The sequence below is a fragment of the Massilia aurea genome, assembly GCF_040790145.1.
Lineage (GTDB): Bacteria > Pseudomonadota > Gammaproteobacteria > Burkholderiales > Burkholderiaceae_D > Telluria > Telluria aurea_C.
On sequence record NZ_JBFMMP010000005.1, the window covers coordinates 112,077 to 278,206 of the forward strand.

General features: G+C 64.5%; 146 protein-coding genes, 1 other RNA gene and 1 pseudogene (1 of these 148 only partly in view). 96 read left to right on the forward strand and 52 right to left on the reverse strand.

Annotated elements, in window-relative coordinates; all coding sequences use genetic code 11:
• Positions 1–560: the end of a TonB-dependent receptor plug domain-containing protein gene (locus tag AB2N08_RS10145; protein ID WP_367610516.1), read on the forward strand. Its footprint begins 1,612 nt before the window's first position; only the last 560 of its 2,172 coding nucleotides appear in the window; its start codon lies beyond the left edge, outside the window; the stop codon is at positions 558–560.
• A 207-nt stretch (positions 561–767) separates the two neighbouring features.
• Here the strand turns inward: AB2N08_RS10145 and AB2N08_RS10150 are convergent, their stop codons facing one another.
• Together AB2N08_RS10150 and AB2N08_RS10155 are read right to left on the reverse strand one after the other, a co-directional pair.
• Positions 768–1,904 carry a PilT/PilU family type 4a pilus ATPase gene (locus AB2N08_RS10150; protein ID WP_367610517.1) on the reverse strand — a complete coding sequence of 379 codons (1,137 nt, stop codon included), beginning with the start codon at positions 1,902–1,904 and terminating at the stop codon, positions 768–770.
• 9 nt (positions 1,905–1,913) lie between these two features.
• On the reverse strand, positions 1,914–2,957 hold the full coding sequence (locus AB2N08_RS10155; RefSeq protein WP_367610518.1) for a type IV pilus twitching motility protein PilT: 1,044 nt from the start codon (positions 2,955–2,957) through the stop codon (positions 1,914–1,916).
• A 78-nt stretch (positions 2,958–3,035) separates the two neighbouring features.
• Between AB2N08_RS10155 and AB2N08_RS10160 the strand changes: the two genes are divergently transcribed.
• Together AB2N08_RS10160 and proC are read left to right on the forward strand one after the other, a co-directional pair.
• The gene (locus AB2N08_RS10160) at positions 3,036–3,752 is read left to right on the forward strand and encodes a YggS family pyridoxal phosphate-dependent enzyme (RefSeq protein ID WP_367610519.1); all 717 of its coding nucleotides are present in this window, start codon (positions 3,036–3,038) and stop codon (positions 3,750–3,752) included.
• Positions 3,749–4,561: a pyrroline-5-carboxylate reductase gene (gene proC / locus AB2N08_RS10165; RefSeq protein ID WP_367610520.1), complete on the forward strand. Its 813-nt coding sequence runs from the start codon at positions 3,749–3,751 to the stop codon at positions 4,559–4,561. The genes AB2N08_RS10160 and proC overlap by 4 nt, the downstream gene beginning before the upstream one ends.
• Positions 4,562–4,712: 151 nt before the next feature.
• Here proC and AB2N08_RS10170 read toward each other — a convergent pair whose 3' ends face one another.
• From AB2N08_RS10170 to ubiA, 4 genes are all read right to left on the reverse strand, one after another.
• Positions 4,713–5,015 (reverse strand): hypothetical protein, encoded by a 303-nt coding sequence (locus tag AB2N08_RS10170; RefSeq protein ID WP_367610521.1) that lies wholly within the window; start codon positions 5,013–5,015, stop codon positions 4,713–4,715.
• Entirely contained in the window at positions 4,999–5,382 is a 384-nt protein-coding gene (locus AB2N08_RS10175; protein ID WP_367610522.1) for a phage holin family protein, read from the reverse strand. The genes AB2N08_RS10170 and AB2N08_RS10175 overlap by 17 nt, the downstream gene beginning before the upstream one ends.
• A gap of 1 nt (position 5,383) precedes the next feature.
• The gene (locus AB2N08_RS10180; protein WP_367610523.1) at positions 5,384–5,704 is read right to left on the reverse strand and encodes a DUF883 family protein; all 321 of its coding nucleotides are present in this window, start codon (positions 5,702–5,704) and stop codon (positions 5,384–5,386) included.
• A gap of 66 nt (positions 5,705–5,770) precedes the next feature.
• Positions 5,771–6,625 carry a 4-hydroxybenzoate octaprenyltransferase gene (gene ubiA, locus AB2N08_RS10185; protein WP_367610524.1) on the reverse strand — a complete coding sequence of 285 codons (855 nt, stop codon included), beginning with the start codon at positions 6,623–6,625 and terminating at the stop codon, positions 5,771–5,773.
• A 204-nt stretch (positions 6,626–6,829) separates the two neighbouring features.
• Here ubiA and AB2N08_RS10190 point away from each other — a divergent pair, with 204 nt between their 5' ends.
• Together AB2N08_RS10190 and AB2N08_RS10195 are read left to right on the forward strand one after the other, a co-directional pair.
• Positions 6,830–8,332 (forward strand): PhoX family protein, encoded by a 1,503-nt coding sequence (locus AB2N08_RS10190; RefSeq protein WP_367610525.1) that lies wholly within the window; start codon positions 6,830–6,832, stop codon positions 8,330–8,332.
• 31 nt (positions 8,333–8,363) lie between these two features.
• Positions 8,364–8,936 (forward strand): PEP-CTERM sorting domain-containing protein, encoded by a 573-nt coding sequence (locus AB2N08_RS10195; protein WP_367610526.1) that lies wholly within the window; start codon positions 8,364–8,366, stop codon positions 8,934–8,936.
• Here the strand turns inward: AB2N08_RS10195 and AB2N08_RS10200 are convergent.
• Positions 8,927–9,730 carry a rhomboid family intramembrane serine protease gene (locus AB2N08_RS10200; protein ID WP_367610527.1) on the reverse strand — a complete coding sequence of 268 codons (804 nt, stop codon included), beginning with the start codon at positions 9,728–9,730 and terminating at the stop codon, positions 8,927–8,929. The genes AB2N08_RS10195 and AB2N08_RS10200 overlap by 10 nt on opposite strands.
• Before the next feature lie 365 nt (positions 9,731–10,095).
• On the opposite strand from AB2N08_RS10200, the gene AB2N08_RS10205 reads away from it, so the two are divergent.
• The gene (locus AB2N08_RS10205) at positions 10,096–11,793 is read left to right on the forward strand and encodes a mechanosensitive ion channel family protein (RefSeq protein ID WP_367610528.1); all 1,698 of its coding nucleotides are present in this window, start codon (positions 10,096–10,098) and stop codon (positions 11,791–11,793) included.
• Here the strand turns inward: AB2N08_RS10205 and AB2N08_RS10210 are convergent.
• Complete coding sequence (locus tag AB2N08_RS10210) at positions 11,771–12,718, reverse strand: hydrogen peroxide-inducible genes activator (RefSeq protein ID WP_367610529.1); 948 nt, start codon at positions 12,716–12,718, stop codon at positions 11,771–11,773. The genes AB2N08_RS10205 and AB2N08_RS10210 overlap by 23 nt on opposite strands.
• Positions 12,719–12,864: 146 nt before the next feature.
• Here AB2N08_RS10210 and AB2N08_RS10215 point away from each other — a divergent pair, with 146 nt between their 5' ends.
• From AB2N08_RS10215 to AB2N08_RS10230, 4 genes are read left to right on the forward strand one after another with little or no spacing between them, the layout of a single operon-like run.
• Positions 12,865–14,055, forward strand: a complete 1,191-nt coding sequence (locus AB2N08_RS10215; RefSeq protein WP_367610530.1) for a PilT/PilU family type 4a pilus ATPase — start codon at positions 12,865–12,867, stop codon at positions 14,053–14,055.
• A gap of 12 nt (positions 14,056–14,067) precedes the next feature.
• The gene (locus AB2N08_RS10220; protein ID WP_367610531.1) at positions 14,068–14,541 is read left to right on the forward strand and encodes an adenylyltransferase/cytidyltransferase family protein; all 474 of its coding nucleotides are present in this window, start codon (positions 14,068–14,070) and stop codon (positions 14,539–14,541) included.
• 5 nt (positions 14,542–14,546) lie between these two features.
• Entirely contained in the window at positions 14,547–15,716 is a 1,170-nt protein-coding gene (locus AB2N08_RS10225; protein ID WP_367610532.1) for an aminotransferase class V-fold PLP-dependent enzyme, read from the forward strand.
• Between the two features lie 14 nt (positions 15,717–15,730).
• Positions 15,731–16,921, forward strand: a complete 1,191-nt coding sequence (locus AB2N08_RS10230) for a GDSL-type esterase/lipase family protein (RefSeq protein ID WP_367610533.1) — start codon at positions 15,731–15,733, stop codon at positions 16,919–16,921.
• Positions 16,922–17,107: 186 nt separating this feature from the next.
• On the opposite strand, the gene trmL is transcribed toward AB2N08_RS10230, so the two are convergent.
• On the reverse strand, positions 17,108–17,578 hold the full coding sequence (trmL, locus tag AB2N08_RS10235) for a tRNA (uridine(34)/cytosine(34)/5-carboxymethylaminomethyluridine(34)-2'-O)-methyltransferase TrmL (protein WP_367610534.1): 471 nt from the start codon (positions 17,576–17,578) through the stop codon (positions 17,108–17,110).
• Positions 17,579–17,599: 21 nt separating this feature from the next.
• Positions 17,600–18,331 carry a ComF family protein gene (locus AB2N08_RS10240; protein ID WP_367610535.1) on the reverse strand — a complete coding sequence of 244 codons (732 nt, stop codon included), beginning with the start codon at positions 18,329–18,331 and terminating at the stop codon, positions 17,600–17,602.
• Between the two features lie 60 nt (positions 18,332–18,391).
• Here AB2N08_RS10240 and AB2N08_RS10245 point away from each other — a divergent pair, with 60 nt between their 5' ends.
• The 7 genes from AB2N08_RS10245 to AB2N08_RS10275 all read left to right on the forward strand — a co-directional run bounded on the left by AB2N08_RS10245 (position 18,392) and on the right by AB2N08_RS10275 (position 24,459).
• The gene (locus AB2N08_RS10245) at positions 18,392–19,306 is read left to right on the forward strand and encodes a methyltransferase domain-containing protein (RefSeq protein ID WP_367610536.1); all 915 of its coding nucleotides are present in this window, start codon (positions 18,392–18,394) and stop codon (positions 19,304–19,306) included.
• Between the two features lie 279 nt (positions 19,307–19,585).
• On the forward strand, positions 19,586–20,782 hold the full coding sequence (gene coxB / locus AB2N08_RS10250) for a cytochrome c oxidase subunit II (RefSeq protein ID WP_367610537.1): 1,197 nt from the start codon (positions 19,586–19,588) through the stop codon (positions 20,780–20,782).
• Between the two features lie 40 nt (positions 20,783–20,822).
• The gene (ctaD, locus tag AB2N08_RS10255) at positions 20,823–22,445 is read left to right on the forward strand and encodes a cytochrome c oxidase subunit I (protein WP_367610538.1); all 1,623 of its coding nucleotides are present in this window, start codon (positions 20,823–20,825) and stop codon (positions 22,443–22,445) included.
• Positions 22,446–22,455: 10 nt separating this feature from the next.
• Positions 22,456–22,563 (forward strand): cytochrome oxidase small assembly protein, encoded by a 108-nt coding sequence (locus AB2N08_RS10260; protein WP_367610539.1) that lies wholly within the window; start codon positions 22,456–22,458, stop codon positions 22,561–22,563.
• Between the two features lies 1 nt (position 22,564).
• A complete protein-coding gene (locus AB2N08_RS10265; RefSeq protein WP_367610540.1) occupies positions 22,565–23,146 on the forward strand; it encodes a cytochrome c oxidase assembly protein in 582 nt (193 codons plus the stop codon).
• On the forward strand, positions 23,133–23,342 hold the full coding sequence (locus AB2N08_RS10270) for a DUF2970 domain-containing protein (RefSeq protein WP_367610541.1): 210 nt from the start codon (positions 23,133–23,135) through the stop codon (positions 23,340–23,342). The genes AB2N08_RS10265 and AB2N08_RS10270 overlap by 14 nt, the downstream gene beginning before the upstream one ends.
• Positions 23,343–23,583: 241 nt before the next feature.
• Positions 23,584–24,459 carry a cytochrome c oxidase subunit 3 gene (locus AB2N08_RS10275; RefSeq protein ID WP_367610542.1) on the forward strand — a complete coding sequence of 292 codons (876 nt, stop codon included), beginning with the start codon at positions 23,584–23,586 and terminating at the stop codon, positions 24,457–24,459.
• Between the two features lie 3 nt (positions 24,460–24,462).
• Here AB2N08_RS10275 and AB2N08_RS10280 read toward each other — a convergent pair whose 3' ends face one another.
• Positions 24,463–24,663: a twin transmembrane helix small protein gene (locus AB2N08_RS10280; protein WP_367610543.1), complete on the reverse strand. Its 201-nt coding sequence runs from the start codon at positions 24,661–24,663 to the stop codon at positions 24,463–24,465.
• Positions 24,664–24,696: 33 nt separating this feature from the next.
• Between AB2N08_RS10280 and AB2N08_RS10285 the strand changes: the two genes are divergently transcribed.
• From AB2N08_RS10285 to AB2N08_RS10315, 7 genes are all read left to right on the forward strand, one after another.
• Entirely contained in the window at positions 24,697–25,422 is a 726-nt protein-coding gene (locus tag AB2N08_RS10285) for an SURF1 family protein (RefSeq protein ID WP_367610544.1), read from the forward strand.
• Between the two features lie 28 nt (positions 25,423–25,450).
• Positions 25,451–26,008, forward strand: coding sequence for an SCO family protein (locus AB2N08_RS10290; protein WP_367610657.1), 558 nt, complete (start codon positions 25,451–25,453; stop codon positions 26,006–26,008).
• A 24-nt stretch (positions 26,009–26,032) separates the two neighbouring features.
• Positions 26,033–27,202, forward strand: coding sequence for a COX15/CtaA family protein (locus AB2N08_RS10295; RefSeq protein WP_367610545.1), 1,170 nt, complete (start codon positions 26,033–26,035; stop codon positions 27,200–27,202).
• The gene (cyoE, locus tag AB2N08_RS10300) at positions 27,202–28,095 is read left to right on the forward strand and encodes a heme o synthase (protein WP_367610546.1); all 894 of its coding nucleotides are present in this window, start codon (positions 27,202–27,204) and stop codon (positions 28,093–28,095) included. Before AB2N08_RS10295 ends, cyoE begins: the two co-directional genes overlap by 1 nt.
• 14 nt (positions 28,096–28,109) lie before the next feature.
• Positions 28,110–28,700: an SCO family protein gene (locus AB2N08_RS10305; RefSeq protein ID WP_367610547.1), complete on the forward strand. Its 591-nt coding sequence runs from the start codon at positions 28,110–28,112 to the stop codon at positions 28,698–28,700.
• A gap of 29 nt (positions 28,701–28,729) precedes the next feature.
• A complete protein-coding gene (locus tag AB2N08_RS10310; protein ID WP_367610548.1) occupies positions 28,730–29,806 on the forward strand; it encodes an AI-2E family transporter in 1,077 nt (358 codons plus the stop codon).
• Between the two features lie 153 nt (positions 29,807–29,959).
• Positions 29,960–30,721, forward strand: coding sequence for an SDR family NAD(P)-dependent oxidoreductase (locus AB2N08_RS10315; RefSeq protein WP_367610549.1), 762 nt, complete (start codon positions 29,960–29,962; stop codon positions 30,719–30,721).
• A 44-nt stretch (positions 30,722–30,765) separates the two neighbouring features.
• Here AB2N08_RS10315 and AB2N08_RS10320 read toward each other — a convergent pair whose 3' ends face one another.
• The 6 genes from AB2N08_RS10320 to nhaR form a co-directional block, all read right to left on the reverse strand.
• Entirely contained in the window at positions 30,766–30,942 is a 177-nt protein-coding gene (locus AB2N08_RS10320; RefSeq protein WP_367610550.1) for a hypothetical protein, read from the reverse strand.
• A gap of 102 nt (positions 30,943–31,044) precedes the next feature.
• Positions 31,045–31,401: a hypothetical protein gene (locus AB2N08_RS10325; RefSeq protein WP_367610551.1), complete on the reverse strand. Its 357-nt coding sequence runs from the start codon at positions 31,399–31,401 to the stop codon at positions 31,045–31,047.
• Positions 31,402–31,459: 58 nt separating this feature from the next.
• A complete protein-coding gene (locus AB2N08_RS10330; protein WP_367610552.1) occupies positions 31,460–31,915 on the reverse strand; it encodes a PAS domain S-box protein in 456 nt (151 codons plus the stop codon).
• Entirely contained in the window at positions 31,912–32,724 is an 813-nt protein-coding gene (locus AB2N08_RS10335) for an alpha/beta fold hydrolase (RefSeq protein WP_367610553.1), read from the reverse strand. The genes AB2N08_RS10330 and AB2N08_RS10335 overlap by 4 nt, the downstream gene beginning before the upstream one ends.
• Positions 32,725–32,811: 87 nt before the next feature.
• The gene (locus AB2N08_RS10340) at positions 32,812–34,152 is read right to left on the reverse strand and encodes a hemolysin family protein (protein ID WP_367610554.1); all 1,341 of its coding nucleotides are present in this window, start codon (positions 34,150–34,152) and stop codon (positions 32,812–32,814) included.
• Between the two features lie 59 nt (positions 34,153–34,211).
• A complete protein-coding gene (gene nhaR, locus AB2N08_RS10345) occupies positions 34,212–35,120 on the reverse strand; it encodes a transcriptional activator NhaR (RefSeq protein ID WP_367610555.1) in 909 nt (302 codons plus the stop codon).
• 115 nt (positions 35,121–35,235) lie between these two features.
• Between nhaR and AB2N08_RS10350 the strand changes: the two genes are divergently transcribed.
• From AB2N08_RS10350 to AB2N08_RS10365, 4 genes are all read left to right on the forward strand, one after another.
• Complete coding sequence (locus tag AB2N08_RS10350) at positions 35,236–36,282, forward strand: DUF475 domain-containing protein (protein ID WP_367610556.1); 1,047 nt, start codon at positions 35,236–35,238, stop codon at positions 36,280–36,282.
• Between the two features lie 207 nt (positions 36,283–36,489).
• Positions 36,490–37,065 carry a TerD family protein gene (locus AB2N08_RS10355; RefSeq protein ID WP_367610557.1) on the forward strand — a complete coding sequence of 192 codons (576 nt, stop codon included), beginning with the start codon at positions 36,490–36,492 and terminating at the stop codon, positions 37,063–37,065.
• Between the two features lie 56 nt (positions 37,066–37,121).
• Positions 37,122–37,817, forward strand: coding sequence for a TIGR00266 family protein (locus AB2N08_RS10360; RefSeq protein WP_367610558.1), 696 nt, complete (start codon positions 37,122–37,124; stop codon positions 37,815–37,817).
• Positions 37,818–37,829: 12 nt separating this feature from the next.
• Positions 37,830–38,414: a TerD family protein gene (locus AB2N08_RS10365; protein ID WP_367610559.1), complete on the forward strand. Its 585-nt coding sequence runs from the start codon at positions 37,830–37,832 to the stop codon at positions 38,412–38,414.
• A 67-nt stretch (positions 38,415–38,481) separates the two neighbouring features.
• Here AB2N08_RS10365 and AB2N08_RS10370 read toward each other — a convergent pair whose 3' ends face one another.
• From AB2N08_RS10370 to AB2N08_RS10390, 5 genes are all read right to left on the reverse strand, one after another.
• The gene (locus tag AB2N08_RS10370; RefSeq protein WP_367610560.1) at positions 38,482–38,775 is read right to left on the reverse strand and encodes a hypothetical protein; all 294 of its coding nucleotides are present in this window, start codon (positions 38,773–38,775) and stop codon (positions 38,482–38,484) included.
• Between the two features lie 17 nt (positions 38,776–38,792).
• Positions 38,793–41,015, reverse strand: a complete 2,223-nt coding sequence (locus AB2N08_RS10375; RefSeq protein ID WP_367610561.1) for a TonB-dependent receptor plug domain-containing protein — start codon at positions 41,013–41,015, stop codon at positions 38,793–38,795.
• A 14-nt stretch (positions 41,016–41,029) separates the two neighbouring features.
• Entirely contained in the window at positions 41,030–43,210 is a 2,181-nt protein-coding gene (locus tag AB2N08_RS10380) for a TonB-dependent receptor plug domain-containing protein (protein ID WP_367610562.1), read from the reverse strand.
• A gap of 107 nt (positions 43,211–43,317) precedes the next feature.
• Positions 43,318–43,743, reverse strand: a complete 426-nt coding sequence (locus AB2N08_RS10385; protein ID WP_367610563.1) for a (R)-mandelonitrile lyase — start codon at positions 43,741–43,743, stop codon at positions 43,318–43,320.
• Positions 43,740–45,185 (reverse strand): MFS transporter, encoded by a 1,446-nt coding sequence (locus AB2N08_RS10390; protein WP_367610564.1) that lies wholly within the window; start codon positions 45,183–45,185, stop codon positions 43,740–43,742. Before AB2N08_RS10390 ends, AB2N08_RS10385 begins: the two co-directional genes overlap by 4 nt.
• Positions 45,186–45,353: 168 nt before the next feature.
• On the opposite strand from AB2N08_RS10390, the gene AB2N08_RS10395 reads away from it, so the two are divergent.
• From AB2N08_RS10395 to AB2N08_RS10425, 7 genes are all read left to right on the forward strand, one after another.
• Positions 45,354–45,752 carry a GntR family transcriptional regulator gene (locus AB2N08_RS10395; protein WP_367610565.1) on the forward strand — a complete coding sequence of 133 codons (399 nt, stop codon included), beginning with the start codon at positions 45,354–45,356 and terminating at the stop codon, positions 45,750–45,752.
• Positions 45,749–46,609, forward strand: coding sequence for an ABC transporter ATP-binding protein (locus AB2N08_RS10400; protein WP_367610566.1), 861 nt, complete (start codon positions 45,749–45,751; stop codon positions 46,607–46,609). The genes AB2N08_RS10395 and AB2N08_RS10400 overlap by 4 nt, the downstream gene beginning before the upstream one ends.
• Positions 46,606–48,000: a hypothetical protein gene (locus AB2N08_RS10405; protein WP_367610567.1), complete on the forward strand. Its 1,395-nt coding sequence runs from the start codon at positions 46,606–46,608 to the stop codon at positions 47,998–48,000. Before AB2N08_RS10400 ends, AB2N08_RS10405 begins: the two co-directional genes overlap by 4 nt.
• 150 nt (positions 48,001–48,150) lie before the next feature.
• Complete coding sequence (locus AB2N08_RS10410; protein WP_367610568.1) at positions 48,151–49,755, forward strand: methyl-accepting chemotaxis protein; 1,605 nt, start codon at positions 48,151–48,153, stop codon at positions 49,753–49,755.
• Between the two features lie 94 nt (positions 49,756–49,849).
• Entirely contained in the window at positions 49,850–52,696 is a 2,847-nt protein-coding gene (locus tag AB2N08_RS10415; RefSeq protein WP_367610569.1) for a PAS domain-containing protein, read from the forward strand.
• Positions 52,697–52,807: 111 nt separating this feature from the next.
• Entirely contained in the window at positions 52,808–56,503 is a 3,696-nt protein-coding gene (locus AB2N08_RS10420; RefSeq protein ID WP_367610658.1) for a CheR family methyltransferase, read from the forward strand.
• A gap of 52 nt (positions 56,504–56,555) precedes the next feature.
• Positions 56,556–56,957 carry a hypothetical protein gene (locus tag AB2N08_RS10425; protein WP_367610570.1) on the forward strand — a complete coding sequence of 134 codons (402 nt, stop codon included), beginning with the start codon at positions 56,556–56,558 and terminating at the stop codon, positions 56,955–56,957.
• A gap of 298 nt (positions 56,958–57,255) precedes the next feature.
• On the opposite strand, the gene ggt is transcribed toward AB2N08_RS10425, so the two are convergent.
• Complete coding sequence (ggt, locus tag AB2N08_RS10430) at positions 57,256–59,022, reverse strand: gamma-glutamyltransferase (RefSeq protein ID WP_367610571.1); 1,767 nt, start codon at positions 59,020–59,022, stop codon at positions 57,256–57,258.
• A 1-nt stretch (position 59,023) separates the two neighbouring features.
• Complete coding sequence (locus AB2N08_RS10435; protein WP_367610572.1) at positions 59,024–59,452, reverse strand: hypothetical protein; 429 nt, start codon at positions 59,450–59,452, stop codon at positions 59,024–59,026.
• A gap of 177 nt (positions 59,453–59,629) precedes the next feature.
• Here AB2N08_RS10435 and pstS point away from each other — a divergent pair, with 177 nt between their 5' ends.
• The 3 genes from pstS (at position 59,630) to AB2N08_RS10450 (ending at position 64,154) form a co-directional block, all read left to right on the forward strand.
• Positions 59,630–60,658: a phosphate ABC transporter substrate-binding protein PstS gene (gene pstS, locus AB2N08_RS10440; protein WP_367610573.1), complete on the forward strand. Its 1,029-nt coding sequence runs from the start codon at positions 59,630–59,632 to the stop codon at positions 60,656–60,658.
• Positions 60,659–60,767: 109 nt separating this feature from the next.
• Positions 60,768–61,430 carry a winged helix-turn-helix transcriptional regulator gene (locus AB2N08_RS10445; protein ID WP_367610574.1) on the forward strand — a complete coding sequence of 221 codons (663 nt, stop codon included), beginning with the start codon at positions 60,768–60,770 and terminating at the stop codon, positions 61,428–61,430.
• Positions 61,431–61,451: 21 nt separating this feature from the next.
• The gene (locus AB2N08_RS10450) at positions 61,452–64,154 is read left to right on the forward strand and encodes a bifunctional diguanylate cyclase/phosphodiesterase (RefSeq protein ID WP_367610575.1); all 2,703 of its coding nucleotides are present in this window, start codon (positions 61,452–61,454) and stop codon (positions 64,152–64,154) included.
• Between the two features lie 15 nt (positions 64,155–64,169).
• Here the strand turns inward: AB2N08_RS10450 and yghU are convergent, their stop codons facing one another.
• A complete protein-coding gene (gene yghU, locus AB2N08_RS10455; protein WP_367610576.1) occupies positions 64,170–65,012 on the reverse strand; it encodes a glutathione-dependent disulfide-bond oxidoreductase in 843 nt (280 codons plus the stop codon).
• A 242-nt stretch (positions 65,013–65,254) separates the two neighbouring features.
• Here yghU and AB2N08_RS10460 point away from each other — a divergent pair, with 242 nt between their 5' ends.
• Positions 65,255–66,898 (forward strand): family 43 glycosylhydrolase, encoded by a 1,644-nt coding sequence (locus AB2N08_RS10460; protein WP_367610577.1) that lies wholly within the window; start codon positions 65,255–65,257, stop codon positions 66,896–66,898.
• A 209-nt stretch (positions 66,899–67,107) separates the two neighbouring features.
• Here AB2N08_RS10460 and rpoH read toward each other — a convergent pair whose 3' ends face one another.
• The 6 genes from rpoH to AB2N08_RS10490 all read right to left on the reverse strand — a co-directional run bounded on the left by rpoH (position 67,108) and on the right by AB2N08_RS10490 (position 74,086).
• Complete coding sequence (gene rpoH, locus AB2N08_RS10465; RefSeq protein ID WP_367610578.1) at positions 67,108–67,998, reverse strand: RNA polymerase sigma factor RpoH; 891 nt, start codon at positions 67,996–67,998, stop codon at positions 67,108–67,110.
• Between the two features lie 586 nt (positions 67,999–68,584).
• Positions 68,585–69,505, reverse strand: coding sequence for a permease-like cell division protein FtsX (gene ftsX, locus AB2N08_RS10470; RefSeq protein WP_367610579.1), 921 nt, complete (start codon positions 69,503–69,505; stop codon positions 68,585–68,587).
• Positions 69,502–70,173, reverse strand: a complete 672-nt coding sequence (locus AB2N08_RS10475; protein WP_367610580.1) for a cell division ATP-binding protein FtsE — start codon at positions 70,171–70,173, stop codon at positions 69,502–69,504. Before AB2N08_RS10475 ends, ftsX begins: the two co-directional genes overlap by 4 nt.
• Before the next feature lie 23 nt (positions 70,174–70,196).
• Entirely contained in the window at positions 70,197–71,336 is a 1,140-nt protein-coding gene (gene ftsY / locus AB2N08_RS10480) for a signal recognition particle-docking protein FtsY (protein ID WP_367610581.1), read from the reverse strand.
• Between the two features lie 99 nt (positions 71,337–71,435).
• On the reverse strand, positions 71,436–73,133 hold the full coding sequence (locus AB2N08_RS10485) for a thiamine pyrophosphate-binding protein (RefSeq protein ID WP_367610582.1): 1,698 nt from the start codon (positions 73,131–73,133) through the stop codon (positions 71,436–71,438).
• A gap of 362 nt (positions 73,134–73,495) precedes the next feature.
• Positions 73,496–74,086, reverse strand: a complete 591-nt coding sequence (locus AB2N08_RS10490) for a PEP-CTERM sorting domain-containing protein (protein WP_367610583.1) — start codon at positions 74,084–74,086, stop codon at positions 73,496–73,498.
• A gap of 291 nt (positions 74,087–74,377) precedes the next feature.
• On the opposite strand from AB2N08_RS10490, the gene rnpB reads away from it, so the two are divergent.
• From rnpB to AB2N08_RS10520, 6 genes are all read left to right on the forward strand, one after another.
• Positions 74,378–74,725, forward strand: an RNA gene (gene rnpB / locus AB2N08_RS10495) — RNase P RNA component class A.
• Between the two features lie 60 nt (positions 74,726–74,785).
• Positions 74,786–76,279 carry a glycerol kinase GlpK gene (gene glpK, locus AB2N08_RS10500; protein ID WP_367610584.1) on the forward strand — a complete coding sequence of 498 codons (1,494 nt, stop codon included), beginning with the start codon at positions 74,786–74,788 and terminating at the stop codon, positions 76,277–76,279.
• Positions 76,280–76,457: 178 nt separating this feature from the next.
• Complete coding sequence (locus AB2N08_RS10505) at positions 76,458–76,970, forward strand: Csu type fimbrial protein (RefSeq protein WP_370662411.1); 513 nt, start codon at positions 76,458–76,460, stop codon at positions 76,968–76,970.
• Positions 76,971–76,982: 12 nt separating this feature from the next.
• Positions 76,983–77,702 carry a fimbrial biogenesis chaperone gene (locus AB2N08_RS10510; protein ID WP_367610586.1) on the forward strand — a complete coding sequence of 240 codons (720 nt, stop codon included), beginning with the start codon at positions 76,983–76,985 and terminating at the stop codon, positions 77,700–77,702.
• 15 nt (positions 77,703–77,717) lie between these two features.
• Complete coding sequence (locus AB2N08_RS10515) at positions 77,718–80,174, forward strand: fimbria/pilus outer membrane usher protein (RefSeq protein WP_367610587.1); 2,457 nt, start codon at positions 77,718–77,720, stop codon at positions 80,172–80,174.
• A gap of 2 nt (positions 80,175–80,176) precedes the next feature.
• The gene (locus AB2N08_RS10520) at positions 80,177–81,160 is read left to right on the forward strand and encodes a Csu type fimbrial protein (protein ID WP_367610588.1); all 984 of its coding nucleotides are present in this window, start codon (positions 80,177–80,179) and stop codon (positions 81,158–81,160) included.
• Positions 81,161–81,218: 58 nt separating this feature from the next.
• Here AB2N08_RS10520 and AB2N08_RS10525 read toward each other — a convergent pair whose 3' ends face one another.
• From AB2N08_RS10525 to AB2N08_RS10550, 6 genes are all read right to left on the reverse strand, one after another.
• Entirely contained in the window at positions 81,219–82,460 is a 1,242-nt protein-coding gene (locus tag AB2N08_RS10525; RefSeq protein ID WP_367610589.1) for a Gfo/Idh/MocA family protein, read from the reverse strand.
• Between the two features lie 99 nt (positions 82,461–82,559).
• Complete coding sequence (locus tag AB2N08_RS10530; RefSeq protein WP_367610590.1) at positions 82,560–83,039, reverse strand: VOC family protein; 480 nt, start codon at positions 83,037–83,039, stop codon at positions 82,560–82,562.
• Between the two features lie 50 nt (positions 83,040–83,089).
• On the reverse strand, positions 83,090–83,755 hold the full coding sequence (udk, locus tag AB2N08_RS10535; RefSeq protein ID WP_367610591.1) for a uridine kinase: 666 nt from the start codon (positions 83,753–83,755) through the stop codon (positions 83,090–83,092).
• A gap of 61 nt (positions 83,756–83,816) precedes the next feature.
• Positions 83,817–84,074, reverse strand: coding sequence for a hypothetical protein (locus AB2N08_RS10540; RefSeq protein ID WP_367610592.1), 258 nt, complete (start codon positions 84,072–84,074; stop codon positions 83,817–83,819).
• A gap of 284 nt (positions 84,075–84,358) precedes the next feature.
• Complete coding sequence (locus tag AB2N08_RS10545; protein ID WP_367610593.1) at positions 84,359–84,748, reverse strand: response regulator transcription factor; 390 nt, start codon at positions 84,746–84,748, stop codon at positions 84,359–84,361.
• 84 nt (positions 84,749–84,832) lie between these two features.
• Positions 84,833–85,468, reverse strand: coding sequence for a response regulator (locus AB2N08_RS10550; protein WP_367610594.1), 636 nt, complete (start codon positions 85,466–85,468; stop codon positions 84,833–84,835).
• 505 nt (positions 85,469–85,973) lie between these two features.
• Between AB2N08_RS10550 and mraZ the strand changes: the two genes are divergently transcribed.
• From mraZ to lpxC, 18 genes are all read left to right on the forward strand, one after another.
• Entirely contained in the window at positions 85,974–86,402 is a 429-nt protein-coding gene (gene mraZ, locus AB2N08_RS10555; protein ID WP_367610659.1) for a division/cell wall cluster transcriptional repressor MraZ, read from the forward strand.
• Entirely contained in the window at positions 86,389–87,369 is a 981-nt protein-coding gene (rsmH, locus tag AB2N08_RS10560; RefSeq protein ID WP_367610660.1) for a 16S rRNA (cytosine(1402)-N(4))-methyltransferase RsmH, read from the forward strand. Before mraZ ends, rsmH begins: the two co-directional genes overlap by 14 nt.
• Positions 87,366–87,638, forward strand: a complete 273-nt coding sequence (gene ftsL / locus AB2N08_RS10565; RefSeq protein ID WP_367610595.1) for a cell division protein FtsL — start codon at positions 87,366–87,368, stop codon at positions 87,636–87,638. Before rsmH ends, ftsL begins: the two co-directional genes overlap by 4 nt.
• Complete coding sequence (locus tag AB2N08_RS10570; RefSeq protein ID WP_367610596.1) at positions 87,635–89,410, forward strand: peptidoglycan D,D-transpeptidase FtsI family protein; 1,776 nt, start codon at positions 87,635–87,637, stop codon at positions 89,408–89,410. The genes ftsL and AB2N08_RS10570 overlap by 4 nt, the downstream gene beginning before the upstream one ends.
• Positions 89,410–90,945 (forward strand): UDP-N-acetylmuramoyl-L-alanyl-D-glutamate--2,6-diaminopimelate ligase, encoded by a 1,536-nt coding sequence (locus AB2N08_RS10575; protein ID WP_367610597.1) that lies wholly within the window; start codon positions 89,410–89,412, stop codon positions 90,943–90,945. The genes AB2N08_RS10570 and AB2N08_RS10575 overlap by 1 nt, the downstream gene beginning before the upstream one ends.
• Positions 90,945–92,468 carry a UDP-N-acetylmuramoyl-tripeptide--D-alanyl-D-alanine ligase gene (locus AB2N08_RS10580; RefSeq protein WP_367610598.1) on the forward strand — a complete coding sequence of 508 codons (1,524 nt, stop codon included), beginning with the start codon at positions 90,945–90,947 and terminating at the stop codon, positions 92,466–92,468. The genes AB2N08_RS10575 and AB2N08_RS10580 overlap by 1 nt, the downstream gene beginning before the upstream one ends.
• A 1-nt stretch (position 92,469) precedes the next feature.
• Positions 92,470–93,639 (forward strand): phospho-N-acetylmuramoyl-pentapeptide-transferase, encoded by a 1,170-nt coding sequence (mraY, locus tag AB2N08_RS10585; protein ID WP_367610599.1) that lies wholly within the window; start codon positions 92,470–92,472, stop codon positions 93,637–93,639.
• A 10-nt stretch (positions 93,640–93,649) separates the two neighbouring features.
• Positions 93,650–95,143: a UDP-N-acetylmuramoyl-L-alanine--D-glutamate ligase gene (gene murD, locus AB2N08_RS10590; RefSeq protein WP_367610600.1), complete on the forward strand. Its 1,494-nt coding sequence runs from the start codon at positions 93,650–93,652 to the stop codon at positions 95,141–95,143.
• Positions 95,143–96,360: a putative lipid II flippase FtsW gene (ftsW, locus tag AB2N08_RS10595; RefSeq protein ID WP_367610601.1), complete on the forward strand. Its 1,218-nt coding sequence runs from the start codon at positions 95,143–95,145 to the stop codon at positions 96,358–96,360. The genes murD and ftsW overlap by 1 nt, the downstream gene beginning before the upstream one ends.
• Entirely contained in the window at positions 96,360–97,457 is a 1,098-nt protein-coding gene (gene murG / locus AB2N08_RS10600) for an undecaprenyldiphospho-muramoylpentapeptide beta-N-acetylglucosaminyltransferase (RefSeq protein WP_367610661.1), read from the forward strand. The genes ftsW and murG overlap by 1 nt, the downstream gene beginning before the upstream one ends.
• Positions 97,454–98,842, forward strand: coding sequence for a UDP-N-acetylmuramate--L-alanine ligase (gene murC / locus AB2N08_RS10605; protein ID WP_367610602.1), 1,389 nt, complete (start codon positions 97,454–97,456; stop codon positions 98,840–98,842). The genes murG and murC overlap by 4 nt, the downstream gene beginning before the upstream one ends.
• 2 nt (positions 98,843–98,844) lie before the next feature.
• A complete protein-coding gene (locus AB2N08_RS10610; RefSeq protein ID WP_367610603.1) occupies positions 98,845–99,822 on the forward strand; it encodes a D-alanine--D-alanine ligase in 978 nt (325 codons plus the stop codon).
• A gap of 5 nt (positions 99,823–99,827) precedes the next feature.
• A complete protein-coding gene (locus AB2N08_RS10615) occupies positions 99,828–100,664 on the forward strand; it encodes a cell division protein FtsQ/DivIB (RefSeq protein WP_367610604.1) in 837 nt (278 codons plus the stop codon).
• A 13-nt stretch (positions 100,665–100,677) separates the two neighbouring features.
• Complete coding sequence (ftsA, locus tag AB2N08_RS10620; protein ID WP_367610605.1) at positions 100,678–101,910, forward strand: cell division protein FtsA; 1,233 nt, start codon at positions 100,678–100,680, stop codon at positions 101,908–101,910.
• Between the two features lie 163 nt (positions 101,911–102,073).
• On the forward strand, positions 102,074–103,273 hold the full coding sequence (gene ftsZ, locus AB2N08_RS10625; protein WP_367610606.1) for a cell division protein FtsZ: 1,200 nt from the start codon (positions 102,074–102,076) through the stop codon (positions 103,271–103,273).
• A 333-nt stretch (positions 103,274–103,606) separates the two neighbouring features.
• Positions 103,607–104,110: a peroxiredoxin gene (locus tag AB2N08_RS10630; protein WP_367610607.1), complete on the forward strand. Its 504-nt coding sequence runs from the start codon at positions 103,607–103,609 to the stop codon at positions 104,108–104,110.
• A gap of 75 nt (positions 104,111–104,185) precedes the next feature.
• Complete coding sequence (locus AB2N08_RS10635) at positions 104,186–105,067, forward strand: DMT family transporter (protein WP_367610608.1); 882 nt, start codon at positions 104,186–104,188, stop codon at positions 105,065–105,067.
• Positions 105,068–105,116: 49 nt separating this feature from the next.
• Positions 105,117–106,052: a UDP-3-O-acyl-N-acetylglucosamine deacetylase gene (lpxC, locus tag AB2N08_RS10640; RefSeq protein ID WP_367610609.1), complete on the forward strand. Its 936-nt coding sequence runs from the start codon at positions 105,117–105,119 to the stop codon at positions 106,050–106,052.
• A 7-nt stretch (positions 106,053–106,059) separates the two neighbouring features.
• On the opposite strand, the gene AB2N08_RS10645 is transcribed toward lpxC, so the two are convergent.
• Positions 106,060–106,551, reverse strand: coding sequence for a DciA family protein (locus tag AB2N08_RS10645; RefSeq protein ID WP_367610610.1), 492 nt, complete (start codon positions 106,549–106,551; stop codon positions 106,060–106,062).
• A 266-nt stretch (positions 106,552–106,817) separates the two neighbouring features.
• Between AB2N08_RS10645 and secA the strand changes: the two genes are divergently transcribed.
• Positions 106,818–109,604, forward strand: coding sequence for a preprotein translocase subunit SecA (gene secA, locus AB2N08_RS10650; protein ID WP_367610611.1), 2,787 nt, complete (start codon positions 106,818–106,820; stop codon positions 109,602–109,604).
• Between the two features lie 80 nt (positions 109,605–109,684).
• Here the strand turns inward: secA and AB2N08_RS10655 are convergent, their stop codons facing one another.
• Positions 109,685–110,659 carry a LacI family DNA-binding transcriptional regulator gene (locus AB2N08_RS10655; protein ID WP_367610662.1) on the reverse strand — a complete coding sequence of 325 codons (975 nt, stop codon included), beginning with the start codon at positions 110,657–110,659 and terminating at the stop codon, positions 109,685–109,687.
• 411 nt (positions 110,660–111,070) lie between these two features.
• On the opposite strand from AB2N08_RS10655, the gene AB2N08_RS10660 reads away from it, so the two are divergent.
• From AB2N08_RS10660 to AB2N08_RS10685, 6 genes are all read left to right on the forward strand, one after another.
• The gene (locus AB2N08_RS10660; protein WP_367610612.1) at positions 111,071–112,612 is read left to right on the forward strand and encodes a UxaA family hydrolase; all 1,542 of its coding nucleotides are present in this window, start codon (positions 111,071–111,073) and stop codon (positions 112,610–112,612) included.
• A gap of 38 nt (positions 112,613–112,650) precedes the next feature.
• Complete coding sequence (locus AB2N08_RS10665) at positions 112,651–114,150, forward strand: NAD-dependent succinate-semialdehyde dehydrogenase (protein ID WP_367610613.1); 1,500 nt, start codon at positions 112,651–112,653, stop codon at positions 114,148–114,150.
• Positions 114,151–114,174: 24 nt separating this feature from the next.
• A complete protein-coding gene (gene hpaI / locus AB2N08_RS10670) occupies positions 114,175–114,987 on the forward strand; it encodes a 4-hydroxy-2-oxoheptanedioate aldolase (RefSeq protein WP_370662410.1) in 813 nt (270 codons plus the stop codon).
• A gap of 20 nt (positions 114,988–115,007) precedes the next feature.
• Complete coding sequence (locus AB2N08_RS10675) at positions 115,008–117,974, forward strand: FAD-binding and (Fe-S)-binding domain-containing protein (protein ID WP_367610614.1); 2,967 nt, start codon at positions 115,008–115,010, stop codon at positions 117,972–117,974.
• A 109-nt stretch (positions 117,975–118,083) separates the two neighbouring features.
• The gene (locus AB2N08_RS10680) at positions 118,084–119,382 is read left to right on the forward strand and encodes an MFS transporter (RefSeq protein ID WP_367610615.1); all 1,299 of its coding nucleotides are present in this window, start codon (positions 118,084–118,086) and stop codon (positions 119,380–119,382) included.
• 96 nt (positions 119,383–119,478) lie between these two features.
• A complete protein-coding gene (locus tag AB2N08_RS10685; protein ID WP_367610616.1) occupies positions 119,479–120,555 on the forward strand; it encodes a porin in 1,077 nt (358 codons plus the stop codon).
• Here AB2N08_RS10685 and AB2N08_RS10690 read toward each other — a convergent pair.
• Entirely contained in the window at positions 120,543–121,094 is a 552-nt protein-coding gene (locus AB2N08_RS10690; protein WP_367610617.1) for a gamma carbonic anhydrase family protein, read from the reverse strand. The two genes, AB2N08_RS10685 and AB2N08_RS10690, sit on opposite strands and share 13 nt — an antisense overlap.
• A 186-nt stretch (positions 121,095–121,280) precedes the next feature.
• On the opposite strand from AB2N08_RS10690, the gene argJ reads away from it, so the two are divergent.
• The 4 genes from argJ to AB2N08_RS10710 are packed head-to-tail and all read left to right on the forward strand — an operon-like array spanning position 121,281 to position 125,148.
• Complete coding sequence (gene argJ / locus AB2N08_RS10695; protein WP_367610618.1) at positions 121,281–122,519, forward strand: bifunctional glutamate N-acetyltransferase/amino-acid acetyltransferase ArgJ; 1,239 nt, start codon at positions 121,281–121,283, stop codon at positions 122,517–122,519.
• Between the two features lie 2 nt (positions 122,520–122,521).
• Entirely contained in the window at positions 122,522–123,415 is an 894-nt protein-coding gene (locus tag AB2N08_RS10700) for an ATP-binding protein (protein WP_367610619.1), read from the forward strand.
• Positions 123,408–123,839, forward strand: a complete 432-nt coding sequence (locus tag AB2N08_RS10705) for an NUDIX domain-containing protein (RefSeq protein ID WP_367610620.1) — start codon at positions 123,408–123,410, stop codon at positions 123,837–123,839. Before AB2N08_RS10700 ends, AB2N08_RS10705 begins: the two co-directional genes overlap by 8 nt.
• Before the next feature lie 10 nt (positions 123,840–123,849).
• Positions 123,850–125,148: a D-amino acid dehydrogenase gene (locus AB2N08_RS10710; RefSeq protein WP_367610621.1), complete on the forward strand. Its 1,299-nt coding sequence runs from the start codon at positions 123,850–123,852 to the stop codon at positions 125,146–125,148.
• Here the strand turns inward: AB2N08_RS10710 and AB2N08_RS10715 are convergent.
• The 4 genes from AB2N08_RS10715 to AB2N08_RS10730 form a co-directional block, all read right to left on the reverse strand.
• Positions 125,145–125,336: a DNA gyrase inhibitor YacG gene (locus AB2N08_RS10715; RefSeq protein WP_367610622.1), complete on the reverse strand. Its 192-nt coding sequence runs from the start codon at positions 125,334–125,336 to the stop codon at positions 125,145–125,147. The genes AB2N08_RS10710 and AB2N08_RS10715 overlap by 4 nt on opposite strands.
• A gap of 22 nt (positions 125,337–125,358) precedes the next feature.
• A complete protein-coding gene (gene zapD, locus AB2N08_RS10720) occupies positions 125,359–126,114 on the reverse strand; it encodes a cell division protein ZapD (protein ID WP_367610623.1) in 756 nt (251 codons plus the stop codon).
• Between the two features lie 87 nt (positions 126,115–126,201).
• Positions 126,202–126,807 (reverse strand): dephospho-CoA kinase, encoded by a 606-nt coding sequence (gene coaE / locus AB2N08_RS10725; protein WP_367610624.1) that lies wholly within the window; start codon positions 126,805–126,807, stop codon positions 126,202–126,204.
• Entirely contained in the window at positions 126,804–127,673 is an 870-nt protein-coding gene (locus AB2N08_RS10730) for a prepilin peptidase (protein WP_367610625.1), read from the reverse strand. Before AB2N08_RS10730 ends, coaE begins: the two co-directional genes overlap by 4 nt.
• 199 nt (positions 127,674–127,872) lie before the next feature.
• On the opposite strand from AB2N08_RS10730, the gene AB2N08_RS10735 reads away from it, so the two are divergent.
• The 6 genes from AB2N08_RS10735 to AB2N08_RS10760 all read left to right on the forward strand — a co-directional run bounded on the left by AB2N08_RS10735 (position 127,873) and on the right by AB2N08_RS10760 (position 135,060).
• Positions 127,873–129,243 carry a hypothetical protein gene (locus tag AB2N08_RS10735; RefSeq protein ID WP_367610626.1) on the forward strand — a complete coding sequence of 457 codons (1,371 nt, stop codon included), beginning with the start codon at positions 127,873–127,875 and terminating at the stop codon, positions 129,241–129,243.
• A 150-nt stretch (positions 129,244–129,393) separates the two neighbouring features.
• Positions 129,394–129,633, forward strand: coding sequence for a hypothetical protein (locus tag AB2N08_RS10740; RefSeq protein WP_367610627.1), 240 nt, complete (start codon positions 129,394–129,396; stop codon positions 129,631–129,633).
• Positions 129,634–129,963: 330 nt separating this feature from the next.
• On the forward strand, positions 129,964–130,689 hold the full coding sequence (locus AB2N08_RS10745; protein WP_367610628.1) for a gluconate 2-dehydrogenase subunit 3 family protein: 726 nt from the start codon (positions 129,964–129,966) through the stop codon (positions 130,687–130,689).
• Positions 130,690–130,691: 2 nt separating this feature from the next.
• Positions 130,692–132,467 (forward strand): GMC family oxidoreductase, encoded by a 1,776-nt coding sequence (locus AB2N08_RS10750; protein WP_367610629.1) that lies wholly within the window; start codon positions 130,692–130,694, stop codon positions 132,465–132,467.
• A 12-nt stretch (positions 132,468–132,479) separates the two neighbouring features.
• A complete protein-coding gene (locus AB2N08_RS10755) occupies positions 132,480–133,868 on the forward strand; it encodes a c-type cytochrome (RefSeq protein WP_367610630.1) in 1,389 nt (462 codons plus the stop codon).
• Between the two features lie 103 nt (positions 133,869–133,971).
• Complete coding sequence (locus AB2N08_RS10760; protein ID WP_367610631.1) at positions 133,972–135,060, forward strand: porin; 1,089 nt, start codon at positions 133,972–133,974, stop codon at positions 135,058–135,060.
• A gap of 9 nt (positions 135,061–135,069) precedes the next feature.
• Here the strand turns inward: AB2N08_RS10760 and AB2N08_RS10765 are convergent, their stop codons facing one another.
• From AB2N08_RS10765 to uraH, 6 genes are all read right to left on the reverse strand, one after another.
• Positions 135,070–136,302, reverse strand: a complete 1,233-nt coding sequence (locus tag AB2N08_RS10765; protein ID WP_367610632.1) for a type II secretion system F family protein — start codon at positions 136,300–136,302, stop codon at positions 135,070–135,072.
• 19 nt (positions 136,303–136,321) lie between these two features.
• Positions 136,322–138,046 carry a type IV-A pilus assembly ATPase PilB gene (gene pilB / locus AB2N08_RS10770; protein ID WP_367610633.1) on the reverse strand — a complete coding sequence of 575 codons (1,725 nt, stop codon included), beginning with the start codon at positions 138,044–138,046 and terminating at the stop codon, positions 136,322–136,324.
• A 319-nt stretch (positions 138,047–138,365) separates the two neighbouring features.
• A complete protein-coding gene (locus AB2N08_RS10775; RefSeq protein ID WP_367610634.1) occupies positions 138,366–139,922 on the reverse strand; it encodes a methyl-accepting chemotaxis protein in 1,557 nt (518 codons plus the stop codon).
• Positions 139,923–139,988: 66 nt separating this feature from the next.
• Positions 139,989–140,387 (reverse strand): hypothetical protein, encoded by a 399-nt coding sequence (locus AB2N08_RS10780; RefSeq protein ID WP_367610635.1) that lies wholly within the window; start codon positions 140,385–140,387, stop codon positions 139,989–139,991.
• Between the two features lie 9 nt (positions 140,388–140,396).
• Positions 140,397–141,635 carry a hypothetical protein gene (locus AB2N08_RS10785; RefSeq protein ID WP_367610636.1) on the reverse strand — a complete coding sequence of 413 codons (1,239 nt, stop codon included), beginning with the start codon at positions 141,633–141,635 and terminating at the stop codon, positions 140,397–140,399.
• A 239-nt stretch (positions 141,636–141,874) separates the two neighbouring features.
• Entirely contained in the window at positions 141,875–142,228 is a 354-nt protein-coding gene (uraH, locus tag AB2N08_RS10790; protein ID WP_367610637.1) for a hydroxyisourate hydrolase, read from the reverse strand.
• Positions 142,229–142,334: 106 nt separating this feature from the next.
• Between uraH and puuE the strand changes: the two genes are divergently transcribed.
• From puuE to AB2N08_RS10825, 7 genes are all read left to right on the forward strand, one after another.
• Positions 142,335–143,282 (forward strand): allantoinase PuuE, encoded by a 948-nt coding sequence (puuE, locus tag AB2N08_RS10795; protein WP_367610638.1) that lies wholly within the window; start codon positions 142,335–142,337, stop codon positions 143,280–143,282.
• 121 nt (positions 143,283–143,403) lie between these two features.
• Positions 143,404–144,873, forward strand: coding sequence for a xanthine dehydrogenase small subunit (gene xdhA / locus AB2N08_RS10800; protein ID WP_367610639.1), 1,470 nt, complete (start codon positions 143,404–143,406; stop codon positions 144,871–144,873).
• 10 nt (positions 144,874–144,883) lie between these two features.
• Positions 144,884–147,205, forward strand: a complete 2,322-nt coding sequence (gene xdhB / locus AB2N08_RS10805) for a xanthine dehydrogenase molybdopterin binding subunit (protein ID WP_367610640.1) — start codon at positions 144,884–144,886, stop codon at positions 147,203–147,205.
• Positions 147,205–148,179 carry a xanthine dehydrogenase accessory protein XdhC gene (xdhC, locus tag AB2N08_RS10810; protein ID WP_367610641.1) on the forward strand — a complete coding sequence of 325 codons (975 nt, stop codon included), beginning with the start codon at positions 147,205–147,207 and terminating at the stop codon, positions 148,177–148,179. The genes xdhB and xdhC overlap by 1 nt, the downstream gene beginning before the upstream one ends.
• Entirely contained in the window at positions 148,179–149,483 is a 1,305-nt protein-coding gene (gene guaD, locus AB2N08_RS10815) for a guanine deaminase (protein WP_367610642.1), read from the forward strand. Before xdhC ends, guaD begins: the two co-directional genes overlap by 1 nt.
• A gap of 75 nt (positions 149,484–149,558) precedes the next feature.
• The gene (locus tag AB2N08_RS10820; protein ID WP_367610643.1) at positions 149,559–151,052 is read left to right on the forward strand and encodes an adenosine deaminase; all 1,494 of its coding nucleotides are present in this window, start codon (positions 149,559–149,561) and stop codon (positions 151,050–151,052) included.
• 513 nt (positions 151,053–151,565) lie between these two features.
• Positions 151,566–154,985, forward strand: coding sequence for a TonB-dependent receptor (locus AB2N08_RS10825; RefSeq protein WP_367610644.1), 3,420 nt, complete (start codon positions 151,566–151,568; stop codon positions 154,983–154,985).
• 97 nt (positions 154,986–155,082) lie between these two features.
• On the opposite strand, the gene AB2N08_RS10830 is transcribed toward AB2N08_RS10825, so the two are convergent.
• Positions 155,083–156,102, reverse strand: coding sequence for an AraC family transcriptional regulator (locus tag AB2N08_RS10830; RefSeq protein ID WP_367610645.1), 1,020 nt, complete (start codon positions 156,100–156,102; stop codon positions 155,083–155,085).
• 295 nt (positions 156,103–156,397) lie between these two features.
• Here AB2N08_RS10830 and andAc point away from each other — a divergent pair, with 295 nt between their 5' ends.
• The 9 genes from andAc to AB2N08_RS10875 all read left to right on the forward strand — a co-directional run bounded on the left by andAc (position 156,398) and on the right by AB2N08_RS10875 (position 165,993).
• On the forward strand, positions 156,398–157,675 hold the full coding sequence (andAc, locus tag AB2N08_RS10835; protein WP_367610646.1) for an anthranilate 1,2-dioxygenase large subunit AndAc: 1,278 nt from the start codon (positions 156,398–156,400) through the stop codon (positions 157,673–157,675).
• 34 nt (positions 157,676–157,709) lie between these two features.
• Complete coding sequence (gene andAd / locus AB2N08_RS10840; protein ID WP_367610664.1) at positions 157,710–158,183, forward strand: anthranilate 1,2-dioxygenase small subunit AndAd; 474 nt, start codon at positions 157,710–157,712, stop codon at positions 158,181–158,183.
• Positions 158,184–158,190: 7 nt separating this feature from the next.
• On the forward strand, positions 158,191–159,288 hold the full coding sequence (andAb, locus tag AB2N08_RS10845) for an anthranilate 1,2-dioxygenase ferredoxin subunit AndAb (RefSeq protein WP_367610647.1): 1,098 nt from the start codon (positions 158,191–158,193) through the stop codon (positions 159,286–159,288).
• A 29-nt stretch (positions 159,289–159,317) separates the two neighbouring features.
• Positions 159,318–160,553, forward strand: coding sequence for a dienelactone hydrolase family protein (locus AB2N08_RS10850; protein ID WP_367610648.1), 1,236 nt, complete (start codon positions 159,318–159,320; stop codon positions 160,551–160,553).
• A gap of 341 nt (positions 160,554–160,894) precedes the next feature.
• The gene (locus AB2N08_RS10855) at positions 160,895–162,511 is read left to right on the forward strand and encodes a bifunctional metallophosphatase/5'-nucleotidase (protein WP_367610649.1); all 1,617 of its coding nucleotides are present in this window, start codon (positions 160,895–160,897) and stop codon (positions 162,509–162,511) included.
• 16 nt (positions 162,512–162,527) lie between these two features.
• Entirely contained in the window at positions 162,528–163,589 is a 1,062-nt protein-coding gene (locus tag AB2N08_RS10860) for a S1/P1 nuclease (RefSeq protein ID WP_367610650.1), read from the forward strand.
• Between the two features lie 364 nt (positions 163,590–163,953).
• Complete coding sequence (locus tag AB2N08_RS10865) at positions 163,954–164,376, forward strand: hypothetical protein (RefSeq protein ID WP_367610651.1); 423 nt, start codon at positions 163,954–163,956, stop codon at positions 164,374–164,376.
• Positions 164,377–164,689: 313 nt separating this feature from the next.
• Positions 164,690–165,025, forward strand: coding sequence for a hypothetical protein (locus tag AB2N08_RS10870; RefSeq protein ID WP_367610652.1), 336 nt, complete (start codon positions 164,690–164,692; stop codon positions 165,023–165,025).
• 104 nt (positions 165,026–165,129) lie between these two features.
• Positions 165,130–165,993, forward strand: a complete 864-nt coding sequence (locus AB2N08_RS10875) for a MipA/OmpV family protein (RefSeq protein WP_367610653.1) — start codon at positions 165,130–165,132, stop codon at positions 165,991–165,993.
• Positions 165,994–166,011: 18 nt separating this feature from the next.
• On the opposite strand, the pseudogene AB2N08_RS10880 reads toward AB2N08_RS10875, so the two are convergent.
• Positions 166,012–166,130 (reverse strand): annotated as a pseudogene (locus AB2N08_RS10880) (IS1595 family transposase); the annotation flags it as partial.

The window sequence follows — 166,130 nt, forward strand, 5'->3', positions numbered from 1 at the left end:
CGGTGCGCCGCATCGGCGACTACACGCGCCAGGGCTTGATCGTGGAAGACGGCCGCTGGATCCAGACGCCGGTCAACGACGGCGACGCGCTCACGCGCAGCCTGGAGCTGGAAGCGAAGTTTCCCCTATCGGCCTTGATGAACGATGTGCCGGAAGTCGACCTGCGCGCCAGCCTGGCGCGCAACTGGTCGCAGGTCGATGCAGTGCCGGGGCCGGATAACCGGCTCGATCAGCAGGTGCCGGTGTCGGGGACGGTCGGTGTGGACTACAAGACGCCCGGGGGCAAGCTGACGACGGGGGCGAGCTTCGCGTTCAAGAACGGCGGGCCTGTGCGGGTGAACGTGGAGCAGTCACGCTACCAGAGCGTGCGGCGCGAACTCGATGTGTATGCGTTGTGGAAGCTCAATCCGACGTACCAGCTGCGGCTGGCGGCGACCAATCTGCTGGCGCAGGATACGGTGGCCGAGTCGCGCTACGTGGATGACAATGGCGTGCAGCGCAGGACGACGTTTGCGGATGGGCAGGCGATGGCAAGGGTGACACTGGAGTCGCGGTTCTGATGGAACTGCGTTCTTCCGCTACGCGCAAAACCGTCGTACCCGCCACTGGCGGCTACGACTACCCGCGCAGGCGGGTACCCAAGTCTTTCGCGTAGCAGCTACAGCAGGCGTTAGTGGCGGAGCAAGCAGGCTTGGGTTCCCGCCTCCGCGGGAACGACGGTCTCCCGGCTAACAAATTCCGGGGCTGTTAACGTATTCCCGCGCCAATCACACCAACCCCAGCGCCTCGGTCCCGCTCGAAAAATCGCGATTCTTGGCGTGCTTGCTATTGAGCTTGATGTTCAGCCGCAGGTCATTGACCGAGTCCGCATTGCGCAGTGCGTCTTCATACGTGATCTTGTCCGCCTCATACAGATCGAACAGCGCCTGGTCGAACGTCTGCATCCCCAGTTCGCGCGACTTCTTCATGATCTCCTTGATTTCATGGACTTCGCCCTTGAAGATCAGATCCGATATCAGCGGTGAGTTCAGCAAAATCTCGATCGCCACCACGCGTCCCTTCGATTCCTTCTTCGGAATCAAACGCTGCGACACGAGCCCCTTCAAATTGAGCGACAAGTCCATCAGCAGTTGCTGGCGGCGCTCTTCGGGGAAGAAGTTGATGATGCGGTCGAGCGCCTGGTTGGCGCTGTTGGCGTGCAGCGTGGCCAGGCACAGGTGGCCCGTCTCCGCAAATGCAATGGCATGCTCCATGGTCTCGCGGTCGCGGATCTCGCCGATCTGGATCACGTCCGGCGCCTGGCGCAGCGAATTCTTCAACGCCGCTTCGAAGCTGTCGGTGTCCACGCCCACTTCGCGCTGCGTGATCACGCAGTTCCGGTGCGGGTGGACGAATTCGACCGGGTCTTCGACCGTGATGATGTGGCCATAGCTGTTCTCGTTGCGGTAGCCGACCATCGCGGCCAGCGTCGTCGATTTACCCGACCCCGTCGCGCCGACCATGATCACCAGGCCGCGCTTGGTCATCACGACATCCTTGAGCGTGTCGGGCAGGCTCAGGTCTTCGAACTTCGGGATGGCCGTGGTGATCACGCGCAGCACCATGCCCACGCAACCCATCTGCATGAAGGCCGACACGCGGAAGCGACCCAGGTCGCCCGGCGTGATCGCGAAATTGGCTTCGCGGGTAAGTTCAAACCCAGCGGCCTGCTTGTCGTTCATGATGGCGCGCGCCAGGTCGCCCGTGTGGCCGCTGGTGAGCGGCTGGCTCGACACCGGCGTCATGCGCCCGTCGATCTTGATCGCCGGCGGAAAGCCTGCCGTGATGAACAGGTCCGAGCCGCCCTTGGTCACCATCAGGCGCAGCAGGTCGAACATGAATTTGGTAGCCTGGTCGCGTTCCATCAATGGCCCTTAGCCGAGGAAGTTTTCGGGGATCTTGGCGGCGCCGCGCGCGGCCACCGACGAGATCATGTTGCGGCGTACCAGGTCGGTCAGGTTCTGGTCGAGTGTCTGCATGCCGACATTGCTGCCGGTCTGGATGGCCGAGTACATCTGGGCGATCTTCGCCTCGCGGATCAGGTTACGGATGGCCGGCGTGCCGATCATGATTTCGTGCGCCGCGACGCGGCCCGAGCCATCCTTGGTCTTGAGCAGCGTTTGCGAGATCACGGCCTGCAGCGACTCGGACAGCATCGCGCGCACCATCTCTTTTTCTTCGGCCGGGAACACGTCGACGATACGGTCGATCGTCTTGGCGGCCGACGACGTGTGCAGCGTACCGAACACCAGGTGACCCGTCTCGGCGGCCGACAGGGCCAGGCGAATGGTTTCCAAGTCGCGCAATTCGCCAACCAGGATGGCGTCGGGATCTTCGCGCAGCGCCGAGCGCAGCGCGTTGCTGAACGAGAGCGTGTGCGGGCCGACTTCGCGCTGGTTGATCAGGCATTTCTTTGAGTCGTGCACGAACTCGATCGGGTCTTCGATGGTCAGGATATGACCATACTCCTGCTCGTTGAGGTGGTTGACCATCGCCGCCAGCGTGGTCGACTTGCCCGAGCCGGTTGGCCCCGTGACCAGCACCAGGCCGCGCGGCTTGAGCGCCAGTTCGCCGAAGATCTTCGGTGCGTTCAGGTCTTCGAGCGACAGGATTTTTGAGGGAATCGTCCGCAGCACGGCGGCCGCGCCGCGCTCCTGGTTGAACGCATTGACACGAAAGCGCGCCAGGCCCGGAATCGCAAACGAGAAGTCGCACTCGAGCACTTCTTCGTACTGCTTGCGCTGGCCGTCGTTCATGATGTCATAGATCATGCCGTGCACATCCTTGTGCTCGAGCGGCGGCAGATTAATCCGGCGCACGTCGCCATGCACGCGGATCATCGGCGGCAGTCCGGCCGACAGGTGCAGGTCCGAGGCCTTGTTCTTGACCGAGAAGGCGAGTAATTCCGATATGTCCATTTATAATCCTTGTGCCGCAAGTAGCGCATTTGTCATGCTCGCTGCTCGCCTCGAAAATATTTCCTATAGAAAATCATTATGTCCATAATCGCCGGGAACATGCAAGCTGTCGAAGCGACAATCACCAGTGCCGTAAAGGCATCGGAACGGGCCCGCAGCGAGGTCCGATTGCTGGCGGTTTCCAAGACCTTCCCTGCGCAGGCGGTGCTCGATGCGATGGCAGCCGGCCAACTGGCGTTCGGCGAAAACTATCTGCAGGAAGCGCTCGACAAGATCGCAAGCGTCGCGCAGGCGCAACCGTCAGCGCCGGTCGAGTGGCATTTCATCGGCCCGATCCAGAGCAACAAGACGCGCCCCATCGCCGCCAGCTTCGCTTGGGTGCACACGGTCGAGCGGCTCAAGATTGCGCAGCGCCTGTCCGAACAGCGCCCGCCCGAACTGGGGCCGCTCAATATCTGCCTGCAGGTAAACATCAGCGGCGAGGCGAGCAAGAGTGGCGCGTCGCCCGACGACTTGCCGGCCCTGGCGCGCGACGTGGCGCTGCTGCCCAATCTGCGCCTGCGCGGCCTGATGGCGATCCCCGAACCCACCACCGATGAAGCGGAGCAGCGCGCGGCCTTTGCCCGCGTGCGTGCGCTGTTCGACGCGCTGCGCGCCGGCGGGTTGGAACTCGACACGCTCTCGATGGGCATGTCGGGCGACATGGGCGCGGCGATTGCCGAAGGCGCGACCATCGTGCGCATCGGCAGCGCCATCTTCGGCGCACGCAACTACAACAACCAGGATCACACATGAAGATTGTCTTTATCGGCGGCGGCAATATGGCGGCGGCCTTGATTTCGGGGCTGGTAAAAGTGGCAGGTTCGGGCGCGAACATCCACGTGGTGGACCGCAATCCGGAAGCCCTTGAACGCCTGGCGCGCGACTATGGCGTGGGTACCAGCACTGCCGTCGACGAGCAGATACAGTACAGCGAAGTCATCGTGCTGGCCGTCAAACCGCAGCAGATGCGCGACGTGGCCGCGGCGCTCGCGCCGCACCTGACGCGCCAGCTGGTGCTGTCGATCGCCGCCGGCATTCGCAGCAGTGACCTGGCGCGCTGGCTGGGCGGCTACGACGCCATTGTGCGCACGATGCCGAACACGCCGGCGCTGATCGGCATGGGTGTCACAGGCATGGCCGCGCAGCCGGGTGTGAGCGCAGCGCAGCGCGAGCAGGCCGACGCCGTCATGCGCGCAGTGGGCAAGACCGTGTGGCTGGACGACGAATCGCAGATCGATCCGGTCACGGCGGTGTCGGGCAGCGGCCCGGCGTATGTCTTCTATTTTTTGGAAGCCATGCAGGAAGCGGCGCGCGCGATGGGCTTGAATGCAGAGCAGGGCCGCGAGCTGGCGCTGGCCACGTTCACGGGCGCGGCGCAACTGGCGGCGCAGTCGGATGACGCAGTGGACGTGCTGCGCCAGCGCGTGACGTCCAAGGGCGGCACGACGCATGCGGCGATCGAGAGCATGGAAGCGGCGGGAGTGAAGGGTGCGATTGTCGCGGCGATGCAGGCGGCTGCGGCGAGGGGGAAGGAATTGGGGGAGGAGTTGGGGGAGGATTGAGTGTGCTGTGGGGGTAAAAAAACTTAGGTTCCCGCCTGCGCGGGAACGACGTGCTGGATTAGCGGGCTACGTTGGACAATGCGGCCTGCTACCTGGATACGTCGTTCCCGCGCAGGCGGGAACCCAAGTCAGTCAGCACACCGAACAGCGTTCAATGCACCTCGAACTTGCGCCACCCCAGCACCGGCAACACTTTCTGCGCCAGCTTGTAGACCGACAGCCCGGCCGTGATTGCGCCGACCACCCACGTCGGCTTGGTCACCAGGATGCCCAGCCCCACGCCGGCGGCAGTCAGGATGGCTTTCTTGTGCTGCACCACGTAGCCCGTGGTGCCGCCCATTGCCGATGGCGTGCGCAGCAGCGTCACGTCGGCCGACATTTGCGCGCGCTGTTCGGCGCACTGCGCGGCCAGCAAGCGGCGGCGCACGGCCAGTGGTTCAACGTTGGTAGTCATCGAGCGGCTCTCCTTTGACAGCTTGCGCATCCTTGCGCAGTTCGGCCAGCGTCGCGGCCATGATCGGGCCACGGCTCGTCAGGTCGCCACGGACCTTGAAGAACGCCAGCACGCTACCCAGTGCAAACAGCAGCGTCATGCCGCCAACGGCGAGCAGGCGGTGCGTGTCCCAGAACAGCACCAGCACGAACAGGATTGCCAGCAGCACCGCGACCACGCCGAAGAATGCGGCAGCAATGCCCCAGGCCACGTAGCCGAACAGGCGGTGCGTTTCTTCCTGCAGTTCGAGCGCTGCCAGCTCCAGCCGCGTGCGCAGCATGGCGAGCAGGTTGGACCCGATTCTCGCGACGGTCGCGGTGATCGTCATCTTATTTACGGACGATCAGCATGCCGATGACGACACCGATGGCAGCGCCCAGACCAACCGATTTCCATGGGTTGTCCTTGACGTATTCGTCGGTGGCCTTGGCGGCGACCTTGGTGCGCTCGACCACGGTTTCTTCAGCGTGGATCAGGCCGACCTTGGCCGAGGCCAGGGTCTGCTCGAACTTGGCCTTGGCCGATTTCAGTTCTTCGCCGGTCAGCTGGCTGCCGTTGCGCAGCCACGATTCCGCGTCGGTGATGACGGTCTTCAGGTCGCTGACGAGCTGGTCGCGAGTATTGGTCTGGGTCGGGATTTTTTCGATCATATCGGGCCTCTTGGTGTGATGGTCGGTCAAACTGCCTGAGCAGCAATGAATGCATTTCGGACAATATTAACCTAATGCATAATCTAGTGCGACACCAATGAACAGTGCGGCTCCCAGCCAGTTGTTATGGCGGAAGGCTTTGAAGCAGTTCATGCGGTCGCGATCGCGGATCAGGGTGTAGTGATACAGCGCGATGGCGCCCGCCACCGCCACGCCGGCCACGAACCACCCGCGCAGGCCCAGCGACCAGCCGCACAGCAAGAAGATCGCCAGCGACACGCCGTAGCACAGCATGATGGCGGCCACGTCGAAGCGCCCGAACGTGATCGCCGACGTGCGCATGCCCAGCTTGATGTCGTCGTCGCGGTCAACCATCGCGTACGCGGTGTCGTAGGCCACCGCCCAGAACACATTCGCCACCAGCAGCCACCAGGCCACGCCCGGCACCGCGCCTTGTACGGCGGCAAACGCCATCGGGATGCCGAAGCCGAAGGCGATGCCCAGGTAGGCTTGCGGGATCGCGAAGAAGCGCTTGAAGTACGGGTAGGTGCCGGCGACGATCACCGCCACCACCGACAACTGCCTGGTCAGCGCATTGAGCGGCAGGATCAGCAGGAATGACACGATCGCCAGCACCGCCGCCACCATCACCGCTTCCCAGCCCCGGATCTTGCCGCTCGTGAGCGGCCGGTCGACCGTGCGCTTGACGTGGCGGTCGAAATCGCGGTCGGCGTAGTCGTTGATGGCGCAGCCGGCGGAGCGCATCAGCGCCGTGCCGATCACGAAGATCGCCAGCACATCAAGCGGCGGCACGCCGCCGGCCGCCATCCACAGCGCCCACAGGGTCGGCCACAGCAACAGCAAAATCCCGATCGGCTTGTCGGCCCGGATCAGGCGGAAATAGAGCGCCAGTTTGTTCATCGTGTTCGCGTCCCGTGGTGCCAGAACTGTTGAGCTAAAGACAGCGATTCTAGCCGGTTTGCCGACGGCACGCGGCGCACCGCATCGTCGTTCGCACCGGCTGAAAGTTGTCGTTTTATTGTCATTACTTTGACATGTTCGTTTGTTTTAATGCATCGGTCCGAACCGGGGGTGGCAAGGACCTAAAAAAATGGAGAACTACAAATGAACAACCACAACACGTCGCCGTCGCGCCGCAATCTGCTCAAGGGCATCGCCGGCGCCAGCGCGCTGCCGTTCGTCGGCGCCTTCGCCGCGCTGCACGCACGCGAAGCCATGGCCGCCAATGGCGTCACCGCACTGGTCGACAGCCCGTATGGCCCGATCGCGCCGGTGGCCGACCTGAGCACCGGCCTGCCGCTGCTGCAACTGCCGCCGGGCTTTACCTATAAAAGCTATGGCTGGCGCGGCGACACGATGAGCGACGGCCGGCCATGCCCGGGTGGCCACGATGGCATGGGCGTGATTGTCACGCGCAAGGTCGGCCGCAGCACCGAGCAAGTGTTGGTGCGCAATCATGAAATCACCAGTGCAGCCGCTGGCAATTTCATCAACGCCTACAGCTTCTATGACGGCGGCACAATCAACGCCGGTACCACCAACCGCTCCTGCGGCGGCACGACCAACCTGGTGTTCCGTGACGGCGACTGGGTCAGCATGACGCCAAGCCTGGGCGGCACCCAGCAAAACTGCGCGGGCGGCATCACGCCGTGGGGCACCTGGCTTACCTGCGAAGAAATCGGCTCGGACGCGATCACCGCGGGCGGCAAGAAGCACGGTTATGTGTTCGAAGTGACGGCCGATCCGCGCCAGACAAGCGCCCAGCCGATCGTCAACATGGGTCGCTTCGCGCACGAGGCCGCCGCCGTCGATCCGACCAACTGCAATGTCTACCTGACCGAGGATTCGTCGGGCAAGTCGGGCTTCTATCGCTACGTGCCGGACATCAAGACCGGCGCGGTCGGCTCGCTGGCCCGTGGCGGCGTGCTGGAGATGGCCAAGGTCAAGGGCGTCGACAACGTCAACCTGGCCGTCGCCAGCGTCGACAATACCTATGAACTGGAATGGGTGTCGATCCCCAACCCGGACGCCAACCGCGGCAACAGCGTGGGCCTGAACGGCCAGAGCATCAGCAATGCCGCCGGCCCGTTCAACCAGGGCTGGGCCAAGGGCGCGCTGCGCATGAACCGCGGCGAAGGCATCTGGTACGCGCAAGGCAAGATGTACGTGATGGACACCTCGGGCGGCCCGGTCAATCGCGGCGCGATCTGGGAACTCGACCTAACCAGCCAGACGCTCAAGTGCATCTACTCGAGCCCGAGCCAGTTGATCGGCAATATGGGCGACAACCTGACGGTCAGCCCGCGCAACGCGATCCTGATCTGCGAAGACTCGTCCAGCGCCATCACCGACCACTTCGGTTTCGGCCAGCGCCTGATGGGCCTGACGGGGGCGGGCGATTCGTACATCTTCGCCAAGAACAACATCAACCTGACCAGCGCGCAATTGACTGGCGCCGGCAAGTCGACAGCGCTCGCGGGCGACGGCCGCGGCAATGAATTCGCCGGCGCCTGCTTTGATCCGACCGGCCGCTACCTGTTCGTCAATGTGCAAACGCCAGGCATCACGTTCGCGATCTCGGGGCCGTGGGCCAAGGGTCCGCTGTAATTCTCACCGTATTCATTCAAGGATCTTCATCATGACCATTACCAAATTCGTTGCCGCCACCTTCGCCGCGCTGGCGTTCTCGACCTCGGCCCACGCGGCGCTGCTGGTCAGCATGGACGCCGCGGCTGGCAATACCGCCACCGATTACAGCGATGCCGGCGTCGTCTCGTTCGACCTGGCGCTGGCCAACTTCACCGGCACGACGCTCAGCTTCGTGTTGCAGGAAGCCGATCTCGGCGGGCCGTTGAGCCTGAGCGCGATGGTGTTCAACCTGAGCGGCGTTTCGTTCCCGCAGTTTAATATTGGCTTGCAGGGCATCCGTTTCGCCGCGCCGGGCAGTGTGTCGGCATTCTCGCAAGCGGTCAGCGTAAACAACTCGTTCTACAACGCGGCGATCACGTTCGCCAATGGCGAGCCGGCCGAGTTCCAGTTCGGTAATCCGACGCTCGTCGATGGCCGCAGCGACTGGCTGCTCGACACGACCGGCATGCGCGCCGGCGACACGTTCTCCATCGTCGCCGAAGTGCCGGAACCGTCGACGGTTGCCTTGATGCTGCCGCTGCTGCTCGGCGGTTTGATGGTGGCGCGCCGTCGTCAGGGCTGATCGGCGGCGGCGCGCAGCGTCTTGGCAATTGCCATGACGGCTGCGGATGGGGGCTGCTTCACCAGAGCAACCAGAAGCAGCAGGCTGACGGTGAAAATGATGGCCGACTGCACCTTGCGGTCGATCCGCCATCGTTCTCCCGGCAGCATCAGCAAGGCGCCGATGGCGATCCCGGCAAGGGCGCCGCCGATGTGGGCGGCGTTATCGGTGCCGGTCATGAGGAATCCCATGCCGATATTGAGCGCGACCACCTGGAAGATCACCTTCAATTCGATCTTCGACGCGTCGCCGGCGCGTAGCGCATGCACCAGCAGGGCGCCCGATGCGCCGAGCAGCGCGCCGGACGCGCCGATGCTGACCGTGGTCGCAAAGTGCGGCGCAAAGCCGAGCGCCATGCGCAGCATATTGCCGTCCAGGCTGCGCACGGCCACGTTCGAATACCACCAGGCGCTGGCCAGCCCGCCAAACAGGCCCGACAGCAGATAAAGCAGCGTGAAGCGGGTGCGGCCCCAGACCGCCTCGGACAACGGCCCGATCTGCGACAGCATGAACATGTTCAGGCCCAGGTGCAGCGCGCCGCCATGCAGGAACATCGACGTAACCAGTCGCTGCCAGTCGCCGGTGAGGGTATAGGGGCCAAGATTGCCGCCCCAGGCGGTCAGGTCGGCCGGGCTGGGTGACATCCAGTCGACGCCCTGCAGACCGAGATACACCCAGGCGCCGATATTGATCACGATGAGCCACAGCGTGGGGGAGGTCAGAAGGCTCGCGCGCCTGCCGGTTGTTGTCAGCATGTTCGTTACCGATAGTAAATTATTGGTGAAAGTAGCACCTTTCAGAAAATCCGACGATTCGATATCGCCCCCTGGCGCTGCCAGCAACCGTGCGGGCGTCATACCGGCCGGATGCTAGACTTTGCTTGCCGGGCAGGACTATCCGGCCATCGAGACCGACCGCAACGCACGTCCGGGCCAGCGCTACGCCCCGGCACGGCATGCCGGTCGCTGCGTATTCGCAGGCCGCCATTACGCGAGTGCGCTCGTTTAAGTCGCGACGCACCGTCGCTTGCCATCTCGCCGTATCTTCGTGGTGACCGCACCGTCACTGCCGTCTGACTGGCGCCGTTCGCCGTGCGATCAAACAAGTGTAAGGAGTCGTTTTGAATAGAATTTTTTCGCTGAGATTACTGGTCTCGCTGTCCCTGGCCTTGCTGCTGGGACTGACCCAACCACCGGCGTTTGCCGCCGGCCAGGATGCCGAGGCGCCCGCTGCTGCCGCTGAGGTGGCGGTCCCCGATCCGCTCAAGCGCGAGACCCCGCGCTCGATGGTGTCCGGCCTGCTTGGCGCCCTCGGCGAGTCCGACTACGATCGCACGGCGCTGTACTTTGACTTGCCGCCAGCAACGACCTCGCGCCAGCGCACCAGCGCCGTGGCCCAGGCGCGCGCGTTCCACGCCGTGCTCGACGATGGCGGCACGCTCGACACATTCATTGCGTTGTCCAACGATGCCAACGGCAAGTTCAACGATGATCTGCCCGTGGAACAGGAGCGCGTGGGCGAGATCGTCATCCAGGACAAGAAGATCCCGGTGCTGCTCACCAAAGGGCAGGACGGCGAGCATCAGGTGTGGCGCGTCTCGCGCGAGACGCTGGCGCAGATTGCGGCAATCACCAAGCGCGCGCCGGTGGCCACCGAGCCGGTCGCCGATGAAGTGGTTGTGGCCGGCGCACCGCTGAAGGACTGGGCGCTGCTGCTGGGCCTGGGCGTGCTGGTGTTCGGCGGCCTGTGGATGCTGTCGGCGCTGATCGTGGTCTGCATGCGCAAGCTGGTGCCGGATCCGGAAGCCAATGGCCTGTACCGTTTCTTCGAGGCGGCCTTGCCCCCGGTGAGCCTGTTGATCGCCGTGTTCGTGTTTTACAACTGGGCCGAGCAGCTGCCGGTGTCGATCGTGGCGCGCCAGACCTTGCTGCGCTATACCGGCATCGTGTCCGTCATCGCGCTGGTCTGGTTCGGTTTGCGGCTGGTCGATGCGATCTCCGAACTGGCGATCGCGCGCATGCAGCGCAGTCAGCGGCGCCAGGTCATTTCGGTCATCACGCTGGCGCGCCGCGCCGCCAAGTTCATCTTGCTGGCGTTCTCGGCGATCGCGATCCTGAGCACCTTCGGCATCGACGTCACCACTGGTATCGCGGCCCTCGGTATCGGCGGTATCGCACTGGCGCTGGGCGCCCAGAAGACGGTGGAAAACCTGGTCGGCAGCGTCACCGTGATCGCCGATCGCCCGATGCAGGTGGGCGACTTCATCAAGGTGGGCGACGTGGTGGGCACGGTAGAAGACGTGGGCATCCGCTCGACCCGCATCCGCACCAACGACCGCACGGTGGTGACGATTCCCAATGGCGACCTGTCGGCGCGCCAGATCGAGAACTTCGCCACGCGCGACCGCTTCCTGTTCAATCCGGCGATCCTGGTGGACTTCGGCACGAGTTCGGCCAAGCTGCGCGAAGCGATCGGCATCGTCCAGCAGGTGCTGGCCGAGCAGAAGAACCTGGCCGAGGGCGCGCGCGCCAACCTGGCCAAGTTCACCGACCGCGCCTTTGTGATCGAGGTGTTCTCGTACATCGACGTGCACGAATTCGATACCAGCGTGCTGATTCGCGAAACGCTGCTGCTGACGATCTACGAAAGGCTGGAAGCGGCCGGCATCACGATGGCGTTCCCGGCCCAGACGATCATGTTCTCGCCCGAGCAGATGGACGCGCTGATGCAGGCCAAGCCGGGCGTCGACCTGGAGAAGGCCGAGCCGGTCGGCCCGCCGGCGCCGGCATCATTGCCTACGCCGCAGCCTCGAACGTGATCATTTCCACGCCAGGCAGCTGACATTCGCTCACCGCGCGCATCACCGCATCGATCGCGGCGCGGCGGGTGAAGCTCTTGCGCCAGGCGATCACCACGCGGCGCGAGGGCGTCGGCCTGGTGAACGGCACATACGCCAGCAAGCCGTTCGATTCGCTCAGGTCGGTCACCGACGCGCGCGGCAGTACCGTCAGGCCGATGCCGCTGGCGACCATGTGGCGGATCGTTTCCAGCGACGAGCCTTCGAAGGTGCGCTGCATGCCATTGCCATTGCCCGGCGCCGAGAAGCGTGCCATCTCCGGACACACTTCAAGTACCTGGTCGCGGAAGCAGTGGCCGGCGCCCAGCAGCAGCATCGTTTCGCTTTTCAGGTCTTCGGCCGAGATGGCCGCGCGTTTGGCCCATGGGTGGTTCTTCGGCATGGCCACGATGAACGGCTCGTCATATAGCGGCTGCACCGCCATGCCGTGGTCGGGCAGCGGCAGCGCCATGATGGCGGCGTCGAGTTCGCCCTGGCGCAGCAGTTCCAGCAGCTTGTGCGTGTAATTCTCTTGCAGCACCAGCGGCATCTGCGGCACGTTGTCGATCAGGTTTTTAACCAATGGGGGCAGCAGGTACGGGCCGATCGTGTAGATCACGCCAAGTCGCAGCGCGCCGGCCAGCGGGTCCTTGTTCTGCTTGGCCAGTTCCTTGATCGCGGCTGTCTGCTCCAGCACGCGCTCGGCCTGGGCCACGATCTGCGCGCCCAGCGGCGTGACGGACACCTCGGAGCCACCGCGCTCGAACAGCATCACGCCCAGCTCGTCTTCGAGCTTCTTGATGGCGACCGACAGGGTGGGTTGCGCGACGAAACAAGCTTCGGCCGCATGGCCGAAGTGTTTGGCGCGGGCGACGGCGACAATGTATTTCAGCTCGGTCAGGGTCATGGTAGGCGTCTCGAATTGGCGCGTTGCCGGCCCCTCGCGGAGAGCGGGCAGCCGGGTGCGGGCCATGAAATAATAGTTTAACGAGAATGATAGTCGATATAATCCCGCGATAGGCTTCGCCTATGCATCTTTTGTGAAAGGCCCGCATGTCCACCACGTTTGGCCCGGCGGAAGCCCAGGTCTATATCCACAAATTGCTCACGGTGATGCATCATCAGGGCGGTTCTGACCTGTTCATCTCGGCTGATTTTCCGCCGAGCATGAAATACCAGGGCGCCATGAAAGCCCTCAGCCAGCAGCGCCTGAGCGGCGAAGTCACGCGCGCGCTCGCGATGTCGCTGATGAACGACCGGCAGCGCGCCGAGTTCGAAAAAGAGATGGAGTGTAACTTTGCGATCTCGCTGCCGAACGTGTGCCGCTTCCGCGTGAATGTCTACGTGCAGCAGCAAAGCGTCGGCATGGTGGTGCGCACCATCTCGTCCGAGATCCCCAATTTCGAAAAGCTCGACCTGCCCGAGGTGCTCAAGGACGTCGTGATGACCAAACGCGGCCTGGTGCTGGTGGTGGGTGGCACGGGCTCGGGCAAGTCGACCACGCTGGCGGCGATGATCGACTATCGCAACAACAATTCGGCCGGTCACATCATCACGGTGGAAGACCCGGTGGAGTATGTCCACAAGAACAAGCAGTGCCTGATCACGCACCGCGAAGTCGGCGTCGACACGCTGTCGTGGCACAACGCGCTGAAGAACACGCTGCGCCAGGCGCCCGACGTGATCCTGATCGGCGAGATCCGCGACACCGAAACGATGGAGCACGCCATTGCCTTTGCCGAAACGGGCCACCTGTGCCTGGGCACGCTGCACGCGAACAATGCCAACCAGACGATGGACCGGATCATCAACTTCTTCCCTGAAGAACGGCGCAACCAGCTGTTGATGGATCTGTCGTCGAATTTGCGCGCCATCGTCTCGCAGCGCCTGGTGCGTACCGAGGACGGCAAGGGGCGCAAGGCGGCCATCGAAATCCTGCTCAACACGCCGACGATCGCCGAGATGATCCTGAAAGGGAACTTCCAGAGCATCAAGGAGATCATGCACAAGTCGCGCGAGCTGGGCATGTGCACGTTCGACCAGGCCTTGTTCGAGCTGTACAACAAGGGCTTCATCAGCTACGACGAAGCGATCCGCAATGCCGATTCGGCCAATGGCCTGCGCCTGCAGGTGAAATTGTCGGGCGAGCGCAAGGAGCCCGGGCAGCCTTCCGGCGCGGCGCGGCCATCGGAGTTGTCGATGGCGATCGAGGAAGAGCCTGACGACGAAACGCCCAAACATTGAACCTGATTATCCATGCCAACTTTTGAAAACAAACTTTGCTCGCGCGCCGACCTGGCTGCGCGGATTGCCGCCCTGCCGAAACCGGTGGTGCTCACCAACGGCGTGTTCGACATCCTGCACCGCGGCCACGTGACGTACCTGGCGCAGGCGCGCGAACTGGGCGCCTCGCTCGTGGTGGCGGTGAACACCGACGCCTCGGTCAAGCGGCTGGGCAAGGGCGACGATCGGCCGCACAACACGCTGGCCGATCGCATGGCGGTGCTGGGCGCGCTGGAATCGGTCAGCCTGGTGGTGGAATTCGACGAACAGACGGCGCTCGAAGTGGTCCAGGAAGGCCGGCCCGACATCTATGCCAAGGGCGGCGACTACGTGATGGACCAGATTCCCGAAGGGCAGGCCGTGCTGGCGTATGGCGGCCGCGCGGTGGCGATCGATTTCGAGCATGACCGCTCGACCACCAAGCTGGTGGCGCGGATCAGGGGCTGACCGGCATGGCGACGCTTCCTGCGATGCCGGCACTGGCCGGCCTGTATCCAAAGGCGCCGGACGGCATCGTCAATCTGGAGCACGGCTACTTTGGCGCGATGGCGCAGCCGGTGCAGGCGGCGCTGGTCGAGGCGATCGATTACCTCAATACGCACCTGAGCCCGTTTCTGCGGGGCGAGCTCGCGGTGCAGCATGGCGCGGTGTTGTGCGCCCGGCTGGCACAGCTGATCAACGCCGAGCCGCACGAGATATTGCTCACGCGCAGCGCGAGCGAATCGATGCAGGTCTTGATCGGCCAGTACCACCGGCTGGCGCCGGGTGACGGCGTCTTGTGGAGCAACCTGGATTATCCGGCGATGCGCTATGCGATGGCGTGGCTGGAGGCGCGGCGCGGCGTGGTGCCGACCGAACTGCAACTGAGCCTGCCCATATCCGGCGACGCGCTGCTGGAACAGTATGCGACGGCGATCCGCGATACGCCGGGTCTGAAGCTGATCCTGCTGTCGCAGGTGTTCCCGGCCAATGGCCAGTCGGTGCCTGTGCGCGAAATCGTCGCGCTGGCGCGGGCGCGCGGCGTTGACGTGCTGGTCGACAGTGCGCATGCGCTGGGCCAGCTGGACGTCGATGTGCAGGCGATGGGCATCGACTTCGCGGGCTTTAATCTGCACAAGTGGATCGGCGCGCCGCCCGGGCTGGGCTTTGCCTATATCCGGGCGTCGCGCCTGGACCGGATCGAGCCGCACTTTGGCGACCGCGATTATCCGGCCAACGATATTCGCGGGCGGCTGCATGCGGGCATGCCGCCGATGAGCGCCATCATGGCCGCGCCGGTGGCACTCGACGTGCACGCGCAACTGGGCGGCACGGCGGCCAAGGGCGCGCGGCTGGCATGGTTGCGCAATGACTGGGTGCGGCGCGTGGCGGCGTTGCCTGGCTTGCGCTTGATGAGTCCGCTGGTGGGCGACACGGCGCTGGCGGCGTTCACGATCGACGGCATGAGCGCGCGCGACGTGCAGGCGGCGCTGATGGAGCGCTTTGGCGTGTTCACGGTGGCGCGGGCCGTGGGCGATGTCAGCGTGGTGCGGGCGACGGTGGCGCTGACGACCGAACCCCATGAGCTCGATCGCCTGGTGGAGGGATTGACGGTGTTGACCGGCGAAGCGGCGCGTTCATGATGGCCGGGCTGTCCATGCACACGCTGTCACCGATTCCGGCAGACCTGATCCATGGCGCGGTCGAGATCGAACATACCGATGCCGGCCTGTTGCCGCAGCGTTTGCCCGCCAGGGCGCTTGCGCAGTGCCCGGATGTGCAACTGGCACTGGCCGCGGCCCAGCCATCCGGCGTGCGCGTGGCGTTCCGGACGGCGGCAACCAGCGTCGAGTTGCTGGTACTGCCGACCAAGCGCCGCTACGGCAAGATGGCGCCGCGGCCGGATGGCATCTACGACCTGCTCGTCGACGGGCGCCTGATCCGGCAGGCCAGCGCGCCGGGCGGCAAACTCCTCGATATCGACATGCTCAGCGGCGCCACCAGCGTGCGGCCGGGCGAACCGCAACTGCTGCGGTTTTCCGAACTGCCGGCAGGAGACAAGACCGTTGAAATCTGGCTGCCGCACGACGAGACAACCGAGCTGGTGAGCATGCGCGCGGATGCACCGCTGGCGCCGATCGCGGCGACCGGACAGCGCCGCTGGCTGCATCACGGCAGCTCGATCAGCCAGGGCTCGAACGCGGTCCATCCGACCGGCATCTGGCCTGCGGTGGCAGCCAGCCTGGCCGGCGTCGATCTGCTCAATCTGGGCTTTGGCGGCAATGCGTTGCTCGACCCGTTCACGGCGCGCACGATCCGCGATCTGCCGGCCGACCTGATCAGCCTGAAGCTGGGCATCAACCTGGTGAACACGGATCTGATGCGCGTGCGGGCGTTTGGTCCGGCGGTGCACGGTTTTCTCGACACGATCCGCGAAGGGCGGCATCGAACGACCCCATTGCTGGTGATCTCGCCGACGTGGTGCCCGATCCATGAAACGACGGCGGGGCCGACCATGTTCGATGGCAAGGCGATGGAGCAGGGCAGGCTGCTGTTTCGGGCGATGGGCAATGATGCCGAGCGCCGCCAGGGCAAGCTCACGCTGGGCGTCATTCGTGAGCAATTGCAGAAGATCGTCGCGCAGCGGGCGGGGGCGGATCCGAATATTTATTACCTGGACGGCCGCGCGTTGTATGGCGCGGACGACAATGCGCGGCTGCCGTTGCCGGATGGATTGCATCCCGATGCGGCGACGCACCGGTTGATTGGCGAGCGGTTTCAAGCGCATGCATTTGTCGATAGTTTTTTTGCCGCAACAACGCCGAATAACAGCCGGTGTCAGGTCTGACATTCGGACACAAGCTCTACGGTCAGCCTGTTTTTTGTTATCGGCATGGCTGCGGTTTCTGGGCCGGTCTGCCGCGTATATCCATTCGAGCAGTCGAGGCCGTGTCTGAATGTCAGACCTGACACTCGGTGTTCAGCAGTCGAGGCCGTGTCTGAATGTCAGACCTGACACTCGCTGTTCTTGCTATCAGGCGCCGCCGGCGTAACCGTTCTGGCGCCAGGCTTCGTAGACAACGACGGCCACCGTATTCGACAGGTTCAGGCTGCGGTTATCGGGCCGCATCGGCAGGCGGATGCGCTGCGCTGGCGGGAAGGTCTCGCGCAGGGCGGGAGCGAGCCCGCGCGATTCCGGCCCGAACACGAACACGTCGCCCGGCTGGAAACTGGCGTTCGCAAAAGGCGCCGAGCCGTGCGTGGTCAGCGCGAACATGCGCGCCGGGTCGGGCTGGGTGTTTGCCAGAAAGGCATCCCAGTTCTTGTGCACCTTCATCGTGGCGTAGTCGTGGTAATCGAGCCCGGCGCGGCGCATCTTGGCGTCGTCCAGCGGAAAGCCAAGCGGCTCGATCAGGTGCAGTTGCACGCCGGCGTTGGCGCATAAACGGATCACATTGCCGGTATTCGGCGGGATTTCTGGTTCGACCAGGACGACGTGGAACAACGTGCTTCTCCTTGATGATGCTCATGCATGTGGCGGGGTGCGCGCGAAGACGATGTTCGTCACGCGCGCGGCGCCCGCCTGTTTCAATACTGCGGCAATTTCTTCCAAGGTGTGGCCGCTCGACATGACATCGTCGACCACGCCGATATGTCGGCCACGTACGTCGAACGTACTATCCACGCCAAACGCGCCGCGCACATTCTTGCGCCGTTCGCCCGGCGCGGCGCCCGATTGCGGCGCCGTGTCGCGCAGCCGCTCCAGTAGTTGCGGCGCCACCGGCAGACCGAGCGCACGGGCCAGCGGGCGCGCGACTTCCAGCGCCTGGTTGTAGCCGCGCTCGATCAGGCGCGTCGGCCCCAGCGGCACCGGGCACAGCACGTCGGGCAAGGCCGACGCGTCTTGCGCGATGACCGTTTGCAGCACGCGCGCCATCCACGGCGCCAGCGCCAGTTGCGCGCCGAATTTCAGCTGCAGCACCAGGCCGTCGAGCGGCGCCGCGTAATCGCAGGCGACCCAGGTGGCATCAAAACCCGGTGCATGCGCAAGGCAGGCGCCGCAATGGCGCATGCTGTCGAGCGCGCCGGTGGGGTTGGCGCAGCAGGGGCAGCGCGGCGTTTGCAACACATACGCCCGTTCGCAATCGGCGCACACCGCCGCCTGTGCATGGCCGCCGCACAGCGCGCAGCAGGACGGCAGCAGCGCACCCAGCAGGGACTGCAAGATGCGCGTCGGCAGCGGGCGAAGGTCCAGCATCGGCTCGGCGTCCCACAAACGGTTAAACTGACCACATTATCTCATCACGCACTCGATCCCATGGCATCTCCTCAATCCCCGTCCAAGCTGAGCGCTCCTATCGACTTGTCGCGTGTGCGCAACCTGTTTGCGCGGCCCGAACGCATTGTCTCGTCGGATTTCCTGCGCCGCGAAATCGCCGCGCGCATGCATGAACGCCTGAGCCTGGTGAAGATCATCCCGAAGCAGGTGCTCGATGCCGGCTGCGGCCCCGGCGGCGACCTGGCGCTGCTGCAAAAGACGTATCCATCGGCCCAGATCCTCGGCCTGGACGGCGCCGGGGCCATGGCGCGCGCGGCGAAAAAGCCGGGCGCCTCGGGCTCGCTCAATCAATTACTGAGCCGGCTGATGCCGGCCAAGGCGGGCGTCGACATCCTGTGCGGTGACTATGGCAACCTGCCTCTGGGGCCGAACTCGGTCGACTTGCTGTGGTCGAACCTGGCGCTGCACTGGCATCCGCTGCCCGACCGTGTGTTCGCGGAATGGCGCCGCGTGCTGCGCGTTGAAGGTCTGCTGATGTTTTCCAGCTTCGGCCCCGACACGTTCACCGAATTGCGCACGGCATTCGCGGCGCTGGACACGTACCCGCACACGCTGCCGTTCGTCGACATGCACGATTTTGGCGACCAACTGGTTGAAGCGGGTTTTTCGACGCCGGTGATGGACATGGAGCGCATCACGGTCACCTACGACACGCCCCAGGCACTGCTGCGCGACGTGCGGGCGCTGGGCGGCAACCCACTTGAATCGCGCCGCCGTGGGCTGATCGGGCGTGCGGCCTGGGGGCGAATGCTCGATGCGCTCGAGGCGCAGCGCCTGCCCGATGGCAAGCTGGGTCTCACGTTCGAAGTGATCTACGGCCACGCGTTTCGCCCGGCGCCGCGCACGACGACCGCCGGCGAATCGATCGTCCGCTTCCAGCCGAGGAAGCCGTAAGCCAGGCAATGTGCATGGCGCGATTGCCGGCCCCCCGATATTCCTTGAATAAAAATTAGTGCTTTAGATATAATCAATTGCTATTTTTTACGTCTGACCGATAGAATCGCTTAAAAAAGCGGCATCGAGAAACGCGAAACAGAAAAAGAATTGCAGCAGTCGCAGAGATGCCCGGCCCGGCATCGGTTCTCTGCGGCCAGCACGGAGCGGCGTCGTTCGTTCGTGGAATGGCTGACCGTTTAAAAATAATTCTTATTTTTTGGGTGGTTGGGGACATACATGACATATGCAACGCGACTTCTGGCCGTGCTGTACGGCTGCGCCGCACTTGCCGGCGCCGCGCCGGCGTGGGCCCAGCAGCAGGCGCCGCAACTGACCGGCCGGCCTCTGGAACACCAGCTCAATATGCAGGCCCCGGTTACCGCCGTGGGCGCCGACATCTACGGCCTGCATACCTGGATGATGATCGTCTGCCTGGTCATCTTCGTGGCCGTGTTCGGCGTGATGTTCTATTCGGTCTTCAAGCACCGCAAATCGCTCGGCCACAAGCCGGCCACCTTCCACGAATCCACCGCCGTTGAAATCGCCTGGACGATCGTGCCGTTCCTGATCGTCATCGGCATGGCGCTGCCGGCCACCAAGACCGTCGTGGCCATGAAGGACACCTCGAATGCCGACCTGACCATCAAGGCCACTGGCATGCAGTGGAAGTGGGGCTACGATTACCTGAAAGGCGAGGGCGAGGGCATTGCGTTCCTGTCGAACCTGGCCACGCCGCGCTCGCAGATCGGCGCGCCCGGCGTGGCGCCGACCGAGGCGCGCACCGCCAATTACCTGCTCGAAGTCGATAACGAGATGGTGGTCCCGGTCAACAAGAAAATCCGCATGGTGTTCACCGCCAACGACGTGATCCACGCCTGGACGGTGCCGGCGTTCGCGATCAAGCAGGATGCGATTCCCGGCTTCGTGCGCGACGGCTGGTTCAGGGCCGAACAGATCGGCGTGTATCGCGGGAACTGCGTCGAGCTGTGCGGCAAGGACCATGCGTTCATGCCGATCGTGGTGCGCGTGGTGTCCGATGCCGACTACACGGCCTGGGTCGCGGGCAAGAAGAAAGAAATGGCCGCGCTGGCCGACGATCCGACCAAGGTCTGGACCATCGACGAACTGAAAACCCGTGGCGAAGCGGTGTACACCGCCAACTGCGTGGCCTGCCACCAGGTCAATGGCAAGGGCATCCCGGCGGCGTTCGCGGCGCTGGACGGCTCGCCGAATGTCCTGGGCAACAAGGCGCACCAGATCGACATCCTGCTGCACGGCCAGAAGAGCGGCAGGTTCCCGACCGCGATGCCGCCCTGGCCGCAATTGTCCGACACCGAGATCGCCGCCGTGATCACCTATACCCGCAATTCCTGGTCGAACAAGGCTGCGGAAAATATCGTCCAGCCGGCCGAAGTGTTGGCCGCACGCAAATAACGCACGCAAATAACGCACGCACAGAGTCAGGGGTAACGCCATGAGCACCACGACGATCGACCACACCGGGCACGGCAATGAGCAGGGCAATGAGCACGGCCACGCGCACGATGAACACCATGAACATCCGCACGGCTGGCGCCGCTGGGTGTACGCCACCAACCACAAGGACATCGGCAGCCTGTACCTGTGGTTCTCGTTCATCATGCTGCTCTCGGGCGGCGTGCTGGCGCTGATGATCCGCGCCGAGCTGTTCCAGCCGGGCCTGCAGTTCACCGAGCCGCAATTCTTCAACCAGCTCACGACCATGCACGGCCTGATCATGGTGTTCGGCGCGATCATGCCGGCCTTTGTGGGCTTCGCCAACTGGATGCTGCCGCTGCAGGTCGGGGCGTCGGACATGGCCTTTGCGCGCATGAACAACTTCTCGTTCTGGCTGCTGCCGCCGGCCGCGCTTTTGCTTGCAACGTCATTTTTGGTGCCTGGCGGCGCCACCGCAGCCGGCTGGACGCTGTACGCGCCGCTGTCGACGCAGATGGGCCTGGGCATGGATATGGCGATTTTCGCGATGCACATCATGGGCGCCTCGTCGATCATGGGGTCGATCAACATCATCGTCACCATCCTCAATATGCGCGCGCCCGGCATGACGTTGATGAAGATGCCGATGTTCTGCTGGACCTGGCTGATCACCGCATATTTGCTCATCGCCGTGATGCCGGTGCTGGCCGGGGCCATCACCATGACGCTGACCGACCGCCACTTCGGCACCTCGTTCTTCAACGCCGCCGGCGGGGGCGATCCGGTGATGTACCAGCACATCTTCTGGTTCTTCGGCCATCCCGAGGTCTACATCATGATTCTGCCGGCATTCGGCATCGTCTCGCAGATCATTCCGGCATTTGCGCGCAAGCCGTTGTTTGGTTACGCGTCGATGGTCTACGCCACGGCGTCGATCGCCATCCTGTCGTTCGTCGTCTGGGCCCACCACATGTTCACCACCGGCATGCCGGTGACGTCGCAGCTGTTCTTCATGTACGCGACGATGCTCATTTCCGTGCCCACCGGCGTGAAGGTGTTCAACTGGGTCGCCACCATGTGGAAGGGCTCGATGACGTTCGAGACGCCGATGCTGTTTGCGGTCGGCTTCATCTTTGTGTTCACCATCGGCGGCTTCACCGGCCTGATCCTGGCGGTGACGCCGATCGACATCCAGGTGCACGACACGTATTACGTGGTTGCCCACTTCCATTACGTGCTGGTGGCCGGCTCGCTGTTCGCGCTGTTCGCCGGCTTCTATTACTGGGCGCCGAAGTGGACCGGGCATATGTATCCCGAAACACGCGGCAAGATCCACTTCTGGCTCTCGCTCATCACCTTCAACGTCACGTTCTTCCCGATGCACTTTTTGGGCCTGGCCGGCATGCCGCGCCGCTATGCCGATTACGCAGTGCAGTTCACCGACTTCAATATGATCGTCTCCATTGGCGCGTTCGGGTTCGGGTTCAGCCAGGTGTACTTCCTGTTCGCGGTGGTGCTGCCGACGATCCGCGGCGGCGTCAAGGCGCCCGCGAAACCGTGGGAAGGCGCCGAGGGCCTGGAGTGGACCGTGCCGAGCCCGGCGCCGTTCCACACCTTCGAAACGCCGCCGCTGGTGAAATAAGGTGAACGACATGACGCAGCCGCGCAAACCCAATAACCTGAGAACCGCGCTGTGGCTGGCCGGCCTGGCGCTATTCTTCTTCATCAGCGTGTTCGTCAAGTTCACGCTATTGCGCTGATATGGCCACCAGCGTCAAACTGCTGCGCCTGAACCGCCGCACCCTTGGCAAGCTGGTGGTGGTGGCGATCATGATGTTCGGCTTCGGTTACGCGCTGGTGCCCGTGTACCGGCAGATTTGCGAAGTCCTGGGCATCAATGTGCTCACGCAGAAGGATGGTTTTGTCGCGGCGCCGACCAATACCCAGGTGGACAAGTCGCGCACGATCACCATCGAGCTCGATGGCAATTCGCAAGGCCCGTGGCGCTTCCGGCCGACCACGCGCAGCATCGACGTGCATCCGGGCGAACTGGCCACCGTCATGTACGAGGTGGTCAACACGCAGGGCAGGGCGGTGAAAGCGCAGGCGATTCCCAGTTATGCGCCGCAATCGGCCACGCCGCATTTCATGAAGGTGGAGTGCTTCTGTTTCCAGGAGCAGACGCTTGCCGCGAATGAAGCGCGCCAGATGCCGGTGGTGTTCTTCATCGACCCCAAATTGCCGCGCGAAGTAAAGAACATCACGCTGTCGTACACGTTCTTTGAAATCGGCGGGGCGTTCAAGGCCGCGGCGGGGCCGAAAGCAGGCGATGGAACCGGATAAACCCTACCTGCGCAAAGGAAGTTTTTTGGCCACCATGAAGGCGGTACTGTGGTCGTTCTTCGGGGTGCGCAAGCGCGCCGATTACGAGAACGATGCGGCCAGTCTCAATCCGGTCTACGTGATCGTCGCCGGCTTGATCGGGGGCGCGGTGTTCATCGGCCTGATCATGGTGGCAGTGAGTTTCGCGGTGTCTTAGCAGGATGAATCGAGGTGGCGTCGATCAAGGCTTGCGCCCCCTGCACGTCGTTCCCGCGGAGGCGGGAACCCAAGCTTGCACGCGTACCACCAACGTTTAGCCCTGTGGCTGTGCAACCTACTTGGGTTCCCGCCTCCGTGGGAACGACGGTGCGAAGTAAGCAGTACTTTCCCCAGCGGCTCAGTGCAGGGAAGGACAGGACTAGTTCGACGCAATAATCATCAGCATCGAGGAGATAAATATGAGTTCGTCACAACCAGCGTCGTCCCAATCGGCCGCGCCGTATTACTTCGTTCCCGGCCCCTCACGCTGGCCTTTGCTGGCTGGCCTGTCGATGCTGGTGACGATGGCCGGCGCGTCCGGCTGGGTCAACGGCATGTCGTTCGGGGCGCCCGTGTGCCTCACCGGCATTGTCGCCATGCTGGTCGTGCTGTACTTCTGGTTCGGCGAGGCGATCGGCGAATCCGAAGCGGGGCTGTACGGCAAGCGCATCGACCTGTCGTTCCGCTGGTCGATGGGCTGGTTTATTTTCTCTGAGGTGATGTTCTTCGGCGCCTTCTTTGGCGCGCTGTTCTATGCGCGCGTGATTTCGATGCCATGGCTGGGCGACCTCGACCACCAGATCCTGTGGCCCGATTTTTCGGCGCATTGGGGCAATACCGGCCCGGCCGGCATCGTCGAGGGTTTCCGCACCATGGGCCCTTTCCCGATCCCGACCGTCAACACCGCGCTGCTGCTCACGTCGGGCGTGACGCTGACGATTTCACACCACGCGCTGCGCGCCGGGCATCGCGCCAAGACGGCGTTCTGGCTGGCCGCGACGATTTTGCTGGGCGCCGTGTTCATGGGCTTCCAGGTGTACGAGTACATGCACGCGTACCAGGACCTGAACCTCAAGCTCACGTCGGGCATCTACGGTTCGACCTTCTTCATGCTGACGGGGTTCCACGGTTTTCACGTGACGATGGGGGCGATCATGTTGTCGGTAATCCTGTACCGCGTGCTGCGCGGGCATTTCACGGCGGATCACCATTTCGGGTTCGAAGGCGCCGCGTGGTACTGGCACTTCGTCGACGTGGTGTGGCTGGGCCTGTACGTGGTGGTGTACTGGTTGTGACGGTCAGCGCAGGCCGGTGGGTGCAATCCACCCCAGTTGATGCGCTGCCAGCAAACACAGGAACAGCGCGATCGACAAGCCCACCCGCAGCGCCAGCGCATTGACGGTGCGGTTGGTGCGCCCCTTGTCGCGCATCATGAAGAACAGGGCCGACGCCAGGCTGGCCAGGATCAGGACGAAGGCGATGGCAACGAAGATTTTCATGATGGACCCGCGAAAGGTTGAGAATTCATTGTAATGCGCTTCGCCTTCCGATTTCGCCCCATCGCCCTGATTGCAGCGCTGATTGTGGCCCTCGTCGGCATCTTGCTCGGCAACTGGCAGCAAGACCGCGCCGCGTACAAGATTGCGCTGCAGGCGCGCCAGCTGGCCCGCGCAGCCGCGCCGCCGTTCGCCCTGAACCCCACCACCGCCACCACGCCAGACCTTGAATTTCGCCGCGTGCACGTGCAGGGTGAGTTCGTCGCGAGCTGGCCCGTCCTGCTCGCCAATCGCCCGCGCGGAAGCCAGTCCGGGTTCTATCTTGCAATGCCGTTTAAAATAGCGGGTTCCGACAGGCACGTGCTGGTGCTGCGCGGCTGGTTGCCGCGTGATGCCCAGTTCGACAAGCTGCCGGCGTTTGCCACGCCAGCCGGGCCGGTGACGCTCGAAGGACGCATCATCCTGTCCGCCGGCAAGGTGATGGAACTGGGCGACGGCCCGCCGCTGGCACCGGGCGTGGCGTTGCAGAACGTGACGCCCCAAGCCCTGGCGCAGGCGAGCGGCTTGCCGCTGCTGCCGTTCCTGGTGCAGCAGACGCTGCCGGCCACGCCGGCCGATGTCATGGCGCGCGACTGGCCGGCGCCCGAGGCAGGCATCGACAAACACCGCGGCTACGCCTTCCAGTGGTATGCACTGGCGGCACTGGCCCTTCTTTTTTATGTGATGACGGGATTTCGACGTGGCTCAAGAACAAATCGCTGACCCTGACACCGCGCGCCGCCGCGGCCGTATGAAGCTGCTGCTGGTGCTGCTGATCTGCGCCGCGCCGCTGATCGTGTCGTACATAACCTTCTACATCGTCAAGCCGACCGACCGCACCAATTACGGCACCATCCTCGATGCGCGCACGCTGCCGATCCCGCAGATGGCCACGACCACGCTCGATGGCCAGCCGCGCACGCTGGACGATTTGAAGGGCAAGTGGGTCATGCTGCGCACCGGCGGCGGCCAGTGCGGGGACGAATGCCTGCGCCAGCTGTACGCGATGCGCCAGTGGCGCACGATGCAGGGCAAGAACATGGACCGCATGGAACGCGTGTGGCTGATCACGGATGCCGAGCCGCTCGACACCGTCACCATGCGCGAATACGACGGCATGGAATTGTTGCGCGCGCCGGCCGCAACGGTGACCAAGTGGCTGCCGACCGAGCCGGGCCGCGCCCCGAGCGACCACATCTACCTGATCGACCCGCTGGGCAACCTCATGATGCGCTTCCCGTACCAGCCCGAACCGGGCCGCGTTTATAAAGACATTGCCAAGCTGCTCAAGGCCTCGGCCATCGGCTAAATCAAGTCACTCGTAAAGAATCGCATGGATCTGTCTTCACTGATACACCTTGGCCTGATGGGCCTGCTCGTAGCCAGCCTGCCGCTGGCAATCGTCTGGATGTCGTCCGACGCCAATAAATACCGCAAGCTGGTATGGGTGATGGTGTTTCTCACGTTCGACCTGATCGTGTTCGGCGGCTTCACGCGCCTGACCGATTCGGGCCTGGGGTGCCCGGACTGGCCGGGCTGCTACGGCGAAGCCAATCCGTTCCTGGCGCACGAGCAGATCGCCGCCGCCGAAGCGGCCATGCCCACCGGCCCGGTCACGGTGGCCAAGGCCTGGATCGAGATGATCCACCGCTACCTGGCGATGGGCATCGGCGCGCTGATCCTGGCGCTGCTATTTACGTCCATAAAACAATGGCGCCGCACGCACGATGCCGTGTTCCAGCCGGCCATGCCGATTGCCTTGCTGGCGTCCGTGCTGGTACAGGGCGCGTTCGGCGCCTGGACCGTCACACTCAAGCTGCAACCGGTGATCGTCACCATCCACCTGTTGCTGGGCATGATGCTGCTGGCGATGCTGGCCTGGATGGGCTCGCGCGAAGACGCGCTGCTCAAGCCGCCGGCGCCGCTGCACAGGGTGGCAACTGGGCCGGGCCTGGTGGCGCGCCTGCGCGGCTTGCGCTGGTTGTCGTTGATCGCTGCCGTCGTGCTCACCGTGCAGATCGCGCTTGGTGGGTGGGTAAGCACTAACTACGCAACCATGGCCTGCGATACCTTCCCGCTGTGCCAGGGCGCGCTGGTGCCCGAACTGGACTTCGAGCATGGTTTCCACCTGTGGCGCGAGCTGGGCAAGACGATGGAAGGGCACTATTTACCGTTCTCGGCGCTGGTGGCGATCCACTGGGTGCACCGCGCCTTCGCCCTGGCCGTCGTGCTGGTGCTGGGCCTGGCGATCTGGCGCGCCTGGCGCCTGCCCGAGCTGGGCAAGACCGCCCGCCTGCTGGCACTGGTGATGACGACGCAGCTGTTCACCGGCATCGCGACCGTGTATTTCAGCTTCCCGCTGGCGATTGCCGTCATGCATAACGCCGGGGCGGCGCTGCTGGTGTTGTTGGTGACCATGTTAAACTACCGGGTGAAGTTCCAACTCGACGCGGCCCGCGCACTCCCAGCGCCTGAACCCGCCGCGTCCGCAAGCACCCATTGATGACAACCCAGACAGCCATCCCCAAGCCCCAAAGCCGGTTCTCGCAATACTGGACCCTGACCAAGCCGCGCGTGACGAAGCTGGCCGTGTTCTGCGCCGTGATCGGGATGTTCCTTGCCACCGACGGTTTTCCCGGCTGGCAAACGCTGATCGCCGGCACGGTCGGCATCTGGCTGCTGGCTGCCGCCGCATTCGCCGTCAATTGCCTGGTCGAGGCGCGCGTCGACGCGCGCATGACCCGCACCGCGCGCCGCGCCACTGCCTCGGGCGAGCTGAGCACGACGCAGACCGTGGTCTTCTCGTCGGTCATCGGCGGCCTGGGCATGCTGGTGCTGTACACGCTCGTCAATCCGCTGACCATGTGGCTCACCTTCGTCACGTTCGTCGGCTACGCCTTCATCTATACGCTGCTGCTCAAGCCGAACACGTCGCAGAACATCGTCATCGGCGGCCTGTCGGGCGCGATGCCGCCGGCGCTGGGCTGGGCGGCGGTGGCGAATGACGTGCCGATGGAAGCCTGGCTGCTGGTGTTGATCATCTTCATGTGGACCCCGCCGCATTTCTGGGTACTGGCCATGTACCGCCGCGAAGACTACGCGCGCTCGGGCCTGCCGATGCTGCCGATCACGCACGGCATGAAGTTCACCGGCCTGCAGGTCTGGCTGTACACGATTGGCCTGGCCGCGACCACCTTGCTGCCGTTCGCGGTCGGCATGAGCGGCCTGATCTACCTGGCGGCGGCGGTGCCGCTCAACGCGGTCTTCCTGCGTCACTCGTGGCGCGTGCACCGCAACTACAGCGACGCGCAGGCGCGCAAGACGTTCACCTGGTCGATCGTCTACCTGTCGCTGCTGTTCGCGGCGCTGCTGGTCGACCATTACTTCAAATTCTGATGACGGGTTCCGACATGAAACGACTGCTGACCATAGCGGCGTTCTCGGCCGTGGCGTTGCTCGCCACCGGCTGCGACAAGCTGCGCGATAAAACGCCTGCCTTCCACAATACCGATGTGACGGGCGTCGACTACGCCAAGGGTTTCACCCTGACCGACCACACCGGCAAGGTGCGCACGCTGGCAGACTTCCGCGGCAAGATCGTCGTGATGTTCTTCGGCTATACGCAATGCCCGGACGTGTGCCCGACCACGATGGCCGAGATGGCGACCGTGCTCAAGGAGATGGGCCCGTCGGCCGATGAAGTGCAGGTGCTGTTCGTGACGGTCGACCCCGAGCGCGACACGCAGGAACTGCTGTCGCACTACGTGCCGGCATTCGACAAGCGCTTCATCGGCCTGTATGGTGACGCCGCCGCCACCGCCAAAGTGGCCAAGGAATTCAAGGTGTTCTACGCCAAGGCGCCGGGCGCCGACCCAGGCAGTTACACGGTCGACCATACGGCCGGCAGCTTCGTGTTCGACAAGCAGGGCCAGCTGCGCCTGTTCGTGCGCCACGGCCAGGGGCCGGGCCTGATCGCCCACGACCTGCGCCAACTGCTATGATGGTGTAAACACCACTTACCCGAGGCAGCATGGAGCAACGACCCGGCAGGAACTACACCCGTATCGCCATGGTCATCCTGCTCACGCTGGGCTGCCTGTATGTGCTGCGGCCCTTCCTGCCGGCGATCCTGTTTGCCGCCGCCGTCGCCATCTCGAGCTGGCCGCTGTACCTGCGGCTGCTCACGCGCCTGAATGGCCAGCGCACGATCGCGGCGCTGACCATGACGCTCACGCTCACGCTGCTGTTCATCATTCCGCTGTCGATGGTTGCCTACAACCTGGGCGACGACGTCGCGCGCGGCTTCGGCGAACTGCGCGTGCTGATCGAGCACCGCGAACTGGCGCCGCCCACCTGGTTGCGCGAGATCCCGCTGGTCGGGCCGTCCATTGAAACCTATCTGAACGACCTGATCGCCAGCCGCGAGCAGATGCTGGCGCTCGCGCAACGCATGCTGGAACCGGCACGCCACTGGCTCGTGAAAGGCGGGCTGATGCTTGGCACCGGCGTCGTGCAGATGAGCCTGGCCGCGTTCGTCAGCTTCTTCCTGTACCGCGACGGCAATGGCCTGCTGTCGATCATCGAGGTCACGATCCGCAAGGTGATGGGCGCGGGCGCCGAGTCGATCCAGGCCACCGTCAGCCAGACCGTGCGCGGCGTGATGTATGGCTTGCTGGGCACCGCGTTGGCGCAGGCCATCGTCGCCGCCATCGGCTTTGCCATTGCCGGCGTGCCGGCCGTGCCGCTGTTGTCGGTGCTGATTTTCCTGACGTCCTTGATTCCGTTCGGGCCGCCGCTGGTCTGGGGCGGGGCGGCGATCTGGTTGTTCGCCCATGGCGAGACCGGCTGGTCAATCTTCATGGCGATCTGGGGCGCGCTGTTGATCAGCGGGGTGGATAACGTGGTGCGGCCGATGCTGATCAGCCGCGGCAGCAGCCTGCCGTTCTTGCTCACGCTGCTGGGCGTGCTGGGCGGGCTGATCGCATTCGGGTTCATCGGGATGTTCATCGGGCCGGTGCTGCTGGCGGTGGGATATTCGCTAATGAGCGAGTGGACGGGCACCGAGGATCCGATCGTCAAGCATGACGAGGAACGTGTGATCGAGTAGGTTCAACGGATTTTTCCAGCTGGAACCGTAAGAGGGGGTCTCGACCTGCTGTGCTATCGTCGACAGCACATTCTCGTGAACCAACAAGGCGTCCTTTGAAGGCGCGTTTGCCGTGCGCAATCGCGCTGCGTTCGCCTGCTCGAAAGGAACCCAATGAACCGTTTTACCGATAAAACCATCCTCGTCACCGGTGCTGCCTCCGGCATCGGCCTGTCTGCCGCCCGCCGCTTTCTCGATGAAGGCGCCCGCGTGGTGATGCTCGATATCGACGAAGACAGCCTCAACGCAGTCGCCGCCAGTCTCCCCCAGGATCGCGTGCTGGTGCAGGTCGGCGACACCGCCGACAAGGCCACCGCCACCGCCGCAGTGAAGGCGGCCGTCGAGCGCTTCGGCGGACTCGATATCCTGATCAACAATGCCGGCATGGCGACCGAAGGCGACATCATGGCCACGAGCGAGCAAGACTTTGAACGCGTCATGGCCGTCAATGTCACCGGCTACTATCACATGGCCAAGGCGGCCATGCCTGAACTGGTGAAATCGCGCGGGTCGATCGTCATGACGTCGTCGGTGTCAGGCCTTGGCGGCGACTGGGAAATGTTCGCCTATAACACGTCCAAAGGCGCGGTCAGCAATATGGTGCGCGCGATGGCGATGGATGCGGCCAAGGATGGCGTGCGGGTGAATGCGGTCAATCCAAGCTTTACCAGGACCGGCATGACCGAAGACATGGTGGGCAATCCCGAACTGGTCGCCAAGTTCAACGAGCGCATGCCGCTGGGCGCGCCTGAAGATCCGGATGGCATTGCCGCCGCGATGGCATTTTTGGCGAGCGACGATGCGCGCCTGATCACGGGCGTGAATTTGCCGGTGGACGCCGGGTTAATGGCGTCCAACGGCCAGCCGCCGCAGTAGCATGGTGTCAGCCTGAAGCAGGCCAGCCGTGCGGCAAGTCGCGCCTAGCCGCCGCCGATACCGGCAATGACGTGGCCGGTGCCGCCGCACTGCTGACACTCCTTGCCATCGGCCAGCGTTCCACGCCCGGCGCAGGCATCGCAGATGGCGTCGCCGGTGCCGGGCGTGCCAGGCTCGGCATCGTCGCCTGGATTGAGGTCGTGCTCGGGATGTACGCTCATGATGGTCCCCTCATTAGTCAGTCGGTCGAATCGATTCTAGTGAGGTTTGCCGGCAGGTGGCGCGAGCCTGACGAGCGGCGGCGGGCGCCTCTCATGCATGGTTCAGCACGTCCCCAGCTGCCACACCAGCTTGTCCCGGTCTTTTTCCAACAGCTGCACTTCTACACCCTTGCTCGCCGAGCGGGTGATCACGACCGTCTTGTGGAAGTACGTGTACTGGACACTGACCGCGCCGCTGCTCTCGGTCCGCTTGACCTCGGCCCGGTCCAGATTGAGCTTCAGATTCTGCAGGATCTTCTGGTCAGTCCAGCCGGCGGACAGGCGGACATGGCGCGTGCGGTCGTCGCCATTGGCCTGCGGGTACATGCGTTCGCATGCCTGGGCGGTTGCGCTCGCCGACAGTGCGGCAAGCGTGAGCAGTCCTGCAGCGAGAAGGTTCACGGTATATGAGCGGGTCATGGCGAGGCGTCGATAAGGAACAAGCGCTCACTGTAGCAGCAAGCGTAGCTGCTCGGCATCAATCGCCTTGGTCAGACGACGGTCGAACCCCGCATCGATTGCCATCTGCCGATTTTTCAGCCGCTTCAGTCGCGCACAGCAGCGCGTTTTCGTAGGCGTGGCGCCCGGCCGAGCGAAACAGCGCCCAATGGTCGATGTCGGCGTCTCCTTCGCGCCGGCGCACGATGCTGAGCAGCACCGGCAGCCGCGTGCCGCCTGGCGTCAGCAGTTCGGTCTGGATGTCATGGATGGCGCCCTCGAGCTGCAGGCGCGGCGCGCAGCACGTGTGGTGGAACAGGCGCGCGCCGGCGGGCAGCAGCTCATTCACGGGCCGGCCTGCCAGGGCCCCGGGCGCCAGGCCCAGCCACGCGTGCAGGCTGGCGTTGGCGCTGACGATCATGCCGTTGGCATGGATTGCCATCAGGCCGCAGGCGGCCTGGTCGAAGAACAGGTCGGGTGCGGATAAGGCGTTCATGACGGATAACGTAGTGATTGGTGAAGGAACGCGTCGATGGCGTTCACGCTGGCAGTTGGCGCGCTCATGTGAGGGCAGTGGCCGACGTTCTCCACCAGCGCCAGGGTGCTGGCTGGCAGGTTCTGGTGCAGCCATTGCCCGACGGTGCGCGGGGCAATCAGGTCGTCGCTGCATTGCAGGATCAGGGCTGGCACCGTGGATTTCGGCACGTCGGCGCGGTGATCCGAGTGAAACGTGACGCCGGCAAAGTGGTGGGCGATCTCGGGATCGTTGCGGCAAAAGCTGGCGGTCAGCTCGGTAGACAGCTCGGGTTGGTTGGGTGCGCCCATGATGGCGGGCGCCAGGTTGTACGACCAGGCGATGAAGTTCGTCTCCATCGTCTCGAGTAGCTCGTCGATGTCGTCGCGCGTGAATCCACCGCTGTAGCCGCCGTCGTTGATGTAGCAGGGCGATGGGCTGACCATGACCTGGGCCATGAAGCGCTCGGGCGCCGCGATCGTGGCCAGCATGCCGATCGTGGCGCCGACCGAGTGGCCGACAAACAGGACGGGTCCGTCGGCGTACTCGTCGATGATGGCCAGCAGGTCGTCGGCGTGGCCTTGCAGCGTGGCGTGGCGGTCGCGGTCATACGCGGCCAGGTCCGAGCCGCCAGAGCCTGCCAGATCATAGGTAAGAACGCGGAACCGGTCCTGGTAGGCGGGCGCGAGATAGCGCCACATCGTCTGGTCGCAGCCGAAGCCATGGGCAAATACCATCGTGGCAGTGCCCTGGCCGGCAAGGTGAACGTTATGGCGGAGCTGGGCGGACATTGAATGCCTTCTTATCAATTCACGCTGATATACGCAAAAAATAACACCATTTTTGCGTAATGTCAGCAACTGGGAATGCAAAAGGCGTTAGTCGTGGTCGTCGTTCTCGCCGGCACGTGTTAATTGCGGGATCACCTTGACCAGCAGGATGCGTGGGCCGTTCATCTTCTTGACCACGACATCGAACTGCGGGAAGCCGATGCGCTGGCCCTGCTTGGGGATGTCGCCCAGCTTGGCCATCAACAGGCCGCCGACCGATTCCACGTCGTCCAGGCCCATCTGCTCGTTGTCGATGTCGATCCCCAGCAGGCGCTCGAGCGAGAAGATCGGCAGGCTGGCCTTGCCGATCCAGGTGCCGTCGGCCTGCTTGAGCCAATCGTTTTCGTTCATGCGGAATTCGTCGCGGATTTCGCCGACCATCGCGCCCAGCAGATTGTCGAGCGTGACGAAGCCGACCGGGCGCTTGCCCTTTTCGCCGATCAGGGCGAAGTGGGGGGCGCCGCCGCGAAAGCGCCGGAAGATATCCTGCGCCGGCGTGCGCGCCGAGATCGATTCGACGGGCCGCAGGAACTGGGTCAGGTCGCCGATCGGGCGGCCCGACTGCAGCGCGAAATACAGGTCCTTCAGGTGGACGATGCCGATGACTTCTTCGCCGTCCTTGTCAAAATAGGGATAGCGCGAAAACCGGTTGCGGCGCACCGTTTCCAGGTTCTGCTCGAGCGTGCGGCTGGCGTACAGTGCGCTGACCTCGTTGATCGGGCGCATCAGCTCGGACACGGCCAGCTGGCTGAAGTCGAGCGACTGGGCCAGGATGTTGCGGTCGTCCTGCGTGATTTTTTCGGCCGGGTTGCTGGTGCGCAGGATGAGTTTCAGTTCATCGAGCGAGTAGTGGTGGTCATGGCCGCCCGCGCCGGCCAGGCCCGCCACGCGCAGCAGGGTGTTGGCGCTGGCATTGAGCACGGCGATGGCCGGGTACATCGCCCAGTAGAAGGCGTACAGCGGCATGGCGCACCACAGCGCCACCGATTCCGGCAGGCGGATGGCCAGCGTTTTTGGCGCCAGTTCGCCAACCACGATGTGCAGGAACGAGATCACCGAGAACGCGACCACGAACGAAATGCTGTGGATCAGCTCTTCGGACGTCACGCCGGCAAAGGCGAACACCGGTTCGAGCAGGCTGGCAAAGGCCGGTTCGCCCACCCAGCCCAGGCCCAGCGAGGCCAGCGTGATGCCGAGCTGGCAGGCCGAGAGGTAGGCGTCGAGCTTGCCGTGCACCTTTTCCAGGATGCGGCCACGCAGGCCGCTCGTCTTGGCGATGGCGCGCACGCGGGTCTTGCGCAGGGTGACGATGCTGAATTCCGCCGCCACGAACAAGCCGTTCAGCGCGACCAGGAATAACGCGAGAACGAGGAAGAGAATATTTTCCATGCTGGAGATGTATTAACAAAAGGCAAAGCCAAGAGGGCATTGTACAGCCCAAACCGGTCTTATCCGTCTGCCAACGCGCCTTTGTGCACTGCCGACAGGATCGCTTCCACAGCCGGATGCTTGATCTTGCGTTCATTCGAGATCGCATAGAAGTGCTCGCGCACTTCCGGCACCCGCCCGACCAGCTCGGCGCCGAGTTGATAATCGATGTCCGCCGCCGGCGCGGCCGGCGTGAAAAACAGGCCCAGCCCGCGCCGCCCGAACGTGTTCAATAGCGCGTTGTCTTCGAATTCGCCGACCACGTCGGGCCGGATCGCGTGGCGCTCGAACCAGTCGTCGATTTTGCCGCGCAGGGCGTTGTTGCGCGTCGGGAGCAGGAACGGCGCATTGTGCAGCGAGGCAGGAAAGTCGGCGCGATAGTCGCGCGCCAGGGCCGGGGCGCCGACGACGAACATCTCGCTCTCGGACAGAAGATGGCTGAACACACGCAGCGTGGTGCCGGTGGGCACGGCGCGGTCGGTCAGCACGACGTCGAGCTTGTGCAGCGCCAGGTCGCCCAGCAGCGCTTCGTACTGGTCTTCATGGCACACCAGGCGCACCGGCGTGGCCAGCTGGGTGGTCACTTCCAACAGGCGGTAGGCAGTGAACTTGGGCAGCGAGTCGGAAATGCCCACCGCCAGGCGGATGCGCGCGCTGTCGGACGCATCGAGCGCCTCCTGCATCTGCTCGCCCAGCAGGAAGATCTGGTCGGCGTACGACAGCGCCAGGCGCCCGGCTTCGGTGAGGTTCAGGCGCCGGCCCTGCTGGGTGAACAGGGCCTTGCCGAACGCCTGTTCAAGTAAGGTAAGCTGCGTGCTGACGGTCTGGATGGCCAGGCCAAGGCGGTCGGCAGCGCGGGTAATGCTGCCTTCCTTGGCAACCACCCAGAAATAGTACAGGTGGCGAAAATTGGGGAGTGCGTGGCTCATGGCTTCTGTTTTTCGGAAGTAATCCTTCAATTATCTTCGCTTTTTCAAAAGCATGACAAGCTTTACAATGTAACGCGCAACACCGTTTTTCAACATAAATAATAGGGGAATTCCAATGAAGTACTTTACCTGGTCATTCATCGTGACCGCGGTCTGCCTGGCCCTCGCGGCCTGGTGGGGATTCGAGCACGGCGGCGTGTCGGGCCTGGTCACCGCGCTGGGCGTGGCGACCATTCTGGCCGTCATGGAAGTGTCACTGTCGTTCGATAACGCAGTGGTCAACGCCTCGGTGCTCAAGACCTGGGACGAGTTCTGGATCAAGCTGTTCCTGGGCGTCGGCATCATCATCGCCGTGTTCGGCATGCGTTTGGTGTTCCCGCTGGTTATCGTGGCCGTGGCGGCCGACCTGGGCGCGATGGAAGTCTGGGACCTGGCGTTGTCGGATCCAAAAGCCTTCTCGATGCACCTGACCAATCACCATGCTGAAGTGGCGGCATTCGGCGGCATGTTCCTGCTGCTGGTGTTCCTCAACTTCATGCTGGACGATGAAAAAGAAACCCACTGGCTGGGCAACTTCGAAGCAAAACTGGGTTCGCTCGGCAAGGTGTCGTCGATCGCTGTCATGGTCGCCATCGCCGCGCTGCTGTTCAGCCTGACGTATGTTGATGAAGCGCAGAAGATGGTCGTTGCCATTGCTGGTATGTGGGGCATCCTGGTCTACGTTGCAGTCGATATGCTCAGCAGCCTGCTGGAAAAGAGCGAGTCGGGCGGCGGCGCCGTCGGTGACGCGGTCAAGAAGGGCGGTATCGGCGGTTTCCTGTATCTGGAAGTGCTCGATGCATCGTTCTCGTTCGACGGCGTGATCGGCGCGTTCGCCATCACCAGCGACGTCGTGATCATCATGCTGGGCCTGGCAATTGGCGCGATGTTCGTGCGTTCGATGACCGTGTTCCTGGTGCGCAAGGGCACGCTCGATGAATACGTCTACCTCGAGCACGGCGCGCATTACGCGATCGGTATCCTGGCCGTGATCATGCTGGCCAGTATGAAATGGCACGTGCCAGAGCTGATCACCGGCGGTGTGGGCGTGGCCTTCATCCTGGCGTCGCTGTGGAGCTCGATTCAGTACAAGAAGAAGCACGCCGCATTGGGCGAGGCTTAACGTAGGGTCGGCGGGTCACCCGCCGACGCGTTCAAATCACGCGTGAATGTTCACGTGAGGCGATTGGACGCGTCGGCGGCGAAGCCGCCAACCCTGCAGGTGCAGCAGCCATACCGCACCAACAAGCACGACAGAATTCGCGGCGAGTGGCAGAACACCAGCTCGCGGCGCTTGCAACCCGGTGTTCATATTTAGGAGATTCTCACCATGGCAATCAGTCTGCAAAAAGGCGGCAACGTCAACCTGTCCAAAGAAGCGCCAGGCCTGACGTCGCTGAAAGTCGCACTCGGCTGGGACATCCGCGCCACCGACGGCGCAGCCTTCGACCTCGACGGCGCTGTGTTCTTGCTCAATTCGTCCGGCAAAGTCCGTTCGGATGGCGACTTCATCTTCTACAACAACCTGAAATCCGCCGATGGTTCGATCGTCCACTCGGGCGACAACACCACCGGCGCCGGCGACGGCGACGATGAATTCGTCACCATCGACCTGACCAAAGTGCCGGCCGACGTCGACAAGGTCGTGCTGGGCGTGACCATTCACGATGCCGAAACCCGTCGTCAGAACTTCGGCATGGTCGGCAAGGCGTTCATCCGCTGCGTCAACAACGCCACCAACGCCGAAGTGGCGCGCTACGACCTGTCGGAAGATGGTTCGACCGAAGCGGCCATGATCTTCGGTGAGGTCTACCGCAATGGCGCGGACTGGAAATTCCGCGCGATCGGCCAGGGCTTTGCCGGCGGCCTGGGCCCTCTGGCCCGCAACTACGGCGTCAACGTTTAATCAGTCTAGTCGTGGCGGTCCACGTCATCGTGGACCGCCTCATGAAAGGAAGCCAAATGCCAGTATTTACCGTGACCGGGGATATCGATCCTTTCCTTCATGTGTCGATGAAGCAGGGCGAGACCATCTATTGCGAATCCGACGCGATGGTGATGATGGAATCGACCCTCGACCTCAAAGGCAAGATGAAGGGCGGACTCGGTAGTGCGCTGATGCGCACCTTTGCCAACGGCGAGTCGTTCTTCCAGCAGCACATCGAAGCCACGCGCGGCGATGGCGACTGCCTGCTCTCGCCAACCCTGCCGGGTGCGATGCAGGCCGTCGATGTCGGCCCGAACCACTACATCATCAGCGATGGCGCGTTCGTCGCGGCCACGTCCGGCGTCGACCTCAAGGTGCGCACGCAAAGCCTCGGCAATGCGCTGTTCGCCAACAGTGGCGGCTTTTTCGTCACCGAGACGGGCGGCCAGGGCCAGGTGGTGGTGTCGGGGTTCGGGTCGATGTCGGTGCTCGATGTCGAGCCGGGCAAGGACGCGATCATCGACAACTCGCACGTGGTCTGCTGGGACAGCACGCTGCGCTACGAGATTTCGATCACCACCGGCACCAGCGGCGGCTTCCTGGGTAACCTGATCAATAGCCAGACCAGCGGCGAGGGCATGGTCCTGCGCTTCTCGGGTCGTGGCAAGGTCTATGTATGTTCGCGCAACCGGGCTGCATTCAAAGCCTGGATGCAGCAACCAGCGAAATAACGGAGGAACACAATGTCAGTCAATCTGCAAAAGGGCCAGAAGATCTCCCTGGACAAGGAAGCCGGTGGCGGCCTGTCCCGCGTGACCATGGGTCTGGGCTGGGATGCCATCAAGTCGAAGGGTTTCTTCGGCTTCGGCGGCGGCAAGTCCGAAGCAGTCGACCTGGACGCATCGGTCGTCATGTTCGACGAGTCGAACAAGCCGATCGACGTGATCTGGTTCCGCCAGCTCAAGAGCAAGGACGGCAGCATCGTGCACACGGGCGACAACCGCACCGGCGCCGGTGATGGCGACGACGAGCAGATCACCGTCGACCTGACCGCCGTGCCGGCATCGGTCAAGGCGCTGGTCTTCACGGTCAACAGCTTCACCGGGCAAACCTTCGCCACGGTCGAAAACGCCTACTGCCGCCTGATCAATGCGGGCAACCAGCAGGAAGTCGCCCGCTTCAACCTGTCGGTGACGGGTTCGCACTCGGCGCAGATCATGGCCAAGCTGTACCGCCATGGCGGCGAGTGGAAGATGCATGCGATCGGCGAGAACGGCAATGGCCGTACGTTCGATGATCTGATGCCGCAGATTTCAGTGCACCTGTAATTTGGGGGTATTGCTTGAATGAAGAACCGGGGCCGCGTGCCCCGGTTTTTTTTGCCTGTCGTGATTGTTACTGGTAATCCTGGCACATTTCCGTGCACACGTTTTCGACTGCATCCTCGAAGTCCGCGGTCAGGTCTGCCTTTTCTTCTTCCAGTTGCTTGAGTTTCTGCAGATCGGTTTCCCGGCTCTGCTTTTGTGCATGCTCGGCCAGCGCTTTCCGGTAGCGCTCCATCTTTGGCGCATCCTGTACTACCAGGGTGCAGCGACGCTCGCACTCCTGTTTTGCAGGCGAGGCCATCATGGCGACGGCGCTCGTTGAAAACATACCTGCCAGCAGGCACAAGGCGACGATTTTTTTCATGAACTTCCTTCCAGATTTTAAAGTTGGGTATTGAATCGAATGATGAAGCGCGGGTCATTCGATGACCTGGTGGCGCGCCGTACCAGGCCGGCGCCTTCCAGGTAGTCGTCGATCCGCGTTTTGTCCTGCGGCAGCAGATTGTCGAGATTGAACCGCAAGGTCGTGGTCTTGCTGATGGTCCAGCTCGCGTTGAGATTCAGGGTGCGCTTGCTCGATTCGAAGACGCGCTGGTTGACGCTGTGACGTACCCAGTCGTCCGGCAAATAACTGGCGTCGACGCCGAGCGTAACCGGCCACGCCTTGAGTGCATAGCTGCCGCCGATCTTGACGCTCCACGGCGATTGGTCGGCGATCTGGTTGTCAGGGCCGGGCAGGTCGTTGAGCGTCGAGTCGGCCACGCCGATACTGCCGCTTAGTTCCAGACTGGCGAACCTGGCCGCGAGGTCCTTGCCCGCCAGCCGCGCTTCCAGGCTCAGCCCGCGCACTTTCGCCTGCCCCAGGTTCGCCTGGCGAATCACGTAGCGCGGCGTAGCGGCCCAGGGCACGTCGGCCAGCGCGACTTCAGTGCCGGTCTTGTTGCTGATATCGCGGGCGTAAAATTCCAGCTGCACTTCGCTGTCCCGTCCGAAGCCATGCGCGTACGAGAGGTTCAGACCCAGCGCGCGCTCGGGTTGCAGGAACGGGTTGCCACTGTAGTCGGCCGTATCGACCGTGTTGGCGCCGCATAGCTGCCAGTTCGGGCACGGGGCGAACGTATTGATCGTGGGACGCAACTGCAATTCATCCTCGAACGGCGGGCGGAAGCTGCGCGCGAGCGACATGCGCAGCTGACGCTTGCGGTTGCCGCCGATGCGCTGCGATACGTGGGCCGAGGGTGACCACATGGTGAAGCCACTGCGGTTGCTGGCAGCGCCTTCGTACAGCCTGAAATTGCGCCGTTCGACCGACGTGCCCAGGTTCAATGCCCAGATGCGATTGATGCGCCACTCGTCCTGCACGAACAGCCGTGCGCTCTTGGTGCGGCTCGCGCTTCGTGGACCCAGCACCGACAGGCTGTAGTCCGGCTGGCCGTCGATCCGGTCGTCGTACAGGGTATCGGACTCGTTGCGTGCAAGCTTGGCCCCGGCCGTGATGGCGTGGCCCTTCTTGCGCTTGGTATCGATAGTCAGATCGAGGAAATCGTTTTTCGTATCCACGTCGCGGCGATAGTCACGCCGGAGGACGCCGCTATCGGACCAGTTTTCCAGACGCGTTGTGCGCTCATCCCCCCGGCCGCCAGTCGTTTTCAGTTCGACGGCAAGGCTGCTGTCGGCATCGATCTGCCAGTTCCAGCGCAGGGGCAGGTAATAGTAGCGCGTCGGTGCATTGCCGTTCTGGTCGGCAAACAGCGTCGTGTTGTCCTGCCAGAAGCGTCGTTCGCGGCTGCTGCCCGAATTGTCCAGCCAACTGAGGTTCGGACTGACGACGAGCGTGTGGTCGGGCTGGAATTTCCAGCTCACTTCGCCACTCGCACTGAGCATGCGCGGCTGGTCCAGCCTGGACAGCGCACCGTCGAAGTCGCGCACCAGCCGCTCGCCGACCGTCTGCGTGTAGTCACTCCGTGATGATGAGCGCGTATGCCGGGCCGACAGGTTCACGAGGTAAGAAAATCTGCTGTCGGCAACTTGCCCGCCGGTCGACCAGGCCGCATCCCCACCCAACCTGCCGTCTCGTGAAACGAGGCTGGTACGCAGCTGACTGGTTGCCTTGCGCACGGCCTTGCGCCGGATGATATTGATCGTGCCGGCGATGCCGAACGGTCCGGTCGCCGCCGTCGTGGTCTTGATGATTTCCATGCCATCGACCTGCGTCAGATCGATTTCCATCGGATTGCCCTGATAAGGCATGCCGTCCACCAGAATCTGCGTATAGCCGGGCAAGCCAAGCAGGCCGATGCGGCCATCCTTGCCGACAGTGACGGCCGGCTCGCGCGCCAGCAGCTCGCCCGTGTTTTGCAGGCCGCTTGCGGCGATGCGCGCCTTGCCGACGATGATTTTACCGGCCACGAAATCCTGGCCCGCTTCGAGGTCGGTTTGGCTGCCATTGACGACAACTTGGTGGGGCGGGGCGGCGATCGGTGGTTCAGCCCGGGCCAGGGCTGGCAGGCAAACGGCGAAACAGGTCAGTGCCCAACGCATCCGGGCAGCGCCAGCCTGCGAGGCGACGCATGCCAATGCCAATACAGCAAGTAATTTGTTCATCGCTTTTGCTGTTGTTAAAGTCTGGTTTCCAGCCGAAGCGCGATGCGCGAATGGTTGGACGTCGCCGTCGTGCGCCGTACGACATCGGCCACGCCCAGATACTCATCGATACGCGACCGGTTGTGCGACAGCAGATTGTCGAGATTGAGCACCAGCCTGGTCTGCTTGCTGACGGTCCAGCTTGCGTTCATGCCCAGCACGAGCTTGCTGGACTCATACACGCGCTGGCGCACGCTGTCGCGCACCCACTCGTCCGGCAGATAACTGGCGTCGACGCCCAGTTTGACCGGCACGGCCTGCAGCGTGTAACTGCCGCCGATCTTGGCGCGCCACGGCGACTGGCCGGAGATATGGTTGTCAGGGCCGGGCAGGTCGCTCAGCGCGGAATCGGCCAGGCCCACGCTGCCGTGCAGATCCAGGCGCGCCAGCTGTTTGCCCAGGTCCTTGCCCGAGAGTCGCGCTTCGATGTTCAGGCCGCGAATCCTGGCCGTGCCCAGATTGGCCTGGCGGCCGATATAGCGGGGCGTCCCCGCCCACGGCACATCGGCCAGCACAATCTCGTAGCCGGTCTTGTTGCTGATGTCGCGCGAGTACGCCTCGAGCGTGACGTCGCTGTCCTTGCCGATGCCGTGGCTGTACGACAGGTTCACGCCCAGCGCCCGCTCGGGCTGCAAGGCAGGATTGCCGGCGGTGTCGGCGGTGTCGAGCGTGTTGGCGCCGCACAGCACTTGAGCACGGCACGGTGCGAATGTATTGATCACGGGGCGCCACAGCAGCTCGTCAAAGAACGGCGCCCGATAACTGCGCGCGACCGACAGCCGAAGCTGGCGTTTGCGGTCGGCGCCGATCTTGCGCGACACATGCAGCGACGGCGCCCACATCGTGAAGCGGGGCCTGCTGCTGGCCGTGCCTTCGCGCAGCCGGTAGGCGCGCCGCTCGACCGAACTGCCGAGGTTCATGGCCCAGGTGCGGTTGATGCGCCATTCGTCCTGGAAAAACAGCTGGCTGCTCGTCAAGCGTGCCGTGTCGTTCTGGCCCAGGACCGACAGGCTGTAATCGGGCAGGCCATTGAAGAAGTCGGCGTAGGTATTGTTTGCCCGGTTGTGCGCGAACTTGGCGCCCGCCGTCAGCGCATGCCCGTTCTCGAACTCGGTCGCGTAATCCACGTGCAGGAAGGTATTGGTGTTGACGGACGTCGGGGTTGAGGCCAGCTCGTCCACGGTGGCGACGTTGCGTGGATCGTTGCTGGTATCGACGCGCAAGGCGTCGCTGTCAACGTGGACACGGTTCACGTTCAGCTTCACGCTCAGGGTGCTGTCCGGATCGATGCGCCAATCCCAGCGCAGGGGAATGCCGAACGTCGCCATCGCGCTGTTGCCATCCTGGCGGGTGAGCAGGGCGCTGCCGTCGCGCCAGAAGCGCTGTTGGCGGCTGCGTCGAGGCCCGCCGAAATAACCGGCTTCAGGACTGAACGTCAGTGTGTGTGCGCTGTCGATGTTCCAGGTGAGTTCGCCTGAAGCATTGACGATGTTCGATGCATTGCGGTTGCGCGCCTGCCCGCTATAGTCCAGAGCGGGCGCTGCGAAGGCGCTCTCGCGGGTCGCCATGTAATCCATGCGACTGGACACCGGCTTGTGCATGGCCGACAGCCGCACGCTGTAGATGAGCGGCTTGCCCTCGAGCGGGCCGCCCGTCGACCACGCCAGGTCGGCGCCCGGCAGCCCGGCCGCCGTCGAGACCCCGGCATTGACTTGCGCGAGCCGTGTTTTCTGCGCCTTGCGGCGGATGATATTGATCGTGCCGGCGATGCCGATCGGCCCGGTTGCAGCGGTGCTGGATTTGATGATCTCGATGCGCTCGACATGCACCAGGTCGAGCGTGAACGTGTCGCCCTGGGGCGGCATGCCGTCGACCAGAATCTGCGTATAGCCGGGCAAGCCAAGCAGGCCGATGCGGCCATCCTTGCCGACGCTGACAGACGGCTCACGGCCCAGCAGCTCGCCCACATTCTGCAGGCCGCTCGCGGCGATGCGCGCCTTGCCGATCACGATCTTGCCGGCCACGAAGTCGCGGCCTGCTTCGACGTCGCCCTGGCTGCCATTGACGACAACTTGCTGGGGCGGGGCGGTAATTGTCGGTTCAGCCCGGGCCAGGGCTGTCAGGCAGACGGCAAGACAGGTCAGTACAAAACGCATCCGGTGACATCTCGTGAGAAAACCGCAACAATCTTAGCAGCCGGACCGTCGCGAATTCTCAAACAATGTCACGCTGGTAAAAAAGCCGCCGGTTGGCGGCCCTGGTGTCAGTGCGTATGGGGCGCCGCCTCGCCAAGCGGGCTCATGTAATCATCGTCCGCGACTTTTTCGAGCCACGTGACGGCCACGCCATCGAGCGCCTCCTGCACTGCGATGTGGGTCATCGACGTCGTCGCCGACGCGCCGTGCCAGTGCTTGTGGCCCGGCGGGCACCAGATGGTGTCGCCAGCGCGAATCTCGACCTTGGCCTCGCCCTCGCACTGGGTCCAGCCGCAGCCGGCGGTCACGATCAGGATTTGTCCCAGCGGATGGGTGTGCCAGGCCGAGCGTGCTCCCGGCTCGAAGGTCACGCTCGCGGCCGAGACGCGCGCCGGCGCCGTGCCGGTGGCGAGCGGGTCGATGCGGACAGTGCCGGTGAAATAGTCGTCGGGGCCTTTGGCCGATGGTTGCGAGCCTGCGCGTTTGAGGATCATGTCGATTCCTTTTCGGTGGTGTGATGTGTGGTTGTCGAAGGTTGTGCGGCTGTCTTGCGGCGCGCCGGCACGATGAACGCGACGACCAGCGCCAGCGCCAGCGCCAGCATGATCGTCGAGGCGGTGAACGCATAGGTGACCCGGTGCGCCGTCAGGGCGTCGCCCTGCAACACGTCGGCGCCGATCGCGCCAATGGCAATCAGCACCGCCAGCCCGAGCGCGCTGCCGATCTGGTGCACCACATTGACCACGCCCGATGCGGCGCCCGCATCGGCCCGCGCGACGCCCTTGATGCCCGACACCGTCAGCGGCCCGAGCGTCAAGCCCTGGCCGGCGCCGATCAGTATCATCGGCAGCGCCACCGCCGTGAGATAGACGCTGTCGGGCGTCGCCCGGCTCAGCCAGGCCAGGCCGGCCACGCACAGCGCGAGGCCGACGGCCAGGATCAGCGCGTTATCGAGGCGGCGCGTCAGGCGCGGCAGCAGCATGGCGAAGATGAAATTGACGATCGTCGCCGGCAGGAAGGCCAGGCCCGTCACGGTCGCGCCATAGTGCAGCTCGTCCTGCAGATACAAGGTCGTGAAAAAGAAGAACCCGATCATGCCGCCCATGAACAGCAGGCGCGCCGCGTAGGCGGCCGTGCGCTCGCTGCTGGCGAACAGGCGTGGCGGCATGATCGGCTGCGCCGCCCGGCGTTCGATGGCGACGAAGGCGCACAGCAAGGCCAGCGCGCCAAAGATCGCGGCCAGCGTGATGGTGTCGCTCCAGCCCGCTTCGGACGAACGGATGAAGCTGTACACGAGCGCGCCCACGCCGAGCGTCGAGGCCAGCGCCCCGGGCACATCGAACCGTCCGCCGCCACGCCCTGTTTCGCCGATGTAGTGCCACGCCGCCAGCATCATGGCCAGGCCGATGGGCAGGTTGACGAAAAAGCCGACGCGCCACGACAGCGACTGCGCAAGGATCCCGCCCAGCACCAGCCCGACACTGGCAGCCACGCCAGCCACCGCGCTGTACCACGACACGGCGCGGGTGCGTTCGGGGCCTTCGGCAAACGTGGTTTGCAACAGCGCCAGCGTCGACGGCGCCAGGATGGCCGAGCCGAGGCCCTGGACGGCGCGCGCGGCAATCATCAGCGCGGGCGACGCCGCCATGCCGATGGCCACCGAGGCGATCGTAAACACGGCCAGGCCGGCGATGAGCATGCGCCGCCGTCCGAAGATGTCGCCGGCGCGCGCCGACAGCAGCAAGAAGCCGCCGAAGGTCAGCGTGTAGGCGCTTTGCACCCAGGCCAGGGCGCTGTCGGAAAAGCCCAGGTCGCGCTGGATATGCGGCAAGCCGGTGAGCACGATGGACGTGTCGAGGATGATCATCACGTAACTGACGAGGATGATCGCGAGGATCGCCATCTTGTTGGGCGCTGCGGGAGAGTGGGTGGTCACGATGGGAAAGCCTGGCAAAGGAGTTACTGTACGGACCGCCACGGCCACTGACTAGCCACCCTGGACCGCATGCGCTTATTAACTCAGGTAATGAATCGCAGCGATTGACATCACGGATATTCACGTTTACTGTATCAGCCAACTAATACACTAATACACTAATACGCAATGGCCCATTCACTGTTCTCGATCATCCCCGGGTCTTCCGAGCCGATTTACCGGCAGTTGGTGGATCAGGTGCGGCGCCTGGTCGCCGGCGGCCAGCTGGCGCCGGGCGCGGCGCTGCCGTCGGTGCGCGAAGTGGCCCAGCAATTGACCGTCAATCCGATGACGGTCTCCAAGGCCTACGGCCTGCTCGAACTCGAAGGCGTGCTCGACCGCCGGCGCGGCGTCGGCATGGTGGTGGCCGATCGCGTCGCCGGCGCGGACGCCATGGTTGACGCCGCCGATCGCGCCGCGCTGCTGCGGCCGACACTGGAGCGCGCCGCGCGCGAGGCGCGCGAACTCGAACTCGACCCGGCCACCGCGCTCGCTCTTTTCACACTCATCCTCAAGGAATCACCGTGACACCATCCCCCATCCAGATGCGCGGCGTGGCCAAGCACTTCGGCAGCAAGGCCATTCTCGACAACCTCGACTGGGAAGTGCGGCCGGGGCAGGTGATCGGCCTGCTCGGGCGCAATGGCGCCGGCAAGTCGACGCTGATGGAATGCCTGCTGGGCCTGCGCGAAATCGATGGCGGCAGCGTCACGCTGTTCGGCGAACCGCTGAACGCGCTGACGGATGCGACGCGCGCCCGCATCGGCTACGTCCCGCAGAAATCGGGCCTGTTCGAGTGGATGACGGCGCTGCAGATGCTCGACTACTTCAAGGCCATGTACCCGCGCTGGAACGACGCGAAGGTCGACCTGCTGCTGGACCGCTGGGGCTTCGATGGCCTCATGCGCAACAAGCCGATCCGCAGGCTGTCGGGCGGCGAGCAGCAGCGCCTGTCGATCATCCGCGCGCTGGCCCACGATCCCGACCTGCTGGTGCTCGACGAGCCGGCCTCGGCGCTCGACCCGGCGGGCCGCCGCAGCTTTCTGGCCGAGCTGGTCGACGGGGTGATCGAGCAGGGCACCACGGTGGTGTTCTCGACGCACATCCTGACCGACCTCGAACGCGTGGCGCCGGACGTCGCGTTTCTGAAGGATGGCCGGATCGCGCTGCAGGGCGAGCTCGACACGCTACTCGATGGCGCGCGCCGCGTGATCGGCCCGGCCAGCCTGCTGGGCGCGGCCTTGCCGGGCGAGTTGCGCCGCAGCCAGGCGGGCGACGGTTCGGTCTGCGTGATCGTGCAGGGCGGGGCGCCGCCCGCCGCCGCGCCGGGCGTGCGCATCGAGCCACTCGGGCTGGAAGACCTGTTCATCGAGGTCACGCGGTGAGCGCGCGGTTAGTTCAGTACCGCCTGCTGTGGCAAGCCGCGCATGCGCAAGCCCATCCGCGCGCGCAAGCGATCCTGTGGTCCGTCACCGTGATCCTGACCGTGGCCGTGACGGCGCTCATGGGGGCGGTGTATGGGGCGCAAGTCGCGGCCGGCTGGGCCTTGGCCACGCCGGCCGGGGTGCTGCTGTTCACCTGGACCATGGCGTTCATCCCGAGCGCCCTTGGTCTGAACCATCCCGCCAATGCACAACTGGTGCCGGGCATGCGCCGGCGCCTGATCGAACTGGCGCTGCTGGTCTGGTTTGCCGCGATTGGCCTGCTGGCCGCAGGAATGCTATTGATCCCTGACGCGTCCCCCTTGGTACTGCCGTTCGCCATGGCTGGCACGCTGGGCGTCGCCACCCTCATGGCGGGCGTGGGCGCCGGCGTGGTGCTGATGCTGCCGTTCTTCTTTTCATTCCTGAGCGCCGGATGGCAGGCGTGGTTGCGCGACGCCGCCGCGCAACCGGGCGTCATGTCGCTGGTGGCGACGGGCATGGCCGTCCTTGCCGTGCCAGTCGTGTGGACATTGTTTCCCCGTGGCGGCGAACGCCACTGGGCCATGCTCGAACATCGCGCGCTCATGATGGACGGCAGCGGCAAAGGCGTTTTTCTCGCTGGCCTGAAGCCGTACGTGCCGCAACGGCTGCGCCAGCGTCGCCTGAGCGCGCAGGGCACGCCGGGCGCGCTGCTGCTGCGGGCGCTGGGCCCCGACCTGTTCGCCTTGACGGCGTGGGGCTCTTTGGGCGCCGCACTGGCCTTTACGGGCATCACGTGGCACTTGCGCGGCACCTCTGCGGCCGGCGATCCGGCCCCCATATGGTTGCTCTCCGGCAGCTTCATATTGTGCGTCCCGCTGATGGCCGCCTCGGTGCCGGCCCTGCTGCCGCTCACCCGCGGCGAGCAGGCGCTGGTGCGGCTGGCCCCGGTGTCGCCCAACGATCCGGCCCGCTTCAACGCGCTGCTGGCCCGGACCATGCTGCGCCAGGGCCTGGCGATCTGGGCGTGGATATCGGTTGTCACGCTGTTGCTGGCCCTTGCCGGTGGCATACGCGGCATGGTGCTGGTGGGGCAGGCCTGCGTGTGCTGCATGACATTGCCGACCCTGGCCATCGTACTGCGCGACCATGCATGCATGCCGCGCTGGAGCGCGCTGTTCTACGGACTCGCGGCAGTTGGACTCGGCTGCATCGGCCCGATCGTTGGGGTCATCGGTTTCAAATGGCTGGGCTTGCCAGGCTGGCCCGTCGCGACGGTCACGGCGCTCGTGCTTGCCGTGGTTCTCGTGCGCGGGCGTTGGCGCCGGATGTGCGCCGCGCCGATCGCGTTCCCGGCCGGCCGTCTCGATTAGCAGCTTGGCATTGTTCCGTTTCTAGTGGGCAACACTTGCTTGTCAGGCTGCCTACGAACCATCGGTTTTTGCTGAAAAATGGCCGTATCCGGGCTAAGGTTTTCGTGTCGTATCCATTGCCCCGCGCACGAAACCTTCTCCAGGATGTCCATGCTTTCCAAACTTACACTGCGTTTTCGCCTGATCGCCACGCTGGCGCTGCTGGGCCTGCTGATCGCGGCCGTCGGCCTGCTCGGCCTGTACGGCATGCGTTCGAACCATGCTGCGCTCGAAGAAGTCTATTCGAACCAGCTCGCCTCGAGCATCGCGATCAATCACTCGAAGAACTTCCTGAACCGCGCCCGTTTCGGGCTGGACCGTGGGGTGTTCCAGCCGGACGCGCCCGATATCGCCAAGACGCTCGAGCGCGCCAAAGGCTTCATCGACGACGCCAACAAGGCCTGGCAACACTACCTGGCGATGCCGCGCGATACCGAGGAAGATGCGCTCGCCAAGGCCCTGGAAACCGAGCGCACCCGTTACATCAACGACGGCATGCTGGCCCTGGCCAGCGCCATCGAGCAGCGCAACGCCGAGCGTATCGAAACATTGTCGATGACGGACATGACGGCGCTGTACGGCACCTTCGACAAGGCCTCGGTGGCGCTCGACGACTACCAGCTCGGCGCCGCCCGCCATGCGTTTGAATCCAGCTCGACGCTGTTCAAGCTGCTGATGTGGATCGCTGGCCTGAGCGTGGTGGTTGGCCTCGTGCTGGCGACCGTGTCGTCGGTGCTGCTGCTGCGCGCGATCATGCGCCCGCTCGAGCATGCCATCGGCCACTTCGATGCGATGGCCCATGGCGACCTGTCGACGACGGTCGTGGTTGACCGACAGGATGAGATGGGCGCGCTGCTCAAAGGCCTGGCCACGATGCAGCAGCAACTGGCCGGCACCGTGCGCGGCGTGCGCGACAGCAGCATGTCGATCGCCACCGCCAGCGCCGAAATCGCCGCGGGCAATATGAACCTGTCTGGCCGCACCGAACAACAGGCCGGCAGCCTGGAAGAAACCGCATCCTCGCTCGAAGAACTGACCAGCACCGTGCAGCACAATGCCGACAACGTGCGCCAGGCCAACAACGTGGCGCGCTCGGCGTCCGAAGTGGCGCTCCGCGGCGGCAAGCTGGTGGCGGAAGTGGTCGAGACCATGGGCGCGATCGACGCCTCGTCCAAGCGCATCGTGGACATCATTTCGGTCATCGACGGCATTGCGTTCCAGACCAATATCCTGGCGCTCAATGCGGCCGTGGAAGCGGCGCGCGCGGGCGAGCAGGGCCGGGGTTTTGCGGTCGTGGCCGGCGAAGTGCGCAACCTGGCGCAACGCTCGGCGGCGGCGGCGAAAGAAATCAAGGAGCTGATCAGTACCTCGGTCGCCAATGTCGAGGCCGGCACGGCCCTGGTCGACAGCACCGGCACCACGATGCACGAGATCGTCTCGAGCGTGACGCGCGTGTCCGACATCATGGCCGAGATCCTGGCCGCCGGCGAAGAGCAGACGTCCGGCATCGGGCAGATCAACGAAGCGGTCAGCCTGATGGACCAGGCAACCCAGCAGAACGCGGCGCTGGTCGAGGAAGCGGCGGCGGCCACCGGCGCGCTGCAAGAGCAGGCCCAGGCGCTGCAGCAGATGGTGAGCGTGTTCAAGGTCGATGCGCAGGCGGGCGGGCAAGCGCAGCACCGCGCACCGCACGCGCTCCTTGCCATGGCAGCGTAGAGCGTCGGGGCGCGCGGCCCATGCCATAATGCCGGGATCATGAGCGTGCGCCCCCCACTTCCGCTGACAGCCGGCCCGGCAGTCTTTCAATCCCATGCGTGATTCCAGCGCATTTCCGATGGACGGCGGCGCGCTCGGCGCAGCGATTCGCGACCATGACTGGGCCGCCACGCCCCTTGGCCCCATCGAGGATTGGCCGGCCACGCTGCGCACCGGCGTGAGCATCGTGCTCGGTTCGGCGTTCCCGAGTTTTCTCGTGTGGGGTGTCGGGCAAACGCTGCTGTACAACGATTCCTACGCCGAGATCCTGTGCGCCAAGCACCCGCGCGCGCTGGGCGGCAGTTTCCAGGCCGCCTGGCCAGAGATCTGGGATGTCCTCGCGCCGCTGGTCGACCGCACGCTGGTGGGCGGCGAATCGTACAAGATGCACGACCTGCCGCTGGTCATGCAGCGCAAGGGCTACGCCGAGCACACCTGGTTCACGTTCTCGTACGGCCCGGTGCGCGGCGACGGTGGCGAGATCCTCGGCCTGTTATGCACGTGTATCGAGACCACCGACACGATTCTCTCCCGGCGCCGCCAGGCGGCCGACGAAGCCGTATTGCGCGAGAATGAAAGCAACTCGCGCATCGACGCCGAACGGGTGCAGCTGGCACTGTCTGCCGGCGCCATCATCGGCACCTGGTTCTGGCATTTGCCGACCGACCGCTTCACGGTCGACGAAGCGTTCGCGCGCGCCTTCGGGCTCGACCCCGCGCTCGGCCGCGAGGGCCTGAGCCTGGCCCAGATCGTCGCCACCGTGCACCCGGACGACCAGGCCGGGCTGGCGCAGGCGATCAATACCGTTATCGCGCGCGGCGGCCACTACGCCCACCAGTACCGGGTAAAACGCACCGACGGGCGCTACTACTGGATCGAAGCCAACGGCCGGGTCGACCTGGCGCCGGACGGTACGGGATTGCTGTTCCCCGGCGTGCTCATTGACGTCGAGGGCAGGCGGGCGGTGGAGGCCGAGCGCGACCAGGCGATCCTGAAACTGCGCGCACTGAACGAACAGCTCGAGCAAAAAGTGATCGCACAGGCACTGGCGCGCGGGCGCACCTGGCAGGTCAGCCCGGACATCCTGGGCGTGCTCAATGCCGATGGTTTCATTGAAACGTCGAACCCCGCCTGGGAAGCCAGCCTCGGCTGGACCGAGGACGAGCTCGCCAGCACGCACTTCATGGAATTCATCCATCCGGACGACCGGGCGGCCACCCAGGCGGTCTGGCGCGATGCCCTCGAGCGCGACATCCCGGCGCTGCGCTTCGAGAACCGCTATCGTCACAAGGCCGGCGGCTGGCGCTGGCTGTCGTGGGTCGCGGTGCCCGATAGCGGCAAGATATATTGCTCGGCGCGTGACGTGACGCTCGAGAAAGAAGCCCAGGCCGAGCGCGACCGCATGTGGGACACGTCGCCCGACCTGCTGCTGACGATCGATTTCAAGGGCGTGTTCCGGCGCGTCAATCCAGCCTGGACGCGTCTGCTTGGCTATGCACCCGACGAACTCGTCGGGCATCACACCAATGAATTCGTGTTGCCCGAAGACCACGCCGGGACGGTCGATGCCTACGTTGCGGCAGCCGAAGGCGGTCAGCCGCGCCTGGTCAACCGCTATCGCCACAAGGATGGCTCGACGCGCTGGATATCGTGGGTGGCAGCGCCGGCCGGCAGCGTTACCTATGCGACCGGTCGCGACATCACGCTCGAGCGCGAGCGCCAGGCCGAGCTCGAGCGCGCCCAGGAACAGCTGCGCCATTCGCAGAAGATGGAAGCGGTCGGCCAGCTCACGGGCGGGCTGGCGCACGACTTCAACAATCTGCTGGCAGGCATCACGGGCAGTCTCGATCTGGTGAAGATCCGCATCGGGCAGGGCCGCGTGGGCGAGATCGACCGCTACATCGGCGTGGCCCAGGGCGCCACACGGCGTGCGGCGGCGCTGACGCACCGCCTGCTGGCTTTTTCGCGCCGCCAGACGCTCGCCCCAAAGGCGATCTGCGTCAACACCATGGTCGACGGCATGCTCGACATGATCCGGCGCACCGTGGGCCCGAGCGTGCAGGTCGAGCCGCACACCGAGCGCCACCTGTGGACCGCGCTGGTAGATCAGTCCCAGCTCGAGAACGCGCTGCTCAACCTGTGTATCAACGCGCGCGACGCCATGCCGGCCGGCGGCTGCATCGTCGTCAGGACGGCCAACTGCCAGGTCGATGTCGATGCCGCCCGCACGCTCGAACTGCCGCCCGGCGACTACCTGACGCTGTCGGTGTCGGACGCCGGCACCGGCATGGCGCCGGAAGTGGTGGCCAAGGCGTTCGACCCGTTCTTCACGACCAAGCCGATCGGGCAGGGCACGGGACTGGGGCTGTCGATGATCTACGGTTTCGCCCAGCAGTCCGGCGGCCAGGTGCGCATCGATTCGGCGGTGGGGCGCGGCACCACGGTCAGCATCTATCTGCCGCGGCATCGTGGTCAGACCGAAAGCGGCGATGCCGCGCCAACGGCGACACTGGCGTCGCCCGACGGCCGGGGCGAGACGGTCCTGGTGGTCGATGACGAACCGAGCGTACGCATGCTGCTGGTCGATTTGCTGGAAGATCTCGGTTATGTGGTGCTGGATGCCGAAGATGGCGCCAGCGGGCTGGCGCTGTTGCAGTCCGATGCGCGCATCGACTTGCTGATCACCGATGTCGGATTGCCGGGCATGATGAACGGGCGCCAGATGGCCGATGCTGCGCGCGTCGCACGGCCGGCGCTGAAGGTGCTGTTCATTACCGGCTATGCCGAAACAGCGTTGCTCGACAATGGCCAGCTGGGGCCGGACATGGCGATCCTGACGAAGCCATTTTCAATCGAGACGATGGCGGCGCGCGTGCGCGCGATGGTGGCACGACAGGATTGACACCATTCGCGGATTTATATATGGAAATTTAAATTTACTGAAAGAATATTCCGACCGGTATTGCAGTACGGTTAGCGTATTCCCAAGCAGATTCATCGAATATCGTCCCTCATTTGTCCCGATGGCGCGGTCGGACTGGCGCGCATCAAGGAGAAGGGCGGCCTGGCCCTGGTGCAGGCGCCCGACGACGCCGAATACGAGGGCATGCCGCAGGCTGCGGTTCGCACGACGGCCGTCGATTTCGTCTTGCCCGTGGTCGATATTCCGCAGAAGCTCATCGAGCTCTGGGACAACGCGCGCATCATCGAGCTGCCCTTGGCGGGGGACGGCGAGGGGCCGATCGCCCGCCTTCCCGGCCCGGCCGAGGCTGCGGTCGCCGAAGAGGCTTTGCAGCAGATCATCGGGCAACTGTTCAGCCATACCGGTCACGATTTCCGCCACTACAAGCGCGCCACGGTACTGCGCCGCATCGAGCGGCGCCTGCAGGTGCGCGCGGTGCATTCGCTGCCGGAATACAGCGAAGTGCTCGAGGCCGATCCGGGCGAATACAAGGCCTTGCTTGACGACATGCTTATCGGGGTGACCAATTTCTTCCGCGACCGCGAGGCCTTCGAAGCGCTCGAACGCGATGTCATTCCCGATCTGTTCAAGGACAAGGGCCCAGGCGATGAAGTGCGGGCCTGGGTCGCGGCCTGCGCCAGTGGTGAAGAAGCCTATTCGCTGGCCATCATGCTGACCGAGCAGGCAGCCCTGAATGACGCAGCGCCGCCGTTCCAGGTATTCGCGTCGGACATTGACGAGCATGCCATCAACACGGCGCGCGCCGGCATCTACCCTGGCGCGATCATCACCGACGTCGCTCCGGCGCGGTTGCGGCAATATTTCACGAAAGAAGACGAGCGCTACCGTATTCGAAAGGCGGTGCGCGACCGGGTACTGTTTGCATCGCACAACCTGCTGCGCGATCCGCCGTTCTCGCGGCTCGACCTGGTCACCTGCCGCAACCTGCTGATTTACCTGAACCGCGATGTGCAGTCGAAGGTACTGCAAATGTTTCATTTCGCGCTCAAACCCGGTGGCTACCTGTTCCTGGGCAGCTCTGAATCGGCCGACGCGGTCGCTGAATACTTCATCCCGGTCGACAAAAAAAAACGGATCTACCGCGCGCGCTCCGGCATACCCCAGGTGCAGTATCAAAGCCCCGGCAGGGCCGGCTTCGGCGCTCGCGCACTGGAGAACGCACGCAGCAAAACCCCGCTGAAGCGCGCGTTTTCCTATGCTGCCCTGCACCAGCGCGCGCTGGCGCAGGTCGCCCCGCCGTCGGCGGTGATCGACCGCGAAGGCAATATCGTCCACATGTCCGAGCAGGCCGGGCAATTCTTGCGCATGATCGGCGGTGAGCCGTCGCGCAACCTGCTGCAGTTGATCCTGCCCGAACTGCGTCTTGAACTGCGCTCGGCGCTGTTCCAGGTGACCCAGGGCGATGCACCAGTCACGTGCCGCCCGATCGCGCTGGCCAGCGAGTCTGCGCCCGGTCCGATCGCGATGCTGCTGCAACCGTTCCGCGACGAAGAAGCCGAAAGCGATTTTGTGCTGGTGCTGTTCAAACGCGCCGAGGAGCCGGCCGGGCCCGCTGGCGAAGCGCGCCCGGGCGGAAGCCACGAGGTAGTGCTGGCCCAGCTCGAAGCCGAACTCCAGCGCAGGCGTGAACAACTGCAAGAGACGATCGAAAATTCGGAGGTCTCGACCGAAGAGCTGCGCGCATCGAATGAAGAGCTGCAGGCGATCAACGAAGAACTGCGCTCGGCGACGGAAGAACTGGAAACCAGCAAGGAAGAGCTGCAATCGGTCAATGAAGAACTGATCACCGTCAATTACGAGCTGAAGGTGAAGGTCGAAGAGACAGGCAAGGCCAACGATGACCTGAACAACCTGATCGCGTCGACCGACATCGCCACCATCTTCGTCGACAGCGGCTTGCGCATCAAGCGCTTCACGCCGCGCGCGGCGGACCTGTTTTCGATCATCGCGTCCGACGTCGGCCGCTCGCTGCTCGACCTGACCCACAAGCTCGAGTATGAGCACTTGCCCGAAGACGTGAACGCCACTTTCGAGACGCTGCGTCTGGTGGAACGCGAAGTGCGCACGATTGACGGGCGTTGCTACATCGTGCGCCTGCTGCCATATCGCACCAACGAGGATCGTATCGAAGGCGCGGTGATGACATTTTTCGACATCACGCTGCGGCGTCAGGCGCAGGAGCAGGCGCGCGCCAGCGAAGCGCGCATGCGCCTCGTGGCCGAGAGCGCCAGCGACTACGCGATCATCACGCTCGACGCCGAGGGACGGGTAACGAGCTGGAACAAGGGGGCAGAATACCTGTTTGGCTATAGCCCACAAGAAATGGCTGATCAGACACTGGAGCGACTGTTCGTTCCGGAAGACATCGCCAGCGGCGTGCCGGCCAACGAGCTGCGCTGCGCCCGTGCCGATGGCCGGGCCGAGGATGAGCGGTGGCATGTGCGCAAGGACGGCTCGCGTTTCTTCTGCAGCGGGGTCACGACGCCGTTGTTCGACGATGCATTCTACGGTTACGCCAAGATTGCGCGCGATGCCACGGCGCGCCTGCGCCACGAAACCGAACGCGAGCAGGCACTGGGCCGAGAGCAGACCATCCGTACGGAAGCGCAGCAAGATTCGGCGATGAGGGAAGAGTTTCTGTCCGTGATGGCGCACGAATTGCGCAATCCGCTGAACATGATCAACATCAATGTCGAGCTGCTGTCACGCATGCCTGCGGTGCGCGAGGCGCCGGGCTTCCCGCGCATCGCCACGGGGATTCGCAATGCGGTGACGAGCCAGGCAAAGATCATCGATGACCTGATGGACATGTCGCGTATCCGCACGGGCAAGCTGTCGCTGACGAAGGTACCGCTCGACATCGGCCGGGTCGTGCGCGAACTCATCGACACCGCGCGCGACGGCGACGGCGCCAGCGAGGTGGCAATCGGCTTCACTGACAACAGCGACGGTGCAGTGGTACTGGCCGACAAGGTGCGCATCGAGCAGGTCGTGATGAATTTGCTGAGCAATGCGATGAAATTCACGCCGGCGGGCGGCGCGGTCGAGGTCTCGATCGCGCGCGAGGATGCCTCGGTGCGGCTGGATGTGACCGATAACGGGCAAGGCATCGCGCCGGAGTTCCTCTCCCAGGTGTTCAATATGTATGGCCAGAGCACCGCCGTGACACACCGTGCGAAAGGCGGCCTCGGTATCGGCCTGGCGCTGGTGTGCGACATCATGAAGCTGCACAACGGTCGCGTCGAAGCGTTTTCGGATGGCGTAGGCAAGGGTGCACGCTTCAGCGTCTGGCTGCCTGTGGCCGAGCCTGCCGAGTCGTCACCACAGCAGCATCAGCGCAGCATGGACGAAGCGCTGGCAGGGCGCCGCATCCTGGTGATCGACCCCGTGCATGACATGCTCGAGATATTCACATCGCTGCTTGAACTGAGTGGGGCCACGGTCTTCGCCGCCGTCAGCGCCGACGAGGGGCTGCGCATCCTCGGGCAGGAAAGCGTGGACCTCTTGATTGCCGATATATCGACAAAGACCGCCGACGGGCTTGATCTCATGCGGCGAGTACGTGCCCAGGAACAGTTTGCAGCGTTGCCGGCCATCGCCTTGAGCAGCATGCAACGCGAGGACGATGTCGCGGCAGTCATCGCTGCCGGCTTTTCAGTACAACTCGGCAAACCGATTTCAGTGGAAGCGCTGAGCGCGACAGTACGCCAGTTATTGCCGGAATAAGTGGCTGGCACAGGCAGTACACATGCAGGATAGATTACGCCTTGGGGGTCATATGAGTGTCCTTGCACGCCGCAATACACTGATTTCGCAACACGCCGACGTTGCGCTGGTGTACAGGAGCATGCTCGGGATGGAAGAAGCCCGGGCGTATCTTGCGCGGGAAAATGTCCCTGAATCGATCGCGCAGCGCATACTCGAACAAGGGCATGCGCGCAATTATGTGGTGACACCTGCCGCGCGCGCTGGCGCCACAGGCCCGCAGTTCGAATTCTGCCGGCGTCATAATCAATTGCACGATGCGATCGTCGAAGCAGCATTGAAAATCGAAAAAAAGCTGGGGCGCGAATGGGCGCTGGCGCTGCTTCGCAACGAGAATGTTCCCGATGACGTTGCACTCCGCATTCTGGCCCAGGGACCGCGTCAACTGCGCTGCAAGAGTGCGGCGACAATCTGACAGTCGAACTCATCCGACAAGCCGGTGTCACAAGCCGATGTCAGGTCTCGACAAGCCGGTGTCACACAAGCCGGTGTCACACAAGCCGGTGTCAGGTCTGACATTCGGACACGATCACATCAGTAGTCATGGTGCGGCAAACAGCCTTGAAAGTCGCAGCGAGGCGAGGGAAAAACTAATGTAGAGTTCGTGTCCGAATGTCAGACCTGACACCGGCTTTTTGAATGTAGAGTTCGTGTCCGAATGTCAGACCTGACACCGGCTTTTTGATACCGGCTTTTTGACACTGGTTTTTGCGTTAATGGCCGCGCTGCTGCACCAGCGCCGTGCCGACGCCATGGCGTTTGCCTTCGCTGACCGCAGTCACCGTGCCATCGGCATTGAATACCAGCGCGTTGGCGGCGCCGATTTCTTCGGCGTGTGATTCCCAGCGCTGACCGAATCCCGCCAGCGCCCGTGCCTGCGTACTGCCGGCAAAGCCCGGTTCGATCGAGGTCTCGGGCGCATTGCGCTGACTGATCCTTGGCGCATTGACCGCCTTGTCCATCGGCATGCCGAAATCGACGTAGTTGACGATCGTTTGCAGCACGGTCGTGATGATGGTCGAGCCGCCCGGGCTGCCCACTGAAAACGCCGGCTTGCCATCCTTGAGCGCGATCGTCGGCGCCATGCTCGAACGCGGACGCTTGCCGGCTTCCGGGATGTTCGGATGCGGGCTGGTGACGTCGAAATCGGTCAGCTCGTTGTTGAGCAGGAAGCCGTAGCCGGGCACCACGATGCCGCTGCCGCCCCACGATTCGATGGTGAACGTATAGGCCACGACATTGCCATCCTTGTCCGACACGGTCAGGTGCGTCGTGTGCGCGTTTTCGGGCGCCATCTTGATGCTCGCCCGTACCGGTGGGCGCAGCGGCACGCTCGGATCATCCTGGAACGCATACGGGTCGCCCGCCGCCACCGCACCCGGCGCCGCCGTCTTCATCGGGATCAGCGCGCGACGCGTGGCGGCGAAGTCCTTCGACAGCAAGCCCGCCAGAGGCGCATCGATGTACTCGGGATCGGCCAGATAAGCGTTGCGGTCGGCAAAAGCAAGCCGGCTCGCTTCGATATACAGGTGCTCGGCCCGCGCGCGTGGCATTGATTTGAGGTCATAGCCTTCGAGGATGTTGAGCGCATGCGCGACTGTCGCGCCGCCACTGCTCGGCAGCGGCATGCCATACAGTTCATAACCACGATAGGTGCTGCGCAGGGCAGGGCGGATGCGCGCTTCGTAGTTGGCCAGGTCGGCGGACGTCATCGCGCCGGCGCGCACATTGAATCCCTTGGCCACGGGCGGGCGGTTGACGGCATCGACGATCGCGCGCGCCATCGGGCCTTCATAGAACGCCTTTACGCCACCGCTCGCGATCTCGCGATAGGCGCGCGCCATGCCGGGATTGCGCAGCAGCGTGCCGGTGGGGATCGCTTTGCCGTCGTGCAGATACAGTTCGCTGGTCGGCGTGAACTGGCGGAACTTGGCGACATTCTGTTCGATCAGCCCATTGAACGTGGCGTTGACCTTGAAACCCTTGTCGGCCACGGCGATCGCCGGCGCCAGCACTTGCGCGAAGCGCATGCTGCCGTAGCGCTCCAGCGCCTCATGCCAGCCGCGCACCGTGCCCGGCACGCCGACGGCCGCGCCGCTGGCCACCGCGGTCTCGAAATCGAGCGGCTTGCCGGCCTGCTGGAACAGCGTGGGGCCGGCCTTGCCTGGCGCCGTCTCGCGGTGGTCGATCGTGATGACCCGCCCATCCCTGGCCAGGTAAATCACCATGAACCCGCCGCCGCCGATGCCGCAGCTGAACGGATCGGTCACGCCCAGCGTGGCCGCTGCGGCGACGGCCGCATCGATCGCATTGCCGCCCCCGTTCAGGATGGCCAGCGCCGATTGCGATGCCTGTTCGCTGATGGTGGCGACGGCGCCGCCGTGGCCGGTGGCAACGGGGGCTGCGGCAACCGGCGCAACGACGATCGACAGGACCAGGCCGCACGCCAGTGCGACGGTTGCAGGCGAGCGGCTCCGCACCTTAGGTACCGTACATATTGAGCACGACCGGATACGACGCCGGCTTCGCCTCGATCATGCCGCGCGCCGGCGCATCGAATGAGCGGTCGAGCTCGACGCGCGCGCCGCGCAGCGCCGGCGACGTGAAGCCCGGCTTGCCCGGCACCAGCCAGAACGCCTGCGCCACATTCTGGATGCGCAGCGTGAAGCGGTAGGCGACGCGGCCCGGCGCCATGCAGCGCGCGTTGTCCGGGCAGCGCGTGTCGTCGGCGCCCTCATAAGTCAGGCTCAGGCGCTGTTCGGGCGCCAGCAGCAGGCTCTGGCGCTCGCTCAGCGTGTACTGGGCGTCCGGCAGGCGCTCGGGGGCGGCGCAGGCGGACAACAGGCCGGCGCCGAGGCACACGGCGGCGATGGAGACAGGGCGAAACGGGGAGCCAATCGGGGAGCGCATGGGTGTCATCCAGGTATTGACAGGAAAACCCATGATAGCAAAACCGCAAGCGCAGCGGCGCGCCACGTCGCTCTTCCACGTCATGAACCCGCGATTTTTGAAGTCATAAACAGGTCATATTCGCGCGCTATTCTTTGTCCTGTAGTGCAAAACATATCCCTCAACTAAGGAATAACAATGTTCAAAAAGATCCTCGCCGGCGCTGCAGCCGCACTCGTGATGACGACCTCGTTTGCCGCCGACATGACCGGTGCAGGCGCTACCTTCCCGTACCCGATCTACGCCAAGTGGGCCGAGGGCTACAAGGCAGCGACCGGCAATGGCCTGAACTACCAATCGGTCGGTTCGGGCGCCGGTATCAAGCAGATCAAGGCCAAGACCGTCGACTTCGGCGCGTCGGACATGCCTTTGAAAGCAGACGAGCTGGAAAAAGAAGGTCTGATGCAGTTCCCGGCCATCATGGGCGGCGTGGTTGCCGTGGTCAACGTCGACGGCGTGACCCCAGGCCAGCTGAAAATGACCGGTCCGGTCCTGGCTGACATCTACATGGGCAAGATCACCAAGTGGAACGCGGCGCCGATCGCCGCGCTGAACCCGGGCGTCAAGCTGCCGGATACCGACATCACCGTCGTGCACCGCGCCGACAGCTCGGGCACCTCGTTCCTGTGGACCGACTTCCTGGCCAAGACCAGCCCGGCCTGGAAAGAAAGCATCGGTTCGGGCACCACCGTCAAGTGGGCCGTGGGCGTGGGCGGCAAGGGCAACGAAGGCGTCGCCGCCAACGTGCAGCGTATCAAGGGTTCGATCGGCTACGTCGAGTGGGCTTACGCGAAAAAGAACAAGCTGTCGCACACCCAGCTGCGCAACAAGGAAGGCGTCGATCTGCAGCCAAGCGACGACGTGTTCAAGGCAGCTGCCGCGAACGCCGAATGGACCAAGGCGCCAGGCTTCGGCGTGGTCCTGACCGACGGCGCCGGCAAGCAGAGCTGGCCGATCACCGGCGTGTCGTACATCCTGATGCACAAGGCACAGGCTGACGTCAACAAGGGCAAGGAAGTCGTCAAGTTCTTCGACTGGGCCTTCAAGAACGGCGCACCTGCTGCAGCCGAACTGGACTATGTGCCAATGCCGGCAACCGTCGTCAAGCAAGTGCAGGACGCATGGAAAGCCAACCTGAAAGACGCTTCGGGCAAGGCCATCATGTAATTCGCAGGGTCGGCAGCTCTGCTGCCGACGCGTCGATTGGTTCCGGTGCGGTCATCGCACCGGATGATCTTGCGGCCAACCCTACGGTACCTCATCTATCAGGCATCCCATGACAACGGCGAACACGATCGTCCTGGTGATTGACGACAAGCCGGCCATCGCCGAGCTGCTCAAATTTTCGCTGCACGAGGACGAATGGGTCTGGCATAACGTGCCGAGCCTGGCACAAGCCTGGGATTTCATCGGGCGCGAACGGCCCGAGCTCTTGCTGCAGGAATCGATGCTGCGCAACGAAGGCGGCATGCGCCTGCTGGCGCGCCTGCGCGGCGACCGTCGCCTGCGCGATCAACCTGTCATCCTGCTGGCGGCCGAATGTGCCGAAGGCGAGCGTCCGCTTGCGTTGCCGGCAGCTGTGTCCCATCCCGAATTCATCCCGCAAGCGCCGCTCGACGAGGCGCGCGATCTGTCGCCCGAATCGCGTTTGCTGCGCTCGGGCCGCCTGGTGCTCGATCCGCTCAGCTGCAGCGTCAAGGTCGGCAACAGCCGGGTCGAAGTGCGGCATGCCGAATACCGCCTGCTGCGTTTCCTGCTGTGCCATCCGGGCCAGGTCTTCTCGCGCTCGCAGTTGCTGGAGCAACTCTGGGACGCGCACCAGTCGCTCGACCAGCGCACCGTCGACGTCCACGTGCTGCGCCTGCGCAAGGCGCTGGGCCGCGCCAAGTCGCTGATCAAGACCGTGCGCGGCGCCGGCTACATGCTCTCGCCGGCCTGAGATGCAGTGCCCGGTCGCAGCATGAGCAAACACCCCCGCATCGCCCCGTCCGCCACGCCATACCGAAGCAAGCGTTTCCTGGTGCTGGTCTGGCCGCTGCTCGCCCTCCTGGTCTGCATCGCGCTGTGGGGTGCGACGCTGGTGCGCGTGGACGCCGAGCAGACGCGCGTCGCCGGCCAGACGCGCAAGGACGCCGCCGCCTACGCCGAAGCCTACGAGCAGTACATCACGCGCTCGGTGGCGCAGATGGACCAGATCACGATGCAGCTCAAGTTCAGCTGGGAGAACTCGCGCAAGCCGCAACTGCTCGATGACATGCGGCGCGACGGCATGTTCACCGACAGCGCCTTCCACCTGGTCGCGGTGCTCGACAGCCGCGGCGTCGTGCGCGCCAGCACGCGCCCCGGCCTGGTCGGCGTCGACCTGGCGGACGGGCCCTCCTTCATCCATCACCGCGACAACAACTCGACCGCGCTGCGGGTGGGCGCCACGCCGGTGCAGGTCGGCGCGGCCGACGACGTGGTGCTGTTTACGCGCCGCCTCGACGATCGCGAAGATGAATTCGACGGCCTGGTGATGATGGCGGTCGACGCGCGCTACTTCACCTCGTTCGTCAGCCCGGCCACGCTCGGCGCCGGCGGCATCGTGGCGCTGGCCAGCAGCGAAGGGCGCCTGCGCGTCGAACAGCGTAGCGACGGCGCAGCGTTCTTCGACGCGGCCACGCTGCCGCGCCGCGGCGCCGCCTGGTCGGGCGAGCAGGGCGTGCGCGACATCGACGGCGCCGGCGGCGCGGATGATTTCTCCGATGGCCAGGCGCGCGTGCTCGGCTGGCGCCAGTCGCCCGTCTATCCGCTGGTGGCGCTGGTGGGCTTGCCGCGCGTCGATGCGCTGGCTACAGGCAATGCGTACTGGGCCGAGAGCCGCGACCGCGCCATCGCCGCCACGCTGTGCCTGATGCTGCTGGGCGCAGTTGGCGCCGTTCTGGCGCAGCGCGCGCTGCAGCGCGACAAGGAACAGGACGATGTGCGGCGCGCCTACCGCACCGCTACCGAGAGCGGCAACGACGGCTTCTACATGGCCGCCGCCGTGCGCGGGCGCGACGGTCAGATCGTCGATTTCCGCATTGTCGACTGTAATGAACGGGGCGCCTTCTTCTATGGCATGAAGCGCGAAGAGCTGGTCGGCTCGAGCCTGAGCCAGATCGATGCCGGCCTGTTCGGCGAAGAGCTGCTGGCCACCTACCGCAAGGCGATGGAGGCGGGCTTTCATGAAGACGACCGCAAGATGCCGAGTGACAATCGCCTGAACATTAGCTGGGGCCGCCGGCGCCTGGTGCGGGTCGGCCATGGCCTGGCCGTCACGCTGCAAGACATCAGCGAGCGCAAGGCCCACGAATCGCAACTCGAGCGCCTGGCCAACGAGGATACGCTGACCGGCCTGGCCACCCGCCACGCCTTTCTGGAGCGCATGCCAGCCATGCTGGCGCAGGCGCAGAACGCCAGCACGGGCGCGGCGCTGCTGTTCATCGACCTCGACGAATTCAAGCACGTCAACGATTCGCACGGTCATGCCACCGGCGACCAGCTGCTCAAGTGCGCCGCCCAGCGCCTGCTGTCGCTGCTGCGCCCGTCCGACCAGGTGGCGCGCTTCGGCGGCGACGAGTTCGTCGTGCTGCTTACCCCGTGCGACGGCGAGCGCCAGGCGGCATCGGTCGCGGCGCGCATCGTCGACGCATTCGGGGTGCCGTTTTTGCTGGGTGACGAGCTGCACGCGGTGGGCTCGTCGATCGGCATCAGCATGTACCCGCGCGACGGCATCGACGCCGAAACGCTGGTGCGCCACAGCGATATCGCGATGTATGTCGGCAAGAACGAGGGCAAGGGGCAATACCGCTTCTTCGACCCGTCGCTGTCGACGACGCTCAATTCGCGCGCGCGCCTGAAACAACACATCCTCGAGGCGCTGGCGGGCGACCAGTTCGTGCTGCACTACCAGCCGCGCGTCGATGTCCACAGCGGCGAGTTGCTGAGCATGGAGGCACTGGTGCGCTGGCGCCATCCGACGCTGGGCATGGTCGCGCCCAGTGACTTCATCCCGCTGGCCGAAGCGACGGGCCTGATCGTCCGCATCGGCGAGGTCGTGATCGAGAAGGCGTGCGCGCAACTGGCCGCCTGGCGCGATGCCGGCGTGGGGCTGGTGCCGGTGTCGATCAATGTATCGCCAAAACAATTTTTGCGCGGCGGCGTGCAGCGGCAACTGAGCGCGGCGCTGGCGCGCCACCGCGTGCCGGCCAGCCTGATCGAAGTGGAGATCACCGAGTCGGCGATGATGGGCGACCAGGACGACATCCTGGCTGAACTGGCGGCGCTGCGCGCGCTGGGCGTGAAGCTGCACGTGGATGATTTCGGCACCGGCTACTCGTCGCTGTCGCAATTGCAGCGCCTGAAGATGGACGTGCTGAAAGTCGACCGCGCATTCACCACCGAGCTGGCCAACTCGAAAGAGGGCAAGGTGTTTTTCCAGGCGATCGTGTCGATGGCGCACGCGCTGGGCATGTCGGTGGTGGCCGAAGGCGTGGAGACCGCCGAGCAACTGGCGATCCTGCGCGGCCTGGATTGCAATGAAGTACAGGGCTACTTCATCGCGCGCCCGATGCCGGCGCACGAGATGGCGCTGGTGATGGCGCAGCGTTACCTGCTCGGTGTGCCGGCGGCGCTGGTCTGAGCGCCGCCGATACGATCAGTCCAGGTCGGCCGCCGCATGGCGCTCGGGCACCTGGTCTTCCGGCGGTCCGAACGCGCGGTTGACCTTGCGCCCGCGCACCACGGCCGGGCGCGCGGCGATGGCGTCGGCCCAGCGTTTCACATGCTTGTACTCGTGCACCGACAAAAATTCGGCCGCGTCGTACAACTGGCCGAGCACCATGCCGCCATACCATGGCCAGGCAGCCATGTCGGCGATGGTGTATTCGTCGCCGGCCAGGTAGCGGTTATCGGCCAGGTGGCGGTCGAGCACGTCGAGCTGGCGCTTGGTTTCCATCGCGTAGCGGTCGATCGGGTATTGCAGTTTTTCCGGCGCATACGCGTAGAAGTGGCCGAAGCCGCCGCCCATGAACGGGGCCGAACCCATCTGCCAGAACAGCCAGTTCATCGTCTCGGTACGCGCCACGCCATCCTTGGGCAGGAAGGCGCCGAATTTCTCGGCCAGATACACGAGGATCGAACCGGACTCGAACACGCGCACCGGCTCGGCGCCGCTGCGGTCGACCAGGGCCGGGATCTTCGAATTGGGGTTGGCGTCGACGAAACCGCTCGAGAACTGCATGCCTTCGTTAATGCGGATCAGCCAGGCGTCGTACTCGGCGCCGGCGTGGCCGGCGGCCAGTAGTTCTTCAAGCAGGATCGAGACCTTCACGCCGTTGGGCGTGGCCAGCGAATACAGTTGCAGTGGGTGCTCGCCAACCGGCAGCGCCTGGTCGTGCGTTGGTCCGGCGATTGGACGGTTGATGTTGGCGAACGCGCCGCCCGGGGTGGCGGGCGGCGTCCAGACTGCTGGGGGGACGTACGGCGTTGAATCCGGCATGGTTTTTCCTTGAGCTGGCGTGTCAGAAGAACCATTCTAGCCAATGGACGCCAAACGTGTTGGCGGCGGCTGCAATGGGTGGTTCGGCTAACAATCGCGGCAGAAAAACTGCAACTATCCGCATGGCGCGGCTTTCACTTCCGATGGCACTCGCCAGGCCCGGGAACGCTTCGTATGCTGTGGCATGCACCGATCGCCCTTGAGCGCGACGGCTCTTTTTTTGCCGATCAGGATACCGAACCATGACCAGCCACTCCCGCCGCTACGCCGTCAAGACCTTGCTCGCCGGCGCCAGCCTTCCACTTGTTCCCGCCGCCAGCCAGGCAGCGCCAGCGCCAGCGCCAGTGCAAAGCTGGCGGCGCGGCGTCGAAGGCCAGCGCCAGGCCGACCAGGGTGACGGCACCTTTCGCAATCCGGTCATCGCCGGCGACCATCCCGACCCGACCGTACTCAAGGACGGCAAGGATTATTACCTCACGTATTCATCGTTCTATTCGTATCCGGGCCTGGTGATCTGGCATTCCACCGACCTGGTCAACTGGCGCCCGCTCGCGCCGGCGCTGTCCAAACCATTGGGGACGGTGTGGGCAGTCGACCTGTGCAAGCACGACGGGCGTTATTTCATCTATATTCCGGCCGCGCCGGACGGCAAGCCATGGTCGATCTACGTGATCTGGGCCGACCGCATCGAGGGACCATGGAGCGAGCCGGTCGACCTGAAGATCGCCGACTGCATCGATCCCGGCCACATCGTCGGCGAGGACGGCAAGCGCTACCTGTTCGTCAACGGCATCCGCAAGATCCGGCTCACCGACGACGGCCTGGCCACGGATGGCGCGCTGGAACAGGCCTATCAGCCGTGGCGTTATCCGCCAGACTGGATCGTCGAGAACTTCGCGCCCGAAGGCCCGAAACTGCTGCGGCGCGGCACATGGTTTTATCTGGTGACGGCGGTGGGCGGCACGGCTGGCCCCGTGACCGGGCACATGGTGATCGCGGCGCGCTCGACCTCGGTCCACGGCCCGTGGGAACACTGCCCGCACAATCCGCTGGTGCGCTCGCTGAGCACCGACGAACCGTGGTGGTCGCGCGGGCACGCAACGCTCATCGAAGGGCCAGCGGGCGACTGGTGGATGATTTATCACGGCTACGAGAACGGCTACCGCACGCTGGGCCGGCAAACCCTGCTCGAACCGATGGAATGGACGAGCGACGGCTGGTTTCGCGCGCTCGGCGGCGACTTGTCGCGGCCGCTGCCCAAGCCGAAGGGCGGCAAGCCGGGGCCGGCCGGGTTCGCGCTGTCGGATGACTTCAGCCGTAACCGGTTCGGGCGCCAGTGGACCTTCCACGATCCGGCGCCGGACGAGATGAGCCGTGCCCGCTTTGGCGCGAAGCAGCTGCAGATCGCCGGGCGAGGCACGTCGCCGGCCGACAGCCGTCCGTTGACCTGCACGGTGGGCGACCGCGCCTACGAAGTCGAGGTCACGATGACGCTAAGCGGCGAAGGCGAGGGCGGCCTGCTGCTGTTCTACAGCCAGAAAGCGTTCGTGGGGCTCGGTTTCTCGCGCGACGACATCAAGACGTTCCAGTACGCAGAAGAGCAACCGTGGGCGCGCGTCAAGCGGCCAACGTCAAGTGTCCGGATTCGGCTGACAAACGACGAGCACGTCGTCACGCTACGCTATTCGCACGACGGCGGTGCTACCTGGACGCTGCATGGCACCCGCATGGAAGTCTCGGGCATTCATCACAATGTCTTTGGCGGGTTCCTGAGCCTGAAGGTTGCCTTGTACAGCGCCGGCGAGGGCGCGGCAACGTTCAGCGATTTTACGTATCGGGCGCTGGCAACCTGGGTCGCCAAAAACAAAACTCCGCCGAGGCGGTAATGCGGTTCAGTTAAGCGTAATTCTTCTTTCCCTGGCTCAAAAAAACGTCATCCCCGCGAAGGCGGGGATCCAAGTTTTAAGCACGCCACAAGTGCATATCGAAGTGGCAGTGCAACTGACCTGGATCCCCGCCTACGCGGGGATGACGGTTTTTAGACTAACTGAAGTACATCCCCGCCGAGGCGGGGTTGGTGGGGTAGCAGAGCAGCTTAGACAAACGCCGTCAACGCACCCTTCATCTTCTTCAGCGCAGCCGATTCGATCTGGCGAATCCGCTCGGCCGACACGCTGAATTCTTCGGCCAGCGTGTGCAGCGTGGCGCCCGAACCGTCGTCGTTGGCCAGCCAGCGCGCTTCGATGATGCGGCGCGAACGCGGGTCGAGCTTGCCCAGCGCCGATTCGAGGCCTTCGGACTGCAGGCGCGTGACTTGCTGCGCTTCGAGAACCTTGGTCGGCTCTTGCTGCTCCGACGACAGGTAGGCAATCGGCGAGAACTTGTCGTCTTCGTCGTCGGTTGGCGACTCGAGCGCGATGTCGCGGCCCGACAGACGGGTTTCCATCTCGATCACTTCTTCGCGCTTGACGCCCAGCAGCTTGGCCAGATCGTCGACCTGGCCCGGCGACATCGCGTCCAGGCCGGTCTTGTTGCTGCGCAGGTTGAAGAACAGCTTGCGCTGCGCCTTGGTCGTCGCGACTTTCACCAGGCGCCAGTTCTTGAGAATGTACTCATGCATCTCGGCCTTGATCCAGTGCATCGCGTACGACACCAGGCGCACGCCCTGGTTCGGGTCGAAACGCTTGACGGCCTTCATCAGGCCGATATTGCCTTCCTGGATCAGGTCGGCGTGCGGCAGGCCGTAGCCCAGATAGCCGCGCGCGATCGATACCACCAGGCGCAGGTGCGACAGCACCATTTTTTGCGCTGCGTCGAGATCGTTGTCATCGCGCAGCCGCTTTGCCAGCGACATCTCTTCTTCGTGCGTGAGCATCGGCAGGCGGTTCACCGCCGAGATGTACGCATCGATATTGCCGAGATTGCCGGTAAAACCTAGTCCCAGAGCACGATTGCCGGTCGGGACCAATGCGGATTGTGCGGACATGTTTATTTCCCTTTTAGTAATCTTGCTGCATCCCGATGGGCCTCGGCCTCATGCCGGTGACGCCATCGTGAAGCGGATGTCACTTCGTGGTACCCGGATGCCTTGCTTGAAATTCGATTGCCTTGGACCATATATTAGCACTCCCCCAAAGAGAGTGCCAGAAGCTGCCCAGAGCTTAAGATTGCCCAAAGTATTGCTCGCAGGAATTAAACCGATGACGGTTTCACTGTAGAGCAGTACCCGGGTGTTCGTTTGATGCAGCTCAAAGGTGAGCCGATAAACACTGGAAATCGCGTACAGGTTCAGAGTAAGGCGCGAGAAACATTATCTCTGTTGAATAGCGCACGTACCGCAGGCGCAGCCTGTAGGAGTTCTACGCGCGATAGCGTAGGGAAGCGCGAACTGACCGTAGGAGAAGCCACGCACGGCGGCGCGCTCCGACGGTCCGGTAATGAGGGAGGCAGCACAACGGTCGCCTCGCCTTGCTCTGGAAGTGGTGACACTTTGAGCAATTTCAACACCCCGGATCAATCTTTTTTATTCAGCAATATTGTAGGAGTGCCGCGCGCGGCACGCCTATGGCCCTTCAGCGCGAGCGCGCCAGGTGACGTCGCACCGACAGCAGGGCGCCGATCAGGCCGAGCCCGGCACTGACTGCCAGCAAGCCGGCAATCTCCAGTCCGCCCAGCGGCATCAACTGAAATTGTGAGCCGTACAGCCGCGCGAATTCGGCGATGGCGCCGTTCAGCGGTTGCAGCGCCAGCAGCACCACGCCCAGCGCCACGCCGCCGGCGCACAGGCCGAGCAGGGCGCCAGTGTAGAAGAACGGGCGGTGGATGAAGTCATTGGTCGCGCCCAGCAGTTGCGAGACCGAGATTTCTTCTTTCTGCGTCAGCACTTGCAGGCGAATGGTATTGAACACCACGGCGATGACGACGATGCCAAGGGTGCCGGCCAGCAGCAGCAGGGCCAGGCGCAGGATGCCCAGCAGCGCGGCCAGGCGTTTGACCCAGGCCGAGTCCACCTGCACCGTCTCGACGCCCGGCAATGCACGCAGATCCTCGGTGATGGCGTCGACCTGCGCGGCGGCGCCGGCGCTGGCGAAGCCGCCGAGCTTCATCACGTAACTGTCGGGCAGCGGATTTTCACCCAGTGTTTCCAGCACGCCGCCCAGGCTGCTGCGCGCCTTGAGCGACTCCAGCGCTTCTTCGCGTGGCACGAACGTCACGTCGCCCTTGCCCTGCGCGACGATCTGGCGGATCTGCGGCAGCAGGGCTTCTGCATCGGGACGGCTGACATCGGCGCGCATGAACAGGCTGATCTCGGGATCGACCGACAATTGCTCGGACAGGGGCCGCACATTGTCGAGCAGGGTCAGGCCGGCAAACGGCAGCGTCAGCGCCAGCGCGACGACGAGCACATTGAACAGGAAGCTGCCGGGCGACTTGCGCACGGTCGACAGCGCGGCAAGCAGGGCGAATCGGTGCTGGCGCAACCACGGGCTCATGCTGCACCTCCGACCAGTTGGCCGTTTTCCAGCCGGATGACGCGCTCGGCGCGTTCCAGCACGTAATCGTCGTGCGTGGAGATCACGCACGTCACGCCCACCGCGTGGAAGGCGCGCAGGGCATCGAGCACCTTGTCGGCCGCGACACGGTCGAGGTTGGCGGTGGGTTCGTCGGCCAGGATGATCTGCGGCCGGTTGACGATCGCACGGGCCACGGCCACGCGCTGCTGTTCGCCGCCGGACAGCTCGAGCGGCATGGCCCTGGCGCGGTCGAGCAGGCCGACCTTGTCGAGCGCGGCGCGGGCGCGCTGTTCGGCTTCCGCCGTGCGCGCGCCGGTCACCAGCATCGGCAGCATGGTATTGGCCAGGATGTTGCGGTCGTTGAGCAGGCGCTGCTGCTGGAAGATGATGCCGATATTGCGTCGCAAAAAGGGAATCCCGGCCGGCTTGATGCGGCCGACGTCATGCCCGCTGACGATCACCTTGCCGCTGGTGGGGCGTTCCACGCCGGCCACCATTTTCATCAGGGTCGACTTGCCCGCGCCCGATGGGCCGGCCAGGTAGACCAGCTCGCCCTTGGCGATGTCGAGCGTGACGTCGTGCAGCGCATAGCTGCCTTGCGCGTCGCCGTGGGTGTACTGCTTCGATACCGACTGGAATGCAATCATGGGGTCCTTGTACGCTCGGCCGATCAGCCGAGTAAAGCGTCGACGAATTCTTCCGCATTGAATGGCTGCAGGTCTTCCAGCTTTTCGCCCACGCCGATGAAGTACACGGGAATCGGGCGGTTCTGCGCAATGGCGGCCAGCACGCCGCCCTTGGCGGTGCCGTCGAGCTTGGTGACGACCAGGCCCGTCAGGCCCAGCGCATCGTCGAACGCCTTCACTTGCGCCAGCGCGTTCTGGCCGGTATTGCCATCGATGACGAGCAGGATTTCATGGGGCGCATCCGCCATGCCCTTGCCCAGCACGCGCTTGATCTTTTTCAGCTCTTCCATCAGGTGCAGCTGGGTCGGTAGGCGGCCGGCCGTGTCGATCATGACCACGTCGGTGCCGCGCGCCTTGCCCGACTGGACCGCATCGAACGCGACGGCAGCCGGGTCGCCCGACTGCTGCGAAATCACGGTGACGTTGTTGCGCTGGCCCCAGACCATCAACTGCTCGCGTGCGGCGGCGCGGAACGTGTCGCCCGCCGCGAGCAGCACCGACTGGTCGAAGCTCTGCATGTGCTTGGCCAGCTTGCCGATGGTGGTGGTCTTGCCGGCGCCGTTGACGCCCGCGATCATCATCACCAGCGGATCGTGGCGGCCCAGCTCGAGCGGCTTTTGCAACGGCAGCAGCATGTCGATCATCAGGCTCTTCAAAGCCGCCTTGACGGCAGCGGCGTCGAGCAGCTTGTCTTCCTTGACCTTGCGGCGCAGTTCGGTCAGCAGGTGTTCGGTGGCGGCGATGCCGGCGTCGGACATCAAGAGCGCCGCTTCGAGTTCTTCGTACAGGTTGTCGTCGATGCGCGCGCCGACGAACAGCAGCGACAGGTTGCTCGAGGTCTTGGACAGGCCGGCCTTCAGGCGCGCCATCCACGAGTTTTTCTTTTCCAGCTCGGTGGTGGGGCGCTCGGCGGTTTCGGGGAACAGGTTGCCGCCTTCGTGCAGCACGCTGACCTCGGTCTTGAGCTCGGTCTTGGGCTCGGTCTTGACCTCAGGCTTGATCTCGGGCTTGGCGCCAGGCGTGGGTGCGACTGGCGCGACCGGTGCAGCAGGTGCAACAGGCGCAATGGGCTCGTGCGGCGCCGGCGTATCGGGCGCTTTCTTTCTTTTGAAGAAGCTGAACATAGTGTCTGGTGGGGGACTTCGTGCGAACGCCGGCGGGGCCGGCGATGAAAAAACGTGCGAATATTTTACCAGAGCAGCAATACGTTCCCGCTTTGCGCGTTAGCGCGGGGCCTTTGCCGCCTCGGCCTGCGCCCGCAGCATCGCCAAAGTGGCGTTCGGCGTGATCAGATTGCCATCGTAGCGCAACTCGATCACGGCCGGCAGATGTTCTTCTTCCGTGTAAGCCAGCGCGCGCGCCAGGGCCGGCGCGAAGTCGGCGGTCTGGTCGACCACCTCGCCATGCCCGCCATAGGCGCGCGCCAGCGCCGCGAAATCCGGATTGTGCAGGTTGGTGCCCGACACGCGGCCCGGATAGGTGCGCTCCTGGTGCATGCGGATCGTGCCGAACATATTGTTGTTGAACACCAGGATGACAACGCCGGCGCCATATTGCACGGCGGTGGCCAGTTCCTGGCCCGTCATCATGAATTCGCCGTCGCCGGCGAAGGTCACCACCGCGCGTTCGGGATGCAAGATTTTTGCGGCGACGCCGCTCGGCACCGCATAGCCCATCGCGCCATTGGTCGGCGCGAGCTGGGTGCGCATGCCGCCATACCGGTAGAAGCGGTGTGCCCACGACGCGTAATTGCCGGCGCCGTTGGTGATGATGGCGTCCGCCGGCAGCGCGCCTTGCAGGTCCTGCACCACTTGCCACAGGTCGAGCGGGACGCCGTCGCGCAGCAGGGCAGGTTGCGCCTGCCACGCGGCCAGTTCAGCCCTGGCCTGCGCGATACTGTCTTTCCATGGCGCGTCCACCGGTTCCATCGCGGCGAGCATGGCGCAGGCTTGCGGCATGCCGGCGGCGATCATCAGTTCGCCCTGGTACACGCTGCCCAGTTCTTCCGGGTCGGGGTGGATGTGCACCAGGCGCTGGCTCGGCACGGGCGAAGCCAGCAGGGTGTAGCCGCCAGTCGTCATCTCGCCCAGGCGCGGGCCGATGGCGACGACCAGGTCGGCGTCCTTCACGCGCGCGGCCAGTGCCGGATTGATGCCGATGCCCACGTCGCCGATGTAGTTCGGGTGCGCGTTATCGAGCAGGTCCTGGAAGCGGAAGGTGCAGCCCACCGGCAGGTGATTGCGCTCGGCGAATTGCGCCAGGTCGGCGCAGGCTTGCGCGGTCCAGGTGCCCCCGCCCAGCAGCACGACCGGGCGCTGCGCCTCGGCCAGCATCGTGCGCAATTGCGCGATCTGGTCACTCGACGGCGCGCCGTGCGCGGGCACGTAGGCGCGCGTGTCGGCCACTTCGGCCAGCGAGACCAGCATGTCTTCGGGCAGCGCCAGCACCACCGGGCCGGGGCGGCCGCTGGTGGCGACCTGGAACGCGCGCGCCATGTATTCGGGGATGCGGTCGGCGCGGTCGATCTGCGCCACCCACTTGGCCATCTGGCCGTACATCCGGCGGTAGTCGATTTCCTGGAACGCTTCGCGGTCGACGAAGTCGTTGCCGACCTGGCCGATGAACAGGATCATCGGCGTGGAATCCTGGTACGCCGTATGCACGCCGATCGAGGCGTTGGTGGCGCCGGGCCCGCGCGTGACGAAGCAGATGCCCGGCTTGCCGGTGAGCTTACCGTAGGCCTCGGCCATGAATGCCGCGCCCCCTTCCTGGCGGTTGATCACGAACCGTATATTCGAATCGTGCAGCGCATCGAGCACGTCCAGGTAGCTTTCGCCGGGGACACCGAAGGCGGTGTCGACGCCGTGGACGGAGAGAGCATCGACCAGGATCTGGCCGCCGGTGCGGGAAGGGTGGGTCATGGGGAGTCGTCCTTGTCAGAGAGGCATGCGGGCATTCTATGCGCGCGGCCCGGGGACGGCTTTTCAAATGGCGACATCAAATTTCAGAAATCGCAACGGCGGTGCGTTGCGGCGATGGTGCGTATCGACGGTGCCGATGTCGGTCAATCATCAATCTGTTCAGACCAAGGCAATATGGGTGCGCGCTATCAGGACATGTTTTAATATGTGCACAGGCCGATCAATCTTTATTATTCGGTGCAAGCCATCACCGGAAATTGGAATGCTATCCAATTTCCGGTATCGCCTGGTAATGGTCGGGTAGCGATAACCGGGTAATGATTCAGTCCGGCGCCCGACCACAGCGATTAATACATGCGTTATTAATGTACGCTTTTATTGCGACGACGGCCGGTACAGCGCATCGTGGCAAGGCCGGCGGCGAGCAGCAGGATGCTGGCCGGTTCCGGCACTGGCGATGGATCCACGACATCGACCGTGTCATAGCCGAACGTGAAGAAGCCGGTTTCCCAAATGCCGTCCCATTCGCCGAAATAGTCGTCAAAGCCTTCGAAGAATTCCAGGCGCAGAATGCCGTCGGCGCCGACCTGGAAATCCAGGCCCAGATCGGTCAGGTTGGCGGAGCCCGAGTACGAGGCAGTGCCGGGGAAGTCGTCGCCCAGTCCTGGCGTGAAGAACACGCCGTCGCTCTGATCGCTATTTTCGAACGCGATCATCATTTCGGACAGGTAGCTTGGTTCGTCGGCATACAGGGTGAACGCGTAGCTGACGCTGGTGATGGTCGAATTGGCGCCGACTTGCAAGCCCAGCACGGTATTTAACGGGCTTGCGTACTCGTCGATGCTTTCGATGCCGCCGACATCGACGGTAATCGACATCGGCGCGGCGAATGCCGACGAACAAGCGATAAACGAGAGACCCACGAGCAGTTTATTAAAAGCTTTGCGCAACATGATTTAACCTCCCCAGTTATTGGAAATTTACTAGTAAGCAATTAGCGTGCCATATTATCAAAGGGATTTATATCGTTGATCTGTATTGGGAAATTCCGAATGCATGAAATGTGCATGACAGCGCTGTAAAGTTTTCCGACGGAATCAATTTCCAAAACGATATATTGGCGGCACGTGATATTTCTGAAAGGAAAAGGAGTGTCGGTCAATCGGTCCTGGGCTGCGGCTACGGCAGCGGTAACGCCCGGCTTGCTCGCCGGGCACACCCGGCATCGGTTACAATAGGCGCGTGAAGCAGGCCAGGCAGTCGCTGGTCCACGCCGCAAGGTCGTGGACGGGAGGAAGGTCCGGACTCCATAGAGCAGGGTGACGGTTAACGGCCGTCCGCCGAAATCCGCTGGCGCAAGCCAGTGGTACAAGGCGAGGAACAGGGCCACAGAGACGAGCGTATTCAGTTACGGTGAAACGCGGTAACCTCCACTCGGAGCAATTCCAAATAGGCACGCGTTGATGTTGCTCGCGGAGCGTGCGGGTAGGAAGCTTGAGCGCTGGAGTAATTCAGCGCCTAGAGGAATGATTGTCCAAGTGTCGCCGCAAGGTGGCGCTACACAGAATCCGGCCTATCGGCCTGCTTTACACTTAATTCAGGCGTGCGCCAGTAGCTGGTGCGCGTCGTCGATGGTCGTCCGGAAGACGCCAGTGACCCACTACATCCTCGCCCTCGACCAGGGCACCACCAGCTCGCGCGCCATCGTCTTCGACGATGCCGGCGTGGCCGTTGCCAGCTTTCATCGCGAATTTCCCCAGCATTTTCCCCAGCCCGGCTGGGTCGAGCACGACCCGCACGACATCTGGAACAGCCAGCTTGCCTGCGCGCGCGAAGCGCTCATGCAAAGCGGCATCGACCCTTCGCGCATCGCCGCCATCGGCATCGCCAACCAACGCGAAACGACGATCCTGTGGGACCGCGCCACTGGCGAACCTGTCGCCAACGCCATCGTCTGGCAAGACCGGCGCACTGCCGGCGCCTGCGACCGGCTGCGCGAGGCTGGCCAGGCGGCCATGATCGCCGAGCGCACCGGCCTGGAACTGGACGCCTATTTTTCGGCGACCAAATTGCAATGGCTGCTCGACCATGTGCCCGGCGCGCGCAAGCGGGCCGGGCAGGGCGAGCTGGCCTTCGGCACTGTCGACAGCTACCTGGTGTACCGCTTGTGCGGGCGCCACGTGACCGACTCCAGCAACGCCGCGCGCACGATGCTGTTCAACATCCACACGCTGGCCTGGGACGAGGAATTGCTGGCGCTGTTCGACATCCCGCGTAGTCTGCTGCCCGAGGTCGTGCCGAGTAGCGGCCTCGTGGGGCATGCCGGCGCAGAGTGGTTTGGCCACCCGATCCCGATTGCCGGCATCGCCGGCGACCAGCAAGCCGCCACCTTCGGCCAGGCGTGCCATCGCAAGGGGCTGGTGAAAAATACCTACGGCACCGGCTGCTTCATGCTGATGCATGCCGGCGACGTGGCCCCGGTATCGCATCACCGTCTGTTGTCCACCGTCGGCTGGACGATCGACGGGCGCCATGAATACCTGCTCGAAGGCAGTGTGTTCATGGGCGGCGCCACGGTGCAGTGGTTGCGCGACGGTCTGGGCATCATTCGCCAGTCGCGCGAGATCGAGGCGTTGTCAGCCAGCGTACCCGACAGCGGCGGCGTGATGCTGGTGCCGGCATTTACCGGCCTGGGCGCGCCGCACTGGGATCCGTACGCCCGCGCCGCCATCCTGGGCATGACGCGCGGCACCACCGCCGCCCACATCGCGCGCGCCGCGCTCGAGGCCATCGCCTACCAGAGCGCGGAACTGCTCATCGCGATGCAGAAGGACGCCGCCTGCGCCGTTACTGAACTGCGCGTCGATGGCGGCGCCGCGCGCAACGACCTGTTGATGCAGTTCCAGGCCGACCTGCTCGGCATTCCGGTGGTGCGCCCGCGCGTCACCGAAACGACTGCATTGGGCGCCGCGTGGCTGGCCGGCCTGGCGTGCGGCGTCTGGGAATCGCGTGAAGCACTGGCCAGCGAATGGCAGGTCGATACGTGTTTTGCGCCGCAAATCGACGCCGATCGGCGCGCGGCGTTGATGGCGCGCTGGGAGCGGGCCGTCGCACACGCCCGCTCGTGGGCCGAACCGGACGGCTGAACTGCGTCGCTTCTTAATAATAATGCAATGAGTGTTGCAAAAAACCAGCAAATTGCGCAGATTCGATAGAAACGACAAAACTCCTTTGATTCCATGTGGAAACAAAGGTATCATATTTTCTGAGTTGAGCAAGATGATGCGCTTCACGGTGACAGCGCCCTTGAATCTGGAGAATATGATGATGACGACCTCGAAACGTGCCCGCGTAATGGCTGCTGTCCTGGCTGCTGTGATGCCTTTCAGCACGAATGCTGCCGTGTACGCCAAAAGCAAGACGGCCACCTTCGACGTTATCATGCGCGTCGTGGCCGATTGCACCATCGCTGCCAACGGCATCAACTTCGGCGAGACCGGCGTGATCACGTCGGCGATCACCGGCACGTCGAACATTAACGTGACTTGCACCAACACAACCCCATACAATGTGGGTCTGGACGCCGGCACCGGCGCCGGTTCGACCGGTACCACCCGCTTCCTGAGCGGCACCGGCGCGAACGCCGACACCGTCGCGGTCAACCTGTACCGCACCGCTGGCTCGGGCCTGTGGGGCAATACCCAGGGCACCGACACGCTGGCCGGCACCGGCAACGGCAATGCGCAAGTGCTGACTGTGTACGGTGAAATCCCGGTCCAGAAAGCGCCGACGCCAGACAACTACAAATCGACGATTACTGCGACCATCTACTTCTGATCGGAGTTCTGCATGCGGGGTTTCTTCTGCGTCGCGCTGGCGGCGGCACTGTTGTTCGGTACGGCGGCGCACGGCGCCAACCTGCAGATTTCACCGGTGTCGATCAGCTTCCAGCCCGGCCAGAATTCGGCCGGCATCCAGTTGCAGAACAATGGCGACACGCCGCTCTACGGCCAGGTCCGGGTGTATGCCTGGGACCAGCGTGACGGCGTCGATGCCTTGACTCCGACCACGCAACTCGTGGCCAGCCCGCCGATCATCGAGATCGCGGGCAAGAGCGCACAGACCATCCGTCTCGTGCGCCGCGGCGCGGCCACCCCCGGCGGCGCCGAACAAACCTACCGCATCCTGATCGACGAACTGCCGCGCGGCGACACCCAGCAGGGCAATGTCGCGATCCGCCTGCAATACTCGGTGCCGGCGTTTGTGCTGCCGGTGGACACCCAGGCCGCCCCGAAACTCGAATGGAGCACTTTCCAGCGCGCTGGCGCCTGGCACCTGCGCGCCCGCAACACCGGCGCGCTGCACGCGCAGATCGGCGCCACCAGCGTGACCGTCGGCAGCCGCGATGTGGTCCTCAGCAAAGGCTTGCTGGGCTATGCGTTGCCGGGTCGCACGCGCGAATGGCCTTTGCCTGCCGACGTCGCCGGCGCACTGCCGGCAGCCCTGGCCATCGACACCACCGTCAACGCCAAGTCGCAGTCCGCCAAGGCGGCCGTCGCGCCCGACTGACGGCCGGGGGCAGCCATGCACACGCGCCACCGGGCGTGGCGGGCCCTGAGGTCGTCGTCCCTGTCCACCTGCCTGCTGGCATTGAGCCTCACGCCGATCGCGGCAGCGGCCGCCGAAGTCGCGGCGGCGGCGGCGCCAGCATCGGCGTCGCTGGCCGCGCTCGAAGCGCAGGCCGACCTGGTCGCCGCCCAACCCACCGAACTGTACCTGGACGTGTCGATCGACGGCCAGGCCACCGGCCTGCTCGTCGCCGTAATGCAGCAAGGCGCCAGCCTGCGCATGACGGTCGAGAGCTTGCGCGAACTGGGCCTGGACCCGGCGCGCTTCGGGGTTGCCGACCGCACCGATTTTTTGCTCGACGAAATCGACGGCATGACCTGGCGCTACGACAGCGCCGCCCAGACCCTGGCGCTGACGCTGTCGGACCGGTTGCGCGTGGCGCGCGTGATCAGCGCGCGCTCGGTGCGCGCCAGCGGTGCCGGACAGGCCAGCCGCGGCGTGCTGCTGAACTACAACGTGTTCGCCCAGAGCAGCGGGGGCTCGGTGGCCAGCAATCTCGACCTGCGTTATTTCGATCCGCGTGGCAGCCTGACCAGCACCGGCGCGGCCATCCTGCGCGGCGAAGAGCGCGGCTACACGCGCTACGACACCACCTGGATCCAGGCCGACCAGGACCGCCTGAGCACCGTGCAACTGGGCGACACCGTCACGCCGGCCTTGAGCTGGTCGCGCGCGCTGCGCCTGGGCGGCGTCGAGTGGCGCCGCAACTTCGAGTTGCGCCCGGATCTGGTGACCTATCCGGTGGCCTCGATCGCCGGCTCGGCCGTCGTGCCCACCAGCGTCGATCTGTTCGTCAACAATGTGCGCCAGTTCAGCACGAACGTGCCCACCGGCCCGTTCGTGGTTGACCAGGTGGCGGGCCTGAACGGCGCCGGCCAGGCCACCGTGATCACGCGCGATGCACTGGGCCGCGAAGTCGCCACGACGCTGCCGCTGTACGTCGACACTCGCCTGCTGGCGCGCGGCCTGACCGATTTCGCCGTCTCGCTCGGCGCGCTGCGGCGCGACTACGGCGTGCACTCGTTCCGTTACGGCGGCCCGGCGGCGGTCGGCTCGATCCGCCACGGCTGGACCGACCGCCTGACGCTCGAGGCCCACGCGGAAGCCGGCAGCGGCCAGGCGCTGCTCGGCGGCGGCGTGCTGGCGCGCGTGCCGGGCGCCGGCGTGGCAAGCGGCGCGCTGGCGGCCAGCGCCGGCCAGCACCGCGGCTGGCAAGCCACGCTCGGCTACCAATACGTGTCGCCGCGCTTTGCGCTCGACCTGCAATCGACCCGCGCCAGCGCCGGCTTCGGCGACCTTGGCACGCTGGAAGGCACGCCGGTCCCGCGCGCGCTCGACCGTGCCAGCATCAGCACCTCGTTCGCGGGAAACAGCCTGAGCATGAACCTGATCCAGCTGCGCACGCCGCTGCTGGCGAGCGTCGTGCCGGTGCTCGATCCGTTCGGTGGCCAGGTGCGTACGCTGACCGTGCCGGTCGAACAGGCCCCGGCCCAGCTGACGCGCACCGTGTCGCTGGCCTGGTCGCGCAGCGTCGGCCTGCGCGGCTACTTCAGCCTGGGCGCATTCCAGGATCTCGAGCGGCGCGCCGAGCGGGGGATCACTGCCTCGTTCAGCATGGCCTTCGATTCGCGCGTGGCCGTCAACACCAATGCCGGCCGCCAGCGCGGCGAAAAGGTGGCGTCGGTGTCGATGGGACGTGCGCCGGACTTCGATGGCGGCCTTGGCTGGGCCTTGCAGGCCGGCAAGAACGGGCCGCAACGTTATGACCAGGCCCAGGTGCAGTACCTGGGCTCGCACGGTCGCGCGATCGTCTCGACCCAGCGCGTGGGCGAGAACCGCAACACGAGCCTGGACGTGAGCGGCGCCATCGTCGCGATGGACGGCACGGTGATCACGGCGCGCAATGTCGGACGCGGCTTCGCGCTGGTCTCGGCCGGCGCGCCCGACCTGCCGGTGCTGCAAGACAATCGCCCGATCGGCCGCACCGACCGCAACGGGCGCCTGCTGGTGCCTGACCTGCAACCGTACGCAGCCAGCCGGATCGCGATCGACCCGTCGTCGTTGCCGTCCGATATCCGCATCCCGCAGACAAACCTCGAGATCGTGCCGCGCCAGAACGCCGGCGTGGTCGCGCGCTTCGAGATCGAACGCTACGCGGCGGCGACCCTGACGCTGGTGCGCGCCGATGGCCGCGTGCCCGACGTCGGCACGCAGGCGCGCCTGGACGGCAGTGAGCTGACGGCGATGGTCGGTTACGATGGCGTGCTGTTCGTGGAAGGTTTGCGCGCGCAGAACCGGGTACGCGTCGGCAGCGGCAAGGATGCGTGCGAAGTACGGTTTGACTACAAGCCGGTGGCGGGCGAACTGCCCACCATCGGACCGCTGGTTTGCCAGCCCCTGCAAGGAGAATGACCATGATCCGCCTGTTCCTGATGACAGTCCTGCTGTGCGTGCTGAGTGTGCTGGGTTGTTCGACGGCCCGCGCCGATACCTGCACCGCGACCATGACCGACATCGATTTCGGCACGGTCAGCCCGATCGCCGGCAGCGACGTCACGGCCAGCGGCACGCTGACCGTGACTTGCGTCTGGACCCTGGGCAGCAATCCGCTGCTGCTGCCGGCGGCCAATGTGTGCGCCAACCTGGGCGTGGGCCCGGGCGGCGGCACCGGTGCGCCGCGCTACCTGCTCAATGGCGGCAACCGCCTCGGCTTCAACCTGTACACCGACAGCTCGTACACGGCGGCCAAGATATGGGGCGGCTATGACAGCACGATCGGCGCCAAGCCGATCACCGGCACGCTGGTCGGCCTGCTGGGCCTGGGCGGCGTAACGGTGACGACGACGGTCTACGGCAAGATCCCGGCGTCGAGCCTGATCGGCGTGCCCACGGTCGGCAATGCCGACACGGTGTACGCGGCCAGCTTCGCCGGCCACGGCACGCTGCAGTACGGCTTCGGCAGCGTGCCGTGCACGGCCGGCGCCAGCTCGGCGTTCTCGTTCCAGGTGCGCGCCACGGCGGTGAACAATTGCCTGATCAGCACCAGCAACCTGGCCTTCGCCACCGGCAGCCCGATCACCGACCAGCGCATCAGCGCGCCGCTGAGCGTGTCTTGCACGGCCAACAGCACGTATCAGATCTCGCTCAACGCCGGCAGTTCGGGCAACGCGGGTGCGCGCACGATGAAGAACGTGGTCACGGGTGAGGCGCTTGGGTACCGCATCTCTTCCACACCCGATGGCGCGGCCTGGGGCGACGGCTCGGCCGGCACCACCGTCTACAGCGGCACCGGCAGCGGCAGTGCGCAGAACGTCATGATGTACGGGATCGTGCCGAAGCAGCGGGCGCCGACGCCGGGGGATTATCGGGATACGGTGACGGTGCTGTTGATGTTCTAGTCGTTGCGTGGCCGGGCCCCAGGCCGGGAGATGGCCTGTGGTCACGTTGCGGCCTGGCTCAATCGGCGCTGTCCGGCTCTGGTCCACGCGTCTTGCCCGCCGGCGCCTTGAGCTTGACGACCCTGCCGCTACGCGCAGATTCGTAGATCGCCTCCATGATGCGCCCGTCCTGCAGCCCTTCTTCGCCCGGTGTGTGCACATCCCTGTCTTGCTGGATGCGGCTGGCAAAGTGGTCGATCATCAGGGTGAACTGGTTCTTCTTGTCGGCCGGGATTTCGCTGGTCTGGTCCTTGCCATCGACCACGCGCGTGATCCGCAACTTGTTGCCGTGGTAAGCGTAGCCGGGATCCATCTCGGCCCAGGCTTCAAAACCATTGATGCGGAACATCTGCGACTTGTGCGCCGAGTAACTGGTGCTGCAGGTGGCCGCAAAGCCGCTCGGAAAGCGCAGTACGAACTGACATGATTCCTCGACTTCGCGAAAGCGCGCATCACCTGGTGTCGACCAGATGCTGCCGAATACCTCGCTTGGTTCTTCGCCGCTGAGAAACCGTGCGGCATTGATGCAGTAGATGCCGATATCGGGCAGCGCGCCGCCGCCGGCCATCGCTTTCTTGAGGCGCCAGTGTTGCGGATCGCCCATATTCTGCGAGTTGACCGCGTTGAATTCTTTCAGCGCGCCCAGCTTTTTCTCGCGGATCATTTTCAGCAAGGTGCGATCGAGGGCCTCGTACTGGCTGCGGTAGGCGATCATCAACTGGCGCCCGGCCTTGCGGCAAGCGTCGATCATCTGCCGGCATTCGGCCACGCTATTGGCCATCGGCTTTTCGCACAGCACGTGTTTGCCGGCACGCGCCGCGCGCACGGTGTACTCGACGTGCAGATTGTTGGGCAGCGCGATATACACGCTGCGCACGTCCGCCATCTGCGCCAGCTTGTCGTAATCCTGGTAACCCAGCACTGCGCTTTCAGGGATGTTGTACTGGCGCGCCACCCTGAGTCCCTTGTCGCGGTCACCCGTGACCAGCGCCACGACCTTGGCATGCTTGCTTTGCTGGAAGGCCGGCAGCATCTCGTCGATGGCGATGCGGCCCAGCCCGACCACGGCGACGCCGACCCGTTCATCCCACGAGTCGCCCGGCGGCTCTGTCTTCTCGGGCTTTTCGGATTTGTCGAAGATCGGCGGGAAGCTGACCCGGTTCTTTTCGCTGGCGGCCGTGTGCAGTGCGGGCGCGGACAGGGCGGCCATGGTGCCGACATAGCGCAGAAAATCGCGGCGAGGGGGCTGATCGTGCGTCATGAGGACTCCTTTCGCATGTGGAAGTCGATCCTCGCATGCGATCTTGAACGGCAGCGCCACTTTGCCGCGCCTCAACTCACAGCGGCGCTGCGGCCAACGTCAACCGCGCCGCGCCGCCTCGATCGCTGCAATGTCGATCTTTACCATCTGCATCATGGCCTCGAACGCGCGCTTGGCCGCGGCCGGATCGGGGTCGCTGATCGCCTCGGTGAGCGCGCGCGGCGTGATCTGCCACGATAGCCCCCATTTGTCCCTGCACCAGCCGCATGCGCTTTCGGCGCCGCCGTTGCCAACGATCGCCTGCCACAGGCGGTCGGTCTCCGCCTGGTCGTCGGTCGCGACCTGGAACGAGAACGCTTCGCTGTGCTGGCATGCCGGCCCGCCGTTCAGGCCCAGGCAGGCGATGCCCATCACGGTGAACTCGACCGTCAGGACATCGCCCTCTTTGCCGGCAGGGTAGTCACCGGGCGCGCGATGAACCGCCTGCACCGCGCTGTCGGGAAAGGTCGCCGCGTAGAACTGCGCTGCATCGAGTGCGGTGCCGTCGAACCAGAGACAAATCGTATTCTTGCTGACCATTTCTTCCTCCGTGAGTGGAAAGTAGCGGCAGCCGCAGACGGCGCCTGCAATCAACGCCGCTTCAATTGCCCGATGATGCTCGCTACCTTGGTGGTGATCATGTCGACTGCAGGACCATTCGCGCCGTGCGGCAAGATGATGTCGGCGTGGCGCTTCGTGGGTTCGATGAATTGCTTGTGCATGGGCCGCACCGTGTCCAGGTACTGGCCGACGATGCTCTCGACCGAGCGCGCGCGCTCGGTGATGTCGCGCTGCATGCGGCGGATAAAGCGCACGTCGGAGGCGGTATCGACATAGATTTTCAGTGACATCATGTCGCGCAAGGCCTCGTCATACAAGGCAAACAGGCCTTCGATCACGATGACCGGGGCCGGTTTGACGGCGATGGTCTTGCTTGAACGGTTGTCGAGCGTGAAGTCGTACTCCGGCATGGCGATCGAGTCGCCACTGCGCAGTGCCTGGACGTGCTCGATCAGCAGCGGCCAGTCGAACGCGTGCGGATGGTCGTAGTTCTGCTTGCGGCGCACGTCAGGGGGAAGGTCGGACTGGTCGTTGTAATAGTCGTCCTGCATCACGACCGAGACCATGTCGGCGCCGAACGACGCCAACACTTGCTGGGATACCGTGGACTTGCCACTGCCGCTGCCGCCGGCAACACCGATCACAAACGGCGTACACGACGGCGTCAAAGTCGACGTAGAAGAAATGGGGTTCATTCCCGCATGATACCGGAGTGCCGATCCGGCCGACAGGGCCGCCCCGGGAATGGCCCAGGCGTCAGAAGTAGACGGTCACGCGGCCGGCATCGGGGCCGGCGGTGCGCAGCGATGGTGCGCTCGGGACATGCAGGAGATACGGCGTGGCCGGGCTGGCGCAATCGACCTGCACCGCGGCGTCGACGCTGACCGAGCAGGTCGCCACCACCGTGAAGCGCGCTTCGAAGCTGGCCGACACCGTGCGCGCGTCCGCACCGACCGACAGGGTCAGGGTGGCGGTGGCCAGGAGAGCAGCGAAGAAACGGGATGTACGCAACATGCTTTGTGTTCGGGGCAGATAGCCTGAAGATCGTCGATAAAGTCCATGATAGCGGCTTTAGCGATTGCACGGGCGAACACGTCGCAGGGCGGCGCCAGGGGGGGCAGGCAGCGGTATTTCGGGTTTGACGGGATTGAATTGCCGGTTCGACGTGATGCGATTGGCAAGCCGGTTCAATGGCATCAAAACGTTAACACCAGATAAAGTCTTGATATTGGTTTTACGGATTTACGGCGAATTAGAGAATAATCTCTAAAGGCAACATTTGTTGTATATCTGCAATATCAGGAGGCGTGATCGGGCAGCGTGGCGATCAAGCCGGTCACCGCATCGATCAGTTCAATCGGGCTGAACGGTTTGACGATATACAGGTCGGCGCCCGCGTCCATGCCGGCCGCGATATCGCTTTGCTGGCCGCAGGCCGATAACAGCACCACCTTGATGCCGACGTTGGCGGGGTCTTGCCGCAGCCGGGCGCAGACCTCGAGGCCGCTGGCGCCGGGGCCGAGCCAGATGTCGAGCACGACCACGTCGGGGCGTTCGGCGGCAAACAGGGCCAGCGCCTGCTCGGCGTTGCCGGCCTCGACAATGCGGCCCAGCGACTGCAGGCTCAGGGAAATCAAGAGCCGCAGTTCGTCCTGGTCATCGACGACAAGAATGGTTTTTTCGGTCATCGGCTATAGGGGCAGGGGCGAACATGGCGGCGTTGACATGGCAAGGCGCGTGAATGCGGCCAAGCATAGCAGTTCAAGCTGCGATCAAGCGCGCGCCAGACCGTGTTCGACAGCCACCCGCAGTTCGCCGAATGGCACCGGCTTGGGGAAGACCGGGATGTCGGCCGGCAAGCCCATGGCCTTGATCGTTGCGCGGTCCAGGCCGCTCACCACGATCATGCTCATGCCGGCGCTGCCGCTGTCTTCGCGCAGCGTGCGGATCATGCGAAAGCCATCCATTCCGGGCATGTTCAAGTCGCTCACCAGCAGGTCGGGACGCTCTTCGCCGATACGGATCAGGGCTTCAAAGCCGTTGTTGGCCTTGACGACATCCAGGTCCAGGCCCCAGCCGGCCATCTCGAGTTCGTACAGGCGCAGCATCAGGGGATCGTCGTCGACGACCAGCACGCGCCGGGTCGTGGACACGGGCGCGCTCGGTGCAGGCGGGGGCGGGGCATGGGCGGCAATGGCGATCCGGCGCCCGTCGACCAGACGGTTGACCGATTCGAGGGTGATGCGGCGATGGCCGCCTGCCGTGCGCCACGCCTGCAGCGTGCCGCTCTCTACCCACAGCTGCACCGTGCGGTGCGACACGCCAAGGACTGCTGCCGCCTCCTTGGTGGAGCAATAGTCGGCGGCGTTGTAGGGTGCGGCCGGCTGCAGGTCAAGTGAATTTTTCATATTTACCGATGTTACGTTTTAAGTTTCCCAAAGTCAAAACAGAAAATCGGGAAAATCACTGATTCGTGAAAACCAAAAGTCGCTATCTGCGCGCGTCGGATCGGAGCATAGCGCATTGACAAGTTCTCGGGGTGCACGCGAGTGCTGGATGCCCGTACAGTAGTCCAAAATCCGCATCAGTTGTTACTTTGCGTCAATATTTTTCTTTGCCTTGAGATTGCGCAAACGTAAACATTCGGTTTCCGAATGAGGCCTGACCTTCACTGTTACTGCTAAGTCCCTAATTTAAAGGGAGATTTTGAATTGTCGAGTGCGCCTGACATGCGCCTAAGTCATTGGTTTCATTGGCAAAATTAGGAAAGCACGGTTGGGAATTCGCTTGACCGTCAACATTGCTTCCACTAAAGTGGGAAACAGTGTGAAAAAGTGTCGATTTGTGGGAAGAAATTCCGATCCCGGCGCCCGACAACAACGACCAACCGAATTCTCCAAGCTAGGCATACACGTGTTCCAGGGCGCGTCAGCGATCAATCTCGATGCAAAAGGCCGGATGTCCATCCCGGCCAAGCATCGTGACGCCCTGACACTTCAGTGCGAGGGTCGCCTGACGCTGACCAAGCACCCACAGGGCTGCCTGCTGCTCTTCCCGCGCCCGGTGTGGGAAGAACATCGCAAGCAGATCGCTGCCTGGCCAATGTCGGCCCGCTCGTGGCAGCGCATTTTCCTCGGCAATGCCGTCGATGTCGAGCTCGACAGCGCCGGCCGTATCCTGATCTCGCCCGAGCTGCGCGCTGCGGTCGGGCTCGAGAAGGAAGTGATGATGCTCGGCATGGGCAGCCACTTCGAAATCTGGCATGCCGCCAAGCTGGCCGAGGACGAGGCCGCAGCCGTGGCTGGTGGCATGCCGGATGTACTTTCCAATTTCTCTTTCTGAGGCGCCGATGACGGATTCTTTGACGGTGCCTGATTATCAGCATCGCACGGTGCTACTTGACGAAGCGGTCGATGCGCTCAACCTCGCGGGCGCACGTGCTTCCGGTACGTATATAGATGGAACTTTCGGCCGGGGCGGTCACAGCCGCCTGCTGCTGTCGCGACTGGCGCCGGAAGGGCGCTTGATCGCGTTCGACAAGGACCCACAAGCCATTGCCACCGCGGAGCAAATCGACGATCCGCGCTTCAGCATTGTCCACGACAGCTTTGCAACGATGGCCGACGCGCTTGCCGCGCGCGGCATCCATCAGGTCGACGGCATCCTGCTCGACCTGGGCATCTCGTCGCCCCAGGTCGACGACGCCAGCCGCGGCTTCAGCTTCCGCCAGGACGGCCCTCTCGACATGCGCATGGACACCACGCGCGGCATGTCGGCGGCCGAATGGGTGGCGACCGCAGAGCAAAACCATTTGGAAAAGGTGATACGCAATTATGGAGAAGAGCGGTTTGCTTTTCAGATTGCAAAGGCGATTGTTGCTCGCCGCGCAGTCGAGCCAATTTCAAGCACACGACAGCTTGCCGCAATCGTGGCAGACACGGTCAAAAGCCGGGAAAAAGGCAAGGATCCGGCAACCAGGACCTTTCAGGCTATCCGGATTTTCATCAATCAAGAGCTTGAAGACCTCGAAGCGGGATTGACCGCTGCCTACAGCATGCTCGCGCCCGGTGCGCGCATGTCGGTGATCAGCTTTCACTCGCTGGAAGACCGCATGGTCAAGCAGTTCCTCGCGTCCAAAGCCAATGTCGAGCAACCGGACCGGCGCCTGCCGATCCGCGCGGTGGACCTGCCGCAGCCGCTGATGAAGCTGATCGAAAAGATCAAGCCGTCCGAGAGCGAAGTGAGCGACAACCCGCGCTCGCGCTCGGCTGTGCTGCGCGTGGCCGAACGTCTGGGAACGCCGGCATGAGCGTGAAGGTCAACGTGCTCCTCACCACGCTGCTGGTCGGCTGCGCGCTGTCGGTCGTGAACGCCCGTTACCAGGCGCGTCATCTGCTGATCGAACTGGAACGCCTGCAACAGCATGCGCGCCAGCTCGACGTCGACTGGGACCAGCTCCAGCTCGACCAGTCGCGCCTGGCCAAGAACGAGCGCATCGAGCAGATCGCCCGTTCCGAACTGAACATGGCGCCGCTCACGCCGGCCCGTACCCAATACCTCACCGAAGGCGCCCCATGACGCGCGGCGCATCCAAATCCGGCGCCCGCGTGGCGGCCTCGAAGGGCGTCGCGTTCACCAAGAGCCCCGTGCTCGCGGTGCGCCTGCCCGACTGGCGTTCGCGCCTGGTGCTGTTCGTCCTGTTCGCGTCGTTCGCCGCGCTGGGCGTGCGCGCCGTCTGGCTGCAGGGCGTGTCGAACCAGTTCCTGCAAAGCCAGGGCAAGAGCCGCTACGAGCGCACGCTCGAACTGCCGGCCACGCGCGGCCGCATCCTCGATCGCAACGGCGCCGTGCTGGCCACGTCGCTGCCGGTGCGCGCCGTGTGGGCGATCCCCGAAGACGTGCTGGCCTCGCCACCGGAGAAAATCACGGCACTTGCCCGGTTGTTGGAGATGCCCGAAGCCGAAATCCGCAAGAAGCTCGACTCGGACCGCACCTTCGTCTACCTGAAACGCCAGGTAGAAATGCCGGTGATCGCCGAAATCGAGAAGCTCAAGATCGAAGGCCTCGACACGCGCAAGGAATACAAGCGCTTCTACCCGCAGGGCGAAGTGGTGACCCACCTGGTCGGCTTCACGAACGTGGAAGACAAGGGCCAGGAAGGCATGGAGCTGCAACACCAGAAAACGCTGATGGGCGTGCCGGGCAGCCGCCGCGTGATCAAGGACCGCCTGGGCCACATCGCCGAGGATCTCGGCATGTTCCGCGAGCCGCACCAGGGCCGCGACCTGACCCTGTCGGTCGACAGCAAGCTGCAGTACATCGCGTTCACCAGCATCAAGAACGCGGTCGAGAAGTTCAACGCCAAGGCCGGCGCCGCCGTGGTGCTCGACGTCCATACTGGTGAGGTTCTCGCTCTGGCGAACTACCCGACCTATAACCCGAACGACCGCTCCAAGCTCACCGGCGAGCAGCTGCGCAACCGCGTCATCACCGACACGTTCGAGCCGGGTTCGACGATCAAGCCAATCACCATCGGCCTGGGCCTGGATACGGGCCGCATCACGCCGGACACGGTGTTCGACAACAACCCGGGCTGGATGACCATCACCGGCAAGCGCATTCGCGACACCCACAACTACGGCGTGCAGACCGTCAGCGGCATCATCCAGAAGTCGTCGAACATCGGCGCCGTCAAGGTCTCGCAACTGATCCCGGCGCAGGAAATGTGGGAGATGTATACCAAGGTCGGCTTCGGCCAGGCGCCGCGCTTCGGCTTCCCCGGCGCCACCGCCGGCCGCGTGCGGCCCTGGAAATCGTGGCGCCCGATCGAATACGCGAACATGGCGTTCGGCCACGGCCTGTCGGTGTCGCTGTTGCAGATGGCCCGTTCGTACATGATCTTCGCGCGCAACGGCGACATCATTCCGCTGTCGTTCGTGAAGGTGAACGAAGAGCCGGTCGGCCAGCAGGTGATTTCGCCCAAGACTGCGGCGCAAGTGCGCACGATGCTCGAATCGGTGGTCGGCCCGCAAGGCACGGCCTCGAAAGCGCAGGTGGCCGGCTACCGCATCGGCGGCAAGACCGGCACGGCCGAGAAGATCGTCAACGGCCGCTACTCGCGCACCAACAATATCGGTTACTTCGCCGGCATCGGGCCGATGTCCAAGCCCCGCTTCATCATCGCGGTGATGGTCGACGATCCGAGCGGCGCCCTGCGCACCGGCGGCAGCGTCGCCGCGCCGACGGCCGCCGACCTGTTCTCGAGCGCGCTGCGCGCGGCCAACGTGCCGCCCGATTCGTCCATCACGGACATCATCATTCCGGAAATCCCACTAGAGGAGAGCATGTGATGAGCCCAGGCTTGACCGACATCGTTCAATGGATTGCCGCCGCCGCACCGGGTGGCCGTCTCGTTTCCGACTCGCGCCGCGTGCAGGCGGGCGACGTGTTCTTCGCCTATCCGGGCGACGCGCAGGATGGCCGCCGCTATATCCAGGCCGCCATCGATGCCGGCGCCGCCGCCATCGTGTACGACGACCAGGATTTCACCTGGACTGAAGCCATCGCCACGCCGCACCTGGCCGTGGCAGGCCTCAAGGCAGTAGCCGGCCCGATCGCGCATGCCGTGCTCGGCCAGCCCGACCGCGCCATGTTCACCGTCGCCGTCACCGGCACCAACGGCAAGACCTCGTGCGCGCTGTGGACGGCGCAAGCGCTGGCGCGCCTGGGTGAGACGGCCGGCGTGATCGGCACGCTGGGCGTGGGCGTCATCGCGCCCAAGGCGAAAACCGAAGCGCAGTTCGACGTCACCGGCTACACGACGCCGGACGCCGTGCTGCTGGCGCAAACGCTGGCGGAACTGAACGACAAGGGTGTCACCGCGCTGGCGATTGAAGCGTCGTCGATCGGCCTGGTGCAGGAGCGCACGGCCGGCATGCACGTTGACGTGGCGATCTTCACGAACCTCACGCGCGACCACCTCGACTTCCATGGCGACATGGCCAGCTACGAGGCGGCCAAGGTCAAGCTGTTCGAGTGGCCCGGTTTGCAGCACGCAGTCGTGAATCTCGACGACGCGGCCGGACAGCGCCTGGTGGCGCATCTGCGCATGAACTTCCCGGTGTTGGCGGTCACGGGCTATACGCTGGATGCGGAAGCGATAGTGCCGGACGGCGTGGCCGTGCTGCGCGCGAGCGGCATGCGCAGCAAGAACGCCGGCACCGAATGCCAGGTCGAGACGCCGGCGGGCAATGCGACAATCCGCAGCCGGCTGGTGGGCAACTACAACGTGAGCAATACGCTGGCGGTGCTGGGCGCGTTACTGGCGCGCGGTGTCACGTTGAAGAGCGCGGTCGAGGCGATCGAATCGCTGGTGCCGGCGCCGGGCCGCATGCAGCAGATGGGCGGGCAGGATGCGCCGATGGTCGTGATCGACTACGCGCACACGCCGGACGCCCTCGAGAAAACACTGCAAGCGCTGCGCCAGGTCGCGACCGATCGTGGTGGCCAGCTGTGGTGCGTGTTCGGCTGCGGCGGTGACCGCGACCCGGGCAAGCGCCCGCAAATGGGCCACATCGCGCAAAGCGCCGACCAGGTGCTGGTCACCAGCGACAACCCGCGCAGCGAAGAGCCGGCCGCCATCATTGCCCAGATCGTGGCGGGGATGGATGCGCATCACCCGGCCTCGCGCCTGCAAACCGTGGAAGACCGTGCGTCGGCCATTCTGCTGGCGGTGAAACAGGCCGGCAAGCAGGACGTGATCCTGCTGGCCGGCAAGGGCCACGAGCCCTATCAGGAAATCAAGGGACGCAAGATGCCGTTCTCGGATACGGACCACGCTTCGCTGGCATTGACGGCGCGGCTTACCATGTTGAGGACGCATTGATGCAAGGTACTCTCGCCCAACTCGTGGCGGCCATCCCCGGCGCACGCCTGGTCGGCGCGGATGTCGCCTTTGGCGGCGTGTCGACGGACAGCCGCAAGGTCGACGCCGGCGCGCTGTTTGTCGCGCTGCGTGGCGAGACATTCGACGCCCACGATTTCCTCGACCAGGTCGCGGCGCGCGACGTGGCGGCGGTGGTCGTGTCTTCATTGCCGGATGGCTGGACGCTGCCGGCGATCGTGGTGCCCGATACCCTGGTCGCTCTGGGCCGTATCGCGCATGCCTGGCGCTCGCAGTGTGCGATTCCGCTGATCGGCGTCACCGGCAGCAATGGCAAGACGACGGTCAAGGAAATGATCGCGGCGATCCTGGCGGCGGCGGTGGGCGACGACGCCCGCCTGGCGACGCAGGGCAATCTGAATAACGAGATCGGCGTGCCATTGACGCTGTTCCGCCTGACGCCATCCCATCGCGCGGCGGTGGTGGAACTGGGCATGAACCATCCCGGTGAGATCGGCCGCCTGGCGGCCATCGCCACGCCGACGGTCGCTCTGGTGAACAATGCCCAGCGCGAGCACCAGGAATTCATGCACACGGTGGAAGCGGTGGCGCGTGAAAACGGCGCCGTGCTTCAGTCGCTGCCGGCGGACGGCGTGGCGGTGTTCCCGGGTGATGATGTGTACACGGATCTGTGGCGCGGGATGACGCGGTGCGACGTGCTGACGTTTGGCCTTAGCGACGCGTGCGACGTGCGCGCGAGCTATACCAGCAACGGTTTTGGCAGCCACCTTACTGTAACAACGTCGCTGACGCACGACATACTGCTTGCTTCCCCAACGTCGTTCCCGCGCAGGCGGGAACCCAAGTTCGACGAGCAGTCGGCGGCGCAACACTTGGATTCCTCGCGGGGGCGCCTAGCCCTGCGCGGGAATGACGGTCTTGAGGGTGCGGGAGAGAGCAGCGCTACCTTTACGATCAATCTGCAAGCCGCTGGCGAACACAACGTCCGCAACGCGCTGGCCGCGATTGCCTGCGCACTCGGCGCCGGTATCGACCAGGCCGCGATCATCCGCGGCCTCGAAGCCTTCGCCCCGGTCGGCGGCCGCCTCCAGCAAAAACGGGCGACGAATGGCGCGACCGTCATCGACGACACCTATAACGCCAACCCCGATTCCATGCGCGCGGCCATCGACGTGCTGGCCGCGTATCCCGCGCCGCGCATCCTGGTCGTCGGCGACATGGGCGAAGTTGGCGCGCAGGGAAAAGAATTTCACGAAGAAATCGGTGCCTACGCGAACGCGCGCGGCATCGACACCGTGCTCGCGACGGGAGAGCTGGCGCGCCACCTGGCCGCGTCGGGAGCACAGCACTACGAGCAGTTCGACGAGTTATTGGCAGCACTGGATGAAAAACTGGGCAGCAATATGCAAGCGACTGTGCTGGTGAAGGGCTCGCGTTTCATGAAGATGGAACGCGTGGTCCAGCACCTGACCGGATCAACCCCCCTTGGCAAGGACGCCCACTAATATGCTTCTCTGGCTCGCACAATACTTCCAGGACTATCTCGGTCCGCTGCGCGTGTTCAACTACCTCACGTTCCGCGCGGTGTTCGCCACCATCACGGCCATCACGATCGGTCTGGTCGCCGGCCCGATCGTGATCCGCAAACTGACCGAACTGAAAGTCGGCCAGGCGGTGCGCACCTATGGGCCGCAAAGCCACCTGACCAAGCACGGCACCCCGACGATGGGTGGCGTGCTGGTGCTGATCTCGATCGGCATCTCGACGCTGCTGTGGTGCGACCTGTCGAACCGCCTGATCTGGCCGGTACTGGTCGTGACGATGGGCTTTGGCGCCGTCGGCTGGGTCGACGATTACCGCAAGGTGGTCTACAAGGACCCGGAAGGCATGCGCTCGCGCGAAAAATACTTCTGGATGTCGTTGATCGGCATCGCATCGGCGTTGTACCTGGCGTTCTCGGTCTCGGCCGCGAACCCGTGGGAAGTCGCGCAACTGTTCTACGCCTGGGTGCAGTCGGGCTTTTCAATGAGCTTGCCGCCAAAGGCCGACCTGATCGTCCCGTTCTTCAAGACCATCAGCTATCCGCTGGGCGTGTGGGGCTTCATCGCGCTGACCTATTGCGTGATCGTGGGCGCCTCCAACGCCGTGAACTTCACCGACGGCCTCGATGGCCTGGCGATCATGCCGACCGTGATGGTCGGCTCGGCCCTGGGCCTGTTCGCCTACCTCACCGGCAGCGTGACGTTCTCGAAATACCTGCTGATCCCGTATATCCCGGGCGCCGGCGAATTGCTGATCTTCTGCGGCGCGATGGCCGGCGCGGGCCTGGCCTTCTTGTGGTTCAACGCGCACCCGGCCCAGATGTTCATGGGCGACGTCGGCGCGCTGGCCCTGGGCGGCGCACTGGGCACCATCGCCGTCATCGTGCGCCAGGAAATCGTCCTGTTCATCATGGGCGGCGTGTTCGTGGCCGAAACGCTGTCGGTGATCATCCAGGTGACCTGGTTCAAGTACACCAAGAAGCGGTATGGCACCGGCCGCCGCGTGTTCCTCATGGCGCCGCTGCACCACCACTTCGAGCAAAAAGGCTGGAACGAAACCAAGGTCGTGGTCCGCTTCTGGATCGTGACCATCGTGCTGATCCTGGTCGGTCTCTCCACCTTGAAACTTCGTTGAAACTGCGCTGATGATCTACGACGGCAAACTCGCATTGGTACTGGGCCTCGGTGAATCGGGGCTGGCGATGGCGCACTGGCTCGCGCGGGGCGGCGCACGCGTGCGCGTGGCCGATACGCGCCTCGAGCCGCAACGCCTGCCGGCGCTGCAGCAAGCCGCGCCCCACGCCGAATTCGTCGGCGGCGAATTTGACGTGGCGCTGCTCGAGGGCGTCGACTTCGTCGCCGTCAGCCCGGGCCTGGCGCCAGGCCGCGAGCTGGCCGCCATCCTCCCCGGCGCGAACGAACGCGCCATTCCCGTCTGGGGCGAGATCGAATTGTTCGCCCAGGCGCTGGCGCAGTTGCGCGAGTCAACCGGCTACGCGCCGAAAGTCATTGCGATTACCGGCACTAACGGCAAGACCACGGTGACGAGCCTGACCGGCCTGCTGTGCCGCCGCGCGGGATTGAGCACGCGGGTGGCCGGCAATATCAGCCCGGCGGCGTTGGACGTGCTGCGCGAGTCGATCGACGCGAACGAACTGCCGCAGGCCTGGGTGCTCGAATTGTCCAGCTTCCAGCTGCACACCACGTTCAGCCTGCAGGCCGACGCCGCCACGGTGCTGAACCTGACCCAGGACCATCTCGACTGGCACGGCACGATGGACGCCTACGCGGCGGACAAGGCGCGCATCTTCGGCCCTGACACCGTGCGCGTATTGAATCGCGACGATGCGCGCGTGATGCGCATGGCGACGGACGCTCCGCTGTTCACCTTCGGCACCGACGAGCCGGTCGACGCCGACAGCTTCGGCCTGGTCGACGAGCGCGGCGTGCTGTGGCTGGCCAATGCGGTCGCGGGCGAAGAAAGCGACAGGAAGCTCAAACGGGGCGAGGTCCGCGAGAAGGTCGACGCCATCGTCAACCGGTTGATGCCGGCCGATGCCCTGAAAATTCGCGGCCTGCACAATGCCGCCAACGCGCTCGCGGCGCTGGCCCTGTGCCGCGCCTGCGACCTGCCGCTCGCGCCGCTGCTGCACGGCCTGCGCGAATACGCGGGCGAACCGCACCGCGTCGAACTGGTCGCGACCATCGACGGCGTGGACTATTACGACGACAGCAAGGGCACCAATGTCGGCGCCACCGTGGCCGCGCTGCAGGGCCTGGGCAAAGCCTTCACCGGCGCCGACCAGCAGATCCTCCTGATCGCCGGCGGTGACGGCAAGGGGCAGGACTTTTCACCGCTGGCCCAGCCGGTGGCCGCGTATGCGCGCGCCGTGCTCTTGATCGGCCGCGACGCACCTGGCGTGCGCGCTGCAATCGACGCCACCGGCGTGCCGGCGTTCGACCTCGACGACTTGCCGCAGGCGGTGCGCCGCGCGGCCGGGCTGGCGCGCTCCGGCGACGTAGTGCTGCTGTCGCCTGCCTGCGCGAGCCTGGACATGTTCACCAACTACGCGCACCGCGCGCAGGTGTTCGTCGAGACCGTGCGCGATATCGCGCTCGACAAAGGCCAGGAGATCTGATGGCCTTCCAACTGCCTTTCAAGTTTTCCGGCAACGCGGTCGACGCCACCGTCGACGGGCGCAGCCGGCCATCGAAAATGATGGACTACGACCAGCCGCTGGTCTGGGTCACGCTGCTGTTGATGCTGTTCGGGATGGTGATGGTGTATTCGGCGTCGATTGCGCTGCCCGATTCGCCGAAGTTCCGTTACCTGCAAGACCGCAACGAATACTTCCTGTACCGCCAGGCGGTCTACATCCTGGTGTCGATGGTGGCCGCCGCCGTCGTGTTCCGCATCCCGATCGCGATCTGGCAGCGCCATGCGCCGATGATCTTCATCGGCACGCTGGTGCTGCTGGTGCTGGTGTTGATTCCCGGCCTGGGCGTATCGGTCAATGGTGCGCGCCGCTGGCTGTCGCTCAAGGTGTTCATGGTGCAGCCATCCGAAATCATGAAGATCGCCGTGGTGCTGTACGCGGCCGATTTCACGGTGCGCAAGCAAGAATACATGCACAAGCTGACCAAGGGCTTCGTGCCGATGGTCGTGGCCATCGGCCTGGTGGGCGGTCTCTTGCTGATGGAGCCGGATCTGGGCGCCTTTGGCGTGATCGTCTGCATCGCCATGGGCATCCTGTTCCTGGGCGGGATCAACATCATCTGGTTCGGCGGCATCGGCGCGCTACTGGTGGTGATCTTCAGTGCGATCATCGCGCTCTCGCCGTTTCGCCGGGCGCGCATGTTCGCCTACCTGAACCCGTGGGAAGAGGGCAATGCGCTGGACAAGGCGTATCAGCTGACGCACTCGCTGATCGCATTCGGGCGCGGCGAATTCTTCGGCGTGGGCCTGGGCGGCTCCGTTGAAAAACTGTTCTACCTGCCCGAAGCGCATACCGACTTCATCATGGCCGTGATCGGCGAAGAACTGGGCCTGGTCGGCGTGCTGGTCGTGGTGGCGATGTTCTACTGGCTCGTCAAGCGCGCCTTCGACATCGGCCGCCAGGCGATCGCGCTGGAGCAGGTGTTCGCCGGCCTGGCCGCGAAAGGCATCGGCATCTGGATCGGCGTGCAGACGTTCATCAATATGGGCGTGAACCTGGGCCTGCTGCCAACCAAAGGCTTGACCTTGCCTTTGATGAGCTTTGGCGGTTCGGGCGTGCTGTTCAACTGCGTGGGCCTGGCGATCCTGCTGCGCATCGATTACGAAAATCGCGTGCGCATGCGCGGAGGCCGCACATGATGACGACAACCCGCAAAAAACTCATGATCATGGCCGCCGGCACCGGTGGTCACATCTTCCCCGGCATCGCCATCGCGCAAACGATGCGCGCGCGCGGCTGGGAAGTGAGCTGGCTGGGCACCGCCCACGGCATGGAAACGGATCTGGTGCCAAAAGCCGGCATCGCCATGGACACGATCGACTTCGCCGGCCTGCGGGGCAAGGGCCTGGCGCACACGATCAAGGGCGCCTTCAAGATGGTGGGCGCGTTTGCCACGTGCCGGCGCTACCTGGCCGCGCGCCGGCCCGACGTGGTGCTGGGCATGGGCGGCTACGTCACGGTGCCGGGCGGTATGATGGCGCGCGCGGCCGGCGTGCCGCTGGCCCTGATCAATGCCGACGCCGCGCTGCTGTTGTCGAACAAGACCTTGACGCCAATGGCGCAGCGCGTGCTGTTCGGGTTCCCGGCCGATTTCGGCAAGGCAGCCGGCAAGGCAGTCGTCACCGGCAATCCGGTGCGCCAGCAGATCCTCGACTTGCCGGCGCCCGCCGAACGGTTCGCCGCGCGCAGCGGCGTGCTGCGCGTGCTGGTCGTGGGCGGCAGCCTGGGCGCGAAGGTGCTCAACGACAGCGTGCCGGCGGCCCTGGCCCTGATCGACGCGGCTGCGAGGCCGATCGTGACGCACCAGTCGGGCAAGAAGAATATCGATGCACTGCGCGCCGCGTACCAACAAGTCGGCGTGGAGGCCAATGTGGTCGACTTCATCGACGATATGGCGACGGCCTACGCCGAGGCAGACCTCGTGATCTGCCGCGCCGGTGCGATCACGGTGTCCGAACTGACGGCGGCCGGCGTGGCCAGCGTGCTGGTGCCGTTCGTGGCCAGCACCACCAGCCACCAGCGCGACAATGCGGTGTGGATGGACGCGCAGGGCGCGGCCGTGCACCTGCCGCAGGGTGAACTCAATCCAGGTCGGATCAAAAGCCTCGTGCAAATGACGCGCGAAGAATGCCTGGCCATGGCGCAGGCGGCAGCGCGCGTTGGCCAGCGCGACGCCAACGAAGCGATCGCGCGCGAACTCGAACAACTGGCAGCAGCAAGGACAAAAGCAGCATGAAACACAAGATCAAGAACATCCACTTCGTGGGCATCGGCGGCAGCGGCATGAGCGGCATCGCCGAAGTGCTGCTCAATCTCGGCTACAAGGTGTCGGGCTCGGACCTCGGCAGCAATGCCGCCAGCCAGCGCCTGGCCAGCCTGGGCGCCAAGGTGTACCTGGGCCACCACGAAGACCACGTGACGGGCGCCGACGTGGTCGTGACCTCGACCGCCGTGAATGAAGCCAATCCCGAAGTGGTCGCTGCGCGCGCCCACAAGGTGCCGGTCGTGCCGCGCGCGATCATGCTTGGCGAGTTGATGCGCCTGAAACGCGGCATCGCGATTGCGGGCACGCATGGCAAGACCACCACCACCAGCCTGGTCGCCTCGGTCCTGGCGCAGGGCGGGCTCGATCCGACCTTCGTCATCGGTGGCCGCCTGACCGCCGCCGGCGCCAACGCGGCGCTGGGCAGCGGCGACTACATCGTGGCCGAAGCCGACGAATCGGACGCCTCGTTCCTGAACCTGTCGCCGATGATCGAAGTGATCACGAATATCGACGCCGATCACATGGAAACCTACGAGCACGATTTCGAGAAATTGAAGGCCGCGTTCGTGCATTTCACGCACCGCCTGCCGTTCTACGGCCGCGTGATGTTATGCATCGACGACAAGCACGTGCGCGACATCCTGCCGCAGGTGACGAAACCTGTCACCACCTACGGTTTTTCGGAAGAAGCCGAAGTGCGCGCCTTCGACGCCTATGCCGACGGCACGCACATGCACTTTTCCGTGCGCCAGGAAGGCTATCCGGACACCAAATTCGTCCTGAACCAGCCCGGCATGCATAACGTGTTGAACGCCTGCTCGGCGATCGCCATCGCGCGCGAGATCGGTATCGACGACGCTGCCACTGCCCAGGGCTTGCTGGAATTTCGCGGCGTGGGCCGCCGCTTCACGCGCTACGGCGACGTGCCACTGGCCGACGGCGGCAGCTTCACGCTGGTCGACGACTTCGGCCACCACCCGGTGGAAACCGAAGTGACGCTGGCCGCCGCGCGCGCCGCGTATCCGGGCCGCCGCCTCGTGCTGGCGTTCCAGCCGCACCGTTACAGCCGCACGCGCGACCTGTTCGAAGACTTCGTGAAAGTGCTGGCCACGCCGGACGTACTGCTGCTGGCCGACGTCTACCCGGCCGGCGAAGCGCCGATCGTGGCCGCTGACGGCCGCGCCCTGGCGCGCGCACTGCGCACATCCAGCAAGCTCGAACCGATTTTTGTGGAGTCGATCGCCGACATGCCGGCCGCGATCCTGAACGCGGTGCGCGACGGCGACGTCGTGCTGACCATGGGCGCCGGTTCGATCAGCGGCATTCCGCAACAACTGACCACAGCGAAAGGCTGAACATGACCACGACCATTCAACTTCTCGACGCCACCGTGTTTGGCAAGGTCGGCGTGCTGTTTGGCGGCCGCTCGGCCGAGCGCGAGATTTCCCTTATTTCGGGCAACGGCGTGCTGCAGGCGTTGAAGAGCCGCGGCATCGATGCGCATCCGTTCGATCCGGGCACGCACAGCCTGGCCGACCTGGCCGCGCAGAACTTCGACCGCGTCTTCATCGCGCTGCACGGCCGCTACGGCGAAGACGGCAGCCTGCAGGGCGCCCTCGAACAGCTTGGCATTCCGTACACCGGCAGCGGTGTGATGGCGTCGAGCGTCGGCATGGACAAGATCACCACCAAGAAGCTGTGGCTGATGGAGGGTGTGCCCACGCCAAAATACGCGACGGTCGATGCCGACACCGATCTCGATGCGCTGGTCCAGGAACTGGGCTTGCCGCTGATCGTCAAGCCGCCGCTCGAAGGCTCGAGCATCGGCATCACCAAGGTGACCGAAGCGGGCCAGCTGGCCGATGCGATCGCGCTCGTGGCCAGCATGGACGACGCGGTGCTGGCCGAGCAGTTCGTCACCGGCCGCGAGTTCACGGTGGCCGTGCTGGGGCAGGGCGCCGCCGCTCGCGCGCTGCCGATCGTCGAGATCGTTGCGCCCGAAGGCAAGTACGACTACCAGAACAAGTACTTCACCGACGACACGCAATACCACTGCCCGGCGCCGCTGCCCGAAGAGCTGACGCAGGAGATCCAGCGCCACGCCGTGAACGCCTACCGCGCGCTCGGTTGCGAAGGCTGGGGACGCGTGGACGTGCTGGTGCGCGACAGCGATATGCGCCCGTTCCTGCTCGAGGTGAACACGTCCCCCGGCATGACGACGCACTCGCTGGTGCCGATGGCGGCGCGCGCGGTGGGCATCGGCTACGAAGACCTGTGCATCGAGATCCTGCGTTCGGCGCGGCTCAAGATGGGCAACCTGAAGAACAAAGGCTAGAGACGATGTGGCATGACGTCCGCTCCCTCAACGCGACCGCCAGCTTCCTGACGGCGCTGACGGTGCTCGCCTCGCTGGTGTCCGGCGTCTGGTGGCTGTCGCAGCGCCCGATGTTCGCACTGGGCTCGGTGACGGTGGAGAGCATGTACGACATCGACCTGAAACACGTGAACGAGCTGACCGTGCGTAACGGCGTGGTCGGCAAAATTCGCGGCAACTTCTTCACCGCCGACCTGGAACAGGTGCGCGCCACCTTCGAGACCGTGCCGTGGGTGCGCCGCGCAACGGTGCGCCGCGAGTGGCCCAACGCGCTGGTGGTTGAAGTGGAAGAACACGAGGCGCTCGGCACCTGGGGCGACGAGGGCCGGCTGTTGTCGGTCAAGGGCGATGTGTTCACCGCCAATATCGCCGAAGCCGACGATGAACAGGCGCTGCCGGCCTTTGATGGTCCGGTGGGCAGCGAGAAGGACGTGCTGGCGCGTTTTAACGAATTGCGCACGTCGTTCGCGAAGGTAGCGCTGGTGCCGCAGGCGCTGTCGCTGTCGAACCGCTATGCGTGGACGGTGAAACTCGATAACGGCATGAGCGTCGAACTCGGACGCGAACAGGATCGCAACACGTTGAACAAGCGCGTGGCGCGCCTGGTCGGTGTGTATCCGCAGCTGGTGGCCCGGCTGCAGGAAGGCCGTATCGATACGATCGATATGCGCTATCCGAACGGATTGGCCTTGTCGTCGGCGGCGCTTACGGTGCCGCTGGACGCGACGAAGCCGGTCAAGGCGGCCAAGAAACCCAAAGCAGTACCGCATCCAAGAACCAAACCAACAACCAAGCAAATCTGAGCAGGCTACAGCAATGACAAAAGACGCGAAAAACCTGATCGTCGGCCTCGACATCGGCACCAGTAAAGTGGTGGCCGTGGTCGCCGAAGTGATGTCCGACGGACGCCACGAGGTGATCGGGCTGGGCCAGCACGAGTCCAAGGGATTGAAGAAGGGGGTGGTCGTCAACATCGAGGCCACCGTCGAATCGATCCAGCGCGCGCTGGAAGAGGCCGAGCTGATGGCGGACTGCAAGATCCGCAACGTCTACGCCGGCATCGCCGGCAGCCATATCCGCTCGTTCAATTCGAGCGGCATGGTGGCGATCAAGGATAAAGAGGTCACGGCCACCGACGTGGCGCGCGTGATCGAGACCGCCAAGGCGGTCAACATCCCGACCGACCAGCAATTGCTGCACACGGTGCCGCAGGAATTCATCGTCGACAACCAGGAAGACGTGCGCGAGCCGATCGGCATGAGCGGCATCCGCCTGGAAGTGCGCGTGCACATTGTCACCGGTGCGGTCTCCGCAGTGCAAAACATTGTAAAGTGCGTGCGCCGCTGCGGTCTCGAGGTCTCCGACCTGATCCTGCAGCCGATGGCGTCCGCCGACGCGGTGCTGACGGTCGACGAAAAGGAACTGGGCGTGGTCCTGATCGACATCGGCGGCGGCACCACCGACATCGCGGTGTTCTCGGACGGCGCGATCCGCCACACGGCCGTGATCCCGATCGCGGGCGACCAGATCACCAGCGACATCGCGATGGCGTTGCGCACGCCAACCGGCGAAGCCGAAGATATCAAGATCCGCTACGGGGTGGCCAAGCAGGTATTGGCCGATCCGGGCGAGACACTCGAAGTGCCAGGTCTCGGTGACCGCGGCCCGCGCGCTTTGTCGCGTCAGGCGCTGGCGGCCGTGATCGAGCCCCGGGTGGAGGAGCTGTTCGCGATGGTGCACCAGGCGGTGCGCGAATCGGGCTACGAAGGCGTGCTGTCGTCCGGCATCGTCCTGACTGGCGGCAGCGCGATCATGCCCGGCATGATCGAAATGGCGGAAGACATCTTCCTCAAACCGGCACGCCTCGGCACGCCGGACTACCGCGGGCAATTGGCCGATGTGGTGCGCAGCCCACGCTACGCAACCGTCCTTGGCTTGCTGCTCGAAGCGAAGAAGCAGTACCTGCGCGGACATATCGTCACGCGTCAGGACGGTTCGGTGAAGGCAGTCTGGCAGCGCATGAAGGAGTGGATCGCGGGGAACTTCTGACTCACCAGCAAATGCACTAGCACTTGGTAACAAATTAGGTAGCGAAATTTCATCACGGATTACAGTTTTTTACATACAATCGCAGATACCGGTTTGAGGCAGCGAACCAGATACGCAAAGGCCTCGTTCCAGGAACTGCACTTTGAAAATTAGGGAGCACATCATGGAGTTCGATATGGTCGATAACGCAGCACTGGGGACCGTGATCAAGGTCGTGGGCGTCGGTGGCGCCGGCGGCAACGCGGTTCAGCACATGATCAATAAAGGTGTATCCGGTGTCGAGTTCATCGCCGCAAACACGGACGCGCAGGCGCTGGCCGTTTCGGGCGCCAACAACATCATCCAGATCGGTGACTCGGGCCTGGGCGCAGGGATGCGTCCTGAAGTCGGTCGCCAGCTCGCCGAGCAATCGCGCTCGCGCATCGAAGACGCACTGCGCGGCGCGCACATGGTCTTCATCGCGGCCGGCATGGGCGGCGGCACCGGCACCGGCGCTGCACCGATCGTGGCCGAAGTGGCCAAGTCGATGGGCGCACTGACCGTGGCTGTCGTCTCCAAGCCGTTCTCGTACGAAGGCCAGAAGTGCATGGACGTGGCCGAAGCGGGCCTGGAAGAACTGACCAAGCACGTCGACTCCCTGATCGTCATCCTGAACGAAAAACTCGAAGACATCTACGAAGACGAGAGCATGCTCGACTGGATGCAGCACGCCGACGACGTGCTTAACAACGCCGTCGCCGGTATCGCCGAGATCATCAACGTGCCGGGCCACATCAACGTCGACTTCAACGACGTCAAGACGATCATGGGCGAGCAGGGCAAGGCCATGATGGGCACTGCCACCGCGTCGGGCGTCGACCGCGCGCGCATCGCCGCCGAACAGGCAGTCGCCTCGCCGCTGCTCGACGGTATCGACCTGTCGGGCGCCAAGGGCGTGCTGGTCAACGTGACCGCAAGCCGTGGCCTGAAAGGTAAAGAGATCAAGGAAGTCATGGCCGCCGTGCGCGCCTTCGCCGCGCCGGACGCGTCGATCGCACAGGGTATCGCCTACGACGACGCCATGGGCGACGAAATCCGCGTGACCGTGGTCGCCACGGGCCTGGGCAAGAACAAGAAGTCGATCCAGCTGGTCCAGCCGCAGCAAGTCATGCGCACCGGTACCTACGACGCGCCAGTGATGCAGGGCGCGGCAGCAGTGGCCGGCGGCCTGACCGCCGGCAAGGCCAGCGCCGACGCGCTGGGCGGCATGAAGCAGCCAGCCGTGTGGCGCCGCGAGCAGGCGTCCGAGCAAGTGCAGGCGATGCAGCGCAATGGCGTCGAGACGTACGATATTCCAGCGTTCCTGCGCAAGCAGGCCGACTGAGTCGTTTGCGTGATGGCCGGCGCGAGCCGGCTTGTTGAAAGGGCCAGCGCAAGCTGGCCTTTTTGTTTGCGTGCCGCGTGCAGGTGTTCAAGCCCGCAGCGGTCATACGTCGTTCCCGCGGAGGCGGGAACCCAAGTCCTCAGCGCTGCTGCTACGCGTGATGATGAAGGCTGCGTTTGCAAACTTGGATTCCCGCCAAGGCGCCCGGCGAGGGCGGGAATGACGGTTTTGGGGGCGGGGGTGTTCTCGAAAGCTGGCGATTGGCGAAGACCTGCACACCGATCCCGGATCGGCGATAATGACAAGATTCACAAAACATCAACAGGAGCGAACATGAGCATTCAGATTGGCGAACGCCTGCCGGAAGGCACCCTGGCAGAATTCATCGAGAACGAAACCGAAGGCTGCAGCCTGGGCCCGAACACCTTCCAGATCGCCGATCTGGTCAAGGGCAAGAAAATCGTCATCTTCGGCCTGCCGGGCGCCTTCACGCCGGGTTGCTCGGTGCAGCACGTGCCGGGTTACGTCAAGCACGCCGACGACCTCAAAGCCAAGGGCGTCGATGAGATCTGGTGCATCTCGGTCAACGATGCGTTCGTGATGGGCGCCTGGGGCCGCGACCAGAAGGCCACCGGCATCGTGCGCATGATGGCCGACGGTAACGCCACGTTCACCAAGGCCCTGGGCCTGGACAACGACTTTTCGGCACACGGCATGGGCGTGCGCTCGAAGCGCTACTCGATGCTTGTCGAAGACGGCATCGTCAAGACGCTGGACCTCGACGCCAAGGGCGTCGAAGCCTCGAGCGCCGAAGCGATGCTGCAAAAGCTGGGCTGATCCCCGCCGCACGACCGCATGACCAACGGCGCCGCGGCGCCGTTTTTTTCACCCCATCTCGTTGAAAGCCGCCTCATGAAGCGCCCATCCGGAAACCTGTACAGCATCTACGCGATGCTGCTCGCCGTCTTCATGTTCGCCCTGATGGACACGGCGATGAAGCTGCTGTCGGCGCGCTATCCGGCGCTGCAGGTCGCGGCGCTGCGCGCCATCTGCTCGCTGCCCTTGATTACTGCCTACGTGGCCTGGCGCGGGGCGTTTGCCGGCATCTTCCAGGTTCGCTGGCCGATGCACCTGCTGCGCGGGGTGCTGGGCATCCTGATGCTGGCGCTGTTCGCCTTTGGACTACAACAACTGTCGTTGGCCGAAGCGTATTCGATCTTCTTCATCGCGCCGGCCCTGATCACCGCACTGTCGGTGCTGCTGCTGCGCGAGCGCGTGAACCTGGCGCGCTGGGTCGCCATCGGCGTCGGCCTGCTCGGCGTGCTGGTGGTGCTGCGTCCCAGCGGTGCGGGCTTCCTGACAGTGGGCGGGCTGGCGGTCCTGGGGTCGGCCGCGTGCTACGCCGTCTCGGCCATTACGGTGCGGGTGCTGGCACGGACCGATCGCAGCGAGCATACGGTGTTCTGGCTGATCGTCCTGATTTCGATCGGGGCCGGCCTGCTGGCGGCGCCCGGCTGGGTCCCGATCCCGGCGCGCGAAATCCCGCTGCTGTGCGGCCTGGCCGTGTCGGGCTTCATCGGTCAACTGGCGATCACCGAGGCGTTTTCGCGCGGCGAGGCGTCGAGCGTGGCGCCGTTCGAATACTCGGCCCTGGCCTGGGGCGTGGGCCTCGACTGGCTGCTGTGGCGCGCGCTGCCCGACGGCTACACGCTGCTGGGCGCGGCAATCATCATCGGCAGCGGGCTGTATCTGATCCGCCACGAGAAAGAGCACGTCGAAGCCGAACATCCCTGAAGCCAGGCAGGGCGCAGCAGCGTGAAACACGCTGGGCTATAATCGATCCATGCTGAAACAACGAACCATCAAGGAACTGGTCCGCGCCACAGGTGTCGGGCTGCACTCGGGCCGCAAGGTCGAACTCACCCTGCGCCCGGCCGGGCCGGACACGGGCATCGTGTTCCGCCGGGTCGATCTCGACCCGATCGTGTCCATTCCCAGCTCGGCGCACGTGGTGGGCGACACGCGCATGGCGTCGGTGCTGATCAAGGACGATGCGCGCGTCTCGACCGTCGAACACGTGATGTCGGCCTGCGCCGGCCTCGGAATCGACAACCTCGTCATCGACGTGACGGCCGAGGAAATCCCGATCATGGACGGTTCGGCCTCGTCGTTCGTGTTCCTGCTGCAGCAGGCCGGCGTCGAAGAACAACCGTCGGCGCGCAAATTCATCCGCGTGCTGAAAGACGTCGAAGTGCGCCAGGGTAGCGGCGCGAACGAGAAATGGGCGCGCCTGTCGCCGCACAACGGCTACAAGCTCGACTTCTTCATCGAATTCAATCACCCGGCGGTCGATGGCACGATGCAGCGCGCGAGCGTGGACTTCGGCGACATCACCTATGTGCGCGACGTGGCGCGTGCACGCACGTTCGGCTTCATGCAGGACGTGGAAAGCCTGCGCGGCATGGGCCTGGCGCGCGGCGGCTCGTTCGAGAACGCGATCGTGATGGACGAGTACCGCATCCTCAATGCCGATGGCCTGCGCTACGAGGATGAATTCGTGCGCCACAAGATCCTCGATGCGATCGGTGATTTGTACCTGGTCGGTCATCCGCTGCTGGCCAGCTACACGGCGCACAAGTCGGGCCACGCGCTCAATAACGACCTGCTGCGCGCTTTGCTGGCGCAGCCGGATTCGTACGAGATCGTCAGCTTCGATGCGCTGGAGACGGCGCCGCCGTCGTATGTGAAGCAGATGACGCGCGAGTGGGCGCAGAGCTGAAACGCTCTTATCTTCTCTTTGCCGCCAGCGCCCTGAGCGCCGCCACCAGGTCGTGATTCTGCTTGTCGTCCGGTAGCGACGCGGCCAGTTCCTCGAACGCGCGCACCGCCGTCGGCGGCAGCTCCAGCGTACGCATCTCGGGTTTGTCGGGCAGCGCACGCGTGACCTGCACCTTGATGCGGGTCGATTCCACCTGCCAGCCGCGCCCGATCAGCGTCGTCTGCAACTTCGGCAGCATCTGCTTGAGCCGCGCCGCCAGCGCCGAGCTGGGCACGGCCAGGATCAGGACGCCTTCCTGGAACGACAGCACATCGCAGTTGTGAAACACGGCCGGCAGCGCCGCCGCGCAATCGTTCTGCAGGCGCGCCATGCGTGTGATGGCCGGCATCAGGCTGGCCAGGCGATCGTTCGAGCGCAGGAAGTCGGTCGCGGCGTGCGAAGTCTGCCGGTTCTTGGTGCCGAAGATGTGGACCGGACGCTTGGGGGGAGATTGCTGCATGCTCGGAACATACCACAGCGCGCCGCAAGTTGGGAAACCCCGGGAAGCGTGCCGGGAGGGCGGAATTGCGCGCGGCACGAGGCAGTCTGATAACGTTTCTGTCCATGCAGGACTTGTTATCCTGCCTACGATCCCCAAGTGTGGCCGAATCGCATGATAAAATCAGTGGTTATTTGCCTAACGCGGTCTTTGGTGAAATCTGTTTGATATCATCTTGGCTCCCTCATTGGCGTCTATTGCGGCGTATTTAATACTAGAAACCAAGCATGTCATTCCTGACCCAGATTTTCGGCAGTCGCAATCAGCGACTGCTCAAGCAATATCAAAAGACCGTGCGTGTCATCAACGCGCTCGAGCCACAGATGGAGCAGCTCTCGGACGCGGAACTGCAAGCCAAGACGCCTGAATTCAAGGACCGGCTGGCCAAGGGCGCGACCCTCGACGAGATCCTGCCGGAAGCGTTTGCCGTCTGCCGCGAAGCTGCCAAGCGCGTGATGAAGATGCGCCACTTCGACGTGCAGCTGATCGGCGGCATGGTCCTGCACCAGGGCAAAATCGCCGAGATGGGCACGGGCGAGGGCAAGACCCTCATGGCAACGCTGCCGGTCTACCTGAACGGCCTGTCGGGCAAGGGCGTGCACGTCATTACCGTCAACGATTACCTGGCCCAGCGCGATGCCGACCAGATGGGCCAGCTGTACGGCTGGCTGGGCCTCACGACCGGTGTCAACCTGTCGCAGCTCGATCACGACAGCAAGCAAAAAGCCTACAGCTCGGACATCACCTACGGTACCAACAACGAATTCGGCTTCGACTACCTGCGCGACAATATGGTCTACGACCTGCGCGAGCGTGTCCAGCGTGGCCTGAATTTCTCGGTGGTCGATGAAGTCGACTCGATCCTGATCGATGAAGCGCGTACGCCGTTGATCATTTCGGGCCAGGCCGAGAACCACACCGACCTGTACATCCGCCTGAACGCGGTGCCGCCGCAGCTGGTGCAGCAGATCGGCGAAGAAACCCCGGACGGCAAGGGCAAGATCGAAGTCCCGGGCGACTACCTGAAGGATGAGAAAGCGCACACCGTGTTGCTGACCGAAGCGGGCCACGAGCACGCCGAAGCGATCCTGACCGAGATGGGCCTGCTGCCAGAAGGCGCGTCGCTGTACGACGCCGGCAACATCACCCTGATCCACCACCTGTACGCTGCGCTGCGCGCGCACGTCCTGTACCACAAGGACCAGCACTACGTGGTGCAGAACAATGAAGTGGTGATCGTCGATGAATTCACCGGCCGCCTGATGACGGGCCGCCGCTGGTCCGATGGCCTGCACCAGGCTGTCGAAGCCAAAGAAGGCGTGCGCATCCAGAACGAGAACCAGACGCTGGCCTCGATCACGTTCCAGAACTACTTCCGCATGTACGGCAAGCTGGCCGGCATGACCGGTACCGCCGACACCGAAGCGTTCGAATTCCAGGAAATCTACGGCCTCGAGACCGTCGTCGTGCCGCCGAACCGGCCGTCGCAGCGCAAGGATCGCCAGGACCAGGTCTACAAGACGTCCGACGAGAAGTACAACGCGATGGTCATGGACATCCGTGACTGCTACGAGCGCGGCCAGCCAGTCCTGGTGGGCACCACCTCGATCGAGAACTCCGAGCTGTTGTCGGGCATTCTGACCAAGGCGAACCTGCCGCACAACGTCCTGAACGCGAAGCAGCACGCGCGCGAAGCGGAAATCGTGGCGCAGGCGGGCCGGCCGAAGATGATCACCATCGCCACCAATATGGCCGGCCGCGGTACCGACATCGTCCTGGGCGGCAATATGGGCAAGCAGATTCAGCTGATCGAAGCCGATGGCAACCTCACGCCGGAACAGAAAGCCGCCCAGTCGCAGACGCTGCGCGACGAGTGGCAATCGCTGCACGATCACGTGGTGAATGCCGGCGGCCTGCACATCATCGGCACCGAGCGCCACGAATCGCGCCGCGTCGACAACCAGCTGCGCGGCCGTTCGGGCCGCCAGGGCGATCCGGGTTCGTCCCGCTTCTACCTGTGCCTGGACGACGCGCTGCTGCGCATCTTCGCGGGCGACCGCGTGCGCGCCATCATGGACCGCCTCAAGATGCCGGAAGGCGAACCGATCGAAGCGGGCATCGTCTCGCGTTCGATCGAGTCGGCCCAGCGCAAGGTCGAGGCCCGCAACTTCGACGTGCGCAAGCAACTGCTCGAGTACGACGACGTCGCCAACGACCAGCGCAAGGTGATCTACACCCAGCGTAACGAACTGCTCGAAGCGACCGACATCAGCGACATGATCAATTCGCTGCGCGTGGGCGTCTTCACCGACCAGGTGCGCACCCATGTGCCGGCCGAATCGGTCGAAGAACAGTGGGACATCAAGGCGCTGGAAACGACGCTGGCAGCCGACTGGAGCCTGAACGTCCCGCTGCAGCAGATGCTGCAGGACGAGCCGAACCTGAACGACGACGACCTGCTCGAGCGCGTGCTGGCTGCGGCCGAGACCTCGTACAGCAGCAAGGTCGGCGTCGTGGGCCGCGAATCGTTCGGCGGCTTCGAGCGCAACGTCATGCTGCAAAGCGTGGACACCCACTGGCGCGAACACCTCGCGGCGCTGGACCACCTGCGCCAGGGTATCCACCTGCGCGGCTACGCGCAAAAGAACCCGAAGCAGGAATACAAGCGCGAAGCGTTCGAACTGTTTTCCAATATGCTGGACCTGATCAAGAACGAAGTGATCCGCACCGTCATGACCGTGCATATCCAGTCGCGCGAAGAAGTCGATGCGGCCGAAGCGGCGATGGCGGCGCAGGCGGCCCAGCTCGAGAACGTCAACTACCAGCACGCCGACTACAACCCGTCGGCCGCGCCGGAAGAACTGTTCAATCCGAACCCGAACACCGGCGGTGCAGGCGACGCCGTGTCGGCGGAAGACCACAGCAGCTATATGGGCGTTAAGGTCGGCCGCAACGATCCATGCCCTTGCGGCAGCGGCAAGAAGTTCAAGCAGTGCCACGGCAAGCTGGCATAAGCTTCAGCGCAGACTGCAGGTAGCATGAAAAAACGGCCGGGGAAACCCGGCCTTTTTTATTGCTGCCTGCAGTTTGAACATCATGTACTGGCGCGCTCGATGAACTCGAATCCGACATCGACCACGCGCGTGGCAACGTCGGCCTTTTCGATACGCTGGATCAGCATCGACGCCGCCAGTTCGCCGATCCGGCTGCCGTTGACACGGATCGTCGTCAGCGCCGGCGTGGTGTGGGCGGCGAAGTTGACGTCGCCGTAGCCGAGCACCTTGAGCTGCTGCGGCACCGTGATGCCGCGCGCGCCGGCTTCCATCAGCACGCCCAGCGCCAGGCTGTCGGCGCCGCAGAAGATGCTGTCGGTATCGGGATGCTTGCCCAGCACGCGCGCCAGCGCCTCGCGCCCGTGGCCGAGGTGGGTGGGCGAGGGCGCCGGGTACACCGGCACCGCGCGCCCGGTGAGCGCCGCCATGGTGTCGACAAAGGCCGCGCTGCGCGCTAGCGCGCGCCGGTCGTTCGGCGTGATAACGGCCGCGCGCCGGCCGCCGCGCGCATGCAGGTGGCGCGCCGCGGCGGCGCCCACCTGGGCGTGCGAAAACCCCACCAGCATGTCGATCGGCGCCTCGGTCAGGTCCCACGTCTCGACGATCGGCACGCCGGCCCCGGCCAGCCGCTTGCGCGATGCCGGCGAATGCACCACGCCGGTCAGGACGATGCCCGCCGGGCGCCGGCCGATCACTGCGTCGAGCAGTGCATCTTCACGCGATTCGTCGTAGCCGCTCTGTCCGATCAGGAACTGGTAGCCGGCCGCGGCCAGTGCGATCGTCATCGCTTCGGTCGTTTCCTGGAACACGGAACCGGACAGCGACGGGATCAGCGCCACGATCAGCTTGCTGCGATTGGAGGCAAGGGCGCCGGCCAACAGGTTCGGCACATACCCGGTGTCGCGGATGGCCTCCTGCACCCGGCGCAGCGTCTCGGGAGAGACCTGGTCGGGCGTGTTGAGCGCGCGTGAAATCGTGACCTTGGTGACCCCGACGATCCCGGCCAGATCCTTCAACGTGACGCCCTGGCCGGTGTTGCGGCGTGCGCGTCGTGGCGCCGCGGGTGGCGTCGTGCCCGGGCCTGGTATCAGGTCATTGTCCAAGGTATTCCCAAAAATTTTGTGTGCGTCATTGTAGCAATTACCGCTCAAATGGTTTAGGATTAACGCATGTTACCGGTTACATTAACCGGTAACAGTGACCGGTTACATCGAATAATAATAATTTCCGGATAACCACGGGCGCCGTTTTCAGGGCCGACGCTGTAGAGGAGACACGATGCGCACCATCTGCCATTGCCCAGCGCTAGCCGCCATTGCCGGCGCACGCACCCGAGCCGCCACGTCCGCCCCGGCGACGGCGCCGCGCTCCATCCAGGCCGCCGCCGCGTCTGACCTTCCCCTTTCCCATTTCATCCGATGACAACCATGACCAACGAGCAGCAGAGCTCCCCCCTGATCCGGCTGCATGAGGCCGACAACGTGCTGATCGCCCGCAGCCAGCTGGCGCTGGGCCAGCAGATCGAAGCCGGCGGCGTCGCGGTGCGCATGCGCGCGCAGGTGCCGGCCGGCCACAAGGTCGCGGCCCGCCGCATCGCCCTCGGCGAGCCGATCAGGAAATACGACACCGTGATCGGCTTTGCCGCGCGCGACATCGAACCGGGCGACCACGTCCACTCGCACAATATCGAACTGCGCGAATACGACCGCGATCCCGGTTTCGGCCAGGACGTGCGCCCCGTCGATTACCTGCCGGAAGACCAGCGCGCCCGGTTCATGGGCATCGTGCGCCCCGACGGCCAGGTCGGCACCCGCAACTTCATAGGCATCTTCTCGTCGGTGAACTGCTCGGCCACGGCCATCAACAAGATCGCCGAATGGTTTACGCCGGAGCGCCTGGCCGATTATCCGAACGTCGACGGCGTGGTCGCCTTTGCCCACACCAGCGGCTGCGGCATGTCGTCGCCGAGCTACCACTTCGAGGTCCTGCAACGCACCATCGCCGGCTATGTGCGCCATCCGAACCTCGCCGGCGCCCTGATCGTGGGCCTGGGCTGCGAGCGCAACCAGGTTGCCAGCCTGGTCAGCGCGCAAGACCTGCAAGAGAGCGGCCAGCTGCGCACGATGGTGATGCAGGACGCCGGCGGTACGCGCCAGACGATCGCCGACGGCATCGCTATGGTCCAGCAGATGCTGCCGGCGGCCAATGCCGTCACGCGCCAGCCGGTCTCGGCCAGCCACATCAAGATCGGCCTGGAATGCGGCGGCTCGGACGGTTTTTCGGGGATCACCGCCAACCCGGCCCTGGGCGCGGCGATGGACATCCTGGTGCGCCACGGCGGCACCGCGATCCTGTCCGAAACGCCTGAAATCCACGGCGTGGAAAACATGCTCACGCGCCGCGCCGTCACGCCTGCCGTCGGCCAAAAGCTGCTCGACCGCCTCGAGTGGTGGAAGGAATACACGAAGGGCCAGAACGCCCAGTTCAACGGCGTCGTCGGACACGGCAACCAGCAGGGCGGGCTGGCCAATATCTTCGAAAAGTCGCTCGGCTCGGCCATGAAGGCCGGCACCACGCCGCTGCAGGCGGTCTACGAATACGCCGAACCGATCGACCGCACTGGCTTCGTGTTCATGGATTCGCCGGGCTACGATCCAGTGGCCGTCACCGGCCAGATCGCCAGCGGCGCCAACCTGATCTGCTTTACCACGGGCCGCGGCTCGATGTTCGGCTCTAAGCCGGCGCCGACGCTCAAGCTGGCCAGCAACACAGCGATGTACAAGCGCCTCGAGGAAGACATGGACATCAACTGCGGCCTGGTGCTCGACGGAGAGGCCAGCATCGAGCAGATGGGCCAGATCATCTTCGACGAGATCCTTCGCGCCGCCTCGGGCGAGCGCACCAAGAGCGAACTGCTGGGCCTGGGCGACCACGAATTCATCCCGTGGCACCTTGGCGTGGTCAGCTGAATTCCTGCGCCTTCCTGAACCTCTTTCTGTCTGCACCTATGAATCCAAACCTGACACTGACCCGCAACAACCTGATCCGCCAGCAAAGCTTCGTCGATGGCCAGTGGGTCGACGCCGCCGACGGCCGCCGCATGGCCGTCATCGATCCCGCCACCGGCGCCACCATCGGCGAGGTGCCCGACAGCGGCGCGGACGATGCGCGCGCTGCCGTCGACGCAGCCCAGCGCGCCTTTGAATCGTACCGCCACACGGTGGCGCGCGAGCGCGCCGCGCTGCTCAAGCGCTGGCACGGCCTGATCATGGCCAACCAGGAAGACCTGGCGCGCCTGATCTCGCGCGAGCAGGGCAAGCCGCTGATGGAAAGCCGCACAGAAGTCGCCTACGGCGCCTCGTATGTCGAATGGTTCGCCGAAGAAGCCAAGCGCGGCGGCGGCGACGTGATCCCCGAGCAGCACCCGGGCCACCGTATGCTGGTGGTCAAGCAGCCGGTGGGCGTGGTGGCGGCGATCACGCCGTGGAACTTCCCGCTGGCCATGCTCGCTCGCAAGATCGCACCGGCCCTGGCCGCCGGTTGCGCGGTCGTGTGCAAGCCGGCCGAAGACACGCCGCTGACCGCGCTGGCCATGGCCGCGCTGCTGGAAGAAGCGGGCGCGCCGGCCGGCCTGGTCAATATCCTGACGAGCTCGCGCGAACGCGCCGCGCCGCTGGGCGACGCCTGGCTGGCCGACCCACGCGTGCGCAAGATCTCGTTTACCGGCTCGACCCCGGTCGGCAAGCACCTGGCGCGCCACAGCGCCGACACGCTCAAGCGCCTGTCGCTCGAACTGGGCGGCAATGCGCCGTTCATCGTGTTCGAGGATGCCGACCTGGTCGCCGCCGTCGATGGCCTGATGGTGGCCAAGTTCCGCAATGCCGGCCAGACCTGCATCTGCCCGAACCGCGTGTACGTGCAGCAGTCGGTGTACGCAACATTCATCGAGATGCTGGCCGCGCGCGTGGGCGCCCTGACGATCGGCCCGGCCGGCGGCAGCGCCGAGATCGGCCCGCTGATCAACCTGCGCGCCATCGAGAAGGCCGAAGCGCACCTGGCCGACGCCGTGGCGCATGGCGCACGCCTGGTTGTGGGCGGCGCCCGCCACGCCTGCCCGGATGCCCCGGACGGCCACTTCTTCACGCCGACCGTGGTGGCCGACGTCGATGCGCGCATGCGCATGTCGCACGAGGAAACCTTCGGCCCGGTGGTGCCGGTCACGCCTTTTGCCACCGAGGACGAAGTGGTCGCGCTGGCCAACGACACCCCGTACGGCCTGGCCGCCTACTTCTATTCGCGCGATATCGACCGCGTGTGGCAGGTCGCCGAAAGCATCGAGGCCGGCATGGTCGCCGTCAACGACGGCGTGCTCTCGACCGAGGTGGCGCCGTTCGGCGGCATCAAGGAATCGGGCTACGGCCGTGAAGGCTCGCAGTACGGCCTGGACGAATACCTCAACATCAAATACATCCGGCACGGCAACCTCCCGGTCCGCAAGCAGGCCTGAACACTGTCGATACGAAAGCACATCATGTACGAAAACACATTCAAGGCCGCGCTCGCGGCGCGCCGCCAGCAGATCGGCCTGTGGCTGTCGCTGGCCAATGCCTATAGCGCAGAACTGTGCGCGACGGCCGATTTCGACTGGCTTCTGCTCGACGGCGAACACGCCCCGAACGACCTGCGCGGCACGCTCGAGCAGTTGCAGGCGGTGGCGCCATACCGCTCGCACCCGATCGTGCGTCCGGTGACGGGCGACCCGGCGCTGATCAAGCAGCTGCTCGACATCGGCGCCCAGACCATCCTGGTGCCGATGGTCGAGGATGCCGAGCAGGCGCGCCGCATGGTCGCGGCCATGCGCTACCCGCCGCAGGGCATGCGCGGCGTGGGCAGCGGCGTGGCGCGGGTGTCGCGCTGGGGCCAGCGCGCCGACTACCTCGACGTCGCCAACGACGAAGTGTGCCTGCTGGTGCAGGTCGAGAGCCGCACCGCGCTCGACAACATCGAGGCGATCTGCGCGGTCGACGGCATCGACGGCGTGTTCATCGGCCCGGCCGACCTGTCTGCCTCGCTCGGTCACCGCGGCAACCCGGGCCACCCCGAGGTTCAGGCGGCGATCGAGGATGCGATTCGCCGCATCGTCGCCAGCGGCAAGGCCGCCGGTTCGCTGGTGGCGGACAACGCACTGGCGCGCCGCTATCTGGCGCTGGGCTGCACCTTCCTGGCCGTGGGCCTGGACGTGCGCGTTTTGGCCAGCGGCGTACGCGCCCTGCGCGCCGAATTCCGCGACGACGGGTCTGCCGCCGCAGCCGCCCCGGCCGCCCTGGCCAGCGGCCCTTACTGAGCGCCCGACAGGAGTCCATCGTGAGTGCTTTTGAACAAACCAATCTGCTCGACCGGCATGCCTTGTCGGTCGATGCGGACAAGCTGGCCGCCGAACTGTCGGCCGCCCTGGCTGGCGAAGTGCGCTTCGATGGCGGCAGCCGCGCGCTGTACGCCACCGACGCGTCGAACTACCGCCAGGTGCCGATCGGCGTGGTCATTCCGCGCACGATCGACGACCTGGTCAAGACCCTGGAAATCTGCCGCCGCTACCAGGCGCCGATCCTGGCGCGCGGCGCCGGAACCTCGCTGTGCGGCCAGACCTGCAATGTGGCGGTCGTGGTCGACACCTCGAAGTACCTGAACCGGGTGCTGGCGGTGGACCCGATCACGCGCCTGGCGCGGGTCGAGCCGGGCGTCGTGTGCGACAGCCTGCGCCACGCGGCCGAGGCCCACAAGCTGACCTTCGGCCCCGATCCGGCCACTCACAGCCGATGTACGCTGGGCGGGATGATCGGGAATAATTCGTGCGGCGCCCACTCGGTCATGGCCGGCAAGACGGTCGACAATATCGAGCGGCTTGAAATCATCACCTACGACGGCCTGCGCATGTGGGTCGGCCCGACCCCCGAGCCGGAACTCGAGCGCATCATCGCCGAGGGCGGCCGGCGCGGTGAAATCTATGCCGGTCTGAAGGCGCTGCGCGACCGTCACGCGGCCCAGGTGCGCAGCAAGTTCCCGAACATCAAGCGGCGCGTGTCCGGCTACAACCTGGACGAACTGCTGCCCGAGAACGGCTTCAACGTGGCGCGCGCGCTGGTCGGCAGCGAAGGCACCTGCGCCATGGTGCTGCAGGCCGAAACGCGCCTGGTCGACAGCCCGCCGGTGCGCGTGCTGGCCGTGCTCGGCTACCCGGACATCTATTGCGCGGCCGACCAGACGCCGGCGATTCTCCCGTACGGCAATATTTGTCTCGAAGGCCTCGACAAGAGCATGATCGACGACATGCGCCGCAAGAACGAGGCGCTGGGCGGGCAGATGAACGATATCGCGCTGCTCCCCGAAGGCAATGCCTGGCTGGTGGTCGAATTCGGCGGCGCGACGCTGGCCGAGGCCGAAGCCAGGACGCGCGCCTTGATGACGGCCCAGGCGCCGCACACGGTGGCCCAGCAGATCTACCTCGACAAGGCGGTGCAGAACCGCGTGTGGGCGATCCGCGAAGCCGGCTCTTCGGCCCGCAATGCGGTGCCCGGCCAGCCCGAGACCTACGCCGGCTGGGAAGATGCGGCGGTCGACCCGAACCGGCTGGGCGACTACCTGCGCGCCTACCGTAAGTTGCTCGACAAGTACGACTACGACGCGTCGCTGTACGGTCACTTCGGCGACGGCTGCATCCACGGCCGCGTCACGTTCGACCTGTCCACCGACGCCTCGGTGGCGCACTGGCGCTGCTTCATGGTCGAAGCGGCCGAACTGGTGGTGGCCTACGGCGGCTCGCTGTCGGGCGAACACGGCGACGGCCAGGCGCGCGCCGAACTGCTGCCGATCATGTTCGGCGAAGAGATGATGGACGCGTTCCGCCAGTTCAAGCGCATCTGGGACCCGCAAAACCGCATGAATCCGGGCAAGCTGATCGACGCCTATCCGCTGCACGCCAACCTGCGCACCGGCCCGGCCTACCGCGCGATCGCGCTCAAGCCGGTGCACTTCTCGTTCGCGCGCGACAACGGCAGCCTGCTGCAGGCGTCGCAGCGCTGCGTCGGCGCCGGCAAGTGCCGCCGCATTGAGGGCGGGGCGATGTGTCCGAGTTTCCGCGCCACCGGCGAAGAGAAGGATTCGACCCGCGGGCGCGCGCGCCTGCTGTTCGAGATGATGAACGCCGACTCGCCGATGGCGCACGACGCCGGCAACGAGCACGTCAAGGAAGCGCTCGAGACCTGCCTGTCGTGCAAGAGCTGCAAGAGCGAATGTCCGGTGTCGGTCGACATGGCCACCTACAAGGCCGAGTTCATGGCCCAGTATTACCAGGGCCGGCGGCGTCCGCGCCGCGCCTACACGGTCGGCCTGATCGACCGCTGGGCGCGGGTCGGCTCGCTGATGCCGGGCCTGGTCAACTTCATTACCCAGACCCCGGGCGTGAGCGGCCTGGTCAAGCAGCTCGCCGGCATCGCACCCGAGCGCCAGGTGCCGGTGTTCGCCGGTCAGACCTTCCGCACCTGGTTCCAGAAGCGCAGCCGGCGTAACGCCGCCGCCGCTGCCGCCGCGGCGCCGACCCGGCCGAAGGTGCTGCTGTGGCCCGATACCTTCAACAACCACTTCCATCCCGAGGTGGCGCAGGCGGCCGTCGCGGTGCTCGAACACGCCGGCTTCGACGTGACGATCCCGAAACGCCACCTGTGCTGCGGCCGGCCGCTGTACGACTTCGGCATGCTCGACCAGGCCAGGAAGCAGTTCGTCGACATCCTCGATGCGCTGCGCGAAGACATCCTGGCCGGCGTGCCGCTGGTGGGCCTGGAGCCGGGCTGCCTGTCGACCTTCCGCGACGAGCTGGTGAGCCTGTTCCCGGACGATGCGCTGGCCAAAAAGCTCAGCAGCCAATCGTTCATGCTCAGCGAATTTCTCGAGCAGTCGGGCTACGTGCCCGCGCAGACCGATGGCGAAGCGATCGTGCACGCGCACTGCCACCACCGCGCCGTGATCGGCATGGCGGCCGAGCGCAGCATCCTCGACAAGACCGGCATGAAGATTACCGTGCTCGATTCGGGCTGCTGCGGCATGGCCGGCTCGTACGGCTTCGCGCCGGAGCACGTCGAGGCCTCGATGGCGATCGGCGAGAAGGTCTTGCTGCCGGCCATGCGCGCGGCCGCGCCCGACACCCGCCTCGTGCTCAACGGTTTCAGCTGCCGGGAGCAGGTGCACCAGGGCGCCGGCCGGCGCACGCTGCACCTGGCCGAGGTGCTGGCCGCGGCCATCGCGCCGGGCGGCGCACAGAACACGACGAACAACTAGAACAAACGTCGGCAATACACCCGGGCGCGGCCGCCGCGCCGTACCCGGGCGAAAAGAAGGGCGGGGCCGCTGGCCAGTCCCGCTTTACCATCGCGAATCAGGAGACAAGATGAATCAAAGCAAGCGCACCAATGTCCGTTGGTACGTCGCCGCCATGATGTGGGCGGCGATCGCCATCAACTATATCGACCGTACCGTGCTGTCGGCGGCCTCACCCCAGATCCAGTCGGAATTCGGCCTGACCCCGATGCAAATGGGCATCGTGATGTCGGCCTTCTTCTGGTCGTACGCCGCGCTGCAACTGCCGGCCGGCTACCTGGCCGACCGCTTCGGCCAGAAGAAAACGCTGGGCCTGGCCGTGGTGTGGTGGTCGGTGGCCACCGCCGTCACCGGCATCGCCACCGGCTTCAAGTCGCTGGTGGCCCTGCGCGTGGCGCTGGGCGTCGGCGAAGCGGCCGCCTACCCGAGCAATGCCGGCATCGCCGCCAAGTGGTTCCCACGCAGCGAGCGCGCCACCGTGGCCGGCATCTTCGACAGCGGCTCGAAATTTGGCGGCGCTCTGGCGCTGCCGATGATCGTCTGGCTCATTTCGCTGTATGGCTGGAAAGAGACGTTTGTCATCGTCGGTGCGCTCGGCATCGTCTGGGGCCTGGTGTGGTGGCGCATGTTCAAGGATTCGCCGGCCAAGCACCCCGGCGTGAACCAGGCTGAACTAGATCACATCCTCGATGGCCAGACCCAGGAGCAGGTCACCGACAAAACCATGCCGCTCAAGTGGTACCAGCTGTTCCGCTACCGGAATATCTGGGCGATGTGCATCGGCTTTTTCATGATCAACTACAACTCGTACTTCTTCATCACCTGGCTGCCGACCTACCTGGTCAAGGAACGCCAGATGGGCCTGCTCGAAATGGGGTTCATGGCTTCGCTCCCGCTGGTGGTGGCGATGTTCGTCGAAGTGCTGGCCGGCTGGCTGTCCGACAAGGTCTATAAATCGGGCAAGTATTCGCTGACGGCGATCCGCAAGACCTTCCTGATCGTGGGCTTGGTCATGGCTTCGAGCATCGGCTTTGCCGCCTTCGCCGAGTCGGCCGTGATGGCCGTCGTGCTGCTGTGCATCGCCAAGTCGGGCACCACTATCGCCGCCTCGCAGGTGTGGGCGCTGCCGGCCGACGTTGCGCCGCGCAATATGACGTCGATGGTCGCGGGCGTGCAGAACAGCGTGTCGAACCTGGGCGGCGTGGTCGGTCCGATCATCACCGGCGCCATCGTCGGCGCCACCGGCTCGTTCGAGTACGCGCTGGTGTTCTCGGCGGCCCTGATCGTGATCGCCATCCTCAATTACCTGTTCTTGCTCGGCAAGGTCGAGCGGATCGAACCGGAACAGGACCTGGCGCTGGCGAAGTAACACCCGCACGTTTTTTCGCACCCACCGCACCACCCGTAGTCATTAGCCCGGCCGCAGTGCGCGGCCGGCGCTCGTCCAGAAGAGACCGAGGAGACCATGAAAACAAGCACCAACACCATCATTTTGCTGGGCCTGCTGGCTGGCAGCGTACAGGCCCAGACCACGCTGGGCCTGTACGGCATCGTCGATGCCGGCATCGTCGGCGAGCGCGGCGGCACCGCGAGCACGACCAAGGTCACGAGCGGCGCGGCGGCCGCGTCGCGCATCGGCATCAAGGGCAACGAGGAACTGGGCGACGGCATGGCCGCGTTCTTCATCCTGGAATCGGGCGTGCGCATTGATACCGGCGAACTCGACGCCCAGAACACGCTGTTCAACCGCCAGGCCCTGGTGGGCCTGAAAACGCGGGTGGGTAGCGTTACGGTCGGGCGCCAGTATACGCCTTGGCACGCGACGCTGGCGGCGGTGGCCGACCCGTTCGCCACCGGATACGCGGGTACGTCGAAGAACCTGTTTCCCGATTCAGGCAGCAACGTCCGCACCAGCAATACGGTGATGGTCGCCTCGCCCGTGATCGGCGGCGTGAGCGCCGACCTGGCCTACAGCGCGGGCGAGCGCAGCATCGACAGCGCGGCCGGGCGCCAGTACGGCGGCTCGGTCGGCTACGCCGCCGGCCCGCTGGTAGTGCGCCTTGCCTACAACAACCGCAACACCGACCTGCCGGCGGTGGCCGGCGAGGCGGCCGCCTGGGCGACGGGCCGCAACACGCTGCTGGCCGCGACCTATGTCGTCAAGGGCGTCAAGCTGCATGCCGGCTACGGCATCGACAAGGGCTACAACGCCGCGCCGATACCGAACGCCAACAATCCGTTCGGCGGCGTCAAGCCGACCGCATCGACCGACGGCCGCTCGGCGCTGCTGGGCGCGACGGCGCCGCTGGGCGGGGGCACGCTGCTGTTCTCGGTCATGCACAAGGACGACAAGACCGCCTTCAATCAGGACGCCAGCGCCTGGGGCGTGGGCTACCTATATCACCTGTCGCGCCGCACCGGCCTGTACGCGGCCTACGCCCACGTCAACAACAAGAACGGCGCCGGCTACACGGTCAACAACAACAGCGAAACGGGCAGCGGTGACACGGGCTATAACCTGGGCCTGCGTCACACGTTCTGAGTGGTGCTCGTACCCAGCAGGTAGTTGTCCTTCACGCGCACATAGTGCTCCGCCGAATAGCGCAGATTGGCCAGTTCCTGCGCGGAGAGGGCGCGCACGCGCAGCGCGGGCCGACCGATATACAGGTAGCCGCTATCGAGCACCTTGCCCGGCGCGACCAGGCTGCCGGCGCCGACCATCACGCGCGGCTGGACGACGACATCGTCCATCAGGATCGCGCCCATGCCGATCAGGCATTCGTCGCCGACGGTGCAGCCGTGCAGGATCACGTTATGGCCGATGGTGACGTAGTCGCCGATCGTCAACGGTGAGCCGAGCGGCTTGTGCTCGTTCTTGTGCGCCACGTGGCCCATCGTGAAATCCTGGATGTTCGAGGCGCGCCCGATGCGGATCGTGTTGACGTCGCCGCGCAGCACGGCGTTGCACCACACCGAGCTGTCGTCGCCGATGTGAACGTCGCCGATGAGTTGGGCCGACGGGTTGATGTAGACGCGTGCGCCAAGAGTGGGGGACAGATCGAGGTAGTTGGAAACAGGCATGGGACAGGTGTGCGCCAAGGGCGGATGGTTGTGCGTGCCTGACGATAGTCGGGGCCCACGGGAGTGTCAACCCGGCCTGAGGCGCGCCAACCCCGATCTCACGTTGATGAGTGGCAGCAACCTTGCAGCATGGCCCGTACGCTGGCGTTACAATAAGAGATTCGCAATTTTTCCAACGAGATCACCATGGCCGTCAATTCCCCCCTGCCAGTCGCAGCCGACCTGAAACCCGTCAACGGCATCGAGATCGGTTTCGCCGAAGCGGGCATCAAGAAGCCCAACCGCAAGGACATCCTCGTCATGCGCCTGGCCGAAGGCGCGACCGTGTCCGGCGTGTTCACACTCAACCGCTTCTGCGCCGCGCCGGTGCAGGTCAGCAAGGCCAACCTGGAAGCCGTGAAAAATGGCGCCGCGCCGATCCGCGCGCTGGTCGTCAACACCGGCAACGCCAACGCGGGCACGGGAGAGCAAGGCCTGCAAAGCGCACAAGCCACCTGCGCCGAACTGGCCAAGCTGCTTGACATCGAGCCAGGCCAGGTGCTGCCGTTTTCAACCGGCGTGATCCTCGAGCAGCTGCCGCTGGCGAAGGTCGTTGCCGGCCTGCCGGCCGCAGTGTCGAATCTGAAGGCGGACAATTGGTACAACGCCGCCGAGGCGATCATGACCACCGACACCCAGCCGAAAGCGGCCTCGCGCACCGTCACGATCGGCGGGCACACCGTGACGATGAGCGGCATCAGCAAGGGCGCCGGCATGATCAAGCCGAACATGGCCACGATGCTGGGCTACCTGGCGTTCGACGCCAAGGTTGCGCAGCCGGTGCTCGATCAACTGGTGAAGCATGCGGCCGACCATTCGTTCAACGCGATCACCATTGACGGCGACACGTCGACCAATGACTCGTTCATCATCGTCGCTACCGGCACTGGTGGTCTGGTGATCGACAAGGCCGAAGGCGCCGATTACGAAGCCTTGAAGGAAGCCGTCACCGACATTTCGCGCAACCTGGCGCAGCAGATCATCCGCGATGGCGAGGGCGCGACCAAGTTCATGACCATCACGGTCGACGAAGGCGTCGACGTGGCCGAGTGCCGCAAGATCGCCTACGCGATCGCGCACTCGCCGCTGGTGAAAACCGCGTTCTTCGCGTCCGACCCGAACCTGGGCCGCATCCTGGCCGCCGTCGGCTACGCCGGCGTGGATGACCTCGATGTGACGAAGCTCGACCTGTACCTGGACGATGTCTGGGTCGCGAAAGCAGGTGGGCGCAATCCCGACTACAAGGAAGAGGACGGCCAGCGCATCATGCAGCAGTCCGAGATCACGGTGCGCGTCAAGCTCGCGCGCGGCGACGCCACCGCCACGGTCTGGACCTGCGACCTGTCGCACGACTACGTCTCGATCAACGCCGACTACCGGTCCTGATCTTGACGTCGCCACTGGATCAGTTCCTGCGCCGCGCCGAGGGGCTGCTCGAGCGCCTCGAGGCGGTGCTGCCGGCCGCGCACGCCCGTGAGCCGGACTGGAAGCGCAGCTATGCCTTTCGCTGGCGCCGGCGCACGGGCGGTAGCGGCAACTACCTGCAACCGGTGCTGCACGCGTCCACCATCAACCTGGACGACCTGCACCACGTGGCCGCGCAAAAGCGCCAGATCGAGCAGAACACGCGCCAGTTCGTCGCGCGCCGCCCGGCCAACAACGTGCTGCTCACCGGCGCGCGCGGCACCGGCAAATCGTCGTTGATCAAGGCGTGCCTGAACGGCTACGCCGACCAGGGCCTGCGCCTGATCGAAGTCGACAAGGCCGACCTGGCCGACCTGCCCGACATCGTCGACCTGGTCGCGGGCCGGCCCGAGCGCTTCGTGATCTTTTGCGACGACCTGTCGTTCGAAGAGGGCGAGGCCGGCTACAAGGCATTGAAGGTGGCGCTCGATGGCAGCATCTCGGCGCAGTCCGACAATGTGCTGATCTATGCGACCTCGAACCGGCGTCACCTGATGCCCGAGAAAATGTCGGACAACGCCAGTTACCAGCATGGCGCCGATGGCGACCTGCATCCGGGCGAGACGGTCGAAGAAAAAATCTCGCTGTCCGAGCGCTTCGGCCTGTGGCTGTCGTTCTACCCGTTCCGCCAGGACGACTATCTCGAGATCGTCGGGCACTGGCTACGCAGCTTCGGCTGCACGCCGGAACAGGTCGCGGCCGCGCGGCCCGAGGCCTTGCAATGGGCGCTGCAGCGCGGCTCGCGCTCGGGCCGCGTGGCGTGGCAGTTCGCCAAAGATTATGCGGGCAAGCTGCCGGATGACGCCGGCCATGAGTGAAGTGAAAACCAGGCCAGTGGACGTCGCCGTGGGCGTGTTGATGCGCCCCGATGGCGACGTGCTGCTCGGCCAGCGGCCCGATGGCAAGCCATATGCCGGCTACTGGGAATTCCCGGGCGGGAAAGTGGAAGCGGGCGAAGACATCTTCGCGGCGCTGCAGCGCGAGTTCATGGAAGAACTCGGGGTGCAGGTCGTGAGCGGCGAAGCCTGGTGCTGCGTCGAACACGTCTACGAGCACGCGCACGTGCGCCTGTATTTCTATATCTGCCGCGAGTGGCTCGGCGAGCCGCAAAGCCTGGAAGGGCAGGCCTTTGCCTGGCAGGGCGCGTACGGCGTCAGCCCGCTGCTGCCGGCCACGATCCCGCTGCTCGAGTGGCTCGATCGCGTGCGGTTTGCGGATCACTCGTCGGATCGTCCAATATAAGGTTAGTCCCATGAAGATCATCATCCTCGGCAGTGGCGTCATCGGAACCGCATCGGCGTATTTCCTGGCCCAGGCCGGGCATGATGTGACCGTGATCGACCGTCAACCGGGCGCGGGTCTGGAAACGAGCTTCGGCAATGCCGGCGAAATCTCGCCCGGCTACGCCACGCCGTGGGCCGGGCCGGGCGTACCGGCCAAGGCGGTCAAATGGCTGACGATGCAGCACAGTCCCCTGGTCATCCGCCCCAGACTGGATGTGCACCAATGGCGCTGGATCCTGCAGATGCTCGCCAACTGCAATACCCACAGCTACCAGCTCAACAAGACGCGCATGGTGCGCCTGGCCGAGTACAGCCGCGATGTGCTGGTGCAGCTGCGGCGTGACACCGGCATCGCCTACGACGAACGCAGCCAGGGCACGCTGCAGCTGTTTCGCACGCAGAAGCAGCTCGATGGCGCGCACACGGATACCGAGGTGCTGCGCCAGTCGGGCGTGGCGTATGAACTGCTGGATCCGGCCGGGTGCACGCGCTACGAGCCGGCCCTGGCGCGCGTGCCGGGCAAGTATGTCGGGGGCCTGCTGCTGCCGAACGACGAGACGGGCGACTGTTTTAAATTCACGCAGGCGCTGGCCGAACTGGCCAAGGGCCTGGGCGTCAAATTCCGCTACGGCGTGAAGATCGCGCGCCTGAATATCGACACTGATCGTGTGACCGGCGTCGTCACCGACAAGGGCGAACTCAAGGCCGATACGTTCGTGATGGCGCTGGGCAGCTACTCGCCGCAGCTGCTGCGCCAGATCGGCATCCATATTCCCGTGTATCCGGTGAAGGGCTACTCGATCACGGTGCCCATCACCGATGCCTCGGGCGCGCCGGAATCGACCGTGATGGACGAGACCTACAAGGTGGCGATCACGCGCCTGGGTGACCGCATCCGCGTGGGCGGCACGGCCGAAATCGCCGGCTACGACCTGCGCCTGCACCAGGCACGGCGCGACACGCTCGAATACTCGGTGACGAATCTGTTCCCGGATGGCGGCGATGTCGCCCAGGCCTCGTTCTGGTGCGGCCTGCGGCCGATGACGCCGGACGGCACGCCGGTGGTGGGGCCCACGCCTTACCGCAACCTGTTCCTCAATACGGGCCACGGCACGCTGGGCTGGACGATGGCGTGCGGTTCGGGGCGCGTGCTGGCCGATATGCTCTCTGGCCGCCAGCCCGAGATCGGCCTGGAAGGCTTGTTCATGGACCGCTACGGGCGGCGTAACAAGCCGGTGGTGATGCCGGCGGGGATCGTAGTCGCTTAGCGCTCCGGCGGCGGTTCGTCAAACGGGTCGAGCGGATCGGCCGGCACGGCGCCGGGTATCACGAACTTCTCTTCGGCCCAGGCGCCCAGGTCGATTTGCTTGCAGCGCTCGGAGCAGAACGGGCGGTACTTGTTCGCCTCGATCCATTCGACTTTCTTGCTGCAGGTAGGGCAGGAAACAACGGTCATCGTACGGTCAATCAGGAATCAATCAAAAATTACAGAGCGTCAGGTCGAACGGCACGTCGGCTTCGAGCGGCTTGGGCTTGCAGTCGCCGTCCTGGCTGGTGAAGCGTACCCACAGCATATACTTGTTGGCCGAGATCTCGGGAATCGCCCCGCTTGTTTCGTCCAGCGTCAGGCGCAGCATCTGGTAGATTTTACCTTGCAACATCTGCTGGTAGCTGCCGGCGGCGGCGAACATCTTGACCGGCGCGCCCGAATTGCGCAGCAGGCGCAGGATCAGCGACAGCGCTTCGAGCAGCGGCGAGAGGGGGCCGAACCAGCCCATGATGTCCTCGAACCGTTTCTCGGCAGGCCGCTTTTGCCAAGCGAAGTACGACGGCAGGTCGAACTCGCAGGCGCCGCCGGGAATGATGGTGCGCCCGCGAATGCTCATGAGCCACTCGTTCTCGCGCACGTTCTGCCCGGTCTTGCCCTGGCTGGATACCAGCGCGCTGCTGGCCGCTTCGAGTTCGGCCAGCACGGCGTCGAGCGTTTCGGCGACAACGGCCGGATTGCTGCGGTAAGCGAGCAGCGACTGCTTCTGGCGTTCGAGTTCCTGCAGCAGGTCGGATTTCAGGTCGGCGCGACCGGCCACTTCCAGCATGTCGAAGATCGTCGCGAGCGCGACATGGTGCTGCATCGGGTGTTCCTGGTGCACGAAAAACTTGAATTTCTCGTACAGGTCTTCCAGCCGCAACAACGTGCGAATCCGCTCGTTGAAAGGGTATTCGTAGACGATCAAAATGACATTCCTCTGAATGTAGGCTGGCAGGCAACTTCGTGATTCTGAACCATGCGAAGCAAAATTACAAACACTGCATCACTCTTGTTACACTCTTAACGCCAGATACCGCTGATGCAAGGCTTCCACCTGCATTCGCAGGGCTTCCAGGCCGGCCTCATTGTCGACGACGTCGTCGGCCGCGGCCAGGCGCCGGGCGCGCGTGACCTGGGTCGCCATGATCGCGCGCACCTCGTCGACGCTCAACCGGCTGCGCTGCATGACACGCGCGACCTGGGTATCTTCCGAGCAGTCGACCGCCAGCACGCGGGTGACGCGCTCGCGCCAGCTACCCGATTCGATCAGGAGCGGCACCACATAGATCACGTAGGCGCCGGTGGCGGCCTGGCCGGCCGCCGCAGTCGCGGCGCGGATGCGCGGATGCAGGATCGCTTCGAGCCGCGCGCGCGCCGTGGCGTCCGCAAACACGAGGGTGCGCATGCGGGCCCGATCGAGCGCGCCGTCCGGCTGCGCGAAGTCCGGGCCGAATTCGGCCACGATGGCCGGCATCGCCGCGCCCTGCGGCGCCGTCAATGCATGGGCGATCACGTCGGTGTCGACGATGGTCGCGCCCAACGCGGCGAACAGGTCGGCCACGGTGCTCTTGCCACAGCCGATGCCACCGGTCAGGCCCACAGAAAACGCTGTCGTCATCCCAGCAGGCCCGCCGTGAATCCGCCCAGCTGCGCGCCGTACAGCATCGTGAGCAGGCCCGCCGCCGCCAGATACGGGCCGAACGGGATCGCCTTGTCGCGCGCACGCTTGGCGAACACGATCAGGCTGATGCCCACAATCGCGCCGACGACCGACGACAGCAGGATGATGGTCGGCAGCGCGGTCCAGCCCAGCCAGGCGCCCAGGGCAGCGAGCAGCTTGAAGTCGCCGTAGCCCATGCCTTCCTTGCCGGTGGCGAGCTTGAACAGCCAATACACGGACCACAGCACCAGATAGCCGGCAGCGGCGCCGATAACGGCGTCCTGCAGCGGCACGAAGGTGCCATTCAGGTTGATGAGGAGGCCACCCCACAACAGCGGATAGGTCAGGTCGTCCGGCAGCAGTTGGGTGTCGAAGTCGATGAAGGTCATGGCGATCAGCAGCCATGCGAAGACCACGCTGGCCATGCCCATCGCGCCGCTGCCGAAGGTCCAGACCAGCAGGCCGGAGATGATGGCGGTGAACAGTTCGACGGCCGGATAGCGCGGCGAGATGCGCGTCTTGCACTTGCGGCACTTGCCGCCGAGGGCCAGGTAACTGATGACCGGGATGTTTTCCATGGCCGTGATCTGGTGCCCGCAACACGGGCAGGCGGAGCGGGGCACCGTCAGGTTGAAGCGGTCGGTGTGCGGCGGCGGCTTGCCGCTTTCCTGCGCCACGTAGTTGTCGGACTCGCGCTGCATCATCTTGGGGATGCGGTAGATGACCACGTTCAGGAAGCTGCCGACCAGCAGGCCCAGTAAGGCTGCCACCAGTGTGGGTGCGAGCTGTGCAGGGAGCGCGAACAAAAGTGATTCCAGGGGCATGGCGGTCGTTCCGGGTCGGGTGGCGTGCAGTACGGAGAAACTGCACAGTAGATTCTCTACAACAACCTTATTGTAGGGCGTTTCCCCACTTTGGCGAAGCGCTTTGCCGGTTCCCGCGCACGATTGCGACGCCTCACGCGCGCTGCGTCGCCACGCACTAGGCTCGATCCAATCGACTCTTACCCGTGCCGCCGCGCCCATGCCAAGTCCGACTTTCACATTCCTGAACCACGCCAGCTTCCTGGTGCGCACCGACAGCGCGCTGTTGCTGGTCGATCCCTGGCTCGAAGGCACGGTGCACAACGACGCCTGCAGCCTGCTCGACGGCGCCACCGGCAGCGCACGCCTGATTGCCGAACTCAACGCCAGCGGCTTGCCGGTCTTTGTCTGGTGTTCGAGCGCCCGGCCCGATCGCCTGTCGCGCCAGTTCCTGCAGCGCTTTCGCGCGCAATTTCGCGGCATCGCCACGTTTTTGTATCGCCAGGGCCACGACTGGCGCCTGATCGGCGAACTACGGCGCCACCGCCTGGCCATTGCCGAATGCCCCGCCGGGCAGCTGCGCACGCTGGCGCGCGACCTGCGACTGACGGCGTACGCCAGCGGCGAGGGCGAATCATATTGCCTGATCGCGTGCGGGCGCCGCACGCTGCTGCACCTGGGCGAGCGCGCGCTGGCCACCGGCCCGGCGTGCCGCAGCGCCGCCGCGCAACTGCGGGCGGCCCATCAGCGGGTCGATGTGCTTCTCACCGGCTTCGCCACGCTGGCCTGGTGCGGTAACCCGGCCGATGCCGCCCGGCGCGAGGCGGCCGCCGAACGCGGCATCGAGCGCATGGCGTTGCAGGCCGAAGCATTCCGGCCGCGCCTGATCGTGCCGGTTGCCTCGTTCGCGCGCTTCAGTCGCGTCGACAATGCCTGGCTCAACCACGGGCGCCGCACGCCGCTGGGCGTGCTTGCAGCGCCGCGACTGGCCGCGCAGCGCGGCATCATCCGCTTCTTGCGGCCTGGGGCGCAGATCGACCTGGCATTCGATACCCTGGCTACCCTTGGCGCGCAGCACGAAGACGCGCTGGCCTACTGGATGGCGCTCTGGCGCGAGCGGCCCGAACCGTTGCGGCTTCCGGCTCAGGCCGCGCTCGCCGAGCTCAAGGAAGCATTCGGCAGCTACCGCGCGCGCGCCAACACACGCCTGCATGCGCTGCCGCGCCTGCTCGAACTGCTCGGCGTGCTGCGCCCGCTGTTGCTGAGCTTGCCCGACCTGCGCCAGACGGTCGAGCTGTCGTACCGGCGCGGCCTGCGCCAGTTGGCGCGCGATGCCCAGGCCGACATCACGATGTGTTCTGGTACGGCGCTGTACCTGCTGCGCGCCGAGGATGGGTTCGACACGACGCTCGCTGGCGGCTGTTTCTGGGCCATGCGCGAGCGTGGCTTGTCGACCTTCGGGCGATTCTTCCTGCCCCAGCGGATGGGCCGGCGTGGTCTGGACCGGCAACGGCCATGGGCCATGGGCGCTGCGCTGCTGCGTGCAGCATTGGCTCGGGCGCGGCGTGGCATGCACGCCGCAGAGCGATAATCGCCACAGGCAAAATACTGTCGCGCTGCCATCTAATTCTTGTGCGCTGATTCACAGCAGGCGCGATTGGCGATATTCCCGCATTGGGCGCGATGATTCCATTCTTCTCGGTAATAATTCCCAAATCCGTTATTAACAAGCAGTATCGGAATGGCCAAATGGCAGCGCCGTTACGACGATATCGAAACATTGATATATCGATATTTCGCTCAGCATGCTCTTGATATTGTTCCATTTGCGCAACAAGTCACGGTGACGTCAGCCATGCGCGAAGTTGGCGCCGGCATGCGCGCATCGCGCCGCAGCAGAACGCGACACAGTTGCCAGGCCGGCCGCACTGCGTTGTTCGCCTGGCGTCGCACCCGGCCGGAACGCGATCGGCTGGCCTGATCGGATACATTCGTAACGACAATTCTGCGAATTGCATCAATGCCGGTTGTCCCTCCGACGCCATGTTATCGACGTTCTGCTAACGGTCTGTTCCAATTATTTAAAACAATCGAATTTTCAGAATAGTCGAATGTTTCAATTGTCAATATAAGGTTTTCTATTTCAGCGATGGGAATATGCACCAGCGAATTGGCGAGCCAGCGCGGCGATGCGTGCGACGCGCCGGCTAATGCCGTCTTTATTGTGGTCATTTCCAATGGCGCGTCAGTGTCAGCATTGTTATCATGCGAGACGCATTCATATTCAACGTCAACATGGAGCAGAAATATTATGTCCGACGACCAGCAATCTCCTTCCCGGCGCCGCGCTCTCATCAAGACCCTCGTCTTCGTGCCGATGGGCGCGGGTGCCGCGGCTGCGCTTCACCAGAACTTGCCGAACGCGACGGCCGCTGCGCCGGCCGAAGGCAAGCCCGATGCCTACACCCCAAAATTCTTCACCGCGAGCGAATGGAAATTCGTCATCGCCGCTGTCGATCGCCTGATTCCGCATGACCAGCACGGCCCCGGCGCCGTCGAACTCGGCGTGCCGGAATTCCTCGACCGCCACATGCAGACGCCCTACGCCGCCGGCGCCATCTGGTATATGCAGGGCCCGTTCCTCGAAGCGACGTCCGAATTCGGCTACCAGGGCAAGCTGGCGCTGAAAGACATCATCCGCGTGGGCATCAAGGCCGTCGATGCGCACTGCGCCAGCAGCTTCTCGGGCAAGGCGTTCGCCGACCTCGACGTGCGCATGCAAGAGACGGTGTTGAAGGATCTCGAAGAAGGCAAGATCAAGCTGGCCGACATCTCGTCGAAGCTGTTCTTCGCCGACTTCCTGGCCGAAGTGCGGGCCGGCTACTTCGCCGATCCAAGCCATGGCGGCAATAAAAACATGGGCGCATGGAAGATGATCGGTTACCCCGGGATGCGGGGCGATTATCTCGAGTGGGTCAAAATTCGCGACAAGCCGTACCCGCTGGGTCCGGTGGATCTGGCAGGACGAAGGGGATAACAATGGCAATCGTAAAACCAAAAACAGATGCAGTCATCGTGGGCATGGGCTGGGTTGGCGCCATCATCGCCAAGGAACTGACTGACGCCGGCCTGAATGTCGTCGTGCTCGAGCGCGGTCCCGACCGCGACACGCAACCCGACTTCGCCTATCCGCGCGTGATCGACGAGCTCGAAGGCTCGGTGCACCGCAAGTACCTGCAATCGCTGGCGCAAGAAACCATCGCCATCCGCCACAACGGCACCACCCAGGCCGTGCCGATGCGCCGCATGGGCTCGTTCAAGCCGGGCACCGGTGTCGGCGGCGCCGGTTCGCACTGGTCGGGCTGCCACTTCCGCGCCTTGCCTGAGGATTTCAAGATCCGCAGCATCATGGAGCAAAAGTACGGCAAGAAGATCCTGCCGGCTGGCATGTCGATCCAGGATTTCCCGATCACCTATGAAGACCTGGAGCCGCACTTCGATCACTTCGAATACGTGTGCGGCACCTCCGGCAAGGGCGGCATCATCAATGGCCAGCAGGTTGCCGGCGGCAACCCGTTCGAAGGCTCGCGCTCGCGCGAATTCCCGCTCGGGCCGAACCCGGATTATCTCGGCGCCGAATACTTCTACAAGGCCGCGACCGCAATGGGTTACCACCCGTACCCGATCCCGGCCTCGAACGCCTCGGGCACCTACGTCAATCCATACGGCTGCCAGATGGGCCCATGTAATTTCTGCGGCTTTTGCTCCGACTATGGCTGCCTGAATTACTCGAAGGCGAGCCCGAACGCGAACATTCTGCCGGTGCTGCGCGGCCGCAAGGGCTTCGACATGCGCACGATGGCGCAAGTGATGAAGGTCAACCTGACCCCGGACGGCAAGATGGCCACCGGCGTGAATTACCTCGACGCCCAGGGCCGCGAAACCGAGCAGCCGGCGGACATCGTCGTGCTGGCCGCATTTGCGCTGTACAACGTGCACTTGATGCTGTTGTCCGGCATTGGCCCGGCCTACGATCCTGTCACCAAAACCGGCACCGTCGGCAAGAACTACTCGTACCAGAACCTGAACCGGGTCTCGCTGTTCTTCGACGAAACCGTGCACGCCAACCAGTTCATGGGCATCGGCGGCGGCGGCGCCACGTTCGATGACCTGAACGGCAACCGCAACGATCCGACCAAGACCGGCTTCATCGGCGGCGGCATCATCTGGGCGCGCCAGCCGGGCGGCGGTCCGGTGCGCGGCATCGCGACGGCGCCGGGCGTGCCGGGCTGGGGCAGCGACTGGAAGAAGGGCGCCAAGGACGCCATGCGCCATTCGTTCTACTACGAAGTGCAGGGCTCCTGCATGTCGTACGACGACGCCTACCTCGACCTCGATCCGAACTACAAGGATGGCTTCGGCCGCCCGCTGCTGCGCATGACGTTCGACTGGCACGACAACGAAATCATCGCGTCGCAATACCTGGTCGGCAAGGCGCAGGAAATGTGTCAGGTGCTTAATCCATTGGCCACCAAGGGCGATGCGAAAAAGCCGGGCACGCACTACAACATCAACCAGTACCAGAGCACGCACACGGTGGGCGGCGCGATCATGGGCGACAACCCGAAGACGTCGGCCCTGAACAAGTACCTGCAGTCGTGGGACGTGCCGAACGTGTTCGCGCCGGGCGCCAATGCCTTCCCGCAGAACAATGGCTACAACCCGACCGGCATGGTCGGCGCGCTGGCCTACTGGTGTGCCAAGGCGATCCGGGAGCAATACGTCAAGAACCCAGGTCCCCTGGTCCAAGCTTAAGAGGACGATCACATGACGAAGAAAAAATCGGGGAAAAAAGTCCTCCTGACCCTTGGCATCGTTGGCGCGCTGGTGTTTGCCGGCGTGTACGGCTACGCCGTCGCGCCGACCGAGACGCGCAAGATCGAACCTGGTCCGCTGCTGGCTGCCGGCGCCACGCCTGATGCGGGCCTGATCGAGAAGGGGCGCTATGTCGCCACCGCCTCGGACTGTATCGCCTGCCACACCGCGCCCGCCGGCAAGGCGTTCGCGGGCGGCCGCGTGATCCAGTCGCCGATCGGCAATATGTACTCGACGAACATCACGCCCGACAAGGCGACCGGCATCGGCAACTACACGCTGGACGACTTCGACCGCGCGATCCGCCACGGCATCACGCCAACGGGCGGCACGCTGTACCCGGCGATGCCGTTCCCGTCGTATGCCCGCATGAGCGACGACGACCTGCGCGCGCTGTACGCCTACTTCATGCACGGCGTGGCGCCGGAAAGTGCCGCGAATCGCCCGGCCGATATCCGCTGGCCGCTGTCGATCCGCTGGCCACTGGGTATCTGGCGCAAGACCTTCGTGCCGGTGCAAGGCCCGATGGACCTGTCGAAGTACGCCGACCAGCGCATCGCGCGTGGCGCCTACCTGGTGCAGAGCCTGGGGCACTGCGGCACCTGCCACACCCCGCGCGCCGCCACGCTCAACGAGCTGGCGCTGGACGAGTCCGGTCCCGAGTACCTGGCCGGCGGTCCGCTGATCGACGGCTGGCTCGCGGTCAACCTGCGTGGCGACAATGTCGATGGCCTGGGCAACTGGAGCGAGAAGGATATCGTCGATACCCTGAAAACCGGTCGCAACAGCCATTCTGGCGTGCTCGGCGAGCCGATGCAGGATGTCGTCCTGCACAGCACGCAGAACATGACGGATGCCGACCTGAGCGCGATGGCGGGCTACCTGAAAACGCTGCCGCCGAGCGGCGACAAGAAAGCCAGCTTCGCGGCCAGCACGGCGACGGTCCAGGCGATCATGAGCGGCGACGACAGCCAGCGCGGTGTCCAGGTGTATCTGGACAATTGCTCGGCGTGTCACCGGGTTGACGGCAAGGCCTCGGGCAATGTGTTCCCTGCGCTGCCGGGCAATCCGACCGTGCTGCAGGAAGACCCAACGTCGCTGATCCGCGTGATCCTGGCCGGGGCGCGCCTGCCATCGACCCACACGGCGCCATCGGAGCTGGGCATGCCGGGCTTCGCGTGGCGCCTGTCGGACGACGAGACGGCGCACCTGGCCACCTTCGTGCGTACGGCCTGGGGCAACAAGGCTTCGCCAGTCGGCGCGGCCGATGTCGCCAAGGTGCGCAAGGCGCTCAAGGACCATGAAATCCATGAGCTCGACAAGGGCGATACGAAGCACTGAGTTTTTTGGTAGCATGACGGCGGCGCCGCCAGTACAAGGTCATTCACGTGACCGGGTACTGGCGGCGCCGCTTTTTTTTTGCCGACCGAACGACCGAATTCCCATGACGATCAAACTTATCCTGGCAGCAGCCAACCGCTTTGTTCCAGCCACTCGCACATCGTCGATGACGTTCTTCGCCACCACGCCGGCGCGCATGGCGCTTTCACTATACGGTTGCATCTGGTGCAGCGTTGCGGCCGCCCAGGATTCCCCAGGCATCGACCTTTATGGCTCGCTGCGCTCGCAACTCGAGACGGTCAGTCCCGATCACGACCGTGCGTACACGGGCATGCGCGATGCCTATTCGCGGGTGGGCATCAACGCGCGCTATCCGGTCGATGCCAACCTGGCGCTCACCGCGCAACTCGAACTACCGGTCGATGTCGCGAATACGCGGCTGCGCGATCCCTACGATCAGGACGAGCCGATTCGCCTTGCCACCATCGGCGTGCAGGGCAAGTTTGGCGCCATCACCTACGGCCAGCAGTGGATGCCGTTCTACAATGCGGTGGCGGCGCCGGTGGACATGTTCAGCAGTTATTACAGCGGTTATGCGACCTATACCGTGTTCCGGGTTGCCAAGACGCTGGCCTATTCGACGCCGGATTATCAAGGCTTGTCGTTTGGCGCGGCGTATTCCGGCAGCAGCGGCAATCGGCGCTCGACGTCCCGCATCGACGACCGGCGATGGCAGGCGGCGGCGACCTATACGCGTGGCGACACCCGGCTGGCTGCCGGGATCGATGACCGTGGCGACGCCGGGTATGGCAGGAACCGCCTGTACGGGATCGCGCTGAGCCATCAGGTCGATGACTTGTATCTGGCGATCAAGTACGAGGCCTTCGAATCAGGAAATCGCCAGGCGGACAGCTTCTCGACGAACGGCAACCGCGCCGTCAATTTCTATGGCCACTACGTCATGGGCAAGAGCACGGTCAAGCTGATGCTGGCGAAGGTCGACAACTATGGTGACGAGATCGTCCATGTCGGCATCGACCATGCCTTGTCGAGCCAGTCCAGGGTATTCGCCGAGGTCTATCACGAAGCCGCCACCGCGGCGCTGACTGCGCGCCGCGGTGGCCTGGATGACGGTGGCGCCATCGTCCACGGCGGCCGTGCGATCGCGGTCGGCCTGCGCCACGATTTTTGAGGCCGCTGCTTACACCACCGAACCGAGCTTGAAGATCGGCAAATACATCGCCACCACCAGCCCGCCAATCAGCACACCCAGAATCACCATGATGAGTGGCTCCATCAGCGACGACAACGCCGCCACCGCCTCGTCGACCTCGTCCTCGAAGAAGTCCGCCACCTTGCCCAGCATGGCGTCGAGCGAGCCGGATTCTTCGCCGATCTGCACCATCTGGATCACCATATTGGGAAACACGTCCGCATTCTGCATCGACGCCGTCAGGCTGGTGCCGGTGCTGACTTCATTCTGGATCTTGCGCGTCGCTTCCAGATAGACGGCGTTGCCCGACGCCCCGCCGACCGAATCGAGCGCTTCCACCAGCGGCACGCCGGCGGCGAACATGGTCGCCAGCGTGCGCGTCCAGCGCGCGATGGTGGCTTTGCGGATCACGCTGCCGAAGATCGGCAGGCGCAGCAGCAGGCGGTCCATCGCCTGCTGCATCTTGAGCGAGCGGCGCCAGGCCTGGAAGAAGAAGTAGCCGGCGGCGAACATCGAGCCGAAGATCAAATACCACCAGGTGACGAAGAAGTCCGAGATCGCCATCACGACCAGGGTTGGCGTGGGCAGGTCGGCGCCGAAGCTTTCGAACACCTGTTTAAAAGCCGGCACCACCCAGATCATGATCACCGCAGTGACGATGAACGCCACCGCCAGGATGGCGATCGGGTAGGTCAGCGCCGACTTGATCTTGGCCTTCAACGCCAGCGTCTTTTCCTTGTAGATTGCCAGGCGCGTGAGCAGGTCTTCCAGGATACCGGCCTGTTCGCCGGCCCCGACCAGGTTGCAGAACAGCGGATCGAAATACAGCGGAAATTTGCGGAACGCGCGGTTCAGGCTGGTGCCGGTCTCGACGTCGTTGCGCAGGTCCTGGATCAGCTTGGCCATCGACGGGTTGCCGTGGCCCTTGCCGACGATGTCGAACGATTGCAGCAGCGGCACGCCGGCCTTCATCATGGTCGCGAGCTGGCGCGTGAACATGGTCAGGTCCTTGTCGGTGATTTTCTTGCCGCTGCGGTAGACCTTCTTCTTGACCTTGGTGACCATGATGCCCTGGCGACGCAGGGTCACGTTGACGATTGCTTCGCCGCCGGCGCGCACTTCGCCGCGTACGGTCCGTCCGGTCTTGTCCTTGCCCTCCCACGCGTACACGTTTTCCTTGATCTGCGCGCCGCGGCTTTTGGGGGATAGGGAAGTTGCCATAGGGGTTCCTGTTCAGGTCTTATTCGTTGGTGCAGCCGAGTACTTCTTCAACACTGGTCAGACCTTGCTTGACTTTCATGAGGCCCGAGCGGCGCAGTGAATTGATGCCTTCCTTCTCGGCCTGGGCCGCGATTTCCATCGCATTGCCGTTGGTCAGGATCAGCGCCTCGATCGCCGGCGAGATCGGCATGATCTGGTAGATGCCGACCCGGCCCTTGTAGCCGGAGCCCAGGCAACGATCGCAGCCGACCGGGCCGTAAGGCTTCCAGGTGCCGTCGATATCGGTTTCGCGGTAACCGGCGGCGAGCAGCGCTTCATCGCTCGTCTCGAGCGGCTGCTTGCAGGTGCACAGGCGTCGCGCGAGGCGCTGGGCCGTGATCAGGATGACCGACGAGGCGATGTTGAACGGCGCCACGCCCATGTTCATCAGGCGCGTCAGCGTCGACGGTGCATCGTTCGTGTGCAGCGTGGAGAACACCATGTGGCCGGTCTGGGCGGCCTTGATCGCGATGTCGGCCGTTTCCAGATCGCGGATCTCGCCGACCATGATGATGTCGGGATCCTGGCGCAGGAACGACTTCAAGGCAACAGGGAAGGTCAGGCCGGCCTTTTCGTTGACGTTGACCTGGTTCACGCCGGGCAGGTTGATCTCGGCCGGGTCTTCCGCTGTCGAGATATTGATGCCCGGTTTGTTCAGCAGGTTCAGGCAGCTGTACAGCGAGACGGTCTTGCCGGAGCCGGTCGGGCCGGTCACGAGCACCATGCCGTAGGGGCGGGCGATGGCGTCGAGCAGCAGCGCCTTCTGGTCCGGGTCGTAGCCGAGCGCGTCGATGCCCATCTGGGCCTGGGTCGCGTCCAGGATACGCATGACGGTCTTCTCGCCGAACAGCGTGGGCAGCGTGCTGACACGAAAATCGATGGTGCGCGTGGCCGACATGATCAGGCGCATGCGGCCATCTTGCGGCACACGCTTTTCGGCGATGTCCAGGCGCGCCAGCACCTTGATGCGCGAGACCAGCTTTTCGCGGATCGCCAACGGCGGCGAGGCATGGTCGCGCAGCACGCCGTCCACGCGCAGGCGAATGCGGTAGAACTTTTCAAATGGCTCGAAGTGGATGTCGGACGCGCCCATGGTCACGGCGTCGATCAGGATCTTGTTCAGGAAGCGCACGATCGGCGCGTCTTCGACATCGTTGGCCGCTTCGACGGGCGCAACGTCCTTGTCGTCGTCGGCGAACTCGATCGCCGCTTCTTCGCCGGCCAGGTCGCTCAGGTCTTGCTCGGCGCCCTTGGCGATCGCCGCCAGCAGGGCCAGCAAGGCGTCGTGCGGAACGATGACCGGTTCCACCGTCGCTTCGCTCTGGAACTTGATCTGGTCGAGCGCCTGGCTATTGGTAGGGTCGGACAGCGCGACCGACAGCTTGTTGCCACGCTTGGCGAGCGCGATCACGCGCTGGGCCTGCATCAGCTTGGCGTCGATGGCGCTGGCGGGCAGCACATTGACCGAAAACGCCGACAGGTCGAGCAGCGGATAGCCGAACGTTTCGGCGCAAAACGCGGCCAGCGCGCGCGACTCGATCGCGCCGCTGGCCAGCAGGGCATCGATGAACGCGACTTTTTCCTGCGCGGCTTTCTTGTGCAGCATGTCCGCCTGCACGGCGCTCAGGCGGTTGGCCTGTACGAGCGCGCGCGCCAGGCCCGACAACGGTGTGCCGGTGGTCGGATGAGGGAGGACTGCTGCCATATGAGCCGGGTGTGGGTACCTCAGGAATGCGACTAGGGCGCCAGAGTCGCCGGCGGGTCAGGGGATGATGCCTACGGGCACTACTTTTGTAAAGTATTTGGTGTGGGTAGCGGCTTTGTTACCACGTGGACGATTTGGCATGCGATGCCGAATCGTCCACGAAGATCCCGCCCCGGTCTGACGCCCACAGAGTGAGCCGCATTGACCGCGATGAAATACTCTTGGTAAAGCAATTACGGTTGTGGTCGCATTGTAAAGCTGGGTTTTTGCAACAGTACCGACACGGCATTATGCCTGCTGTGCCGGCCTTCGCCATGCGTCAGCGCGCGAGCGCCAGGCGCGTTGCCGGTGCGGCGCCGCCCTGTGCGAGCTTGAACACCGCCAGCGCATCGGTCAGGTGGCCGGTCTGGCCTGTCAGCGATTCGGCCGCTGCCGATGCTTCTTCGACCAGCGCCGCATTTTGCTGCGTCATGGCGTCGATGCTGTCGATGGCCAGGCCGATGTCTTCGATACCGGCGTTCTGGCGCGCGCCGGCGTCGCGGATCTCGAGCATGATGGTCTGCACCTTGCGCACCGCGTCGACGATCTGCGCCATCGTGGTGCCGGCTTCGTCCACCAGCGCGCTGCCGGCATCGACCTTGGCCACCGAGTCGCCGATCAGGCCCTTGATTTCCTTGGCTGCCGCCGCCGAGCGGTGCGCCAGCGTGCGCACTTCGCTGGCCACGACGGCAAAGCCGCGCCCTTGCTCGCCGGCGCGCGCCGCTTCCACGGCCGCGTTCAGCGCCAGGATATTGGTCTGGAAGGCGATGCCGTCGATGGTGGCGATGATGTCGACGATCTTCTTCGACGAGGCGCTGATGTCGCCCATCGTCGTGACCACGCCGTCGACGACGTCGCCGCCGCGTGTGGCGATGTCGTTGGCCGTTGCCACCAGTGCGCTCGCTTCGCTGGCGTTGGCCGCGTTCTGGCGCACTTCATCGGTCAGTTCGGCCATCGCGCGCGTGGTGCGGTCGACGTTCGATGCCTGCGATTCGGTGCGGCTGGCCAGGTCGGCGTTGCCGCTGGCGATTTCGCTGCTGGCGCTGGCGATGGCGTCGGCCGACACCTTGATGTCGCCCATCAGCGTGGCCAGGCGCGTGCGCATCTCTTTCAGCGCCGCCAGCAAGCTGCTGCTGTCACCGGCGTCGGTGTGGATCTCCATCGACAGGTCGCCGGCGGCCACGGCCTGCGCGATCGTGCGTGCATACGCCGGCTCGCCGCCGAGCTGCTGCCAGATCGTGCGCACCATGAACCACGAGATCGCGACCAGCACGGCGATCACGATCAGGGCCGACAGTACCATCGCGAAGACGGTCCGGCGCACGCTGTCCTGGCTGGCCTCGATGCCGGCGGCGAACTGGCGTTGGGCACTCTCGGCCGTCTTGGCCAGGTCGGCGTTCAGCGTGGCCAGCGCCTTTTGCATCGCGCCGACGGTGGCTTGCGGGTCGCCTTGCTCCATGTCGAGCATGATGCGGGCCGAGGCCAGCGCCGGCGTGTAGTACGCATTGAATTCGGTAGTGAGGCGCGCGCCGGTGGCTTGCTGGCCGGGGATCTGACCGAGCTGGCCGAGCGCGGTGCGTACCTTGGCGGCCTGGCCATTGGCCTGGTCGACGAGCGCCTTGTCGTTTTCGGTGACGGCATCGGTCAGCGTGACCGTGACGGCGGCGATGTCGAGCGACAGGACCTTGACGGCGTCCATCAGCGGATAGTCTACCGTCTCGGTGGTGGTGATCGAGTTCAGGGCGCCGTTCGCGATGCCCGCGGCAATGCCGGCGCCCAGGCCGAAGATGATGGCCGAAATGATGGGCAGTGCCCAGATCCTGCGCTTGATGCTCATGCTTGTCTCCAGAAACAAAGCCCGCCACGCGGCGTGCAGCCGGTGGCGGGCAATGTCATTACGTGCTTATGGGGTCAGGACAACCTTGACGCTCGCATCGACGGCGCTCTTGTCGATGTAGCCGATGGCCTTCGGGTTGCCGGCGACGGCAGCCTTGACGGCGGCATTGTCGGCCACTTCCTTCGGCATCGTGGCCTTGCCGGTAAATACCAGCTTGGACCACAGGGCCTTGGCCTGGGCCGCGTCCTTGTCCGCGACTTTTTTATAGAACTCGGCGCGCACCGGGGCGTTGTCCGGCTGGTCGATCGGCGTCATTGCCGTCGATTTACCCAAGAAGAACTGGGCCACCTGGTCCTTGGACAGCGTGCTCTCGGCTGCTTTCGGGTTGACGACGACGACCACCTCGGCCAGTGCCGGCAGGGCGAAGCTGGAAGCCAGGCAGGCGGCGATAATGCATTTTTTCATGGCCGCTCCTTAGAACACGAAGTCGAGGGCGACGGCGCCCACGGTCACCGGACCGGAGAAACCCGGCTGGGCGTTGATGAACAGGCCGTTGCCGGTTGGCTTGATGCGGTCGATCTGCAGCTTCAGCGCGGCCGACTGGTGGAAGTCCCAGCGTACGCCGATGGTGTCGGTGGTCTGTTCGCCCTGGCCGACGCCCGAGACGGCGATGCGGCTCACGCCGGCGCGCAGTTGCTGCACGGTCGGGGTGCAGGCGGCCGGGTAGCCGGCGGGGCAGGCGGTCGGCACGGTGTTGGCGATGGTGCTGTCGATCTTCAGTTCCGAGCGCGTGTAATACGGCAGGAACTTGCCGATGCGGTAGCCGCCCATCACGTACCACGACGTCGTGTCGTTGATGTACGTTTCGGTCTTGCGCTTGGCAAATTCGCTTTGCAGCACGAAGTTGTTCCAGTCGGCGGTCAGGCCGATCGAGTTGAACGTGCCCTTGTCGCCCTTGGCTTCGACCTGGTCGGCCAGCGTGACCAGCTGTGGCAGGCGATAACCGGCGCCGGCGGCGCGCAGCGAGCCGACCAGCGTATTGAGCGATGGCAGGTCGTCGAGCGTGATCTTGGTGCGGGCATGGCCCACGCGCAGCGTGAACGGGCCGTTTTCGGCTACCACGTTCAGGGCCAGGATGTCCTTGCCGCGCACGTGGAAACTCGTCACCGGGGTCTTGGTGGTGCCGGCAGCGAACTGCGTCGTGAAGCTGGTGTTACCGAAGTCGCGGCGCCAGGTGATGTCGGCGCCATCGACGCTGTTGAACGGCACTTGCGAATACAGTTCCGACGGCGGACGCAGCATCGTGTTGGCGTAGCCGACGTTGCGGTAATCCGAGATCATGAAGATCGGCAGGCCGACACGGCCCACGCGCACGCTCAGTTCGTCCGAGATGCGGAACTTGGCGAAAGCCCAGCTCAGTTCGGCGCCATAGTGTTCTTCGGCGTCCTTGCGCACCAGGCCCTGGGCGGTGAGCGAGAGCCACTCGTTGACGGCGTAGTCGGCTTGCAGGCCGAGGTTCGAATCGATGCCGGTATTAAAGTCGCCGGCACTGCCGCTGGCCTGGTTCGGGCGGGCGAATTCAGCGCGGCTGTCGTCAGAGTAGGTTGCGGCGGCGGTGCCGAAGCCGCTGATTTTGACGGCATTCTCCTGTGCCTGTGCGAGTGGCGCACACAGGGGCAGCGCCAGCAAGCTGGCGATGATTGTTTTTTTCATAAAAGGGACGTGGTGCTGAAACGTAAGCTGCTAGGAAAGAGGCGCTGTCCAGGGCAGCAGGCAGGAGCGCCGGTACATACTGGAATTAATTCTATCCACCGGGCAATAATGGCGGCAACAGGTTTATGACAATCCGTGACAATTCGAGATGATTCGCCAACTACTGTGGCACAACTGACACAAACTCTGGTCAGATTTCTTTCATTATTGGCAAGTGACGGGTGCGCCGTCCGCCCTGCCTAACTGCCGCGATACGTGGAATACGACCAGGGCGTCATCACCAGCGGCACGTGGTAATTCTGGCTGACGTCGGCGATGCCGAAACCAAGCGCGATGCGGTCGAGAAAGCGGGGTGAAGGCAGGGCCACGCCACGCGCCGCATAGTAGTCGCCCGCATGAAACACCAGTTCGTACTGGCCCGGCGCGATGGCCGCGCCGTCAAGCAGCGGCGCCGAGCAGCGGCCATCCTCATTTGTCACGTCGGCCCTGACCAGCCTGCGGCCGGCAGCGTCGATCGCATACAGTTCGACGACGATGCCGGCGCCGGGGCAGCCGTGCGCGGTGTCGAGTACGTGGGTAGTGAGTTTGCCCATCCGGTGTCCCATATGTGGTTGATGCGTTGCGGTATGCGTCGCATCTTATACCGCCGTGCGCGCGGCGCTATATGATCAGGCTTATACCACTCCTCGGACCGCTGCCATGCACAATCCCTACCCGCGCGACCTGGCCGGCTACGGCCGCACGCCGCCCCATCCCCGCTGGCCGGGCGCGGCGCGCGTCGCGCTGCAGTTCGTGCTCAATTACGAAGAGGGCGCCGAGAACAGCGTGCTGCACGGCGACGCCGCCTCCGAAACCTTCTTGTCCGAGATCGTCGGCGCCAGCGCCTTCCCCGCGCGCCACATGAGCATGGAATCGCTCTACGAATACGGCTCGCGCGCCGGCCTGTGGCGCCTGCTGCGCCTGTTCGAAGAGCGCAAGCTGCCGCTGACCGTGTTCGGCGTGGCGCAGGCGCTCGCGCGCCATCCCGAGGCCGTGGCCGCATTCCGCGAACTGGGCCACGAAATCGCCTGCCACGGCCTGCGCTGGATCTCGTACCAGAACATCGACGAAGCCACCGAGCGCGCCCACCTGCACGAAGCGGTGGCCATTTTCCGCGAGCTGACGGGGGCGCCGCCGCAGGGCTGGTACACGGGCCGCGATTCGCCCAACACGCGCCGCCTCGTGGTCGAGCATGGCGGCTTCGCGTATGACGCCGACCATTACGGCGACGACCTGCCGTTCTGGCAGCAGGTCCAGACCACCGCGGCCGATGGCTCGGCGCGCCTCACGCCGCACCTGGTCGTGCCGTACACGCTCGACACCAATGACATGCGCTTCGCCTCGGCCGGCGGCTTCAATTCGGGCACCCAGTTCTTCGACTACCTCAAGGATGCCTTCGACGTGCTGTACGCCGAGGGCGATCCACAAGGCTTGAACCAGCCGAAGATGCTGTCGGTCGGCCTGCATTGCCGCCTCGCGGGCCGCCCGGGCCGCACGGCGGCGCTGGCGCGCTTCCTCGATTATGTCGGCCAGCACGACCACGTCTGGGTCACCCGGCGCATCGATATCGCCAATCACTGGAAAACAGTGCATCCCTGGGTGGCGTGAAGCATGTCGGAGATATATATTTATTGATATAACAAATATCTACTTGGTCTTATAAGTTGGTGGGCGGCGAATGGTAGCCTTCCGCCTTTGGCGTCCAGCTAATTACCCAGCAAAGACAGGCATGTCAGAACCGATCCGATTCTTTTACCAGGGCCAGGTGCGCGAACTGCGCGACGTGAAGCCCACGCAAACCATCCTGCAGCACCTGCGGGAGGACTTGCGCTGCACCGGCACCAAGGAAGGCTGTGCCGAAGGCGATTGCGGCGCCTGCACGGTGGTGATCGGCTCGCTGGAAGACGGCGAACTGGCGCTGCGTTCGGTGAACGCCTGCATCCAGTTCACGCCGACGCTCGACGGCAAGGCGCTGTTGACGGTTGAAGACCTGGCGCAACCCGATGGCGCGCCGCATCCCGTGCAGCAGGCGCTGGTGGAATGCCATGGCTCGCAATGCGGCTTTTGCACGCCGGGCTTTGCGATGTCGCTGTTTGGCATGTACCTGAAACAGGAAGGGCGCACGCCGTCGCGCTGCCAGATCAACGATGCGCTGTCGGGCAATCTGTGCCGCTGCACCGGCTACCGCCCGATCATCGACGCGGCGCGCCGCATGGTCGAACTGCCGCCGGTGGCATTCGATCGCGCTGCGCTGGCCGAGCGCCTGCGCACGCTGCAGCGCAGCCACGGTTTTACGTATGCCGCGCACGGCCAGCAGTTTCACGTGCCGCGCACGCTGGCTGAACTGACCGCGCTGCGCGCCGGGCACCCGGCGGCCGTGCTACTGGCCGGGTCCACCGACGTCGGGCTGTGGGTCACCAAGCAGCTGCGCGAACTGGCCGACGTGATCTGGCTCGGCCAGGTCGCCGAACTGAAAACGCTGCGCGAATTCGATAGCATGCTCGAGATCGGCGCCGGCGTGTCGCTGCAAGATGCGTATGCGGCGCTGTGCCAACACTATCCAGACGAACTCACCGAACTCTGGCAGCGCTTCGCGTCGCTGCCCATCCGCCATGCCGGCACGCTCGGCGGCAACGTCGCCAACGGCTCGCCCATCGGCGACTCGATGCCGTGGCTGATCGCGCTGGGCAGCCAGGTGGTGTTGGCCAGCAGCGCCGGCACGCGCGTGCTGGCGCTGGACGATTTTTACCTGGGCTACCAGAAGAAGGATCTGCGGCCCGGTGAATTCGTCCAGGCCGTGCGCGTGCCGCTGCCGCAGTCGCGGTCCGGGCTGCGCTTTCGCACCTATAAACTGGCCAAGCGCTTCGACCAGGATATCTCGGCCGTGTGCGCGGCGTTTGCCGTCAGGCTGGACGGAGAGACAGTTGTCGAGGCGCGCATCGCGTTCGGCGGCATGGCCGCCATCCCGCAGCGCGCGCGCGAAGCCGAGGCGGCGCTGCTCGGCCAGCCGTGGAGCGAAGCTGTGTTGAAGACTGCAATGGCCGCGCTGGCCCGCGACTATGCGCCACTGTCCGACGCCCGCGCGTCGAGCAACTACCGCATGCGCACCGCGCAGAACCTGCTGCGCCGCTTCTGGTTAGAGACGCGCGTGACCGATCCGCTGCCGGCGCACGCCGTCAATGCCTTTGCCGGCGCCTGAGGAGCTATTCATGAACGACGGCGGCATCAAGAACACCGGCGCCTGGGCCGAAGTCGGCCAGGCGCGCAAGCACGAGTCGAGCGAACTGCACGTGCGCGGCGGCGCGACCTTCACCGACGATATCGCGGAATTGTCCGGCACGCTGCATGCGGCGCTGGGGCTGTCGAGCCGCGCGCATGCGCGCATCGCCGGCATCGATCTGGCGCCCGTCGCCGCCAGCGCCGGTGTGGTCGCCGTGCTCACCGTGGCCGACATCCCGGGGCTGAACGATTGCGGCCCGATCATCCACGACGATCCGATCCTGGCCGATGGCCTGGTCCAGTACGTGGGCCAGCCGGTCTTCATCGTCGTGGCCGATACGCACGACAACGCCCGCCGCGCAGCGCGCCTGGCGCAAGTCACCTACGAGGACCTGCCCGCGATCCTGACGCCGCAGGCGGCGCGCGCCGCGCAATCGTATGTGCTCCCGCCCATGCGCCTGACGCGCGGGGACGCCGCAGCCGCCTTCGCGCGCGCGCCGCACACCGTCAAGGGCGAGTTGTACGTCGGTGGGCAAGAGCAGTTCTACCTCGAAGGCCAGATCGCGTACGCGATTCCCGGCGAAGACCGCGGCATGCACGTGTACTCGTCAACCCAGCACCCGAGCGAGATGCAGCACGTGATCGCCCATGCGCTGGGCCTGCACTCCCACCACGTGACGGTCGAGTGCCGCCGCATGGGCGGGGGCTTTGGCGGCAAGGAATCGCAGTCGGCGCTGTGGGCGGCGGCGGCGGCCATCGCCGCGGTGGCTACCTCCCGCCCGGTCAAGCTGCGCGCCGACCGCGACGACGACATGCTCGTCACCGGCAAGCGCCACTGCTTTCATTACGAGTACGACGTCGGTTACGACGACGACGGCCGCATCCTGGCCGCGCGGGTCGACATGGTCACGCGCGCCGGTTATTCGGCCGACCTGTCCGGCCCCGTGGCGACGCGCGCCGTCTGCCACTTCGACAATGCCTACTACCTTTCAGATGTCGACATCCGCGCCGCCTGCGGCAAGACCAATACGCAGTCGAACACCGCGTTTCGCGGCTTTGGCGGGCCGCAGGGCGCGATCGCCATCGAGTACGTGCTCGACGAAATCGCGCGCAACCTGGGGCGCGACGCGCTCGATATCCGGTGCCTGAATTTCTACGGCAAGGTTGACCGCAACGTGACGCCGTTCGGCCAGACGATCGTCGACAACGTGATCCCCGAACTGGTGGCCGAGCTGGAGGCGGGCAGCGATTACCGCGCGCGCCGCGCGGCGGTCGAAGACTACAACCGTACCAGCCCCGTGCTCAAGAAGGGGCTGGCGCTCACGCCGCTCAAGTTCGGCATCGCGTTCAATGTCACGCACCTGAACCAGGCCGGCGCGCTGGTGCACGTGTACGTGGACGGCTCGATCCTCGTCAACCACGGCGGCACCGAGATGGGGCAGGGCATCAACACCAAGGTGATGCAGGTGGTGGCGCATGAGTTGGGTGTGGGGCTCGAGCGCGTGCGCGCCACTGCCACCAACACCAGCAAGGTCTCGAACACGTCGGCCACTGCCGCCTCGACCGGCGCTGACTTGAACGGCAAGGCGGCGCAGGATGCAGCCGGCAAAATCCGCGCGCGCCTTAGCGACTTCGCGGCGCGCCAGTATGGGGGCGAGGCCAGCGAAGTGCGCTTTGCCGCCGGCACCGTGTTTGTCGCCGGCCTGGCACTGCCGTTTGAGGAAGTGGTCGCCAAGGCCTACCTGGCGCGCGTGCAGCTGTGGTCCGACGGTTTCTATGCCACGCCCGGCCTGCACTGGGATCCCAAGACAATGAACGGCCGTCCGTTCTCGTACTTCGCCTACGGCGCGGCCGTGTCGGAAGTGGTCATCGACACGCTCACCGGCGAATGGAAGCTGCTGCGCGTGGATGCGCTGTACGATGCCGGCCGCTCGCTCAATCCGGCGATCGACATTGGCCAGGTCGAGGGCGCCTTCATCCAGGGCATGGGGTGGCTCACGACCGAAGAGCTGTGGTGGAACCCGGCCGGCGAGCTGATGACGCATGCGCCGTCGACCTACAAGATTCCCGCAGTGTCGGACTGCCCCGAGGATTTTCGCGTCACCTTGTTCGACAATGCGAACGTCGAAGACAGCATTCACCGCTCGAAGGCCGTGGGCGAGCCGCCGCTGCTGCTGCCGTTCTCGGTGTTCTTCGCGATCCGCGACGCCATCTCGAGCGTGGGCGGGCATCGTGTCAACCCACCGCTCAATGCGCCGGCGACGAGCGAAGCCATCCTGGATGCGATCGGCTTCGTGGAAGCGCGCGCCTGATGAACGACTGGCTGCGCGCGCAAGGCATCGAGCCGTCCGTGCTGGTCACGGTGGCGGCCGTGAAAGGCTCCGTGCCGCGCGAGCCGGGCGCGAAGATGCGCGTGCGCGCGCTTGCATTCGACGACACCATCGGCGGCGGCCACCTCGAACACCGCGCGCTCGAAATTGCGCGCGCGATGCTGCACGCTGGCGAGGCGCGCCGCTTCGAGCGTTTTGCGCTGGGCCCGAGCCTGGGGCAGTGCTGCGGTGGCGTGGCGTGGCTCGCGTTCGAACGCGTGGATGCCGATCAACTGGCGCTGTTGCAGGCACGCCGATACATCGACACCTGGCGCCTCGTCGCCCTTGACGGGCCAGCCGAATCGACCGTGCTCGATGCGCCACCGTTCCCGGGCGACACCGGCACGCGTGTCGTGGTTGACCCAGAAGGCGAGGGCGGCCGGCGCTGGCTGGTCGATGCGATCCGCGCCCCGCGCGCGCACCTGATGCTGTTCGGCGCTGGCCATGTGGGCGCGGCGATCGTGCGCGCCCTGGCCGACCTGCCGTGCCGCGTGACGTGGGTCGACGAACGCGACGCCATGTTCCCCGCATCCATCCCCGACAACGTCACCACCGAAGCGACCGACACGCCCGAGGCGCTGGTGCAGCGCGCCGCGCCCGGCACGAGCTTTCTCGTCATGACCCACAGCCATGCGCTCGACCTGCAGTTGTGCCACGCGATCCTGTCGCGCCCCGTGCGTGAATCCGCAGCAGACTGGTTTGGCCTGATCGGCTCCGCCACCAAACGCAGCCAGTTCGAAGCGCGCCTGCGCGAACGCGGCGTCGACGATGCGCGCCTGGCCGCGATGGTCTGCCCGATCGGCATGCCCGGCATCGCCGGCAAGGCCCCGGCCGTGATTGCCGCGTCGAGTGTGGCGCAATTGCTGACGGTGTGGGAAGCTGCACACCACCCAGAACACCAACCGGAATCCACGTAATGCCCACCGTATCACCCACTATCCAGGCGTACCGCGCCAGCCTGCTGCACTTTCGCGCCGATCCGGCCTATGACGACGGCGCCGCGCTGTACCATGAAGACGGCCTGCTGGTCGTCGAGGATGGCCGCATCAAGGCCGCCGGCGACTACGCCGCGCTCGCGACCACGCTGCCGGATGGCCTCGAACCCGTCGACTACCGTGGCAAGTTGATCGTCCCGGGCTTCATCGACACGCACCTGCACTATCCGCAGACCGACATGATCGCGTCCCCGGCCCCGGGCCTGCTGCCGTGGCTCGAGACCTATACCTTCCCGACCGAGCGCCGCTACGAGGATGCCGAGGATGGCCGGAGTACCGCCGACTTCTTCCTCGACGAGCTGCTGCGCTGCGGGACCACGACGGCCATGGTCTACTGCACCGTGCACCCGCAATCGGTCGACGCGTTCTTTGCCGCGAGCGAAGCGCGCAACCTGCGCATGGTCGCCGGCAAGGTGCTCATGGACCGCAACTGCCCGGACTTTTTGCGCGATCTCGAAGGCGAGTTGGGCGAGAGCGAAGCGCTGATCGAGCGCTGGCACAAACGCGGCCGCGCGCTGTACGCGATCACGCCGCGCTTCGCGCCGACGTCGACCGAGGCGCAGCTGCGCCTGACGGGCGAGCTGGCGGCCCGGTACCCCGACACCTTCATCCAGACCCACGTGGCCGAGAACCAGGATGAATGCACCTGGGTCGGCGAGCTGTTTCCGCAGGCGCGCAGCTACCTTGATGTGTATGACAGCTATGGCTTGATGCGCCCGCGCGCGATGTTCGGCCACTGCATCTGGCTCGACGACGAGGACATGGCGCGCATGGCGGCCACCGGCTCGGCCGCCGCCGTATGCCCGACATCGAACCTGTTCCTGGGCAGCGGCCTGTTCGACTTCGAGCGTGCCGACAAGGCGGGCATGCTGCTCTCGCTCGGCACCGACGTGGGCGCCGGCACCTCGTTCTCGCTGCTGCAGACGATGAACGAAGCCTACAAGGTCGCGCGCATGAAGGGCAGCTACCTGACGGCGCTGCGCATGTTTTACCTCGCCACGCTGGGCGCGGCGCGCGCGATGGATCTGGCCGACACGATCGGCAGCTTTGCGCCCGGCCTGGAGGCCGACTTCGTGGTGCTCGACCGCGCGGCAACGCCGTTGATGGCGCGCCGGACCAGCCACAGCCACTCGCTCGAAGAGCTGCTGTTCGCGCTGGCGCTGCTGGGCGACGACCGCACGGTGGCCGCGACGTATTCATACGGCCGCCAGGTCCACCAGAAGTAGGGCAGGGTTGCCAATATTGCCAACCGCGAACGAAGGCGTTAGAGTTGGCGGTTGAAATTCCTCTGAAAGTACACCATGCACACCTTCTTGTCCGGCAGCGCGCTGCTGGCACTGGCCGTCGTCGCCTCGCCTGTCCTGGCCAAGGGCCCATCGGTCGCCGCCAACGAGGCCGCGACCGCGCGCCACTACGCCAGCCTGATTGCCGGTAGTACCCCGCGCCTGTCAGAGCTGACGATGTTCTTCACCCAGATGCCCAAGGGCGGCGATCTGCACCACCATTATTCGGGCGCGATCTATGCCGAGACCTATGTCGACTTCGTCGACAAGCAGGGCTTCTGCATCGACAAGAACACCTACCGCATCGAGACCGACAAGGCGACCGTCGCCGCCCAGCGCGCCAAGCCGGCCGCCCAGCGCACCTGCCTGTCGGGCGCTGAAGTCAATGCCGACGAAAACACCTGGCGCGAGATCGTCAAGCGCTGGTCGAACAAGGACTTCAGCAACCACGTCGCCATTCAGCCGGCGCCGGATCGCCTGTTCTTCGGCACCTTCGGCTACTTCGGCCCGGTGGCCAACGACAATCTGCGCGAAGGCCTGCAAGAGATCAAGGCACGCGCGATCGCCGAGAATGTCAGCTACATCGAAACGATGTTTTTGCTCTCGCCGTTCGTGGCCAACGGCGCGTTCGATACGCAAACGCGCGCCAGCGTGAACGACGACGCGGCGCTGACCGCGCAACTACGCGCCGAACTGACGGCGCTGGATGCCAATGCGGCCTACAACAAGTCGATCGATGGTTTTGTCGACCAGATCAACGCCGCATCAGAGGGCATCGACGACGAGCGCTTCACGATGCGGTACCAGAACTACACGCTGCGCCTGCTCGCGCCATCGCAGGTGTTTTCGGCGATGGTCTCGAGTTTCAAGGCCGCCGCCAAGGGTGGCCGTATCGTCGGCGTGAATATCGTCGGCCAGGAAAGCCTGCACGTGTCGATGCGCGACTACCTGCTGCACATGAAGATGTTCCGCTTCTTGAAGACGGTGTACCCGGACGTCAAGGTGGCGATGCATGCCGGCGAACTGGCGCTGGGCGACGTGCCGCCCGAAGGCCTGAAGTTCCACATCGACAGCGCCCTGGCCATTGCCGGCGCCGACCGCATCGGCCATGGCCTCGACCTTGCGCATGAAGCCAATGCGCCGGCCATCATCAAGACGATGCGCGAGAAGGATATCCCGGTCGAGATCAACCTGACCTCGAACGCGTTCATCAGCGGCGTGGCGGGCGCGGATCACCCGATCCACCTGTACCGCACATATGGCGTGCCGTATGTGATCTCGACGGACGATGCCGGGGTGACCCGCCATACGCTGTCGCACGAGTATGTGCAATTTGCCAGCCAGTTCAAGCCGGGTTACGCCGAAATCAAGAAGGCGTCGTACAACAGCATTCGCTACGCATTCTTGTCCGTGGCAGAAAAGCAACGCTTAACGACGCAGCTCGATGGGCGCTACGCGCAATTCGAAGCGCAAGTCGCTGCAATGGAGGCCCAGGCAGCGCGCGTGAAATAAAGTGTGTCATCCCCGATCCGGCGTTCGCCGGATCGCCTCCCTGTCATAAACGCCTTACGACTTTCTGGTAATAAGTTAATCCAGAAGTAACGTTTGTCGTCTTCTTGCTACACAATTCTTCCCCGCGTGTCTGCTTTTACTGATTTTTCACGGAAAAAATTTCACCGTGGAATGCCACGCATATAATTCGGCCATGTCATAAAGCGATCCAAATGACACGATTTATGTCTCGTAAAGACAACAGGTATGCGGTGATTTATATGAGAAAGCTCTGAATAGCCAAGCCAAATTGAATTTGTCGGCCTGAAAACGCTGATGCATATTGGCTCAATTCTGCTGTAAATCAAACCATACATCGTGTCATTTTGTTGAAACATTGTATCGATACAATCGCAGCCGCTTGTCGGCTGAATCGCTGGTTCGACACTACGCATAAAAACAAGCAGTAAAAAGCAGGGGAGGACGTCCGTCGGGCGTCCAACAACAACTTTGAAGTTCTTTTTGGGGTACTCAATGATCACTCAACAGCAGATCCGGCTCACCAAGTTGGCGCTGGCTTTGTCAGTTGCGCTGGCGGCGTCGCCGTCGTTCGCACAGAACACCACTTCGGCCGTCGGCGGCCGTATCTCGAACGTCTCGGGTCAGCCGGCAGCTGGCGCTCAGGTGCAGATCCTGCACACCGAGTCGGGTTCTGTCAGCAATGTCGTGACCGACGCTGAAGGCCGCTACGTTGCACGTGGCCTGCGCGTGGGTGGTCCGTACACGATCACCATCACCAAGGATGGCATCACCGAGACCCGCCGCGACGTCTTCCTGGATCTGGCGCAGACCGCCGAAGTCGACGCCACCCTGGGCGTGCAGACCGTGACCATCGCCGGTACCGCAACGCGCTCGGAGATCTTCTCGGGCAACAACATGGGTGCGGGCACCGCCATCAGCAACACCCAGCTGCTGACCCAGGCATCGATCAGCCGCAGCCTGCAGGACTACGCCCGTGCCGACCCGCGCGTGTCGCAGACCGACAAGGACCGCGGCGAAATCTCGGTCGCCGGCCAGAACTCGCGCTACAACTCGATGACCATCGACGGCGTCGCGATCAACGACACGTTCGGCCTCGAATCGAACGGCAGCCCAACGGCCCGCCAGCCGATCTCGATCGAAGCGATCCAGTCGGTGCAGGTCAACGTCGCCAACTACGACGTCACCCAAAAAGGCTATACCGGCGCGAACATCAACGCCGTCACCAAATCGGGTACCAACACCTACAAGGGTGGCGTGTACTACGTGTTCCGCAACGACACCATGTCGGGCGACCGTTACAACCCGATCACCGACGTCTACACCGACGCGCCGAAGTCGAAGGAAACCACCAAGGGCATCTGGGCTTCGGGTCCGCTGATCGAAGACAAGCTGTTCATCTACGCACTGGCTGAAAACTTCGAGAGCTCGCGTTCGAGCCCGGAATTTGGCGCCATCGGCAGCGGCGCCGGCACCACCGTCGGCATCAGCCAGTCGGCCATCGCCGAAGCCCAGCGTATCGCCCAGCAAACCTACGGCGTCGACATCGGCAGCCCGGCAGTGCCAACCGGCTCCATGCTGACCTCGAAAGAGCGCATGGTGAAGTTCGACTGGAACATCACCGACGAGCACCGTGCCAGCCTGCGCTACGCCAAGACCGAACAGGGTGAGCCGTTCTACCCGGGCTTCTCGGCATCCGGCGTCGGCCTGTCGTCGAGCTTCTACAATCAGGGCAAGTCGATCGAGACCGCCGTCGCCCAGGTGTTCTCGGACTGGACCCCGAACTTCTCGACCGAGTTCAAGTTCTCGACCCGCGACTACGATTCGATCCCGGTCAATGCGACCCGCACGCCATCGATGGCCCTGCAATTCACCGGCGCGCTGCCGGCTGACGCACCGGCCGGCCTGTCGACCGCCAACCGCTTCATCAACTTCGGGACCGAGTTCAGCCGTCACAACAACGTGCTGCGCAACAAGACCAAGGACCTGTATGCGGGCGCCAACTGGATCGTGGGCGACCATGAGCTGAAGTTCGGCGTCGACCAGACCAAGAACGATGTCTACAACGCGTTCCTGCAAGGTATCAACGGTTCGTACACCTTCGCCTGCCTGGAGTCGACCGACACGAGCTTCTACAGCTTCGGCGCACTGCCAAGCTGCGCCCGCGCCACCAATGCACAGGTGCAGCAAGCCGTTCTGGAGAACTTCCAGAAGGGTCGTCCACTGAATTACAGCGTCCAGCGCCCACTGGCAGGCGCGACGCTCGACGATGCAGTCGCCAAGTTCGACACCAAGAACACTGGCCTGTTCCTGCAAGACACGTGGAACGTCAACGACCAGCTGACCCTGACCTACGGCGTGCGTTACGACCGTAACGATGTCGGCGGCCGTCCACTGGCCAACACCGCAGCTGCCCAGGCAATGGTTGCCGGTAACCCGGTCACCGGCGTGCGCCAGTCCGGCGGTTTCGGTCTGGACAACACCCGCACCATCGACGGTACCGACCTGATCCAGCCGCGCTTCGGCTTCAACTACCGCTTCGACAAGTCGGAGCGTCCGACCCAGATTCGCGGCGGCTTCGGCCTGTTCCAGGGCGCGGCAGCCACGGTGTGGATGTCGAACCCGTTCTCGGGCACCGGCGTGGCAACGGCCACCATCAGCTGCGCAGGCACTGCTGCAACCCGCTGCCCGACCACGGGCGGCCTGACCAGCTTCAATCCGGATGGCCAGCCAGCCATCGCCGGCGCGATCCCGGCCGCAGACGTGAACTTCCTGGACCCGAACTTCCGTCAGCCGTCGATCTGGAAAGCCAACGTGGCGTTCGACACCGAACTGCCATGGTACGGCCTGGTCTTCGGCGCCGAAGCGCTGTACACCAAGAACAAGAACGGCATCTACTACGAACACCTGAACCTGGGCGCGGCAACCCGCACCGGCTCGGATGGTCGTCAGCTGTTCTGGAACGCACAGGGCCTGAACCCGGCGTGCTACGGCGTGGCAAACAATGTGGCAACCGTCATCAGCAGCTGCGGCGCGGTCAACCGCTCGCTGAACAACCGCAGCTTCGGCAACGTGCTGGTAGCGCGTGATACCGACAAGGGCGACGCGAAAGTGCTGACCATGTCGCTGTCGCAACCGCTGACCAAGGGCTTTGGCTGGTCGCTGGCATACACCTACACCGATGCGACCGAAGTTTCGCCGCTGACGTCGTCGGTTGCCAACTCGAACTTCAACGGCCGCTCGTCGTTCAACCCGAACGAAGAAGTCGCCGCGACCTCGAGCTACGCGATCAAGAACCGTGTCAACGCGCTGATGAACTTCCAGAAGAAATTCTTCACGGGCTACAACACCCGTCTGGGCGTCTTCTACGAAGGTCGTGAAGGCCGTCCGTACAGCTGGACGTTCAACAACGACATGAACGGTGACAATCTGGCCGGTAACGACCTGATGTACATCCCGACCGCGTTCGGTTCGAACGAAGTCGTGTTCTCGGGTGATACCGCGACCAGCCGTGCCAACGAGCAGCGCTTCTGGGACGTCGTCAATGCCAACAAGGGCCTGAGCAAAGCAGCCGGTGGCGTCGTCAGCCGCAACAACTCGACCGCCGAATGGGTCAATACCTTCGACGTGCGTATCAGCCAGGAAATCCCGGGCATCTTCGCACGCAACAAGGCGACCTTCACGCTCGACTTCATGAACTTCGGCAACCTGCTGAACAAGAAATGGGGCCGTACCGAAGAGATCAGCTTCCAGTCGGCTGGTGGCCAGGCACGTAGCTTCGTGGACGTCGCCGGTATCGATGCGCAAGGTCGTTACATCTACGTCGTGCGTAACGACGTCGAGCGTCAAGACCTGAAGCAAGCCAAGGGCGAGTCGCAGTGGGCAATCCAGGCAACCCTGCGTTACGAATTCTAAGCAGCGCCAATTCGTAGCATGAGGTAAGCAAAAACGGCCGGTGGAAACACCGGCCGTTTTGTCGTTCTAACGTTTCAACGAATGCGTTGGCAGGTCGTCAGTGCCTCAGCCCGGCAGTGTGCCTGGGCAGCACGCCAAAGCGCTGGCGGTAGTACTGCGAGAACCGGCCCAGGTGGCCGAAGCCGAATTCGAGCGCCGTCTTCGTCACGCTGGCGTCGGGCTGCGCCTGCAGCATGGCTTGCGCCGCATCGAGCCGCATATTGCGCAGCAAATCCATCGGCGGCACGCCATGATGGCGGTGGCACAGCATATTGAGGCTGCGCACCGAGACACCTGCCGCCAGGGCCAGGTCGACCAGCGACACCGGCGCACCGAGCTTGGCGCGCATGTACCGCTCGAGCGCGTCCATGCGTTCGCAGGCCGATGGAGCCACCAGGCCCAGGCCGGCATCGATGGCGGCGCGCGTACCCGGCGACGGCAGCGGCTGTTCACCGGGCGCGCCTTGCTGGTGCATCAGGAACATCGTGATATTGCGTTCGAAGTGATCGATCCAGGCCTGGTGCGGACGGTCTTCGTCCGGTTGCGCCAGGATCTGCAGCAGCGACTGCAGCAGCAGGTGCCAATGGGTATCGGGCCGGCTCGAGGGGATGAGCCCCGATTGCAGGCCGGCGCGTGGGTTGCGGCCGGCGGAAGGCCCCTGGAGCTCGCGCACGAGCCCGTTCGGCACTTTTAGAATCAATTGTTCCGAACCTTCTTCCCACCACAGCCGAATGCTTTTCCTGGGCGCGACGATCGCCGCCTGGCCTTCGGGCAGCGATACCCGCTGGCCGTCGCATTCGAACTCCGCCGTCCCCTTGAGCGACATGTGCACCAGCGCGAAATCGTTGAAGCCGCTTGGCGTGATCTGTACCTGCGCGCCGTAGCGCAGCACGAACAGCTGCAGGCGATTCACGCGCGCGGTGAACAGCGCCGCGTCCGGCGCGCCATGTTGCCAGTGCACGTCGTGGTCGGCCAGCGCTTCGGCCACATGGCGATGCGACGCCACTTTTTCGTTGCTGTGAAAAACGCAGTGCCGGTATAGCTGCGCATGTTCGATCGATTCGCTCAGCGTGTGCATGGGAGTTTCCCGTCCTGGAGGATGACATGGGATGTTGCAAGTAGCGTGCCAGCGCCTTCAAGGCAGGGCGCCTTGCAAGATTCGGATAATGCACGTGCAATGTGCAAAAAATTGCAGGATTTGGACAGTGTTACTGCACAGCGTGCACCGTGACGGCGCGCAGAGGGCGAGGAGGGAGCCGCTGCGTGGTTGCCGAAAACGGATAGCGCAGGCCCGACGTTTGCCGATTTCGGCTAGAGGCGCCGTGTGCCGGTAGCTAGACTGGAATCCATCCACCGCAACGAAAGAAGATCCCATGTCGATCGAACACGAGCAAGCCACCGCGCCGGCCACCCAGGGCACGGTCCACCCCCTGGTGCAATTCCCCCGCACCGACGGCTCGCGCACGCCCTATAAAGTCTTCAGCTCGCAGGAAGTCTACGAGCGCGAACAGGAGCGCATCTTCCGCGGTCCGGTCTGGAGCTTCCTGGCCCTCGAGGCCGAAATCATCAACCCGGGCGACTTCAAGAGCACCTTTGTCGGCGACACCCCGGTCGTGGTCACCCGCACCGAGGATGGCGGCCTGGCGGCCTGGGTCAACAAGTGCTCGCACCGCGGCGCCATGGTGTGCCGCACCCCGCGCGGCAATGCCAGCTCGCACAGCTGCGCCTATCACCAGTGGAGTTTTGATTTGCGCGGCAACCTGCTGGGCGTGCCGTTCAAGCGCGGCCAGAACGGCATGGCCGGCATGCCGAAGGACTTCGATCCGAAGTGCCACGGCCTGCGCCAGTTGCGCGTCGAGAGCTACAAGGGCCTCGTGTTCGCCACCTTCAGCGAGACCGTCGAACCGCTGGCCGACTACATCGGCGCCGAGATGCGTCCGTGGATCGACCGCATCTTCCACAAGCCGATCGTGTACCTGGGCTGCACCCGCCAGTACTCGAAATCGAACTGGAAGCTGTACCTGGAAAACGTGAAGGACCCGTACCACGCCAGCCTGCTGCACCTGTTCCACACGACCTTCAACATCTTCCGGGTCGGGATGAAGGCGCGCTCGATGGCCGACAAGCGCCACGGCCTGCACAGCATCATCACCGCCACCAAGAACCAGGAAGAGACGTCCGACGCGTATAAACAGCAGGCGATCCGCTCGTTCGACGAAGGCTTCTCGCTGGAAGACCCGTCGGTGCTGGGCCAGATCCAGGAATTCGATGAGATGACGACGAACCACATCCAGCCGATCTTCCCGCAACTGGTGGTGCAGCAGATCCACAACACGCTGGTGGCGCGCCAGCTGCTGCCGAAAGGTCCGGACAACTTCGAGCTGATCTTCCACTTCTTCGGCTACGAGGACGACACGCCCGAGATGCGCGCGCTGCGCATCAAGCAGGCCAACCTGGTGGGGCCGGCCGGCTACATCTCGATGGAAGACACCGAGGCGACGGAGCTGGTGCAGAACGGCACCCGGCGCGATCCGGATGCCTGCTCGGTGATCGACATGGCCAAGGACAAGCCGGACCAGGAAGACACGCTGATCACCGAAAGCCTGATCCGCAAGTTCTGGCAGGGTTACCAGAAACTGATGGCGTTCTGACTGGAGTACTGAGATGACAACGATGGAACAGCAAATGGAACAACTGGCCTTGTGGTTCGGCGTGTATCAGCTGCAGCAGCAGTATGTCGCTGCGCTCGATAACGATCGCCTGGAAGAATGGGCCACGTTCTTCACCGAAGACTGCCTGTACGAGATCGTCCCGCGCGAAAATGCCGATGCCGGCCTGCCGATCGGGATCATCTATTGCGACAGCCAGCGCATGCTGCGCGATCGCGTCGTGGCCCTGCGCCACGCCAACATCTTCGAGGCGCACAGCTATCGCCACATGACATCGGGCCTGACGATCCGCCCGATCGATGCCGATACCGTGGAGAGCGAATCGAGCTATGTCGTGGTGCAGACGCTGCAGAATGGCGACTCCACCGTGTACCAGGCTGGCCGCTACATCGACCGCGTCGTGCGCACCGATGCCGGCTGGCGCTACGCCAGCAAGCGCGTGATCTACGACACGTCGCGCGTGCAGACCTTGCTGGCCACGCCGATCTGAGGTCGCCATGGATACCTGGTTCGATGTCGGCGCGGCCGATGGCGTGGGCGAAGGTGAAGTGGCCGCAGTGGTGGCCGGCGGGCAGTCGCTGGCACTGTTCAAGCTCGATGGCGAACTGTTTGCCCTGCGCGACAAGTGCAGCCATGGCAATGCTCGCCTGTCCGACGGCTATATCGAGGACAACTGCGTCGAGTGCCCGCTGCACCAGGGCCTGATCGACATCCGCAGCGGCGCGCCGAAAAGCGCGCCGATCACGGAACCCGTGCGCAGCTTCCCGGTGCGCGTGGTGGCCGGGCGGGTCGAGGTCGACGTGGCCGATGTGGCTGCGGGCGGCGCAGTCAACGGCGCAAGCTGCGGCCCGGCCTGCGCATCCGCCAAGCGCGAGCTGGCCGCCGTGATCGACAGCATCGAGAAACTCGGCCACGATGTGGCGGTGCTTCGCTTGCGCCTGGAAGACGGCGCGCCACTGGCCTATGTCGCCGGGCAGTATCTCGATGTGGTGCTCGAAGACGGCAGCCGGCGCAGTTACTCGATGGCTGCACCGGGCGGCGCCAACGTGCTCGAACTGCATATTCGCCATATGCCGGGCGGCGTGTTCACCGACCGCGTGTTCGGCAGCCTGGCCACGGGCCAGCGCCTGCAGCTCGATGGCCCGGCCGGCGACTTTTATTTGCGGCCGACGACGGCGCCCGTGCTGCTGCTGGCCAGCGGTACCGGCTTCGCACCGGTCAAGGCGCTGGTCGAGCACGCGATCGCCAGCGGCAATACGCGCCCGATGCGCCTGTACTGGGGCGGGCGCCAGCCGGCCGACCTGTACCACGACGCCTTGTGCCGCGGCTGGGCCGCCAGCCTGGCGTGGTTCGAGTACGTGCCGGTGGTGTCCGAACCGGCGCAAGATAGCGGCTGGAGCGGCCGTACGGGCCTGGTGCACCTGGCGGTGCTGGACGACCATGCCGACTTGTCGGCACACGAAGTGTATGCCTGCGGCGCGCCGCAGATGGTGGCAGCGGCGCAGCGCGATTTCAATACGCTGCGCGCACTGCCGGCAACGAACTTTTTTGCCGACGCCTTCCTGTCGCAGGCCGACTTGCGACAGCGGGCCTGAGGCTCTCACGAATTCAAGGAGTATCACGCATGGCGTATTACATCGACATTCCAGCCCGCGACGGCGCGGGCAGCTTCAAGGGTTACCTGGCGATTCCGGGCAGCGGCGCCGGCCCTGGCCTGGTGGTGGGACAGGAAATCTTTGGCGTGAACCAGAACATGCGCGAGGTCGCCGACATGTATGCCGAAGAAGGCTATGTGGCGCTGGTGCCCGACCTGTTCTGGCGCATGCAGCCGGGCGTGGAGCTGGGCTATACCGAGGACGACTTCAAGCGCGCCTTCGGCTTCTTCTCCGAACTGAACGTCGACGCGGCGGTAGACGACATCGGCGCGGCCATCGACCTGCTGCGCACCTTGCCGCAGGTGGCCGGCCCGGACATCGGCTACGTCGGCTTTTGCCTGGGCGGCAAGCTGGCCTACCTGACGGCGGCGCGGACAAGCGTGGCCTGCGCCGTGGGCTACTACGGCATGGGCATCGAGAACATGCTGGACGAAGCGGCCAACATTCGCGGCAAGCTGGTGCTGCACTTCGCCGAGAACGACGCCTACTGCGACGCTGCGGCGCGCGAGAAGATCATTCCCGTATTGTCTGCGCTGCCGAAGGCCGAGATGTACGTGTATCCGGGCGCCGACCATGCGTTTGCCCGCGTGGGCGGCATGCACTTCGATAAGTCGTCGGCCCTGATGGCGCATGGCCGTACCATTGCCGCGCTCAAGTCGCAGATCGGCCCGCACTTCAACCTGTCGTACCTGTGGGACCAGCACGTGTACCACGAGTTCGCGACGCGCGACGTGCCATCGACGATGGCGACCATGGTGGCCGAGCCATACGTGAACCACATCCCGACGCTGACCGGCGGCGTGGGCGCCAAGCAGCTGGCGCGCTTCTACCAGCACCACTTCGTGCAGGCCAATCCGTCCGACATGCGCATGATCCCGGTCTCGCGCACGGTCGGCGCGCTGCAGGTGGTCGATGAATTCATCATGTGCTTCACGCACGATCGCGAGATCGACTGGATGCTGCCGGGCGTGGCGCCCACTGGCAAATACGTCGAGATCGCGATGGTCGGCATCATCAGCTTCCGCGGCGACAAGCTGTATCACGAGCATATTTACTGGGACCAGGCCAGCGTGCTGGTGCAGATCGGCCTGCTCGATCCGGCGCTGCTGCCGGTGGCTGGTATCGAATCGGCGCGCAAGCTGCTCGACGAGACTATCCCGTCGAATGACTTGATGAAGCGCTGGAGCGGCAGCGAAGGGTTGTAGTCACCATTCCCGCAAACGCCAGTACCGCTCGTTCGTCGTCTCCGCGGAGGCGGGGACCCAAGTCCGCCGCGGGCCGATATCTGGTTTTCGTCTGAGACGCTGAACTTGGGTTCCAGCCTCCGCTGGAGCGACGTAGTGGTCACAGTGTCACGACAGCTGTTAAAACCGCGCTGTAGGGATTTCCCACGCCTTAACCTCATGCAATAATGCGCACCGACGCCGTTTTTTTGTCGCTGTTTTGCATTGATAAAGGTAATCCCATGATCGTCTCGCGTCGCGCAAGCGCCAGCCTTTCCACACTGAGCATCACACTGACCTCTGCGCTGCTTCTGGCAGGCTGCGTGACCGCCCCCCAGGGCCCGGTGACCATCAACCTGGTGTCGCTGAACGACTTCCACGGTAATCTCGAACCGAGCCGCTACGTGCTCAAGGGCGCCGATGGCAAGGACCAGGTCATGCGCGCCGGTGGCGCCGAAGCGGTGGCGGCCGCCCTGCAGGCGTGGCGCAAGGAAGACAAGGATCTGCTGCTGGTCTCGACCGGCGACATCGTCGGCGCCAGCCCGGCGCTGTCGTCGCTGTGGGCCGACGAGCCGACCATCGAAGTGATGAACATGCTGAACCTGCGCGCCAGCGCGGTGGGCAACCATGAATTCGATGGCGGGCGCAAGGAACTGCTGCGCCAGCAGAACGGCGGCTGCGATTCGCCGCATCCAACCAAGGCCTGCAAGCTCACGCCTACTTTCGGCGGGGCCAAGTTCACGTACCTCGGTGCGAACGTGATCGACAAGGTCACCGGCAAGCCGATCATCCCGGGCTTTACCATCGAATCGGTCAAGGGCATCAAGGTCGGCCTGGTCGGCGTGGTGCTGCGCGATACGCCGAACATGGTGGTGGCGTCGGGCATCGCCGGCTTGACCTTCGGCGACGAAGCTGAAGCGATCAACAATGCGCTGCCGGCCATGCGCGCGGCCGGCGCCCAGGTCATCGTGGCGCTGGTGCACCAGGGCGGCCGCACGGTGGAGTCGCCGCTGCAAGCCGGTTGCAGCCAGCTGACGGGCGACATCGTCCCCGTCGTCAAGAAGATCGACCCGTCGGTCAAGCTGGTGCTTACTGGGCACTCGCACCAGGGTTATCTGTGCGACGTCGATGGCCGCACGGTGACCCAGGCCGACACCGCCGGCCACCTGCTCACGCGCGTGTCGATGCAGGTCGAGCCGAAGACGTTTGCGGTGTCGAACCTGAAGGTCGCCAACGTCGTGATGAAGCCGGGCGACTACCCGGCCGACCCGAACATGGTCGCCTTTGTCGCGCAGGTGAAGGAGCGCAGCCAGGCCGCACTCACGCGCCCGGTCGCGAAGATCGCCGTCGCACCGCTGCTGCGCAAGAATAACGAGGCCGGCGAATCGGCACTGGGCAACCTGATCGCCGACGCGGCGCTGGCGTCGGCCCGCACGCTGGGCGCGCAGTTTGCGTTCATGAACAACGGCGGCATCCGGCGCGACCTGGAAGCGGGCGCCGACAAGACGGTCAACTTTGGCCAGGCCCAGGCCGTGCTCCCGTTCGGGAACACGACGGTCGTGATGAACCTGACCGGTGCGCAGATCCGCAACCTGCTCGAGCGCCAGTGGCCCGACGGCGCAAACGTGACGTCCGCCGTGCTGCAGGTTTCGCAAGGCTTTACCTATACCTGGGACGCCAAGCGCCCGGCGGGCAGCCGCCTGGTGCCGGGCAGCGTCAAGCTCGATGGCAAGGCGCTCGAAGACGGCGCGACCTATCGCCTGGCCGTGAATAACTTCCTCGCCGAAGGCAGCGACGGCTATCCGGAATTCGCACTGGGCACGCAGCGAATCGACACTGGCCTGCGCGACCTCGATGGCTTTATCGCCTACCTGAAACAACTCGAAGAGCAGGGCGCCGCGCGGGCCCCGGCTACCCCGCGCATCCAGCGCCTCAATTAAGCTCTCAGGAACAACCATGAAAAAACTCGCATGCGTGCTGGCGCTCACCGGCGCCTTTGCCTCGATGGCGGCGCCCGATGCAGCCGCCTGGGGCCGCGATGGCCACCGCGCCGTCGGCTCCATCGCCGACAAGCTGCTCAAGGGAACCAATGCGCAAAAGCAGATCGCGTTGCTGCTGCAGCCGGGCGAATCGCTGGCGTCGGTCGCCAACTGGGCCGACTGCGTCAAGGGTACTTACTGCGGCCCGCAGACGGCCGAGATGGTCGAATACGTCGAAGGCAACCCGCGCCACAGCGAATACCACTACACCAACGTACCGTTCCAGCTCGATCACTATCACGAGCACGGCGTGGGCACGAGCGACGTCGACATCGTGCAGACGCTGGAGCAGTGCATCGCTGTCCTGCAGGGTAAAACCGACCCAGGCCTGAACCCGCACAAGTTCACCAAGCGCCAGGCCTTGATTCTGCTGACGCACTTCGCCGGCGACATCCACCAGCCGCTGCACGTCGGCTCCGCGTTCGTGAGCAAGGACGGCCAGTTCGTCGTGCCGAAGACGCGCGCTGAAATCGACGATGCGCTGGTATTCGATTCGCGCGGCGGCAACAACCTGCTGCTCGACGATGACAAGCTGGCGGCATTGTCGAAGGGCGTGATCCCGCCTGGCGAGCCGGTGATGATCAAGGAAGGCGTGCCGAAGGCGCTGACCAAGCCGTTCCACTCGTACTGGGACAGCACGACGGTCGACTACGCATTCCGCCGCATCCAGACGCGCACGCCCGAGCAGTTCGCGGACGTGGCAATCGCCAGTGCGCCGCTGGTCGCGAAAGCCAGGGGCGACGTGGCCACCTGGCCGGTGCAGTGGGTGGAAGACGGCCTGAAGTCGGCCAAGCTGGCCTATGCCAACGTGGTGCCGGGCAAGCTGACGCCGCAGACCAGCAAGAAGGGCGAAACCTATTACACCTTCGCGCTCGAAGTGCCGGCCAACTACCCGGTGCCGAGTTCGGAAATCGCCAAGACGCAGCTGATCAAGGGCGGGTACAACCTGGCCGCGATGCTGCAGGCTATCTGGCCGTAAGTCGTCAGTCGCAATACCGTCGTCGTCGCCGCTGGCGGCGGCGACTTCCCGCCCTTGCTTCTATCAGCCGTTTCACGCGGCGTACATCGCGCGCACACGCTGCAGCGCTTCGAATGCGATACGAACCTGACAACGATCATGCCATTCGTGTGTCATGTCGTTTGGATCTAGCTTATCGAACAAGTAGTCAATTTAATCGGGATGCTGTATTGACGCTTGCCGTTCGAAGCATCCGACCTACACTCAATTTCAGCTCACGACAGTTCTCGGACCTCGTCAGTGTTACCCCCGACGGCAAGGCACCAGCCCTTCTTGCGCAACGCCATCACCGGCGGCTCTTCCTATGCTTCATAAAGGAAATATCATGCGTATCTCATCTGTTTTGCTTCCCGCAGCACTCCTTCTTTTCGCGTCCACTTCGGGCGCGCAGACGATGCCCTACCCGCAAGCCGACACGGTGCCAGTGACCACCGTGGTTGTCAGCGCAACAGCAACGCCGTATCGGATCAAACAAGAACAATCCCGGCATATTGCCGGCACCTACGAATTGACGAATGGTTGGCGCATGAAAGTGCGGACAGGCACCCGCACGATCGATACGACAATCGACAAGCAAAAACCGATGCGTCTTCTTGCTGTCGCGCCCTATAAATTCGCGTCGGGCGATGGTCGGGTCACCATGGAATTCAATCGTGGCGATGTCGGCGATGACATGATCATGACTTATGCGCCAGACCCGCGCTTCGCGGATATGGTGGTGATCTCGTCTTCTGTTGCACAGCGCTAGTCGCAGTCACTGCCGTTAGGTGCACAAGCAGCGCCTGTCATGGGGAGAGCAAGTCCCATTCGTTCCCAACCGGAAGGCTTGCTTCCCACCTTTTTTCTTCGATGCTCGTGATGTCGAAAAAGGTGGACAGGCATGGTCATCCAGGTAGCGTCTTCGCAGACTCGTTGGTGGGAGAACCTGAATCGTCCGTCGTTTGATGGGCAGTTTTTGCGTGTGACGTTATCGCATACGCCCCGGCGCCATGTGCGCCGCGCCCTGCGAGGGGCGCGGTATGATCCAGTCCCGCGCGTTACCGTGCCGCCGAGGAAGTTACATGCCACTGATCGTTGTCTGCGTTGTCGCCCTGATTTTTTGGGCCGGTGTCTCGGTATTCACCGGGGAGAGAGAGCCATGGGACCACGCGGGTTACCTGACCATCATTTATCCCGCCGGGCTCGCTTTGTCAGCGGCCAGTGGGGCGATGCTGCAACGCGCCCAATGGGCCGCTGGCGCCATTGTCATGTTCGCGCAGATCCCCGTCATGCTGGTCACCGCTGAAGCGTCTGCATTGTTGGCCGTGGGGATCTTGTATGCCGCGCTTCTCTCCATTCCCGCGATGGCGTTGGCCTGGCTCGCCGGCAGATGGCGCCAGGCCCACCGCCGTCAATGACGGACCGGTAGGGCGAGTGCAGGGCGGCGTCGATAACGTGTGGCCCACCCCTGCTTCTTCTCGGCTAGAATCCGGTCATCCATCGACCAGACTCCCGAGGCCCCATGCATTCCACGTTCAAGGCCGCCATCGCGGCAGCCTGCCTGTTTCCCGCTCTTCACGCCAGCGCCCAGTCGACCGCCCCGGCCAATCTGCCGCTGTGGGAATTCGGCCTCGGCGCCGCCGCCCTGAGCACGCCGGCCTATCCCGGCGCCGATGACCGCACCACGCGCGTACTGCCCGTACCGTTCCTGCTCTATCGCGGTAAAGTGCTGCGCGCCGACCAGTCCGGCATTGGTGCGCGCCTGTTCCAGTCGGACCGCCTTGAATTCGACGTCGGCCTGTCGGGCGCCTTGCCGTCCGACTCCGACGACGTCGAGGCGCGCGCCGGCATGCCAGACCTGGGCGCGCTGTTCGAATTCGGCCCGCGCCTGAAAATCCGCGTGGCCGATCTTGACGCCACGAGCCGCCTGCGCGCCGAACTGCCGCTGCGCGCGGTGATCGAAGCGCGCGGCGGCTTGCGCCGTCAGGGCTGGACCTTCGAGCCGAAGCTGGCCTATGAAACACGCGGTGAACGCGGCCTGTGGTCGTTCGAGGCCAATACATCCGTGGTGTTCGGCGACAAGCGCATCAACCGCTATTTCTATGAAGTCGCGCCGCAGTACGCGACCGCGACCCGCGACGCCTACAGCGCCGACGCCGGCCTGGTGCTCGCGCGCGTGGGCCTGTTCGCCACGCGCCAACTCAATCCCGATGTGCGCCTGTTCGGCTACGTGCGCTACGAGTCGTACGCCGACAGTGCCAACCGCGACAGCCCGCTGCACCTGAAAAATGCGGGCGCCTCGGCCGGCATCGGCTTCGCCTGGACGCTGGCGCGCTCGAGCCGGCGCGCGGCGGGCTTCGAGCCTGTCGATCCAGTCACGCCATAAAAAAAAGCGCTGTCACCGTTATCTGTAGATCAGACTGACTGCGATACGTAGCAATTGTTCGGCGGTCATTATCCGGCCGCCGTCTAGTGCCCACCACCAACCCAGATAGTTCGGCAGGTAACGCGACGCCACGCCAT

Excerpts from the sequence above, each read along its gene's own strand:
- ubiA (WP_367610524.1), bottom strand. The coding sequence starts at position 6,625 with ATGAACAAACTGGCGCTCTATTTCCGCCTGATCCGGGCCGACAAGCCG.
- AB2N08_RS10360 (WP_367610558.1), top strand. The coding sequence starts at position 37,122 with ATGCCAGTATTTACCGTGACCGGGGATATCGATCCTTTCCTTCATGTG.
- nhaR (WP_367610555.1), bottom strand. The coding sequence starts at position 35,120 with ATGAGCCACGCACTCCCCAATTTTCGCCACCTGTACTATTTCTGGGTG.
- lpxC (WP_367610609.1), top strand. The coding sequence starts at position 105,117 with ATGCTGAAACAACGAACCATCAAGGAACTGGTCCGCGCCACAGGTGTC.
- AB2N08_RS10155 (WP_367610518.1), bottom strand. The coding sequence starts at position 2,957 with ATGGACATATCGGAATTACTCGCCTTCTCGGTCAAGAACAAGGCCTCG.
- AB2N08_RS10175 (WP_367610522.1), bottom strand. The coding sequence starts at position 5,382 with ATGACGATCACCGCGACCGTCGCGAGAATCGGGTCCAACCTGCTCGCC.
- AB2N08_RS10520 (WP_367610588.1), top strand. The coding sequence starts at position 80,177 with ATGATCCGCCTGTTCCTGATGACAGTCCTGCTGTGCGTGCTGAGTGTG.
- AB2N08_RS10550 (WP_367610594.1), bottom strand. The coding sequence starts at position 85,468 with ATGAAAAATTCACTTGACCTGCAGCCGGCCGCACCCTACAACGCCGCC.
- pilB (WP_367610633.1), bottom strand. The coding sequence starts at position 138,046 with ATGGCAGCAGTCCTCCCTCATCCGACCACCGGCACACCGTTGTCGGGC.
- AB2N08_RS10150 (WP_367610517.1), bottom strand. The coding sequence starts at position 1,904 with ATGGAACGCGACCAGGCTACCAAATTCATGTTCGACCTGCTGCGCCTG.
- AB2N08_RS10690 (WP_367610617.1), bottom strand. The coding sequence starts at position 121,094 with ATGCCTGTTTCCAACTACCTCGATCTGTCCCCCACTCTTGGCGCACGC.
- AB2N08_RS10680 (WP_367610615.1), top strand. The coding sequence starts at position 118,084 with ATGAATCAAAGCAAGCGCACCAATGTCCGTTGGTACGTCGCCGCCATG.
- AB2N08_RS10330 (WP_367610552.1), bottom strand. The coding sequence starts at position 31,915 with ATGAACGCCTTATCCGCACCCGACCTGTTCTTCGACCAGGCCGCCTGC.
- AB2N08_RS10170 (WP_367610521.1), bottom strand. The coding sequence starts at position 5,015 with ATGACTACCAACGTTGAACCACTGGCCGTGCGCCGCCGCTTGCTGGCC.
- AB2N08_RS10780 (WP_367610635.1), bottom strand. The coding sequence starts at position 140,387 with ATGAAAAAATGCATTATCGCCGCCTGCCTGGCTTCCAGCTTCGCCCTG.
- AB2N08_RS10765 (WP_367610632.1), bottom strand. The coding sequence starts at position 136,302 with ATGGCAACTTCCCTATCCCCCAAAAGCCGCGGCGCGCAGATCAAGGAA.
- murC (WP_367610602.1), top strand. The coding sequence starts at position 97,454 with ATGAAACACAAGATCAAGAACATCCACTTCGTGGGCATCGGCGGCAGC.
- AB2N08_RS10190 (WP_367610525.1), top strand. The coding sequence starts at position 6,830 with ATGAACAACCACAACACGTCGCCGTCGCGCCGCAATCTGCTCAAGGGC.
- AB2N08_RS10315 (WP_367610549.1), top strand. The coding sequence starts at position 29,960 with ATGAACCGTTTTACCGATAAAACCATCCTCGTCACCGGTGCTGCCTCC.
- AB2N08_RS10370 (WP_367610560.1), bottom strand. The coding sequence starts at position 38,775 with ATGAAAAAAATCGTCGCCTTGTGCCTGCTGGCAGGTATGTTTTCAACG.
- AB2N08_RS10485 (WP_367610582.1), bottom strand. The coding sequence starts at position 73,133 with ATGACCCACCCTTCCCGCACCGGCGGCCAGATCCTGGTCGATGCTCTC.
- AB2N08_RS10850 (WP_367610648.1), top strand. The coding sequence starts at position 159,318 with ATGGCGTATTACATCGACATTCCAGCCCGCGACGGCGCGGGCAGCTTC.
- mraY (WP_367610599.1), top strand. The coding sequence starts at position 92,470 with ATGCTTCTCTGGCTCGCACAATACTTCCAGGACTATCTCGGTCCGCTG.
- ctaD (WP_367610538.1), top strand. The coding sequence starts at position 20,823 with ATGAGCACCACGACGATCGACCACACCGGGCACGGCAATGAGCAGGGC.
- AB2N08_RS10275 (WP_367610542.1), top strand. The coding sequence starts at position 23,584 with ATGAGTTCGTCACAACCAGCGTCGTCCCAATCGGCCGCGCCGTATTAC.
- andAd (WP_367610664.1), top strand. The coding sequence starts at position 157,710 with ATGGAACAACTGGCCTTGTGGTTCGGCGTGTATCAGCTGCAGCAGCAG.
- xdhC (WP_367610641.1), top strand. The coding sequence starts at position 147,205 with ATGAACGACTGGCTGCGCGCGCAAGGCATCGAGCCGTCCGTGCTGGTC.
- coaE (WP_367610624.1), bottom strand. The coding sequence starts at position 126,807 with ATGACGACAGCGTTTTCTGTGGGCCTGACCGGTGGCATCGGCTGTGGC.
- AB2N08_RS10220 (WP_367610531.1), top strand. The coding sequence starts at position 14,068 with ATGCCAACTTTTGAAAACAAACTTTGCTCGCGCGCCGACCTGGCTGCG.
- secA (WP_367610611.1), top strand. The coding sequence starts at position 106,818 with ATGTCATTCCTGACCCAGATTTTCGGCAGTCGCAATCAGCGACTGCTC.
- murD (WP_367610600.1), top strand. The coding sequence starts at position 93,650 with ATGATCTACGACGGCAAACTCGCATTGGTACTGGGCCTCGGTGAATCG.
- hpaI (WP_370662410.1), top strand. The coding sequence starts at position 114,175 with ATGTACGAAAACACATTCAAGGCCGCGCTCGCGGCGCGCCGCCAGCAG.
- guaD (WP_367610642.1), top strand. The coding sequence starts at position 148,179 with ATGCCCACCGTATCACCCACTATCCAGGCGTACCGCGCCAGCCTGCTG.
- proC (WP_367610520.1), top strand. The coding sequence starts at position 3,749 with ATGAAGATTGTCTTTATCGGCGGCGGCAATATGGCGGCGGCCTTGATT.
- AB2N08_RS10685 (WP_367610616.1), top strand. The coding sequence starts at position 119,479 with ATGAAAACAAGCACCAACACCATCATTTTGCTGGGCCTGCTGGCTGGC.
- AB2N08_RS10630 (WP_367610607.1), top strand. The coding sequence starts at position 103,607 with ATGAGCATTCAGATTGGCGAACGCCTGCCGGAAGGCACCCTGGCAGAA.
- AB2N08_RS10295 (WP_367610545.1), top strand. The coding sequence starts at position 26,033 with ATGGATCTGTCTTCACTGATACACCTTGGCCTGATGGGCCTGCTCGTA.
- pstS (WP_367610573.1), top strand. The coding sequence starts at position 59,630 with ATGTTCAAAAAGATCCTCGCCGGCGCTGCAGCCGCACTCGTGATGACG.
- AB2N08_RS10385 (WP_367610563.1), bottom strand. The coding sequence starts at position 43,743 with ATGATCCTCAAACGCGCAGGCTCGCAACCATCGGCCAAAGGCCCCGAC.
- AB2N08_RS10320 (WP_367610550.1), bottom strand. The coding sequence starts at position 30,942 with ATGAGCGTACATCCCGAGCACGACCTCAATCCAGGCGACGATGCCGAG.
- AB2N08_RS10380 (WP_367610562.1), bottom strand. The coding sequence starts at position 43,210 with ATGCGTTTTGTACTGACCTGTCTTGCCGTCTGCCTGACAGCCCTGGCC.
- udk (WP_367610591.1), bottom strand. The coding sequence starts at position 83,755 with ATGAACCCCATTTCTTCTACGTCGACTTTGACGCCGTCGTGTACGCCG.
- AB2N08_RS10395 (WP_367610565.1), top strand. The coding sequence starts at position 45,354 with ATGGCCCATTCACTGTTCTCGATCATCCCCGGGTCTTCCGAGCCGATT.
- AB2N08_RS10580 (WP_367610598.1), top strand. The coding sequence starts at position 90,945 with ATGCAAGGTACTCTCGCCCAACTCGTGGCGGCCATCCCCGGCGCACGC.
- AB2N08_RS10200 (WP_367610527.1), bottom strand. The coding sequence starts at position 9,730 with ATGCTGACAACAACCGGCAGGCGCGCGAGCCTTCTGACCTCCCCCACG.
- AB2N08_RS10180 (WP_367610523.1), bottom strand. The coding sequence starts at position 5,704 with ATGATCGAAAAAATCCCGACCCAGACCAATACTCGCGACCAGCTCGTC.
- AB2N08_RS10760 (WP_367610631.1), top strand. The coding sequence starts at position 133,972 with ATGACGATCAAACTTATCCTGGCAGCAGCCAACCGCTTTGTTCCAGCC.
- puuE (WP_367610638.1), top strand. The coding sequence starts at position 142,335 with ATGCACAATCCCTACCCGCGCGACCTGGCCGGCTACGGCCGCACGCCG.
- AB2N08_RS10645 (WP_367610610.1), bottom strand. The coding sequence starts at position 106,551 with ATGCAGCAATCTCCCCCCAAGCGTCCGGTCCACATCTTCGGCACCAAG.
- AB2N08_RS10505 (WP_370662411.1), top strand. The coding sequence starts at position 76,458 with ATGATGACGACCTCGAAACGTGCCCGCGTAATGGCTGCTGTCCTGGCT.
- AB2N08_RS10270 (WP_367610541.1), top strand. The coding sequence starts at position 23,133 with ATGGAACCGGATAAACCCTACCTGCGCAAAGGAAGTTTTTTGGCCACC.
- AB2N08_RS10435 (WP_367610572.1), bottom strand. The coding sequence starts at position 59,452 with ATGCGCTCCCCGATTGGCTCCCCGTTTCGCCCTGTCTCCATCGCCGCC.
- AB2N08_RS10515 (WP_367610587.1), top strand. The coding sequence starts at position 77,718 with ATGCACACGCGCCACCGGGCGTGGCGGGCCCTGAGGTCGTCGTCCCTG.
- AB2N08_RS10445 (WP_367610574.1), top strand. The coding sequence starts at position 60,768 with ATGACAACGGCGAACACGATCGTCCTGGTGATTGACGACAAGCCGGCC.
- AB2N08_RS10285 (WP_367610544.1), top strand. The coding sequence starts at position 24,697 with ATGCGCTTCGCCTTCCGATTTCGCCCCATCGCCCTGATTGCAGCGCTG.
- AB2N08_RS10490 (WP_367610583.1), bottom strand. The coding sequence starts at position 74,086 with ATGTTGCGCAAAGCTTTTAATAAACTGCTCGTGGGTCTCTCGTTTATC.
- coxB (WP_367610537.1), top strand. The coding sequence starts at position 19,586 with ATGACATATGCAACGCGACTTCTGGCCGTGCTGTACGGCTGCGCCGCA.
- ftsY (WP_367610581.1), bottom strand. The coding sequence starts at position 71,336 with ATGTTCAGCTTCTTCAAAAGAAAGAAAGCGCCCGATACGCCGGCGCCG.
- ftsX (WP_367610579.1), bottom strand. The coding sequence starts at position 69,505 with ATGAGCCCGTGGTTGCGCCAGCACCGATTCGCCCTGCTTGCCGCGCTG.
- AB2N08_RS10715 (WP_367610622.1), bottom strand. The coding sequence starts at position 125,336 with ATGACCGTTGTTTCCTGCCCTACCTGCAGCAAGAAAGTCGAATGGATC.
- AB2N08_RS10730 (WP_367610625.1), bottom strand. The coding sequence starts at position 127,673 with ATGCCCCTGGAATCACTTTTGTTCGCGCTCCCTGCACAGCTCGCACCC.
- ftsW (WP_367610601.1), top strand. The coding sequence starts at position 95,143 with ATGGCCTTCCAACTGCCTTTCAAGTTTTCCGGCAACGCGGTCGACGCC.
- xdhB (WP_367610640.1), top strand. The coding sequence starts at position 144,884 with ATGAACGACGGCGGCATCAAGAACACCGGCGCCTGGGCCGAAGTCGGC.
- AB2N08_RS10825 (WP_367610644.1), top strand. The coding sequence starts at position 151,566 with ATGATCACTCAACAGCAGATCCGGCTCACCAAGTTGGCGCTGGCTTTG.
- AB2N08_RS10230 (WP_367610533.1), top strand. The coding sequence starts at position 15,731 with ATGCACACGCTGTCACCGATTCCGGCAGACCTGATCCATGGCGCGGTC.
- AB2N08_RS10375 (WP_367610561.1), bottom strand. The coding sequence starts at position 41,015 with ATGAACAAATTACTTGCTGTATTGGCATTGGCATGCGTCGCCTCGCAG.
- AB2N08_RS10350 (WP_367610556.1), top strand. The coding sequence starts at position 35,236 with ATGAAGTACTTTACCTGGTCATTCATCGTGACCGCGGTCTGCCTGGCC.
- ftsZ (WP_367610606.1), top strand. The coding sequence starts at position 102,074 with ATGGAGTTCGATATGGTCGATAACGCAGCACTGGGGACCGTGATCAAG.
- AB2N08_RS10210 (WP_367610529.1), bottom strand. The coding sequence starts at position 12,718 with ATGACCCTGACCGAGCTGAAATACATTGTCGCCGTCGCCCGCGCCAAA.
- AB2N08_RS10820 (WP_367610643.1), top strand. The coding sequence starts at position 149,559 with ATGCACACCTTCTTGTCCGGCAGCGCGCTGCTGGCACTGGCCGTCGTC.
- uraH (WP_367610637.1), bottom strand. The coding sequence starts at position 142,228 with ATGGGCAAACTCACTACCCACGTACTCGACACCGCGCACGGCTGCCCC.
- AB2N08_RS10325 (WP_367610551.1), bottom strand. The coding sequence starts at position 31,401 with ATGACCCGCTCATATACCGTGAACCTTCTCGCTGCAGGACTGCTCACG.
- AB2N08_RS10195 (WP_367610526.1), top strand. The coding sequence starts at position 8,364 with ATGACCATTACCAAATTCGTTGCCGCCACCTTCGCCGCGCTGGCGTTC.
- AB2N08_RS10755 (WP_367610630.1), top strand. The coding sequence starts at position 132,480 with ATGACGAAGAAAAAATCGGGGAAAAAAGTCCTCCTGACCCTTGGCATC.
- AB2N08_RS10475 (WP_367610580.1), bottom strand. The coding sequence starts at position 70,173 with ATGATTGCATTCCAGTCGGTATCGAAGCAGTACACCCACGGCGACGCG.
- andAb (WP_367610647.1), top strand. The coding sequence starts at position 158,191 with ATGGATACCTGGTTCGATGTCGGCGCGGCCGATGGCGTGGGCGAAGGT.
- AB2N08_RS10615 (WP_367610604.1), top strand. The coding sequence starts at position 99,828 with ATGTGGCATGACGTCCGCTCCCTCAACGCGACCGCCAGCTTCCTGACG.
- AB2N08_RS10530 (WP_367610590.1), bottom strand. The coding sequence starts at position 83,039 with ATGGTCAGCAAGAATACGATTTGTCTCTGGTTCGACGGCACCGCACTC.
- AB2N08_RS10745 (WP_367610628.1), top strand. The coding sequence starts at position 129,964 with ATGTCCGACGACCAGCAATCTCCTTCCCGGCGCCGCGCTCTCATCAAG.
- AB2N08_RS10775 (WP_367610634.1), bottom strand. The coding sequence starts at position 139,922 with ATGAGCATCAAGCGCAGGATCTGGGCACTGCCCATCATTTCGGCCATC.
- AB2N08_RS10785 (WP_367610636.1), bottom strand. The coding sequence starts at position 141,635 with ATGAAAAAAACAATCATCGCCAGCTTGCTGGCGCTGCCCCTGTGTGCG.
- AB2N08_RS10735 (WP_367610626.1), top strand. The coding sequence starts at position 127,873 with ATGCCAAGTCCGACTTTCACATTCCTGAACCACGCCAGCTTCCTGGTG.
- AB2N08_RS10830 (WP_367610645.1), bottom strand. The coding sequence starts at position 156,102 with ATGCACACGCTGAGCGAATCGATCGAACATGCGCAGCTATACCGGCAC.
- AB2N08_RS10280 (WP_367610543.1), bottom strand. The coding sequence starts at position 24,663 with ATGAAAATCTTCGTTGCCATCGCCTTCGTCCTGATCCTGGCCAGCCTG.
- AB2N08_RS10245 (WP_367610536.1), top strand. The coding sequence starts at position 18,392 with ATGGCATCTCCTCAATCCCCGTCCAAGCTGAGCGCTCCTATCGACTTG.
- AB2N08_RS10240 (WP_367610535.1), bottom strand. The coding sequence starts at position 18,331 with ATGCTGGACCTTCGCCCGCTGCCGACGCGCATCTTGCAGTCCCTGCTG.
- andAc (WP_367610646.1), top strand. The coding sequence starts at position 156,398 with ATGTCGATCGAACACGAGCAAGCCACCGCGCCGGCCACCCAGGGCACG.
- AB2N08_RS10660 (WP_367610612.1), top strand. The coding sequence starts at position 111,071 with ATGACCAACGAGCAGCAGAGCTCCCCCCTGATCCGGCTGCATGAGGCC.
- AB2N08_RS10665 (WP_367610613.1), top strand. The coding sequence starts at position 112,651 with ATGAATCCAAACCTGACACTGACCCGCAACAACCTGATCCGCCAGCAA.
- AB2N08_RS10705 (WP_367610620.1), top strand. The coding sequence starts at position 123,408 with ATGAGTGAAGTGAAAACCAGGCCAGTGGACGTCGCCGTGGGCGTGTTG.
- AB2N08_RS10425 (WP_367610570.1), top strand. The coding sequence starts at position 56,556 with ATGAGTGTCCTTGCACGCCGCAATACACTGATTTCGCAACACGCCGAC.
- AB2N08_RS10875 (WP_367610653.1), top strand. The coding sequence starts at position 165,130 with ATGCATTCCACGTTCAAGGCCGCCATCGCGGCAGCCTGCCTGTTTCCC.
- AB2N08_RS10265 (WP_367610540.1), top strand. The coding sequence starts at position 22,565 with ATGGCCACCAGCGTCAAACTGCTGCGCCTGAACCGCCGCACCCTTGGC.
- rpoH (WP_367610578.1), bottom strand. The coding sequence starts at position 67,998 with ATGTCCGCACAATCCGCATTGGTCCCGACCGGCAATCGTGCTCTGGGA.
- AB2N08_RS10570 (WP_367610596.1), top strand. The coding sequence starts at position 87,635 with ATGACGCGCGGCGCATCCAAATCCGGCGCCCGCGTGGCGGCCTCGAAG.
- AB2N08_RS10525 (WP_367610589.1), bottom strand. The coding sequence starts at position 82,460 with ATGACGCACGATCAGCCCCCTCGCCGCGATTTTCTGCGCTATGTCGGC.
- AB2N08_RS10340 (WP_367610554.1), bottom strand. The coding sequence starts at position 34,152 with ATGGAAAATATTCTCTTCCTCGTTCTCGCGTTATTCCTGGTCGCGCTG.
- xdhA (WP_367610639.1), top strand. The coding sequence starts at position 143,404 with ATGTCAGAACCGATCCGATTCTTTTACCAGGGCCAGGTGCGCGAACTG.
- ftsA (WP_367610605.1), top strand. The coding sequence starts at position 100,678 with ATGACAAAAGACGCGAAAAACCTGATCGTCGGCCTCGACATCGGCACC.
- AB2N08_RS10635 (WP_367610608.1), top strand. The coding sequence starts at position 104,186 with ATGAAGCGCCCATCCGGAAACCTGTACAGCATCTACGCGATGCTGCTC.
- AB2N08_RS10540 (WP_367610592.1), bottom strand. The coding sequence starts at position 84,074 with ATGTTGCGTACATCCCGTTTCTTCGCTGCTCTCCTGGCCACCGCCACC.
- AB2N08_RS10545 (WP_367610593.1), bottom strand. The coding sequence starts at position 84,748 with ATGACCGAAAAAACCATTCTTGTCGTCGATGACCAGGACGAACTGCGG.
- AB2N08_RS10450 (WP_367610575.1), top strand. The coding sequence starts at position 61,452 with ATGAGCAAACACCCCCGCATCGCCCCGTCCGCCACGCCATACCGAAGC.
- AB2N08_RS10160 (WP_367610519.1), top strand. The coding sequence starts at position 3,036 with ATGTCCATAATCGCCGGGAACATGCAAGCTGTCGAAGCGACAATCACC.
- AB2N08_RS10750 (WP_367610629.1), top strand. The coding sequence starts at position 130,692 with ATGGCAATCGTAAAACCAAAAACAGATGCAGTCATCGTGGGCATGGGC.
- yghU (WP_367610576.1), bottom strand. The coding sequence starts at position 65,012 with ATGCCGGATTCAACGCCGTACGTCCCCCCAGCAGTCTGGACGCCGCCC.
- AB2N08_RS10740 (WP_367610627.1), top strand. The coding sequence starts at position 129,394 with ATGGCCAAATGGCAGCGCCGTTACGACGATATCGAAACATTGATATAT.
- AB2N08_RS10410 (WP_367610568.1), top strand. The coding sequence starts at position 48,151 with ATGCTTTCCAAACTTACACTGCGTTTTCGCCTGATCGCCACGCTGGCG.
- AB2N08_RS10335 (WP_367610553.1), bottom strand. The coding sequence starts at position 32,724 with ATGTCCGCCCAGCTCCGCCATAACGTTCACCTTGCCGGCCAGGGCACT.
- AB2N08_RS10355 (WP_367610557.1), top strand. The coding sequence starts at position 36,490 with ATGGCAATCAGTCTGCAAAAAGGCGGCAACGTCAACCTGTCCAAAGAA.
- AB2N08_RS10305 (WP_367610547.1), top strand. The coding sequence starts at position 28,110 with ATGAAACGACTGCTGACCATAGCGGCGTTCTCGGCCGTGGCGTTGCTC.
- AB2N08_RS10710 (WP_367610621.1), top strand. The coding sequence starts at position 123,850 with ATGAAGATCATCATCCTCGGCAGTGGCGTCATCGGAACCGCATCGGCG.
- AB2N08_RS10310 (WP_367610548.1), top strand. The coding sequence starts at position 28,730 with ATGGAGCAACGACCCGGCAGGAACTACACCCGTATCGCCATGGTCATC.
- AB2N08_RS10260 (WP_367610539.1), top strand. The coding sequence starts at position 22,456 with ATGACGCAGCCGCGCAAACCCAATAACCTGAGAACCGCGCTGTGGCTG.
- AB2N08_RS10365 (WP_367610559.1), top strand. The coding sequence starts at position 37,830 with ATGTCAGTCAATCTGCAAAAGGGCCAGAAGATCTCCCTGGACAAGGAA.
- ftsL (WP_367610595.1), top strand. The coding sequence starts at position 87,366 with ATGAGCGTGAAGGTCAACGTGCTCCTCACCACGCTGCTGGTCGGCTGC.
- murG (WP_367610661.1), top strand. The coding sequence starts at position 96,360 with ATGACGACAACCCGCAAAAAACTCATGATCATGGCCGCCGGCACCGGT.
- AB2N08_RS10215 (WP_367610530.1), top strand. The coding sequence starts at position 12,865 with ATGTCCACCACGTTTGGCCCGGCGGAAGCCCAGGTCTATATCCACAAA.
- AB2N08_RS10510 (WP_367610586.1), top strand. The coding sequence starts at position 76,983 with ATGCGGGGTTTCTTCTGCGTCGCGCTGGCGGCGGCACTGTTGTTCGGT.
- AB2N08_RS10290 (WP_367610657.1), top strand. The coding sequence starts at position 25,451 with ATGAAGCTGCTGCTGGTGCTGCTGATCTGCGCCGCGCCGCTGATCGTG.
- AB2N08_RS10870 (WP_367610652.1), top strand. The coding sequence starts at position 164,690 with ATGCCACTGATCGTTGTCTGCGTTGTCGCCCTGATTTTTTGGGCCGGT.
- AB2N08_RS10610 (WP_367610603.1), top strand. The coding sequence starts at position 98,845 with ATGACCACGACCATTCAACTTCTCGACGCCACCGTGTTTGGCAAGGTC.
- AB2N08_RS10860 (WP_367610650.1), top strand. The coding sequence starts at position 162,528 with ATGAAAAAACTCGCATGCGTGCTGGCGCTCACCGGCGCCTTTGCCTCG.
- AB2N08_RS10225 (WP_367610532.1), top strand. The coding sequence starts at position 14,547 with ATGGCGACGCTTCCTGCGATGCCGGCACTGGCCGGCCTGTATCCAAAG.
- AB2N08_RS10865 (WP_367610651.1), top strand. The coding sequence starts at position 163,954 with ATGCGTATCTCATCTGTTTTGCTTCCCGCAGCACTCCTTCTTTTCGCG.
- AB2N08_RS10415 (WP_367610569.1), top strand. The coding sequence starts at position 49,850 with ATGCGTGATTCCAGCGCATTTCCGATGGACGGCGGCGCGCTCGGCGCA.
- AB2N08_RS10575 (WP_367610597.1), top strand. The coding sequence starts at position 89,410 with ATGAGCCCAGGCTTGACCGACATCGTTCAATGGATTGCCGCCGCCGCA.
- argJ (WP_367610618.1), top strand. The coding sequence starts at position 121,281 with ATGGCCGTCAATTCCCCCCTGCCAGTCGCAGCCGACCTGAAACCCGTC.
- AB2N08_RS10460 (WP_367610577.1), top strand. The coding sequence starts at position 65,255 with ATGACCAGCCACTCCCGCCGCTACGCCGTCAAGACCTTGCTCGCCGGC.
- cyoE (WP_367610546.1), top strand. The coding sequence starts at position 27,202 with ATGACAACCCAGACAGCCATCCCCAAGCCCCAAAGCCGGTTCTCGCAA.